Below are 230,686 nucleotides of genomic sequence, written 5' to 3' on the forward strand. Positions count from 1 at the left end.
GACGTTTTGGGAAATCATGATGAGGTAGCGGCATTAGAACTGAATATATCGTGTCCTAACCTAAAGGGAGATGGGAAAGCTTTTGGTATGGATGCTACCGTTACGTTTGAGCTTATTTCGCAAGTTAGGAAAGTTACAAAAGTACCATTGATCGCAAAACTTACGCCAAATGTAACAAGCATTCAAGATATTGCAATCGCTGCAGAAAAAGCTGGAGCAGATGCTTTAAATGTTGCAAATACGATGTTAGCGATGGCGATTGATGTGGATACTAGAAAACCTTTGATCGGAAATGTAATGGGTGGATTATCAGGACCTGCAGTTAAACCAATTATTATTCGAATGATTTATCAAGTTGCTCAAGTCAGTTCGTTGCCGATTATTGGTTGTGGTGGTGTTATGACAGGAAGAGATGCGTTAGAAATGATAATTGCAGGTGCAAGTGCGGTTCAAGTTGGTACAGCAAGTTTCATTCAACCAACGGCTTTAACTGATATTTTAGCTGAAATAGAATCGTATTTAATAGAACATGAAATAGAAGATATTCATGATCTGATTGGATCTGTAGTAGTTTAATCGATAGGAGGATTATGTATGGTTTGGGACTTAAAGATAAGCAATGGAACAGTAGTTAGCGGTTCAGAGATGTTTCAGGCGAATGTTTATATTAAAGATGGTGCAATCGGTGCAATAACAAATGAAACGCTTGAAGAAGAAGCGAGCGAAACAATTGATGCAACAGGTAAACACGTCTTACCTGGTTTAATAGATACACATATCCATTCCAGAGATCCTGGACCTACCTATAAAGAGGATTTTGCGCATTCGACTAGAGCTGCAGCTGCAGGTGGTATTACAACTGTTTTCGAAATGCCAAATACAACTCCCCCTGTTAATAATGCAGCGAATTTTGATTTGCAAAAAGAGAACTTATCACAAAAAGCATATGTTGATTTTGGGCTATGGGCAATTTGTATCGGGCCATTAAATAACGCAAATATCAAAGAGTTAAATGCCAAGGGTGTGATAGGATTTAAATTTTTCTGGGGATATGCGGTTCATAAAGAGACGTATCAGTTAATGTATAATTACAAGCCTGGAATGGAAAATGTCATTCCACCATTTGATGATGGTGATGTCTATGAAATGATGGAAGAAGTAGAAAAGACAGGTAAGTTATTTGCTGTCCACGCCGAAAGTAGTGAGTTGATCCAAAAACTTACCGACCGTGTTGAAAAACAAGGTGGCAGTTCTTATGAGGATTTACTAGAAGGTCGTCCTAATCTAGCGGAGGTACTCACCGTTGCTAAGGGGATAGAAATGGCTAAAGCTTCAGGTGTTCGGTTTCACGTTTTACATGTTAGTACGAAAGAGGCCGTTGATACAATTCGAGACGTGCAAAAACAAGGCTACCCGATAACAGTAGAAACATGTCCACATTATATGTTTTTGTCTAATGAAGATTACGAGCAAATCGGACCGCAAATGAAAGTGTATCCACCAGTTAAATATAAGAAGGACCAAGTCGGTATTTGGGAAGGAATCGCTGATGGCACGATTTCACATGTTTGTTCTGATCATGCACCACATACGGAAGAAGAAAAAGATGGGGATCTTTGGTCGATTCCTGCTGGGATGTGCGGCGTGGAATCAATGGCTTCGCTAATGCTAAATGCAGTGAATGATGGCAAACTCTCCATCAAAGATCTTGTTCGTTTGTTGAGTGAAGAACCAGCAAAATTATTTGGAATATATCCGAAAAAAGGAGCAATTCGTGTTAGCACCGATGCTGACATTACAATTGTAGATATGGAAAAAGAAATGGTGATTAAACGTGAGAACTTACACAGCAAAAGTAAAGTAACCGCATTTGATGGTTTTAAGGTGAAGGGTGTACCAACACATACCATTGTTCGAGGGAAAATTATCATGAAAGACGGTAATATAATTGGTGAAAAGGGAACTGGAGAACTAGTAATCTCGGGCTCGAATAAGGCTGGTGTGGTGTCGTAGTGAATCAGCATGAAGCAATTAGACATCTAATGAAAGCACATCGTTCGATCAGGCGTTTTAAAGATCAGACAGTTTCTCAAGCTATTATTGATGATTTAATAGAATGTGCGCAATGGGCGCCATCCTCGCATAATGTTCAAGCATACAGTATTATTTGTATTCGTAATAAAGATACAAAACAAAAGCTACGGACGCTTTGTGGTGATCAATCGTATATAAGTGAATGTCCTGTCTTTTTTGTTTTTGTGATGGATTTCTATCGACATTCTGTTATTAGTGCCTGTCAAAAAGAGGCTTTTGAAATCAATGAAACTGAAAATATGCTTGTTGGTGCAGTTGATACAGCTTTGGTTGCAGAAAACTTTTTACTTGCAGCTCGATCTTATGGCTTGGGTGGTGTGATGATTGGAGGAATTCGTAATGAAGCAGAAGAGGTTGCAAAGTTATTAAAGCTTCCGCCCTATACGGTTCCAATTATGGGTATGTGTGTTGGCTATCCTGATCAAGCGCCAGAGCAAAAGCCACGTTTGTTAAAACCAACGATCTATCATGAGGAAGTATACCAGTTCGAAGGATTAACAGACAATCTATCAACGTATAATCAGATATCGGAAGCTTATTATCTGAAACGAGCAAACAGTAAAAAAAATACCGGATGGATCAAACAGATGCAAGCATATTTTGGTAAAATACGACGAGCTAAGTTAACTAAATTTATTAATGATCAAGGGTTCTCTTTGAAATAGATTAAAAGATAAACAATTGGAGTGACAACAAATGAAAATGATCGTCACTGGTGATAGTTTCATTTCCCGACGTTTACCTGGTGCTAACAGTGATTTATTGCAGTTAAAATCTTTGCTCTCGCAGGGACAAGTTAGATTTACGAATTTAGAAATCACAACACATCATAGTGAAGGATATCCTTCTCCATTTAGCGGTGGGACATGGGCAATGGCTAATCCTGCTGTATTAGATGATTTAAAATTGTATTATGGATTTAATCTCTACAATACAGCAAATAACCATACAATGGATTACTTGTATGGCGGATTATCTGCTACTGAGCGTGAGCTAAATAAACGGGAACTTATCCATGCTGGTGCTGGAAAGACACTCGCTGCTGCATCCGAGCCAAAATACTTGGAAACGACAAAAGGAAGAGTAGCGTTAATTGGCGCGACTTCAACGTTTCATCCAACCTGGATAGCAGGGAACCCAACGTCTCATATTAGTGGGAGACCAGGGGTGAATCCCCTACGTTATCAAGAAATAAATTATGTGACGCAAGATCAATTTCAGTCGTTAGAAAATATTTCAGAGCAAACGCATTTAGATGCTGCGGAAGAACTTAATCGTAAAGAAGGATTTTCTGTTGCGCAAGAAGGTAATAGTTTGTTATTTGCAGGAAAGACTTTTAAGGTTACTGCTAATACGAAAGGTTATCAAAAACGGGTGCCTTTGAAGGAAGATATAGATCGACTTATTCGTGAGATTAGGGCAGCAAAGCGTCAATCTGACTATGTTGTCATCAGCTTACACTCGCATGAAATGACTGGTACTGACAAAGAGAAACCAGCCGATTTTTTTCAAGAAGCAGCTAGAAGATTTATTGACGAAGGTGCACATTGTGTGATTGGACATGGACCTCATGTCGTTAGAGGTGTAGAAATTTATCGAGGTAAACCGATTTTCTATAGCATTGGTAATTTTATCTTTCAAAATGATTCTGTTGAGCATTTGCCTAGTGACTTTTTTTATAAATATGGTATTAATCCTGATTCACCGGCTGCGGATGGCTATGATGAACGTAGTCAAAATGGAACAAAAGGTTTGGGTGTAAATCCAAAAGTGTGGGATTCTGTGATTGTTCAAATGGACTGGGATGGAGAGAATCTTCAAAAGATTAAGTTCTATCCCATAGAATTGGGATTTGAACAACCGAGATATCGTAAAGGTTGGCCTACGCTAACGAAGAATGAATCAGTATTAAATCGAATTCAAAAGTTATCTGAACCATATGGTGTTGACATCAAAATTGAGAGCGGTGTTGGCGTGGTGTCTGTCACCAACTAGGTTTTTTAGCGATTTGTATAGCAGTATGAGTGAGGTTGTCAGAAATGGGCAACCTTTTAAAAGAAATATGATAGTGAACCTGTTTTAGAAAAATAAAGTTGTGATTTGAGTTGAGACTGCATCTTTTGATGGAGTCATTTTTATAGTTGTGAGGTATTGTCTGACTATATTACATGATAAAATAAAGGAAATCAAAAAGCTGAGAAAAAGGGACATACGAAAACAGAAGTCGACGAAATCATTCGTTGGTTGACAGGATATAATCAGGTTGATTTAGAAGTACAATTGGAAGAACAGACAGACTTTGAGACCTTTTTTTGCAGAAGCTCCTCAACTGAATCCTTCGCGGGCTTTGATCAAAGGTGTGATCTGCGGTATCCGAGTGGAAGAAATCGAAGAACCAACGATGCAGGAAATTCGCTATTTGGATAAACTGATCGATGAATTAGCAAAAGGAAAAGCGATGGAGAAAATTTTACGGAAATGATAATTATAAACTTAAAAACACTGATTCTATTTATAAAATAAAAGAATCAGTGTTTTTTGCAAGTTGGATGTAAGGACCAGTTCGTTTATGAAGAGGAGGACAGTAAATGAATACGTATAATAAACTTGTTCGAGATAAAATTCCAGAAATAATCAAGAAAAATGGACAACTTTGTAAAAGTGAAAAGCTCGATCAATCAGCGTATTATAGAGAACTTCGAACAAAGTTTAAAGAAGAATTAAATGAATATCTAAATACAGGAAATGATCAAGAGGCAATGGAAGAGCTGTCTGATGTTCTTGAAGTTATACATGCCTTATCTGAAATTCATGGAAAAGGGTACAAAGATGTAGAAGAAGTAAGGCAAAAGAAATTTAATGAACGTGGTGGATTCAAGGAGAGGATTTTTCTAATTGATGTTGATGATAACCACTAACTTCAATAATTTTGGAGGTAGTTGCAACATTCTGGTGTTATTTATAAGGGGGATATTATGAGTGCAAAGCGAAATGTAGTATTGTTTATTGCTACGAGTTTAGATGGTTACATAGCTACGAAAGATGAGTCATTAGAATGGTTATTTAATGTTGAAGGTGAAGGCGATAATGGCTATTCAGAGTTTTATCAGACAGTGGATACGGTTTTAATGGGCAATAACACGTATGATTGGATGATGAGGAACGTAACAGGGGAGTTTCCTTATAAAAATAAGGATTGTTATGTATTTACAAGGTCTGCAATTGAAGATAACGAATATGTAAAATTTGTTAATGCTGATATTGTTCATTTTATAAATGAATTGAAAAGCAAAGAAGGAGAAGACATTTGGCTTGTTGGTGGAGGAGAATTGTTACAATATTTTTTGAAAAAAAGATTAGTTGATGAAATTATATTAACAGTTGCTCCAACTATAATTGGAAAAGGAATTCCGTTATTTAAAGAGGGAGAGTATCAACTAGACCTCACATTGAAAGGAACCAGGAAATTCAATCAATTTGTAGAACTACATTATGACGTAAAAAATTAAAATACTCTTTATTGAACTAACGAACAAAAATGGTGAAGGAAGTATTGCTTTTGATTAAGTAATGCTTTTTTTATTGATTTACTTTAAACAATAATGGATAATGTTTATATATAAACAAACAAATGGAGGTTTTGTTTTAAAATGGACAATGAGGCGCGTTTTTGGAATGCAACAGTTGATGAACTTTCTAATGGATATATCCAATCAAATGATGCATATGTATGCCTAATATGTAGTGAATGCTTTGAAGATGGAATTATTTATCCAATAGACGGTACTTTGTATGAAGCGAAAAAAGCAATAGTGCAACATATAAAGATAACGCATGTATCAGTGTTTGACTATTTGCTTACTCTGGACAAAAAGTACACTGGATTGTCAGATCACCAAAAAAAATTACTGAATTATTTTGAGAAAGGGTTAAGTGATAAAGAAATTGTAAATGAGCTAGATGGTGGTAGCCTTTCAACTGTTAGAAATCATAGATTTAAACTCAAAGAAAAGGAAAAGCAAGCTAAGGTTTTTCTTACGTTAATGAACCTTTTAAATGAAAATAAGAATGAAAGAACTGATACTGATTTTATTAGTTTTCATAAGGGAGCAAAAATGGTGGATGAACGGTACGCAACGACAGAGGAAGAAAAGCAAAAGGTCTTGTCAACTTACTTTAAAAAGGGGATTGATGGTAGTTTAGATACTTTTCCAAGTAAGGAAAAAAGAAAGTTAATTGTGCTACAAAATATTTTAAAGCGTTTTGAACCGAGTAAAGTATACTCTGAAAAGGAAATGAATGAAGTACTAAAAACGATTTACAGTGACTTTGCAACAATTAGAAGATACTTAATTGAGTATGGCTTTATGGAACGTAGCAGAGATTGCAGCGAATACTGGATCAAGAAGTAATATGGAGTCGTGCGTTAACAAGCTTAAGAGTGAAAGATGGTAAATCTTCATGAAATATACTTTCTCACGGACTATATTAAAGAAATGTTTTAAGTGTTTCGCTCCTGATAAGAATATTCAAATGTAAACATTAAGGAAAGTGAGGAATGCTTATGATCAAATCATGCGCTTTACAAAAGGGGGATCGGGTAGCAATTATTGCCCCGGCCGGAGCAGCAGACAAAGAAAAGCTACTACAGGGAATACGTGTATTAGAAAAAATGGGGCTTGATGTCGTTATTGGACGATATGTGTTTGATGTGGAGGAAGACCTTGCAGTTACCGATCAAAAACGTCTTGCTGACTTGCATGAGGCATTTACTGATCCTACTATCAAGGGGATTTTTTGTGCGAATGGAGGAGTCGGATCAGCAAGAATTGCTCCTATGATTGATTATCTAATGATAAAGAAAAATCCTAAGATATTCTGGGGATACAGTGACATTACATTTCTACTTCATGCAATTCAACAATTCAGTGACTTGATTACCTTCCACGGACCGATGGTGGCATCCGATTTGAATGACGAAGAAAGAACAGCAGCGACAGAATCATCGTTTTCGCCTCTATTTACAAAAGAATCACTACCCTATGATTCTCGCAAATCGCCTCTGATTACAATAGCTAATGGAACAGGAGAAGGACGTTTGGTTGGAGGGAATCTATCGTTACTCACCAATGGATTGGGAACGCCTTTTCAAGTGAATACGAATGGGGCCATCCTGCTTATTGAGGAGGTAGCAGAACCCGCTTTTCGGATTAATGTGATGCTCACTCACCTTAAACAGGCAGGTGTCTTCGATGAGGTTGAGGGTGTTATCCTTGGTGATTTCCAAGAGGATCCAGAAGAATATGTGAAAATAAAAAAAGTGTTACTAGATTTCTTTGCGGAGGCATCTTTTCCGGTTGTTGAGAATTTTTACTTCGGGCATTGTGAACCTAATTACGGCGTGCCACTAGGAGTAAATGCGAAACTCACAACGTCGCCACCTCTATTGGTGATCGATTCAGGCGTGATTTGAAATTTAATTGTTCATTTATTGCATGTTAGCCCTGTTATTAGAAAAAAATATAGAGATGTTTGAAAGGAAGAAAGCTATATGAAAAGTTTAACCTCAATAGAATTGGAGCTAGTTGAACCGGAAAATAGATCGCGGTATCTAGATTATCTCCTTTTAGCTGATGAAAATGAAATTGTAGTTAATACGTACATAAACGATGGAGAGATGTATTCTATTCATTTTAAAAACGATATAGTTGGTGTGGTGTTATTTACTTACCATTCAAATCAGGTAGTTGAATTGAAAAATATTGCATTAGACCCTAAATATCGTGGTAGGGGATTAGGAAAAGTCGTTATAACTGAGGCGTTTAAGAAATTTGAAAGAAAAGGAATAAGTAAAGTAATAGCAGGAACAGCAAATTCGAGTATTGGTAATCTAGCATTTTATCAAAAAGTTGGATTCAGAATGGTTGAAATACAAAAGGGCTTCTTTAAAGATTACCCGGAGCCTATTTTTGAAGATAATATTAGAGCTATAGATATGGTTATGTTTGAAAAAAATTTAACAAATTAGTTGGTGCTGATTTGGAACAACCATTTTTTAAAGGAAAGGAGCAAAGAAAATAATGTCAGATGAAAGTAATGCTACTATAACTCTGGATGTTTATAAGGATGAATAACGCTATTAAAGTACTGTGATATGGTAAAGTAATAGTATTAAATATACAAGGAGCATTATGATGAAAAAAATATTTAGTTTAACCCTTTTAACTACGATTTTAATATTAGGAGCCTGTGGAAATATAGAGCAAGAGGATTCTCAAATTGCAAAAGAAGTGGAAGTGGAAGAAGAAAGCGCAGTAAGTGAAGCAGCAGTAACAGTAGCAGAAAATCAAGTGAATGAAGAAGTAGAAGTAAATGAAGCAAGTGAACAGAATAGTGAATCTATAGGTAATGAAACAGATCCACTGGAAATTGCTAAGAAACTAGTTGAGCAAGAGATGGCAAAGCAAGTCGGTTTAGAAGAGTGGAAAATCACAGAAAATAATGTTACTTCTGATCAAATTGTTGATAATATAGCTGATTATGATAAACCTGTAGGAGAAATGAGGAAGTTGTGGGTTACTGGGAATGTAGAAGCAACTGCTACCGACGAAGAGGGTGGTGCCACAGGGGATTTTGGTTATGATCTGCAACTCTATCAAATGACGGGTGATTCAACATGGTATATTGGAGAACATTATGGTGTTTTAATCGGTCTTATAGTAACAGATGAACCTGAGGTAGATGAAACAGGATTAGAACTTAGTGATAGCGAAGAACTACCAACTTCGAATGCACCTATCGACAGTGATGAGACAGTAGAATATGAACAGGACACGGAAGAATATTATGAGGGTTTTTAATAAAAGTATCTAGTCTTTATGTATCGAAGAGCGATCATTTTTTTGCACTAATACATATTATTTAGAGAGTATCAATGAAACATTAGCTAAAATTGATATAGTTGAACCCCACTTTTAACAAAGACCTTTAATGAGAACACAGTGGACTATAATTTTATCTTTCAGAATCAGGCGCTTCTCTACATTAGAGAATGCGTCTTTTTTATTTCTGTCGTTTAAGCGTAGTTTCTCTCCAATTTCTCAATTATATCTAGTAATCTAGTTTAGCTACTTCCATTACTACTATCTCTATTAAACAGTAAATATTTTGATATATTAACAAAAAATTCATATCTAGTTAATAGTTGAACTTTATACTAATCATAATGAGATTATGAGGAGGTTTACTATGAGAAAAGAAAAGAGAAAGAATGTAACGAAGGTTTTGGCGTCTCTCTTAATTTTTTCTATAATATTTATGGATTTTGCAATTGTTTTACCTACTAATAGGGTACTAGCTGTAGAGTCTAATAATACGACGAAAGACTATGAAGTAGAAATAGTAGAAGAAGATTCCTCCACGGACACGGATCAAGTACTAGACAAAATGGAACAAGATAGTGAGACTGTTGTTGAAGAACCTGAGCAGGGTGATCAGCCGAACAGTGATTCTGAACAGGAAGGCGAACCATCACCATCCCAAGAGGAAGAAGCCATCTCTGAGCCAGTCGTAGAATCACCAGAGGAAGTACCAACAATTAATGAAGAAGATGCATCTATAGATGAGGAAGAAACAGATAAACAAGAATCAACAGATAATCCAGAAAGTGAAGAAGAAATTGACTTTAATACACTACCACAACTACTTCTAACAGAGGTTATGCCAAATAACAATGGAACAGATGATTTCGAGTATTTTGAGCTATATAATAATTCAAATCAATCGATCATTCTTGACCATCATAACCTTGCTATTCGTTATACAGACGGTAGTGGGAAGGAAGATGTTCAAATAGATTTCGCTGATGCAACAATTGATTCTGGCCAGACACTTGTATTTTGGCGTAATGCTGCAGGCAACGCGTTAGCTGATTTTAACGCCCATTACGAGACGACCTTATCTCAAGAAGATGTTGTCGAATATGCTGGAACAGGTTTCAGCAATAGTGGAAACCGTGCGTTAGTTGTGAAGAACACGAGCAATGAAACTATTATATCTGCGAATTATCTATCTGAAGACATTGCTAGTGGGAAAGTTGTAGATTATCAGTATCCGACAACTGGAACTGAAATGGTAAAGTACCAAACGCTTAGTGATCCGAATCCTGGTTCACTGATTAATGAACAAGTGCCAGATCAAAAAGTGACTCTATCGGATCATACAGCACCTATCATTAATCATGAGGAAATAAAGCAAATAGAAGCAGGAAAAGACATGACGATCGAGGCGAGTATAGTAGATGATCATGCTAGTATTTCTGCAAAACTTTACTATCAAACAAATAAGCAAGATAGTTATCAGATGATAGAAATGACCAACACAGAAACTAGTACATATCAAGCAGTCATCCCTGGTAATGCATTACTAGCTGAAACACTAACCTATTATATTACGACTACAGATCTGAATCATCGTGTCTCTTATCCATCTTCAATAGACAAACCGATAGAGGTTTCAATCGAAAAGGAAGAAGAAGTAGAGGAAGATTATAATCGTTATCCGCATTTATTGATCACAGAACTTGCACCTAATTCAAAAGGTGGCGGAACGGATAATTATGAGTATTTTGAACTCTACAATAATACAAACCAAGCCCTCTCATTAACTAATTATACGTTTGTATATCGTTATACTGATTCAGGAAAAGATGTTCCATTTCAGATTCCAGCAACTACAATTGAATCTGAACAGACACTTATTTTTTGGTATAACAATAGTGGAAAGGAGCTAAGTGACTTTAATCAAAATTTCGGAAGTGATTTAACAGGTAAGCAGGTGATTGAAGTTACCGACACAGCTTTCCCAGGCTTTGCTAATGGTGGAAATCGTGCACTTTTGATAAAGGACAATCAAGGAGAACAGGTTACGTATGCTGATTATCTAGGAAGTGAGAATGATAATACTGGAGCTGTTATTGCGTATCAGTATCCGCGACAAGGAACAAATATGGTTAAATATAGAACTATGGCTGATCCGACGCCAGGTATTATTGAATCTGAACAAGTCCCGAAAAGTACTGTAACAATTCCTAAAATAGAAGAAGATACAGAAGCTCCAAGTATGTCACACACACACGTGACAGAAGTAGATGCTTTTACCTCGATTGAATTAGAGGCAGTCATTACAGATGATAAAGCTATTCCAGTCGCGACTTTATATATTAAAGGTAAAGATGACGAGCAGTTTACTTCATTAGCCATGAGTCCAGATCCGGAGAATCCTAGTAATTATGTAGTAAATATCCCGGGTGTATATGTTGAATCGGATATAACATATTATCTGGAATCTACAGATGGTACAAATGTGAGTAAAACAGAAGAATATAAAATAACGGTTCGCAAAGAGGATGTAGATTTTGATACATTACCTGGATTGCTTGTTACTGAAGTAGTACCTGATAGTACAAATGTCGGAACTGCAGATGGTTATGAGTTTATCGAAATTTACAATAACACGGATCAAGCAATTAACTTTAAAGATTATAAATTGCAATATCGTTATGGTTCTGATCCAGAAAGTGATATTACGTGGCCGTCCATTCCAGATGACGTTGTTATTCCATCGAAGGAGACACTTGTTTTTTGGATAATTAATGGCCAGAATGATGGACAAACTGTGGCGGATTTTAATTCGAATTATAATACGAGTTTAGTGGAAAATGAAGATATTGTTAAAATATATAGTGCTGGTATGGCAAACGGAAGTATGCGCGGTTTACTAATCGCAACTAATACAGGGCAAGAAATTTCGATCGCTTATTATAATGATGTAGAGAACATGGATGATACACAAGCTGATAAAGGTATTGTTTATAAATATCCTGTAGATGGTTCGAACGTCATGGAGAAGATTAGTGCTGGATTGATATCTGCAACTCCTGGAAATGTTGAAGCATTCCAAGTACCAAAACAGCAAATTACTATGCCAACTGATGAGCATGCACCAACCATTGAAAACCTTACGGATGAGAGTGATGTGCTACAAACAGATAATATAGATATTTTGGCTGACGTAAAGGATGATATGGAAGTTAAAACAGTTCAAGTATATTATCGAACGAATGAGCAAGAGACTTTTCAAACAGCATTATTGACAGAGGATTACGATGATATGCTCTACCATTATCGGATTTATTCACCAGAAATAATCGGGAAGGAATACGTCGAGTATTATTTTGTTGCATCAGATGGGGTCAATCAAGTTACAAGTGACAACTATCAAATTAAAGTGACAAATGATTTAGATGATTCAAGTATACGTTTAAACGTAAGCGAGGGAGAAATAGTAAACGGTGAAAAAGTGATCAAAGGTACCTCTAAGGATGACCGTCCGAATGATGTCAACCTGTCTATCGATGGTGTAAAGCAAATAACGAGTCTGTATAATGCAATTGAACATAAAGCTTATTTTGCATATGAGGTTAGCGGAATTAATACGTATTTCCAAAATGGTGTCACAATTGGTGATGAGATTATTTATATATTTGATGACTGGATGGCACAATGGGAAACGATTACTGTGCCAATTGAAGCAGATCAACTTCAAATTGGAGAGAATACGATAACGATACGTACAGGAAATAAAGCAACACCATGGGAGGGTGATCCTGGTGAAAATCGGGATGATTATAATCTTAGAAATGTCCGCCTCGTATTAGCGGATGGAACGATTTTAATTGATCCAACACATGGTGATCCAAATCAGGTATATGATATGGGTGACGATGGTACGGATCGTATTTCAGAAGATTTTGTTTTTACAGTTACAGATGAATTAGCTTCATCACAATCTTATCTTTGGGATACTACAACTATTTCTGACGGTGAACATCTGATCACTGTGGCAGATAGTGATGAAGAGCTGGAAACGACTGTACTTGTCGATAACACCGCACCAGCGATTACAACAACAATAGAAGAAGGAAAAGAATATAAAGGCGCATTTGAAATTGATGCGACAATTTTAGATGAAATTGCAGGTATAAAGAATAGTGATGTATGGTTAGATAATGAAAAAATAGAGCTACCCTACCAGACATCATCTGGCATGTTGCCTGCTGGTAGCCATCAATTAAAAATAGAGGCAGAAGACCATGTTGGAAATACAGCTAAATTAGAGATTAATTTTTCAGTAGTAGATGAAAATCCAGAGAAACCTGCTAGTAATGCAGATGAGTTAAATGATTCTGTTACTGGTGATCCAGTTCTTCAAGTTCGCGTTACGGATCCAGCTGGTGACGATATGGATGTATCTTTTTATCAAGGATACCAATATAAGCCGAATGATCTCAATCAAGTAAAATCATTTAGTGGTGCATCAGACGTGGAACCACCAAATACACCAGTTCCAGAAGGCGAAGCACAATTCAGTGGAGCAGATATTGCTTTAACTTCTAAACAGGATCAGGAATACATGATAACAGATTCAACCACACAATTTCCGTATCATCGTTTTGATGTCACGGTAGATAGTAAAGTGGATGATAATGATATTGTTGAGTTTGTTTGGAATGGCAACTCTTTATCAGGAAGAAAAGTAACGATGTATGCCTGGAACCATTCGTTGAGTCAATGGAATATCGTTGATTCTGAAGTAGCAGGAGAAAATGATTTTGAACTAAAAGGTTCAGTTGTTGTCAGCGATTTTGTAAAAGATAGTAAGGTTAATGTCATCGTTCAAGATGAAATCCCAGAGACTCCTGAGGAATATGATTATACATTTGTTTGGATGTCGGATACACAGTACTATTCAGAAAGTTATCCACATATTTATGATAGGCAAACACAATGGATTGCAGAAAAACAAGAGGAAATGAATATTAAATATGTGTTTCATACAGGTGACCTTGTTGATGAATCTGATAAAGAAGTCCAATGGGAAAATGCAGACAATTCGATGCGTACATTAGATGATGCAAACATTCCATATGGTGTGCTGGCAGGAAATCATGATGTCTCGCAAAAAACAAATGATTATACAGCATATTATAAGTACTTCGGAGCTGATAGATTTGAAGATAGATCTTATTATGGTGGATCTTATCTGAATAATCGTGGTCATTATGATCTCATTTCTGTAGATGGGAATGATTACATTATGGTTTACCTTGGCTGGGGAGTAGAAGATGAAGGAATTAAATGGATGAATGACGTACTTGCTGCCCACCCAGATAGAAAGGCAATACTTAATTTCCATGAATATATGCAGGCAACTGGTACACGTCACCCACTTGGTGAGAAGTTGTACGAAGAAGTTGTTTTACCGAATGAAAATGTATTTGCAGTTCTTTCTGGCCATTATCATGAGAGTCAATTATTAGTAGATGAAATTGATGATAACGGAGATGGAAACACAGATCGTACTGTCTATCAGATGTTGGCTGATTATCAAGCAGGCCCAGAAGGTGGACAAGGCTACATGCGATTACTTCATTTCGATACGGATAATAATCGAATCATGGTTAATACCTATTCGCCTTATCTTGATGATTATAATTATTATGATACAGACGCCTATCCAGGAAAAGATGAATTCGTATTGGATCTGGATTTAGCAGCGACAGAAAAGCGTGTTGCTACAGATTATTTCGCTGTTAATGTATATAGTGATACAGAGATTGGTTCAGTTGAAAATGTACCAAGTGGTGAAATAGCGGAAGTAACTTGGAAGGGACTAGAAGAAGATACATCCTATTCATGGTACGCAGTAGTCACCGATCAATTCACAGGTAAAACGACATCAGATATCTGGTCATTTATAAAAGGAGACGATATTCCGATTGAGGTTCCTGTTGAAGAAGATAATGAGGATCAAGAGAATGAAACACCAACACCTACTTCTCCTGTAGATGAAAATGATCAACCGACTTCTCCAGAAGTTCCAGGTGAAGCGGTTGAGAATGATGGCGAAGAAGATATAGTGATTGAACCAGTTGCGAATGAAAATACGTTAAACGAAACAGAAAAGGAGCAGGAAACTCCTCTGTACGTAGAAACAAGTGATAGTGATGATGGCGGGTCCAGTGGACTTGCAAACACATCCACAAATATGTTTGATTGGCTATTAATTGGCTTGATAAGTATCATCATGAGTCTCGTATTACTAGTCTTTTACAGAAGGAAACAGTTGCTTATCTCAGAATAATAACGCAAAACCGCCTTCGTTAAGTAAAAAACGAAGGCGGTTTTTTTGATAATTTCTGTAGGAAGATTTAATTAATAAAACTAGGAGGAAATAGGTTGCACGATACTATTATAGAAGATAACGTCTATTTGAAGTACCTTGCAGCTATACATTATTTTTTAATCATAGTATCTATAAGTTTACGCATTTTTATTAGGAGTAGATCTTTTGTTTCCTTAGCAAGATCAACTTCATTCATAGATTTCTCCATAGTGTCTAACCATAATTCAGCACGTTCAGGTGTGGTTTGAGAAGCGTGTCTTTCTAGAACTTGTTCTTTTTGTTCTTCGTCTGATGTGGCATGTTCCTCATTTAATAGACGTGCAATAAAAGTCTTTTGTCGTGCTTTAAGCTTTTCAATATCTACATTTCGTTCAGCAAACATCGTGGTAAAGTAGGACTCTTTTGTTAGGTTTTGATAGAACTTTTCAACCAACGCATCAATTATAGATTTATTTATACGGCTGTTAGAAATCTCTACAGTCCCAACCTTATAATCAATGTTTCCAACAATTGATTTTCCGATAAAACAGTTATCTTTAGCTGTATCTGCGACTTGTTTGTAATTAGAAAGCATTGAATTGTCCCCACCAATGATGGTAGGATGAACGATTAATTGTTCGAATTTAGTTGATAACGGATACCCAGTAACAATCCCTTCAACACGAACTTCAACGTGATGAACTGGTAATTTTTTATTGACCAAGCTACTGTATAACGTACCACTATAGCAAGTTGCAACTGCACTAATTAACAAGTCTTCTGGAGTAGTTCCTGTTCCTTTTCCTCCCATTGAAGCGGGACTTGAGAATGTGATCGTTTGTTCATTTAGTGTTACTGACCCTTCACCATCCCTTCCGGTTCCACGCCAATTTACATTTGCCTCAAACTTTATATCTGCCATAATCTAATCCTCTCCTTTTTTTTGTGTTCTTTCATTATATCGAACTTTTATACAAGAATAATTGATTTAAATCAATTATTGACTATATCTTAAATTAAGGCGATTTTATGAAGAATGATAAAAACATTATGTTCGATAGACTTCTGATTTACATGAGTATACTAGAGGCAAGGGATGTAATCTAATTTTTATACATAAAGGCTGCAATAGTGATACAATTAAATTTGTTTTTTGTTTATCTATCATTATTAATGATTTGGAGGATAGAAGAATGTTCCGGTTTATAAAGCACAAGGCGGCAACGCTTTTTCCAGGTTACTTTGCGCTAGTAATGGCAACGGGTGCTTTATCAATAGGCACTCATTTACTAGGGTATGTTTTTTTTGCTAATGTCTTACTCTATATCAATACAGTTTCTTATATTGTTCTATGGGCTTTGACACTGCTACGTTTGTGTAAATATTTTAAAAATTTAATAAGTGATTTAACAAGTCATACTATAGGACCAGGATTCTTTACATTAGTTGCCGGAACATGTGTGTACGGCAGCCAACTAATTGTTGTTGGTAGCATTTTTGTGGTTCCTTTAATCCTTTGGTTCATTGCTATTTGTTTGTGGGTGATTGTTATGTATACCTTTTTCACTGCCGTCACAATAAGTAAAGATAAGCCTGACTTAGCCGAAGGTATCAATGGTGCTTGGTTAATTGCCACTGTTGCAACGCAATCGATCTCTATACTTGGTACGTTGTTATCACCACACGTTGAAACAGGCAGAGAGGTTATTCTTTTCTTTACATTATGTATGTATTTTCTTGGGTGTATGCTTTATTTAAATATTATTACATTAATCTTTTATCGCTTCACTTTTTTAGGATTAAAATTTTCAGCATTAACGCCACCATATTGGATTAACATGGGGGCTGTTGCTATTACAACGCTAGCAGGTTCGACGCTAATACTACACCGAGGCTATTGGGAATTGATAGATGTATTTTCATCCTTTTTAAAAGGATTCACCTTATTTTTCTGGGTTGCTGGTACATGGTGGATTCCTTTACTGCTTATATTGATGATATGGCGCCATATTTATCACCGCTATCCTTTAACCTATGAGCCACAATTGTGGGGAATGGTGTTTCCATTAGCAATGTATACAACAAGTACATTGCAATTGTCAAAGGCACTCGAAGTTGAGTTTCTAAGTTTCATTCCTCAGATCACGGTGTTTATAGCTATTATTGCATGGTCTATTTTATTTTGTGCTCTGATACTAAATCTTTACAAAGCCATAAAAACACATGTGGTTTGAATTAAGTTTTAGGACAAGTAAAAGCAAATTATATAATTATAGGGGTCAAACGGTTGGATGGATATTTTTCCATCTAGGTGCTTGACTCCTTTTTGTATTCTCCTATTTAAATGGTATAATTATCAAAGGGAATAACTAAAAACCTAAAGGGGATTTTTGTATGAAAAAGGTTGGAATTGTTGGTGGATTAGGTCCAGAATCTACCGTTGATTACTATCAGTCTATCATCACTAAATACCAAGAACGAATGCAAAGTAAGGAAGTTCTACCTGAAATGTTTATTAACAGCATCAATATGTATCAAGTGTTTGAATTTATTAATAACAAACAACTAGACGGGTTAACGAACTACCTTGTTGATGCTGTTAAGAAGTTGGAAACTGTAGGGTCTGACTTTGCGATAATCTCGGCAAACACACCCCATATTGTATTTGAAGAAGTCCAAAAACAAATCTCGATTCCAATAATAAGTATTATTGAGGCCACATACAATAAGACTTTGGATTTTGGTCTGGAAAATATCGGATTAATCGGAACAAAATATACAATGGAGAATGATTTTTTTAAATCACCATTTATTTCGCGAAATAAAATAGTCACTGTACCAACGGAATCTGAACAACAATATATCCATCGTAAGATTGTAGCGGAACTGGAAAATGGTATTGTAAATAATGATACCAAAATAAACTATTTGAACATAATCAAACGGATGATAAAAGATGAAGGGATCCAAGGAGTAATTCTAGGCTGTACAGAACTTCCGATGATTATTAAGGAGGAAGATTTGGATATCCCGGTGTTTAATACAACAGAAATCCATGTCAACCGAATTGTAGATGCAATTTTTAGATGAACGGTTAGAAAGTAATTTAGTTAAAATCGAATATATATAATTATCTCTCTAGAGCCTGCAACTTTTGATGTAGGTTTTTTGCTATACTAAAATCTTTTGAACATAATTGAAAATGTACTCAGAACTTGAATGAATTGGAGTAATTGAGGCTATTTATCTTATGATCTATTATTATCCAAATAAAATTTCACAGTGGCTACATTAATAAAAATCGACAATTGAATAATAAAATGTCGAAATTACTCTAAATATCATGTTTTTTCGTTGCGTTGTCAATAATTTGCTTGTATTATACTTATATATCAATTTTTTTAGCTAACACCAATATCTACGAATAATTTTATAGAATTGACCTCTTTCATTATATTTTGGCGTAAGATTGGATACTGCGGGAAATGATAATATTTTCATCCATTTATGAAAAGATAAAAAGCAGCTCAAGTACTTAAGAACGTGAGGTGAATGGAGATTATGCAGTATAAGAGAGAGACAGCATTTCGCTATACTTTTGAAGAACCAATTTCTGCACTATTTAGAATAGAAAACATTAATGGAAACGCAGTAACCACTTCTGCTGGAGAAGCTAAAATAATCGACATAAGTACAGAGGGCATTAAATTGACTTCGGAATTGAATATACCAGAAACAGACAAGTCTATCCATTTAGTTATATCCTTTGAACTAAATGAGCAAGAAATGAATTTTAAGGGGATAATAGTTTGGAAGAAAAAAAATCATGCTATAAATGATTATGGTGTTAATCTAATGATTGAAGAAAATGCTAAAAAAGAGTTAATAGAACAATTGAAAATTTATTCAAAGAAAGTAAAAGGTAATATTAATTAAACTTATCCTTAAATTAATTGTTTAATTTACTTAAAATTGAATATACAATTATTTCTCTAGAGCCTACACCTTTTGATGTAGGCTTTTTACTATACTAAATTCTGTTCCTAGATAAATTTTCGACAAAAAATTCAAAATCCCCCCTCAAATTAAACGACGTTCACGTATGAATAGTAGATTGATAACTTCAATAATAATAAAGGCAAAACCATTGAAAGGTGGTGACGCAAAGCTAAAGGGACTAAAAGGTAAATGTACCTATGTCAGCCAGTTGCAGTAAGTGAAATAGATAGTTTGTCAGAATTATAATTATTCGATTGAGGGAGAGAATTATTTTGAAAATAAAACAGTTATGTATTACCAGCTTTTTTGTAGCCGGGGTATTATTTACTACTAATTCTGTATATGCAGAAGTTGATACGAGTCAATTAAATGAAATTGAGGACTTAAATAATGAAGATGCAGTACAAAATGCCGGATTAACCCCTGATAACTTCTTTTACTTTTTGGATCAGGCAGTAGAAAATCTTCAATTACTACTTACAACTAATTCAGAAAAAGAATCAGAGCTTTTGCTTCAAATAGTAGCAGAACGTTTATCAGAATCAGAACAAATGGTAGATGAAGAACAAAAGGAACACATGAATGAATTAATTGAGGAATACTTAGTTGCGTTAGAAAAAGCACAAGAAGAGGTTGCGGAAGTTGTATCGGATGAACAAGCTGCGGATGATGTGAAAGAAACATTAGCAAGCGAACTAGAAGACGCCACAACGGTAACAGAGGAAGTAACGGAAAGTGTAGAAGAAGAAAAACTAGTAGAATTTGAAGAGAAGCAACAAGAAGCATATTTAGTGGCAAATGTTGTGAAAGACCTTGATTCAGAAAAGGTTGCAGAATTGCGTGCTCAAGATCTTGGGTTTGGTCAAATTGTTAAAGTGGTAACTTTAGCAGAAGAGAGTGATAAAACAGAGGAAGAAATTATTGCTTTAATACAAGACGGAAAAGGTTTTGGTGAAATAGCAAAAGAGTTAAATATCCACCCTTCTCAAATTATGAGAAAAGTAATGGCTAAAAAAGAGAAAGAAATGGAACTATTACTAGAAGAAGCGAATGCGTCGGGTGATGAAGAGGCAATCACGCAACTATCTACTTCATTAGCAAACCTTGATATAAAGAAATTAGACTTTAACGTCTCTGAAGCGGAATTAGTGCTTGAAAATGAACCGGTTGAGGATGAAATAATAGAAACAGAAGTAGTTTCTGATGAAACAACACAAGATGAGGCAAACGACACGATAGTTGAATCGGTAGAAGAGACTGAAAATGAATTAATAGAGGCAACAACAGAGAAAACTGAAGAAACCATTGAAGCTGCGGTAGAAAAAGAAGAAATAGAAGAAGAAACAAACGAAGTGTCGAAAGTAGCTACTGAAGTTGCCAAGGAGGAGAAACAGGCAGCTAAAGAAGAAAAAGCAAGATTAAAAGAGTTAGAGAAAGAAGCGAAAGAACAAGCAAAAGAAGAAGCTAAAAAAGAGAAAGAAAGACTAAAAGTATTAGAAAAAGAAGCAGCTGAACAGGCAAGAGAAGAAGCAAAAGAGGCGAGAGAAAAATTGAAAGAAGAGAAGAAAGAACAAGCTAGTAAAGCTAAAGAAGCAGCAAAAGGAAAACAAAACAAAGAGGAATAAGGTGAAATGAGGGAGCCCTAATTTGGGGCTCCTTTACGTATGATTAAGATGGAAAATTAAAGTATATAAATAGACAAGTTTTGGTCATTTACCTCTAGATAAAAAAAACGTATGCTTAAAGTTCAAACGACTGATGGTAAAGGGGTGACTAGGGTGCGTGAAGCGGAAGTGAATCAGTATATAACAGCTGCAGCAAATGGTGATAACAGTGCTAGAGAAAAACTAATTAATCACCATAAACCCTATATTATCAATACAGTTGGACATGTATGTAAAAGATTTATCACGTGGAGTGATGAAGAGTCTAGTCTAGGATTATTAGCGTTTGATCGTGCGATTAATACATATGACAGACACGCTAATAAGAGCTTTCTCAATTATGTATATTTGCTTATTAAACGAGAACTAATAGACTATTTCCGTCGGGAAAACAAGGAAACGCATCTACCACTTGAAGTGAAATCAGATAATAGAACGGAATTCGTTACTATGTATGATGTTTCTAAATCGATGGATTCCTATCAGCAACATGTTCAACAAGAAGAGTTAGTGGAAGAAATTCTAGAATTAAGTGAAGTCTTACGACAATTTAATATTAAATTTGAAGAATTGGAAGCATGCTCACCTAAACATCGGAAAACGAAAGCAAACTTGACGACAATTGCTAATGATTTTATTCAAAAGCCAGAGCTAGTAGATTCCTTTTTAAAAAAGAAACGTTTTCCTGTTACGAGGTTTATAGAGTTGTCAGGTCATCGAATAAAAACGATTGAAAGACATAAGAAGTATATCGTGGCTTTGGTTGTTGTACGAATGCATCCAGAATGGCGACAACTATCTGCCTATATGCAAGTGACATTTGGAAATGAGGGGAAATCATGAGGTCAAGACGGTTTGAAGGAGTCGTTATAAAAGTCACAGAAAACTATATTACTATTTTGTGTAAGGATGGTAGCTTTAAAAATACCCCGCGCTCAGAGAGTGAGTTTCCACAGATAGGAGACGCGTATACTGTTAGTGAAAAGCAATATCTAAAAGGCGCGTTTAAAAAGAAATATTTATCTCTTGCCGCTATATTGTTTTTAACCGTTATGGGTTATTATATTAGTACATTTATGACAGAAGATGAATCGTATCTTTTTGCTATAGATATTAATCCAAGTATTGAAATTTATACAGATGCAGCTTTTAACGTAACAAAAGTAAATGCTTTAAATTACGATGGACAGGTTGTTATGGATTCCATTGCAGATCAAAATAAGCAAATTGATATTATGTTGGAAGAAATAATTACGGCTGCTGTAGAAGGGGAATACTTGACGCGTGAAAACGCCCAGATTGATGTAACAGTTGTTTCTTTAACGGATAAAAATGAAGTTGATACAAATAAAGTAAAAGAGACGATTAATCAATCTTTAGAATCGAATGCAGTAACTGCAGCAGTTCGTGTCGAAAGTGGCAGTCAAGAACTAGTAGAAGATGCTAGAGAAGAGAATCTATCAATAAATAAGTTGCAATTGTATAAACATTTAGAGGAAAAAGAAATAGAACTAGAGCTAGAGCCTGATGAGTTAAGAGATAATTCTATTTCCAAAATTAATGGAAATGTTAAGAATGAACAAACAGATAGCGAAAAAACTAAAAGTGATGGACAAGCGAAAGCAAAGGAAGATAGTTTAAAAAAGGTTGAAAAGCCGACAAATGCAACTGCTGAAAAAAAGAATAAAAGTGAGAAAAACCAAGTTAATAAGCCTGCGAAAGCAGAAACCAATCAAAAGGATAAACCGTCGGAAATAAAAAAAGAAGAGCAGAAGCCTGTCGAGGTAAATAAACCAAAACCAGTGGAAGAGAATAACGGTACTATAAACAAAGAAGAAACTAAAGAGAGTATGGAAAAAGAAGATGACAGAAAGGAAATGCAGGATGTAAAGAAGAAAAAGAGTAAAGTAGAATCAAAGAAAGATACTTCCAATGTAGAAGTAGAAGCGAATAACATAGAAAATAGGCCAGAGAAAAAGGGAAAGCCTACAAAATAAGCAGCACAACTAAATGCAATAGAATTGCATTTAATATGACTTCGAAAAGGGCGGATATAAGTTGAAAAATGGTTTTTATTATGTACTAAAAATGGCTCCAAAGTTTTTTCAAGTAGTTTTAAATGTTTCTTTGATTGTTTTAGCTATCATTCTTTGTTCGTTGCTTGTAAAAGAACTATTTGTTTTTCTACAAGTATTGTTGACGGATGGTACAAATGATTATAAGGTGTTCGTCTCTGGAATTCTTGTATTCTTCCTATACTTTGAGTTTATCGCAATGATCGTAAAATACTTCAAAGAGAACTATCACTTTCCACTCCGCTACTTTATGTACATTGGTATTACAGCAATGGTGAGGTTGATTATTGTTGATTATGATAGACCGTTGGATACCTTAATATATGCACTTGTTGTATTAGTTCTTGTCATTGCAAACTTCATTATGCATATGACGCCACGTGAAAGACCAGACGCATCTAGATTACCTAAGAAGGAAACGAAGGAATAACATCACTTACACCAGGTTAATACCTGGTGTAACACGATTCAATAGTAAACTCCCCACGTACAAATGCTTGTGAAAACACCACTAAATAAGATAGTTATAGCAGAGAAAATAAACGAATTTGAAGATAGTAATAGGCTCCCTAAACAAATAATGAAAATATCAAGGACGAAGATAATTATACCAATATTTACTTGAAATCTTGCTGCTAAAAATTGAGCTACTAAATCTGTTCCACCTGTGCTTGTTTTATAGCGTAGCATAATTCCCATCCCTGTTCCGGTAAGAGTGCCACCCAACTTTATATGTACGCTATCAGAAAATTTTCCTAAAAAATAACAGCATGGGGTCTCACCATGCTGTTATTGATAATAATCTTCTATTTGTTTTTGAATACTAGTAATATGTTGCTTTGAAATTTGTGCAGGCTTCTCATAATCATAAAAATAAACCATGTAGCTTTTACCCATCGTTTGGATATACGATACGTGATTAAGATTAATGATAAAAGAGCGATGGGACTGAACAAAATTTTCAGGTAATAACGTTTTTAGTTCCTCTAATGAATCAATAGAAGGGTAAGTATGATTTTTTGTGTGAAGAATGGCTTTTCGACCTTCCTTCTCTATGAATAATATATCTTCAATGATGACATAGAAAAGAGAGCGGTTAAATTTAATTGGTATTTTTTTATTCATCTGTTTTGGTGTATCTAGTATTCTTGCTTGATTTTGCACACATACCTTTGCTTTTTCTAAAGCTTGGAAGAGTCGATCTTTTTGGATAGGTTTTAAAATATAGTCGAGTGCGTTAATCTTAAATGCTTCAACAGCAAAATCATCATGGGCTGTCGTAAATATATAGCAGAGGTTAGGTATAAGTTGCTGACATTGCTTAATTGCATCAACACCTTTTAATTTAGGCATCTCAATATCGCAAAGAACAAGATCTGGCTTTTCGACCATCACTTTTTCAACTAATTCCTCTCCATCAGATGCTTCAGCAACTATTACAAAAGAAGGTTGAATAAGTGCAATGAATTTTCTCAATAATCTTCTTGCTTCCTCATGGTCATCAGCAATAACAACACGATATTTTCGATCGGTCATAGTATAGTCATCCCTTAATTGAAAATAAAGTTAATCAATCAATTCTAGTATACTTTAATTACTAGTAGTTAAAAAGGGATAATCTGATATTATAATTATCTTTTTAAAAACCAGTAGACCTCATGAATAGGTCTACTGGTTTAACTAATCTTCCATATCAATATCTAATACATCATGAATCGATTTAATAAAGTTATTTACATCAATTGGTTTTGTCATATAATCAATAAATCCAGCATGCCTTGCTTTTTCTAAATCACTAGACATTGCATTTGCGCTGATAGCGATAACAGGAGTTTCTTTTGTTAACGTCTTATTCTTTAATTCAGTTAATACCTGGTAACCATCCATATCTGGTAAGTGGATGTCGAGTAATATTAAATCTGGTACAATCGTTTCTGCTAAGTCTAATCCTTTTTTACCGTCAGTCGCGAAAAAAAATTCTGTGTAAGGAAACTTTACGAGAATACTATCGACGAGACGAACGTTAGCCAGGTTATCTTCTATATAAAGGATGCGATGCATGGAGGCATGTTTATCATTATCATATGAACTCAAACCAACCAAATCGTCTATTTGTTCATAGTCATCTTTGTTATGTGTATGAATGGGCAAATCGATCCAGAAAGTCGCTCCCTGACCTTTCTCACTATTAACGTGAATCGTCCCATTTAAGAGCTCGACTAATTGCTTAGCGACAGATAAACCAATACCTGTACCTTCAATATATTTATTGTCTTCATTTAATCTTAAGAATGGTTCGAAAATATAGGCTATTTCAGCGTCACTAATACCTATTCCTGTATCTGTAATACTTATTTCTATGTGCTCATCTTTTTGCTTGAAATCAATGAAAACAAAGCCATTTTCTTTATTATATTTAATCGCATTCGTTATTAAATTTAATAATATTTGCTTTAATCGAGTCCGATCAGCTTTGACAAATAGTGAGTTATCATTTTGCGTATTGTTTACAATCGTAATATTTTGTTTTGCCGCAATTGGTGTTGTAATGCCGATGACATCTTGTAGGATCGATGTAATATTAATAGGCTCCATTGAAATAGATAACTTGCCTGATTCAATTTTTGCTAAATCGAGTATGTCGTTTATTAAAGTCAATAAATGGTTTCCAGCATTTAAGATATCACTAACATTCTCTTGTTGATCAGCTGTTAATGGCTCATTATCGTCTAATTCTAAAAGCTGACTAAAGCCAATAATAGCGTTTAATGGTGTTCGAAGCTCATGACTCATACTTGATAAGAACTCAGATTTAGCCAAATTCGCTCGTTCGGCTTGTTCTTTCGCATTTATGAGTGATTTTTCCAATGTTTTAATTTCAGTAATATCACGTGCAGACAATGATACAGACTCAAAATTATTTTGTGCATCAACAATAATTGGCGACATTCTGCCTTGTAACCAAGTGCCACCTTCGCCTTTAGATGTTGGGACGAATAATTCTAATACAGTAGATTTACCTGTATTGAAGACATCTTCTAAGTTAATAGTGAACATCTCGAGATCATCCCCAGATAAAATAGCAGAAACAGATAGTCCAATTAATTGTTCTTTTGGTAAAAATAACTTTGATTCATCATTTAACCACACGTTTAGAAACGTACCTTGCTCATCTAATATAAAAATAACATCCTCAATCGAATTCACTAGAGAACGTAAATCGGATTCGCTTTGTCTTAACTCTGTCTCAGCTACTAGTAAAGCAGCATTCTTAAGACCTAATTGATCTCCCATTTCAACAATTGCATCAGAAGTCTCTTGTATTTCTAAAATTTTGATAGCTGGTGTAGGTTGATAGTAATTTCCTTTTCCGATTTCCTTTGCCATCGAGTTAATCTGAATAAGTGGTGAATGAATGGTACTACTCATCTTATTAGATTGTTTGTAAATGTATAAAAAGAATAGAAGGTAAAACAGGACCAATCCAGCAAACATAAATATACCCACATGCGCTAAATCCACACTTAATTGATCGAAGGAGGCAAATACATTTGTTTCGGGTACGAATACGAGTAGACTCCAATCCGTATTCTCAATAGATGTCCAAGATACAAAGTGTTGTTTATTCGCTAATAGTAAGGAGGTAGTACCTGTTTCGTTCTTATTCATTTCTGTTGTTAATTGATCCATTTCTGTTTGATTATGTATATTGAAATTTTCTGGTTTAAAAGTATCCTTCTCAATAGCTTCTTGATAGGTATGATCCTTCAGTTCAACAATATTAAACGTTTTTTCTGCTTGTTCAGGCATCGCTAAGATCATTCCGTCATCGCTGACTAAAATGCCATAACCATCCCAAGGTAACTGTAAATCTAATACCTGGTCGACGATAGTATTAAGGCTTATATCGATCCCCACAACAGCCTCCAAATCGGTATCGTTATATACAGGTGCAATAGCAGATGTCATCCACTCGTTACCTGCGGGATCTAAATAGGCGTCGGTCCATACTAAATCTTCTTCAGGGTTATTCTTTTTGTCTGCTTCATAGTAAAAATTATAAGAAGGAATGTCCATTAATGGAGGGTACTGATCAATGACATTAAAATAAGGATAAATGACATTTAATGAATCATAGGTGTTTATATAAATGGCATTTGCAAGTGGTTGAGAATGATAGATATCTTCCATCACGTCCTCAACCGCTAAAAGTTTATGTACTTTTAGTGCCTCTTTTTCACCAATAGGAACCATACCGCTATAGTAAACAGCAGCACCATCTTGGTTGGAATTTGTCTCTGTGTAGAGGGCGCCATCTGCAGTAGTTTGAAGGCGGGTTTCATTCTCGGGTTTTATTACAACAGCAGCATCTGTTTGTTGAAAAGCTCTTTTGACCTGCTGTCTGTATAGTTCAGTTGCATTTGCAACACCATTCAATTGATTTTGGATTGAGGTGGCTTCATATTGTGCATATTCTTGAACTTCTTCTTGTGTTTCCAATTCAAAATAATCACGTGTTTCACTATAGGCATAACCATTCACAAAAAAATATATCCCGATAAACGCTAATTCTACTAATACTAGAGGAATTAGTGCAATTTTTAAAAAGGTTTTTAAGATCCATTTAGATAATGGTTTACCATTACCTTTTTCATTATTAATCACACGATCACCATCCATTAGAATAGAAGCTAAAAACAGTTTTAATTAGTTTTCTAAATCCAGTATACTAGATTTTAATGAAAAACAGGCCTATATTTAAAAAGAATTAATAGGTAAATAAAACTATTCATTGCTTAACTAACTTGATAGTTACCGTGCTCTCCTTTTTTAATTTCAGTATAGTAATCATTATAGAAACAAGTTGGTTTTTGCATCAGTTGTGATGAAGATAACCCTCTCTTATCAATTTCTGTTTTTAGTAGTGAGATAAATTCAATGGAGCATTTGGCGCTATAAGACTTTTGATAAGCCTCTATTAAAAGTTCATTACTTAGTTGTGTGATTGGATTAGGATATGTCATGTGTATTTCCCCTTTTCTTACTAGAACAAGAATATGTGCTAACTAGTTGTGTGATAACTCTATAATAGGTCAAATTCCCCTGTTAATAAAACTTTTTCGAGCGGATATTTGAACCATCTATGCAGAAATATGTCTTATAGAGACGAGAATTACGACTGAATATGTCGATACAGCCAAGAACTTATCAAATTGTGACTGATTTTTCGTTAAAAAAGTAAAGAAGGTTAGTTGATAAGAAGGACTAGTAAAAAGGTAGGCTTTTTAAATACACTAAACTTTCCACCGTTTTTGGATTTGTCCTGATATTAGAAAGAATTAAATGAATTTATCTTAAGTCTGAATAATCATCAACTACGAAATAATTTAACGGCTTATCACGGTCTAAAAATCCACTACGCTTTCCGCAGGCACGTCTTCAGCTAACTTGGAAGAAAGACACTTCCAAGTGGATCTTCAGATCGCGCTGTTCCTGCAGGAGTCGTAGTGGATTTTCTTCGCTAGTCGGTAATATGTTTATTGATGAAGTTGTAATATCAACAATAACAGTTCTTTTCGGACTTTAAGTTCTTTCTAGCGAAGGAAGCAAATGGATGACACTCCTGTGGGAACAGCACAAGTTGAAGATCCACTCGGAAAGCGACTTTTGCTTATCCGAGTTAGCAGAGACTGTGCCCACGGAAAGGGAATCCATTTGCTGACGTAGCGGGTAAGAAAGTTCCACTATGTCGCAGTTTCTATCCATTGTGACGTTTAAAAAGTACCGATATACAAAAAACATTAAAGCAGATCACTTTGTTGGTATGATTATTTAACTTCAATTAAAGTTAAATAAAAATCTCCAATGTTGCCTTTTTCATATAAGTTGGTTATTGAAGTAGAATAGTTGTGGATTGTTCCTTTAAAGGTTATCTTTTTTTCTGGAACGCTCACATCGAAGTTACCTTTATATAGCAATGTGGTAATTTCATGGTATTCTTCATGGCTTACCTTAAAATGAACACTTATTTTAAGTCGGCCTTTTTCTGTTGTTTCTTGCTGATAATCAACTAAAGTAATTGATCTGTTGTCTAAGATAAGTTCGTTAATCAAAGAATCATTCCCTTTTGTTTAATTTGAATGTACCCCTATTCTACACATATTTTATCTTTAACCCTAACAATACAAGTTTAAAACACAAAAAAAGCGCCCTTCCCAATTAGTGAGAAGAACGCTTTTGTATTCGTATAGGAATTTATAATTTACTAACCGTTTCATCAAACTCTGCTTCTATTTCAGATGATGGCTTATCACCAAGAAGACTTACGACTACCGCAACAATTAAGTTTAGTAGGAATGCAGGTACAATTTCATATAGCTCGAATATTCCTCCAGAAAGGAAGTCTCCCCATATAATAACGGTTAGAGCACCAACGATAATACCTGCTAATGCTCCATTTCGAGTAATCCCTTTCCAAAATAATGCAAGAATAAGGATTGGACCAAATGCACCACCAAAACCAGCCCAAGCATAACTAACGAGATCTAATACGGAACTTTCTGGATTAGTTGCTAGCAGTGTTGCAATTAATGCAATAACAGCAACTGCAATACGACCGATCCATACAAGTTCCTTTTGAGACGCATCTTTACGCAAAATTGCTTTATAGAAATCTTCGGCAACAGCAGAAGAAGAAACAAGTAATTGCGAATCAATTGTACTCATAATGGCAGATAAAATAGCTGCTAATAAAATTCCAGCGATAATTGGATCAAATAAAATTTGTGAAAAGGCAATAAATATCTTTTCAGGGTCAGCTAACATTTGGATGCCAGCTTCATTTGTAGCAACTTTAATACCAAATTCAGATAGGACACCAACGTCTTGTGTACTTATAAAGGCAAGACCGGCAAGACCAACAAAGACTGCTCCATATAAACCAAGAACCATCCAAGTGATTCCGATAAAACGAGCCTTTGGTACATCTTTAGCAGAACGTAAAGCCATAAAACGAGTCAGGATATGTGGTTGCCCGAAGTATCCAAGCCCCCACGCTAGAGATGAAATGATGCTCATTACACCGACACCTGCAACCATGTTTATATGACTAGGTGAAATATTACCTACTGCATCTATCGTAGCATCCCAACCACCTATGATAAAAATTGCTCGGATTGGAACAACAATAAGTGCAATGAACATAAGAATACCTTGGATAAAGTCCGTCCAACTTACTGCTAAGAAACCACCTAAGAATGTATAGGATACGATAACTAATGCACCGATCCATAGTGCTTGATCATACGTTAAACCAAATGAAGCTTCAAATAGTTTTGCACCACCAACCATACCGGATGAAGTATAAAAAGTGAAGAACAACAAAATAACGAGTGCAGATATGATACGTAATAAATGCGATGTATCGCGGAATCGATTTTCTAGAAAATCGGGAATTGTAATGGAATTACTGGAAACTTCCGTGTAGACACGTAAACGTTTAGCAATGAATTGCCAGTTTAAATAGGCACCAATAGCAAGCCCTACTGCAATCCAAGCTTCTCCTAAACCTGAAGCGTAAATCGCGCCTGGTAATCCAAGTATTAGCCAACTACTCATATCTGACGCACCAGCACTTATTGCTGCAACACCAGGACCTAAACTTCTTCCACCAAGCACGTAGTCTGATAAATTATTTGTTAAGCGATAGGATATAACACCTATAAGTAGCATACCGAGTAAATAAATGATGAATGTTATTAATGTAACTGTTGACATGTTTTACTTTTCCCCCCTCTCTGTAAATAAAGATATAGTTGATAAAATAATTAATAATGGCATTGGTACAAATAACCAAAACCATGTCGCACCACTTAGTGCAAAATCCTCCATGAGATAGCCTCCTTTTTTTTTATTTTATTCGCAATGCTTTTGATTACGTAAAATAAAAAACATGAGTTAATAGCATAACGTAAATAGAAAGAACATTCAAATATTTGTGAATATATTCACAAAAAATAGTGTGGCAATATGTATCTGATCGTGTTTCATTCAAGTAGGAGTTGGTACTGGTTGTTAATTGGTGGTTAAATGGTATAATATACTTATTATATATTGCACTGTATTCTCAGATGCATCTTAAAATGAAAGCGTTATACAATATTTAGATTGAGGGTGATCCTATCAAGAAACAAAGGATTATAGGTGTTTTAACACCCATTCTAGATGGATTCTATTATGGTAATTTACTAACGGGTATCTCAAACAAAGCACAAGCATATAATGCAAAAGTTGTCGTCTTTGGTACCTCTGCTAGTTTTTATACAAATATGTATGCTTCTGATTATGTTGATGGATGGATTGTTATTATGGATGCTGTTGATGATTCCTTTATTACTAAACTTCGGCAACAAGGAAAACCAATAGTTGGGATTAACACCTTATTGGAATGTGATTATGTCGTTTCAATTGATAATGAAGCAATGATGGAGAGTAGTATTAGCCATTTAGTTAAACATGGACACAATCGTATTGCATATGTAGGCGATGCATATTTTCATGATGGGAAACAACGTTTTGATAGCTATATTCAGGCATTGAAAATCAATAACATACCTTTTAAGGATGATTGTTTTTACAATACATTGGAATCAAGTATACACGATATTGCTAAAGATATGGTTGAAAACAAGTTGCCGTTTACTGCAATTGTTTGTGTAAATGATTTTACTGCAATGGAATTAATCTATCATTTTAAAGCATACGGCTTAAGCATTCCTGCTGATCTTGCAATAATAGGTTTCGATGATATTCCAGCAGCAAAAACGAATCATCCATCTTTGTCGACCATTCATTTGCCGGTACAAGAAATAGCTGAGCAAGCGGCAGTTATTATGTTTGATATATTAAATGGAGATAACACGGCTAAACTAGCTACTACTATAAATACATTTCCTATATTTAGGTCCAGCTGTGGCTGTGAAGTAGTTCAATTAATGGATGAAAACGGTAACCTTACAGACACAATTGAATACTTAAACAAGATGGTATCACGTAATTTTAACCTCGGTCAATTAATGCAATCATACAATTATAAAGAAGTTATGGAAATGAACTGGTTACGTCATACACCAATTGAAAGAGGATTATTAGGCCTATGGGATGAGAATAACAAGAGTGAATTAAAAGTAAATCAGTTTATCATTGAACAGGCTGAAAAAGAAGCTATTATTCAAAGTGAAAACTGTAATCCAACGCAATTTCCATCAAGAGAAGTAATCTGTAATGAGGTATTTATGCAAGGGGAAAACGTTATGATCGTTATTCCTATCATACAAGACGGTATAGAACTTGGTGTTTTTTCCTTTGTAGGTTTAAAAGACATTAACACCCAGTTAATTTCATTAAACACAACGTATCAGTTAGCAAATTTTTTCGCATCAGCACTTTATCGATCTGAGATGAATAAAGAGCTTAAGTCTTATTCTAATCAGTTAGAACTTATCTCAACTATTATGTATGATGGCATTTGGGAGTTTGACTTTGGTACGAAAAAAATGATAAGTCGTGGCGGTATTAATGAAATGCTCGGTTATGGAATAGGTTATGTCGAAATGGAATTTATTAACATGATGGAATTAATTCATCCCAAAGATCAATTGAAAGTGAAGCGATCTTTTCGCAGGAATATGAAATATAACACCCCTTTTGAAGTAGAGTGTAAGATGCGTAGTCATGATGGTGATTATGTTTGGATGTACATTACGGGTCAAGTACAACGTAATGCGTATGGACATTTATCAAAAGCAATTGGTTCAATCATGGATATTTCAGAGCGAAAAATTGCAGAAGAACGTATAAATGAATTAGCATACAAAGATACATTAACTGGTCTGTCTAATCGACGATATTTTGAGGAAGAGTTAAGCAATATGTTAGTGAAAGCTAAAAAAGATGGAAGTATGTTAGCTTTAATACTATTTGATCTTGATCGTTTTAAAATAGTCAATGATAGTTACGGTCATCAAGCAGGTGATAGACTTCTTCAGTATGTAGCAAAAAGGTTACGATTAATTGCCAATGATGATTATCTAATAGCTAGGTTAGGTGGTGATGAATTTGTAATTGCAATGCCGGACGTATTTCATATAGAGGAAGCTTATAACTTTGGAACACATATTGTAACAGCGATAAACCAACCTTTCATCGATCAAGAAAGAGAATATCACATTTCTAGTAGCGTTGGGCTAAGTATCTATCCCGATACGGCTTTAGGTGCGGAAGCGATGATATTACAAGCGGACATGGCGATGTATACAGCAAAATCGCAAGGAAGGAATCGTATTCAAGTATTTAGTGATGTGATTAATTTCCATAATGCTGATCGTATCAGCTTAGAAAAGAATCTTCGAAAAGCTTTAGAATACGACGAATTCAGATTACACTATCAACCTGTATATGCAATGGATACGGAAGAAATAGTGGGTGTTGAAGCGTTACTAAGGTGGGAATCACCTGTCTTGGGCATGGTGAAACCACTTGATTTCATACCATTAGCAGAAGAAACGGGCTTAATTGTCTCAATTGGAGAATGGGTACTTAAGCAAGCATGTCTTTTAAATAGACGTCTGGAAGTCTTAGGTTCTTCTATTAAAATGTTTGTTAATATTTCATCAAGCCAATTAACCCACCCTGATTTTGTCGATCTTGTTAAAAATATATTGGAAGAAACGGATTGTCCCCCGGATCAATTATGTTTAGAAGTGACAGAAAGTATAATGATTGAAGATATAGACTTTAGTGTAAGAATTCTCAAAGAATTAATAAAACTGGGTATTGGTATTTCCTTGGATGACTTTGGTACAGGCTATTCTTCGTTATCTATATTGAAATATTTACCGATTCAAACGCTGAAAATTGATAAATCATTTATTGATGATCTTTCATCGGATAGTAAAAACAGTTATATTATAAAGGCAATTATCGATATGTCACACAGTATGTCTTTAGAGGTTGTTGTAGAAGGTGTAGAAACACTTGATCAATTGCAAATCTTAAAGCGTTTAAATGTTGATTATATACAAGGATTTTATATGAGTAGACCATTAACTGTTAATAAAATGATCCAGTTGTTATACCATAAGGCCTTACAGTAAATCCCTTCAATATGAAAGGGATTTTTTATTTATATATTCTTATTCATGTTTTGACGTATAGCAGTTATATTGCGTGACACTATTAAAAAAAGCCTACTTTCTAAAATTGACGTTTATTACGAAATATCCATAGACTCTGTCGTAACTGCCATGTTGATTTCTGCTTCAGGCAGTCCCTTTCCGCGGGCAAGAGTCTTTCTTACGACAGAGTTTCTCTCAAGTGCTTAAGAAGTAACGCACTTGCGAAAGAACCCCGAGTCAACTTCAACTTTGGATTGTGAGACTTCCTAGTTATACCAACCATAATTATAATCAATTAGTGAGAAATTTGACGTTTCTGTGTCGAAAATATATAATAAATCCTTGCGCGTCTTTTAATGAAGTTAGTTATTAACTACAACAGACGTAAAAAACGACATAAATGTATAGTAAGCAAGCGGATTGTTTTCGAACCTAACGTAATTATTCAATTAAAAATTTGGTGGATACTGAGCATTAATATTTTGTTACTAATCATTATTTGAATAATTTACATCGATTTGTCCTACAATACATAGAGAAAAAAGTTATTGGCACTTGCTTCTAAAAACTAGGAGGAAAAGAGTGAATAAAAACGAAAGTAAAACATCGACGGATAAAACCGTATTTATTATTAGTGGAGGGCTATTGCTCTTATTTGTAGTATTAGCAATGATTGATTTAAGTATGGTAGAAGAGGGGATTAACACTGCATTTGCTTTTTCAGCTAAATACTTTGGTGCTTATTGGGAGCTATTATTACTAGCTAATTTCGTGATTGGTCTAATTTTAGCATTCACAAAGTATGGTAAAGTTCGATTGGGTAAAAAGTCTAAACCAGACAATGGTTATTATCGTTGGATCGCAATGATACTGTGTACACTACTTGCTAGTGGTGGTGTTTTCTGGGCGGCATCAGAACCAATGATGCACTTTATATCTAATCCACCATTGTTTGATGATAATTCTTCTACTATTGCTGGTGTTGCACCAGCTTTAGCACAGAGTTTCTTTCATTGGGGATTTCTAGCTTGGGCAATTCTTGGAACGTTGGCTACGATTGTATTAATGTATGTACATTATCACAAAGGTTATCCAATGAAACCAAGAGGGATGCTATACCCGCTATTTGGTGAAAAAATATTCAATAAAAATAGTATCGCAGGAAATGCTGCAGATATTATTTCAATTGTGGCTGTTGCTGCAGGTACTATGGGACCAATTGGTTTTCTAGGATTGCAGTTGGGCTATGGTTTACATTCTTTATTTGATATTCCAAATACACTAGTTACGAATATTATTATTGTTAGTGTACTTATTGTTATTGCTGCAATTTCAGTTGCTACTGGTGTTGACAGAGGTATTCAATTCTTAAGTCGAATGAATGTTGGTTTAGTTGTATTTTTAGCATTTTGTGTGCTTATTCTTGGACCAACATTGTTTATTATTAATATGTTTGTTTCAGCTGAAGGATTTCATATCCAAAACATGCTAACTATGGCTCTTTATCAAGGTGATCAAGGTTGGTTAGGCGGATGGACGATCTTCTTCTGGGGTTGGTTCTTAGGATATGGGCCTATGATGGCAATCTTTATTGCTAGAATATCACGTGGAAGAACCATTCGTGAACTTATTATTGCTGTTTCTATTATAGCGCCACTCGTAACTAACTTTTGGTTTACAGTTGTTGGTGGAACAGGAATTAAAGCTGAATTAGATGTCCCAGGTTCCATTTCTGGACCACTGGCTGAAGGCGGAATGCCAGCAGTAGTAATGGCGATTATGGATTCATTGCCATTAGGGTTCTTTTTAGCAATAGGATTCTTACTTGTTACATTAGTGTTTGTTGCTACAACAGTGGATTCAATTTCTTATACAGTTGCGGTATCCTTAACTGGTAGCGATCATCCAAGTAGACTTATTCGCGTATTCTGGGTATTGATCTTCGGATTAATGTCCATTATGTTACTTGCGATTGGAGAGAATAGTGTATCTGCTATTCAAAACTCGATTGTTGTCACCGCAGTCCCTGTATCAATCATTATGTTACCAACGCTTTGGGGTGCTGTACAGGCGGCTCGGGTATTAGCGGTTGAACAGAACATTATACCGTCTACTAAAAGCAAAAAATAATATACTATGTCTTACTCTCTAATTGTGCCAAGTTCAGTGCATATAATTAGGGAGTTTTTTTTTATTTAAAAAAGAATCGGTATAATAACCCGATTCTTTAACTTCAATTAAACTTCTTTTAACACGAAAATTTTACTAGAATAGTCACTTGGGTGTTCTTTTGACCAATATTCAGCTGCGCGATCTGTATAATTTCCAGCAAGAATAATGCCTACATGCATTAACTCATCACCATAATGTGTCGCAGATGTACCTTGAATTTTATATAGTTTTGTGGGATCTAATCCAATTAGCTTTACCCGATTATATTGTTCGTTGGGTCTTGCTAGTACTTTATAATAACCAACAATTGCCTCGGTCTTATTCTCTGAAACAATAATCCATGATGTTTCATTAGATTCAAATGGACTTAGCATTCGATAGAATTTACCACTCCGGATTAGTCTTCTTTTTTCCTTAAAGAAAGCAACTTGCTCTTTTACTTTGTTTTTTTCCTCATCAGATAATTTTGTGATATCAAGTTCATAACCGAAAGTACCGAAAAAAGCTACATTCGCGCGTGTATCAAACGAAGCCATCCGACCGACTTGATGGTTAGGAATAGCAGATACATGACTTCCAATTGCGCTTAAGGGATAAACCATCGAAGTGCCATATTGAATCTTTAGTCTTTCTACTGCATCCGTGTTATCACTCGTCCATGTTTGAGGCGCATAATATAACATACCTGGATCAAAACGAGCACCACCACCTGCACAAGATTCAAATAATATTTCTGGATATTTATTTATCAATCGATCAAACAGATTATATACACCTAGAATATAACGGTGGAATACTTCACCTTGTTGATCACTGTTTAGTGTAGCAGAATAAGCTTCCGTAATGTAACGATTCATGTCCCATTTGATATAGGATATTTTTGACTTGCAAATGACTTCGTCCATTAGTTTGAAGATGTGATCAACTACTTCTGTTCTAGAAAAGTCTAGAACAAATTGATTTCTACCATGTGATGCTTGACGGTTAGGCGTTGAAATAATCCAGTCTGGATGTTCTTTAAAAAGTTTTGTTCCTTTACTGACCATCTCTGGCTCAAACCAAAGACCGAATTTCATTCCTAATGACTCAACTTTCTTAGACAGCCCAGAAATGCCGTTGGGAAGTTTGTCTGTGTTTTCAAACCAATCACCTAAAGATGTTGAATCGTCATGGCGCTCGCCAAACCATCCGTCATCAAGAACAAATAACTCAATGCCTAAGTCTTTTGCTGTCTCCGCTATGGTAAGTACTTTCTCTTCGTTAAAATCAAAATAGGTTGCCTCCCAGTTATTTATTAAAATTGGTCTTTCCTTATCACGCCAATATCCACGAGCTAAACGACTTCGATAAAGTTCATGAAACGTTTGGCTCATTCCGTTTAGTCCCTGATCAGAATAAACCATGACACACTCAGGTGTTTGGAAAGTCTCGCTTGGATGGAGTTTCCATTTAAACTGAAATGGGTTAATTCCCAACATTACACGTGTTACATTATAGGTATCAACTTCTACTTGGCCAAGAAAGTTGCCACTGTAAACTAAGCTGAATCCATAGACTTCACCACTATGATTTGTAGTATCAGCTCGCTTTAAAGCAAGAAAAGGGTTGTGTACATGGCTACTAGCGCCCCGCGTACTTGAGATAGATTGAATGCCTTTTGCTAACTTTTGTGTTTCTACGTGTCCTTCACGAGCCCACGCACCATATAAATGAACCATTTCATACTGATCATCAGGTAAGTCTACACTCGTACTCATCGCATTATTAATGAAAAATGCTTCTTCTCCCTCATTAACAAATCGAGTATTTCTAGCAATAACATTACGGTCTGTATAAATTGTGTAACATAGAATTATTTTGGCATTTAATACTGCATCGTGCAACGTAATTTCAAGTGTTTCTGCTTCATGCTCTTGTTCCACATATGTAGCTGGAAGAGCATTTAACGTAGGCTTTCCTTTTATAATTTGGTAACTATCATATTTGAAATTTGTAATATGACTCCCTTCGTTATTCGTAATCATATGAGCGGGATAGCGAAAGTCAGTCGTGCCGTAACTTGGGTATTCCTGTCTAATGTGTTCCAAGGAAGATGTATGATCGCCTTCAAACATATTACTAGAAGGCCGTATTTCACGTTCAATAAGGTGTTTATATGAATCACGGTGCTTCATACTTTTTCCGAAATACAGATGTTCAAGTTGTTTGCTCTTCTCTAATACTCTGAAAATGTAACTAATATTTTCATTAAATAAGTGAAATTCTTTAGCACTTTCATTTACTTTAATTGTCATGAGATTCACTCCTCTATAAATAGGCTTCATTTTAATAATAGCTATACTTTTTAAAAATGTAAACCTTTTCAAAGCAAAATGATTAAAGTGAATAAAGTTATCGATCACTTTTGAGATAGTTGCAGAAAAGTATGTCGTATTTGCGAAAGCCATAATAAGTAATAACTATGTACGTTGTTTATTGTTCATAAATAAGTATATCAATTTTTTAATTTGATTTTTATAAAAATGACTAGACATTTAGTATGTTTTATAGTTAATATATGTTTATCGATTAAGTAATTTAAGTTGAGAACTGTTACTTTTTAAAAGCCAAATTGAATAAGCTTTTCAAAACTTAAGGAAATATCACACATCGAGTAAGGTGACTACTTAGAGAGTTAGGGGGAGATAGTATGCCAGAAGATAAGGGTATATCTCTAGATTTTGAAAAACGCTTTGAAGAACAAGGTAAGATGAAAGGGAGGACATTCCGTACATTAAAAGTAATGTATCGTGGGCAATTTGTGAAATTATTTCTTTCTTTCATCTTTTTCCTGTTCAAACATTCACCGGTTTGGATTTTGCCGATTGTCACAGCAAATCTAATTAATTTTGCGAGTGAACCCGGTAAACAGGAAATGTCAGTATTATGGATTAATATAACGGTACTAACAGTAGTCGTTATTCAAAATTTACCTACCCAAATGCTACATATTGCTTTCTTAAGTAAAGCAATTCGTCATGTTGAGGCGGGATTAAGAAGTACATTAATCCGTAAGCTACAACATTTATCGATTTCGTACCATAGCGAATTACGCTCTGGTAAATTACAAGCTAAGGTGTTACGTGATGTGGAAATGATTGAGATTATGTCAAAGCAAACAATGATGGGGGTATTACCGGCAATAATGAATGTTATAGTCGCAATTGTGGTAACTGCAACCAGAAGCTGGACTGTTGTTTCATTTTTTATTGTCGCCATACCAATTTCAATTTTGATAGTCTACTTGTTTAGCGGAAAATTAAGCAGTCGAAATAGAGAATTTCGTCAAGAGGTAGAAGAAATGTCGGGTCAAGTAGCTGAAACTGTAGAGATGATTCCTGTTACAAGGGCGCATGGATTAGAACAAGTTGAAATTAGTAAAATGGATTCTATGCTTCAACTTGTTCGTGGTAAAGGTTATAAACTGGATATAACAGAAGCTTTTTTTGGTGCAAGTAACTGGGTTTCTTTTCAACTTTTTCAAGTGCTCTGTTTACTTTTCACTGTTTACTTAGCTTATCAAGGTTCAATTCCAATTGGTGATGTTGTATTATACCAAACATACTTCACTCAAATTTTAATGTCAATTTCAGGTGTAATCGGTATTTATCCACAATTAGCTAAAGGCTTTGAATCAATTCATTCTATTTCTGACATTCTTTTTGCTAAAGAGACACAAGAATATCAAGGAAAAACAAAAATCAAAGATTTTAAAGGTAAAGTTACGTTCGATAAAGTTGATTTTAGCTATCGCGATACAGACAATCATGTTTTAAATAATTTTAATTTAGATGTTAATCCTGGTGAATGCATTGCATTTGTTGGAGAGTCTGGTTCTGGTAAAACAACTATCTTAAATTTGATAACTGGTTTCTATCGACCAAAAAATGGCCAGATTCTTATTGATGATATATCAATGGATGACTTGAGTATGCGGGGATACAGGAAAAAAATAGCGGTAGTTCCGCAAAACACAATATTATTTTCAGGTTCAGTTCGAGATAATATTGCTTATGGTCTTGCTGAAGTAACGGAAGAACAGCTGGAAAAAGCGGTAGAAATGGCTAACTTAAAAGGTATCATTGACGAACTACCTGAAGGGCTAAATACGAAAATCGGGGAACACGGAGATCGGATGTCGGGTGGCCAAAGACAACGAATTTCTATTGCTAGAGCGTTTATTCGTAATCCTGAATTGATTATTCTGGATGAAGCAACTTCTGCTTTAGATAATATGTCAGAGAAACTAATACAAGATTCTATGAAGGAGTTAATAAAAGGTCGCACCACATTTATTGTTGCACACAGGTTATCAACAATTCGTGATGCTGATCGTATTGTGGTGATGAAAAATGGGGAGTGTGTAGAAATAGGTTCCTATATGGAGCTGTTAGAGAAAAAAGGTGAATTTTATTCTATGAAAGTTGCCTCAGAATCTGTGGAATAGTTGAGTCTATCAAACAGCGCACTCCCATTAGTGCATTCCTTTAATAGTTCAGATAGTAATCGAAGTAAGTTTTGAACCAGGTGGAGAATATTCTTCACCTGGTTTTTTAATTAATTGTCACATTAACTTAAAAATATCTTTATTTTAGGTTAACGATAAGTTAATATAAAAGAAACGGAAAATAGTTAGCGCTTTCAAAAAATAAAGAAGAGAGAGAAATAGTATGAAAAGCAAACGAAATAACATAAAGATTGCAGAAATAATAAAGACTATCAAGAAAATAAAAGTAAAGGTACCCAGAATAAACCGAAGAAAAGGTATGGTGGCTTTATTCTTTAATCGTCTTAAGATTGGTAGAAAATATAGTGTGGTATTTGTCTTTATTCTATTTTTATTTTTAATATCTTCCGTATTTACTGGTTATGCAATGAAAAATCTAATGAATTCCGCTGAAAAAGTAGAGAAAAAAAGCGAGAGTTCTATTGAAATAGTGGAAATGGCATCTGTATTTAAACAAAAGTATATTATTATAACCGACATATTAACAGAGCAACACCCGACAACTACAGCGGAAGATTATCAAGCGCAAGTGCAACTATTTAATGCATCTGCTGAAAATATCAAAGAACAACTTACCACTGCAGAAGAAAATGATATTTATAATAAGGTTATGAGCTACAGTGATCAAATGGATGAGTTGTTTACAAAAGATATTATTCCGACTACAGCGGAATTTAGAGAGAATAATCAACGCGTGGATATCTTCATACAAACTGATTTACACAACAAAGCGTCAGTGTTCCGTAATTATACGATTGACGAATTGAATACATTAAAAGAGTTAATGATGCAAGAGAGAAACGTTTTACAAACAGAGATGGAAAGGGAATCGAATACTAGTATTCTACTGATTGCATTAATTGTACTATTTGCTCTTGTAACATCTTCCATATTTCTAGTGATTGTAAGCCGTATGATTACAAAAAGGCTTTCAGCTACGGTAGAGTTTTGCAAACACTTAGCAAGTGGTAAATTAGTAGGAAACCGAGTAAATGAAGATGGTAAAGATGAAATAAGTGAAATTTCTAAAGCGATGAATGAAATGGCTGACCATCTCCAAGGCTCTATCACTCAATTGCTAAGTACGACTGAAGTAGTGACGCAGATGTCACAAACGTTAAAGGAAAATGCGGAAGTTACCACACATGCGAATGATCAAATTGCTATTACTATATCTGAAGTAGCGTCTGGTTCTGAGGAACAAGTTCGTAGTTCTCAACTAACGAATCAGACAATTCAAGCGACAACAGCAGAACTGTCTGACGTGACAACTCAAATCCAGGAAACGCTACAATTAACTTCTGATACGAAAGAGAAAATAGACAAGGGTTCTAATAATGTACAGGATTCAGTCAAACAAATGGCAGAAATTCAAATGAGCGTTGATAAAGTAGCGATTCTTATTAACTCACTTAATAAGAAGTCAACAAAAATAAGTTCGATTGTAGACCTAATTACTTCAATCTCTTCACAAACAAACTTATTGGCATTAAATGCAGCTATTGAAGCTGCGCGTGCAGGTGAACATGGAAAAGGATTTGCTGTAGTTGCAGATGAAGTTAGAAAGTTAGCTGTTCAAACCGCTGACGCAACTGAAAATATTCAATCTTTAATTGATACGTCTATTAAAGATACCAAAGAAGCTGTGCTAGTAATGATAAACAGTAAGAAAACTGTTGATGCAGGAGTAACTAAAGTCACTGAAGTAGGCGATATCTTTGGAGAGATATCACATTCTATTCAAACGTTAACAAACCATAATAATCATGTTGGAGAAACGATTCAACTGACAAATGTTAGGATTGGTGAACTGCTAGTTACTGCAGAAGATATAATTGGAGTTTCAGTAAGATCATCTGAAAGCATAGAACAGATTGCAGCTGCAACGGAACAACAAAATGCTTCGATGCAAGAATTGCTTGCCTCATCTCAAGAACTCTCTGAAATGGCCAACTCATTAGAAGAAGCGTTTGAAAAATTTGAAGTTTAATAAATCGAAAGAGTCTTAGAGAGCAAATTCTTCTTAAGGCTCTTTTTGTTACTTTAACGAGTAGTTAATAAAACCATAATTAAGGGTATTATTTTTGATTTTAACTTAATTCAACTTTTAATTACGGATTATAATCGTTATTATAAATGCATTTTACTTATTTTGTGTAATAAGTCATCGATTACTTTAAAAAACAAAACAAATTATTTACAACAACGTTATATAAACGTATACTTAATTAAGATAACGCTTACATGACGAGTGTTGATAGTAAATAGTAATTATCTAACGCTTAATGTGTGTTATTTTTTCGATTTTTAAATTAAAAGGAGGATATTATGAGAAAGAAGAAAAAGATTTTTGTAACTTTTGCAGCTTCTTTATTACTGTTTTCTGTTTGGCCAAAAGCATTTCAAGAAATATCTGTTTCTGCGGCAGTTGATACAGACATGAATCTAGTGGATTCAAATGCTACAGATTATACAAGAGGACTATTTGACTATCTTAGAGATAACAGCGGTGAGCAAATATTATTTGGTCAACAACATGCTACTGACGAGGGTCAAACATTAACTAACGCTGCACCTCGTACAGCTTCTGAACAATCAGAAGTTTATAATGCTATAGGTGACTATCCGGCAATATTTGGTTGGGATACAGGTAGTATCTATGGTCGAGAAAAACCGGGTGTTGTAGGTAACGTAGATCAAAGTATTGAGAATATAGCTTTATCTATGGAAAAGGCTCACGAGCTTGGTGGTATTGTGACATTAAGTATGCATCCACTCAATCCGGTTACTGGCGGGAATTATAATGACGTTAGTACAAATGTTGTGGAACACATTTTGCCAGGTGGTTCGCATAATGACGAGTTCAATGTTTGGTTAGACGATGTTGCAAAATTAGCAAAAACAGTTAAAGATGAAAGTGATCAACCGATTCCAATTATTTTCCGCCCATTCCACGAACAAGATGGTAGTTGGTTTTGGTGGGGTGCATCAATAACAACTGCGGAAGAATATAAAGCTATTTTTCGTTACACGGTTGAATATCTAAGAGATGTAAAAGATGTTAATAATATTCTTTATGGATATTCACCTGGTGGAGGTTATGGCGGTTCAGTCGAAAGGTATCTGAGAACGTATCCTGGAAATGAATACGTTGATATTTTTGGTATTGATAGTTATGACAGTAAAGATAATGCTGGATCAGATGGTTGGTTGAATGGTCTAGTTACAGATTTAGCTATGCTGCATGACCTTGCTTCAGATAGAGGTAAAATATTTGCTCTAACTGAGTATGGTTATAGTGCGCAGGGAATGAATGAAACTGGAAATACATTAGATTGGCACACTAAAGTACTTCATGCTATTAAATCAAATGAAAAGGCTAGCAAAGCTGCTTATATGCAAACGTGGGCTAACTTTGGCTGGCCGAACAATATGTATGTGCCATATAGGGATGTTAACGGTGATTTAGGTGGAGATCATGAGTTATTACCTGACTTTATTGATTTTAAGGGAGATACCTTTTCGGCATTCCGAGATGATGTTAAAGGGCAGGTCTATACTGCAGAGCACATTAATACTGGTGTCAGCAGTGAATCGTCACTTGTACATGTGGCATCACCTGTATCTGGATCGACAATTAAAACTTCTCAAACTACTGTTCGGGTGAGAGTGTTGCATGATACACCTAGTAAAGTGGTATATGTAGAAGAAGGGTCTACTACAGAAAATGAAATGACGCTTGATGAAAATAATTACTATTCTGCCGAATGGACACCTTCAGCAGCGGTTAATAATGGAGTCACACATCTTACTATAAAAGTGACAAAATCAGACGGAACCGTAGAAACGGAAGAACTAAAATTATTTGTGAAAGCATCAGAAATTCTTATTAAGAAATATACTTTTGATGAAAATATTGATGCTATAAAGCATAATGGGGTATATCCAGAGGGTGAAATAGAAGCTTTTGAACATGCTGATCTTGGTGGAGATGGTAAAGTTAAATTCCAAGTATCTGGTATGGATCCAACAGCGACATGGCAGGAATTGAAAATGGAGCTTGCTGACTTTACTGACGTTAACTTAGCTAAAGTTAATCGTGTAAACTTTGAAGTCTTACTTCCTGTAACTGTTGGTAGTGAAGGTGCGAGTGTAAGAGGAATTGTGCAACTTCCACCAGATTGGGACGTGAAGTTTGGACAAGAGTCTACTTTAACAAATATTTCGGACCTTGAAATGGTGACAATAGATGGTGAAGATTATAATACGTATCCAGTGTCAATTGATTTAACAGATACGCCATCATCTGAAGCGGCAACAAGTTTAGCAATATCTCTAGTTGGAAGTGGTTTAGATCTAACTGATGCTATATATATAGATAATATTGAATTAGTCAATACTTATATAGAAGCTACATCAGATCCTCTTTTAATTGATGACTTTGAAGGGTATCTTGGAGATAATGAATTGCTGAATAATGCATATTCGAACAATGGTGATCCTATAACGATCAGATTATCTGAAGATAACAAAAATAGTGGTGATTATGGATTAGAATATAACTATACGGTGGGATCTAATGGTTATGCAGGAAGAGGAACTTCCCTTGGTAATGTTGATTGGAGTGGTGCAAATGCATTCCAATTCTATATTAAAAATGAAGCGTTAACCAATCACTTAACCGTTCAAATACAAATGGATGGTGTGAGCTTTGAGTATAATTTGGATCTAGAAGAACAGGATGGTGTTTTTACGATTCCGTTTAGTGATTTTGCTCCAGCAGCTTGGGAAAATAAACCTAATGTTGTAATTGATAAAGCTAAACTTAAATCTGTAACACAGTTTGCGTTATATGCAGGTGGTGATGGAGATGCTGGTGTTGTTTACTTGGATGATATTAAAGCTGTAAATGATGATAATGCATCAGCTGTTCCAGAAGTGGATGAAACTAGTGAAGAACCTGACGGACAGCCTGAACGAGATCGTTTGTTGTACGATTTTGAAGAGGGTCTTGGAACTTGGGTGTTTGGTGAAAATGAGAACGGAGCTAGCGCACTTTCAATAGCTGAGGATGCTATTAATGGATCCAGCTTAACATCTACAATAGATCTAGAAGGTGGAAAGCTAAGTTTTCAAACATCAGAAATTACTGATTTATCAGGAGAAACGTATCTGAGTGCAAAAATTAAGTTATTAAATGGTACGTCTGATGTTAAATTATATATTCAATCTGGTGGTTGGGTTTGGAAAGATAGTGGAGCGATAGCGATTAATGATGAAGAAACACAAACAATAACTTGGGATTTAAGTAATATAGATAACTTAGATAATATTCAAGCCTTAGGTATAGAAGTTATACCAACAAGTGGTAGTGGAACTACTTCTATCTATGTTGATGATATCACATTAACTGATGGTACAGAAGAACCGGACGTGGAGGTGCCTGGAACAGAAAGTCCTGATGAGGAAGAACCAGAAATGGAACGTCCAGATGGAGAAGAACCGGATGCAGGAGAACCAGAAACAGAAAGTCCAACCATAGAAGAACCAACTGTTGTTGTTGATGAAGCATTTGATTTAGTTAAACATGAAAAGAATAAAGTCTATGTATATGAAAAAGATTCTAATTCTATTAAACTTACTAAAGCAACAATTGGGAAGTTAGCGGATGGTTACACTGTTGAATTATCAAATGGAATAACGAAAGCAAGGATCCCGACATCTCTATTTCCAAAAGGTAAATCTATTGTCTTTAATTTTGGAGAAGTATCAGAATTGATTGCTAGTAAAAACACGCATGCTTTAAGTGAATTAATTAATTTTACAATAACAGCAGATGGAGAAGAAATCACTGACTTTGGAGATAGCGTAGTTACATTAATCTTTACGGTTGATCCAGAGAAAGTGAATAACTGGGATAATCTAAGGGTTGTCTATATGGATCAAAATGGGGACCAGAAGGAATTTATTGTGCCAACTTTCAATGAAAAAACTGGAGAAGTGATTGCGAAGGTGGATCACTTTAGTGCCTATGGCGTTTTTGAAATAGAGAGTGAAAGTGAAACGACAAATGTAGATTCTGAAGCGGGTGAAAAATTACCTGATACGGCAACGAACCAATTTAATTGGCTCGTATCTGGCATAATCCTGTTACTTAGTAGTATTGCTAGCTTATTAGTGATAAAAAGAAAAAAATATTCAAATCGATAACAGAGTAGAGAGATCCTGTAGCAAAACAAGCTACAGGATCTTTTATATAATAATTAATTGACAAATAGTTATGGGATAAGTAAAATTAAGTTATCGATAAAGTAATTATCGTGTGTGGATAAGGAGGTTGTTGAAAGCGTGAATATATCAAGAATTGAAATAGAAAAACATTTAACGGAAAGCATCTTACCTTTTTGGATTAAGTTAAAAGATCAAGAAAATGGTGGGTTTTATGGTCAAATTGATTATAACTTAGCTATTGATAAAAAAGCTGACAAAGGTGGAATTGCTACAGCGAGGTTCCTTTGGACCTTTTCCGCAGCTTACAGAGTTACCAAAGATGAGAAATACTTAGAGTACGCAGATCATCTTTACGAGTTTTTAGTTGAGTCTGTTATTGATCACGAACATAAGGGCCTATACTGGTTAGTCGATTATCAAGGTAATCCCAAAGATGCACGAAAACATGTGTATACACAGTCTTTTGGTATATATGCACTTAGTGAATATTACCGAGCAACTAAAAATGAAGCTGCTCTAAAACTTGCAAATCAACTCTATCAACTTGTTGAAGAAAAAGGTTTTAATAAAAAGAATGATGCTTATATGGAAGAGTTTAATAGAGAGTGGGAAGAAATTCCTAATGAGATGTTAAGTGAAAATGGCGTTATAGCTAATATTACAATGAACACACATATTCATATTTTAGAAGCGTATACAAATCTTTATAAAGCAGATCCTTCTGAGAAACTAAAAGCAAGGTTGGAAAGTCTAATGAAAGTTCACTATGAAAAAATCTATAATAAGAAGACTAAATTCTTAGGTGTGTTTTTTAATGAGAATTGGGAAAGTATTCTTGATATTAAATCCTTCGGTCATGATATTGAAGCTAGTTGGTTGATGGATGAGACAATCAAGGTAATCGGTTTGGAAAACTTAGAATATCACCAAATGGTAAAGGATATTGCGTACAATATTGCAGATTATGCCGTGCAAGCGGATGGTTCATTAATCAATGAACAGGAAAAAGAACATACTGATTATACTAGAGTTTGGTGGGTTCAAGCGGAAGCAATGGTTGGTTATCTAAACGCCTTCGAACGCACAAATGATCCGAAGTTTGAAGTGTTGCTAGCTAATTTGTGGAAGTACATGAAAGAATACCTTATTGATCCTCGTGATGGTGGTGAATGGTTTTGGTCTGTTGATGATAATGGAAAACCATCTGAACGAAACATCGGTGAACCGTGGAAAACGTCTTATCACAATAGCAGATTTTGTCTAGAATATATGGAAAGGATGTCAAAATAATGATACATGAAAAATATTATGAATTATTGGAGCAACAAGAAAAGTTACTTTCAAGAAAAAACGAGGTAAATAAAGCGTTTTATAATGGTATTTATGATAGATATCAATATCCTGTTGTGACACGTCATCACGTGCCGCTTCATTGGAAATTTGATCTTAATAAAGATACCAATCCTCATTTTATGGAAAGACTAGGCATTAACGCAACTTTTAATGCTGGAGCTATTTATTTTAATGAAGAATATTATTTAGTAGTGCGAACAGAGGGATTAGATCGCAAATCATTTTTTTCCCTTGCGGTTAGTGATAATGGTGTGGATAATTTTCGCTTTATTGACACACCTATAACGTGGGATGACATTGATAAAGAAGAAACTAATATTTATGATATGCGTTTAGTTAAACATGAGGACGGTTGGATTTATGGTATTTACTGTTCTGAGAAACTAGATCCAGAAGCAGGTGAATTTGATACGTCAAGTGCTGTGGCGCAAGCTGGATTAGTGAGAACAAAAGATCTTATCGATTGGGAACGTTTGCCTAATATAGTTACGCCATCTCCGCAACAACGCAATGTTGTTTTACATCCAGAGTTTATTGATGGAAAGTATGGCTTTTATACTCGTCCACAAGATGGGTTCATTTCAACTGGATCTGGTGGGGGAATTGCTTTTGGCGTAACGAATGATATAACAAATCCTACCATTGAATTTGAAGAAATTATTCATGGTAAAAAATATCACACAATTTATGAAGTAAAAAATGGTCAAGGTCCTGCACCAATTAAAACAGATAAAGGCTGGATTCATATAGGGCATGGTGTTAGAAATACAGCCGCAGGATTACGGTATGTTCTTTATACTTTTGCGACAAGCTTAAAGAATCCTTCAGAAATCATAGCTTTACCAAGTGGTCATTTTATTGCTCCTTATGATAATGAAAGAGTTGGGGACGTGTCTAATGTTATTTTCTGTAATGGTGCTGTTGTAAATGAAACAAATGATGTATTCATTTATTACGCATCAAGTGACACACGTATGCATGTAGCTGTAACAACCGTAGATAAATTAATAGACTATACATTCAATACTCCTGAAGACACTTATCGATCACTAGAATCAGCAACACAACGAAAACAATTAGTTTTGCGTAATGAGACATTATTAAACGAAGAGAAATAGAAGGTGTTAAGTTTATTCTGTAGATCATACGTGTCGTAATATGTTATTATGAATTGATTAACTTAACAAAAAAGTTCTCAAAGGTTATAGATATGTTAGGGAGTGAACATCAGTGAAGAATAATATTACAATGCGTGACATTGCGGATCAGCTGAATGTAAGTAGTGTAACCGTATCAAAGGCGCTAAATAATAAAGAGGGCGTAAGTGAAGAACTGAAAAATAAGATTAAGAATCTTGCAGAAGAGATGGGTTATAGATATAATACGATGGCGAAATCCATGAAAGATGGTGTATCCTATAATATAGGAGTCATTATACCTGAACGTTTTACAGGAGTAACGCAATCCTTTTATTTAAAAGTCTATCAATACATTGCAACGATCCTTGAAGAGAATGGTTATTATGGGATATTACACATTTTACCTGAAGAAGATGAAAAAAAATTAAGTTTACCAAGAGTTTACCAAGAAAGAAGAGTAGACGGTTTTATTTTACTTGGTCAAACAAACAGAGAATACGTAGAAACGATGCAAAAAATAAATATGCCAATTGTTTTATTGGATTTTTATGATGAAAACAGTGATGTGGATGCCGTTATCTCTGATAATTTTTATGGTGCTTATGAAATTACGAACTACCTAGTCAATAGTGGGCATAAAGAAATTGGCTATGTAGGTAATTTATTTTCAACAAGTAGTATCCAAGATAGGTACTTGGGTTATTATAAATCTTTGTTGGAACATAGGATTAAGCTAAATGAAAATTATATAATCAATGACCGTGATGAACATGGCATCGTTTATGATGAAATGGAACTTCCTGAAAAACTCCCTACAGCATTTGTGTGTAATTGTGACCAGGTAGCTCATTTATTAATTAACCAATTAATTAGAAAAGGGTATAAGGTGCCTGAAGATTGTTCAATTGTAGGATTTGATAATGATATTTACGCCACTATTACTTCGCCTAAATTAACTACGGTTGAAGTTGATATCGCAGAGATGGCTAAAAATGCTGTTAAAGCAATATGTGCTAAAATGGAGAATCCAGAAGCAACTTTTGGAAGAGTATCGGTAAAAGGTGAAATTATTTACAGAGATTCTGTTCGGTCAATAATTTATTAAAAAAACAAGGTAAATAATATTACCTTGTTTTTTTAAGATGGCGAAGAAATAGTTATGTATGATTCTGCTCTAACGTATCACTATTCATATCATTTAATTATATTTAAGAAGGTGAATTTAACATGACCGATAAAATGTATGCTCTTTCTCAAACCTTATATAAATTATTTCAATTAAGTTTTTATTTCTGGATCTACTTGCTGAGAGGTTTCTTTTTATATAGTATGATTCCAGCACTTTCAGCATTATTCTTAACAATTAATTATATTATAGTGGGTGATGAAGAAGAGTCTGTAAAAGTGAAGTATAGGAAATACTTTCACATGTATAAACAGCATAGATTACCATCCTTTTTGTTTACATCTGTCATGATATTTAGTTATGTGATACTTTTCTATATGAATAAAATTGATAATGATATATCGGTTATTGTAACAATTGTCGTACTTTATTTACTTTTCTTGACTGCTGTGACCCTTATATATTGTGTTAATTATCTAGTGATAAAACAACTTACGTTTAAGGAAGCATTCATTCTTGGGTTTGTTGCTGTAGTTAAAAATATAATACGCTCATTATTATTAGCGTTTGTTATTGTGTTGCTTTACCTAGCTGCATATTGGAATCTCGTATTCTTTGTTTTCTTCGGGCCATTTATTTTAAGTTTAGCATCTAAATTTCTAGTACAAACAACTATACAACCTAATGTAATGAACAACTAACTAGATGGCTATTCCCGACTTATAAGTTTTTCAACTAGAGCGGGTAATTCAGCTTTTGTAAAAAACAATAATACTATTAAAAAAACAAGCAAAATCCCTATCTGAAAATGAGGATTTTGCTTGTTTTTTGCTCTAATTTTCAAATTATTAGTTTTATTGTATGATCAGTCATTGTATTACGGTGTAATTTCTAAAATAGTTTTCAATAAAAACGTCAATCTCTTGTTAAGTTAATAATAACTTAAAACATATAGACTTGTAAGTGCTTACATGATAACATTAACTTAATGGTTAAAGTATAAGTTTATAAGACAATAATAGCTTAGTTTATGGTCGTTTTAATAGAGTTATAGTAGTTAAAAGACAAAAAATCTTCTATAAACTAAAAATCTTATTGACTAGTAAACGTTTTCATTATATCATTAAGTTACAGTTAACTTAATCGTTAACCTAAAATTACAGGGAGGGTTAAAAGAAATGAATAAAAAACTTTTAATGTTGTTAACAAGCCTTTTAGTGATAGCTATGATTATTGCTGGGTGTTCATCTGATTCAGACGAAACATCAAGTGAGAATGATGGGGATGTAGGAGAAGTTGCTCCTGAGGAAATTGATGGGGAACTTACGGTAATTACACATCGAACAGATATAGTCGATACAGTTTATCAAGATTACAAAGATCAATTCAACGAGATTTATCCAAACGTAGATGTTAATTTCGAAGCTCTAACTGATTACGGTGGGGAAATTATGCCACGTATGAATACTGAAGATTATGGTGATGTGCAGTATCTTCCGATTCAAGTACCGATCGAAGATATCCCTAATTTCTTTGAGCCGCTTGGTACCTTAGAAGAAATGGAAGATCAGTACTTAGGTGTTGAAGAAAGAGCAGTGGATGGTCAAGTATATGGTATACCAATTGCTATGACTTACACAGGTATTATGTATAATAAAGCAGTTTTTGAAGAAGCTGGAGTCGAAAATGTTCCAGAAACACAAGAGGAATTTATTGATGCATTGCAAAAAGTAAAAGATAATACTGATGCTATTCCAATGTATACAAACTATGCAGCTGGTTGGCCTTTGACGCAGTGGGAAGGTGCTCTAACAACTACTGTTGGAGATGTTGACTACTATAATGTTGATATGTTAGAAGATCCAACACCGTTTGATGCTGGTGATCCGCATTATGAGCATTATAAATTGATGTATGATATTGCAGAAAAAGGTCTAATTGAAGAAGATCCTCTTACAACTGACTGGGAAGCTTCTAAAATTATGATGAATAATGGTGAGGTTGCAACAATGGTATTAGGATCGTGGGCGCTTGAGCAAATTGCAGGAGCTGGAGATAATCCGGATGATATAGCAATTATGCCTTACCCAAATAATGCTGATACAACCCTCATGTCACTGGGAGCAGATTTGAATATTTCAATTAATAAAAATAGTGAAAACAAAGAAGCCGCACACGCTTGGGTTGACTGGTTCATTAATGAATCCGGATACTCAGTAGAACAAGCTGGCGGAATGAGTGCTAATCTTGATATTCCACTTCCAGAAGCATTGGCAGCAGGCGAAGAATTAGGTTGGGAATTCGCAACGTTGACACCTTCCCCTGAAGGAAAGGAAGGATTGTTAGATGAAATAGATAAAGAAGCAGAAGTAGGTTTATGGTTAGAACCTAATAAGAAGATTCTTATTGAAGCGGCGATTGGTAACAGAGACATGAGTTATGAAGATGTTATGAATGACTGGAATGAAGATTGGAAAGAGGCTCACGAAAAAATTACAGCCGATAATTAAACTATAAAGTGAAGGCAAAGGAGAGTATAGCTATACTTTCTTTTGCCGTTCATTTAATTATGCTGAGGGGGTGCAACACATGTTTAAATTTTCTAACCTTTCATATAAAAGGCAACGGACCTTTATTATCATTGCGTTTTTATTAGTTCCTATGACATTATTAGTGACTTTTTCTTTCTTACCAGTAGCTAATATGTTCTGGTATAGTTTCACGGACTGGAACGGTTATAGTGAAAAGAATTTAGTTGGTTTTGAAAATTATATAACTGTATTTACTGATCCAGAGTATTTTAGAGTTTTTGCGGTCAGTTTGTATTATTTTGCTGGAACATTTGTACAGATGGCAATTGCACTATATTTTGCAACGATATTAAGTTTTAGCGTAAAGTTCAAAAATTTATTTAAAGGATTACTGTTCTTTCCTTATTTATTGAATGGTGTGGCAATTGGTTTTATGTTCGTGTTGTTCTTTAGACCAGATGGAGCACTAGATATAGTGCTGCAATTCTTGGGATTGCAGACAGACTTGTTATGGCTAGGGAATCCAGACATTATTAATATCTCGTTAGCTGGAACTTCTATTTGGAGATACATGGGTTTTAATTTCATTATTTTCTTAGGTGCTATATCTTCCATTTCTAAAGAGATCTATGAAGCTGCTGAAATCGATGGTGCTAGTAAATGGCATCAATTTAGATATATTATTCTCCCGAGTATTAAAATGATTGTGTCACTTAACTTGATATTAGCGATTAGTGGTGCGTTAAGTGCATTTGAAATCCCTTATATTATGACAGGTGGTTCAAATGGAAGTGCTACGTTTGTTATTCAAACAGTTGATACAGCATTTAAATATGGAAAAGTTGGTTTAGGTTCAGCGATGGCAGTTATCTTGTTGATTATCGTAGTTATTGTGACAGTAATTCAAAGAAAGTTCTTCAGTGAGGAGGATTAAAAATGAAAAAATCTAAGATTACATTAGGAAATACATTTAAATACGCATCTCTATTACTGGGGGCTTTTATCGCTTTACTGCCGATCGTTGTAGTGTTTTTTGCTTCATTTAAAACAGGCACTGAATACGGTAATACAGGGCCGTTAACTCCTCCTAGTGATTGGCTTAACTTTTCTAACTTTTCACGAGCGTTTACAGAAGGTAATATGTTAACCGGTTTTAAAAATACAATCATTATCTTAGGTGTTTCGATCATAGGTACTACGTTAATCGGATCGATGGTTGCTTTTGTTTTAGATCGATTTAAGTTTAAAGCAAGTAAATTTATTTTAGGTGCATTCTTGTTGGCAACTTTGATTCCGGGTGTTACGACACAAGTAGCGACATTCCAAATTGTACAGGGGCTTGGCTTATTTAACACCATGTGGGCAGCAATTGTACTGTACTTAGGCACTGACATAATAGCTGTATATATCTTCTTGCAATTCATGCAGTCTATATCAGTATCTCTAGATGAATCTGCAATGTTAGATGGTGCGTCATACTTTAGGATATATCGGTCGATTATTTTACCGTTATTAAAACCCGCAATCGTTACTGTAATAATTGTAAAAGGTGTAAATGTTTATAATGATTTCTATACACCGTTTCTGTACATGCCGAAGACTGATCTGCAAGTGATATCAACCGCGTTATTTAAATTTAAAGGACCATATGGGTCTGAATGGGAAGTTATTTCTGCAGGGATAATGATAGCTATTATTCCAACGCTGATTGCATTTCTTGTGTTACAAAAATATATTTACAACGGCTTTACAAATGGATCTGTCAAATAACGTAAACTATTTAGTGTTGCTAAAAGTTAGTCAGTAGTTCAATTAGAAGGATGCAGTATAAAGAGAGGGGTATTAAATTATGACACAAGTAAAAATAATTGGAGAATCTTTATCAAATATACCATGGCAAGATAAACCGGAAGGAACGAATTTCCCGGTTTGGAGACATTCAGAAAATCCTGTTATTGATCGTAATCCTGTTAAAGGAGTTGCCAGGATATTTAATAGTGCGGTAGCACCGTATGAAGATAAGTTTGTCGGTGTATTTCGTGCAGAAACAATTAATGGTCGACCACATCTAAGTATGGGATGGAGTGAAGATGCGCTTAACTGGAACATTGACCCAACACCTCTTGATTTTAAAGATGAGAAAGGGAATTCTTTTAATCCACTTTATGCGTATGATCCCCGTTTAGTTAAAATAGAAGATACTTATTATATTATTTGGTGCACAGACTTTTACGGAGCTGCAATAGGTATGGCTAAAACAAAAGACTTTAAGTCATTTGTCCGTATAGAAAATCCATTTTTACCTTTTAACCGTAATGGTGTTCTTTTTCCAAGAAAGATTAATAATAATTTCGTAATGTTATCACGTCCTAGTGATAGTGGCCATACACCGTTTGGTGATATCTTCTTAAGTGAGAGTCCAGATTTGGTATATTGGGGTAAACATCGTCATGTTATGAGTAAGGGTGGGGATGGCTGGTGGCAAAATGTGAAAATTGGTGGCGGTCCTGCACCGATTGAAACGTCAGAAGGTTGGTTAATGTTTTATCATGGTGTAACTGGTACATGTAATGGGTTCGTATATAGTATGGGTGCTGTGATTTTAGATTTGAATGAGCCTTCTAAAGTACTATATCGTTCAAAAAATCTTATTCTTACCCCTGAAAAATGGTATGAAGAAAGAGGTTTTGTGGCAAACGTAATTTTTCCTTGTGCAACATTACAAGATGCGGACACAGGTAGAATTTCTATATACTACGGTGCTGCAGACACATATGTAGGAGTTGCATACACAACAGTAGATGAAATTGTTAATTATGTTAAAGAAACACATGAGGAAGTAGCGTACGATAAGGAAATTGGTACATTATAATAAAACAAATGAGAAAGGTAAACCTAGAATTGTTTACCTGTACGGTTTAGAGGGGGATAACGTGGAATATATTAAAGGATTTACTTTTGGATGGGGTGCTAATAGAGGTGATTTTCTAAAAAAAGAAGCAAAGGAATCACTTAAATTATTAAAAGAAAGAACAGCATCCGAGTATGTGATTATTGCTTTGGCTGCTGAACAAGATACGGCGTTTTCAACAGAGGTGAAATATAGGGGTGATCATATGGTTAGCGATGAAGAGCTAATCGATATGATTGAATACGCGAAGAATTTAGGTTTAAAAGTAATGATTAAACCAACAGTAAACCCGTCGGATGGAACGTGGAGAGCTCATATTAACTTTTTTGATATCGATGTTCCATGTGAACCGAAATGGCACCAATGGTTTGAAAGTTATACAAATTATCAACTTCATTATGCTGAGATCGCAGCACGTATGAATTGTGAAATGCTTATTATAGGTTGTGAGATGGTTCAAACTGAGCGTAGAGAACGAGAATGGCGTGCGTTAATTAATTCGGTTCGTGCGGTTTATAAAGGGTTAATCACTTACAATACAGATAAGTACCAAGAGGGAAATGTGAAATGGTGGGATGCAGTTGATGTTATTTCATCAAGTGGCTATTATCCGATTGGGGATTGGAATAACCAATTGAATCGTATCGAACTAATTGTTAAATCATTTGATAAACCTTTCTTTTTTGCTGAGGCAGGTTGTCCGAGTCGAACGGGTTCAGCGAATATTCCTAATGATTGGTCACTTCAGGGTGATGTTAACCTCAAGGAGCAACAATTGTATTACAAGGAAATGTTTGAAGAAACGAAGAAAAGAGATTGGGTTTGTGGTTTTGGACTTTGGGATTGGCAGACGTTACTTTATCCAGAAGTTAATGCTAGTAAGAATCGCGATTATGCTGTTTTTGGAAAGCCAAGTGAAAAAATAATTAAAGGCTTTTATCAATCTATTTCAAAAAAGCATTCTATTAAATAGAATGTTTTTTTAAATAAAATAACATATTATTGAGGTGCAAAATGAATGAAATTAGTTTAAATGGTTTTTGGAAGATGAAAGATGTAAATGGAACAGAATGGATCGAAGCTAGTGTTCCGGGATCTGTAATGAATGACTTATTAAATAATGGATTGATTGATGATCCGTTTTATCGTGATAATGAAGATCAAGCTTATGAAATAGCATTAAAGGATTATTATTTTACACGAACATTCGATTTAAATGACCAATTTTTAAACCGTCAGAATCTATTATTAAAATGCGTTGGACTGGATACTATAGCTGAAGTAAAGCTTAATGGACATGTGATCGCAAACACAGATAATATGCATCGACTCTATGAAATAGATATAAAACCCTATGCGATAAAAGGAAGAAATGAAATTTTAATAAGGTTCTATTCACCGATTAAATACATTACTGAAAAACAAAATAAACGCCCACTTGTCGGGGTTAACCATGCTGTAGAAGGATATCCACATATCCGAAAAGCTCATAGTATGTATGGTTGGGATTGGGGACCTAAAATTCCTGATCTTGGAATTTGGCGAGATATTTCAGTCTTATCGTGGGATTCTGGAAGAATTGATAATGTGCATATTACGCAAGTTCATACGGATGATCAAGTGGAAGTTAATGTAAGAGTGGAAGTTAGTCAACTAGCTGATGTTGACAGTCATCTTCATGTAAAACTAACTAGTCCAAGTGGTGAAATAAACACTAAAAAAGTTACATCTGTAGAAGGCAATCAATTCATTTCCTTTACAGTATCAAATCCAAAGCTTTGGTGGCCAAACGGATACGGTGATCAGGCTTTGTACCAGGTTGATGTAGAGTCACTAGTTGGTGGAGAAGTGTCCGATGAAAAAGTCTATAAAATAGGTCTACGTACGATTGAAGTGAAGAATGAACCTGATGAGTGGGGAAAATCATTCGAATTTGTTGTTAATGGACACGCCTTATTTATGATGGGCGCGAATTATATTCCAGAGGATAATATTTTAGCGCGAACTTCAAAGGAACGAACAGAAGTTTTGATTCACGATTGTGTCGAAGCAAATTTTAATATGATTCGCGTTTGGGGTGGTGGATATTATCCAGATGATTACTTCTATGATTTATGTGATGCCTATGGGTTAATTGTATGGCAAGACTTTATGTTTGCCTGTAGTATTTATGAATTAACAGAAAATTTTGAAGCAACAGTATACCAAGAGGCAATAGATAATGTTAAACGTATTCGACACCACGCAAGTTTAGGTATCTGGTGTGGAAATAATGAGGTGGAAGAAGCGTGGGAGAATTGGGGTTGGCCTAAAGAGCGTAAATTAAGAGAAGACTATATAAAACTTTTTGAAAATTATCTACCCGAAATTGTAAAAGAGCATGATCCAAAAACTTTCTACTGGTCTTCATCTCCATCATCTGAAGGTGGATTTGTTGATCCAAGGAATCCAGATGTCGGAGATGTACATTATTGGGATGTATGGCATGGTCAAAAACCTTTTACTGATTATCGCAATTTCTATTTTAGATTTTGTTCGGAATTTGGATTTCAATCCTTTCCGGCTTTAAAGACAATTGAGTCGTATACAGAACCTAAGGATCGTAATATATTCTCAAGAATAATGGAAAAGCATCAAAAAAACGAAGATGCCAATGGTAAAATTTTATATTACTTATCTGAGAATTTTTTATATCCAAAAGATTTTGATTCACTTGTCTATACTTCCCAATTGTTACAGGCTGAGGCGATAAAGTATGGTGTCGAACATTGGAGGAGAAACCGTGGTCGTTGTATGGGTTCACTTTATTGGCAGTTAAATGATTGTTGGCCGGTTGCTTCTTGGTCTAGTATTGATTATTATGGGCGTTGGAAAGCCCTGCATTATTTCACTAAAAAATTCTATGCACCAATTCTACTTTCAGTTGAAGAAGAAGGCAAATGTGCTGCTATTCATGTAACAAATGATACATTTAAACAAGTTAATGGGGAAGTTAAATGGAAGCTTTGTTCAAACAATTCAGAAGTTATTGTAGAAGGAAGTCTTTCTACTATAGTGGATCCCTTGTCAGCAAAAAAATGTAAAGAATTAGACTTTACTGATATTCTTACTGAAGAAAGAATGAGAGATACATATTTAGAATGTACAATGTATCTTAATGACAGTATCTATAGTTCTACTACCGTTTTATTTACTAAACCTAAACACTTTGAGTTCCTAGATCCGAAACTATCAATTGATGTTAAGGATCAAGGTGATAGCTTTGAGGTAGCAGTAAAAGCAAATAATTTCACAAAATATATAGAATTGTCTGCGGATGTAGAGGCAAAATTCAGTGATAATTATTTTGACCTATCTAGTGGAGATGTTCGACAAATCACTGTTTTAAAGGATAGTTTAGATAAAAATCTGTCTGCTGATCAATTCCGCGAAAATATTACTGTACGAAGTATTTATCATATTGCTGATTAATGAATACACAGGAGAAATAGCTTACAGAATTAATACTCTTGATGGAATGCCATTTATGCCATTAGCTATTTTCTGAGAAATAACTTGCTTATAATCTGAATTTAAGGGAGAAGTGAAAATGCACATTGATATGCCAATAGAAGATTTGCAATTATACATGGGTAAAAGTCCAAAACCATTTGATTTTGATCAGTATTGGGAACGTGCAATAAAAGAGTTGGAGATGCAGTCATTAGATTATGAACTTGTACCAGCTGATTTTAAATCTAGATACGCAGACTGCTTTCATCTTTATTTCACTGGTGTTGGTGGGGCAAGGGTTCATTGTAAGTTAGCTAAACCTAAAGAAGGTAAAGGGACGGGTCAAGGACTTGCTATCTTTCATGGGTACTCTGTTGATAGTGGAGATTGGTTAGATAAAATTGTTTATGCAGCAGAGGGATTTACAGTGCTTGCATTAGATTGTCGTGGTCAAGGGGGCTTATCTGAAGATAATATTGTTGTAAAAGGCCCAACCTTTAGAGGGCATATAATTCGAGGGATTGATGATCCTAATCCTGATAAACTCTATTTCCGTAACGTGTTTTTAGATACAGTCCAGGCTACAAGAATCTTAATCGGAATGAAAGAAGTAGATGAAAGCCGAATTGGTGTCTATGGACAATCACAAGGTGGTGCTCTAGCAACAGCTTGTGCGTCACTTGAACCAAGGGTAAAAGAATTATATGCTGTCCATCCGTTTTTGTCTGATTATAAGAGAGCTTGGGAGATGGATATTCAAAATTCTGCTTATGAAGAGATTGCATATTATTTTAGATCTTTTGATCCTACACATGATAGAGATGAAGAGGTGTTTGCGAAACTAGGTTATATTGATATCCAAAATTTAACGGATCGAATACAGGCTGATGTATGTTGGGTTACTGGCCTAAGAGATAATATTTGTCCACCATCTACTCAATTTGCTGCATACAATAAGATAGTGGCAAAAAAAGAAATGGTTCTCTATCATGAATTTGGACATGAGCATTTACCAGGGCATGCCGATCAAGCGTATCAACGTTTTCTCGAAAGATTATAAGAGTAAGATTAATCAGAACATAATGATGGTTTTCTGGTACCATAAAACAGCTTTATAACAGATTGCTATACTCTCTACTTGTACACATAAGTAGAGAGTTTTTTATCTGTTTTTAATAGAAAACATCTGCTTCCTTGACCTACCAATAAAAATGCAATACTTATTTTGCGGATTTTTAACTATAATTTCCCGGGGAATAAAAATTGTCGTATGATAATTCTCTCTTTCGAAAATTGCATTAAACTGTTGTAATTTAGAATGCTTAGAAAAAGGCTTGAGTACAGTTACTCTGTTTCTGTTTTTCTGAAGAAAAGTTCAAAGAATAGAAAGGGATTAAGTGAATTAAATGGAAAAAATAGGTTGAATTTAACGGGTTAATACGTTACTATATTCCTGAATGTAAATGTGTACAATGAGGTGAAATAATGAAGGATATCTCTAGATCGGATCGAGAAAAAATTGTTTATGAAGAAATGCGAGCGTTATCTGATCACGGTTTAATTAAGGATGCTGATATCACGCGGATTAGGATAGCTTACAATCAATATCGAAAAAATCAACTACAACAAGTAGAGAAAAAAGAACAGTTTCTTCAGTCGGCAACTATATCCGAAGTTAAAAATCTAGATAAAAAGAAGCAAATCACAAAAGCAGTGAAACAACCGAAACCCAAACCTGAAAAAACAGTAAAAGGAAAAGAAGAAGTGAGAGAACGAAACATTACCTGGTTATTAATTCTAGGTGTTATCTTCCTGCTTATTAGTGGTTTGGTTGTAGCAACAAGTACATGGGATCAAATGGGACCTGTGTTAAAAGTCTTAGCGTTATTATGCGTTTCTTTATTTTTCTTGGCTTTGAGTGGTATTTCTACTAAACTTTTAAAAATAGATAAAACAGCTTTTGCCTTTTTAACGTTAGGAAGTTTATTAATTCCAATTGCTATTGTGGCAATAGGGTACTTTAGTTTGTTCGGAGAGTATTTATCTTTAACAGGAGAGGGTAAATTCTTATTAGGCGTTATAGGTACTTTAGTTCCTTTACCATTATATATTCGAAATGCTTGGAAGCATCGTTCTAGATTATTTGTCTGGATTTCGTATTTATTCTTAACATTTTCAGTAGGTTTTCTTATTGGATTGACCCAAGTATCTGTCGATGTTTTCTACTTGTTTATTATGTTGTACAACGCGTTACTTTTATACATGTATCACCGTTATTGTAAGAATACTAAACTAGCGTTATTTATTAAAGAACTTCCTAAATATGCACAGTTGAATTTAGTTGTATCAACATTATTAATGCTAGTGATTTTCGATCAATCCCTTTTTTATAGTTTTAATATTCTTTTAACCGCAGCAATTTATATTGCAATGGTGTTTGTTTATAACACAAAAGAGTATCAACTTGTATTCTCGGCATTATTTGCATATGGTGCTTACCAATTAACAGAATCCTCTTGGTTAGCTTCAATTGATTTGATTGCTTATGGTTTGATTGGTGCATGTTTTCTGGTTTTTGCACATGTCATAAAAAGCGATGTAGTTGTATCTCGTATGTTTCGTTATACAAGTGGTGTGATTTCCCTTTTTGCTTTTATTTATATTAGTTACCAGGGTATTGTTATAAGAGCAAATGAGGACGCTTGGATTTTATTAGCTGCTTATTTGGTAATTATGCTCACATACACCTATCTATCGTATATAACCAAACGAGCTGTTTTCAGTTGGTTAGCGACTATTTTTCTATACACATTTGGTTTACAACTTGGAGATATAATACTTGATTATTTGACAGGTATCAGTATGGAACTGTTTCTATTCTTTTATGCTGCGCTCTTATTTTTATTAATTGGTTTACGTGATAAGATTGTATTTTTGTTACCGATAAAAAGAAGTGTTTTCTATTTATCTGTTGCTGTAATGGTAGCTTCCATGATGTATGCAACTCTTTTCGGACTACTAATACATGCTTCACTTATGTATATTTTATTCGGTATTATTGCATTGTTTGTTGTTTCTAGCAAAAATAATATTGAAAGAGAAATAGCGAAGTGGACGAATGCAGTGAGTTGGTTGTTTGCTTTGTATTGTCTGAATCCAAAGATTGGAGAGCTAATTTCAGGATACACCGTCTATTTGGATCTTCCATTTCACATTGTGATGTCATCACTTACCCTATTGCTTATTAGTTTAATTTGGCGAAAATACAAGAAAACTGGATTAGCTAAAGCTGCCTTTTATATCGGTCAAGGAAGCTATTTATATGGATTATCGCTTCTTGTTGGTTTCACTACAATTGATACAACTTTTATTCGGCCCGCTCTACTTTTAGTTGGTATTGGTGTATTTATCTGGTTAGTTAGACAGACAAAATTGGACGTATTATGGTCTCTCGTAGCAATCACTACTTTTTGCTTTTACGCTTCCTTATTAAGCACTTTTCAAATTCAAGAATTTAGTTCTGTTGTGATATTTCTTTTGTTTGGTCCATTGATCTTACTTGTTGTGGAAGGATGGCAAGGAAAGCGAGTCCCTGCTTTAAAACCTTACTTCTTTTGGATTGCGCAGTTTATTCAATTGAATGTTACGTTAGTTATTTTGATTGATCAAGCTCTTTCGCAAATGATAAATTCACTATTTTTGTTTGTACCATTTGGTGTTTTTATATACAGTATGTTCGTTATCAAAAAAGAATGGGCGATAAAGCTATTCTTGTATGCTGCGATGTCTCTGGTTACATTTATTTTAATTACGACAGCACAGTATTATAATATATTTGAAAATCTCTCACAAGGTTATTATTGGTTTTGGTCTAGTGTTCTTTTCTTTGTAGGATGGTTCGTTGTAAATAAGACTTGGAAGAGTAGAATAGAATGGTATATTATTCCGTTTTCTAACTACGGTTTGTTTATGATTCTTACCACATACGACGTTAGTTCTCTAGGAGAAGTTTTGTCTGTTCTGACATATGTACTTCTGAATGTCTTCTTTTTACACAGGAGAAATTGGACAGTTGGCTTAGTATTTCCATTAACATTATCCCTACTCATTTGGGAACAACAACGCTATTTGTATCAAGATTTTCAGTTATTTTTAATTAGTTTAGCTAGTTTTCTTGTTTTATTTATTGCAGGAAAAATATTATTTAAAAGACTGTACCAATGGAATGAAGAAAGTCACTATATCGATTGGTACTCTATTATAGCTGTATGTTATCTAGGTTATTCTATCACCTATCTTCAGGGAGAGAGTAACGTTTGGATTAATATTATTCCATATGTATTAGGAACTGTATGGCTATTTGCACAAGTGAGAAGGTTTACTCACCACATAGCACGGAAAGTGATTGTCACGTTGGGTTCGATTAGTTTTCTGCCAACCTATTACATTATTTTAGAAGAATACATTCCTTTTATTTCAGAACTCTTTCATACTGAACTTAGAATTTTCCCTGTTCTTTTCCTATCAATTATCTTGAGTTTAAAAACGTGGAAAAACTATAAAACGGTAATGTCTCATGTTCAAACAGTCTCTTTATTAGTTGTGACGATCATTTTAGTATTGGATGCGATTTCGAGTAATACAGTGCGGGATGCCTTAATTGTCGGAGGTCTTTCACTCCTATCCTTAGTAATAGGTGCTCAATTTCAAATTAAATCTTACTTTTTTATTGGAATTGGAACACTCCTCTTTAATCTGATCTATCAGACAAAACCGTATTGGGGCAATATGCCTTGGTGGGCCTATCTATTACTTGCAGGCTTCATCTTAATTGGGATAGCGAGCTACAATGAGTGGAAAAAGCAGCGAAAAGAAGAGGGAAAGATAGCCAAGAAGATGAAAAAGTTAGTCTTAAAATTAAAGGAGTGGGATTAACTATTGAAAATTAAATGCTGCAAAATATAGTTTAAACAAAAACACGCGTCTGCTACCAAAGGATTTGGAGACAGACGCGTGTTTTTTTAATGATGCTGTGGTGGTAATCCTTTTGATTTGTTACTAATTGCAAATCCTTCTTGTGGAACAAAGAAATACTGAATCCAGACGCCATCTAAAAAATCTTCTCTTGCATCTAGTAACACATCGATATCTTTATCCGTTTTAACTATTTCATCATGTTCTGTCGGTGTATCTAACATCACATCATAGTGTGCATGATTGCCGTGCATTTCGGTTACATAAACTCGAACCATTTTTCCTTCTGCACCATCACTTTCTAACCAACCTTTAAGTACTTTTGCAGCATTACGATTCATTTTACATTTCATTTCTTGACACCTCTTTTCTATCATATATCTATTATCACTGTGTTAACGAAAAAAATAAAGTATTTTGCATAGAGTCCAGCTATCAAATAAAAATGATAGTCAAAATAAAAGTAATATAACAGTTATAAAGTACCGCATAATAATTTCCAGTATGGTACAATTGAACTATACTATAAAAAAGAAGTTCTTTTCATTGAAAAGGCAAACTTATTGAAAAATAAGGACGCAAAGCAACAGACCTAAAGGGTGACCTATGGTGGCTGTGTTACCAAATGGATGACGATAACTGGTAATTAAAAAGTTATTTCCATTGGGAATAGCTTTTTTATATTTGTTGGGATTATCTTGAGGACGGGAGTAAGATAACATGATGTCTACTAAACGTAACGCAATCTTCACTATATTGGGTATAGCAGTGCTCTATTATATTATCCTATTATTTTTACAGAATAATGATTGGCTACGTTCTTTTCTTACTATTGGAATTCAAATTATAGTAGGAAGCATTGCTTTTATTTGGGTAAATAAAGCTTATCGTATCACTCCAGATAAGCAGCGTTTTTTTTGGCTAATTCTTAGTATTGGTTTATTATTGCATACAGTTTCCAATCTTAATTGGTTCGTATCACTACTCACGACAGGTTCGATGAAATATCCTGAGATATCATTTTTTCTATGGCTTGTGGCTTATATTTGTTTCCTAATTGGATTGCTATATAAAGTAAGAGTTATTAGAACATCTAAGTCTACTAGTCCCTATTTATTTTCAATAGTAGTCTTTACGACTTTTGCAACTTCAGTTGGTACGTATTATTTAATGAGCACAATCCAAGCTGTCCAGGGTGATGATATGATGGACACGATTATCACATTATTGTATTTAATATGTAGTATTAGTATCTTGTTTGCGATTACTAATTTGTATTTTTTATCATATGATTCGAAAGAGAAAGAGGTAATGATATTTATAATTATTGGCTTCTTTTTCCAAGTAGTTGCTGATCTGTACTATGCTTATTTATCATTGATGGGTGGCTATCAGATTGGTAGCCTTGTTGATGTTTTCTGGCTTTACGCTATCTTAATGATCGGCTCTTCAGGGAAGTTTGTGCACTCGAATACAGAAGAGTTAGACTGGAAGGTCATTAATTACTTTAACAACAGGGAAAACTTTTTACCTTATATTAGTACGATTATATTATTAATCCTTGTAACACAAAGTTATAATTGGAAACTTAATGCGCTAAGTTTAGGGTTAAGTATTTCCTTCCTGATGATCATCGGACGGCAGTTAGTAATTATGCGGAAAAATAGTAAGTTAGTAAGTGAGTATAGAAACTTAGCTTATCATGATACATTAACTGGATTGAAAAATAGAACGGCTTTTATTGAAGATTTAGGAACAACGATGAACATAGCAAGGGAATCTAATCGACCAGTGGCCTTGTTACTAATGGATCTAGACCGTTTTAAGACAATTAATGATACATTAGGACACCAAATTGGAGATCGTGTCTTACAAATAGCCGCGGACAGATTAAGAGAAAAATTAGGTTGCACGACAGATATTTATCGGGTTGGGGGAGACGAGTTTGTCGTTATTTTGCCAGATCATAATAAAAGCAGTTGCAGCGAAATAGCGGATAACCTACTGGGCGTTTTTCTTCAACCCTTTTTGATTGATTATCATGAAATATCAATTACACCGAGTATAGGAATCAGTATGTATCCAACGGATGGATTAGACGGTGATAAACTATTCAAGCATGCGGATGCAGCGATGTATATTGCAAAGAATAAAGGGAATAAATATTACTTTTTTAATGCTGCATTAAATGAGATTATTACCCGAAAAATGACAATTGAGATTGAGTTAAAAAATGCAATTGAACTTAATCAGTTAGCCCTTTTATATCAACCTAAAATAAATATTGCGACTGGTGAAGTAGTCGGAATGGAGGCGCTGTTAAGATGGACGCATCCAACGTTAGGTCAAGTGTCTCCTGTAGAATTTATTCCTATAGCAGAGGAGTCAGGTCAAATACTGTCGATTGGTGAATGGGTCATGCGTAAGGCTTGTCAGCAGAATGTAGACTGGCAGCAAAATGGTTTTCAAGCGTTAGCTGTTTCCGTAAATGTTTCTGTCCAACAGTTTGAACAGGATAATTTTGTTGTACTTGTAAGTAATGTTTTAAAAGAAACAGGTCTTTCGGCAAAGTATTTAGAATTGGAAATAACAGAGAGTATCATGCATGACATTGAAGAGTCGATTCAAGTTTTAAGTGGATTGCGAGAACTTGGCGTTGAAACAGCTATCGATGACTTTGGTACAGGATATTCGTCATTACATATCCTAAAAGAGTTGCCGATTAGTACAATTAAAATAGATAAATCCTTTATCGATGATATTGATAATGAAAAAGACTTTTCCATTGTAAAAACAATTATTGATATTGGTATGAATTTAAATTTAAATATAATTGCAGAAGGAATAGAAACAGAACAGCAAGCCAAAGCTCTTTTAGAACATCAATGTCGATATGGACAAGGTTACTTATATGCTAAACCGTCACCTGCTAATGAATTTGAAGCTCTACTTAGCGATTACTCTAAAACAAAAACAGTATAATGAAAATTGCTAGTTAATAAAAAGTAATCGTCACAGTCAATGATTGTGTCGGTTGCTTTTTTAGTTAGTGGTTGTATCCATCAGTAACATCTATCTATTCTATTGCTATCTGTGATAAGTACCCGCTCACATTTATGATAATTGTATATATATATGGTGTAAGCAAACTTAGCCAAGAGGGGGGAGAACATTGACAGATGGGGATATCCAAAACCAATTGAATCAAATATCAAGTGATTTGATTCAAGTACATGTCTCTGATATTTTTAAGAGACTAAATATTTCTAGAAATACAGAACTGTCTGATGAGGAAAAAAGCCAACTTAAAAAGTCGGTTGAAGGACTCAAATCGCAAACTGAAGCATTTTTAGCTGACCAACAAAATAGCGAGAAAACAATGACAGTTCAAACAGAGGCGTTAATTGAAAAATTGCAAAAAATTAAGCGTAATAAAAATAATTCGGAGTCATAAAAAAGAGGGAGGTATTAATGTGAGTAGAACGAGTAATCAATCAAGAGCGGTTAGTCAGTATGCAGACCAAATTTCTGGCATCGAGCAGCAATCAAGAGAGGCAATTTTTATTTTGAACTCAACAGATGTAACTGTTGATACAACTGATACCCAGGTGGCTGTTTCTTTACAAGTTGCATTACAAGTAGCAATAGTTATTGTAGTAAACATTTCAATAGCTAGTAGTTCAAGAGCACAAGAGGTAACAGAAGAACTATTAGGATATTCTAGAATTGATCAATCTAACAGACAACTTATTGTAATTGACGGAAGTGAATCTGTTAAAGTAACAACTACCGACACGGATGTTGCAGCATCCATCCAAGTGCTTTTACAGATTCTTTTAACACTTGTTGCACAGTTAGACATTCTTTAATAAAAAGAAACGTTCTCCTTTCCATTAACTAATAATATCCCATTAATTCCCCTGCTACTGAGCCATAATAATTGGTTCAGTAGCATTCTATGTTTCTTTAAGCAAAATGTACCTACTTTTAAAAATGTTAGTAAAAAAAACAGAAGCCTAATACTTAACGTCGATATATACAGATGAAAACACTACAGGCTTAACTCGCTTTGGAAATACACAACACATTCTTTAGGCACTTCTTATTGAAATGGATTTCAATTGAGAGAGGTTCATATGTTGACATAGTAATTCCCTTTCCATCACAATAAGCATCAACTGCGACGTAACATTCGGATCTTACTCGCTACGTCAGCAAATGCTTTTCCTTTCCACGGGCACAACCTCAGCTATCTATAGAAGCAAAGATCGCTTCTATAGAGGATCTTCGGTTCGTGCTGTTCCCGTAGGAGTGTCAAGCATTTGCTTCCTTCGCTGATTAGAGCAACTATTTCTAAATATGAATAATATTAAGGACAGAAATTATTAGAATGCTCATTGAAAAATTTGTGTTTTTGTTATTAATAAAGTTGTCGGTATTTCTAATTACATATGCAAAAGGATACTTATCATATATTTATAGACAAAATTAGTGAAGCGGTGAAATGGGTGAGACTCCTGTGGGAACAGCGCGGACTGAAGATCCACTCGGAAAGCGATTTTTGCTTATCCGAGTTAGCTGAAGCCGTGCCCACGGAAAGCGATCCCATTTCACTGTAGAACGGGTAAGGTCTTCTGGTACGTCGCAGTTTCTATCAAGTTAGTCAGATGAATTACCATGATGATTAGAGATTTCCTAGTTATGCCGAGACTTAAAAGCCTGTTTTACGCTCCGAAAATTGAGTAATATTAGTAATATAACATTTGTGTTTCGACCCAATAAAAAAGTCCTCCACCGCAGATAACGGTGGAGGACTTGCTAATGTTACTGTTCTATTTTTGATAAGATAGTGCTGTTTTTCTTATGATCTTTGCAGCATCTACCATCGTTTGGAGTGCTTCTACTGTTTCAGCTTCATTCCTAGTCTTTAACCCACAGTCTGGATTAATCCAGAACTGATTTGGTGAAATCGTTTGTAATGCGCGATTAATATTTTGCTTGATTTCCTCTATACTTGGAACACGCGGGCTATGAATATCATAAACACCAAGTCCAATTTCCTTATTATAGGTATTCTCTTCAAAAGTAGAGATCAGGTTTCCATGACTTCTTGACGTTTCAATTGAGATTACGTCTGCATCAAGCCCATCAATCGCTTCAAAGATATCTTCAAAATTCGAATAACACATATGGGTATGAATTTGAGTATCAACTTCAACTGTTGATGTGGCTAATCTAAATGCAGTAACCGCATCTTCTAAGTAAGCTGCCCATTTATCGCGATTTAATGGTAGACCTTCACGTAATGCTGGCTCATCCACTTGAATAATCTTAATATTATTTTCTTCTAGTATTTCTATTTCTGCCTTTAATGCAATAGCAATTTGGTTTAGAACGGTTTTACGAGGTAAGTCATCATGCACAAACGACCAATTATAAATAGTTGTTGGTCCAGTAAGCATGCCTTTTACCGGTTTTGTTGTTAATGATTGGGCATAGACAATTTCTTTTACTGTCATTGGATTTGCAAAAGATACATCACCAACAATTACTGGCGGTTTTACACAACGTGAGCCATAAGACTGCACCCAGCCAAGCTTCGTAACAATAAAACCATTCAGTTTTTCGCCGAAATATTCCACCATATCCGTACGTTCAGGTTCTCCATGAACGAGGACATCAAGTCCAATTTGATCTTGAATCGTTATCCATTTCTTAATATAGTCACGAATATACTGTTCATATTCACTCGTTGTTACTTGTCCTTTACGCCATTTTGTTCTCGTTTTTTTCAATTCGCTTGTTTGCGGTAAACTTCCTATTGTTGTTGTTGGTAGCAATGGTAATTGGAAGTATTGCTGTTGTTTTTCTATTCGTTCTGCAAAGGCTACTGATCTATTTATATCCGCATCGGTTAAGTTAGCAAGTTTTTGTTGCACTTCTTTGTTTTTGCCGAAGCTAGCATCTTTCCACTTTTTAAGTGATGCAGTAGCATCTTTTAATTCTGATTGAACATGATCTCGACCTTCATCTAGTGCTTTCGTAAGCGTAACGATTTCTGCTAATTTTTCATCTGCAAATGCTAATCCACCATAAATGGAGGGATCAATTTCCTGCTCCTGTTTTTTTGTAACTGGAACATGTAGAAGGGAAGTAGACGGTTGAATGATCAACTTATTTGTAACGATTTGTTTTAGCTTCTCTAACAGATCTAAACGTTCTTCTAAATCAGCGCGCCATATGTTCCGACCATTTATAATGCCTGCAGCTAAGACTTTATCGTTTGGAAATCCATGTTCTTGAATAAACGAAAGCGCATCACCATGAACAAAATCTAAGCCAATTCCTTGTACAGGGAAATCGACTACTTTTTTATAATCGACAACTGTTTCAAAATACGTTTGTAAAAGGATATTTATGTTAGGAACAGCTTGATGAATTGTTTCGTATGCCTTTTTTGCAAGAGCTAAAATCTGTGGAGATAAATTTGTACCAAAAATGGGTTCATCTACTTGTACCCAAGATACACCAGCTTGCTCCAATTCTTTTAATACTTGAATGTAAAGCGGTATAAATGTTTCTAGTAATTTTTCGAATTGTACATCATCCTGGAGTTTCGCTAACTTCAGATACGTAATAGGACCTAGAATAACAGGCTTCCCATCAATACCGAGTTCATCTTTTGCTTCTTGATAGAAAGAAAGAAGACGATTTTCTGTCACACTCGGTTGGACATTTTCTAACTCTGGCACGATGTAATGGTAATTCGTGTTAAACCATTTTGTCATTTCCGAAGCAACCGCGTTTTTTGTTCCACGTGCTATTCCAAAATAAGTATCTAATCCTACCGTACCACCATCATAATCAAAACGTTCTGGTATGACACCAAACATAACGGAAGTATCTAATACATGATCATATAATGAAAAATCACCAACTGGAATTAGATCAATACCTTTTTCTTGTTGCTTTTTAAGGTTATTTAGCCTTATTACTTTCGTTATTAAAAGTAATTCTTTTTCTTCGATTTTCCCTTCCCAATATTGCTCAAGCGCTTGTTTCCATTCTCTTTTTTCACCGATTCGCGGATAACCTAGATTGGAACTAATTACTTTTGTCATCTATAAACCTCCATTTAAATTTAAACTCGTATTATAGAATTAATTTTTGTACATTTGCCACTTTTTGTTTGATATATTTTGATAGTTCGACTGTGATGTCATAGCGCATAAAGGGTGTTACCAAATAGATGCCATTAAAATGTTCAAAAGCGACATCAATTAATTCTTTTGCTATCGACATGCCTTCTTGTTCTGCTAGTATTCTATTCTCTCCTGTTGCCTTCATTCGTTGACGGACGTCATCTGTTAGTTTCATACCTGGTACTTCGTGATGTAGAAATTCTGCATTTCGTGAGGATGTTAATGGCATAATGCCGACATAGATTGGCTTACTTATATGTTCTGTTGCCTGTTTAAGCGCCTCAATCTGTTCGGGTTGATAAATTGGTTGGGTCAGAAAATAATCTGCGCCGCAATCAATTTTTTTCTCTAACCTGCGCACTGCTTTATCAAGATGATGAACATTGGGGTTAAAAGCTGCTGCGATTTGAAAAGATGTTTTTTCATTTAATGACTTGCCTGAAAATGAAATACCTTCATTACATTGTTTGATTAGCCTAATCAATTCAAAGGATGTTGCGTCAAATACAGACGATGCACCTGGAAAACCACCTATTTTAGTTGGATCCCCGGTAATAGCTAAAATCTCATGAATACCCAGTGTGTGTAACCCCATTAAATGAGACTGTAAGCCGATTAAATTGCGGTCACGACAAGTTAGATGAAGAAGTGTTGTCATAGGTATTTTTTTCTGTTTTATTAGTGTTGCCATTGCTAGATTACTAATCCGTGGTGTGGCTAACGAATTATCAGCCATTGTTATTGCGTCAATGCCAACATCTTTTAATGCTTGCACACCTGCTAAATATTCTTTCGTTTGTAAATTCCTTGGTGGGTCTAATTCGACAATAATAGAATGTCTACGTTCGACAATTTGAGCTAGATCCAATTTTTTTCTAGTAGCTGATTCTTTTACTTCTACAATCTGATGGTGCTTAACGTCATTCTTTTCTACTAAAGGTGTGAGACCTTCGATACCTTTTACTAGTGCCTTAATGTGTTCGGGTGTGGTACCACAACAACCGCCAATTAATCGCACACCTTGATTACGAAATTCTCTAGCACATCGTTCAAAATAGTCAGGGTTATTGTTATAGATTAACTTCCCATCACTGTATGCTGGTAGACTCGCATTAGGATAAGCGGAAAGATAAGCCGTCTTTGGTAAGTCAACTGTTTTTAAAGATTCAATCATATAGTGTGGACCTAATCGGCAATTCACACCAATGATATCTGCACCAGCATCGTCTAATTGTGTTAACGCGTCATTTAACGGTGTGCCATTTTCTAATAGACCAATTTCATGCATGGAAATGTTCGTAATAATCGGAAGATCAGTTGCTTCTCTAGCAATGACTAAAACGGTTTTTAATTCTTCAAGGCTATAATACGTTTCTAAAAGAAGCCCATCTACACCTTCTAATAAAAGACAATAAAGCTGTTCACGAAAAATGCGCTTGATTTCCTCTATTGAACCAAGGTTTTTTTGACTTCCGCGAATACCGCCAATTGTTCCAACAACAAATGTATCCTTATTTGCAGCTCTTTTAGCTATTTTTACTGCTTGCGTGTTAATTTCTTTTACCTTATCTTCCAATCCATAACGTGCCAGTTTAATATAATTTGCACTGTACGTATTTGTTTGGATAACATTAGCTCCAGCTTCTACATACGCCTTATGTGTATGATAAATTTCTTCTGGATGGGTTAAATTTAATTCTTCAAAACAACGATCAACACCATGTGAGTATAACAAGGTACCCATAGCACCATCAGCAATTAGAATCTTTTCCTTCAGTGCGGTTAATAAATCCAATCGATCAAACCTCCTTTTTTAGTTTATTACGTCAAAAAACCCCCCTTCAATTAAGAAGAGGGGCAGTATTATAATTGTTTTCTATAATGACAGCCTTACTCTTCTTATCTTTCAAACATACGTCTGACGGAATTGGCACAGTACTTTTATGTAAAAAGTAAGCTGCCGAGGTATCAAAGGGCCGTTCCCTCCACCTCTCTTGATAAGAAGACTAACTATTTAGTTTTATGTTCCCTGTTATAGTAAGTTACATTCTAAAAAATGTCAACAGCTATAATGAAAATATTCAAACTATTTATTCGCTAAATAAAAGTCGTTTGTAATTATAAATATCATTGAATTGATCATAAAAACACATCATTACAGTTTTATCTATTCTACGTTGAAATCTCATCGATCGTTTAAAAGCTACCATAGGACCTTATATTGTGTAATCTGTAAAACGAACAGAATGCCCGTTGATGATTTGCTCTAACTTTCTAGACTTGGAATATGCTAGTTTAATAATATCTTCATGTAGTGACTTGTACATTATAGAAATGGAATCATCGCTAGTTTCGACAACAGTTTCTTGTGCTTTGATATGATTCTGGAATTGGTTAAAATTCATAATAGAAAAGTTTTCAGCTTCCTTTTTAGCGAGAATTTCCACAACAACCGCATGTTGATTGCCGTAACTTTTGACGAAAATAAGGTCATCTTTGTCAGTGATGGAATACGGTTGGTGAAGATAAATCGAGATATAAACGTCCTCAATATCAGCACATATATTTTTCTTTATACGCACCCATTTTGCTTTAGGTAAGAACCCAATAATAAATGGGTAATTAGTTTCATTAAGTTGATGATATAAAGACCCGACCACATTTTTATGATAGATTACCTGACTATTGGGACTTTGATGCCGCGCATCACCTTCTTGATACCCCTCGCCTGGATGAAAGAAATAAAGTTGATTTATCGAAAGGTTATTTTGAACTGGTAGAGAGACCCCCCAGCGATGCTGTTCATTTAAATATTCGTTGGTACGTTCCCACAATCCACCAACAGCATAAGAATCTGTAATATAAGCGTAATGGTGCAAGGCATCAAACGGATTTTCTGACTCTTCAAAACAGACGTTAACCTTCTTTTTTACTTCGATAGGAATGCTGTGATCTATGCTTAATTGGCGAATGGAATCAGGTGCTTGATAAGAAATAAATCCAGCTCCTTCTAAGCGGGTAATGATATTGGGCTTAGGTAAATCTCCAAATTGAATATAATCATTTAGTGTATTGGAGTACTTTGGAATATCATGTGGTAAAGAACGTGAATGAGAACCAATCCAAGCCCCTTTTAAGTAAAAAGTTGCTCGTTCTTTCCACAAAAAGTCTAATAGTTCTGTTAGTGTTTGTTTAATCGTTTCGTCTGTCATATGATTTCTGGCAAAATCAACTGATTGAATCCAATGCCACAACCAAGGAAGACTACCGTACTCTCTCAAACCGTTTTCTTTACTATGTGATAATACTGCTTTTATATTACTGTACCCAGTGCAAAGCATTGCTGTATCGTTAAAATGTTTGCCATACATTAATTGTAAAACAAATATTTTCGTTTCATGGTGTATGAATTGCTCAGGGTTTTGATTTAAAAGATCACTTTTATATATCGAAAACATCGCAGTTTCCATTTCAGTTAATAGATTACTAGAAAGTGAATCAGAATGTTTGTTATAAAAATGTAAAAGTAATCCACCAAAAAATTCAACAGGAAGTGTGTTAGGTTCCGCTAATTCAGGGTTTGGATCAAGGTTGAGTGGCCAATGTCCAAAGTATTCACTATGCTCATTTTGATCTTGAAGTTTTATACTGTGAAATAAAATATCCTCTGCTCGTTCCTTAGCAATTTTTTTGTCTGCAGTAAGTGAAATTCGATTATCTTGTGATGCGGTATATAAGTGCATCGCATAATAGAAGTTATCACGGATATCGTCTAAAAACCAGTAATTATTTTTAATAGGTGGTAATTCTAGTGCTTTTTCAGCAGCTAATTGTATTACTTGCATTTGTCTCTTCTCGAAACTCATATAGTTGTAATCTCCTTTCAATCTTTTCACAGATTATACAGGATGGATGAGGATTCAATGTTTGATATTCAGAAGTTGTAAAAAAAAAGCACATAATAGTAAAAAAAGAAGCAAGAAATATTCTATGGTTGGAATTTTTTTTGGTGTGGAAACTCATGAGTCGAAAAAACGAGTCTTAGAGAATAGCCTAGATTAAATAGAAAGAGATTACGAGGCGTAGACATTATAACTATTTCCAACCTACTAATGTGTGTGGTTAGTCTCTCGTTTCATAATAAGTAAAAAAAACAAAGATTATAGTCAAAAAATTTTCTATTATTGCAATTCCTTTTTTATTAAAATAAGCGTATAAGATAAAATTATAAAACTAGCAAAGGGGAGGGTATTATGGATTTTCAGGTTGGCTGGTCTGGAAAAATAGTAAGGATATGTGAGTGGATTTACCGATTAGCTTATCTTAATTTATTATGGCTGCTATTCATATTAATTGGATTTATCTTCATGGGATTAGGGCCTTCCACGCAAGCAATGTACGCTATTATGAGAAAATGGATAAATGGTGAAGAGAATTTTCCAATATTCCGCACATTCCTATCTTTTTACAAGTCGGATTTCAAACAAGCAAATGCTATTGGACTTGTTTTAGTTACTGTAGGAGTGTTTATCGTAATTGATTTAAATTTGCTTAACTCGTTTGATGGTGCGATCAAATATTTTCTATTAGCTAGTTTTACCACGGTTTTTATTTTATATTTACTGGTGATGCTATACATTTTCCCGATTGCTGTTCACTATCAAAACACTACGCTCCAGCATTTTAAGTCGGCATTGATTATAGGGGTGTCATTTCCTTTCAGAACATTCATTATGTGTACGTCGGTTATATGCGTTTTGTTTATTTGTTTGATATTCCCTGCAATAGCCCTATTATACTTAGGAAGCGGGCTATGTTTTATAACAATGTTCTTCTCACGACACGTGTTTACGAATATTAGCAAGGAACCAATAACGGTGCTAATGGATCAAAAAATGTAAACGTTAACAATAGCGTTTATGAATGTCATTTACAGTTTTATATAAATTATATAAATGAGGTGAAACATATGGAAGAAAAAGTTGATGTCCAAAAAAATCTAAAGAAAATGCCAAAAATAAATTTTAAAAAAACAAAAATAGAAAAAAATGAAAGCATAGCAGGTGCGCTATTTGTCTCTCCTATGTTAATTGGTGTTTCTATTATTGTTTTATTACCAATGTTAGCGACATTTGTTCTTAGCTTTGCTGATTGGAAATTTGTTCAAGGGATAGACCAGTTAAACTGGGTAGGATTTCAGAATTTTAATAATCTGTTAGAAGATCCAATATTTATTAAGTCTCTAATTAATAATGGTATTTTTGTCTTGACGGTTCCCTTAACAATGGCTTTCTCTATATTTCTAGCGATAGTGATTGATAAACATGTGTACATGAAAGATTATTTCAAAGTTGCTTTCTTCATGCCCTATATATCAAGTGTGGTGGCAATAGCTACAGTATGGAGAGTTTTATTCCATCCATCTTCAGGACCCATTAATCAAACTTTAATGTCTCTTGGAATTGAAAATCCACCGACATGGATTTCAGATCCAAACTTTGCATTAATTTCTATTATGATCATTCACATTTGGATATCTACTGGTTTTAATTTAATTGTGTATATCGCTGGGCTGCAATCAATCCCAAAAGAGTTATATGAGGCCGCAGAAATAGATGGAGCAAATGCATGGTATAAATTTAAAAATATCACATTACCATTAATTTCACCGACGTCATTTTTCTTGCTTATAACTGGAGTTATTGCCACATTTAAGGTGTTTGATTTAATTGCCGTATTAACAGCTGGTGGTCCTTTAAATTCCACTACCATGCTGGTATGGCATTTGTATGAAACTGCATTTATTAATTTAGAGGTTGGTTATGCCTCAGCTATAGCAGTAATTTTATTTCTATTTGTATTTTCAATTACTATTTTTCAGTGGCTTGCACAGAAAAAATGGGTTAATTATTAGAGGGGGACAGACAAATGAAAAAATTTAAATATATTAATACTAAAAAGTTGCTTATCACCATCATTGCGTTCTTTTGTAGCCTTGTATTTTTACTACCGTTTATATGGATGTTAAGTACCTCTTTTAAGATTGAAGCAGATGTCTTTAAGTATCCAATCCAATGGATTCCAGATACGTGGAATGCGGTGAATAACTATAATGAAGTATGGTTTGGTGACTATCCATTTTACCTCTATTATTGGAATTCTATTAAAGTCGCTGTTCTAACAACTGTAACATCCGTTATCGTATCAGCATTAGCAGCATACGGATTTTCGAAGGTACGGTTTCCGGCTGGAAATTGGTTGTTTTTTATTGTACTAGCAACTTATATGGTACCACCACAAGCTAGTCTAGTACCACAGTTTCTCATGTTTAGAAGTTTCGGTTTATTCGATAGTCACTTAGGCTTGATTTTACTTGGGAGTTTTAGTGTTTTAGGAACATTCATGTTGCGTCAGTTTTTCATGGGGATTCAAACCGACCTTATTGATGCAGCTAAGATTGATGGGGCAGGGCATTGGACGATTTTTTGGAAAATAGCAGTGCCTGTTGTAAAACCAGCAATTGCAACTTATGGTATTTTAAGGTTCATTTGGACATGGAATGATTATCAGAATCCATTAATCTTTTTAAGGACGGATGAATTATACACGATCCAGTTAGCTATGCAAAAGTTCACAACGATTAATGGAGAGTTCTATTCCTTAATGATGGCTGCAGCTGTGTCGGCTATCTTACCATTACTAATTGTCTTTATTATTGGACAAAAGCAAGTGATAGAGGGGATAGCGCTTGGAGGGGTTAAGGGTTAATGTAAACTAATTCACATTAATAATTAAGTAGTAAAAAAGGATTTTGAAGATACGTATAGAAATATGAATAAGACGCTAAATAAAAGTGCGTAATTAGGAAACGTGTTATCTAAAAGGCTAATAAGTTAAAAATCTAACGAAGTAAACAATGTCAATTTTTTAGTGAATAAGGTAAAGATAGTTACATTGAATTTCTTGGTAAACTGATATAATTTTAAGAGAAAGCGCTTACATAAATAATGTTACATTACTTTATTTATGTTAAGAAGCTAATAATAAGGGGGTATGGTTAATGAAGAAGAATCTCTGGTGGGCACTATTTACTGTATTTATTTTGTTTGGTATTTTAGTTGGTTGTAATGCAGGTACTGACGAAGAGGCGACTGGTGGCAATGATACAGACAGTAATGAAGGTGTTGATAAAGAAGAGGAAGAGGAAGTAACGATAAAATTCCACACGCATGGTAACGAGGCATCTTATAATTGGAAGGAAACACTAGCAAAATTTGAAGAAGAATATCCAAATATTAATGTGGAATTAGTTATTTTAAGTGAAAAAGGTGACACAAATGAAGCATTACAAAAGTTAGATTTAGCTGCATCATCGGGTGAACAACTTGATGTGTTAATGTTCAGTGATCCAGCTTCTTATGCAGAACGTGTAAGTTTAGGAATGGTTGCCCCAATTGATTCATTTATTGAGGAAGATGGATTTGTTGTAAGTGAAGAATATAAAGTTGACACCATTCTTAATGATCAACACTATGCATTGCCTGGAAAGTTCAATCCGTGGTATGTATTAGTAAATAAAGACCATCTAACAGGAGCGGGGTTGGAAGTTCCAACGGAGTGGACGTGGGATGAATATGTGGACTACGCAAAACAATTAACAACAGATGAACACTACGGCACCTATTTGCATGGTCCACAAACAGGTGGATGGATGGAATATATGACGCTTGCTCTTGCTAGTAAATTTGAAAATTCAACATTTATAAAGGAAGATGGTACGCCAAACTTTGAGGATCCATTATTTCGCAAGACGTTAGAAATGCGTATTCAAATGGAAAAAGAAGATCAGTCAGCAACTCCATATTCAGATATTTTATCACAAAAGCTTCATTACAGAAATCAATTCTTTAACCAAGATGCTAGTCTTGTCTTAATTGGAAGCTGGATGAATACCGAACTTGGTGGTACAGATCAATTCCCATTAAACTTTGATGTTGGTGTTGCGCCATATCCTTCAAACGAAGGTAGTGATGAAGGCGGATATACACCAGTCACAACGGATTTTGTGTCAGTTGCAGCTAACTCAGAACTTAAAGAGGAAGCTTATACATTTATTCGTTGGTACACAACGGAAGGGCAAATTGTCCAAGGTAAAAACATTCCCTCGTGGAATGGTGTAGAGGAAAGTGATTTCGCTGCTATTGTAGATAAAATATTAGCAGATACCGTTAGTCCAGAGCGAGTTGATAAAGAATCACTTATCAATGTCTTAACCAATGCAAAATCTTCTAAACTTATTCCACCAGTTGCAGGTCAAGCGGAGATATTCCAAGCTGTGAATGATGAATATGAAAAGTTAATCTACGAAGAGCAAGATATTGATACAACGATCGAAGTTTTGCAAGAAAAAGCAAAAGACATTATAGCGAAAAATGAATAGCTAAGTCTATTAATATCGACTTTGGCTGATTTAAAAAACTATAAATAGTTGTAGGGTGAACCATCAGTAGATCATAGATCTACTGATGACATTTCCGTTTTATTCTGATAAACCATCAGTAAACACATAACTCGTACCTATAAACATGCATCTGAAGGAGAATGTACTATGTTGTTTTTATCCCGATTGTACGCAACTCATTCTTTTCGTTCTAAAGTTATTCTCTCATCAGTTATATGCATTGTTTTACCCGTGATTATAACCTTGTCAATCTATAACTATTTAACAAAGGATGCGGTGCAAGAACAAGCTATTTTAAATGCGAATAAAGAGCTTGAATTAACGGAGGAATATGTCTCGAAACTGCTAGAAGATATGCTATATATCACCAATTTTATCCAAGTAGATACAAAGCTAAATGCCATTTTAAAACAGAAAGCAGAACTAGATAAAGCTAGTTTTCTAGATCCAGATTATGATCAGTTTTTAGACGATAGCAGTGTGATGGAAACAATTGAGGATATCACATTGGTAGGTGAAAGATCTCATGTAACAATTATGTTGAGAAATCATAAATATTATACAAATTATCCGGTTACTGATTACAATCCCGTTGATTTGTTTACAGAGGATTGGTTTAACAATTTAGATACAATACAAGGCTATGAATCGATATGGATTGATACCCAACCAACCGTTTTCGAAACGGAAAAAGGAAAAAATCCCTATCAACTATCCGTTACAAGGACGCTTCGCCATGATAATTCAGAAATTTATGGTTATGTTGTGGTGACCATGTTTGAAAATAAAATCAATCAAATCTTTGAAAACAGTCTAGATAATGAAGAAGTATTAGTAATTAATAAAGAAAATAAAATTTTATCTCATCGTGATTCATCGCAAATAGGTCAGTTATTTCCTTACGCGAAACAAATACGAAGTAAAGAGCAATCAGATATTATCCAAATAGAAAGTAAGGACTATTTACTAACAACAAAACAAATTTCTTTTAATGGTTGGCGTCTCGTTTCTATCGTGCCATATCGGGATGCAGTATCTAATATTAATGCAATCTTTAGTAAAGTATTTTTAATTCTTTTCTTTATCTTTACGATCTTTTTTGTTATTTTAGCCTATCTTATTAATCGAATAACAAAACCATTAATACATCTAGGAAATGTGGTAGACGATGTTAAGGCAGGAGATCTAACGGTTCGTTCTCAAATTAAAAGTGATGATGAAATAGGGAGATTTTCCGAGTCATTTGATCATATGTTAGATCGTATTAATGAGATGATTAAAGAGGTAAGTGATACACAGACAAGGAAAAGGAAAGCAGAATTAGCAATGTTACAAGCACAAATAAATCCGCATTTTCTATTTAATGTTCTAAACTCTATTCGCTTAAAGGTACTTAAAAATGGTGATGAAGATAGCGCGAAAATGATTCGTTCTTTATCAAAATTATTAAGAATGACAGTTGATACGGATAAAGGAAGTATTTCTTTTTATGATGAAGTTCAAGTAGTTACCGATTATGTTTATCTAATGAATATGAGACAAAAAGAAAAAGTTATATTTACTATTAATGTGACGGATAATGCGTATGAACAAGTTATTCCACGATTTATTTTGCAACCAATTATTGAAAATTCTATTATACATGGTTTAAATCAGAGTGAAGGTATACTAAAGCTTGAGGCACTTACGACACAAGATAGATTTATCATTGAAATTGAGGATAATGGCGAGGGAATGGATGCAAAAACACTAGAAAATCTTCAACATAAACTTACTCACTCAAATAAATCAACTAGAAAAGAAATACGCAACAAAGCTGGATTTTCAAATATTGGTTTAATAAACGTTTACGAGCGGTTGGTAATAACTTTTGGTCATGAACTTGATATGAGAGTGAATAGTATTGAAGGGAAAGGTACAAGAGTTACATTACTTATTCCAATTGGAGGAAAAGGATAATGTATAAAGTGATGTTAGTTGATGATGATTATCCCGCATTAGAATTTTTGTCTGAAATGATCCCATGGCAAGCGTTAGATTTAGAGCTGCAGAGTATACATGAAAACGGGGCTAGTGCTTTAGCATATGCTAGTAAACATATGCCAGATATCTTAATTACGGATATTGGGATGCCAAAGATGAATGGATTAGAGTTAACAGAAAAAATGAAACAACAAAAGTCAAATTTACAAGTAGCAATATTATCTTGCCATAGTGAATTTGAATATGCACAAAAAGCATTAAAATTAGATGTCCAAGACTATTTATTAAAAGATACGTTAGAGCTTGAAGATATTTCTGCCTTTTTGTTGGGGATAAGGATGAAATTAGAGCAAGATCATCAAACAAGCGTAAAACAACTTAAATTAGAGAATGTCGTTGAAAGAAATAAACATTTGGCAAAAGGAAAGTTTTTTCGTGAGATTATCTATCAGTCACCGTTTAACAAAAAGGATTGGTTTTTTAACGATAATTTTTCAGGTTTTAAATTGGAGCGGAGACCCTTCATTCCTATGCTATGTTTTATTGATAACTATAAAAACAGGAAAGAATTTTATGTTTCTGAAGATGTTTTTGAATTTGCGGTACAAAATGTTATTGGTGAGGTGCTAATAAATTGCGATACAGATGCAATTTATTTCAATTTTGAAAGGAATAAATCCTTTATTCTCTTTCCTTATCATACTTCTTTGAAAGAGGATAACTATGGTTCGTTAAATCAGGCTTTATTAAAAATGCAAGATGCTCTAAAAAAGTATTTGGATGTATCTATATCTTTTATTTTAGGAGATCCTACTAAGCCTGAAGATATCCCTTTTGAAATAACAAACTTATTAAAAAGTAAAAGACAATATTTTTACATGGAGACTTGTTTAATTGCTAAAAAAGATCAAGATGTCTTAGATTCCAATAAGGATTTATTCTCTTATTACGATCAGGCTGCTATGGAACTACGAAATCTAATATTTGAGAAGAATACTAGTAATATTGATCCGTTTGTTTCAAAGTGGTTTGAATTTATGCAAGAAAACAGATTTGACCCTGACACCGTTAAGGAATGGATATTGAAACTATTACTTGAGATTAAGCTGAAATTAAAAACACTCCAATACTTTCAATCAAGTTTTAAAGTTGAAATTCTTCACCAAGAGATTTTGTCGATTGAAACGATGGATGAATTGAAACTATGGTTGATAAACTGTCTGAAATCTGTATTAAAATTAACAACGGAAGCACTTTATATGTCTAAAAATAAGGAAATTGCTGAAGCTTGTATGTATGTAGCGATGCATATAGAAAAGAAGCTATCCCTTGATGAAGTAGCAAAGCATTTATTTTTAAATGCAAGTTATTTTAGTAGACTATTTAAAAAAGAAGTAGGTAAAACATTTGTCGAATATGTAAAGACAATCAAGATGGAAAGAGCAAAAGAATTATTGGATCAAACAACTGATACTGTCGGAAACGTTTGTGACCGATTAGGATATGATAATCAAAGTTATTTTATCAAGCTATTTAAGAATTACGTGGGTGTAACACCTGCTGAATATAGAGGAGCAAAAGTTAAAATCTAGAAAAAGTAAAAACCTTTGAAAATATTTTTGACAAAGGAGAAAGTTATGAATCAATTAGAAATAAAGCATGCATTAACAGCTACTCACTTTTCGCTGCTATTTAAAAGCAAACAAGCACAAAAAGATTGGTTTCAATTTATAAAAAAAGAGGAAATATTTGAGCATACCCTAAGAGAAATAGACGAAGAGGCCGAACGACTATTAAGACAACCTAATAAGGAAATCACGTTTTCTGCTTTTAAGTTATTTGCAAAGAATGGAACTCGGCTGGAATATGAAACAATCTATTTTGCAAAAAGAAGAAGGTTAACGACATTCGCATTAGCAACATTACTCTATCCTGAAAATAAAGCGTACATTAAAGAATTAGAAGAGATTATTTGGTCTATTTGTGATGAGTTTACGTGGTGCTTACCTGCACATTTACAGAATAGTCCTGAGATGGCGATTGATGAAGTGTTTACAATGCAAGTGAAATCTACGCGTTATACAATCGATTTATTTGCTTCAGAAACAGGATTTGCTTTAAGTGAAATATTGGTGCTGACTAAAGATAGTCTTGATCCACTTATTTGTAAGCGGATTCGGTATGAGATCTATCAACGAATTATTTGGCCATATTACAATCAGACATATGAATGGGAGCATGCCACGCATAATTGGGCAGCGGTATGTGCGGGTTCAATTGGTGCTACTGCGTTACATTTATTTAAAGATGATCATGAATTATCTATCGTTTTAGAACGTGTACTTGAGACAATGGAATACTACCTTAAAGGTTTTAATGGTGATGGGACATGTATGGAAGGTTATGGATATTGGGAATATGGCTTTGGTTTTTATGTTTATTTTTCTGATTTGTTGAAGAAGAGAACGGCAGGAAAAATAGATCTATTTCAATCGGAAAAAGTACATCAAATTGCATTATTTCAACAAAAAACTTTTTTAGATAAAAATAGGGTTGTCAATTTCTCTGATACCGAATCAACTACATCGATATTTTTAGGACTTAGTCATTACTTAGCGAAGCAATATCCTGACTTTAAAATTCCTGAACCAGCGCTACGTGCAAATTATACCGCTGATCATTGTAGTCGATGGGCACCAGCTCTAAGGAATGTCATATGGTTGGATCATACTGCAAGTGGTAAGCAATGGGGAGAAGCTACATATTTTTTAAAGGAATCACAATGGTTTATTAGTAGATATGCATCAAAGCATGGTAGATATGCTTTTGCAGCCAAAGGTGGTCATAATAATGAGCCACATAATCACAATGATATGGGTCACTTTATTCTTTATGGAAATGAAGAGATATTTTTAAAAGATCTAGGAAGAGGAGAATATAACGCTGCCTACTTCGGTAAAGAGAGATATTCTTTCTATTGCAACAGTTCAAAAGGACACTCTGTTCCGATTATAAATACTCACTTTCAATCTGAAAGTGAGAGAGCGGCATTAATTCGCAATGTCTCGAATGGATCAGATTTCGAATCATTTGAATTGGATATTACTAATGGATATACAATAGAAACTTTACAGCAGTTAATCCGCAAATTCACCTGGCAAAAATCTGATAAGCCATGTCTTATTCTAGAAGATAACTATACGTTCTCAGAAGATCCAGAGTCAATTATAGAGAGGTTTATTGCTCCAGTTCTTTCTATAAAGGAAGATGATCAAGGAATTATACTAGGCAATGAACTACAAATAAAATATGATCGCAATCAATTAGATCTTCAAGTGAATCGGATAGAATTTTCCAATCATTACGGTGTTAAGGAGGAAAATATGACATTGGATTTCAAATTGAAAAAAGCAAAAAATAAATGTAATGTAACGTTCGTTTTTCAATTGTAACGTACGCTAATAAATAGATAGTAAGGAGGAAATTTTATATGAAGGCGTTTAATTTAGAAATTAAGAAAAATAAACTCAGTTCAAGAGCAGACGTGCAACAAGCAGTAAAGCAAATCTGTAACCCTTTAAAACCATTTTATAGTGAGGGGAGTGCCCGACTGAGGATTGGAAATACAAGTGCAGCTTATCCAGATGCAATTGCAGAAGTAGAAGGGTTCTCAAGAGTACTGTGGGGACTTGCACCTCTAATTGCAGGTGGTGATGATTATGACTTATGGGATCTACAGTTAGAAGGAATTATTAATGGAACAAACCCGTTGCATCCGGAATACTGGGGTGAGATAAGTGATTATGATCAGCGAATTGTTGAGATGGCGGCATTTGGTTTAGCTTTAGCAATTATTCCCGAAAAAATATGGGAGCCATTAAATAAACAAGAAAAATCAAATCTAGTTTCTTGGCTGGATCAAGTGAATAAATATAAGGCCCATGATTGTAACTGGTTATTTTTTAATGTGCTTGTAAACATAGGATTGAAAAAGGTTGGAGCTCCGTACGATAAGGAGAAAATGAAGCGTAATCTAGATAGAATAGATCAATTTTATTTAGCGGATGGGTGGTATTCTGACGGGATAAACGGACACGTGGATTATTATGCTTCTTTTGCGATGCATTATTATGGTCTATTTTATGCAAAATTAATGGCGGATGACGATCCAGAACGACCCGCTCGTTTTAAAGAAAGGGCTGTATTGTTTTCACAAAATTTTATCTACTGGTTTGCGGGCGACGGCTCAGCGATACCTTATGGTAGAAGCATGACGTATCGCTTTGCTCAATCTGCTTTTTGGAGTGCCTTGGTTTTTGCAGAGGTCGAAGCATTTCCTTATGGTGTAATGAAAGGATTAATTTTAAGGAATTTGCGTTGGTGGTTTCAGCAACCAATTTTTAATCAGAGTGACATATTAACGATTGGTTACCGTTATCCAAATAATATCATGGCCGAGAATTATAATTCGCCAGGGTCACCTTATTGGGCTTTAAAAACATTTATCGTGCTTGCATTAAAAGAAGATCATCCATTTTGGCAAGCTGAAGAATTAGCATTTCCACGAGTGAATGATCAATCCGTTCAGCAACACGCACATCTAGTTGTATCTAGACAGGAGGAAAAGGATCATCTACTAGCCTTTAATTCTGGTAATCTAACAACCAATCAACATACGCATGTAGCTGCTAAATATGAAAAGTTTGTCTATTCGAATTACTTTGGTTTTAGTGTGCCAAGGGCTGAATGGGGTTTAGATCAAGGTGCTTTTGATTCTATGCTTGCCCTCAGTGAAGGAGATAATCAATATCGAGTGAAACGAGTAGCTGAAGAAACAAGGATACAAGATGGCATCGTTTATGCGAAATGGAAGCCGTGGAGTGATGTGGATATCTATACATGGCTCATACCAGGATCACCTTGGCATATAAGAATCCATCTTATAGATAGCCAAAGACACTTAAATGCTGCCGAAGGAGGTTTTGCCTTAGCACTTGAAGATGAACGTTATCAAGAAGAGCGTAGTGACACCATTGAAAGGGAAAAAGAAAGATTGATAAAATTTTCATGGGGAACTAGTGGAATCAAGAATTTGAGTGAATCTGGTACATTAGAATTCGTTTTCCCAAATGCAAATACTAATCTGATGCATGCACGTACCGTTATACCAACAATTACAACGAAAATAAATCCTGGTAGAACGTGGTTAGTATCAGCTGTCTTTGGTGAACCAGGTGGGGATACAGATGATAACTGGAATACACCTCCCAAGATAGAGATGAAAAATAATCAACTAATTGTTTATTCAACAAGTAGAGATGAAGTGATTTTCAAAAAAATATTAAACTAAATTAGATAGAGGAGAGGAATGCAAAATGTTGGATTGGGATCAGGCAATTGAGCAGACACTTGAAAAGACAAAAAAGAACATCGAACGATTCAATGGGTTATTCCCACATACAAGCGATAAGGGTGTCTATCATTTAAATGATAATGATGACTGGACGGATGGATTTTGGTCAGGTATTTTGTGGTTAAGCTATCAATATAGCAAAGATACACTATTTAGCGATGCTGCAAAAACAACCAGAGTTAGTTTTGAGAAAAGATTAGAAGAAAATATTGGCTTAGAAACACACGATATTGGTTTTCTATATACACCTTCTAGTAAAGCACAGTGGATGATTGAAAAGGATGAGCAAGCAAAACAAATAGCATTAAAAGCAGCAGATAAGTTAATGGAACGTTATCGTCCTAAAAGTGGCATTATTCAAGCGTGGGGGCCATTAGATGATTCGGAACAAGGTGGACGTATCATTGTTGACTGTTTGATGAACATGCCATTATTATTTTGGGCAAGTGAAATAACGGGTGATAAGAAGTACAAAGATGCTGCAGTTCAATTTGTTACGAAAACGCGTAAATTCATTATGCGTGGAGACGATTCTTCCTATCATACATTTTATTTTGATCAAGAAACAGGTGCGCCAATTCGTGGTGCTACCCAACAAGGCTATCAAGATGGATCAACATGGACGCGTGGTCAGGCATGGGCGATTTATGGATTAGCGCTTGCATATCGTTATACAAAAGATCCGCTTTACTTGGAAACTTCAAGAAGAGCAGCACATTATTTCGTTAAACACTTACCGGAACACCATGTAGCCTATTGGGATTTTGATGTACCGGTAGATGAAACTATTAAACCAGATAGTTCAGCATCAGCAATTGCTGTTTGCGGCATGCATGAATTGCTATCGTCACTCGAGCGTGATGATAAAGATGTTGCTTTTTTAGAAGCCGCGATTGATACTACAATGCATGCATTGGTAGATAACTATGCAACTAAACCAAGTGAACAAGGTCTACTAGATCATGGTTCTTACAGTGTAATGGAAAACAAATCGCCTGATGATTTTGTTATTTGGGGCGATTACTTCTATCTAGAAGCATTAATGAGATTAGAACAAGGTCATAAAGGATATTGGTAAAAAAGAAAAAAATTACATGCATTACCCAGTAGTTGTTGACTTTTACAGGCTACCGGGTAATGTTTTTTTAGGTAATAATTTAATCCGCTCATCTAGTTGAATAATTTTCATAATTCTTTGAAGTTTTCAATAGCCATGATAGCTTTTAAATAAAATGAATAGAAACAAAAACAAAACAACATAAAAATCGTAATACAGAAACAAAATTATTGTTTTGTATTCGTTTGTGTTGTAATATTATATTGTGGTGTTAAATACGGATTTGTTATAGATATGCGATTCTCTAGTGGAAGACTACAAGCTCTCTAACACTAAAAAGGAGAGGAATGCTGTGATAAGAAAGGCAAGCATTATGTTTGTTAATAAAGATTGTTATGAAGAATATAAATACCGTCATGATGAAATTTGGCATGAGATGGTAGAAGAATTAAAAGCGCATGGGGCACATAACTATTCTATTTTTCTCGATCGCGAAACAGGCCGTTTATTTGCTTATTTGGAAGTGGAGAGTGAAGAGAAGTATGAGCAACTATCACAAACCACAATTTGCAAAAGATGGTGGAATTATATGGAGTCATTAATGAAGACAAACACAGATAGTAGTCCCGTCTCAATTGATTTAGAGGAAGTATTTTATTTAGAATAATTAATGTTAAATCTGAGCGATGAAGCCAGCAGATAACGATAATCGTCGAAGTATATTTTACCTTTATATGAAAGCGGATACATTTAATTTCTAGTTTGGGGGCATTACTTAATGAATATTGGGATAAGAGCACACGATATCGAAAACCTTCCCTTAGAGGATTTAGTTAAGCGTATTTCAGAAAAGGAGTTAACTGCAGTACAGTTAGCCTTGGGGAAATCGCTTCAGGATGTAGCGACGGGATTAGGTAACTTGAGCCCTGGAATGGGCCGTTATGTTAGGGGCATCTTTGCACGTTATAATATTTAAATTGCGGTATTAGGTTGTTATATTAATATGGTCCATCCGGTTCAAGCAGAAAGAAGGAAAGCTTTGGATCGATTCAAAGAACAAATACGTTATGCGCGAGATTTTGGTTGCGGTATTATTGGAACGGAGACAGGAAATGTTCATGCGGAAATTATATATACGGAAGAAAACTTTAAGGAACAGCCATATCTCGACGTTGTTGAAAGTGTACGTGAACTTGTAACTGAAGCTGAAAAATTCGGTGTTATTGTCGGAATAGAAGGTGGGGTCAATCATCCGATTCATTCTCCAATAGTAATGAAGAGACTTTTGGATTGTGTGGATTCTAATAATCTGCAAGTGATTTTTGATCCAGTTAACTATCTAACACCTGAAAATTATATGAATCAAGACGTAATTATCAAACAGGCCTTTGAATTGTTTGGTGATCGAATCGTTATTCTTCATGCAAAAGATTTTGTGATTGAAAATAATGAAAAAAAAGAGGTGCCGGTAGGTAAAGGATTATTGAATTATAATGCTGTACTACCATTCATAAAAACAAATAAACCATATATCAACATATTATTAGAAGAAACAAAAGAACCAGATATTATCGATAGCATTGCCTTCCTTAAAAGAATTTATTATCAAACCGTTTGAGGTGAAAATGAATATTAGAGGCTAGTAGATTTCTGAATATAGCTGCTCTATTGCTTTACAGCCTTCAAAAAAAGCCTGCCTTCTAAAAGATTGTAGCTTATTACGAAACAACTATAAACTCTGACGTAACGTCCCTTGCATCGGAATTTGAATCAACTGCGACGTAACATTACCACCGCTACGGAAGCAAATGGGCTCCCTTTCTGTGGGCACAGCCTCAGCTAACTAGGTAAAGAAAAAGACTTTACCTAGTGGATCTTCGGCTTGTGCTGTTCCCACTAGAGCGTCACCCATTTGCTTCCTTCGCTTATTAGAGCAACTAATTTAAAAAACGTCGTAACATTAATTACAAAAATTGGTATTAGGTACTAAAAATTGATGTGTTTTCAGTTACTAATATAGTTGCAGACGTTTTAATTCAGTATGCAATAGGACACGATTTATTATTTATAGACAAAACTAGCGGAGCAAGTGAAATGAGTGAGACTCCTGTGGGAACAGCACGGACTGAAGATCCACTCGGAAGTGTTTTTTGCTTCCGAGTTAGCTGAAGTCGTGCCCACGGAAAGCGAGCCCATTTCACTTGTGAAGCGGGTAAGGCTCTTCTGTTACGTCGCAGTTTCGATCAAGTGCGTAAGATGAAACGCAATAATGATCACTACTAGAGCTCAATTTAAAATGATATCTTAAACTGGAATAAAAATGTTAATCATAAATTTATTTGGGGGATTTAATGATGCAAAGTGAATTATTTATTAAAAAAGAAGAGGTATTAGAACATATTGATGCCTTAATGGATAACCTTTCACAAATTAAAGATGATAGTGGAGAATTTTTATTGAATTTTGATGGTTTAGTTGTAGATGATAAAAGTTGGCATGTCTGGAATTGGCCCCAAGGTGTTGGTTTATATGGCATATTTAAGTTATGGAAATTAACTAATAATAAAAAGGCGCTAAAAGTTGTCACTGATTGGTTTGACAATCAATTTAAAGAAGGATTACCTCCGAAAAATGTTAATACGTTGGCTCCATTTTTAACCTTAGCTTATCTATACGAGGAGACAAAGGATCAAACGTATATTCCATATATGGAAAAATGGGCTGATTGGGTTATGTATGAAATGCCACGCACCAAAGAGAATGGATTACAACATATGACATACGGTCCAGAGAATAAAAATCAATTGTGGGATGATACATTGATGATGACTGTCTTGCCATTAGCTAAAATTGGTAAGTTATTAGATCGTCCAGAATATATCCAAGAAGCAAAAAAACAGTTTCTAATTCACACAAAATATTTAGTAGATAAAAAAACAGGTTTATGGTTTCATGGTTGGACATTTGAAGAGAATCATAATTATGCAAACGCACTGTGGGGAAGAGGAAATTGTTGGATCACGATTGCTATTCCGGAAATTATTGAATTACTAGAGTTACCTAAAGGAGATTTTCTAAGAGAATTTTTGATAGATACGTTAAATAGACAAGTAGAGACATTAGCAAGCTATCAAAGTGAGAGTGGTTTATGGCATACATTAATAGATGACGAAACTTCTTATCTTGAGTCATCAGCAACAGCTGGTTTTGCTTATGGCATCCTAAAATCAGTTCATAAACGGTATATCAGCCAAGAATATGAACAAGTAGCTTATCGAGCAATCAAAGGATTAATCAATGAAATTGATGATAATGGTGCAGTACAGAAAGTTTCAGTTGGCACTGGTATGGGAGACACATTAGAATTTTATAAAGAAATTAAAACAACTACGATGCCTTATGGACAGTCACTAACAATCTTATGTTTAACAGAATTCCTACATTCTTATATGTAAGAATGTGAATTCTAAGCGATAAATATTGAAAAGAGAACCTGCGGATGATTCGCAGGTTTTTTACTTTTCTACAATAAAGAAATGTTTATATAGAAAAAATCCGCACGATACAAATAGCACGGATTTCTCTTATTTAATAGATAAGATAAATCAATTAATTATTTATTGTTCCATTAAAACTGCATAACCAAACGGTGGAAGGTAGTTTTCACCCATGTCAATTTTCTTATTTTCTAATAAGTTAACATAGGCTTTATTTGCTTGCCAGGATTTAGCTTCATTTGTAAAATTAACAATCCACAGTTGCTGTTTATTTTCATTACTCATTCTTGGGATCACGACTATACCAGGATCAACTTGTAATGTATAGGATAAGTTTACATGACCAATAGCATCCTTTATTAATGCCTGTATTATAGTATTTCCCTTTTCCTCAATTGGTATGGAGCCCAGCAAGATAATTTTACCCTTACCGCGTTTTTTTTCAGTAATAAATGCTTTCCCTTTTGCCTGTCCTTCGCTAATGATACCTTTAACAGTTGTTCCGGCTTTTGGAACAAAGACATTGCTAAGCATGCTCAGTTTGGCATCGTGACCATAGGCTTCACCAATATGTCCGCTGTCTGTTGCTGGAAATTGCATAATATTTTCAACACCTGCAAGGTCACCTAGCTTACCTAGTCCACCAGTAGTGTGCCAGGTATGCTCTTTGGTTCGATCGCCTGCCATTGGTCCGACTACCCAAACGCCACCGTTTTCAACAAATGACGTTACTCTAGTTAGTAAATCATCGGAGAGATAGCGGACGAATGGTGAAAATAATACCTCACATCGCTCAAGTTGATGGCCCTCAGGAACTAGCTTGCGTTCAATTCCGATGTCAATGAAATGTTGATAGAATTCATTTACCAATTGCTTATAGTTATAGTCTTCACCTGGTTCACTCATATAGAAAGAGCGCGCACGATCCGAATATACAATTGCTATTTTAGGTTCAATCGGTTCCGATGTTTGTAATAAAGGATCAATCTTATCTAACAAATTCGCTGTCTCTACAACACTTGGGTATCCAATTGTCGGTTCTCCCCACGAACTTACCACAGAGCCATGTGGTTGTTCACAACCTGTACGTTGTCCTCTGAAAAGCCAATAGCAAAATGCTTCAGCTCCAGAGGCATAAGTAGCAAATGCTTCTGCGGGAACATATCCTTTTTGATGCATTTTACCGTATGCGTTCAGATGACCAACATAGGAAGTACTTGTTTCGAGTAACATATATTTTCGCGTATTATTCTTGATATAAGCCCAACGATCATTATTCATCATGAATCCCGCAAAATTACTTGCTGGCGTATAGGTATCAAAACTAATAAAATCTAAGTGTTCCGCCAACGCTTCATTGTCTAAATCAAACAGAAATCCTGTATTATGTGTAATCGGTATTGTAGTAATTGCACGGATTTTATCTGCTTGTTCACCAGCAAATTCAGAAATTTTCTCCATGGAAAATTGGTTGTACGCACGCAGCAGTGAACTGTTATGCAAAAAAGGTGTTGGTGTCGGTCGGACAACTTGATCAAAACCTAAATAAGCTTGACTCCAAATTGTAGTCCCCCATGCTTGATTTAAATTTTCAATCGTTTGATACTCTTTTTCTAACCATTCATGCCACATTTCTTTACAGCTACTACAGTAACAGGGTCCAACGTGACATTTGAATTCATTATCTAATTGTATTGCAATTACATTTGAGAATGAATTAACAGCTAATGCGATTTTTTCTGTAATTATTGCAGCTCGCTCACGGAAAAAAAGATTGTTTGTACAAATATGTTGACGTGATCCATGGGATTGTGGTGTTTGATCAGCGGTGTGATGTAAGCGTTCTGTGTGCTTATGTGTCATCCAGATTGGTGGAGTCGGAGTTGGCGTACAAACAATTACGTCGATATCATATCTTTGTAAAAGTTCGATTGTATTCGTTAATATGGACATATCAAAAGCATCAAGCTCAGGTTCTAGTGTAGACCAAATAAATTCACCGATCCTTACTAGGTTTATTCCTAATTTCTTCATATGTTTGATATCAGTCTCAACCGTTTTGGAATCCCATAATTCAGGATATAGTGCAGCACCATAATAGTTTTTAGGCAAAATTATTTCCTCCTTTATTTGGTAAGTCAGTTAGAAAAGTTAATGTAATGGGACAATATATTTTTTTGGTATCGCTTACAGTTAAGTTTAAAACATAAAACAAATTAAGTAAACATAAAAAAAGATAAATGAAGATATAATTCTGTTTTTGTATCAATTTATTAAGTATAATTAAAATAAAGTCTCCTTTTTAATTGATAAAATTAAAGACTGTATTCTAAAAGATTGTTGTTTATGATTAAATTTCTTTAGACTACGACATAACCCATCCGCTATAGAAGCAAATGGGTTCCTCCGCTAGTTTGAGGATCAAATTGTAATCTACGATAGAAAATTGATAAGCATGTCTATTGCTAATGTGAAATTAACTTCCATACTAAATAATAATGCATTCTTTTGACTCAATTTAGCGTATCAAATGAAATTGGCGACACTCCTACAGGAACAGCGCGGGCTGAAGATCCACTTGGAAGCGTTCTTTGCTTCCGAGTTAGCTGAAGCCGTGCCTGCGGAAAGGGAGCTAATTTTATTTGAGGAGCGGGTAATAAAGTCTAACTACATCGCATTTCCATCAAGTCCGAATATTGAAAAGTAACAATGTAAGCGAAAAGGGCCAAATTATTAGACTAGTGAATGTAAGGATTACTTTAACGCAAAATATAAGATAAGGAGTGTGAGAAGATGGAACAAATAACAATTTATTTAGTGGGAGATTCGACTGTCTCATCTTATGATACAGATGAGTTTCCAATGACTGGATGGGGACAGATGTTGTCCAACTATTTCAATGAGGGGATAACTATTTGCAATGCAGCAATTCCTGGTTATAGTTCAAAGAGTTTTATTGATGATGGTAAATTAGAAGCTATCAGAACGAAGATTAAGCCTAACGATTATTTATTTATCCAATTTGGTCACAATGATCAAAAACCAGATATAGAAAGACACACAGATCCTTTCACCACCTACAAGAATTACTTAAGAGAATATATTGAAGTGGCAAGGAATAATAAAGCGATTCCAGTTTTGATTACCCCAGTCCAGCGAAGGAAATTTTCAGCTAGTGGAGAAATAGAAAATACACATGGTGAATATTCTACTGCTATGAAACAACTTGCTGTAGAGCTTAATGTACCATTGATTGATTTAACATTAAAAAGTAAAAAATTATTTGAAAGTCTTGGGGATGAAAAGAGCAAAAAACTATTTTTGTGGTGCAAACCATCTGAATATAAGAATTATCCTGAGGGGGCAGAGGACAACACACACTTTCATCAATTTGGTGCAGATCAAATTGCAAAATTAATCATTGAAGGAATAGAAGAAACTGGACTAACTGTAGACACAAAATTAAGTTATTAAATATTCAAAAAACAATACCCCTCTTCATTTATGAAGAGGGGCTGGGTTATAAATGGTTTAGATTCTAATTTCCTTCTAATATTTGCCTTGTTTTATCCAATATTTCTTCATCTTTTAAACGGAATTTAAATTCTACTCTACGTGAAGCTTCTGGGCTATAGTCACCATTTTCATCTGTACGACCGTCTGTAAAGGACTTGCCATTTACCGTTAGTTTTTCCTGCAAGTGAGCTTGAATATTTTTATAAGGAAATTCATCCCCGAGGATATATTCTGCAACACTATAGGCTCTTTCTTGTGATAGTTGTAGATTATATAAATAGCCATCGGTACGATCAGCATGCCCTTCAATAATAATTTCCGAAATGTATTCTTCATAGCCACTTGCTAATAAAACATCTAAATATTTTGGAACAAACTCATCCAAAAATTGAAAGGAGTCATCTTTTAACTCTGCTCCATCATACTCAAATAAGATTTCTGTGTTAAAGATAATCGCACCTGTTTTCTCGTCCACCTCAATGCCTAAAGCAGAGTCTTGGAATTCTGCATTTAAGTCCTTTACAAGATTAGAACGGACACCCATAATTTGATCGATTGTTTCTTTCATTTCTTCAATTTGAATAGATTTAATAACCATCATCGAAATGAATATTAATGCAAAACACAACAGGATAGATGTTAATAAATCGGTAAAAGAGGGCCAAAAATGATTCTCTTCCTGTTCATCCTTAAACAGCCGTTGATATTTATTAATCATTTTGATTTAAACCCGAACGCCTCGTATTTGATCGTGCTACTTCCTGGCTGAAAGTCTGCATGTACTGATTCAGTTTATCAATTTGTTGGAGGAATTCATTAAAAGTTTGCTGTGTATAACGATTATTACTTTGCTGAATGTCTTCGCTGATCATTCGAATTTCCTTGAATTCTTTTTTAAGATCTTGATTCGTTCCCTGCACATATTCACTAATATTTCGAGCAACCTTGTCTAACTTTTCGCCAAGTGTTCCTTCTAAGTTAGTAACATAGTTAGCAAGGGTATCTTTTAAAACGCCAACATTTGCTTCGAGTTGATTTTCTCTATGGTTAAATGTGTTATTCATTTGTGAAATAGTTGTATTTATATCTGAAATAAGCTGCTTATTCTTCATTCCAATTTGTTCATATGTGTTGGTTGCTTCACGTACATGCTTTTCAAACGAAAGAGAATCTGCAGTGTGTACTTTAAGATGATTATTAAAATCTTGATTAAACTGCTTTAATTCATCAAAGCGATCCGATAAAAGATGCTTATATTCTGTTTGTGATTGGTTAATTGTTTCTAGTGCATCCGGTAATTGAACAATCGATCCGCCTAATCTATCAAAACCATTCGAGAGTTCGCTTAAGTATGTTGTTATTCCGGCCAGTTTAGTACCAAGGTCTTTACCGAATATTTGTTTGAATTCTTTATTTTGTTCTTCCATATGACGCACTAAACGCTGACTTTCTTTACTTATTGTTTGTTGACCATCTAAGATAGAGGCGGTGAATGTTTTTAAGTCAACCACTGTTTCTTCAAAATGGGTTAAGGTATCTATTTGTGTTGTCGAGACTGCTTCAATTTTTTTATACGTCTGTTCAAATGTACTTGCCATTTGCTCATTTCTTTGATCAATTTTCTTAAAGTAGGAGAAGAGTTGATCAAAGTTTTTATTTAGCTTTTTCGATGCATCATCAAAGCCGTTTGTCACCTTATGCATACTAGTAAATAGAAGTTGAAAGTCATGTAGATTAGTAGATAGCCCCTCATTAAATGTAGCCAAATCTTCTGCGGCTTGTTGCAAACCAGAAGTATAGTCTTTAAAACCATCAAAAGAACTTTCAATACTTTGTAAGGATTTTTGGTTTGTTTCTTGAAGCATGAGAATGGAGCTATTAATAGTTTCCGAAACTTCAATTAGTTTACTTATTCCGTTCTGTCCATTTTCAGTTAAATTTGTTTCAACTTTTAACATGATATCAGTTAGTAGAAATTCTGTATTTAGTGCTTTAATCATCACCGTCATGATTAAGGAAAATCCCATTCCAGCAATACTCGTATAAAATGCGACATCAATTCCTGATAAAACACTCGCAACATCCTCAACAAGTTGGTTTCCGCCTGAATTGATATTTCCTAATGACATGGTCAAGCCGATAAACGTTCCTAATATCCCGATTAAAATAAAAATAGATACGGTCATTTGAATCATTTTAATGAGACTAACAATAGGTATACCATAGACACGCCAACTGGAAAACTTCTCTTGAACGAATGTTTCTATTTTGACAGGTTCGGTTTGTTGTTTTAGGTCAAACTGTTCCTTGAAAAAACGTAAAGGTTCAATGTCCATCCTATTTGTTTCTTGTAAGTAAGAACGTATTTTCTTCAGTTTACTGAACAAGGAAAGATGAACAAAGAAGGTAACAATAAACGTGACAAATAAAATGATGAAGATTAGCTCAATCATCTGATTGGCCAGGATAGCTTGTGCTTTTTGTTCACTCGTAAAAAGTTGTAGAATTGCTTCTATCATTCCAGTTCCTCCTTGATGGACGACTTTAATGGCTCTAATTTATTAGTATTCGAAGCATGTCCAAATCATGAACTTTTCTTAATTAATTAATTAATATGAAAATACATAATTTCGTTGATTTTCCACATTCTAAAAAGATTCTATTTTTGGAAAGGTGTGTAAAGCATATCGATACGAGCTGGATGTCCATTATCCCATTTTTGATTGTTATTCCTGTTGCCATGTTTACCCGACAAGTACTCCCAGGTTTAGTATTGGGACTACTTGTTGGATCCTACATCATTTCACCATCTATTATTGGTGGCGTACAAGAGATGCTGATCTATGTAATACAAGCACTTATAGATGAAAATAATATTAAAATTATTGTCTTTCTATATATATTTTCTGGACTAATTGGGATGATCAAAATGACGGGTGGAATAAAGGGGTTTGTTGAGAAATCGGCAGAAAGGATTACCTCCAAAAAGCAAGCGCTATTTCTTACTTATATCTCTACAATTGGAACATTTAGCGCACCGACCTTTCGTTTTGTAACGATTGCGCCAATTATGAAAGCCATACTAAAAAAAGTGAAAATGTCGACAAAAGAACTAGGATTTGTAATTGAAACGACGGCTACACCTGTTATCGTGTTGATCCCATTCGCAACTGCATTTGTAGGCTATATGATATCTGTTATTCAAATCTCTACAGAAACAATGGGAATGACTATTGATCCTTATACACTTTTTATTCAGAGTATTCCATTTAACTTTTTTGCTATTGTTATTATTTTACTTGGTATCTATTTGAGTTTTTTTCATCATTCTCATACGGATGCACCGATGGAAGTGGATGACGAAAAAGACGATGATTGGCATGACTGTCATCCAGCAGTTCATAAGGATCTACCTAGTAAAGCTTGGAATTTACTCATTCCTATTTTATTGGTGATCGTACTTACGCTATTTTTAACATGGTGGGATGGACGTGCTGCCGGTCAGTCACTATTTGAGGCTTTTATTCGAGCTGATGTATTAGAGGCAATGGTGGTTGCTTTATTAATTACGGTGTTTGTCTCGATTATTCTATATAGGGTTCAACGGTTTAAATTAAGTGACTTAGTTAACAGCTTTATTGTCGGTGGAAATGATCTCATGTCTGTGATTGTCTTATTGTCGATTGTCTGGGGACTATCATCTGTGACGAGTGATTTAGGGTTTTCTGAATTCGTTACAGCACATACAGACTGGATTCCTCAGATGTTTGTCACACCACTTATGTTTGTCTTTGGCGCTACTATTTCTTACTTTATTGGTTCTGCATGGGGAACATGGGGAATTTTAATGCCTTTAGGTGTATCGCTTGCTATATCTGCGGATGTATCCTTGCCATTAATGATTGGAGCGGTTTTCGCGAGTGGTTCGTTTGGCGCATTTGCGTCGCCACTTAGTGACGACACGAATACATTAGCAAATATTTTAGATTTATCTACTATGGACTATGCCCGCTTTAAACTGAAACCTGCATTGATCGCGGCAGCAATAACTACTATTTTATATACTGGTGTAACTTTTATTCTTTAAAAAAGGTGAGAAAGTCTAGTTTGATCACAAACGGTTGGTAATTGATCACAAATCCGACCGGTTGATCACAAACAGTGGTAAATGATCGCAAATGCCACCGATTGATCACAAAACCTATCAAGTTGATCACAAACCAAAAAACGCAAGAGCCACTGAGAGTAGCTCTTGCGTCGATTTTAACTAATTGGCGTATCCATGTGTGCTTTGAACTCTTTTGTTGTCATAACACTTTAAGCAGAAGAGGATAAGTTACTTTCTATGGTGATTTTTAAAGAGTTTTAAAAAAAGAAGATAGTCACCTGTTTATAGGTGGCTATCTTCTTTCTCTAGGACTGAGTATGAGTAGACCTTATTTCTACCGCTATTTTTTGATTTGTATAATGCAGCATCTGCGTTTCTATACAAGTTATCCATATAGATTGAGGTGTCAGGGTATGTTGCGACGCCAATAGATACTGTGATGTTAATAGGTAGGGTGTCATTATTTATTAAGAATACGTAATCTGCAACGTTTCCCCTAATTTTTTCGGCTATTTGTAACACGTCTACATATGGATAATCCAGTAATAAAACGGTGAATTCTTCTCCACCATTTCTTGATACGGTATCAAGTGGACGACAGCTATCTTTTATAATTGTGGCAACACTTTTCAGTATTAAATCACCTTGTGGATGCCCGTATGTGTCATTTACTTGCTTAAAGTGGTCAATATCAATAACTAAAATAGATAACTTCTCCTGTTTTTTCATTCTATTAAATGCACGATCAAAACTTCTTACATTATTTAGTCCAGTTAATGGATCGAGGAATGCGTTGATTTCGTATTCTTTAAATAACTTATTCGATTGGAGTAAGTGATTATTCATGGAGACAGCAAGTATGCCAGCTACAATTATGATGAGCCAATATGCAACATTAATCGTAAGATAAGTCTTGAGCTCAGTAAATAGACCATAGGTTATGATTGAAAATACGATGTTACTAAGAATGAGCATAGTGATTACAGATAACCATCTGTTTTTGATTCTGCTAGCAAAAAATAAAAAGATTAGTGCTGAAAAGACTACTAAGAGTACATTTGATAAGGAGGATAGATTAAATCCTATAAGAAATCGGTAAACGATAATGCTTACTCCTGTAAAAGTTGTCGCAATCCAACCGCCATAAATCGCAACAAGCATTAATGGGATTATTCTTAGATCGATTATCGTATTTCCATCCACTTGGATACTAAAGTACATTAACACAATACCTAATATCCCACCTGCAATGCCAAGGAGAATGGTCTTGTGATTATATAAGGTAATGAATTTCGATCGATAGATTTGGTGATATAAAAATATAAAAGAAATTAATACTGTAAGATTTAAAAAGAATGCTTCAATAAACATTATCACGTTGGAAACGACCCTCTCAGTAGCGCACGGCTATTTTAAAGAACATAAGAAGTATATTCTAATATATCCCCAACATTTTTGCTATAGAATTATTAATCGCAGCGTATAATTATTCTAATTTATTGAACAAATTAGGAACGAGTATTCCTTTTGTAAGTTGGATTATAAATGATATAATAAAGAGATAACGTTAGAGCATGGTGGGTGGTTTGCCACATCCTTAATATATAGATAGAAGCAGTATAAGATTATGAAAGGGTTGGTGTATCATGTCCACAGACAAATTGGATTTATCTAGCTTCGAAAAAAAAATGGTAGTAAGAAATATTAGAAAAAATGATTTTAAACAGATTATTCAGATGCAAGCAGTATGTTTTCCTAATATGGATCCTTGGGAAATAGAGCATTTAGAAAGTCATCACGCTATTTTTCCAGAAGGACAGATATGCGTAGAGTATGATGGGAAGTTAATTGGAAGTAGTTCTAGTCTTATTATTAACTTTGATGAGTACGATGATAAACACACATGGGATGACATTACAGATGAAGGGTATATTACAAATCATGATCCAGAGGGTTATAACCTATATGGTATTGAAGTTATGGTTGATCCTGCATTTAGAGGTATGAAAATTGGAAAGAGAATGTATGAAGCGCGAAAAGAATTAGCGCGTGAACTAAATTTGAAAAGTATTATTATCGGTGGAAGAATACCGAATTATCATAAATATGAACATGAACTAACACCAAGGGAATACGTAGAAGAAGTAATGAGCAAAAATATCCACGATCCTGTGCTGACTTTTCAGAGTATGAATGGTTTTACTGTTATGCGGATAAATCCTGGATACATGCCAGACGATAAACAATCAGCAAAATATGCTACATTGATGGAATGGAATAACGTTGATTATCATGCAAAAACAAAACGTCATTTCAAAACAGCTTTCCCTGTTCGGATTACCGTAATTCAATATATGATGAAGAACATTGAATCATTTGAAGAGTTTGCTACACAAGTAGAATATTATGTAGATGTGGCTTATGATTTCGGTTCAGATTTCGCTGTATTCCCAGAAATCTTTACGACGCAGCTGATGTCATTTTTAGAAGAGAAGGTTCCTTCTAAATCAGTTAGAAAACTGGCCGAATATACAGAAGATTATATTGAACTTTTTACAAAACTAGCTGTTAAATATAACGTGAATATCATCGGTGGGTCACATTTTGTTGAAGAAGATGATCATATTTATAATATTGCCTACTTGTTCCGTCGCGATGGTACGATTGAGAAACAGTATAAGATTCACGTAACACCAAATGAGAAAAAATGGTGGGGAATTAAACCTGGTGATGTTGTGAAAGTATTTGATACAGACTGTGGTAAAATTGCCATTCAAATCTGTTATGATATTCAATTTCCAGAGCTTTCCCGTTATGCGGTAGATCAAGGTGCTAATATTATTTTTGTTCCGTTTTGTACGGATGATCGTCAAGGATATTTACGTGTTCGCTATTGTGCACAAGCCCGTGCTGTGGAAAATCAAGTCTATACCGTTATCGCAGGAACAGTTGGGAACTTAACACAGGTGGAAAATATGGATATACAGTATGCGCAATCCGGAATCTTTACGCCATCAGATTTTGAATTTGCACGTGATGGAATTATTGGCGAATGTCACCCTAATATCGAAACAGTTGTAGTAGGTGATGTTGATTTAGAAATCCTACGTAGGCAACGAAAATCAGGAACAGTACGTCAATTACGAGATCGTAGAAAAGATTTATTCGAAATTAATTACAAAAATATTCAAACAGAAGTGAAACATTTAAAATAAGCGTTTATGAGAAAGCCCTCCATTAGTGAAAACTATTGGAGGGTTTTCTTTAAGTGAATAACATGCATGAAAATGTCGTGCACCTTTGATTTTTCCTAACGCTTCATTTAATAGTAACTTTAAACAATTACAAAAGAAAATTTAGACATAGTATACATACGATAAAGTTATCAGAAATGTTAAAATAATTATATAAGCACAATAAATTTTAATGAACGTCCTGTTTAAAATGGATTTTCAGATATAGTTAATGAAGAGAGGGATGAAAGGCATGAGTTTAGAAGAATTAAACAAACGAGTGAAAACCGACCTTTCCTATCTTGCGTTTGGTGGTTCAGACTGGGTACGCCCACATGACCATTCAGAAGGTCATGTCTATGATGCGATAATTGTTGGAGGCGGCCAAAGTGGTTTAGCAGCAGCTTTTGGACTTCTCCGAGAGAGAGTATCTAATATCTTAGTCATTGATGAAAACCCTGATGGGTTGGAAGGGCCATGGGAAACTTATGCTCGTATGGTTACGTTACGGACACCTAAACAGTTGACCTCCATTGATTTGGGCATTCCTTCTTTAACATTCCGTTCTTGGTGGGAAGCTCAATTTGGACCTGAAGAATGGGAAGCAATTGATAAAATTCCACGTGGAGATTGGATGAATTATCTCCGTTGGTATCGAGCAGTTTTAAATTTACCTGTTATAAATAAAGTAAAGTTAAATCTCATAGAACCGACAGAAGAAGGCATACACCGTCTACATATTGAAGGAAAGGGCGCGCCATCAGAGACATTATTGGCCCGTAAAGTAGTTTTAGCTACTGGGATTCAAGGAGGAGGCCAATGGTATGTGCCACCAATGATTTCAGATAATCTACCAAAACATCTTTATGCACACACATCGAAACCGATAGATTTTGAAAAACTAAAAGGAAAGAAAGTTGCTGTCTTAGGTGGTGGAGCATCTGCTTTTGATAATGCTAACTTTGCATTAGAGGAAGGTGTGGATGAAGCGCACGTATTTGTCCGTCGAAAAAAGATGCCACGTATAAATCCAATTCGACAAATGGAGGCTTCTGGATTAATTGAACGATTCCCTGCCTTGTCTGATGCAGATAAATATGCTGCTATCGCTCATTTCTTTAAGCATAATCAACCACCAACAAATGACACATTTAGTCGTGCAACATCATGGCCAGGTTTTAACCTACACTTAGGTGCACCATGGTTAAGTGTAGAGACTAAAGGTGATGGCGCACAAGTTACCACACCACAAGGTGCATTCTACTTCGATTTTCTTATTATCAGTACTGGTCTTTTAACCGATCCAGCTTTACGACCAGAGTTGAAACGTGTTGAAACGCATATTGCACGCTGGGGAGATCTTTATGATGCGCCAGATGAAGTCGCAAATCCTGTCTTAGATGCGCATCCATACCTTAGCCAAGGCTTTTCTTTTATAAGTCGAGATGAAAAAGGAAAGAAACGTTTACATGGATTATTTGCTTTTAATTATTCTGCTTTAATCAGTTGTGGTATCTCAGCTTCTGCACTTTCAGGAATGCGGTTTGGCGTACCGAATTTAGTAGAAGAAATCTCTAATCAACTTTTTCTTGATGATCGCGAAGACATTCTAAAGAACTTTTTTGACTATGATGAAGAAGAATTTGTAGGCGAATGGTCGAAAACAAGTAACCAATCTGTTTAATATATTACTCAACTCTCTGACATAAAAAATGAGCGCTGAACGGTGGCTGTTATGAGTTTGGCGTGTGTTCATTATAAACCTTGACACGATTTAAAAATTGTTAATTACTGAATAAACATAGACTCTGTCTTAACTGTCATGTTGATTTCCGCTTCAGGCAGTCGCTTTCCGCGGGCAAGTCTTCAGCTAACTTTGAAAAGCAAAAACCACTTTCCAAAGTGGATCTTCAGATCTTGCTTTTCCCGCAGCGTGTCTAAACTTGTAAGATACTTACCACAAAGTTTTTCTCAATTGCGTCAGATCAAATGTACAGATGATTTACCAAAGAAGCGTCCTATCCGGCATAATGCTGAATAGGACGCTTTGTTTACTCTTGATAACGCACATCTTGAATATCCCAAAAGGTGAAGTTGTCTACTAGTAAAAAGGACAATCCAATTGTAATAATAAAATAAACAATAAAGCCTAGATCATATTTAGAAAAGCCAAATTGGTAATAGTAGGTTCGGTTTTTTGCAACAGAGAACCGTTTAGCTTCCATGGCAATCGCAATGCGATGGGCTTTGCGAATGCTTTGTGCAAGCATTGGAATAGAATATGCTTTTAGTTTTTTATAAAAGCCGACGATACCCTTTTGGTGCACAACACCTCTAACCTTTAACGCATACCGTAATGTTTGAAATTCCTCAATCATAATAGGTATTAAACGTATCGCCGCCATAAAGCTATAAGCATATTTAGGTTTTAACTTTACTTGTTGCATCAATGAATAGAACAAATATACCGGTCTAGTTGTTAGTGCAAAAATAACACCTAATAGCGCAAACAGTATGCCACGAAAACCTAAATGCATACCTCTAACAAAGCTTTCTTCCGTTATGTGGATAAGTCCCCATTTGAACCATGTGCTATCTCCCTTTCCAAAAAAGATCATCGATGTAGAAGATGTTAAAAAGATAAGTAGAAAAGGAATAGTTATTAAAAGAAGCCTCTTCTTTGGATGTCCAGTAAAAAATAAATAAAGTAAAAGCGTACCACCTAAAAAGTTGAGAAGTAAGTTTATATTATGGATAAATAAAACCCCAGTAAATAAGAAAACAATGACGATAAACTTTAAACTGGGATTTATTTTGTGTAGCCACGTTTCTTCAAAGGAAAAGTCCATTTGTACGCTTTCGCCTCCTTGTTTATAATGCTCTACTTTGCTTGATAGACGTTCTAACTTTACGATCTTCTACTAATTTCCCATCCTTAACTGTCCAAACTCTACTTGCAAAGTGATCCACAATCTGTTGATCGTGCGTTACCATAATAATTGTTGATCCGGTCTTTCTTAAATCTTCTAACTGTTCAAGGATGCTAAAAGTATTTTTTGCGTCTTGTCCGAAAGTCGGTTCGTCAAGTAATAGAATGGGCTGATTGTTAACAATAGAAGCTGCAACACTAAGCCTACGTTTTTGCCCCATTGAAAGTTGATATGGGTGATTCTGCTGCACGTGATGCAAGTGAAATATGTTTAGTAACGTGGTAACACGTTCTTTTATTTTATCTTCACTCCACTTTTCAAGCTTCAATGTATAAGCAATTTCGTCATAGGTTGCGTTCGTAATAAACTGTAACTCAGGGTTTTGAAAAACAAAGCTAATATAATCTGTCATACGCTCTACTTTTCTGTTATCTATGTCAAAAATCTCATAGACGCCTTTTGTCTTGATTAGCTGAATCAGCCCATGTAAGAGTGTACTTTTACCTGCACCATTTTCACCAACTACTGCTATCCATTCACCTGGATAGACTGCTAGATTGTCGACTTCTATTTTCTTTGTTTTTCCGCGATAACCAGTAAAATTTTGAAGAGAAAGAGCAGGCGCTTGATTAGAATTTTCATCAATCGTCGGATTTACCTTCTTTGTTTTTCTTAGATAATCTTGCCACACTTCTGGATACCAAATTCCTTGTTCGATTAAAAGATGTTTGTATGCTTTGAAAATATCGTGACTCGATCCATCAGCGATAATTTTTCCAGTTTCATTTAGAATCACGACGCGATCAACGATATCAATAATATGATCGATTTTATGTTCCACAATAATGAACGTTCTATCTTTTTCGGTTTTTTTAATCGTATCCCAAACAGCTTTTGTTCCTTCTGGATCTAGCATCGCTGTTGGCTCATCTAAAAATAACACCTCTGGTTCAAGTGCTAATACACAAGCGAGCGCCAAGCGTTGTTTCATGCCACCAGATAACGTTTTGATGTTGGTGTGCAAATCGTCAAATGATAACCCTACTTGTGATAAATAGTTGCGCATCAGTGTCTTCATCTCTGCCCTTGGTATTTGTAAGTTTTCTAAAACAAAGGCAAGCTCCTCATCCACATAAGGCATGCAAAATTGTGTGTCCGGATCTTGAAATAAATACCCCCAGGAGTTTGGCGTATCAATCTTATCTGCTTTCATCGCTATCTCTATTGAGTTTGGAATTAGGCCAGTTAATACTTGTAAAAGTGTTGACTTTCCAGAACCAGATGGGCCTAGCAATAAAACCTTTTCCCCCTTTTTAAAAGAAAGGGATAAATCTTTAAACAATAAGGAGGAACCTCCTGGAAACTTCAATCTTAAATTTTCTACTTCTGTTATATGTGGCATAAATAAAAGCCTCCTAATCTAGTCTAATGATTTATAATCATCGCTCGAAACAGGACGTACGAGGTTGGTAACTCCTGTTTTTTCTAAAGCAGTTACAATTAAGCGGGCAAAGACACCAGCAATAAGAATCGCTCCAATAATTCGCGCGCTAAACATTAAAATTAAGTTCCATAAAGCTAAGTCCCCGATATAGCCATAATAATAGTCAATAACGATAGATGCGATCGCTGAACCGATACCGGCAAGACTTACAACAAACATGTTGAACTTTTTATAACGAAATGCGGCAAATATGAGCTCCGCTGCTAATCCTTGTCCTATACCAAACAGAAGTGTAGCTACACCCCATTCGCCTCCAAAAATAAATTCCCCGTGAGCCGCGGCTACCTCTGCCAGTAGTGCTACACCTGGTTTGCGAATAATTAAATAAGCAACGGTTGCAGCGATAAACCACATCCCATAAATCAGTTGTTCGATATGTAAACCAAATGTGGAAACAATCCCATAAAGTGGTCCCCAAAGCTTATAAATTAAACCGAAAATTAAAGCAATAATCACTGTTACAAGAATATCGGATAGATTCAAACTCTTTCTCATTACATACAACTCCCTTTTCGAATTTTTAAAATTGTGAACACAAAAAACCACTTTCTTTACGCATAAAGAAAGTGGTTGTATCGGAAAATTTAAAATAAATGTACAGATTTAAGCATTCCGTCACGCCACTTCCCTACGCTAGTGCAAACTAGATCAGGTTCTAAGGGTCTTAAAGTTGGTTACTTTAATCTCAGTCTTTAAAAAGACACCCCTAGTGGGTAGATATTTAATTTTGTAGTTAGCATACCATAATTTAACTATAAGTCAACGGTAAATTTTTGAGTAAATGTTGTGTTTGATCACAAAACCGAGTGAATTGATCACATAGAGAGTAGATTGATCATATAGCAATAGACTTGATCAGATCTTCAGTGAAATGATCACAAACTGGACTGATTTGATCACAAGTAAATAAATATTAAATAAGATACTGTCACAAATCCGACTAGGTCAAACATAAACTATCCTAGTCTGAAATTAGGGGGTAAATGATGTATCCATATTATAATCAGTATCAACCGGTTAATCAGTTTTATAGGGAAGTTCCTTATTCACACCCGTATCCGCAACAATTCAGTTACTGGGACCGCCAACCATTTACAAGAGGCCAAGCGACATGGACCGAGGGGGGACGTGTTACACAATGTGGTATTCCTTGGTCACATAATGAATATATGACAGCCGCTGTTGGAGTGAATTCACCTTATCAGTGTGGTCAATCTTTAAAGGTACGCGAGCTTTCTACCCAAAATCAAAGGGAAATGATTGTGACGATTGTCGATAAAGTTCCAGGGTACCCAGCGGATAAAATTAACTTACATCGAAAGGCATTTGAAGCGTTAGGTGCAGATCCAGCTGTTGGTGTGATAAATATTGAGTTTGAAGCTTCACCAGAATTAGCGGAAATAGAATGGGGAAAATATTTGTTAGAAGTTACGCAAGTAGCTTATCCGAATTATAATGTATCAGATTATAATTTTGTTGAACGAACAAACCCAGCTCCAAATCAAACAAGGGAAGTTTATCACTATACGTTACAATCCCCTCAAGAAAGGATTAAAATCCAAGGCACTGTAATTTATAATCCAAATACGAATCGTGTTATATCTTTTGATATAAAAGAAACGTAAAGTGCAAAAAAGCCCAATCTATGTTTTAATCGGATTGGGCTTTCAATCATTTATTCAATTCATCAAAATTCATGTTGAACCACAGAGGATCATTGTTATTCACATCACCATTATAGTTTATTAACAATTCCTCTCCAGCCTTTATATCTGTGTGAGCAAAAAACACAAAAGTATGGTTTGGAAAGTTAATATCGTAATCGGTATTTGGTGTATAAGAATGGTTGAACAACATACCGTATCCTAAAACGACCGCAGTATGATTTTTACCATATTCAAATACGTAATCATCAAGCACTGTTTGTTCCATGTGTTCGTGCTCCTTGTTTGGATAAGGAATAACAGGTGCAATATGGACTGTTTCTCCTTTTTTTATGTCGCGTGTAGCGAATACGCCTCGATTAAATTCCCCGTCGCTTAATGTAGATGTCTTTATCTCAATCATGTAGGTCACCTGCGATTTCTTCTTATTTTAATTCAACTATTCTCTATTTTGACATTTGCTATAGTCAAACGCAACTGGTTATACTTAGAATCAATAAGGTAGATAGAATTTTTGCTAATTTCAAAAAACAACTATTCCAAATTATGTATGACATTTTCACTTTATTATGATATGATGTACACGAAAATCAAATAAGCATAACCACAAGGGGAGCTGAAAAGCTGAGAGTGAACACGTTGTTCTAACCCTTCGAACCTGTTAGTTAATGCTAGCGCAGGAATGTGGAATCGTGATATGTCAATTTAAGGATACATATCTGTTCTCCCTTGAGGTTTTTTGTTTAAAAAAGGGGAGTTTTTTTTATGAAAAAATTAAGTTTAATTATGTTGATTGAGGCGTCTATTTTTGCATCATTAGCGTTTGTTTTTGATTTACTTCCGTCTATTCGGCTTTCTCCATCAATATCGATTTCTTTTGCAATGGTTCCGATTTTACTTTTAGCGTTTCGATGGGGTATTAGGGTTAGTTTAATATCTGGTTTTATCTGGGGGATTTTGCAGGTTGTTCTAGGTGATGCCTATATTCTAACGCCACTCCAGGCATTTATTGAGTATTTTCTTGCATTTGCTTTTGTTGGATTTGCTGGGCTATTTTATCAAGTCATTCAATCGAACCTGAAAATGGGCAAAAAGAAAAAAGCATTATTTTGGATTGTTATCGCAACGCTTGTTGGTTCTATCGCACGTTACTTTTGGCACTTTGTTGCGGGATTTATTTTTTGGGGAGAATACGCACCAGATGATATGAATGTGGTGTTATTTTCATTCATTACTAACGGGATTACCATGCTGGGTGCCTTTGTTTTATGCGCGATCTTACTTGTTCTTCTGATCGGAACTTCTCCGAGATTAATAGTGAAAAAATAAAATAGATACTAACTCTCCATATTATAGATGGGGAGTTAGTATTATATTAGTAGCTGTCCGCTGAGCTTTTAATATAACCAAGCAGTAAAATAGTTAACGTAAGGAAGCCTACGATTAAATAGTTAAATAGACCGTTAGAGAGATCAAGTAAGTTTATTAACCTTTGATCCGTCAAAATCATTTCTCCAGCTGTCCACGCAAGAATACCAGCGCCAATATAAGCAATCCAACGGTGTTTTTCTAATACTTTTACGATCAGTTTCGATCCGAATATCATAATAGGTATACTAACCATTACCCCAATAATTATCATACGAATATCCCCATGCGCCGCTCCTGTAATAGCAACAACATTATCCAGACTCATTACCGCATCTGCAACAATGATTGTCGCAACAGCTCTTAATAAACCACTATGTGAGGTAATAGTGGTTGCCTCTTCTTGTTCAACAAGTAAGTTATAGGCTATCCAAAGAAGTAATAAACCACCAATTACATTCACATAAGGAATCTGCAACAAATAAATGACGATAGCAGCAAAGAATATCCGGAGAATAACAGCGCCGATCGTGCCTAAAAGTATTGCTCTATTTTGATGCCTTTTTGGTAGAGATTTGGTAGCCATTGCGATCACAACAGCATTATCACCGGAAAGAACAATATCAATTGCGATAATTTTTAATAATGCAATCGTCGCAACAGGTGTTATTGAGAATAGTAATGGGAAAAATACTTCCATTTTTTGTTCCTCCTATAGACAAGCGTTAATTAAAGATGGATAAGCTAAGTTGTCCATAACCAATTCTATGAAGGAAATTGAAATAGTAAACCATAAAAAGCAGAAGTTTTTTTAAAGCATTTATATTTGTGACCTATCCTTTTAACTGCTCCCTTTTAAAGATCCATACATAAATTAACCCTGCAAAAAAGAGAAAACCACCATAACCAACAGCAGGATATAAGTATTTAACCATAGCAGAAAAGCCGATTTGACTGAATAAAAAGGCTGCAAGAGTTGTGCCAGCAATCACCCATATTCGAAAGCGTGCGGCGATAAAGTTCATTCTTGAAACAAATCCATATAAATTTCCAACCGCAGTGGTATACACTTCAGCAAATAATACAATAGCAAAAATTAATTGAATAAAGGGGGCAATTTTAGAAGCAATAAGAATCATAGGCACTTCCACATTTGAAACACTATCTAAATTCGTTAAAATACTGAAAAAAATAGCAATGATCCCAATCCCTAAACCCAGTCCACCTAATAAGGCACCCCAAAGCAGGGTATTTTTATTTTTTGCTTTTGCCCCCATCGGTGCCAATACTGCAACGGCAATCACAAGATTATAAGAAGCATAGTTAAGAGCAGAAATGAACCAATTTGGTGCAGCACCTTCAATTGATTTCGATGCTTGTAAATCTGCAGCAGTTATTGGATTTATCGAGATACTATAGGTAGCGATAAAAAGGACAGAAACTAATAGTACTGGGACCACATAACTAATTGCATTAATAACACCTTTCATACCTGTTATAACAGTAAGTAGTGAAATAATTGCCATTAAGATCGTCCCCCATAATGATGCTAACTGAAATTGTTCATCAAAGATCGCGCCTGCTCCAGCTATCATGGCTGCTAAAGCACCGAATAGAAAGACTGTAATAATAATATCGATTATAGTGCCGATAATTTTTCCGTTAGTAAATCGCACTACCTCTACATAGGAGCTAACATTTAATGCTTTACCAATTACTAAAATTGTATAGCCAAAAAAGAAAAACAAGAGAGTTGCAAAGATAATTCCAAATATGCCGGTTATTCCATACGCACTAAAAAACTGGAGGACTTCTTGACCAGAAGCAAAACCAGCCCCAACAACAGTTCCAATATAAGTCGCCGCAACTTTAAATACGTTAAGCTGTGCAGGTGATTCCTTATTCATTTTATTTCCCCTCCTTTTCTAATCAGTAGATAGGCTTTACCACATATGTTTTTTTACTCCTAAAATAGTAAGAAATTGATTCCCTTAATCAAGGAGAAATTTATTATCATGCATGAATATGCAAAAAATGCAAAAACTATGGATACTCATGATTGAATTACATTTGTTAATAAGAAGAGATGTTGACATGAATCAGTACGGTTATCCTACTTCTCAAGGGTTATATCACCCAGAAAACGAGACAGGTGCGATGTCATTTGGTTCGATTAGCAGTGAAACACATGAATCATTGGCTATTGCAATGAATCGAATTGGTGGAAGAAGTAATTCTGGTGAAGAGGGAGAAGACCCTAATCGTTATATTCCTGTTGAAAATGGTGACTTAAGGCGAAGTGCAATTAAACAAGTAGCATCTGGACGTTTTGGTGTATCGAGTAATTACCTTGCCAGGGAATGCGATCGTTTTCTCATGGGTAGTACGCGGTTACCGTGAGTATAGGAAAAGTTAGTAAAAAGTGTATAAAGAGCATAAAACATCTATTCTCTGTTATAATGAATGTACAAGTTTTATCATAGTAATGGAGGTCAATAAATGGGAAAACGCATATTTTATTTTCTATTAACAAACATTCTAGTGATGACGACAATTGTAATTGTCTGGTCACTACTTACAACATTTACAAATATAAGTGGTTCATTTGAGAATGCTGGTGGTGGATTAGGGATTAATTATGGATCGTTAATGGTATTCAGTCTACTCATCGGTTTTGCAGGTGCATTTATTTCCTTAGCAATGTCGCGTTGGATTGCAAAAAAAATGATGAAAGTAAAGGTTATCGACCCAAGTGGTCAATTAGGAGCACATGAACGTGCTGTAGTTGAAAAGGTACATCGTTTATCACGTGCAGCAGGCCTCGTTCATATGCCAGAGGTTGGGATTTATCAATCAGCAGAGGTTAACGCTTTTGCGACAGGACCTTCTAAGAAACGGTCACTTGTTGCGGTTTCAGTTGGACTTTTGAACACGTTAGATGATGATGCAGTTGAAGGCGTTATTGCACACGAGATCGCACACGTTTCCAATGGTGATATGGTCACGATGACATTATTACAAGGTGTGGTCAATACATTTGTCGTCTTTTTATCAAGAATTGTCGCGATCGTTGTATCGCGTTTAGTTCGTTCAGAAATGCAAATGATTGTCCGCTTTGTATCCATTATTGTATTTCAAATTCTATTCTCCATTCTTGGTAGTATGGTTGTCAGTGCATACTCACGTCATCGTGAATTTCACGCCGACCGTGGAGGCGGCGATTTAGCTGGGCGCGATAAAATGGCACATGCGCTTCGTTCACTAAAATCACATGTGAGCCAAGCAAAAGTTAATGATCGCACCGATGATTCGGCCATTCAAACAATGAAAATCAATGGAAAAGGTGGCATATCTAAGCTTTTCTCTTCACATCCTGATTTAGATGAGAGAATTGCGCGCTTAGAACAGCGCTAAAACCATCAAATGATCACAAAAGCATTGGAATTGATCACATATAGCTGAAGTTGATCATAAAGACAGTTAAATGATCACAAATGCTCGAAAATGATCACAACACCAATCAATTTGATCACAAAATATAAAAGGACGACTCCAAGAGGGCTTATGTTTATAATCCTCATGGAATCGTCCTTTTTTTCGTTAAATTATCGACAAAAGGAACAATTTCTGAAAAGATCTAAAGTAATTGATACTAATTACTTTACCTGTCGTAGTAATTATAGTATAGTAAAATTACTACGACAGGTAAAGTAAAATGCGATATCGGAAAATACTTACTAAAAGGAGAATATATTTGATTAGTAGTGACGTAATTCGTGGATATAACGATACGATGATACTCTATATGCTGCTGGAAAGCGACTCCTATGGATATGAAATATCAAAAAAAATTAAAGAATTGTCTAATGAAAAATATATGATAAAAGAAACAACACTATATTCAGCCTTTAATCGATTAGAGAAAAAAAACTATATTGAATCGTTTTATAAAAAAGAGACATTTGGAAAGCGACGTACGTATTATAGAATTACACCAGTAGGAATAGAATATTATCAAGAGAAGTGTAAGGAATGGGAATTGACAAAAGAAGTGATTAATCAATTTATTAGGAGGTAAACTGATTTGAAGACAATTATAAGTTATTTGGATAATATGTTTGCTAGTCTTCCCAAAACAATGCAAATGCAACAATTAAAAGAGGAAATAGAAGCAAATATGGCGGATAAGTACAATGAGTTAAAAGACGAAGGAAAGTCTGAAAATGAAGCAATAGGAATTGTTATTTCAGAATTCGGCAATATAGAAGAACTGATTAATGAATTTGACATTACATTTGATAAAGACGAAGAGAAGCGCCCAACATTAGAAAATGAAGTGGTAAATGACTACCTTAAAACGAGTAAGAAATCTGGCGTTTTAATTGGCATTGGTGTTGGCTTGTGTGTGTATGGTGTGGCGTTGTTAATACTTCTGACACAATTAGTAGAAGATGGTATAATAGCTGTTTTTTCAGATGAGATGGGTGATGTGATTGGTCTTATACCCTTATTATTATTTGTTGCAACTGCGGTTGGGTTATTTATATATGTTGGAATGATGGAGGATAAATTTAAGTATTTAGATAACGGATTTAAACTTTCCATTGAACAACAAAGAACTGTAAAAGATAGTAATGATGCATTTCATAAGACATATACAAAATCTATATCATTGGCGTAATCATATGTATTCTATCACCAATGATTTTAATTTTAACAACTGTATTTAATGAAGAGGCAACCACTTATGGTGTTGTAGCACTTCTGTCTTTAGTAGCTATAGCAATTTACATGTTTATATATTATGGAAAAATCAAAGATAGTTATAGAAAGTTACTGGAAATGGATGAATACGCTAAGTCACCTCAATCTGGAGAAAAAGAGAATAAGATAATTGGAGCTGTTGCGGCAATTGTTTGGCCACTTGCTGTTTGTATCTTTTTGATTAGTGGATTAGTATTTAACCAATGGCATATTAACTGGATCATTTTCCCTATTACTGGTCTGATATTTGCAATGTTTAGTGGAGCATACAGTATTCTTAAAGCTTAATAAGCTCGCTTGGATACGCTGATTGATCACATATAGCCGAAAATGATCACAACACCAACTAAATTGATCACAAAATATAAAAGGACGACTCCAAGAGGCGATATAATTCAATCCTCATAGAGCCGACCTTTTTTGTTAAATTGTCCATTGGTCCGTTACAATAGCAACGAGTTTCCAAATATCGTGCTCATTTTGTTCGAAAACCAGATTAATACTAGACCAATCCATTCCTTCGTATTCATCTGAACCTTCTGTGTAAAATTCAATCACTTTTGCTTCTGGGAATACGTCTTCTATATTATTTATCAAATTGCCACGTTGCTCAAACGAATCAACACGCACCTCATCAGGATCTAGTAGCGGCTCTGCATCGATAAACTCCTCAAAGTATTCATTTGGCGTCTGTTCAATAGGTTTACCACTACCATCATAATTACCCCAAAGATAAGTTTCCATATCTTCCAATAAATTTGTCACTTCGTTTTTCTCAAACGTGATCGCATCCTCCTCTATGTAAATATAAGGAGAGAATAATAACCCTTTCTCTTCATGGACAGTATTCGAGATAAACGCCATTTCTTTGTTAGCTAGTGCACGGATGATTTCTTCTGCCTTCTGTTCTACAGAAACCTGTTGGTCAAGTTGTTCCGTTTCAATTTCACTTATAATCCATTTATCTTCTCTCCATTTAGCATGATAAGTCATTTCGACATGACCGATTAACTCATTTTCTTGTTCTTGTATGATTTTATAATGATCCTCTGCAATCTCTTCCATTTGAAAATCCTCATCTTCTGCTAACCATGTTGGACTATCTTTTGCGATTAGATAGATTTGACCATCTCTTTTCTCTATATAAGAGTCAGTCATCCAACCTGCCAAATCCTCTGACATAACTTCCTCAAAATGATTTCTGACTCCATTTATCGTTTCGAATTCAGAAAGTAGGCCATCTTGATCTGCGGAATCTATTAACGTCACAAAAGCTTGTCGATACACTTGCATAACATCCCTTGCTGTTTCTTCAGTAAAAGTAGCCATTTCGTTAATATCATTTTGCTCTTCTGAAGGGGCTTGTTCCTCCTCACTAGATAAAGTGGAATCATCGGTATTGTTATTTTCGTTGCCTGAAAATATAGTTATACCAAAATAGATAATTAATGCTAATGCTAAGACAGCTACTATTCCAATACTGGCTTTTTTCATGATGCATGCACTCCTTTTTAATAAAGTGATTGTATGATTTCTTATAGTAAGAGTTTAACCTTTTTCTCAACTAGATAAACTTATGTGTATAAACTAAAAAAGTCAGACAAGTAAATGTCTGACTTTAGATATTAAGCTCGCTTACGCTGATAAAGATATATACCAGCACCTAATCCAATAAATAATATACTTATGAGCAGCCAGTTAAACATATTGGTTGCAGTATTTGGTAATATTGCACCCATCTTTTTAACTTCATTCTCATCTGCTGATGAAGCATCACTTACTGTTTGAACAGGAATATCAGATTCCGTTTCTTCAAAGACAGTATCCTTTGTGTCGTCAGAATTACTACTGTCTTTATCTGGTTCATCGGATGCATTGTCTGGTGTTTCGTTATCCACTTCCTTAGGGGGAACAGTATTTTCCTCCTCTTCTTGCGGAAGTTCATTATCTTGATCGTCCTCATCTGGAACGCTTTCTATAGGTTCAGCGATACCAGTTATCGCATCATTCTCTTTTAGTACTGTATAAGTTACCTTTTCACCACTCCAGAAATGGAAGGTTACTGTTACTTCACCGTTATTTAATTCATTGAAAAAGTTTTCTGTAAATGAAATTTGATTGGTGTCATAAGACGGTGAAAAAGTATAACCAAACTCTTTATAAGTTGTCCAATTTTGTGGACCAGCAGGTGTGCCATCTTGATACACAGCTTCTACTGTTGCAAGTTGATCACCGTTAAATGAAGTCGGAATAGCAAAGTCACTCATAGAGCCAGTAGTGTCTTCAAGTACAGGTTTCTCGTAACTAATTATTTTAATCGACCAATCTGCACCCTGATTAAATTTTAATGTAAGTACTGCATTTGTTCCTAATTCGTCTGAAGCAGTAAGTTGTGTTAACAGGCTTTCTTTTACTATTAAATTATCTCCATCTAGTTGGTAATCCTGGCCAGGTGTAAGTTCTGCATCATTCAATTGGAGGGAAGAGAACGTATTACCATTTAAATTTAATGGTAGTGATTCGTCTTCAAGCGTGTCTAATCTGTTTAAATAGATAAAGTCGCTTTCTGCTGTAGATGAGCGCGTATTCCAACTAGCCTCCATCATATCAAAAAGTTGTTGATCAGCCCATTCAAGAGACGTCCTTCCTAAATGTTGTCCATTATCCCATAGCATATGTGTAAAGTCTTTTTCTTGCGCATAGTGCATCATATACTCAAAGAACTTTAACTTTTCGCCTTGTTGAATGACACCTGTATGTGTGTCAAAACCTAATAAACCAAATTCACCAATGATGACTGGTATACCATTAGCGCTAAAAGTGTTGTGCACGCGATCAAAGGTGTTTATAATATCGTTTTTTGTATCTTGTTCAAATCTTGTATACCCAGCGATATTGACACTGAAAGGCCAAAATCCATAATAGTGAACCGTAGAAATTATATACGGATCATCCAATGCAACAATTGACTGATACAACCCATCCAGTTTTTCTTGTTCTGAACCCGTATCCAAAGTAGGTAATACGAGTGGACGAATCGCATTATTTCCACCTGATTCTCTTACAATAGAATAGAAGGATGTGTTTAATTCATTTAAATAATTCTGACTCTCTGTTGCGGATGCTGCGAAACGTGGTTCATTAATACTTTCGTACATGAGATCAGTAGAATAGTCTTTAAAATGATTGGAAAGTTGTGTCCAAATTGCATTATAACGTGCTAAAGATGCGTCATGATTTTCACTCATGCCAGACTCTAACCAAACCCATGAGTCATGATGAATATTTATCATGACTTTTATATCAGCGTCTAGGGACCAATTTACCGTATTTGTTATACGTTCTAAAAAGGCGGGATCAATTTGGTAATCAGGTCCAACCCCCATGCGTTGATCAAAAGTTATAGGAATTCGAATACTTTTGTAACCTTCCGCAGCAATCGTATCAATTAATTCTTTAGTCACAGAGGGGTTACCCCACGCGGTTTCATCTAGGCCAACAGCGTCAAATGAGTTTCCTAAGTTCCAGCCAGGTTGCATTTCTTTAACGTAAGATTGAATATCGACTTCTTCACTCTCAGCCGCAAAACTAACCGAGGGGACAAAGAAAATAAGGAAAAGAACTGATATAAATAAAACACTTGCGTAATTTTTCAAAATAAATAAATCCTCCCTTTACTAAATAGAATAGCTACCACTTTAGGTGAAACGACGCTTGTTGCACCTCCTCCGTTATAAGTAATTTCACATTGAAAACGTTTTCAATATAAAACTACCATACGAATTGTAAAGTAAATACCACAAAATAAGGATATAAATACATGTGAAAATTCTAGATTTTACTTTATTGACTAGTATGTGACCGAGTATATAGCGGATTTGTTTAACGTTCTGTCATTCTACTAAATCTTCCGACTCTATTTCTGCGATCCATTGTTTTATTTTAGACGTAAGAATGGGAATATCCTCTGATAGGCTTAACGAAATCGAAAGTGATGCACACAATGGTTGTAGAGCTCTTTCCAACTGTGCGGTTTCTACCTTTATTTCACTAGGTATACATGCTATATCGTTAATCATATCTAGTAGAGCAGCTTGTACTTGTTTTGAAAAATGGGTCGGTTCTATGCTTTGCTTGAGGATAAATTCTTCCTGATTGAGAGTTGCTCCAATAATGATATGAGGATAATAAGGTTGATGATTATCTGTATGCAACAGGATATTTGGCAGGATAATGCAGCCAATTTCCACCGAATAGTATAGCTGTTTAAAGTTATGTTTGATACGCTGTAGCGTAATTTCGGGGACAAGTAATTTCTCTTTTTTGTGATGGTTATTTTCTCGGAACTTTTTTACTATGTTTAGATGACTATCGTAATAGTTACCATCCGAATCTACCTTTCTAGCAAACCATTTATCTGCCGTGATTGGGATCAGAGTAGGCGAATCTATTGCACGCGTGATCGTATCAATTAATTGTGGAAGAACTTGTTGTATGATTTTGAATTCTTCTTTATCAATAATGCCATAAGCATGTCCAGGCCTAACACTTTCGATTACAGGCCAATCTACTTGATTAGGATAAATAGATTGTAAATGATGAACAGCTTGTTGATAAAAGTGAGGGATCTGATTTTTTTCAGAAAAGTGAATTTCAATTACACGTTGATCTAAATGAGGCTCTTGTCCATTTGAAGATTGAGAAAGGACGGTTAATAGTGTGTTAAGTCCTTCTGCTCCAGGATAACAAGCAAAGTCAACTAAACCAGCGTCAGTTCCAATCATTGAAAAATAGCTATAATTGTTTATCTGTGGTGTCCAAATCGCAATGAATTGCTTGATCTTTAAAATGCGCCAGGGCTCTAACTGATGATACAACTTAAGAAGCGGGAATAGTTGGTTATAATCTGCTACAGTTATTTCTGTATCTTGCACCAGTGCTGGTTGTTGAAAAGGACTGAGTTTGCTATTTATAGCAGGGGTGATTTTTTGCTTTGAATGTGCTGAAGTTGGGTCCTTTTTAAGGTTTATTACATGATGGCAAATTGGATAGCGTTTTGTTTGATCAACTAATAGAATATTATTTAAGTCAATGATTAGACGATGATATTCATCTGTTAAATAGACGTAACTAAAAGCAGTAATACCTTCTTTATATAAATCCATTAAACTAGTGCTGATTTCGTCCCTATTGTTATTTAGTGATTCGTCTACCACTCGGCTATACGTATCAAGGATAATCGTTTCAAACCAATGCGCACGGATTTTTGAGGCTATTTGACCTTGAAAGATTTCATGAAGACTAGCAAATGTAGTGTGGGCATCTACTAAAACGTAAAAATAGCTATCCTCGACCTCAACTTTCTTTTGTACTTTAGAAATGATTAATTCATGTATCATCTAGACATCCCGCCTTTATTTGAAATATGTCTCTTTGTATACTACATTAGATATCGTTTTTGTCTATAATGTTTTGATTTCTGTCAAAATTGAGATGTAAAAAGCTTTCTAGAGGGGTTTTCTTCATGTTTGATCAAAAAACTTAGCCATTTGATCACAAACAGCCGAAGTTGATCACAACCTGATAAATTTGATCACAAACATCGACAGATGATCACAAACCTATCGCATTTGATCACAAAAAACGAACCTAATAAAAAAACCCACAAAATGATGCTTGCTTCTTTTTCAGAAATGAATTATTATATTTTTAACTCCGCAGACTTCTACAAGATGAACCTACTAAGTTACCTCGAGGTGATAGCAATGCTCCATAAAAAACACACAATTCCTTCTCGCCTTTTACTTGATCAAGCGCTAATGAGACGCATCAACTATGATCATCCGGCATATCCGACCATTAGTAGAAATCATAATTGGCAAATCGCAGGATATAAAGGCGAGTTAGGAATAGAATTCTATTTGAGACATCTCCCACAAGAAAACCTACATATTTTTCATAATCTACGCCTTCCAAATGATAGTGACTTTTTTGAAATGGACACTTTATTACTCACGCCTTATTTCGCTCTTATTATTGAGATAAAAAATATCGCTGGAACACTGTATTTCGATACTATTTCTAATCAATTGATTCGCGACCAAAACGGAAAAGAAACAGGATTTCCTTCACCTATCCTTCAAGTGGAAGAACATAAGGGCAATTTTGAAAAATGGCTCTTCAATCAATTCAAAATTGATTCCTTTCCGATTCATTATCTAGTTGCAATAAGTGAACAAGAAACGATCATAGATGTGATTGAAGGTAGTGATAGGGAAGGTGTTTTTCAAAAGGTTATGCATTTTCCTTCTATAAAAAAACGGTATCTAACTTTACTACAACAGCACCCTCGCAAGAATGTAAAAGTCCAGACTCTGCATAAAATCATCCCAACTTTACTACATCAACACAAACCATTTCACCCTGCCTTTCCATCACTTTATTCACTAAAACCAACTGATATTTTATCAGGTGTATACTGTAACGCATGTAAGCAACTAACGATGAAACGGATGCATGGGAAATGGCTTTGTTATTCCTGTGGGCAAACTTCTCTTGATGCACACATAGAAGCTATTGATGATTTTCTATTATTAGTTGATCGAAAAATAACTACTAGGCAATGTATGGCGTTTATTCAAATTGATAATCGTCATCTAGCGAATAGACTATTAATAAACAGTTCTCTCATTTCGGTAGGGAAGAAAAAAGGTAGATATTTTGTAAAAGAACCCGAATGCTCACAAATCAACCTAAAATGATCAGATAAAATAGAAGTTGCTCACATCCTGATAAATATGCTCACAAATCTTACCGATTTGATCATAAAAAAAGTTGCTCAGACAGCAATTTTGTTTTTTCTTGACAATTAAATCCTTGAAATTTGCTCCTTCAGCTTTTTAACTCGTGTTTTAATAGAAAATAAGTATAAAGAAATGCGATATCATCCTTTTTACGAATGGAAAATACTTTGCTATGCTATGTGAAATGTAACATCGTCGCAAAATACAAGAGAAAAGGGTGATGAGAATTGAGAGAAGAAACAAGTGATTTTCCACTAATAGATTCTAAAATTGATTGTACTTTTAAAAAGATTTTTGCTGGAAATCAAGCCGAAAAAAAGGTGGTTTTAATTGCCTTTTTAAATGCTCTTTTAGAAGAAAAGATAACAGCTATTGTCACTATAAATTTACCCGAAAATAAGCTATCAATCATGGATTTAAAAGTAAAAACAGCATGTGATGCATACATAGATGTTGAAATACATGTTCGCAATGTCGAGCATTATCGTAACCGTTCGTTGTATTATAAATCTACTTTAATTAGTGAGAAAATTGCGGAAGGCGAGACCTATTATAAATTAAAGAAATGTATCTCTATTAATGTATTAAACTTTAACTTGTTACAAGAAACTGAAGCTTATCATACAGTTTTTAAAGAAACGAGATCAATAGGAGACATAGAGATTCATTATTTAGAAATGCAAAAGTTACTCGGGCAAGAACCATTAACGCCATTAGCAGAATGGTTGTATTTCATTCGAGATGTGGATGTGGAAGAAAAGCAAAATGCACTAACCAAAATAAAGCAAAGAAATAAGATGATTAAATTGGCAGACGCTATTTTGCACAGCGAAAGCAATGAGCCGTATCGTCTTTCAAGTAACCAGCATCTGATGCGTAATGTTCAAAGTATAGCTAAGGAGGAGATTGCTATCAAAATGTCACTTGAAGGAATGGAACTTCCGCTTATTACAAAAATAACAGGATTAGACGAGGAACAAATTAGGCTAATAATTAGAAATTGATCACAAATTTGATTGAAATGATCACAAACAAAGCCATTTGATCATAAAATAAATAAGACGATCACAAACAATACAAATATGCTCACAACCCCCAAAACTTAATCAAAATCTAAAAAGTGAACGCAAATCTTCAAAAAAATCCCCATACGTGTATAATAAACCTAACATCAAATTTAAAAGGGTGAAAGCGTATGAATGAAGCAGAAAAATCAAAAATGTTAGTTGGTACAGAAGCAGCTAAATATGTAAAAGATGGTATGAAGGTTGGGTTAGGTTCTGGTTCTACTGCGTATTGGATGGTTAAAGCATTAGGCGAGCGTGTCCAACAAGGACTAGATATTATAGGTGTTCCTACTTCAGCACAAACAGAAAAGTGGGCGCAAGAATTTGGTGTTCCAACAACCGATCTATCAGAAGTTAGTGCGTTAGATATCACAATAGATGGAGCAGATGAGGTAGATCAAAATCTCCAACTAATCAAGGGTGGTGGAGGAGCGCTGTTACGTGAGAAAATGGTGGCCATTGCTGCTGACAAACTACTAATAATTGTTGATCAATCTAAAGTGGTTGACCATTTAGGAGAATATCCTCTACCAATTGAAGTTGTGCCATTTGGATGGAATCTTACAGCAAAGCGAATCGCTGCATTAGGATACGAACCAACTATTAGACTTAGTGGTGATACGCATTACATTACAGACAATGGAAACATTATTCTAGATTGTAAATTCGGAAAAATAACACAACCAGCAAAGTTACACGAACAATTAATACAACTAGTAGGAGTTGTGGAGACAGGATTATTTATCAATATGACAGATACAGTTATTGTTGGTAATCAGGGTGGGATAAACGTCTTAGAAAAGAAATAAGTAGAGATTATTTCTGACTACATTCCATTTAGAAGCCAATAAAAATAAATTGTCAGAATTAATGTGTAATTCCAGTTCTAGCTATTGACATTTTCCTTGAGTAGTAATATGATTTGTACAATGAAAAAACTAATTAAATAAAGTATTCTTATCAAGAGAGGTGGAGGGACTGGCCCTTTGATACTTCGGCAACGGGTCTGCATTAGATACTGTGCTACGTCCAGCAAGTGTATACACTTGGAAGATAAGAAGATGGGTAAATAATAGATGTATAAACCTCTCTTCTGAAATATCAGAAGAGAGGTTTTAATATGAAGGGAGGAGAATAGGATGAATAATCAGCTATTATATGAAAATTTCTCTGTCGACCCGTTTATAGATTTTAATCCTACTGATGATACTAAAGGTGCTGCTAGAATAGTAGAGTGGGCATATGAAACATATGGCGAATCCGTTGTATATGCTTGTAGCTTTGGTGCAGAAGGAATGGTGTTAATTGATTTAATTGCTAAAGTGAAAGAGGATGCTGAAATTGTATTTCTCGACACAGACCTTCACTTTCAAGAAACATATGACTTAATAAATGAGGTTAAAAGACGCTATCCAAAACTTAAAATCAATATGAAAAAGCCAGATTTAACAGTAGAGGAACAGGCAGAAAAACATGGTTCTGCATTATGGAAGAGACAGCCTGATCAATGTTGTTTTATTCGAAAAATTAAACCATTAGAAGAAGCACTTAGCGGTGCAACAGCTTGGCTTTCTGGTTTAAGAAGAGAGCAATCAGTAAGCAGGAGTAATACCAATTTTGTTAATAAAGATGACCGTTTTAAATCAATTAAGGTGTGCCCATTAATTTATTGGACTTGGGATGATGTTTGGGAATACATTGAAGCAAATGAATTAGCTTACAATAATTTACACGATCAAGGATATCCAAGTATCGGATGTATCCCGTGTACCTCTGCAGTTAGTGACAATGGAGATAGTCGTGCTGGAAGATGGCAAGGTTCAAATAAAACAGAATGTGGCTTACATGTAGCAAAGGAATAATTTTCAAAACCAGTCAAGGGATCAATTAAAGTTAGATTCTATTTTTTATCCCTTAATCCCGACTAAACTAATTAGAATACAAAGGTTAAGAATAAAGCCGTAAGATAATAAAAGGAAACTAGATCAATAGTTGCCTTCTTTTATAAATAGAATCGTATATATGAGTGGGGTGATATTTTTGGAATTTCAAACGACGAACAGTATTTTTAATCAAGAACAAGTAGAGCTACTAAATCGCCTTGTACCATCGTTAACAGAACAACAAAAGTATTGGTTAAGCGGTTATTTAGCAGTATCTCAGTCTGGATCAGTAGTACAACAACCTGGAGTAGAAGTAGCTTCTGTTGAAAAGAAACCAGTAGAGGTAACAGTACTTTATGGAACAGACACTGGTAATTCCCAGGGGTTAGCTGAAAATATGGGTGAACAGCTAGAGCAAGATAATTTTGTTGTTACGGTTTCTTCACTAGAAGATTTTAAACCGAAGAATCTAAAAACACTTAAAAATTTATTGATTGTGACGAGCACCGATGGAGAGGGAGATCCCCCAGATAATGCTATATCATTTTATGATTTTCTACATGGTCCTAAGGCTCCTAAACTAGAAGATCTACGTTTTTCCGTTCTCTCATTAGGAGATAGCTCTTATGAATTCTTTTGTCAAACCGGAATAGATTTTGATAAACGTTTAGAAGAATTAGGTGGAGAGCGTTTTTATCAGCGTATTGATTGTGATTTAGACTTTGAACAACCAGCTGAGGAATGGTTTTCAGGGGTATTAGCTATTTTGAAAGAGTCCCAGGGTGGAGAACAACAAGTAAGTGAAACTGGAAATACTCAAACAGATGCAGCGACTGATGGTCATGCATATTCGAAGAAAAATCCATTTACAACAGAAATATTAACGAATCTAAATATTAATGGACGTGGCTCAAATAAAGAGACGCATCATCTTGAGTTAGATTTAGAAGGTTCTAATTTACAATATGAACCTGGAGATAGTCTAGGTATTTATCCTGAAAATGATCCAGTATTGGTAGATCAATTAATTGAAAAAATGCAGTGGGATCCTAATGAACGCGTCTCTATCGAGAATGATGATCATGGTGATCGCCCGTTACGGGACGCTCTAATCTCAACGCTTGAAATTACAATTTTAACGAAACCATTGTTGGAGAAAATTGCAGTCTTTACTGGTAGTGAAGGATTAATTAAACTCGCTCAGTCCGATAATAGAGAAGTAATTAATGATTATCTTGAGGGAAGAGACCTGATTGATTTAGTAGATGATTTTGGTCCATGGGACGTTTCGGCAGTTGACTTTATTAAACTGCTTCGTAAAATACCAGCACGTCTTTACTCAATCGCAAGTAGCTTAAAGGCAAATCCTGATGAGGTTCATCTAACGCTTGGCACTGTTCGGTATCATGCACATGGTCGTGATCGAGTTGGTGTTTGTTCAGGGCAATGCGCTGATAGATTAGAAATTGGCGATAGTTTACCAGTTTTTGTTCAGAGTAATGAGAGATTTAGATTACCTGAGGAAACAGCTAAACCAATTATTATGATTGGAGCAGGGACTGGTGTTGCACCATATCGTGCTTTTCTTCAAGAACGTGAAGAGATTGAAGCTGATGGTAAGGCGTGGCTATTTTTTGGCGATCAACATTTCGTTTCAGATTTCCTCTATCAAATCGAGTGGCAAAAGTGGCTTAAAGATGGTGTGCTATCAAAAATGGATGTGGCCTTTTCTCGTGATACGGATCAAAAGGTATATGTACAGGATAGAATGTTGGAACAAAGTAAAGAACTTTATCAATGGATACAAGACGGGGCTCATGTCTATGTTTGTGGAGACGAGAAGCACATGGCCAAAGATGTGCAGGCTACATTGTTGTCTATTTTTGAAAAAGAAGGCGGCATGAACGCAGAACAAGCAGAGCTATTTTTAACAACAATGCGTAAAGAAAAACGATATCAGCGTGACGTATATTAATTTTGTAGCAAGGGGGATTCATGATGACAACAAATAAAACAAGAGTGCAAGATCAACCTCTAGATGAAATGGAACAAATTAAAGAAGACAGTAATTTCCTTCGTGGAACGCTCGTTGAAAGCTTTGCAGATCGTCTTACTGCGAGTATTCCTGATGCTCAAACTAAATTATTAAAATTTCACGGTAGCTATCAACAAGATGATCGTGATGTTCGTCTAGAAAGAAAACAACAAAAGCTAGAACCAGCATACTCCTTTATGGTCCGTGTACGTGCACCTGGTGGTGTCGCAACTTCGGAACAATGGTTGGCGATGGATGAGATTTCTCAACAGTATGGTAACGGTACGATGAAACTTACGACACGTCAAGCTTTTCAACTCCACGGTATTTTAAAGTGGAATATGAAAAAAAGTATGCAAGCAATGGACGCTGTATTAATGGATTCACTCGCAGCTTGTGGCGATGTGAACAGAAATGTAATGTGTACAGCTAATCCATATCAATCAGATATTCATGCAGAAGTATATGAATGGTCGAAAACATTAAGTGATTACCTTTCACCAAGAACAAAAGCGTATCATGAGATTTGGCTTGATGGAGAGAAACAAATTGATAGTCGTGATATAGATGAAGAACCGATGTATGGTAAACACTATTTACCTAGAAAGTTCAAAATAGGTATTGCTGTACCACCATCAAATGATGTCGATGTTTATTCCCAAGATCTAGGGTTCATCGCGATTATAGAAGATGATAAACTGCAAGGCTTTAATGTCTCTGTTGGTGGCGGAATGGGAATGACTCACGGAGATACTGCAACTTATCCACAATTAGGCCGTGTAATTGGTTTTATTCCAGTTGACAAAATAGTAGATGTGGCTGAAAAAGTTATTACGATTCAACGCGATTTTGGAAACCGTTCAAATCGTAAGAATGCTAGATTTAAGTATACGATTGATCACTATGGTCTTGACTGGTTTAAAACAGAGCTAGCAGAAAGACTTGGTTATGAACTTGGCGAGGCGCGTTCTTTCAGCTTCGATCATAATGGTGATCGTTATGGTTGGTTAAAAGGTGATGGTAAATGGCACTTAACATTATTTATCCAAAATGGACGAATTGCTGATTCAGAAGACTACAAACTGATGACTGGCTTGCGTGAAATTGCTAAGGTTCACACAGGTGATTTCCGTTTAACAGCAAACCAAAACGTTATTATTGGTTCTGTAACTGCAAAAGACAAACCTAAAATAAACAAATTGGTTAAAGAATATGGTTTAACAGATGGCAAACAAAACTCTGCCTTACGAAGAAACTCTATGGCTTGTACGTCATTTCCTACTTGTGGATTGGCTATGGCTGAAGCAGAACGTTACCTTCCGTCTCTTATTGACAAACTAGAGTTGGTCATTGATGAAGTTGGTCTTAGAGATGAGGAAATTATCATTCGAATGACAGGTTGTCCGAATGGCTGTGCAAGGTCCGCGCTTGGAGAAATTGGTTTTATTGGTAAAGGGCCTGGAAAATATAATATGTATTTAGGAGCAGGCTTCACGGGTGATCGTCTAAGTAAGATGTATAAAGAAAACATTGGCGAAAAAGAAATTTTAGACACGTTAAAACCAATGCTTCATTCTTATGCAAAAGATCGTAATGAAAAAGAACACTTTGGTGACTTCGTTATTCGTCAAGGCTATATTGAAGCAGTGGAGTCTGGTTTAGATTTTCATGCGTAATAATTGCTTCACTCAAAACATATTGGAGGTTTTTTTAGATGTCAATTGAAGCACATGGTGGCACATTAATTAATAGACAATTAACGGGCACCAAAAGAGAAAAAGCAGTAACGAATGCCACTGCTTTAAAAGATTTAACTGTAAATGCATGGGCTATATCTGATTTAGAATTAATTGGTATAGGTGGTTTTAGTCCACTTACTGGTTTTTTGGGACAAAAAGATTATCAGCGAGTTGTCAAAGAAACACGACTAACTGACGGAAGTGTTTGGAGTATACCAATCACATTAGCAGTTACGGAAGCGCAAGCAGAAACATATCAAATTGGTGAAGAAATTGCCTTAAAGGGCGAAGACGGTGTTATTTATGGCACGATCCAATTAGAAGAAAAGTACAGCTATGACAAAAAGCTTGAAGCAAAAAACGTGTATGGAACAACCGATGAAGCACATCCAGGTGTGAAAAAGTTGTACGAAAGAGGCGATATTCACTTAGCAGGTCCGATTACCTTATTAAATCGACCAGATCATAGTGAATTTGAAGCCTTTCATATGGACCCTAGCGAAACACGTGCATTATTTACGGAACTAGGTTGGAAGACAATTGTTGGTTTTCAAACGCGTAATCCTGTTCATCGTGCGCATGAATATATTCAAAAGAGTGCATTAGAAGTAGTTGACGGTTTGTTATTAAATCCACTTGTTGGTGAAACAAAGTCAGATGATATTTCTGCAGCAGTGCGGATGGAAAGCTATCAAGTAATACTTAAAAACTATTATCCAGAAGATAGAACGCGTTTAGTTATCTATCCTGCGGCAATGCGCTATGCTGGCCCTAAAGAAGCTATTTTACATGCGATCGTGCGTAAAAATTACGGATGTACCCACTTTATTGTCGGACGCGATCACGCTGGTGTGGGTGATTACTATGGAACATATGAAGCACAAGACTTCATTCGTCAATTTGAAGATGAATTAGGAATTCAAATTTTTGCATTTGAGCATGCCTTTTTCTGTACTGCATGTGAAAACATGGCTACTGCTAAAACGTGTCCACACGATAAAGAAAATCATGTTCATCTAAGTGGAACAAAAGTAAGAGAGATGTTACGTAATGGAGAGAAACCACCAAAACAATTTTCACGTCCAGAGGTTGCAGAAGTACTTATTAAAGGGATGCAAACAAGCTAAATTTTGATTTAGGGGGGCTACAATTATGCACGAATCAACCAACATTGTTTGGCACAACTCAGAAGTTTCAAAGCAAGATAGACAAGAACAAAATAATCACAAAAGTGCGGTTCTCTGGTTTACAGGCCTTTCTGGATCTGGGAAATCTACTGTGTCTGTTGAACTAGAGAAAAAGTTACATGAATTAGCGGTTCATACCTATCGTTTGGATGGGGATAATGTCCGTCACGGTTTAAATAATAACTTGAAGTTCAGTCCGGAAGATCGTACAGAGAATATCCGACGTGTAGGTGAGGTAGCAAAATTGATGGTGGATGCAGGCTTAATAACATTAACTGCATTTATATCACCGTATAAACAGGATAGAGAAAAGGTACGTGAACTGTTAGATGAAGATGAATTTATTGAGATTTATATGAAAGCAAGTGTAGAGACCTGTGAAAAACGTGATCCTAAAGGACTTTATAAAAAGGCACGAGCAGGTGAAATTAAAGGTTTTACTGGTATAGATGCACCATATGAAGAACCAGAGCAGGCCGAATTAACGATAGAAACAGATAAACAAACAGTAGAAGAAGCGGTTGATAGTATTATCGATTATTTAAAAGAGAAGGGTTATCTCGTCTAAATAGTTTGATAAACAAGTCATAAAACTCTCTGCAACGAATTGATGAAATTGACAACTATATGTTAGGGGGACACATATGACAGGCGAAATGATCTTTACTTTTATCGTAGTTTTTATAATGTTAATTGGATTAATTAAAGAGATAGCTCGTCCAGATATCATTGTGTTCACCGCGTTGTCAATCTTTTTTATTACTGGTATTTTAACTGCTGAAGAAGCATTTGCTGGTTTTTCTAATCAAGGTATGCTAACGGTTGCTTTGCTATTTGTTGTAGCTGGTGCGATTCAAAAAAGCGGTTTAGTAGAACAAATTATCTTTCGATTATTGAAAAAAGGGAAGTCTGATCAACGTACCTTGTTAACATTTTTATTACCAATTACAGCAGCATCGGCATTCCTGAATAACACACCGATTGTTATGACACTAACTCCGATTGTCCGGAAATGGTGTATCGATCATAATATTGCTCCTTCTAAGTTTTTGATTCCTCTTTCCTATGCGACAATATTAGGTGGAATTTTAACTTTAATGGGCACATCCACTAACCTTGTTGTACACGGTTTGATGGTAGAGAGAGGGATGGAAGGGTATTCGATGTTCACATTAGCCAAATATAGTTTGCCAGCTAGTATTTTGGGGCTTATTTATTTGGTGACCATTGGATATAAAATTCTCCCGAACTATGAAGTGTCAGAACCGACAGTTACGGAGAAAAGTAGAGAATATTTAATCGAAATGGTTATCGAGGAAAATTATCCATACTTAGATAATCCATTAGTTAATAAGACTGTTGAAGAATCGGGATTAAGAGATTTTAAAGGTGTTTATTTAATAGCGGTAATTCGAAATAACGAAAAAATATATCCAGTCAGAAATTCAACAAAAATAAAAGCAAATGATCGTCTGATATTCACAGGTGTTATTTCACGAATTGCAGAAATTCAAAGTAAAAAGGGAATAGAATTAAAGACAGGAACAAACGTCACATTAGAAAAGTTACGGAATGGGAACACACAAGTGATGGAAGTTGTAATTTCACATCAATCTTCTCTTCTTCATAAAAAAGTAAAAGAGAATAAATTTCGTGCTAAATATGATGCTGATGTGATAGCTGTTCATCGAAATAATGAACGAATCGAAAGTGGTATTGGTGATATTACACTAAAAGCAGGAGATACACTTCTCTTATTAGCTGGTGCCGACTTTGAAGAAAAATTTGCGCAATCCAATGACTTTTATGTGGCAATGCCATTGAATAAACATCCATTGTTGCACAAGATTGATAAGAAAAATGCCTGGTTATCTATCATGATACTCACTACAATGATTTTCTTGGTAAGTTTCGGGGTCGTGTCGATGTTAAAGGCAATGATCGTTACGGTGATTCTTTATATTGTATTAAAAGTTATCAAGCCTGAAGATATTAGTAGGGACATGCAATATCATGTTTTATTATTGATTGCAAGTGCATTTGGTGTTGGGCAAGCTTTGTTTAAGACTGGAGCGGCAGACTGGATTGCGAATCAGTTAATTGTAGTTTCTGAGCCTTTTGGTATGTTAGGTATATTGGTGTTACTTTATGTCGTAACAGTTACTTTTACTGAAATGATTACAAATAATGGTGCAGCCGTATTAATGTTTCCTATAGCAATAGAAGCCGCTAATAAATTAGCAGCTGATCCTATGGCGTTTTTAGTTATTATAACAGTTGGTGCTTCTGCTAGCTTTCTATCACCAATAGGCTATCAGACAAATCTGATCGTTTATGGCCCAGGTGGTTATAAGTTTACGGATTATTTTAAAGTAGGTTTACCACTAAGTATTATTGTATTAGTCACCACAATTGGAATGATTTATTTATACTAGAAGTGAGAGAGTATCAGTCTGTATTAACAGGCTTTTCTTTCGTTTTATAATAATTAGCTAGTGATATAACCATCGCTCCCATTTTTGGTTTGTCAGGAGTTAATACACGATTGACACCAAAATGTCTTACTTGCATTTCGGTTACAATGCCAATATTAACTGCTAGAACATCGCTCTCAAAGGCTGCAACTAATTTATCAGTGTGCGCATAGTCAGAAAAAAGATTTTCCGCTTGTGTTTTACTTGTAAATAAAACAGCATCTAATTCTTTTGTCTCGATTAACGTTCTTAAGTTTTTCAATGTCTCAGCTTCAGGAGGATTATAGTAATAGGGCATCGATTGATAAAGCGAAATTGGTAATGCTCGTAACTGATTTAGTAATTCTTCTTCATCTTTATTGTAAGCTTGAAAGAAAAATTTCTGTCCATCAATTTGATTTGTCTTTAATTCTTCTATTAATTTATCCATTGTTCCATCAGATGAGGAGAAATACGGTTTTAAATTCCATTGCTTCATCCAATTCAGTGTTTTACTTCCACGAGCAGCAATTTTCTTTCCTCTTAATGTATCAATATATAATTCTAGCACACCAAGATTTTTGGCCGCGTTCTCTAACCCCTTAGCACCAATACCAGTTGTGAGAATAACCCAGTCATAATCTTCTGCAATTAAATGCTGCACGTCTTGCTCTGCCTTATCTTCAAGAAGAATACGTTCCCCTTGAATAGAACGAATAACTGGAGTTCCCCCTTTTTTTCTAATAATTGTACTGATTTCATCGGCCTTTCTATCTGCAGTAACACCAATTTTCTTTCCTTCTAATTCCATCATCTGTTTACTCCCTTTCTGTATCAAACATGACTTAATTAGTTTGCATCACCTTATTGAATAAGATGATGCAAAAGTTTAGGACGGTGCAATTTCTTCAAACCATTCCAATTTCTCTCTTAATCGTACAACTTTTCCGATTACAATCATAGAGGGGTTATCAATTTCATGTAGTTTTTCGTTGATTGTTGCTAATGTACCAGTGATTGTTTTTTGCTTGGGAAGTGTGCCCCAATGAATAAGCGCAACTTCGGTGTTAATGTCCATACCATTCTCAGTTAATCTTTTAGAAATCTCTGGGAAATGTTTCACTCCCATATAGATACAAAGTGTTTCTACACTACCGACTAAGTTTCTCCAATATTCATTCGAATCCTTTTGCGGATTAAAGCCAGTAATAATGGTGATAGAAGAGCTTAGGGTTCGGTGTGTCAATGGTATGCCAGCATAAGCAGGTGCGGCAATACCAGCTGTAATACCAGGGACTATTTCAAATGGAATTCCAGATTCTTTTAGGAGCTGTGCTTCTTCACCACCCCTGCCAAAAATAAAGGGATCCCCACCTTTTAAACGTGTGACGATTTTGTCTCCTTTTGCATGTTCACAAAGTAAATTGTTAATCTTATCTTGGTGTAAGGTGTGATTTCCAGGCAATTTTCCACAATAAATTAACTCGGTATCTTTTGAAGCATAGTTGAGTAATTCCTCATTTACTAGGCGATCATACAAAATTACATCTGCTTGTTTAATTGCTTTTAATCCTTTAATTGTTAATAGTTCCGGATCTCCAGGACCAGCGCCAACTAAATAGACTTTACCCATTTCATAACCCCCAACTTTTGCTTTTCAATAATAATCATAATATAAAAAATTCTCCTCCCTAGTTAAATAGAAAGAAGAAATACATGCATCTTACTACTTATCTATCAAGTATAGGAATACTTGTGGAGTTGGCACAGTTCTAAAAAATAATAGCCTGTTGCCGAGGCTTCATCGGGCCAGTCCCTACACCTCTCTGGATAAGAATCGTTAATTATTAAGTTATATCTATAAGAATAGCATTAAAAATCAAATAAAGTCAATTAAATCCCGACTTTTTTAATAGGAATAGTTAATTATAAGTTTCACTACGTCACATTTTCTATCAAATTCATAAGATGAGACGTAGTGATGGGAACGAAGTCAACTTTAACTTTTATTTGTGAGACATCCTAGTTATCGCTAGACTTAAGTGCCTGTTTAATGCTGTGAAAGTTTCATAAATTACTACCTCAACTTTCGTACTGTAAAACAGGCACTTAAGTTTTGGTATAACAAGAAAGTCTAACAATCCAAAATAGAAGTTGACTTCACGCTTCTTTAGTAATCATCAGTACGTGTGATCTGACGCACTCGAGAGAAACTCAGTCGTAAGAGAGGCTCTTACCCGCTACGTCAGTAAATGGATTCGCTTTCCGTGGGCACAGTCTAAAGCTTTCATTGGTAAAGAAAAACACTTCACCAAGTGGATCTTCGACTTGTGCTGTTCCCCACAGGAGTCTCACCCATTTACTTCCTCCGCTGATTAAAGCAACTATTTCTAAATATTAAAAAACATTAACAACAGAAAGTTACTAATAAAGTTGTTGATGTTTTTTAATTCATTATGTAATAGAGCACCCGCTAAATATTTATAGACTAATCTAGCGTATCAAATGAAATTGACGACATCCTCGAAAATAAAAAACAATTTTCTTCGTGCGATGCATTGCTGTCGTAGCCTTCCTTGTCCTGCAGGAACAGCACGGGCTGAAGATCCACTCGGAAAGCGGTCTTTGGGCCTGCGATTACTCGACCCACCGAAAACATTTGCTTATCCGAGTTAGCTGAAGCCGTGCCTGCGGAAAGGGAATCAATTTCATTTGAGGAGCGGGTCTGGAAATTCTTATTTACGACATATTCTATGGTAATTCAGTTATAAACAACTTTTTTAAATAGTTTCAAGCTTTATAATGAAAACACTCCAAACTTATAACAACCAACGTTTAGAGATTATTATTATAAGTGAAAATTGCGTAAATCATTAAGAAAAAAAGACCTCTCTTTAAGGTCTTATTTGATATTATCTGTAGAATCTTTATTTAATTTTTCCTTTTGTTTCTCTTCAATAAAGACCCAACCATAATAAATTATCCAAAATAAAATGGCTACTGCGATAGAATATTGACTTAACGTTTCAGGTAGATAAGTTATTAATAGATAGAAACTAAGAATAAATGGTGGTAAAAGTAGTGCTAATTTTCTCCAGTGCATAAAACGTCACTCCTTCATGTACGGCTATTTTACCACAGATTGCAACGAATTAGTGTTCTGAAAAACTCCCGTTCCACGTAGAAATGGAAGGGGATTTTTTGTTAGTTTTTTGCATTTCGAATGATATTTTCCATTAATGCGGTATTTGGATAGTTTACTTCTTTATATTTATCAATCGTTTTTTCGTAATCATAAGACACTTTTTCGATAGAGGCACTAATACCTTCATCATGCACATCTACAAGCGCATAAGATGCTTTTGTAATACCATCAAATGGTAAACCAATACTTCCTAGATTGATAATAGTTTTGCCATTTATCGTACGAATATAAGATTTATGAATGTGTCCATAAAGATAAACATCCGCATGCTTCTTCATTAATTCGGACTCGATCACTTCATCCGTTGCATGTGGCAATATCGCATCAAATAAACTGTTTGGTGTCGCGTGAAAACCATGAAATACGATATTGTTTTCTTCAAATAGTGTTTCCGTAGGTAGAGCAGCTAAGTATTCAATATCCTCTTGTGCTAATTGTGCTACAGACCAATCTCTTTCCTCATTCATCGTATCAAGTGCTGCGTCTGGAACTTCGCCTTTTCTTACACCACGTACAATCCAATCGTCAGCATTACCTTTAATAACTGTTGTATTTAAAGCCTTAATTAAAGAAATAGACCGCTTGGGCTCTGGTCCACGATAAGCAAGATCCCCGAGCACTACAATTTTATCGACTTTCTTTTTTCTTATATCATCTAGTACTGCATCTAATGCTATTGCATTACCATGAACATCGGAAATAAAGGCAATTTTCATAATCGATCATCTCTCCTTTCTTTCATCGTATCATTTTTTGAAAATAAATTTAAGTGTGACGATATAAGTAGTTAAATGTTAAGATTCCAAGTATGTGAGAATGTGTTCAAAAACAATCCTTCTAATAGGTTCTGCTTCATTAAAAAGCTCATGACGTCCTTGATCAATTTGAGCTATTTGTATGTTATGAAATTTACGTTGAAGAAATTGTACATTGTATTTCCAATCTACTGTCTTATCACGATTGCCTTGGATTAGATAAATAAACTTTTTGCTTGAATGATACTGTTGTATTTTTTTATTCCAGTTCATTAATGCGTTGACCCATTCTAATGGAACGTTAGTTGATTGGAGTGGATCAAGTTTTATGGCTTTTAAATATTTTTCATCTGCTGAATTTTGACGGAAATTTCTTTTAATATGTTTGATAAAGGGAAAGAGTTTCATCGTATATAAACCAAACTTTGATAAATTCCAATGGTTTGAACGAATTAGCGGTGCAACCATGATAGCTTTATCAATATGATGATCAGGATGTCTAAGTATGTAGTCAACTATTATGGCGCCACCTGTGCTGTGTCCAATTAGGTATATTGGACCGATAATTTCCTTTCTAATAATGGTTAGTAATTTTTCCATTGTTCGACCATAATCATCAAATGAATGGACAGATGCGTTCTTACCAGTTGAAAGTCCATGTCCCTGTAAATCATAACTAATAACGGTGTATTGTTGTTTATTTAAATATTGAATAATATGTTTTAAATAACCAATGTGACTTAAATATCCATGTAATAAGAACACATTGCCTTTACTATGTTCTGGTTTAAAAATTTGCACATGGACCTTGATTTGATCAATCGCTACTTTACCGAAGTGAAAGGTAACATTTGATTGATTGAATCCATAATAATCCTGATAGACTTTCATAGCGGAAGTCATATGATTCGGTTTGGCAAAATCTAATTCTTCATCAGAACTAGACAATTTTTCTAGTATCCTGTTTATTTCTAAAGTTTCGGTCACTAATGTATGCTCCTTTCCTATTAAGTCTTATTAGTATCGACTTGAGGAAAAGAATCATGCATGGGTGTTTAAACTGAAATAGATATATCCGACAATCAAAATAAGACAAACGACCAAACAAATGTGCTTGGTCGTTTGTCTATTTAAAATTTAATGTTTTCTAACTTTTCTCCTTGAGCTTCATAGCCCTTTAAATACTTAATCCGTTCTTGCACAACTGGCTTTTTAACTTGTTCATCAGCGTGATAAGATGTACGAACCATTGGACCAGATTCACAATGGGTGAATCCCTTACGAAGTGCAATTGTTTTTAGTTCTGCGAATTCATCTGGATGATAATAGCGTTCAACCTTTAAGTGTTTTGTAGTTGGCTGTAAGTATTGGCCGAGCGTTAGGATATCAACGTTATGTTTTAACAAATCATCCATAGCTTCCAGTATTTCTTCTTTAGTCTCTCCCAATCCGAGCATCATACTAGATTTTGTCGGTGTTTGCGGTGAAATTTCCTTTACCCGTTCCAGTAGTTTAAGTGAACGGTCATACTTGGCAATTGCACGAACCTTTTTGGTTAATCGACTTACTGTTTCAATATTGTGATCAAAAATATCCGGTTTTCCGTCCATTAACGTGTGAAGACTTTTATAATCACCTTTCATATCAGAAGGTAAGATTTCGACCGAACAATTTGGGCTCTTTCGACGAATAGCACGAACAGTTTCAGCAAATACCGCTGCGCCACCGTCATCTAAATCATCACGGGCAACAGAGGTAATAACAACATGTTTTAGTCCCATATCTTCAACTACATCTGCAACACGTTCTGGTTCATTCCAATCTAGCTCATTGGGTTTTCCAGTTTTAACTGCGCAAAAACGACACCCTCTTGTACAAGTGTCACCAAGAATCATGAAGGTAGCTGTTTTTCGCTCACTCCAACATTCGTGAATATTTGGACAACGTGCTTCTTCACAAACTGTATTTAGGTTTTTTGTACGCATCGATTTCTTCAGTGTCTTATATGATTTATTTGTATTCAACTTAATTGTTAGCCATTCAGGTTTTCTAACATGTTCTTCTTTTTTTACCATTCGTTTGTACACCCCTTCTAACGTGAGTAATTCCATTCGTTATTGCTGTACTTATTAACTGCGATATCATTTACTTCATTGATAAGTTCTTCTGAAAGCTGAAAAGGTTCTAAAATAATACCTAATCCGCGTTCAAATCCTTTTTTAAAAGCAATTTTAGCATCGTCAAAACTAATCATTTGATCGGTTACATCATTCAGGGTAACTGCTTTATCACCAAATGTTTGCCTTGCTCTCGTTTTTAATCGATCACTAGAATACAAGAATAGATCAAATAGTTTAACTTTATCGACTTTTAAAGGAATTGATCCGTGTTGGAGGATAACACCCTTTTTTCTTGTTTGTGCGCTTCCTACTGCCTTTTTGCCATCAATAATTAGTTCATACCAAGATGGTTCTTCAAAACATACAGAAGAATTAGTTGTTTTTAGTGTGCTCTTTGGAATAGAGAAGGTAGCTTCAATATTTAATTCTTTAAATCCTTCAAGTACACCCATCGAAATAGCGTGACAAGAGTCTTTTACAGAGGAAGGCATATTTTTGTTTTGTTCTGATACAAGAACACTATATGTAAGTTCTTGATCGTGTAGAACTGCACGACCTCCTGTTAATCTTCTTACTAATTCAATTCCGTAATCCGCTGCTTGATCGATGTCAATTTTACCATTAACCTTTTGAAAATAGCCTACGGATAGTCCAGCAGGTTTCCAACCATAGAAACGCAAAACCGGAGGGATTTTATTTTGACTATGCCAATTTAAGAGTACTTCATCTAATGCCATATTATAGGCCGGTGTACAATGACCAGAATCAATAAAATACCAAGTTTCCTTCATTTTCCCCCTCTTTTCAAAATAGATGTCATACTAACTATAGTTGGTTTTAGTAATACTATGGTGTTCAATTCCATCATCGTTTATACATTGATCAGAAAGACTCTAATTAAAGTATAAACTGGTAGTAAATCTTAATATCTTGTAACCAAATTTAGGAAATAGTTAGAATATATAGATATCATAACCTATAATTGGATAAAATTCCATTTGTAATACAATATAATTGTGAAATCTTAAATATTGAAATCAGCTAACTTTTCGAAATTATCTTAATTTAATTCGTGTTAGTATAAAATAAGCTCAATTAATCTGGAGGTTTAATACGATGACGTTTAAAAATAAAGTTGTGATTGTGACAGGTGGAGCAAATGGGATTGGTAAAGCTATCGCAAGAGCTTATGCACAAGAAGGGGCGCATGTGGTACTTGCTGATGCTGATGAGACGAATGGAAAAGACGTCGTTGCTGCTATTCAAGAAAAGGAAGGTGATGCTATATTCATAAAAACTGACGTTAGAAAAGTCGAATCAATTGAAACGTTAATCGGTCAAACAGTTGAACGATTTGGTCGAATTGATATTTTAATAAATAATGCAGGTGTTTCAAAATTTAAGCCCTTTTTTGAACTATCTGTGGAGGAGTTTGATGATGTAATAAATACAAATTTACGCAGTGTATTTCTTTGCTCACAAGCGGCAGCGAAAAAGATGCGTGGTAATGGAGGTGCAATTGTAAATCTTGCATCTACACGGGCCTTTATGTCCGAACCGAATACGGAAAGTTATGCAGCAAGTAAAGGCGGTATATACGCACTTACACATGCATTAGCTCTCACATTACAGGAAGAAAAAATTACAGTAAATGCTATTAGTCCAGGATGGATAGAAACAGAAGAATATGAATCGCTTCGTGCTGTTGATCATACACAACATCCTTCCAAACGAGTTGGGAAACCAAGTGATGTCGCACGTGCTTGTTTGTTTCTGACTAACCCACTTAATGACTTTATTAATGGTGAAAATATCATTATTGATGGTGGAATGACAAGAAAGATGATGTATGAACATTAAATACAAATCTTCTTAACTTCCAATATAAATTCATATTTTATTGTCGTTTCCATAACCTAAGCAAAATAACAGGATGTTAGTAGCGAGGGTAAACAGATGGAGTTACAATTAATCGAAGTATATATTCCGAATGATAAGTTAGATCATTTTCAAGGAAAAATAAAAGATTTCACAATCATTTCGCATTGGCACACGCGAATTTCAGATCAAGAACAAGTATTTAAATTGTTGATCGATAAAAAATATGCGGAAGAGATCTTGAACTTTTTGGAACTCGATTCAAAGTATGACAAGGAAATGCGCGCACTACTGTACAATATCTCAACCTATATACCACGTGTTGAAGAAGACGTTGAGGAAGAGAAGGACACTTCGGAAAAACAAGAAGAAGTGTTACGAGCGAGTAGACATGAATTATACAATGTTGTGCATTCCTCCAGTGTAATTAATAAAAACTTCACCTGGCTGTTAGTGCTGTCAGCAATTGTTGCCACAGCTGGCATTGTAAAAAATAGTGCTGCAGTCGTGATTGGTGCAATGGTAATTGCTCCTTTGATCGGTCCATATACTGCGCTATCATTCGCGGCTGTTTTAGGTGATTATAAAATAATGCGCAGGTCATTTGGAACTGCTGTATTTGGTTTGGCGGTTCCAATTTGTATTGCTATTCTATTTGGTGTGCTATTTGATCTACCACTTGAAAGTAGTGAGTTTAGAGCTAGGACGAATATTGAAATGATGGATATCATATTAGCACTTGCGGCTGGTGCAGCAGGCGCACTCTCTTTTGCAAAACGTGTATCGGAAGCATTAGTTGGAGTGATGGTTTCTGTCGCGCTATTACCCCCAGCAGTTGTCTTTGGTATGATCATTGGTGACGGACAATGGGAATATGCAGTCACCCCGCTTCTTTTATTATTGGTGAATATCCATGCTATTTTGTTATCAGCTATTATAGTCTTTTGGGTAAGCGGGATTAAACCAGTGAACTGGAAAGAGATTCAAGTAGCCAACACATCAAGAATAATTGGACTAATCTCTGTTAGTCTTGTCATTATTGTACTTGGCATAATGATATACTTTATTGAATTTTAAAATCTTTTTGTGGAATTAGTTGCTTATTTTTTACAAAATAACCAGATAGATCTAAACTAGTACTAATATACAAGTGAAGAGGGGAATGATTGATACATGACAGTAGAGACGCATGTAGCTTTACGAAAATTAGGACAATCATCAACAAAAATATCCGCATTAGGATTAGGGTGCTGGCAATTTAGTAACGGTAAAGGTTTAGTAGGTGGTTTTTGGGCTGCAATGGACCAAAAGGATGTTACTAATATTGTGAAGCTTAGTTTAGAAGGCGGAATCAACTGGTTTGATACTGCTGAAGTATATGGAAAAGGTGAATCGGAAAATGCGTTATCTGTAGCACTAAACAGTATAGATGCATCCGCAGAAAATGCATTAATTGCAACAAAATGGTGGCCGTTATTCAGAACAGCATCTTCAATTACAAAGACAATAGATAAGCGTTTGGAAGCATTGGGTGGAAGGGAAATTGACTTATACCAAATTCACCAACCGTATTCTTTTTCTAATGTGAAGAGTGAAATGAAAGAAATGATTCAACTTTTAGAAAAGCAAAAAATTAAACATGTCGGTGTAAGTAACTTTAATGCAAGTAAAATGAAAGAAGCGCATGCGTTATTAAAAGAGAAAGATTATTTTCTAGCTTCAAATCAAGTTAAATATAGTTTATTAGATCGAAGAATTGAGAAAAACGGCACAATGGATGTTGCAAAAGAGTTGGGAATAACCATTATTGCGTATTCACCATTGGAGCAAGGTATATTATCAGGAAAGTTTCATAAAAACCCCGATTTGATTAAGAACCTTAAAGGACCACGTAAATATACGAGATTCTTTAAAGCTTCTGGATTAGCGAAGACACAGCCATTAATTGATTTATTAGAAGAAAAAGCGACAAAGTATGGGGTTAGCCAAACACAAATCGCACTAAATTGGTTGATTCACTTTCATGGAGAAACTGTAGTTGCAATTCCTGGTGCGTCAAAGGTTCATCATGTTGAAGAGAATATTGGTACACTGCAATTTACGTTATCAAGAGAAGATCTTGATGAAATAAATGAAGTATCTAAGAAGGTAGCTATATTTGAATAGAATTTCAAAGTAAAACCAACCATGTAGGCATACGTGGTTGGTTTTACTTTCGTTATTTTCATGTTTATCGGAGTTACTCCATCTTTTCACAAACAGTTATACTTAACTTTTTATTGAAATTTTGGCTCTATCCGATGTTTAGTCGCTTGTTCGTAGGAGTAACCTATATTGATTAGTGTTTGTTCACTAAAAGCTTTGGCGCTAAATGTTACACCAACTGGTTTCCCTTCAATTGTATATCCTGCAGGTATTGTAATCGATGGGTAGCCGGCTTTAGCAGGTAAGGATGCACCCCAGTTGTTTGGTGAAAGAATTGCATCTAAACTATGCTTTTCCATCATTGCATCTATCCCTAATTCTCCAGCGTATTTTATATCCATCGCGCGACTGTTTAGATAAGCAGGATCATTTAGATCATCACTCATTGCTTCTGAATCTTCCAAAAGCTCTTGATTGTATTTTAATGCTAGTTCCTTGTTTTTTAGATTAAAAGCTATGATGTCTTTTAAACTTTTGACAGGTACATCTTCTGATACAGTTTTCAAATACTTATTTAGATCATGCTTGAATTCGTGTTTCATTACTACCATATCTAGCTCATGTACTGGCATTTCAATTGGGTCAATAATGGTTGCACCTTGTTCTTTAATAGTAGAAATAGCCTTTTCAACTACTGTAATTTCTGCTTCTGAAAGTTCTTCAAATGTACTTCTATCTATTCCTATTATTCTTCCGTTTAAACCATTTTTTAATAGCTCAGAAGTGTAATCTAGATCATTTCCCGGGGAATTATTTGTCGAAGAATCAGATGCGTCTTGCCCAACCATAGCTGTAAGCATTATTGCTGCATCTTCAACAGTTCGTGTCATTGGACCGGCTGTATCTTGACTATGCGATATCGGGATAATACCAGTACGACTGACTAAACCAACAGTAGGTTTTATACCAACAAGTGAATTACTACTTGCTGGACTAAGTATAGATCCCGAAGTCTCTGTTCCAATTCCTCCAACCGCAAAATTAGCTGCAATAGCTGAGCCTGTTCCTGCACTTGATCCTCCTACATCAAACACACCAGGATTATATGGATTTAAAACTTGTCCACCAAGAGAGCTATATCCGTTTGGCATTTCATAAGCCATGAAGTTAGCAAACTCGGTTAAATTAGCAGTTGCTAGAATGATTGCTCCAGCTTCACGTAATTTCTTAACTATAAACGCATCTTCTTTTGGATAGTTATCTTGAAGTGCCAAACTACCGGCTGTTGTTGCCATTTGATCTCTCGTATTGATATTATTTTTTATTATAATTGGTATACCATAAAGTAAACCTTTCGTTTCCTTACTACGTTCTCTATCAAGTTTCTCAGCGCTCGACAATGCATCAGGGTTTGTCTGGCGAATAGCGTTAAGCTTGGGTCCATTGAGATTAAGTTCATTAATCTTGTCTAGATACATTTGAACGAGCTGTTTAGAAGTTATGTTTCCGGATTCGAGCTCATCTTGTAGCTCTTTAATAGTTGCTTCTTCGATTTTAACAGACATGATTATTTCTTCCCTTCTATTAGCTATTTACAATTATTTTAGCATATTCTTCTGAATTTGGAATCGACTGTACCTTTGTTTCCATTTATAACGGGAAACATGCTATACTTCAGTAACTGTACAAACTAAATACTGACCAAAAGGAGCATTTTTTACTATGTTTAACAATACGATGAAAGATTTTTTAGAAAAGGCTTGGGAGAACGCTGGATTTGATGCGCCAACTCAAGTACAAGAGCAAGCTGTTCCATTAATAATAGAAGGAAAAGATGTAATAGTAGAATCACCTACTGGCAGTGGTAAAACGCTAGCCTACTTACTTCCGATCTTACAAGAAATTGACATAAATCAAAAACAAGTTCAAGTTGTTATCCTTGCATCTTCTCATGAATTAGTAATGCAAATTTATCATGAAGTGCAAAATTGGACAAAAGATAGTGATATCTCAGGTATTGCACTAATTGGTGGTGCAAATATTAAACGCCAGATCGAAAAGCTAAAGAAAAAACCACAGCTTATCGTTGGAACTCCTGGTAGGGTACTTGAATTGATTAAACAAAAGAAATTAAAAGTGCATCAAGTTAAAACGATTATTTTAGATGAAGCGGATCAGTTGCTTGTGCCTGAACATAAAGCCAATCTGTTTACGATCATTAAGAGTACACCAAGCGAGAGACAAATGTTATTATTTTCTGCAACATTGCCAGAAGCTTTGGCTCTTGAAGCACAGTCATTCATGGTCGCTCCGGAAACGATTCGGGTTAATAGGGAGGACGCAGGAACACCAGATGTGACATACAGTTATCTTTTATGTGAAGCAAGGGAAAAAATTGATGTACTTCGAAAAATAGTCCGAAATGAAAACATTCAAGCATTAGTGTTTTTTAGAGACATTGGTAATTTGTCTGTTATGGCAGAGAAGTTGAACTATAAAGGCATGCGTATAGGCGAACTCCATGGTGATCTAAATAAACAAGAACGTGAAAAAGCAATTCGAGAGTTTGGTAAAAACGAATTAGAATTACTGTTAGCGACAGATGTTGCTGCACGTGGACTTGATATCAAAGATCTATCACATGTTATACAAATGGATGTACCGGCAGATTCAAAACAATATATTCACCGATCTGGTCGTACGGGGCGTTTAGGTGCTTCAGGAGAAGGTAATGTGCTTTCTATTATTACAACCGCTGAAGAACGTATGTTAAAGTCGATTAGCCGTGAACTAGATATAGAATTAGTAGAAAAGGTTTTACAAAAGGGAATGTTAGTAAACAAAAGATAATACTTTTTGAACATCCTCTTAAAAAAAGATATCCACCAGACCTATTAGGTATGGTGGATATCTTTTTTTTAGTTAATCGGAAGTACATACCATAAAACACAGAAGAAAATCATTACTGATCCAGCTAATACAAACAAATGCCAAAGTGCATGATGGAATTTAAAGCCCCGCCAAACATAAAAAGTAGCGCCAAGTGTATATAGTAAACCACCTATTACTAGAAGGATGATCCCATTTGGTGCTAGTTCTTCCATTAGTGGTCGCCATGTAAATACAATCAACCATCCCATCACAACATAAAGAACTGTTGAAATAACTAAGAATCTTTTTACAAAATAAACTTTGAATATCGTTCCACCAATGGCAAGACCCCACACAATACCAAATAAAGTCCAGCCTAGTTTCCCTTGCACGACAACAAACAGAAAAGGTGTATAGCTACCAGCAATAAAAAAGTAGATCGAGGAATGATCTAATATTTCAAAAATATCCTTTGCTTTTCCTTCAGGTAAGCTATGTAGTAATGTAGACGAAGTGTAGAGTAGGACCATGGTTATGCCGAATAATGTAAAACTTACGATATGCCAAGCATTTCCTTCTAATGAAGAAAAAACAATTAAGATGACCAGAGCAGCGATACTTAATACCACCCCAATGCCATGTGTTATTGCATTTGCAATTTCCTCACCTTTTGAAAATTTGTGTGTTAAAGCCATGAAAATGATCTCCTTCTAAATATAATCTATTGCTTATTATGAACTTTTTTTAAGGGAAAGCAAGATACATTTGTCATGTCTCATTCTATATCTAAATTGATTATTAATAAAACTTTACAATTCTAACATTGAATATATAAGCAAATCATTATATGATGATATACAGATAAAAAAGGAGGTGTTTTGCAATGATTCAAACAGCAATAGAGATGGATAAAGCAGCGGTGATTATGAAATTACTGGGGGATAAAACCCGTTTGACAATAATGAAACTGCTTGAAAATAATGACTGTTGTGTGTGTGAATTTGTTGAGATTTTTCAAACGAGTCAACCAGCAATAAGTCAGCACCTTCGCAAACTGCGTGATGTCGGGGTTGTAAAAGAAGAAAGACGGGGACAATGGATTTTTTATTCTATTAATATAGAAAATGAATTTTATCCCTTTATCGAACAAATATTGGCGCAACTTCCAAATCAAGATGAAAGACTAATTGCATTAGAAAAAAACGGAACAAGAATTACGTGTTGTTAGGGGGATTATAAAGTGTCATTATCAGTTATTTTAGCTATATTAATTTTTATTGTAACGCTCGTCTTTGTTATATGGCAACCAAAAGGTTTGTCGATTGGATGGTCTGCATGTGGAGGAGCAGTCGTTGCATTACTAGTTGGGGTTGTTGGATTTAGCGATGTCATAGAAGTTACAGAAATTGTTTGGAATGCTACGCTAGCTTTTGTAGCCATTATCCTTATTTCATTGATATTAGATGAGATAGGTTTCTTTGAATGGGCATCACTCCACATGGCACGTGCTGCTGGTGGTAGTGGAATAAAAATGTTTATTTATGTCAGTATTTTAGGTGCAATAGTTGCTGCCTTTTTTGCGAATGATGGTGCAGCACTTATTTTGACTCCGATTGTGTTAGCGATGGTTCGCAATCTTAAATTTAGTGAGAAAATGATTTTTCCGTTTATTATGGCAAGTGGATTTATTGCAGATACAACGTCATTGCCTTTGATTGTAAGTAATCTCGTTAATATCGTATCTGCTGATTTTTTCAATATTGGTTTTGTTGAATATGCATCACGTATGATAATACCTAATATTTTCTCATTAGTAACGACAATTGTGGTCTTATTAATTTACTTTAGAAAGAGTATTCCGCGTACATATGATTTGGCTAATTTAAAAGAACCAGTTGAGGCAATTAAAGACCATAAGATGTTTCGTTTGTCATGGTATGTACTAGCAGTATTATTGATTGGTTATTTTATTAGTGAATTTATAGCGGTTCCTGTTTCGATAATAGCGGGCATTATTGCGATCTTCTTTCTACTAATGGCTAGAAATAGTAAGGCAGTCGATACGATAGCTGTTGTAAAAGGAGCGCCATGGGCTATTGTGTTTTTCTCGATAGGTATGTATGTTGTCGTATACGGCTTACGGAATGCAGGTTTAACAGATGTGTTAGCCCAACTTATTCAAGCAAGTGCTGAACAAGGATTATTTGTTGCAACTGTAGCAATGGGCTTTATTGCGGCGATCTTGTCATCTGTTATGAATAACATGCCAACAGTAATGATAGACGCTCTCGCAATTGCAGAAACAGATACGTCGGGTGTCTTAAGAGAAGCGTTAATCTATGCTAATGTTATTGGTTCCGATTTAGGTCCGAAGATCACACCTATTGGTTCACTTGCTACACTTTTATGGTTGCATGTACTAGCACAAAAAGGTGTGAAAATATCTTGGGGAACGTATTTTAAAACAGGAATTATTCTTACCGTACCAATACTGTTTATTACCTTAATTGGTTTATATCTAACACTACTACTATTTTAAAAGGGGGATTGATAGTATGTCTAAAAAAACAATTTATTTCTTATGTACCGGTAACTCTTGTCGAAGCCAGATGGCTGAAGGTTGGGCAAAACACTATCTTGGTAAAGAGTGGGAAGTGAAGAGTGCTGGTATTGAGGCACATGGACTTAATCCAAATGCAGTTAAAGCAATGAAAGAAGTCGAGATTGATATTACAAGTCAACAATCAGAGATTATTGATGCTACGTATTTAAATAACGCAACGATCGCAATTACATTATGTGGTGATGCAGCGGACAAGTGTCCGATGACACCGCCCCATGTTATTCGAGAACATTGGGGTTTTGATGATCCAGCAAAAGCAACAGGTACAGATGAAGAAAAATGGCACGTTTTTCAGCGTGTTAGAGATCAAATTGGCGACCGTATTAAACTTTTTGCCGAAACTGGGAAGTAAAAAGTTTTAATGTGAAGATTTGGAGCATTTGCAAGCTAAATCTCTAAAGTGGATTATGATATTGTTGTGATTTATTAAACACCAACTGGGCATACTTTTAGTATTAGTAGATGCTAGACTGCAATATCATAAAGAGACGTAACTCAAATGGAACAAAAGAGGTGAACAAAGGTGGAAAAAGTAGTAATACTAGGAACAGGTCCAGCAGGCTTAACCGCGGCTATTTACTTAGCACGAGCGAATATGAATCCAGTAGTTATAGAAGGAACAGAACCAGGTGGACAGTTAAGTTTAACGACTGAAGTAGAGAACTTTCCTGGTTTTATCGACGGTGTAATGGGACCTGAATTAATTGAGAACATGAAGAAACAAGCAGCAAAATTTGGTGCTGTATTCCGAAGTGGTTGGGTAACAGGTGTGGACTTCTCAGAGAAGCCATACAAACTGAAAATGAATGGAACGAATGATTTGGAGACAGAGGCCTTGATTATTTCAACAGGTGCAACAGCAAAAATGTTACAAATTCCTGGTGAAAAAGAAAATATAGGTCATGGAGTTAGTACTTGTGCGACGTGTGATGGTTTTTTCTTTCGAGATAAAAAGGTAATAATTGTAGGCGGTGGTGATTCAGCGATGGAGGAAGCCGGCTTTTTAAGTAAATTTGCTAGTGAAGTTGAAATTGTTCATCGTAGAGATGAGCTACGTGCTTCTAAAATTATGCAAGAACGTGCCAAGGAAAATGAAAAAATTACGTGGAGTTTAAACAAAACACCATTAGAGGTTGTCGGTGAAGCAAATAAAGTTACGGGTTTAGTTGTAAAAGATAGTGAAACGGGAAAAGAAGAGACGATAAAAACTGATGGAATATTTATTGCAATTGGTCATAACCCAAATACAGACTTTTTAGCTGGTCAGATAAAAACAGACGAAACCGGCTATATTCAAGTTGTGCCTGGAACAACAGAAACAAATATCCCTGGGGTTTATGCATGTGGTGATGTGCAAGATAAAAAATACCGCCAAGCGATTACTGCAGCAGGAACTGGATGCATGGCCGCACTAGATGTGGAGAGATATCTAGAAGGAAGCAGTGTTCAGGATTGGAGTCAAACGCTTTAAATGAAGATCGTCTCATCCCTTTCAATAAAGGGGGGTAGGCGATTTTTTAATATCTACTTATTATAACGCTACCTAATTAAAAGATTGGAGTCCAAAAAATAAGTGATTCTTTCTAGATTAGATGATAAAGTATAATGAGTAATGTGTGTAATAAAAGGAGGAAGACGTATGTATTATGGTGGAATTGAAGCTGGTGGTACGAAGTTCGTCTGTGCAGTTAGTGATCAATCTTTTAAAATTATTGAAAGAGTAAGTATTCCAACGAGTACGCCAGATGAAACATTAAAGCAGGTGTTTGCATTTTTTGATCAGTATCAGTTAAAGGCAATTGGAATTGGATCCTTTGGGCCAATTGATGTGAATGTAGATTCTGATACATATGGTTATGTCACGTCTACACCGAAAAAAGGTTGGAATAACTATAATTTTGTTGGAGCGATAAAAGGGCGCTATGATGTACCGGTTGCTTGGACAACAGATGTAAACGCAGCAGCATATGGAGAATATCGTAAGGGTGAAGCACAGCTATCGAATTCTTGTATATATTTAACTATTGGTACAGGGATTGGCGGGGGTGCTATCCTAAATGGAGAAATTATTGACGGGTTTGGCCATCCAGAAATGGGACATATATCTGTTCCAAACCATCCAAATGATCCTTTTGAAGGTGTCTGTCCTTATCATGGTAATTGTTTAGAAGGACTTGCAGCAGGTCCAGCAATTGAGAAACGATTACAGAAAAAGGCACAAGATCTAGACAAAACAGATGATTTCTGGGAAATAGAAGCATATTATATAGCGCAAGCTTTAGTGAATTACACAATGATTCTAAGACCAGAAGTCTTAATTCTAGGTGGTGGTGTGATGAAGCAAGAACAACTTTTCCCACTAATTCGAAAAGCATTCAAGGAAATAATGAATGATTATGTAGTAACACCAGATTTAGAGACTTATATTGTTTCTCCTGGATTAGTAGATGACGCAGGTATAACTGGAAGTTTATTATTAGCAGCAGAAAAGGCAATTTAACAAAAAAAGTAGTGGAGCCTCCATACAGAAAAATGTAGGAGGCTCCAAGTAATTATTTTACTTTTATAACAATTTTACCTTTAGCATGATGTGTTTCACTTAGCTCATGTGCTTCTTTTATTTGTTCTGCTGAGAATCCAAATACGTGTCCAACTTGTGACTTGACAATACCTTTGTCCAATAATTCCCCTAACTCACTAAGCTGTTTACCATCTGGATTTAGCCAATAGCCAGAAGCTTCAACTTGATATTTTTCAGCTAATGCTTGATCTGGTTGACCTGCAATCGTAACAAGTCTTCCGTTAGGCTTAAGAACAGTAAAGCTTTTATCTAGAATTTCTCCACCCATCGTATCAAGCACGACATCAAAGTCGCTAAGTTCGGCTGCAAAATCATCTGTTTTATAGTTGATAATTTGATCTGCTCCAAGTTCTTTTACGTAAGCCTCATTTTTCTCACTAGCTGTTGTTGCAACGTAAGCACCTAAATGCTTAGCAATTTGAATTGCAAGGCTACCTACACCACCAGCTCCTGCATGTATTAATACTTTATCGTCTTTTTTCACTTTTGTGAAATCAACAAGACATTGCCATGCTGTTAGGCCAGCTAATGGAATAGAAGCGGCTTCTTCAAATGTAAGACTTTTTGGTTTTTTTGCTAATAGATTTTCATCTACTGTTGTGAACTCTGCGTAAGTTCCTTCATTAGTTGTATCTGGACGTGCAAACACCTCGTCACCAATTTTATAATCAGTTACCTTTTCTCCAACCTCAACAATTGTTCCAGCAACATCCCAGCCTAGTATAATTGGAAAAGAAAAGTCGAGCATTTCTTTTAGGTAGCCTGCACGCAATTTCCAATCAATTGGATTTATCGAAGTTGCGTGAACTTCTACTAGTACTTGATTCTCTTTGATTACAGGCTTACTGATTTCTTCTTCCTGTAAAACACTCTTATCACCATATTCATTTATTACTACTGCTTTCATATGTAAACGCTCCTTTAATTGGTATTTCTTTAGTATGGAATAGTATAGTAAATCCTTCTACTAAAAGCAAAGAGTATGCTTGAGAGAGAATTAGTGAATCTTTTGTTAGGCTTCAATCGTAACAATATAAGAAGTTAATTTGAATAATCTAGTTACAACATTAAAAGGAGACAAGACAGATGGAGATTAATCTACCAATTGATAACAAACTAATAAAAGAATTAAAAGTCGAGCTAATGCGTTTTATGATGTCTTATAAGTTTGCTTTAGATGAAGTCAATACCAAAATCGATATATTAAAACAGGAATTTCAATATATGCATGATTATAGTCCGATTGAACATGTTTCGTCGCGCGTGAAGTCACCAGATAGTATTATGAAAAAGATTCAAAAAAAAGGCTATGAATTATCTTTAGAAGATATTCAAAAAAACATTAGAGATATTGCTGGCATTCGAATTACTTGCTCCTTTAGCTCAGATATATATGTAATTAGTGAAATGTTGCAAAAACAAAAAGATATAGAAGTTGTGGAAGTAAAGGATTACATAAAAAAACCTAAACCAAATGGCTATCAAAGTTTACATATGATAATTAAAATTCCGATCTTTATGTCAGACCGCGAAGATCATGTCTACGTTGAAATTCAAATTAGAACAATTGCAATGGACTTCTGGGCTAGCCTTGAGCATAAAATTTATTATAAATACAACAAGGAAATACCCGAACATATAAAAGAGGAATTAAAAGAAGCTGCAACCTCAGCAGCACAATTAGATAAAAAAATGGAAAACTTGCATATTGAAATGAAAAAGATTAAAGAAAATGTAGGTTATGATGAAGATGTTGAAGAAATTATGTTAAGGGATGAACGTTTCCATTTACCGTTAGAATTCTTAAAAAACGCGATCTATCAAAATAAAAAATAAGCTATATTAATGTGGACGATTGCTAAGAAAGTAGGTTTAAGGCTGAAACGATCTGAATTCTCACAGTTAATGGACTATTTTTGAATAGTTGGAAAAAGGTGTTGCATTATTTCTTAGTATGCATTAGAATTACAACAAGTTAAATTTTTCGGAAAATTTTATAAACTATTTCTTATCAAGAGAGACGGAGGGATTGGCCCTTTGAAGTCTCAGCAACCAGCCATATCGCATGGCCCGGTGCTAATTCCAGATAGACTAGAATTATAGTCTTGAAGATGAGAAGACTGACTTTTAAAATCTTAAAAGGCCTTCTTCTTAGAAGGCCTTTTTTTCAATTAGTAAAGGAGGCGTGGTCATGACTGATAAAAAACTACAGACAAAGTTAGCACAACTTGGTAATAAAAGTGATCCTTTAACAGGTGCTGTAAGCCCACCGATTTATTTATCAACAGCTTATCAACATGAAGCACTAGGAAGATCAACTGGTTATGATTATACAAGAACAAAAAACCCAACACGTTCGATACTAGAAGATGGAATCGCTGATTTAGAAGTAGGGGATCAAGGATTTGCTTGTAGTTCCGGAATGGCAGCTATTCAACTCGTCTTATCATTATTCAAAACAGGGGCAGAATTGATTGTTCCTGAAGATGTATATGGTGGTACATACCGTATACTTAAACAGTATCAAGATGCTTACGAAATTAAAACAACATATGCAACCTTTTCAGATCTTGAAGAAGTGAAGAATTGTATTACGCCCCATACGAAGGCAATATTTATTGAAACACCAACAAATCCATTGATGCAAGAGATTGATATTGCAAGCTATGCGGCTTTAGCTAAAGATTTTAATCTATTACTTATTGTGGATAATACATTTTTAACACCAGTATTGCAGCAACCGATAAAGCTTGGGGCAGATATTGTCATCCATAGTGCCACGAAGTATATTGGTGGTCACAATGATGTATTAGCTGGTCTTGTTGTGGCAAAAGGTGAAGCTTTATGTGAGAAGATTGCTACACTTCATAATGCAGCAGGTGCGGTATTATCCTCTTTTGATGCTTGGTTGTTAATTAGAGGGTTAAAAACTTTAGGATTACGTATGAAACAACACCAAGAGAACGGGAAACGAATAGCAGACTTTTTACAAACAGATGAACGAATAGAAGATGTGTTGTACTGCGGTAAAGGTGGAATGCTCTCGTTTCGATTGCGAGAAAGCGCATGGGTAGGGCCGTTTTTAGAGAATTTACAACTTATTACCTTTGCAGAAAGTCTTGGGGGTGTAGAGAGCTTTATTACATACCCAACGACACAAACACATGCAGATATTCCAGAAGAAGAACGCGTAAGACGAGGAATTGATAACCGCTTATTACGTTTTTCAGTTGGTATTGAAGACAGTGAAGATTTAATTAATGATTTAACATACAGTTTGAATCAATTGCGATAAGAATGATAAAAATGAAAGTAGGGAAATTTAATGACAAAGACAATAACAAAAGCGCCATTTCGAGCAGATCACGTAGGAAGTTTATTACGTCCTGACAATTTGCTTCAAGCAAGAAAAGACTATAAAGAAGAAAATATTTCAGCAGTTGAATTACGTGAATTAGAAACGAAAGAAATTGAACGTATTGTCAACAAGCAAATCGAAGTTGGCTTAGAGCTTGTAACTGATGGAGAATTCAGACGTACATGGTGGCATTTAGATTTTTTAGAGCATTTAAATGGTCTTGAAGGTTACGTACCTGAAAAAGGATATGTTTTTGAAGGGGTTGAAACAGAGAGATATAATGTACGGAATAGTGGGGGAATATCGTTTGATCCGGATCATCCGTTCATTAAAGACTTTAAAGAATTCAATGCAATAGTAGGCGGACGCGCTGTTGCGAAACAGACTATTCCAAGTCCAAATCAATTATTTCATCCGAATATGAGAGACGAGCACATATATCCAGATATTGAAGATTTTGCAACGGATGTAATTCAAACATATAGAGATGCAATAAAAGCCTTTTACGATGCAGGAGTACGCTACTTACAATTGGATGATGTTTACATTGCGGCCCTTTCTTCTCCAGACATTTCATATGAGAATAGTCCTTATACACGTGAATATCTAATTGATTTAGCTTTACGCGTTATCAATGGTGTATTAGCAGATAAGCCTGAAGACTTAGTTGTAACGACACACTTATGTCGTGGTAATTATAAATCTACCTATGCATTCGGTGGCAGTTATGCACTAATCGCGCCAACTTTATTTGCTAAAGAAAAGGTAGATGGCTTTTTCCTAGAGTATGATGATGAGCGCTCTGGTGACTTTGGTCCATTAGAATATATTCCAAATGGTGGAGCAAATGTTGTTTTAGGTGTCGTGACATCTAAGACAGGAGAGTTAGAGGATAAAGAAGCTATAAATGCTCGTGTTATAGAAGCAACGAAATATGTACCATTAGAACAACTGTGTCTAAGTCCACAATGTGGTTTTGCATCGACACATCATGGTAATAACTTGACTGAAGAAGATCAATGGAACAAGTTGAAATTCATTGTAGATACAGCAAATGAAATTTGGGGATAGACCAAAGATCATGTATAATAGTTTTAAACGAAAAGAGTGGTAATAGTACCTCTCTTTTTTTTGAATTAATTGTTGTTTAGGTGTAGTAATTAGTTCGATAAAGGGAATAGATAAGATAGATATCCATAAACGGGAGTTGTTGTTGTTGATAATTGCAATTTTGATTTTAGCCCTATTAATCGTTGTCAATGCCTTTTTTGCAGCTTCGGAAATTGCATTAGTGTCATTAAATGATAATAAAATTAGAAGATTGGCTGAGCGTGGGGACAAAAAGGCAATTTTACTCGATAAATTGTTGGCTGAACCAGGTCGATTTCTAGCTACAATTCAAATAGGGATTACATTAGCTGGATTTTTAGCTAGTGCATTTGCTGCAGATACATTTGCGACCCCACTTGCAGAAACGTTATATGAATTAGGTGTTCCAATTTCACTAGGATTATTAAATACAATTTCTGTCGTTGTCATTACAATTTTACTATCGTATTTTACTTTAGTTATTGGAGAACTTGTTCCAAAACAACTGGCACTACAAAAAACGGAAGCAGTCTCTTATATGGCTGTAAAACCATTGACTGTTTTATTTAAAATTAGTATACCAGTTGTGAAATTTTTAAACTTTTCTACCAATACCATTGTACGACTATTTGGAGTTGATCCAAATGCAGTGAGTGAAGAAGCGACAGAAGAAGAGATACGGATGATGGTGGATATTGGTGGAGAAAGAGGTACGATTCACTCTGATGAGAAGTTAATGATTAACAATATTTTTGAATTTAATGATAAAGAAGTTTCGGATATTATGACACATCGAACGGAGATAGTTGCTATAGCCATTGACACACCATTAAAGGAAATTGTTCAAATTGTTAATGAACATAGGTATACGCGTTTTCCTGTTTATCAAGAGAATATGGATGATGTAATGGGAATCCTGCATACGAAGGATTTGATTCAATTTATAGACAGAGATAACGGAGCGTTTCATTTACAAGACATTCTACGTAAACCCTATTTTGTTATGGAGACACAGCGAATTGATGCGATATTTAGAGACATGCAACTAAATAATGTTCATGCTGCAATTATTGTTGATGAGTATGGTGGTACGGATGGATTGATTACAATTGAAGATATAATAGAAGAAATTGTTGGTAATATTTCTAGTGAAAATGGCGAATCAGATCATGAAAATACAGAAATTAAAAAGATATCCTCACATGAGTATATAATAGAAGGAAATACGCATCTCTATGATATTGAATACCAATTAAGTCTCGAATTGCCAGTTGATGATTATGAAACATTAAATGGATTTTTAGTTGGAGAAATTGGATACATTCCAGATCCAGAACAAAAAGCAATTGTTACGTATAAGAAAGCAGTATTTACAGTCGAAAAAGTGTCAGAAAAAAGAATTGAACAAGTACATGTGATGATTGAAAAAGAAAAGTAAGTTATCGACAAAGGCATGATGAATAGTATAAGAAAACAAAAATACCAGTCACTTCATCGTGACTGGTATTTTTTTCTAATAAAAAAATTGAAATAGTGTTAAATAAATCATAGGTTTCTTTATCATTTTTTAGTATAATAATAGAGTTGTTGAATTTATAGAGAAATATAGCAATCATTCTGAATGGTTAAGGGGCTATCTAATATGTATAAAATCGAAACATATGAAGAACAATCATTTACAATGTACCGATTAAGCAATGTAGATGATACATCTTGGTTAACGGTTTGTCCAGAGCGTGGCGGTATTATTATAGGTTATGGTGTTGAAGGTAAAGAAAATTTATATCTAAATAAAGAGACATTATATGATAGAAAGCAAAACATAAGAGGTGGTATTCCAATCCTATTTCCGATTTCAGGTCAACTTGAGTCTGGAAAGTACGAATGGCAAGGCGAATCATATCAAATGCCTAACCATGGTCTTGCTCGAATTCATCCATGGGAAGTGATTGATACAACTTTTGATGAAGAACAGGCCTCAATTTCTATTTTATTTGAAAGTAGTATCGGAACAAAGGATGTTTTCCCTTTTGATTTTGAAGTGATTTTCACATATACATTAAAGCAAAATCAATTATTTATTCACCAGTCATACCGTAACTTAGGTAAAAAAGATATGCCGATTTATCCTGGATTGCATCCTTATTTTAAAACGAAGTCGAAGAAGCTATCATTAAAAACAGATGCCACGACTTATTATGATTATAACGATGGTATAACAAAAGAATTCACTGATAAAATTGATATGGAAGGTTTAAAAGAAGCTATTGTCTTAGAGAATAAACATCAACAATTAGATGCGCAACTAGAAGAAACAGCGTTACATATGGAAACTGCAACTGAGTTTCAATACACGGTTCTTTGGACGGAAAAAGATAAAGACTTTATTTGTATTGAGCCATGGACAGCAAAGACTGGAGAACTCAATCGTAAAAAGGAACTAATTATGATCGAACCAACTAAGTCTTTGGATACATGGGTATCGTTTCAAGTGGTGTAACAAAAAGATGAGTAGATCCAAGGATCTACTCATCTTTTTGTTGTGTTACTTTAAATAATTATAAGTGCTCAATATAAATTTTGTTATCTACTTTGTTGTTCATTTATACGTGTTGCAACGTTATAGGCATCTACCATTCCCCATATCCATAGTATAGGAGTTGTTATAAATCCTATAATAACGAACATAAGTAAACCAGAAATAAAGTATGCAACAATAAAACCGATACCTTTTCCAATTTGTCCATTATAGATTTGACCTAATCCAGCTACAAAAAAGGATAAAACCGCTGCTAAACCAGCATTTTTCAATATATCCACCCCCTGAAATTTTATTGTGTATATGCAAACAAAAAATTGCATTACGTTTATTATATTTTTCTTGAAAGAATAAAACAAGACAAATTCCATTAAACTGTCTGAAGTTGCATAATAGTAGCGATATAATTTTTATATATTTTAAAAATATATTGTTTAAGAGTATGATGGAACTAGAATCGAATATCTATTTAATAATCACAGATAAGAAACAGGGAGTTTTTGAGATGCGCCAATTTGCTTCAATCGTTTTTACAATAGCTATTATAATTTATGCAGTGATGCACTACACTACCTATCTTAATCCAACGGAAACAGGTGCTATTATCTTAGGTATTGCAGGGACGACTGTTTTAATTTTTTCACTCGTACTGTTACCATTTCGAGCATTAGCAGTACCGATTTTTCTGTTTATAATTGCATCTGGAATTCAATTCTTCACAAATGGTTCATTTACTGGCCTTCTCCTTGATGGTGTTGGTGAGATGTCCAATTTAATTACGCTACTGTTAATTGTACCAATTATAAGTTGGATATTGCGTGAGGAACATTATATTGATGCGATTATGCAAGTTGCGCAGCGTTCGCTTAACTCAAGCAAAAAATTTTATTTTGGTATGATGCTTGTTAATCAAGTTATTTCTTATTTTTTATTGTTTGGTGCGATTCCTATGATGTATCAATTTATCAATGATTTCTTACGCGATAAGACGAGTGAGGCATGGGAATATTTTAAGGGTACGGCTTTGCTACGATCATTTGCATTAACAACGCTTTGGGTGATTAGTATACCAAGCTTTGCATTTGCAGTGGATCATTTAGAAGCATCGCTAGGATGGACGATTATCCAAGGATTTATTATCTCTCTGGCAGGAATATTTTTATCTGTTTTTTTCCTTTCATTTAAAGAGAAGAGCTATCAGGTGGATTATACAGTCGGAATTCAAGAAGAAATGGCAGGCCGTTTGGAACATGCATTGGATGCAAAATATGCAAAGCGTTTAGTAATGGAGTTTGCGTTTTTATTTCTTTCCTTGTTTAGTACGATTTTTATTATCCATATAGTATTAGGATGGGGATTACTTGCTATTATTCCACCAATTATTGTTGTATGGACGCTTGGCTATTTTATTGTAAAAAAGCGCACACACCACTTTTTTACAGAAATGAAGACATATATTAGAAAAGATGTCGGTCAGAAATCGCAACAATTCAGTTTGCTTTTAGCTGCTGGAATGTTAATTTATGCCGTAAATAACTCTGGAGTTGGTAATTACTTAATTGATGGCTTATTCTATGTTGAAGATACAATTCCATTTGTTAATTTTTTAACGATCGTACCATTTATGGCAATCATATTAGGCTTTTTAGGCCTCGGTCCATTAACAGTTATTGTTTTAGTTGCTGGGATATTAGAAAATGTGGACTTGATTTATCCTCCTGAATTAGTTGTCTTAGCCATGACTTCTGGAAGTGTCATTTCGGTTATATTGTCACCAGTTGTTTTACCCGTTATTATTTTAAGTGCAACAAATAAATTAAGTATTATTAAAAATGGAATTATGTTTAATTGGAGTTACGCCTTGGTATTTTACTTTTTAGTGCAGGGATATATCCAGGTAATGTGGTATTTTTTGCAATAGAGAATAAAGTTTGATTTTGTAATAGAAAATAACCTTATTCTCTTCCTAGTTTTTCAACCTCTTTGATAGACAAACCAGCTACATCGGCGATATCTTGCCTGTTCATCCCTTTGTTTATTAGTGCTTTTGCAATTTCTACTGCTTTTTGTTTTTGTCCCTGTCCTAGCCCTTGTTCTAGTCCCTTTTTTAATCCCGTTTCTATCGCTTTCTGTTGAGATTCTTCAATAAAGCGTTTTAACCCTTGCTCAAAGTTTGAAATCATTTTATCCACCTCCTGATGGTTTGCTTTTGAAATAATCGTGTAAATTTGATCATGATAGGTAATGGGTAATCTGTTGATAAAGATTTCTTCTAACCAATTTTTGAAATGATTAAATTCCTCTGCATCTAATTTTTCTTTAAATTCTGTTGATGCGGTCCAATTATTCTTACCATTGTATAAAACAATTGGAATAATTACTGGTAACCTAAAAGATTTCTTTAGCTTAGTTTGAGTTTCATTCTTCAGAATATCTCGCCAAATTTCATTCATATAGACTAAGAGACGATATTATCAGAGATTTAAATCAATAAATCAACTCATTAAAAGTGATGTTTATAGGTGACATATAATAGAAGAAGTGAATTTTCTAGTGTGTAATATAAATATAGTATTCAGTTTACAGGGAGTGTTTTTGATTTTGCGTAAAATATATACAATGGACCATGAGAGTAGATTCTGATGATTGTTTTGTATATAGTAGATATAAAGCTTGTAAATGGAATGCATTCACAATAGAGTGAAAGTAGAAAGCAAAAAATGATTGGAGTAACTCGATGACTATATCTTTTAATGATTATAATTTAAGCGAAGAAATTCTTCGTGCGCTTACGGATTTACATTATGACGAACCAACAGAAGTACAACAAAAAGTGATTACACCTGCTTTAGAAAATCAAGATCTTGTTGTTAAATCTCAAACTGGTAGTGGAAAGACAGCATCCTTTGCAATACCTCTTTGTGAGAAAGTTGACTGGCTAGAGAATAAGCCACAAGCACTGGTTTTGACACCAACACGTGAACTTGCCCAACAAGTGAAAGAGGATATCACGAATATCGGACGGTTTAAACGAATTAAAGCGACTGCCGTATACGGAAAGCAGCCTTTTGATAAACAAAAAACAGAATTAAAACAAAAGTCACATGTGGTAGTAGGAACGCCTGGACGTGTTTTGGATCATATTGAAAAAGGTACAATGATAGTTGATCAAATTAAATATTTAATTATTGATGAAGCTGATGAAATGCTTAATATGGGTTTTATTGAGCAAGTAGAAGCTATTATTGAAACACTTCCCAAAGAGCGTGTTACGAGTGTTTTTTCTGCCACATTACCAGAAGATATAGAAAAGCTATGTTATGCATACATGAACGAACCAACACAAATTGAGATTAAAGTAAAAGATAATGTAGCTGATCGCATTACACAACACGTGATAGAAGTAACGAATGAAGACAAACTTGACCTCTTACAAGATATCACGATTGTTGAAAATCCTGACAGTTGTCTTATATTTTGTCGAACACAGGAGCAAGTTGAATTTGTATCAGAACAACTTCAAAATCTAGAATATCCATGTGATAGACTTCATGGTGGTCTTGATCAAGATGATCGTTTTGCTGTAATGAAGGCATTTAAACGAGGTGAGTTTCGCTATTTGGTGGCAACAGATGTAGCTGCTAGAGGAATTGACGTTGAGAATGTCTCTCTTGTTGTGAACTATGATATGCCTTTAGAAAAAGAGAGTTACGTTCACCGGATTGGGAGAACAGGACGAGCAGGTAAAACAGGTAAGGCAGTCACATTTATGACACGGTATGAAGAGAAGTTTTTAAACGAGATTGAAGCTTATACTCATACTTCTATTGCGAGAGTTGAAACACCTTTAACAGCAGATGTTGACACGTTCAGAACTGCCTTTAAGCGAAAAATAGAGACAAAACCGAAGTTGAAAACAGATAAAAGTGAAAAACTAAATAAAAATATTATGAAGCTTTATTTTAATGGTGGAAAGAAAAAGAAAATACGTGCAGTAGACTTTGTTGGAACGATAGCTAAGATTGACGGGGTTACGGCTGATGACATAGGTATAATAACGATTGAACAAACTTTATCTTATGTTGAAATTCTGAATGGAAAAGGACACCTTGTTTTAAAAGAAATGAGACATACTACTGTAAAAGGAAAACAATTAAAAGTACACGAAGCAAATAAGTAATAAAAATGCTACCCAGGTTGTATTTTGACCATCTGTGGTAGCTTTTTTTGATTTTCTAGCTATTATTAGTTGAAAAGAAGCGCAAGTCTGCACAATATCTGTTATTATTAAGAATACTGTATAAACTAAAGTATGTAATATGTATAAAGGAGAAATATAATTGAAACAACAATCACTTCCATTTACTATATCTAAAGAAGAAAATTTCTTTGATCGATTAGGCGATTATATAGGTGATGTATTTTATGATATATTACCTGAGCAAGGATACGAACTTCGTGACGAACAAATTTATATGGCTTATCAAATTGAAAATACATTTAAAAATAAAAGTACGGTTTTTGCTGAAGCAGGTGTCGGGACGGGTAAAACATTTGTTTATTTATTGTATGCAATTTGTTACGCACGATATATGAGAAAACCAGCAATTATCTCTTGTGCAGATGAAACCCTGATAGAACAGTTGGTCAAAAAAAATGGAGATATTGAAAAACTTGAGAAGGCTTTAGGTTTAACTGTCGATGTTCGTTTAGCTAAAGCACGTGAACAATATGTCTGTATGAAAAAGTTAGATCCATTAGCGAATGAAACGGATGATGAAGATATTTTACGTGTGCATGAGCAAATACCCGACTTTGTATTTGAGCAAGGCTCTTCGATGCAATCATTTGAAAGATATGGAGATCGTAAAGAGTATCCTTGGGTCTCTAACGAAAAGTGGAAAGAAATTGCATGGGATCCAATTCAGCAATGTTCTACATGTGAATGGCGTCATCGCAGTGGACAAACACTAAATCGGGATTACTATCGACACGCAACAGACTTAATTATATGTTCCCATGATTTTTATATGGAACATATTTGGACGAAAGAATCTCGTAAGCGAGAAGAGCAGATGCCATTACTTCCTGATTCAAGTTGTGTTGTCTTTGACGAAGGGCATTTATTAGAATTCGCAGCTCAAAAGGGTTTAACGTATCGTTTTCATGCAGAGACGCTACAGTCAATATTGACGGGCTATATGAGTCAAGATGTTCGGGAAGAATCCCTTTATTTAGTAGAGGATATTATCACATTAAATGACGAATGGTTCCAATCGCTAAGTGCCTCAGCGAAAATGGTCAATGGTTCAAATCGTAAAGAAGTTCCCTTAACAACTGAGATGTTAAAACTAATCAAAACCTTAGATGATAAAGTAGCACAATTACTGGAACAGTTGGTGTTCGATTCTGAATTATTTACTATTGATCCGTATCATGTCAAGATCATTGAAGAGTATTTGGAATTTTACTCCTATGGCCTAGCTATTTTATTAAAAGATGATCAGGGTATTTTTTGGTTAGAGGAAAGTGATTCAGATACCTCTTTTGTTATAATGCCACGTTTAGTTGAAGATATTTTAGGAGAAGATGTGTTCTCGCAGAAGATACCATTTGTATTTTCATCAGCGACATTAGCACAAGCAGGTGATTTCTCTTATATAGGTAAAAGCTTAGGAATTAAATCTTATGAGTCCTTTACAGTTGATTCACCATTTGATTATGAAACAAAAATGTGGATTAAGGGTCATGTTGTTTCAGACATAAATTTGGAAGAAAAGTGGGCAAAGCTAGGTGAAGGTTTAATTGAAAACAACGGGCAATCGTTGGTGCTTTTTTCATCTCTTTATGAAATGAATCAATTCCGCGAATGGGCAGAACAACAAACATTTAATTTTCCAATTATCTATGAAGGTGATCGTGAAATAAGTGAAGCGGTGAAGTATTTTCAAACAGATATTGCTTCCGTTTTATGTTCTTATAACCTTTGGGAAGGTTTAGATGTACCTGGTGAAGCATTAAACCAAGTCATTATCGCTTCGTTACCGTTTCCACCACAGGATCCAGTTTTCCAGGCCAAACGAAATCATGCCTCAGATCCATTAAATGAGGTGGATTATCCTTATATGATGCTTCGAATCAGACAAGGAATTGGTCGTTTAATTAGAACGAGTGATGATGAGGGAACGATTCGAATATTAATGACAGAAGCGCAAAAACAAGCAAATCTTCAAGCAATTGAAAAGTTATTACCGGTTAATATAAATTGGAATTAAATTAGTAAACAGATGAAGCTTCTCATAACAGAGAACTTCATCTGTTTTTTTAAAAGCTCTTTTTGTGAATATTGTTACTTTTTTTAAGTCACAATAGATAGAAACTGCGACGTAACATTGTTATTAACAATACTTTAGATACGATACGTAAGCCAATGGTCTCCCTTTTCGTGGGCACGGCTTCAGCTAACTCGAAAGTAAAGAACACTTCCGAGTGGATCTTCAGCCCGCGCTGTTCTCACTGGAGAGTCGACCATTTGCTTACTCCGCTGGTTTGTAGTAATAACAAACGCAGAAATGACTTATCTATTTTACAGTCAACTAACATGTAAGGGAATCTCGACCACCTCAGTTGCTAATTAGCTATCAGCCCATTTATCAAGTTGCTCATTATAACTTGTAATTGCCTGCAAACAAGCTCATTACGTCGTAGTTGATAATAAATCCGACGCAGGTAAATTAAGTCGCGCAGTTTATAGTAGTTTTCTAATAACAACTATATTTCTTAAAACGTTTTTGTGTTTGTGTGGTAAAGTATTAGATGAGGTTATTGTAAGCGACATCATATTGAGGGGAGAAATGTATATGGCGAAGAAATTAAAGTGGGGTATATTAGCAACGGGTGGTATTGCAGGGACGTTTGCAAAAGATTTAGCTTATGCAGATAACGGGGAATGCTATGCAGTTGGATCGAGAAATTTAGAACATGCGAAACAGTTCGCTGATGAACATGGGGCATCAATTGCTTATGGTTCTTATCAAGAATTAGTTGAAGATCCGAATGTTGATGTTATTTATGTAGCAACACCACATCCCTACCATAAAGAAAATGTTCTTACATGTTTACGTGCAGGAAAAGCAGTGTTATGTGAAAAACCGTTTACTGTAAACACAGCAGAATTAGCAGAGTTAATTGAATTTGCGCGTGAGAAGCAACTGTTTCTAATGGAAGCGATGTGGACTCGATTCCTACCAGCAATTAAAAAAGTAAGAGAATGGCTGGAAGAAGGTAAAATCGGTGAGGTTCAATTAGTCAAAGCGGACTTCGGCTTTCGTGCACCGTGGGAACCAGAATGGCGTTTATTAAATCCTAAACTTGGAGGCGGAGCATTACTTGACGCTGGAATCTATCCTATTTCATTTGCATCGATGATTTTTGGTGCTAATCCAGAAAAAATTATGAGTACGGTTGAAATCGGTGAAACGGGTGTCGATGAAAGGTTTTCTTTGTTACTAAAATATCAGAATGGAAAAACAGCAAGTCTAAATGGAGCAATTCGCTTAAGTTTAACAAATGAAGCTACTATTCATGGACCAAAAGGTTTTATCCGAATCCCTTCATTTTTGAATGCGAAAGAAGCACATTTACATTTAGATAACGAAGAGGTTGAGTCATTTGTTGATGACCGTGAGTCAGTGGGTTATAAATTTGAAGCCGAAGAAGTCGGTCGTTTACTAGAAAATGGTCGATTGGAAAGTGATGCGATCTCACTTAATCAATCACTTGAGATAATGAAACTAATGGATAGAGTTCGGGAGCAGTGGGGATTAACTTTTTCATTTGAATAAAATCTAAAAATAAAGTTTCAATTTTAAAAAAGTTTTGCCTTAGATGAGGTGAAACTTTTTTTAACTAAAAACTGAAAATTATATGTGTTATACTAATTGCGAAATCTTTTATAAATAATGAAATACATACAGAGAAAGCGAGGGATACCAGTGAAACTTATAGGGATATCTGGATCGTTAGTTGGTTGGAAGACAAATGTACTAATACATGAAGTCTTAACAGCTGCTAAAACATATGATGAAAATATAGAAACAGAATTAATAGATTTAAGAGATTATGATGTGGAGTTTGTTCAAGGATCACCATTGGCATATTATAATGAGGATACATTTAAAGTTGTAAACAAGATTTTATCGGCAGACTTTCTAGTAATTGGCTCACCAATATACCAAGCATCTATTTCTGGAGCATTAAAAAACTTACTCGATCATCTGCCTATCGATGCATTTAAGGGCAAAGTAACAGGAATGGTGACTACTGCTGGGTCGGCTAATCATTTTTTAGTTTCCGAATACCAGTTGAAACCAATTCTTTCTTATTTTAAAGGAATAGTCCCAACAACAAGCGTTTTTAGTAATGATGACTCTTTTAATGAGGTAAATGAAATTATAGATCCGAATGTGTCTGATAGAATTCAAAAACTTGCAGAAGAAATGATACATTTACAAAAAGGTTTGAACGGGAAAAATAGTTAGTGTTTATTTATTTTTCGGGCATGGAGAATGTCACAGAAATACCATTGCCTTCATCAATTCGCATGAATATTTCTTTGAGAATTTCCATTGCTCGTTCATTTGAATTGTATTTTCCTAATGTTTTACTCCATTCATCCATCGACGCACTGCCGATAACACCTTGGATATTTTTCCCCTTAACAGTGACTTCTTTTACATTTACTAAGCTTTGTTTATTTTGAGTGATAAGCCATAACATAAAAAAACTTCCCCTTTAACTACATATTTTTTTGTTATTGTAACGGTTATTATAGCACAAATATCCATTTTCAAGTTGCCAGTTCTTCCTCAAAATTGTCGTTCGAATAAATGGAACTACCAAAGCGAAAATGTGTAGATTATGTGAATAGTGCACTTTTTTATTGTATACACATACCCCTATATGTATAATAAAAATATAAACAATATGAAATTTAATAGCTATTGAATATATAGGAGGTAATAAGAGATGGGAAAACGTATATTAATAATAGGTGGAGTCGCAGGTGGTGCTTCTGTAGCAGCCCGTATTCGCCGTTTAGATGAGGAAGCAGAGATTGTGATGTTCGAAAGAGGACCACACGTTTCATTTTCAAACTGTTCCTTACCATACCATTTAAGTGGTGAGATAAAAGATAGTAAACGTTTGGTATTAATGAACCCAGAAAAGTTTGATATACAATATAAAATTGAAGCAAGAACAAGTAGTGATGTAGTAAAAATCAACCGTACTGAAAAAACGATTACAGTAAAAGACGTTCAAACAGGTGAAACGTATGAGGAAGCATATGATAAGTTGGTCCTTTCACCAGGTGCAAATCCAATCGTGCCACCACTAGATGGTATAGAGAGTAATCATGTTTTTACAGTCCGAAATGTTGTGGATATTGAAAAGCTAAACAGTTATGTGCAACAGCGGGGTATAGAAGAATTAGCTGTTATAGGTGGCGGATTTATTGGTATAGAAGTAGCAGAAAACTTAGTGCACGCAGGTAAAAAAGTGTCCCTAATAGAGGCACAAGAGCAAGTGATGGCACCTTTTGATTATGATATGGCACAAATCTTACACAAAGAAATGTTAGAGAAAGGGATCAACCTTGTTTTAAATGATGGAATTGAAAAAGTGGAAGAAAATGAAATTGTCTTACAATCAGGTAAAAAAGTTGCTGCACAAGTAGTTGTGATGGCTATAGGTGTTCGTCCAGAAACCACGCTAGCAAAAGAGGCAGATCTTGAAATTGGTGTTACTGGTGGTATAAAAGTTAATCATAATTATGTGACTACAGACAAAGATATTTATGCGGTAGGCGATGCTATTGAAGTTCATCATAAAATCACACATCAAAAAACACGCTTAGCATTGGCTGGACCGGCACAACGTCAAGCACGTGCAGCTGCCGATCATATGTATGGAATCCCACATCGCAATACTGGTGTAATTGGTTCTTCTGTAATTAAAGTATTTGATTTTAATGCTGCGTCAACTGGTATTAATGAAAAAATGGCCCAAGCAACAAATATGGATTATGATTTTGTTTATGTGATTCCATCAGATAAAGTTGGTATTATGCCAGGAAGTAATGTCATGCATTTTAAATTATTATTTGAAGTGCCAACTGGGAAAATTCTTGGTGCACAAGCAATTGGTAAAGGAAATGTCGATAAACGAATTGATGTCATCGCAACAATGATCATGATGGATGGTACCCTAGAGGATTTAAAAGAGTTAGAACTGGTATATTCACCGGTTTATGGTACAGCGAAAGACGTGGTTAACTTTGCTGCATTGGTAGGGTTAAATATACTAAATGGTCATATTAAACAAGTGAAAGTTTCAACTATGAGAGATTTAGTTGAAAGTGATGCGTATATTATTGATGTGCGAGAAAAAGGCGAATTTGAAGCTGGACATCTACTTCAAGCAAAAAATATTCCATTAAGTGAATTCAGAGATCGATTGGATGAGATTCCGACAGATCAGCCTGTATATATACATTGCCGTTCAGGTCAGCGAAGCTATAATGTAGTAGCGGCATTAAATAATTTAGGATATAAAAATATTTACAATGTTTCGGGTTCATTTTTAGGTATTTCTTTATATGAATATTTTAATGATCTGACTAAAAATAGAAAACCGATTGTAACGGAATATAACTTTAAGTAAATAAAATGTTAGTTGAGGAAACTAGTTTTATACTAGTTTCCTCATTTGATTTGTCATAAATGACTAGTTTTAGTATATTAAAAATTACACTTTCAGTGAAATGTGTTATAATAATAAACAATATAAATAGCAGGGAGAAATACAAACAATGAATAGCACAGGTATTGTAAGAAAAACAGATCATCTTGGACGAATTGTTTTACCGAAAGAATTAAGAACTTCTCTTGGGATTGATCCTAAAGATCCTTTAGAAATTTTCACAGATAATGAGAAGATCGTGTTGCGTAAGTTTAAAGCAGAAAAAGCTTGTGCTGTAACAGGTGAAGTAAGTGATGACAACCAATCATTTTTCGGTGGCAAAGTCATGCTAAGTCAAGAAGGTATTGCTTTATTATTAAAAGAATTACAAGCTAATTAAATAGAGAAAGCAAGCAAGCATGTACTCAAAGGAGTGCATGCTTGCTTTTTTAAATAGAGAATATACGATAACGAAGCTTTTCTAATCAGAACGAAATGACCAAAATTGTGGAATCTGTACATTAGAAGTTATAATCGACACCGCTTTTATCATTCCAATCTCCTGCTTGTTTTCGGATATAAACAATTTGTCCAATGTGGTAGGCATTGTGTAAGAATAGGTATGACAAAGTTTCTTCCCAAACAGTTATTTTCTCTTGAGCAGCGTTAGTAATAGTTTCCTCCCAATCTTGTAAAATCGCATCTAATGTCACTGTTGTTGTCACCCAACTTTTGTGTTCATGATTGCGAAAGGTTGTATGATTATTATGGATCCGTTGCTCAATCGTTTCTCCTTTGAATTTCTTTAACTCTAGTTCATTGTAAAAAATCAAATGTTGAACGATTCCCTCAATTGAATTTATAAATTGCCTTTCCTTTGTATCTCTTTCATTTAAACCATTTAATGCACTTTTTAACGAAACGAACCACGTATTTTGTTTATGAATCGCTTTTAATTGGGATAAAAAGATTGCCTTAGTCATTATTTTTATCGCTCCTACTTGTATGATATATAACTATTATATCGACAGAAGTGGGTTGATTATGATAATAATATAAATAGATTACGAAATTTTTTTTAAAAAGGAGCTAATCTCATGGAGTTACGCCAATTACAATACTTTTTTGAAGTAGCAAAACAAAAGAGTATTTCAAAAGCTGCATTAGTACTACATATATCACAACCAGCATTAAGTAAAATGCTTAAGAATATGGAAGAAGAATTAGGTATGACGTTGCTAATTCGCACAAATAAAACAAGTGAACTAACCGATGCGGGCATGGTTGTTTATGAATACGCGAAAAAAATAAATAATGATTTAAAAGACATGACTACTATCTTAAATGATCTAACAGAATTGAAGCGCGGAGAAATTCATTTTGGTTTACCACCAATTATAGGTAGCTTGTTTTTCCCAGACTTACTAGCGAAGTTTCATAAGTTGTATCCAAATATTAAAATTTCGATAACCGAATATGGGGGAGCCAAAGTAGTGAAAAGTGTTCAAGACGGGGAGTTAGATTTAGCAGTCACCGTTTTGCCTGTTGATGAAAACGCATTTGATAGTTATCCAATTGTCAAAGAAGATATGAAAGTAATTGTGCACCGAGATCATAAGCTTGCTAATCGTGATATTGTCGATTTGAGTGAACTACGGGAAGAAGAATTTATTTTTTATCACGAAGATTTTGCTTTACATGATCTGATGTGGGAGAAATTTTTACAAGCAGGCTATGAGCCGAATATTTTATTTAAAAGTTCACAATGGGATCTTATGTCTGAAATGGTTGTTGCTAATCTTGGTATTACGATTTTACCTAAATCGATTTGTGAACGAGTAAAGAGCGATCTCGTTCGTGTATTAGATCTGACACCAACAATTCCATGGAATTTAGCGGTTATTCAGAAGAAAGATAAATATCTTTCCTTTGCCGGACGGACATTTATTCAATTTATAAAGTAACGTATATAACTAAAAGTTATACATATTATAATAATTATGTATTTTACGAATACTCCTAGCAGTAGTATGCTGAAGGTAACACGTAATCAGTATCTGAAAAAGTTAGGGGTCTTTAGGATGAGAATAGGAAAAATTTTAATACAAATTTTATTCATACACGTTTTCTTACTGTTAGCTATTGGTTTGAAGCAACTTCTTTCTATTCCTATACCAGCCTCGATGATTGGTTTAGTATTATTATTCTTAGCGCTATTTTTTAAAATTATAAAAATTGAATGGGTAGAACAAGGTGCCAACTGGTTGATGGCTGAATTATTATTGTTTTTCATTCCATCTGCTGTAGGAATTGTTAATTATGAAGAAATTGCTAGCTGGCAAGGTGTAGAAATTGTTTTGATTATTGGTCTTAGTACATTTATTGTGATGGCCTTAACCGCTTTTATTGCTGATCGATTTGAGAAACCAAAAAGGACTGATGCCGGATGAATATTATTATTGTTACGCTTCTAACCTTTGGTTTATACCGGCTTATAAAAGGATTAAACAAAAAAATCCCATTTCCGCTATTTCATCCCTTGTTGTTAACCCCCATTGTGATCATTGGAATAATTTTTTTATTGAAAATTCCCGCAAATGACTATATAGGCGGTGCAACATTTTTAACACATATGCTTGGGCCTGCAACGATCGCATTTGCAATTCCAATATATAAAAATTTGACTCTGTTAAAAAAGCATATTGGAATGATTATGGTAAGTATAACTGCAGGGTCATTAATGGCAGTGTTTTCATCATTTGGGATGTCTGCGTTATTACATTTAGATAAAAGCCTTTTAGTAAGTGTTTTACCTCGTTCGATTACAACACCGATTGCAATTGAAGTTTCTAAGGAAATTGGTGGTCTACCAACCTTAACGACTGTATTTGTTATTATAACAGGTATCGTAGGAGGAATGATGGGACCGACTGTGATCAAACGACTTGCAATCAAGTCACCAATTGCAAAAGGATTAGCACTTGGAATGAGTGCCCACGGGGTTGGTACCAATAAAGCAATGGAATACGGAGAAGAAGCAACAACATTTTCAACACTTGCAATGATCTTAGCGGCTAGTATTACAATGGTTTGGGGTAAATTTCTAATTCCAAGTTTAGTAGGTTTTATGTATTAAAGGTCTTTTGATAACACCCTTTATCAATTAAAAAGGAGCAGCAACCCTGTATAGGGTTGCTGCTCCTTTTTGTCGTTGATTAATCAAAAAATAGTGAGCTTACAGATTCCTGATTATGTACACGTGAAATTGCATCAGCAAACAGTGGTGCAACACTTAATTGTGTTATTTTTTCACTAAGCTTTTCATCTGGAATATGAATGCTATTTGTTACAACTAACTCTTTAATTGGTGAATTATCAATATTTTGTTTGGCAATTCCTGATAATACAGGATGTGTACAAGTAGCGTAAACTTCTTTCGCGCCATTCTCCATTAATGTTTTTGCTCCCATTGTTATACGTCTTCCAGTATCAACAATGTCATCAATGAGTATAGCAGTTTTTCCTTCAATATCTCCTACGACATTCAATTGAGATGAATCAACATCACGTGGACCGCGTCTGTCTAAAATAGCGATAGGGGCATGAAGTCGGTCAGCAAATTGACGTGCTCTTTTCACACTACCATGGTCAGGGGCAACGACAACGACGTCATTAAATTGCTTATCCATGAAGTAAGTAGCTAGTATAGGAATACCCGCTAATTGGTCAACAGGTAAGTCAAAAAATCCTTGCGCTTGTGTTGCATGAAGATCAAGTGATATTACACGAGAAGCACCTGCTTTTTGAATTAAATCAGCAATTAACTTGGCCACAATTGGTTCGCGTGCTTTTGTTTTACGATCTTGTCTAGCGTATCCATAGTAAGGAATTACGACATTAACTGTTTTTGCAGAAGCACGTTTTAATGCATCTAGCATAATTAACATTTCCATAATGTGTTGGTCAGCTGGGTCACAAGTTGATTGAATAACGTATGTATCACAGCCTCGTACACTTTCTTCAATATTGATCTGTATTTCACCATCACTAAAGGTTTTAACAGAACAATCACCTAATTCAAGACCAGAAAGCGTTGCGATTTCTTCTGCTAAACCAGGGTTAGAACTTAGTGAAAAAATTTTTATCTCTTCTTTTTGATATTCGATGGACACGAACGATCGCTCCTTTTCTTCATAACGATTACATATATATTCATTGTAAAACAAACGAGCGGATAATGCTAGGTATCTGAGCAGTTGAATAGAAAAAATTCGACTATAACTTACAAATTAACGGTTTCGCTATAAAAATTAGGTTCTTTTAGCAAGTTTTGTACCTTTTCATACAACGCACTTAGTAGAGAGAAACTCTGTCGTAAGTTTCTTATCACTTTAGACACGCTACGATAGCAAATGGTCTTCCTTTCCGTGGGCACAACCTCAGCTATCTATAGAAACAAAGATCGCTTCTATAGAGGATCTTCGGTTTGTGCTGTCCCACTGGAGTCTCAACCATTTGCTACCTTCGCTGGATAGCGTATCTTTGTTTTAAAAAGTTAACAATATCAATGTTTATTGATTCCAACTCGTGTTTTAGTTACCCTTTTAAAACAAATAATAGAGCGTTTTACATAATTTTAATTCACGGACTAAAACTAGCGGGTCTGGAAATTCTCTTTACGACAGAGTCTATGTTTATTTAGTAATAAACAACTTTTTAAAATATTGTCTAGCTTTATAATGAACACACTCCAAATTCATAATAGCCAACGATTAGTACGGATTTTTCAAGTGAGAAAGTTGAGTTATTTAATATGTAAGCGTGTTAATTATTTTGTCTTTTACTTTAGATATAGAGACTAACGGATGAATTTTTGCTATAATTGGTATTTAGTAACTACATACATAAAATAACATAGAAATAGAGATAAAGAGGAGGAAAACATATGCGTTTATTGATCACTGGTGGTGCGGGTTATATAGGTAGTCATACTGCTATGTATTTGAAAGACCATGGGGAAGAAGTGGTTATATTAGATAGCCTTCAAACGGGTCATCGTGATGCTGTAGTTGATACGCCTTTTTATAAAGGAGAATTAAAGGATGAAAGATTACTTGATGAAATCTTCCAAACCCATGCGATCGATGCAGTAATTCACTTTGCAGCAGATTCTCTTGTAGGAGAGAGTGTGAAAGATCCCCTACAATACTATGAAAATAATGTAATTGGTACACATGCGCTACTAAAAAAAATGATCGAATATGATGTGAAACGTTTTGTTTTTTCTTCTACCGCTGCTACATACGGGGAGCCTGATTCAGTACCGATTACAGAAAATGATTCTACAATACCGACAAATCCATATGGCGAGACAAAGCTAGCTATAGAAAAAATGTTAAAATGGAGCGATCAAGCTTATGGCTTAAAGTCAGTTTGTTTACGTTATTTTAATGCTGCAGGAGCGGATCCAAATGGGCGAATTGGAGAGGATCACAATCCTGAAACACATTTAATTCCGATTGTTCTACAAGTAGCATTAGGACAACGAGATCAAGTTTCTATTTTTGGAGATGATTATCCTACTGAAGATGGTACGTGTGTCCGTGATTACATTCATGTAATTGACTTAGCGCAAGCACATTATCAAGCTGTGACAAAAATGATGGATACAAACGAGAGTGCGATATATAATTTAGGCAATGGACATGGTTTCTCTGTCAAACAGGTTATTGAAACATGTAGAAAAGTTACGGAGCATGAGATTCCTGCTGCAGTTGTACCTAGACGTACAGGTGATCCTGCTACACTTATTGCCTCTTCTACTAAGGCTAAAAATGAATTGAATTGGAATCCGCAATACGGTGACTTAGAGACAATGATCTGTCACGCATGGGATTGGCATCAGGCTCATCCAAATGGATATAAAAAGTAAAAATTGCGAGGTAGTTTGAATAACAAACAATATGGAGGCGATTTAAATGGATTGGAAAGTAAATTTTCAAAAGTGGAGCCAATATGAGCAATTAGATCAAGAATTAAAGCAACAGTTAGCTGACATTTCAACAAACGATAAATTAGTGGAAGACAGTTTTTACAAGGAAGTGGAATTCGGTACGGGCGGTATGCGTGGTGAATTAGGACCAGGAACGAATCGGATGAATATATATACAATAAGAAAAGCCTGTGAAGGGCTAGCACGTTACATAGAAGAAAATGGTGAACAAGCAAAAGCGCGTGGCGTCGTTATTGCTTATGATTGTCGTTATAAATCAGCAATATTTGCAATTGAAGCTGCCAAAACGCTTGGTGAATATGGGATACAAACGTACGTATTTGATAGTCTACGTCCAACACCTGTATTGTCATTTGCTGTTCGTTATCTACATGCATATAGTGGTATAGTTATTACGGCAAGTCATAATCCACCAGAGTATAATGGTTTCAAAGTCTATGGCAATGACGGTGGCCAACTTCCACCAGAAGCAGCAGAAGTGGTTATTACCAAAGTAAATGAAGTGGAAAATGAATTAGAAGTGAAAGTTGCCGATGAAGCGGAATTAAAGAAATCGGGTCTATTGCAAATGATCGGTGAAAAAGTCGATCAAGCCTACCAAAAACAATTACAAACAATTATTGTCAATCGCGAGAATATCACGCAGGTAGCGGATGATTTTAAAATTATTTATACACCGTTGCATGGAACAGGTAACGTTCCTGTACGTGAAGGATTAAAAAGTATGGGCTTTAAAAATGTTGAAGTAGTAAAAGAACAAGAACTACCAGATCCGAAATTTTCAACAGTCAAATCGCCAAACCCTGAAGAACATGCAGCGTTTGAATTAGCGATTGAACAAGGTAAGAAAAACGGTGCAGATATTCTACTTGCAACAGATCCTGATGCAGACCGTGTAGGGGTAGCAGTTCAAGACGAATCAGGAGACTATCAGGTTTTATCTGGAAACCAGGTTGGTGCACTTCTTTTAGATTATTTAATTACGGAGAAGAAACGCCAAGGCAAACTGTCAGCAAATGCGACAGTATTAAAAACAATCGTAACGTCTGAAATAGGTCGAGATATTGCAACAAAACATGGTTTAGAAACGATTGATACGTTAACAGGTTTCAAATTTATTGGAGAGAAGATACAAGAATTTGAAGCAAGTGGCGAGAAAAGCTTCTTGTTTGGTTACGAAGAAAGCTATGGCTATTTAATTGGTGATTTTGTTCGCGATAAAGACGCAGTGCAAGCGTGTATGCTAATTGCAGAAGTAGCAGCGTATTATAAAGCACAAGGCAAAACATTGTACCAAGGTTTGCTAGCTATTTTTGAGGAATATGGTTATTACTATGAATCTTTACAATCACTTACATTAAAAGGTAAAGACGGCGCAGAACAAATTCAAGGATTATTATCTGAATTCAGAAATAACCCACCAGTTGAAATAGCTAACCAAAAGATTGTAACGATTGAAGATTATCAATCAAGTGTACGTAAAGAAGTGGAATCTAATCAATCAGAAACAATCGAATTACCGAAATCGAACGTATTAAAATACACGTTAGCAGATGGATCTTGGTTCTGTTTACGTCCTTCTGGTACCGAACCGAAGATAAAATTTTATTTTGCAGTAACTGGAGAAACACTAGAATCTACAAAAGAGAAACTTCAAACTGTTGAAACAGAAGTAATGGACCATGTCCATGCATTAACTAAATAGAAAAGAATGAGGGAAGAAGCAGGGCACCACATATAATAGTGGTCTTTCTGCTTTTTTGTTTTGGAATTTATCCTTCAATCTTGCTAAAAAGTGTAATCGACACTTAAGATAGAATTGAAAAATCACGTGTGAATGTAGCGGACACATTTTTCAGTATAGTTAATACCAATAGTTTCTTGAAATAATATAAAAACATTACAAAATATAGTCGATGTTTTTAAAAGGTATTGTAGTATAATAGTCTATAATGGAAACTTAGAGAGAGGTGTCATTTTATGGTAGGAAATAACCGTATAACGAAGAAAAAGTCGAAAAAGAAAAAATGGCTATTAATCATTTTAAGTGTGATTTTAGTGATAATACTAGCAATAGCTGGTTTTGTGATTTCAGTTTATATGGATGCACAGAAAACGGTAGATGGTCAAATTCATCAAGCTGTAGATACGATTGATACAGATATTGCCAAAGAGAAGATCGAAAATGAAGAGCAATTAAATGTTTTATTACTTGGAACGGATCAACGTGGAGATGATCCTGGTCGTTCGGATGCACTAATGGTCCTTTCGTTAAATCCAGCAGATGACAGTTTGCAAATTGTTAGTATTCCACGTGATACAAGAACGGAAATAATTGGCCGCGGTACGCAGGATAAGATTAATCATGCTTACGCCTTTGGTGGTGTAGATATGACAATCGATACAGTTGAGAATTTTCTTGATGTAGAATTAGATTATTATGTACGGATCAATATGGAAGGTTTAGAAGGTCTAGTTGATGCGGTTGGTGGAATTACTGTTCAAAATGAAATAGACTGGATAGATACAGGTTACTACGAAGAGGGCTATCATTATACGGAAGGTGAGTTAAACCTTAATGGTGCTGAAACAATGGGGTTTGTGCGTATGCGTAAGCAAGATCCAGATGGTGATTTTGGTCGAACAAAACGCCAACGAAAAGTTATAGAAGGCATTATTAACCAAGGAGCAAGTGTTGGATCTGTAACGAAGATTGGTGACATTCTTGATGTACTTGGTAACAATGTCGCTACCAACATGGACTTTAGTGATATGCAAGATCTATTCTTGAATTATAATAATACGAGACATAACGTTAGTAATTATATGATGCAAGGTAAAGGTACGACAATAGATGGTATCTATTACTTGAGTGTATCGGATGAAGAGATTACAAAAGTACATGATATGATTAAGAAAACTAATTAAATAGTAGACAAAAAGCGATGCGCCTAATGAAGGAGCATCGCTTTTTTACATTAAACTTTGTTTTTCTTTAGTATACCTAAGAGCATTGCTGTAACGACCGTACCTATCGCAATTGCCAGTAAGTAAAGGAGTGCACTTCCATCAACTAAACCAATAACAAAGATACCACCGTGTGGAGCAGGGATTCCAATGTTAAATGCCATTGATAACGCACCGGCTACAGCTGAACCAGCTACAGCAGCTGGAATGACGCGTGCTGGATCCGCCGCAGCGAATGGAATTGCACCTTCTGTAATAAAGGAAAGTCCCATAATAACATTGGTTCCACCAGTTTCACGTTCTTCTTTTGTGAATTTGTTTTTAAAGATAAATGTTGCTAAAGCAATTCCAAGTGGTGGAACCATACCACCAGCCATAATTGCCGCATGTGGTGTTAGAAAACCATCTGCAATCATTGCGATACCAAATGTATAAGCAGCCTTATTAACTGGACCACCCATATCAACTGCCATCATACCACCCAATACCAGACCGAGAATAACGGCATTGGTCGTACCCATTCCTTGTAACCAGCTACCAAGTGCTTCATTAAACCATGTTACTGGTGCATCGACTACAAAGAACATAATCATACCTGTTAAGAAAATACCGAATACAGGATAAAGTAAGATTGATTTAATTCCTTCAAGTGACTGTGGGAAATTTGTTAATAACTTTTTCAATAAAATAACAATGTAACCTGCAACAAAACCTGCAATTAAACCACCAAGGAAACCTGAGCCGCCTTGTGCTGCCATGAAACCACCAACCATACCGGGTGCGAGTCCTGGCCTATCGGCAATACTCATTGCAATAAAACCAGCTAATACAGGGATCATTAATCCAAAAGCATTTCCACCACCAATAGTGTTTAGTGCTTCAGCGAACTTATTGTAGCCATCTTCACCTGGTATATGTGCTTCAATTCCAAACAAGAAACCAAGTGCGATTAGAATTCCACCACCGACAACAAACGGTAACATATGAGAAACACCGTTCATTAAGTGTGTATAGAAAGAGTTTTGATTTGACTTTGTTGACTCATCTTTATCTTCACTGGCTTTTTCACCAGTTCCTTTGAAATTAGGAACTTTACCACTTAATGCTTTATCAATTAATTCTTGTGGTCGACGGATACCATCTGCTACAGGAACTTCTACAACAGGTTTTCCTTTAAAGCGATTCATATCGACTTTTGTATCAGCGGCAACAATGATACCATCAGCTGATTCAATATCGGCAGCAGTTAAAACATTTTTAGCGCCACCAGAACCTCTTGTTTCGACTTTGATGTTGACGCCCATTTCTTTTGCTTTGTTCTTTAAAGCATCAGCAGCCATAAATGTATGGGCAATACCTGTTGGACAAGCTGTAACGGCTAGAATTTTCTTTTGAGAGCTATCAGTAGACGAAGTAGATTCTTCATCTTCTAATCTTTCTTGCTCTTTATCATTAATAGCATTGAAAATAGTGTCTTTTGTTTCTGCTTCTAATAATGTCTTACGGAAATTTTCATCCATTAACATACTAGATAGACGTGCTAATGTTTCTAAATGCTCATTATTTGCACCTTCAGAAGCTGCAATCATAAAAAATAGATGACTTGGCTTTCCGTCTAAAGAATTATAATCAATGCCGTCTTTGCTGCGTCCAAAAGCGATAGCAGGTTCTTTCACTGCAGTAGTTTTAGCATGTGGGATTGCTATCCCGTCACCAATACCAGTTGTTGTATGTTCTTCTCTTTTTAGTATTTCTTGTTTAAATGTTTCTTTGTTTGCTAATTTTCCAGCACCATCTAATGTATTGACCAATTCATCAATAACACTAGCTTTTGAATCAGCCTTTAGATCTACTTGGATCGTATCTTTTTTGAGCAAATCCGTTATTTTCATTTTTTACCCTCCAGTTATGCGTATGTGTATTTTGAGAGGTTTTATAGAATTTTATACGTAATTTAAAATGCAGGAATAATTTCTATTATATAACAAGTAAGTCTTGATCGTTTAAAGCGTTTACATTATGATTCTAAACAAAATCCTATCAACCTCTTATTCACATCATAACCTAAGCATTTTCAAAAATCAATCATTTTCTTTCAATATCAGTCAATAATTATCATGTTTTCATTTTTATATGTTTTTTTGAAGTTAAATAATAAAGCACAAAAGGAGAGGGAGAGATGCTAAAATACGAATGAAGATCAATATCAGCGCCATGTGGACCTGTGTACTTCGGGGAGGCCAAATTATAAGTAGAGATACGAAAAGAGGCGTATCTACTTGTAGACACACCTCTTTTGTAATATGAACTGAATATACTATTTTTAAAATACAGCCTAATGCGTAATCCTGGCACTTTTTACTTTCATATGATTTGATAACTGGCAAGCGTAGTTTCCCGTAGCTCCTATAGTTTTGCGACACCATCTTTCAATGGCTGTGCCTTTGCTAATATAGAATGAGTTAAGTGAAAGGAGTAAAGTGGACGTATTAGTAGGAGAAATATGTCATTCATAGCAGTAAATGAATGATCATTGCCTTAAGCTAAACGGTTTTTGCCCGGTATTGAAATGAATTCATAGATTAGCTTATCTAGTTCCTGTGAAATCTCTACAATTTCTTTTTCATCCTTGGTTTTGCTATATTTCATATACATCTGAAGGCGTAATTGCTCTAGCCGTTCATTTTGTGCTTGTGAGTCCCCCACAATGACACCCCTATCATAGTGTTTTAGCTGTTTATTGTCTATCCTATTACATGTGAAGTTGATTTCTTGCACCACCTTTCAAGAGATTTTATTGTAGCATGTAAGTTGTATCACGCATCTAACTCTCGATTGTAATCTACTATAATTTTATACTGAATTCAATAGATTGTAAACAGAGGTAATTATTGTTTTTTTGTCGAAGGTTGTAGTGTTAGTCACTATATTGACATATTTGTTCACAAAATATAAAAGATATGACAATTTGTGTTTTATAAGAAAAAAATAAACTACTTCATCAGTTCGATGAAATAGTTTATTTAAAGATCAACCTGTATTTCGTAAACCAGCTGCAATACCATTAATTGTAAGTAAAACTTCTGTTAATAATTCATTCATTTCGTCAGAGTCTTCCTCAGCTTCACGAAGTTTGGTGATTAAGTTTACTTGAATCAAATTAAGTGGATCTACTAAAGGATTACGTAGTCTAACAGATTCTTTTATATTTGGTTTATGATCCATTAGCTCGTCTTGCTTCGAAATTTTTAATACCATAGATTTTGTTAACGTATATTCTTCTTTAATTTGATCAAAAATTCTAGCTTGAATTATTGGATCTTCAACCATTTTTGTGTACTCACTAGCAGTAGTTAGATCAGCTTTAGTAAGCGCCATTTGTAAGTTATTGACGGTTGCTTGGAAGAATGGCCATGTTTGATACATGTGTTGGAGCAGTTCAAGATCTCCTGTTTCTTCTATGAATTTGTTAATACCTGTACCTGCAGCATACCAAGCAGGAAGTAGTTGTCTACTTTGAGTCCAAGCAAATACCCAAGGAATAGCACGCAAGTCTTCAAATCGATTACTGCCTTTACGTTTCATCGGTCTTGAACCAATATTCAAAGCACCTAATTCATTTAAAGGTGTTGCTTGGTTAAAGTAAGTTAAGAAACCTTCATCTTTAAAGATTAGAGATTGATATTTTTCTAATGCATAGTCGGAAATTTTACCCATTGCACTTGATGCCTTAGTAGTGGGCATATCTTTCTGTTCTGGTATATCAGTAAAGCCTGCAATTGCAGTCATCATAGTAGTTGTTGCTTGCTCTAAACTACGATATGCGATATCAGTCAGTAAATAACGTGAAGATAAAACTTCACCTTGCTCTGTAATTTTCACACCATCTCCAAGCGTAACTGGTGGTTGTGATAATAGACTAGAGTAAAGTGGACCACCGCCACGACCCAATGAACCACCACGTCCATGGAAATACTTCAATTTCACACCATAATCAGCAGCGATAGAGTGAATTTCCTCTTGTGCTTTATATAGCTCCCAGTTTGCTGTTAGTGTCCCACCATCTTTACTACTATCAGAGTAGCCAAGCATGATCTCTTGTAAATCACCACGAACTTCTAAGTGTTTGCGATAAAGTGGAATATCTAATAAGTTTTTAATTATCTCTGGTCCATCCTTCAGATCATCAATTGTTTCTAGTAATGGTGCGACATGTAAACGACTCATTACTGATCCATCAGGATATACACGATATAGGCCAACTTCTTTTGCTAATACAAGTACTTCTAATAAGTCACTTACAGAAGCAGTCATACTAATTAAGTAAACTTCAATTGCGCGTTCACCAAAAGTGTCCTTAGCATCTTTTATTGTTCGGAACGTATTAATCATTTCTTGTGTTCCTTCAGAGAATTCATCGTAAACAGAAATAAGTGGACGTGGATCTTCTAATACTTTTATTAGTAAGTCCATTTTCTCTTTTTCTTCTAAATCCTTATACGAGGAAGTAATATTTACTTGACGTAAAATTTCTGTAAGGGTTGCTTCGTGTTCTCCACTATGATTACGAACATCAAGTGTAGCAAGGTGAAAACCAAACACTTCAACTTGGCGAATCACTTTACGTAATAGTTTTACAGGTGTGTTATTTGGATGATGTAAACTCAAACTGTCTTGCATTAAGTATAAATCATCGACTAATTCCTGAGCTGACTGATAGCCAAGTTCATGATCTTCTTCTGTATAAGTTAAACGTTTGAGCATAAGACCAAGTTTAATGCGATATACTTCGTCTTCTTTATGCCAACCATTATAATCTAACTCTTTTTGATCATGTTGGATTGACTTTTCTAACGCATCAGTAATAGTCACTTTTTGTGATGACTGACTAAGTAATTCTTTTAACTTGTCTATTGAATCTTTGTATTTACTTAGAACAAGTTCACGATGTGTTTGTAATGTTTTAAAAGTAGTTTCTGCTTTAACATTTGGATTCCCGTCACGATCTCCACCTATCCATGAACCGAAACGTAAAAACGATGGAACATGCCAACGTTTATTATATTTTTCATATAATAAATCTTCTAAATCTTGATGTAGTTGTGGTAACACGTCAAATAAAACTTTATCAAAGAAATATAGTCCATTTGAAACTTCTTTCATTACAGAAGGTTTTTTCTGACGAATTTCTGATGACTGCCAAAGGATTGTAATTTCATTTTCAATGGTTTCTTCGATTACTTTTTTAGAATAACGTGTACTTGAATAATCTGAAGCTTTTAATAAATCAGCAATACGTTGGTGAATTCTTAGCATTGTTCTTCTTGTCGCTTCTGTTGGATGTGCAGTTATTACAAGTTCTAGAGACAACTTGTCTAACAGTTCTCCAATTTTTTCTGGTGTTACATCATTTTCAAATAATGTATTTACACCTTCCTCAAGTGAACCAGGTTGAATAATTGTCTCATCCTGTGCCTGATAGTGTCTGCGGCGTCTACTTCGGTAGTTCTGTTCTGCGATATTAAAGAGGTGAAGATTTGTAGAGAAGGCACGAATCACATTCTGGCGTAATGGATGTTCAAGTTGATTAATTTCTTGTTTTATTTGTAGGTAAACACTAGAATCCTTTGTATCACGCAAGGATTTAGTTAGAGAACGAATTTTATTAACTTTTTCAAGTAATTCTTCACCACCTTCGTGGAATAAAACTTTATCGAGTATTTTATTTAAATATTCAACGTCTCGATGCAAAGATACGGTAGCTAGCTGATCGGTATTTGTTTGCATGTGTTCACTTCCTTTCGAAAATTTGGATGAAAATTGAGAATATTCACATATTTAAAATAGTGTGATTCGAGTTACACGGTTCTCTTATTCGATACCTAAATATATCATAACATGTTTGTTTGTATAAAATAACAGAAAAGTTTGTAACTTTTTCTTACAAATAACATACTAATCTTAATATTAGAGTGAAATAAGATAAAAATCAAATTTATGTTCATAATTTGTGATTGTTGAAAGTAGAACTTGTAAAAAAATATAGATAAAATTAGTACAAACATGTGTAAAAAAATCCAAAAAAACATTTATTTCAAAAAAACTATTGATAGCGTTTACATTATTGTGTATGATATAGAAGTAGCAAGCGAGCTGCATCCCTTCGCAAGTTTTGACCTGTACCTTTATTATTGTACAAATGCTTGATTTGTACAATAATAAAGGTACAGGTATTTTTTTGTTAAAATTAAAAAAATCAGCAATAAAAAATATAGAATTTTTCTAATTAAAGGGGTTCATATAATGGAAAAATATATAATGGCAATTGATCAGGGTACAACAAGTTCACAAACAAGGTGAATTGATAGCAATGGGACAAAGAGAATTCGAACAATTTTCCCGAAACCTGGGTGGGTTGAACATGATGCGAATGAAATTTGGACCTCTGTTCTAGCGTGTATGACTGATGTTATCCGTATAGCAGATATAGAAGCTAAACAAATAGAAGGAATAGGAATAACAAATCAACGAGAAACAACAGTTATATGGGATAAACATACAGGTAAGCCGATTCACAAAGCAATTGTTTGGCAGTCGCGTCAGAAGGAAGAATGTGACGGATTATTCCAACGCATCACGAACACTTTTATATAACATCTATGATTTGGACTGGGATGATTCATTATTGGAGATCCTCTCTGTACCAAAAAGTATGTTACCAGAAGTTCGTCCATCTTCAGAGGTTTATGGTAAAACGGTTTCCCATCACTTTTTTGGAGAAGAGATTCCAATTGCTGGTGCCGCAGGAGATCAACAGGCCGCATTATTTGGACAAGCCTGTTATGAACTAGGAATGGCTAAAAATACATATGGAACAGGTTGTTTTATGTTGATGCACACAGGAGAAAAGGCAGTAACGTCAAAACATTGTTTGTTAACTACATTAGCATGGGGAATTGATGGAAAGCTAGAATATGCCTTAGAGGGCAGTATCTTTGTCGCAGGCTCTGCTTTGCAGTGGTTACGTGACGGTTTAAGGATGTTAAAAGCCCCCGCTGATAGTGCGCGATACGCAAATCGTGTCGAGTCAACTGACGGCGTTTATTTTGTACCCGTTGAGAGACCTTATATTAATGAAACAACAGCGCTCGGTGTAGCTTATTTGGCCGGTTTAGCTGTTGGATATTGGCGAGATCGTGAAGAGATCGCAACACATTGGAAAAAAGGAAATACGTTTGAACCTAAAATGTCCGTGGAAAAACGTAATAAATTATATAGTGGATGGCAAAAGGCGGTAGAAGCAACAAGGACTTTTAAATAGGAATGCGCTTCACTAAAGCATGAATTATCCAATCGTTACATACACTATAGTGTAAGGAGGGATATTATGCGAAAACGTTACAAACAAATAGATGAAGAATATCAGGATCATTATGCCTCAAAAGTTAATGAAAAAGAAACCGTAACTAATGAGGATATAATGAAGTATACAAATAAAAATAATACAATGCCCGTTAATTTGACAAGGCGTGGTCACTAATACAAGTAAAAGCAGTGTTTTCTCCTAAGAGAGCACTGCTTTTACTTGTTTAGTCAGACTGTTATATGGAAATATTTTTGCTCGGCCGGAAAACCTAACATTTAAAAAAATCCTCAATCTAAACCTAATTAGTTACTTAACAATATCCAAATCGGCAGCTTCTGCATTTCTGGTTACTTGCTCTGGGTTTTTACAACCTGGGATAACAGTAGTGACTGCAGTGTGTTGAAGGCACCAACCTAATGCCCAAGTAGCCATAGGAACATCTTTTGGAACTTCAGAGTATGCAATCTCTTCAACTAAAGCTAATTTTTTAGCAGTATCTTCTTTATCATGACGTGATCGAACGTCTGTTGCTTCAAATGTAGCACCAGGTTTATACTTGCCACTGAGATATCCACTTGCAAGCGGTACACGTGCTAATACGCCAAGTTTGTTTTCTTTAGCAGCCGGAAAGATTTCCTTTTCTGGTACTTGCTCTAAGCGATTGTAAACGACTTGAATAGATGAGGCACCTACCTCACGAGAGGCTTGTGTTTGATACGGATCGTCATTTGATTTTAGTGAAATACCAAGATGACGAATTTTCCCTGCTTGTTTTTGTTTATCTAACATTGTCCATAAAGCATCATTCTTAAATTCCTCATCAGTGCAGGAATGTGCTTGATAAAGATCAATATATTCTGTTTTGAGCGATTTTAATGATTGATCAAGCTGTTTTAATACATCATCAGCCTGCCAATGTCTCGTGCGTTCAAAATTATTGTGGAAGTGATGACCAAATTTTGTTGCGAGAATCCAATCTTCTCGCTTATGGTTTTGAATATAATTACCGATAAAATCTTCAGATAAATGATCACCATAACATTCAGCTGTATCTAGAAGGTTGATACCTTTTTCATTCGCTTTATCTAGAATCGCATCGACCTCTTTTTGAGTAAAATCCTTTCCCCATTCGCCTCCAAATTGCCACGTGCCAAGTCCAATCACGGATACTTCTAAGTCTGTTTCACCAAGTGTTCTGTATTTCAATTTTGTCACCTCATCGTTAAATTTTAGTAGTAATAGCGTACCACAAATGAATAAAAAAGAGGCATCCAACGAATTGGATGCCCAAAGGGGGACAATCTAAATTGAAAAAATAGTACACCTTGTTTTTATGTGAATGAAGATCGATCATTCTTTTCCATAAATAAAAGATGTAACGTTAACTTTTGTAACCGTTTTCATTATATAATATTTTAGGCTGAATTCCATCCTACAAAAGTCCTATTTTAATTTTAAAAAAATAATCAATAGAAAATGACCGAACAAAATTTGTAATTTTAATGAAAAAAGCTAAACTAGTAGTGAGGAGGGAGATTATATGTTCAGTTCCATTCACCATATCGCAATTATCTGTTCTAATTATCAGGTCTCAAAAGATTTTTATACTGATAAACTAGGTCTACACGTTATCAAAGAAACGTACAGAGCAGAAAGAGATTCTTATAAGCTTGATCTCGCTATAGGTTCTCACTATGTTATTGAATTATTTTCTTTTCCAAATGCACCAGATAGACCAAGTTATCCAGAAGCGCAGGGACTAAGACATGTTGCGTTTTCAGTAGAGGATATCGAAAAAACGCTAAGGCTATTACATGAGCAAGGAATAGAAACCGAACCAATTCGTATAGACGAACAAACGAAGAAAGCATTCACCTTCTTTAGTGATCCAGATGGATTGCCATTGGAGATATATCAAATATAAAAAATGCAACTTTCTAAACAAAAACTATCTGGCTCCTCAAGCGAAATGGGCTCCCTTTCCGCAGGCATGGCTTCAGCTAACTCCTTGTTATACCAAGTCTTAATTGCCTGGTTCAATCTGTAAAAGGGGTGTGGAAATATAAAAAAAGACGAGCAATTTTTCGCTCGTCTATCGATTCTTAGTATTCCATTTTAACCTCTAGACTTTTCCAAGTCTCAAATGGTTTGTTTTTATCGTCTATGTCTAGTAAATGAAAAGGGATTGTACGCTTTTCATATGGTTTTGCAATTTCCTCATAAATGAAGGCATCATCAAACCCACCTGCTGCAGCAAGTTGTTGATCCGCGGCATAGTAAACTTTCTTAATGCGAGCCCAATAGATCGCGCCAAGACACATTGGACATGGTTCACAACTTGTATATAGGATGCAATTTTCGAGTTGGAAAGTATCAAGTTTTTGGCATGCTTGTCTAATTGCTTGAACTTCTGCATGTGCAGTTGGATCATGATTTTCAGTAACACGATTTTGACCAGAACCTACAATTTTACCTGTTTGATCTACGATAATCGCACCGAAAGGGCCGCCATTTTTATTCACATTGCTAACTGCTAATTCAATCGCTTGTTGCATAAAATTCTCATTATTGTTCATAAATGTTCCTCCACTTAAAAATTATTTCTAGTTCTTATATTAGCAATAAAAAGAGCATAAATAAAGTAATAACTGAATGTTATTATGAATAACCAGTAGTAATGTTCGGAAACTAAACGAATTATGTTAATAGTAATACGAATTCAACGCTATTATAAGCCTTCATTAACTTAGTGTGCTGGGTAGACAAAGTCGTTATTTATGCTATTATGTAAGCGAATACAATAGAAGGAAAAATAATAAGAAGGTTGGTACGAAGAGATGTTTTTTTTGAAACGTTGGAATACATTAAGAAATCAAATTCTAATTGTATATTTGATTGTTATGCTACTTGTTTTAATTACTGTTGGCATTTTAACATATAAGCAAGTTTCAGTTATGTTAAGGAATAATGCCGAAGAACAAATTAAACAGACAGTTATAGAGGCAAGTGGAAGATTTGATTCTTTATTTGAGCAATTAAATATGAGCACAAAGCAGGTCTCTAGTAATACTGATCTTCAAGATGTCCTATTAAGTGAATTACGAGGAGAATTAGTTTCTTTTAATGAGCGACAAGAACTGATTAGAATTACTAACAGATTACAAGCAAACGCAGATGGCATTTATAATTTAGAATTATACAATCGAGATTTTGAGAAAGTCATTCCGTTAAGTGTTGAAACAGTGAATGATCAAATCGACCGTCGCTGGCTAAGACAAGCTGACATAGCAAAAGGGAGTTTAGTATGGATTGGTGAGGATCCTAATAATGAAACTTTTTTTATTACTGTTCGTCGTGTTAATTTAATGGATAATTATTTTGAACGTGGTGGTTATTTATTAATACGAATAAATAAGAACTATTTACAATTAAATGATCAAAGTAGTACACAAGAAAACTATATGGTACTAACTGATGAAAAAAATCAAATTATCACCTCAAATTTTAATGAAGAAAATATAGATGAAATATTACAGGTATCTCGAAATACAATTGAAATTGATCGAGAAAATTATATGGTTGTGAAGCATAAGTCTAACATCACGAATTGGACAGTTACAATGCTAACGCCAGTAAATAAACTTACGAATGGGATAACTGTACTCCAAACAGTTATTTTGGTATCTGGCCTTGTTGGCTTCTTTATATTTTTTATTTGTTCTTATTTTCTATCTACATTCATAACAAGACCAATTATTAAATTAACACAAACAATGCGTAAGGCAAGTGAAGGAAAGTTAACATTAAATCCTCAGATCATTACATCAAATGAGATTAATGAACTAAATATTACCTATAATCAATTAGCTGAAGAAATGAATTATCTCATTCAAATGGTCTATGAAAAAGAGTTGATAAAAAGTAAGACAGAGTTAAAAGCGTTGCAAGCTCAAATTAATCCACATTTTTTATTTAACACATTAGATGCGATGTATTGGTCCTTAGAGAAAAAAGAAGAAGATGAATTAGCAGAATTAGTTATCTCTATGTCAGAATTATTTCGTTATACGATTACCCATCAAAACGAAGGAGAATGGGTGTTTATAAAAGATGAAGTTGCCCATGTTGAGCGATATATGAAAATAATGCAAATGCGTTTTGGCAATAAGTTAAGTTGTTCATACAATGTAGCACCAAATTTAACCGAGGTGCGAATTCCAAAACTTATTATTCAACCTTTAATTGAAAATGCAGTTTTACATGGTATTGGAAATAAAGCAACTAATGGAACTGTAAAATTAACGATAAAGCAAATAGCAAAACAAGATATTATTCAAATTATAATAGAAGATGATGGAATAGGGATGAATGCAGAGACGATTAACAGAATATATAATGCGATGAATGAACAAAAAATGTCGACATTAAAAGGAAATAGCATGGCAATTGTTAATGTTCAGAGGAGGTTACAACTATATTATGATCCTGATAATGTGAAAGGGTTAAAAATACAAAGTGAATTGAGTATAGGAACCAGTATTACATTTGAAATTCCGATGATAAAGGATGATAAATGATGTATGTAAAGGAAATTTTAATTGTGGATGATGAGCCAGGAACTAGAGATGGTTTGAAAAGAACCCTAGAAAAATGGTCTGAAGGAAGATATGTAATATGGAGTGCTGCAAGTGCAAATGAAGGAATGCAAATTATCGCTACACATCAAATAAATCTTTTAATCACAGATATTAGGATGCCTGAAATCACTGGATTAAAATTGTTGGAAACGATAAATAATAAGCCTATAAAACCGATGGTAATTATTATTTCTGCCTATTCTGAATTTGAATATGCCCAAGAAGCATTACGTTTAGGTGCTGTAAATTATATGCTAAAGCCAATAAACAAAGCGAAATTTATTGAGGCTGTTCAAGAAGCCTTGAAAAAGGAAGAAGAGCAGGCAAGATCTTGTTTGATGGAAAAAATAATTGATGCTACTTTAATAGATGTTAATAGTGAAGATCGATACACCACAACCATTAAACAAGCGATAACATTTATCGATAAAAACTTCGAAAGGGATATTACTTTAAAAGAGATTGCTAACCATGTGCATTTAAATCCAAGTTATTTAAGTACGCTATTTAAGGAGCAAACTAACTTATCATTTACGGAATACCTTACCAGGTCTCGAATACAGCATGCGAAAAAGTTGTTAATTACAACCAATAAGACGATTGCAGATATAGCCGAAACAGTTGGCTATCATACACCAAAATATTTTATTAAATTATTCAAAGATCAAGAAAAACTAACCCCATCAGCATACAGAAAAAAATGAAAGCGTTTTCTATATATAGTGGTATTTTACCTAATCAACGTTACCTTACAGATACTTTGTTTAAGTGATAAACTATGTTTGTATTCATTAAGAACAATTCTGAATGAGGAGGTAATAATATTGTTTAAGAAATATTTATTAATGTTACTCATTGTTATGGTACTAACTTTAACTGCTTGTGGTGGTGAAGATGAAACGAGTTCATCAGAAAACGAATCGAATAATGAGGGAGAAAAAACAATTGAACTAATGCATTTATGGCCGGAAGGGAGTTCAAAACAGCATAACGAAATTGTGCAAGCTATTGTGGATGAATTTGAAGAGAACAATGAAGGTATTAAGGTAGAAATGGAAATACTAGGGAATGAGCAATACAAGGAAAAATTAAAGGTGTTATCTGCCTCAAATGAACTACCAGACGTTGGAATGACATGGGCAGGAGGATTTATTGAACCTTATGTAAGCGGTGACATGTTTGCTTCGTTGGATGATGTAATTGACGAAGAACTCTCAGATGCTTTTGTGCCTGGTACAACAGAAGCATATGCCGTTGATGGAAAGACGTACGGTTTGCCACTTGAGTTAAACATTACACCAGTATATTATAACAAAGCTATTTTCGATCAGTATGATTTAGAAGCACCACAAACTTGGGATGAAATGAAAGACGTGGTACAAACGTTAGTAGATAATGATGTAACACCAATCACATTAGGAAACAAAGATGCTTGGACTGGTTCCATGTGGTATATGTATTTAGCTGATCGTATTGGTGGTCCTGAGGTACTTAATAATGCTATTAATCGTTCAGGAAGTTTTGAAGATCCTAAGCTTATTGAAGCGGCAGGAGAAATTCAAGAGCTAGTAGACATGGGTGCTTTTATTAATGGATATAACGGATTAGGAAACGATGAAGCAAAAGGTTACTTTATTAATGAACAAGCTGCAATGTACCTAATGGCTACTTGGGACTTGCCAGAATGGACAACAAATGAAGATAATCCACAAGCGTTTAAAGATTCTGTTGGTTACTTTAAATTCCCAACTGTTGAAGGTGGGGAAGGAGAACTCAATAGTTATGTCGGCGGACCTGGTGTTGGCATGTTTGTTGCGGAAAACTCTCCAGTCAAAGAAGAAGCAAAAGAATTTGTTGCTTTCTTTGTGGAAAAATGGGGGGAAAGATCTGTTACAGATGCAGGAGTAATTCCGGCAACAAAAGTTGACACAGCAGGAATAGAGTTACCTGAAATGTATATTCAAATATTAGATGATTTAAATGAAGCAACTAACTTAACGTTATATGCAGATGTGCAAATGAGTGCAGATGTAGCTAATGTGCACTTAGATATGATTCAAGCCCTATTTGGTGGAGAAGTTACACCAGAACAGTTCACGAAGGAGCAAGAAGAAGCGCTCGCTGCAGAAGAATAAAATAGCTAAAAGTCATAAAAATTGAAAAGGACATATTGTGAAATATGTCCTTTTCAAAATGATGTGAAGGGAGAATCATAGAATGAACAAAGTGATGTCGAATAAACTTATCATTGCGTTATACATTCTACCAGCATTTCTGTTAATCGTTATATTAATCTATATACCGATTGCCGTAACTGGCTATTATGGTTTGATGAATTGGGATGGCATTGGAGATAAGACATTTATAGGTTTAGCAAATTATAGTGAACTTTTGCAAGATTCAAAGTTTTGGGTTAGTGCAGGTAATTCTTTTCTGTTAGCTCTTTTCTCAACTATAAGCCTGATAGGCTATTTGGCAATTTCTCTCGTATTAGCCGGTAAAATAAAGGGCTCTGATTTGTTAAGAAAAATTTACTTAATTCCCATGTTGCTGTCATCTGTTGCGATTGCCCAACTATGGATAAAAATCTACGATCCTAATAATGGTATGCTAAACAGTCTCCTTACCACCTTAGGGATTGAGTCCCCGCCTGCATGGCTTGCGAATCCAGATTTTGTGTTATATTCCATTTTTGTTGCAATCATCTGGCAATATGCAGGTTTTTATATCATTATTTATAGTGCGGCATTAAAGGGTATTCCGCAGTCATTAGTGGAAGCGGCAAAAATTGATGGTGCAACGCCTATTCAGATAGCCTATAAAATTAAGGTTCCACTTATATCTGGTACGATAAAAACTACTATTATATTAGCTATTGTTGGATCACTAAAATACTTTGATTTGATTTATGTTATGACTGGTGGAGGACCAAATGGAGCAAGTGAAGTGATAGCATCTTACATGTATAAAGAGGCATTTAGTAGCCGTAATTTTGGTTATGGAAGCGCTATCGGTTTCTCTTTATTAATTCTGGCGCTTATCACAACATTGATAATCACGAAACTTACATCATCTAAAGATGATCTTCAATATTAAGGAAGGGGGTAAAAAAAAGTGAACAAAGTATTATCAACGGAACCACGATTAGAAACAAAGAAGTCTCAGATTAGGAAATTCGGTTTTTTTCTATTATATGGTGTGTTAAGTATATTTGCGATTTTTCAAATATACCCATTAGTATGGTTGTTTTTCTTTTCTTTAAAAAGCAATAGTGAAATTTTTGGTAACTCACCGTTTTCATTACCTTCAGCTCCCAAATGGGAAAACTATGCTAAAGCATGGACGGATGGAAATATTAACACGTACTTTTTCAATAGTATTTGGATTACAGTTACGGCTGTAGTATTGACCGTACTATTGGCGAGTTTCGCTACGTTTGCGATTACGAGAATGAATTGGAAACTAAATAAATTCGTACTACTGCTATTTATGGTCGGATACATGATTCCGATACATTCGACAATTATTCCGTTGTTTAGCTTTTTCTTAGATTGGCATCTAATCGATAATCCATTATCGATAATTCTATCGTATGTTGCTTATAATTTACCGTTGACAATTATGATCTTAATTGGATTTTATAATACACTGCCTCGTGAAGTGGAAGAAGCTGCTGTAATGGATGGTTGTTCGGTTCATCGAATATTTTTTCGAATTACTTTACCAATGACGATGCCAGTTTTGTCAACCACCGTGATTATTAATATGATTTATAACTGGAATGAGTTCATTTTTGTTAACACTTTCATTAGTTCTGATAAGTATAAAACATTAACGGTTGGTATTCAGAATTTTATTGGTCAGTACTTGACAGATTGGGGCGCAATAGGTGCTACCCTGATTATTAGTATTATCCCCATCCTAGTTGCTTTCATTTTTTTAAGCAACAGAATTGTTGAAGGTATTGCCGCAGGTTCAGTAAAAGGATAATTGAGATGAAAGGAAGGTTGAAATGTATGCCAAACAATATGTTTTTTAATGCACATCACGCACCAATCGGTTCTTTTTCGAGTTTTACACTTGGCTTCCCTGGTGCTGGAGGTGGATTTGATCTAGAGTTGGGTCGTTCACCTAAGAAGAATGTCTATATTGGTGTAGAGTCACGGAAACAAGCTGGGGAGTATGATGCACTTCCATTTTTTGAAACAGGTATTGACGAAAGTGAACGCTATGATGTAGAGAATATGGACCCGAATCCCGATAAACCAAAGATTGTTTTTCCTTATGTAAAAGATGAGGTGAAGCGTGATTTTCGTTTAGGTACAGATACATGGGAAGCGGGAGATATCTCCTTTACAATCTATACACAAGCACATGGTGTCCCAGATCCCAAAATGGAATCTGATGATGCAATGAGGCTTACAATTGTTCCGTCTGTAATAGCAGAATTGACAATTGATAATACAAATCATGATCAAGAACGGCGGGCTTTCTTTGGATATGAAGGTAGTGATCCGTATAGCTCGATGCGGCGACTAAATGATACGATGGACAAGGCTAGTGGTGTGGGGCAAGGACGTTTATCAGCGATCACTTCAAAAGATTCGGGTGTTGAGTCTGCATTGCATTTTAGCTTAGAAAATATTTTAACGACAACGCAAAAGGAAAATTGGACATTTGGTTTAGGACCAGTTGGTTGCCTTGTGATGGATGTTCCAGCAGGTGAAAAGAAAACGTATGAATTTGCTATTAGCTTTTATCGTGGTGGTGTAGTCACTGCTGGAATGGACACTACGTATTATTACACGAAATACTTCAAAGACTTGGAAGATGTCGCGGGGTATACACTAGATCAATTTGGTCAACTAAAAGCACGTGCTTTAGAAGCGAATCAGATGTTAAAAGTGAATCACTTATCTGATGATCAATTGTTTATGATTGCCCATTCCATTCGGAGTTATTATGGGTCAACACAACTACTTAAGTCAACAGATGGTGAACCTTTTTGGGTCGTAAATGAAGGTGAATATCGGATGATGAATACATTCGATCTAACAGTAGATCAATTATTCTTTGAATTAAAAATGAATCCATGGACAGTTAAAAATGAATTAGATTACTTTATTAAGCGTTTTAGTTATCAGGATACAGTTCGCTTTCCAAATGATCAGACGGATTATCCAGGTGGGATAAGCTTTACCCATGATATGGGGGTTGCAAATACAATATCAAGGCAGCACTACTCATCCTATGAGATGTTTGGGATTGATGATTGTTTTTCCCATATGACACATGAGCAGTTAGTTAACTGGGTGCTAACAGCTTCTGTTTATGTTGAACAAACAAATGACATAAAATGGTTTACGGAAAATAGTGTCACTTTCGAAGCAACATTAGATAGTATGATAAACAGAGATCATCCTGATCCAGAAAAGCGCAATGGTGTGATGGGTTTGGACTCATCACGCGTAATGGGTGGTGCTGAAATAACGACGTATGACAGCTTGGATGTTTCACTTGGTCAAGCACGCAACAATATTTATTTGGCAGGTAAAAGTTGGGCAGCTTATATTGCTTTAGAAAAGCTATTTTGTAATCATGGTAATACTGAGTTGGCAGCGCAGGCTGGACTACAAGCTGATAGGTGTGCGCAGACAATTGTTGCGAATGTAACACCAAGTGGTTATGTTCCTGCTGTTATTGGGGAAGGCAATGATTCAAAAATTATCCCAGCTATTGAAGGGTTAGTTTATCCATACTTTACGAATAATAAGGAGTCACTTGACCCAGAAGGACGTTTTGGACCGTATATAAAAGTACTAGTTAAACATTTAAATACTGTTTTAACGGAGGGTGTTTGTTTATTCAGTGATGGTGGCTGGAAACTTTCATCGACAAGTAACAACTCATGGCTGAGCAAAGTGTATTTGAATCAGTTTGTTGCACGTGAAATATTAGGTTATCAATGGCAAGAAGATGGGAAAAAGGCAGATAAGGCACATGTTAAATGGCTTACTCACCCTACTTTATCTGTATGGAGTTGGAGTGATCAAATTATTTCTGGTGAAATTACAGGGAGTAAGTATTATCCGCGTGGGGTTACAAGTATATTGTGGTTAGATGAAAAAAAGGAGAATTTTACTTAAATTGAAAATGAGAGTTGCTAGCTATATATATAGCTAGCAACTCTTTTTTAATGAATATATTCAGTTTTTTCCTTTTTCCTGTTCTCGGTTTTTTTAAATGCATGATAGGTGGTACCCATTATCATATATGCAATAAAACTTCCACCAAAGAAAAAAGCTAAACCTGGTATATAAGATAGAATAAAGCAAGCTATAACTATACCGCCAACCATCCCGAGGTTATGAAGTGGATGAATGAGCATAATTAAGAAAGCATTTTTAAATGTCTGTACTAATTTTGTGTCGTAGTGCACATATACTGGAAAAAGATATAATAGTGTAAGTACACAAGAGAAAATAAATAAGTATAGTGGAATATGTAAAAGTAATAGCGTTAAATTTGAATTTGTTTGCATGAAAAAAAGATCAACATATACGATAAGAGCAACAAACACAACGATTAGCCCAATTAAATTAGATTTTAGAAATTCCCTTTTATATGTTTTCCAAAAGTATGGGAATATAGCGAGATCACTTTGTCCGATCAACCATTTACGGATAATAGTAAACATAGCAACTGTCGCTGGAAATAATCCAAAGAAAAGTAATCCTATAAGCGAAAAGAGAATCCAAAGAAGATTTAAGAATGCAAATCTAGTAATCCATTCTGTTAGTGTGAATAATGATTTGGTCATTACTTCCTCCATCTTATATATAGTAAATCCATAGCTATATTTTATCACATTGTTCATTTAAATTTATAAGTAACTTAACTTTAATAGAGTGAAACTAGCAATTTAAAAGATAAACCAATTTAGACAAGCTATGTCAAAGTTTATAGTTATTTTCTAATAAACTACAATCCTTTAAAAAGGAGTCTTTTTTAAAGACTATTAATCAATATATCAGCTATGTCTCAAACCTAAAACGATCGACGATTAGCACTAGTTTTTTTTGCAAGAAAGTTGAGTAAGTAATCTCAAAGAAATTAACTTAATTAGATAAATCAGCCTTTTGTATTTTAAGGCTAAAAAGCGTATAATGAATAGTAATACCCAAGAAAGGGGATGTCACATTGGCTTATTATAATAATAAAAGGGAACCAGTTGAAGAAATAGAAACAAAAGTATGGACCTGCACGAGTGAAGAATGTCCAGGTTGGATGCGAGAGGCTTATTCCTTTGAGAAGGAACCTGAATGTCCACTTTGTCAGTCTGAGATGACGAGAGAAACGCGCGTACTCCCAAAACTGTCATAAGCATACACAACCATACCTATACTTATATAGCAAACAATGAAGAGGTTGGTTAATTAATCCATCCTCTTTTTGTTTGTTTTTAAAAACCGGTAACACTTATAGTTTTAAACCAGTCCTACTTTTAAACCTTCGAAGCAGAATATGACTTTCCACACGTGTAATCCCTTCTAACGCATATAATTCTTCATTAATAAAGCTTTCTAATTGAGTGAAATCACTGACTAACACATGCATATGAAGTGTGCTGGGTCCAGTCATTTGATAGCAACTTGCGACGACAGGGTTGTTTGCTAAACTCTCAGCTACTTCAACTAAGTTAGCTGGGGCACAGTCAACTTCAAAAAAAGCCGATACATGCTTACCAGTTTTCTCGCTATTTACAACACAAGTGAATTTTTCGATAACACCTGCATCCATTAGTTGGTGAACGCGTGCTCTTACAGCAACACGAGATAACTGCAACACCTTACCAATTTCAGTATAGGACATTCTGCCATCTTCTATTAATAATTCCACTATTTTTTTATCTGTTTGATCTAGTTCCATTAACAATACTCCAATCATTATTGAAATAACGTTTGTTAATCATATTGATAAATATAATTAACAAATGTATACTGAATCTATATTTACTTACTATTATAACGTAAATGATAGGTTATTACACTATTTGTGTTATTACTATAAAAACTACAATTAAGAAAGGGAAGAATAGAATGAAAATTTGGCAATTGATTGCAGCTTTTTTTCGCGTTGGAATGCTTGGGTATGGTGGAGGCCCCTCTTCAATCCCACTTGTTCAAAAAGAAGTGGTTGAAAAGTATAAATGGATGGATGATGAAGAGTTTGCGAATGTATTAGCATTAGGCAATTCATTACCAGGACCTATCGCAACAAAAATGGCTGGTTATATTGGCTATCGTGTTGCAGGGGTTGTAGGTATGATTAGTGCAGTCCTAGCGACGATCGTGCCAACTATTACAATTTTGATTATCTTATTAACATTTTTATCGTCTGCTAGTGATCAACCATGGGTGAATGGAATGACGCAAGCAGTTGTTCCAGTTGTTGGTGTCATGCTAGCTGTTTTAACCTATGATTTTTTAAAAAAGTCTGGTGGAGGTCTCGGTTGGACGCTGACAATTATTTTAGCGATTGCTTCCCTTATCTTAATTGAATGGATTGGTTTGCATCCTGGTATTCTTATTACGTCTTTATTAGTATTTGCTCTGGTAAAGCCAACTGCGAAAAAGCAACAGGAGGGTAAATCATGAAAACATATTGGGAAATATTTATTGCATTTTTCATTCCTGGAATTGTTGGTTATGGTGGAGGACCAGCGTCTATTCCGCTAGTAGAAAATGAGGTGGTTGATCGCTTCAATTGGATGTCAGTTACTGATTTTAGTGAAATGCTTGCGATGGCTAATGCTTTACCAGGTCCGATTGCAACTAAAATGGCCGGTTTTATAGGGTTTGAACAAGGCGGTTTTCTAGGTTTGCTCATTGCTTTATTCGCAACGATTGCACCTTCATTGATTTTAATGATTGCGCTATTAAGTCTTTTAATGAAACACAAAGATTCTCCAAAGGTAAAAAATATGACAATGTTGATTCGACCTACGATTGCAATATTACTTGGTGTGATGGCTTTTAGCTTTTTCCAAACATCCTATATGGATTCAGGCCTTTTACAAATGGCAGGGATTGCTATCATAAGTTACATTCTAATGGAAAGAATGCATGTACACCCAGCCTTTGTGATTTTGGGATCACTTGTTTATGGTGCCTTGTTTTTAGGTTGAGGGATCATTTTTCATATCGCTTGCATGTCGTAGCTATTCGTGATTGAATATGAAGGAAAGTACTAATTGAAAATGGAGTGAGATCTATCAATGAAGAATAAATTAATGCTTATATTGTTGCTTCTTTTGTTTGGTATACTTTTAGTAGCCTGTGATGAAGATTCTGATGAGGCGACCGAAGAAACAACAGATACGACCGAGCAAGATCAAGTAACTGTTTCAGATGAAGAAAGAGTTGCAGATGATACAGTTGTTGGTACAGTTAACGGAGAAGAAATAAACGGCGCTACATATAATATGATTTATAGCCAAGTAAAGACCCAGTTATTCGAAAGCGGTGCTGACACCGAGGATCTTGAATTGGTTAAAGAACAAACGTTACAAGCAATAATTAGTCAGGAAGTTCTTATGCAAGATGCAGTCGCAAAAGGAATTGAAGTACCTGATGAAGAAGTTGACGCATATATAGAAGAGTCGATTGGTCAATTTGATTCTGAGGAACAATTCAATGAAGCTTTAGAAAACCTAGACTATACAATGGAATCTTATCGGGAACAAGCTAGAGTCCAGTTACAACAAGAAGCATATATAGAACAAGAATTTGCAGATGTTGAAATATCTGACGAGGACATTGAAGCTTACTACGAGGAGATATCAAGTCAAGGGGAAGATGTTCCTGAATTAAATCAAGTCCGTGATCAAATTGAATCACAGCTTGCTAATTCGCAATTACAAGAAAAACTAACGGAACGAATTACACAATTAAAAGAAGAAGCAGAAGTTGAAAAAGCAATTTAATATAAAAAGCGAGGACCTGTTACGAAAAGGTCCTCGCTTTTTTAGATTTCGGTGTTTTCGGTTACTAAGATTTCCTCAACCAAATGATAGATCGACAAAAGCTCATATAGAATAATAATTTCAGGATCAAAAAAAGTGGGCTGTTCGCGATTATCAAGCGTATTTTTTTCTTTGTTATAGTTTAAGAATTGCGTCATTAATGCTTTAATTTGCTTTTGATGGTAGACCTTACGAAAGTGATCTGGGTGTATCATCGTGTCTGCAACTGACTGGATAGTTTTAACCATCTGATCGCGCTGCACTTTTGACCATGAAACAGGCTGTAATGGCGTATTGATTAAATTGCCGATATGATAGTGAATCAGACGCAATGCCTTTAGTTTTTCTAATTCATCTTGTAATTCTGTTTTCCTAAAAGAGGTTAAACGGTGATATTTTGCTTCTGCTTGTTGAAATAGTAAAAGCCGATCCGTTGTATCCAATTTCATTTTTAACTTTGAAAAGGTTTCTTGAGATTGCTTTTTATCTGTGCAATCTGTTGTTTCAAATAATAAATCTTTTGCAATGACTTTTAATTCCTCACCTGTTGTTTGAAGTGCTGTATCAATATTAGTTAAAATTCGCTTGGAATAATTCGGTGGTAACACAAACATGTTGACCAAAGTAGAGATGATAATCCCAATCGAGGTTGTCCCTAAACGAATAAAAAAAGCAATCAGATATTGATCATGAATCACTTCAATCATGGCTACTGACGTTAACGTTGCAACTAACAAGCCGGCATGCAGTTTTAATTTAAAACAGGTAATGATCGTGAACATTGCTGCAGCTGTATAGGTAATAGCTGAGTTACCAAAGAGGGAAATGAAAAACACAGCATAGGCAGAACCGATAGCTGATGCTGGTAATCGAATAATCCCTTTTTTTATGGAGTCATTTACTGTTGGCTCAATGGTAACAATCGCTGTGATAACAGCAAATACTGCTGGCCATTCTAACCATTGACAGATCAAAGAAGTCAAGAATACAGCAACACCTGTTTTAATAACCCGACTTCCGATGAAATTCATACTTCTTTGCTTTATCAATCTCTTCACCTTCGTTTTCTATGTACTACCCTTACCTAAAGTATAGCGAACATTACCCGCATGTTACAATCAATTCTGATAAAAATAATATTTAGTAGTTAAAATGAGAAAGATGGTTCTAAAGCAGATCATTTGCGATGGCTAAAATAAATGGTATACTATCTGCAACCGTTATCAGTAAAAAAGAGATAAAATTTTGATTGAAGCAAAAGAATTTTCATTGCTTTTTTAGGGAAGTCATTAAAATATTTTAGCTAGAAAATGATAACGTGCATTTATCGGGTTCCGCTTTTAAGCGGAATCCAATACTATATTAGTGAAATACATCTTTACGTGAATAGTAAAAAAGGAAGATAGAACCGTTTTTACATTAATTCAATAAGGGGAGTGTTCACATTATGCTATCTGTTAATATGCTACAACCGTATTATGTGAAAGAAGAAGAGAAACATGTTCGAGTGGTATTAGCTTTTCAATATTTTTCTTTATGGTTAGATGAGCAAATTTATCAGTTTGTTCCAGTTGAAGCGCGTGAGATAAGGGTGAATCGTAAGACGTTAGTCGTTGAAAACAAAAATGATATTTTTGTTTTTCAAAAAGGGAAAAAGTTTGCAAGTGTTTCTTTAGCGGATTTGCTAAAGCTGGATGATTTCCATTCAAGATTGCAATCGATTATCTATCCATATGTTAAGTCAGATAAAAATGTGATAGAAATAGATGAAGTTAATGACATAATAATTGCTTTAGAAAAGCAAAATGTAAAACGATTAATAGATCAAGCACTTGATGCAAATGATCATGATAAATTCATAAAGTATACATCTGTTTTAAATGAGATGTAATCGTAAACAGTGGGAGCATTATGTTTCTACTGTTTTTGTTTTGATTTTTTTGTTGTTTAGATGAGTTGATAAATGCCGACGTAACGTGCTTGATACCCGCTACGTCAGTAAAGGCTTTCGCTTTCCATGGGCAGAAACCGATGCTGTTGAAAAACTAACCACTAAGGATATTGTTTCAGTGTGTTTGCTGAAATGAAGCTTGATATTTCATTTCAGCTATTGTGTGTGGATGCACTCCAGTTACAGACGATCGCTTTCCGCGGGCACGGCTTCAGCTAACTAAGTAAAGCAAAGAACGCTTTACTTAGTGGATCTTCAGACTCGTGCTTTTCCCGCCGGAGTCGTCGTCTTTCACTTCCGTTTCTCCATCAATACAAGCCTTAAAGGCCTTGGAATTGAGAAAACCATACTCTTTTTACGATAATAAAAAGAGTATAATACCGGTTGGATATTAGTTTTTTAGCAGTATCCTAACTATTCCAGCAGGGGAAGGATGCTTCGACAGCGATCCATCACACTAAGAAAGAATATTTTCGATGAAGTGTAGCCAATTCACAACAACTTTGCACACTGCAATAATAAGAAGAACATCAATTAATTAATTAAATAAATATGTAATTACAACATGAGTTTAAACAATAAAAAATTACAATCTATATACAACAAAGATACGCTATCAAGCGAAGGAAGCGAATGGAAGACACTCCTCGAAAATATAAACCGATTTCCTTCGTGCGATGTGAACTCTTTGAAGCTTTGCTTATCCTGTGGGAACAGCACGGGCTGAAGATCCACTCGGAAAGCGTACTTTGCTTATCCGAGTTAGCTGAAGCCGTGCCCACGGAAAGGGAATCCATTAGCTGACGTAGCGGCATTGTGAATTTCAGTAGAGGGGGTTGTATAAAAGCAAAAAAATAGCTATCCGCGCAGTACGCGGGAAGCTATTTCTATTAATTGAGTTGTTCAAATATATCTGCTACTTTTTGCACGGTGTAGTGACTGCCGCCTTTATTTTCTACATGTTCGACCATCATTGAAATGATGATATCTTCTTCACTTGGATAGGTGACGAACCAGCCATTTTCTTGAGCGTCTTCTTCACCTTGTGCACTTTTTAATTCAGACGTTCCAGTTTTTCCTGATAATTCAACTGCATCTATATTTGCCTCTGGAGCGGTACCATTTGATGCGACAACAACTTGACGAAGCGCATCTTTGATTACTGCCACATTTTCACTACTAACTAATCCTTCTTGCCAAACTTGGCTTAATGCTTCATCTGCTTCTAAAACAGGTTGAATCATATTCCCATCGTTTAAAAAAGGCGTGAATACAGTTGCTAAGTGTAAGGTGCTCATTTCCATTTCACCTTGACCATAAGCAGTGTCAGCTAAAAGAATTTCGCGATCAAGGCTGCCATCTGAAGAAACACTACTTCCTGCTATCGGATAACTATATGGAAGGTCTTCACCAAATCCAAATTGTTCTAGCCCAGTAACAAAGCTTTCACTACCAAGTTCCACCGTTTGTTGTGCGAAATAAATGTTATCTGACCGGATTAAAGCATCACTTAAATCAACAGGACCAGATGATTCGGAAACGCGTCGGACTTGATAATCGCCCCAACCGTCTTTCGACCATGTGAGGCCATTAATTTCAATACCTTCTTCAGCTTCAATTGTTCCATTATCTAAACCAATTGCTGCTGTTATCGGTTTAATTGTCGATCCTGGCGCATAAGTGGAAGCAAATCGATTCAGTAAAGGACTTTGTTCATCATTACTTAATTCATCCCACAATGTTTGACTAATACCTGAACTTAATTGATTTGGATCAAATGCAGGGCTCGATACGAGTGCAAGCGTTTCTCCTGTTTTAGGATTAATTGCTGCCGCTGTTCCAGCATCGTCTTGATAACTCGCATAGATTGTTTGTTGCAATTCTCCGTCAATTGTTACGGTAATATCTTCCCCATTTTGCACAGCCTGCTCGACTATTGGTGTACTGCCACCATTTTCTGAGGTAACGACAATTGACACACCACGCGTACCTTTTAAGCGTGATTCATACAATTGCTCTAGGCCTCGTTTTCCAATCAAATCAGACTGACCGTATGTACCAGCTTCTTGCTCTTCTAATTCTTCAGCAGTAATTTTACCAACATAACCAGTTAGGTGGGCAGCTGCCTCCCCTAATGGATAAGCGCGACCTGTTGTATCTTGTGTTACTACTGGTGCAATCGCCATCAGTTCGTCGATATAATCAGGATCGTCTTTTGAGACTTTTTTTAAAGGGACAAACGTTTCATCGCTTACCCAGTCAGGTGCTAATGCACCGTCAATTGCTGCAACATCGATATCTAAAAGTTCTGCTATTTGTTCTTTCTCTTCTGTTTCATTTTCACTGAAAAGTCCTGGTTGCAGACCAATCGTGTACATTTCAGCATTAATTGCAAGTCCATTTTGATTTCGATCAAAGATTTGTCCACGAGTTGGCTGGACAGTGTTAATTCCGATCTCTCCACCATCTTTTAATTGAGGAAAAATAAAGCCAGGATTCCATTGGACGTACCAATTAGATTCTTCTTCAGTTTCCTGCTCGACAAGTGTCATTTCAGATTCGAAATTAACTTCACCTGCCATGGTGTTCATACTGACTTCGATCGGAAAAGTAGTTGGTACCGTGTCTTCTTCTTCTAATTCTGGTACTGTATAGGTGATAGCTAACTCTGATACTTCTATATCACCATAAATTTTTTCGTAACGATCGATAAATTCCTCTGATGGATATGTCTCTTTACTTGTATCGGCTAAGAGATTGTACATCTCCGTATAATTCTGCTCATGCCACTCATCAAGATATTGCGTAAGTCGGTCTTCTGGTTTGACTTCCTCTTCTGAACAAGCCGTCAGAATAAAGAATAGAACGAGCAAACCGATACCTTTTAAAAATTTTAGCATGGAAAAAACCTCCTTAATTTGTTTCTATTGGTTTCGCATAAATAATATAACGATCCGGTGCATCACCGATATAGGAGAAAGGATAACATGTTGTGATTACCAGTTCTTCATCAGGTGCAGTTGATTTAATAATGGTTGTATCGTCAGCATCAACAATTTTTGAGCTAACCATTTCATATTCATAATCTCCAGATTCCAGTTGTATGGTAAATGTGTCACCAATTTTCACATCACCTAAGCGACGGAAAACGGTATCGCGATGTCCAGATAAAACGATTTGATCATTTTGTTTGGGATAAGCCGAACTTTTAAAATGACCGACACCTTTTTCAAGGTCATCTGGATCTGTGCCTTCTACAATAGCTAACTCTGCATCAATACTAGGAATCTGTAATAAGCCAACCGTCTCTCCCGTATCAGCTGTGAAAGAACTAGGATCAATGGTTGATGGTGTACTGTCACGTGATTCTAGCATTGTATGTGCTTCATCTAAAGTGTCTTTCTCGGCAGCCTTTGTCTTAATATATTGATACCCACCAATTGATAAAAAGATAATGCCAGCTAGCATGAACAGTAGAGCGATTTTTTTCATAGAAAAGCCTCCTGAGTTTATTTACATATTTATAGTATTCTAAAATTAAATATTTATGGTAAAATTTGATTAGTTAAAGAATAACATAATCTGTAGAAATGAAATAGATAGGGAGTTTATATTTATGAAAAAAATACTGTATTGGCTATTGCCAGTTGTTTGGATGGGTGTGATTTTTCGTTCATCAGCACAGCCTTACCAAGAACAAGATGTCAAGCCAATGCTTGCACGCTTCATTGATCTTTCATTTCTAGAACGATTTTTTGCTGATATCGTGTTTGTTTATCACCAGTCAGAAGTAAGTGTAGCAAACTTAGGGATCTATGGATTTGTTGAGTTTTTTATTCGAAAAGGTGCCCATGTTGGCGTATTTATGGTTTTATGTATTCTATTTTACATAGCATTACGAAATACAAGTGTACATGTAAGCAATTGGAATCTATTCTTTGCCTTCATTCTTACCGTTTTTTATGCAGCTTTAGATGAATGGCACCAAGGCTTTACACCGAATCGAACACCATACATTGGTGATGTCTTCTTAGATTCATTTGGTGCACTGATCGGTGTCTTATTGGTACTGCTTGTTTTGAAGTGGAGGAAAAAAAGAAATGCTGGCAACTAACTACTTAACTTTCTTATCCAGAAAATATGGACGAACGATGGACTGTTTAGTTTAGCGTATAGCTTTTATATCACTTGATAGTCTTTTAAAATTCCTGATCTCCATAAGTTTTCCGTTTATTACGTGCGAAACAGATTAAGACGTAACACACCCGCTAAGGAAGCAAATGGGCTCCCTTTCTGTGGGCACAACCTAGAGCTTCTTATAGAAGCATAGATCGCTTCTATAGAGGATCTTCGGTTTGTGCTGTTCCCACTAGAGTGTCACCCATTTGCTTCCTTCGCTTGTTTGAGGATCGAATTGTAATATGAGATAAAAATAAGTGATATGCCTGTCTTTCTTTCATAAATGTGATTTTTAATGCATGAAAGAATCCCAGCTCTATCCTAGCGGTGGAAATATACGTAGACTCCTGTGGGAACAGCACGGGCTGAAGATCCACTTAGTAAAGCGATCTTTGCTTAACTAAGTTAGCTGAAGCCGTGCCCACGGAAAGCGAAGTGTATTTCCAGAGCGGTATGTCGAGTTATCTATCACGTTTGTAAAATGTATCGCAATGTTTCTTGCGAAATGAGCGCTAAATCAACTACTAGTCAGCTTCTTTCTCTTGAACAGGTACTTCTATGTACTTTTCGGTTAGAATCTTTTGTATTGCCTGATCATTTGTAATATTCGTTATCCAAGTTTGAAAGTGTGCTACTTGATTAATTGCTACTAATACTGTAAATGTTACTTGTTCAAGATAATCTATTTTTTCTATTATATAATTTGCGTGACGTAGTTCGTTTTCTACTTTTCCAAGTAGCGGATATGAGACCGTTACGTCGATTACTTGCATGCGGCGGCGTTCAACAATTCCAGTTGTCCGAATTGCCTGTGATGTAGTACTAGAATACGCACGAATGAGACCTCCTGCACCGAGTTTAACCCCACCGAAATACCGGGTCACCACGATAGCGGTATCCTTTAATTCTCTCTTTTTCAAAACTTCTAAGATTGGAACGCCAGCTGTACCAGTAGGTTCGCCGTCGTCATGTGCTTTTTGGATAAGATTCTGCTCGCCAATTAAATAGGCTGAACAATTATGTGTGGCACTACTATGTTTCTTTTTTATTTCTTGAATAAATGCTATTGCTGCTTCTTCGGTTTCGACCCTTCGAACATGACCAATAAAACGAGACTTTTGGATCACGATTTCATCCGCCCCCGTAGATTTGACCGTATAATAATGATCTAACATGTACGATCCCTCCTAATAATTATAGTATATAGAGACATAATGAAAACAGCAATCAAAGAGGGATTATGCTATTATGAAACTAGCTATCACTGGGTTTTGAAAAGATAAAATAGGGAAACTATTAATTAGTCTGCACACCCTTAAAAACAATACAATATACGAATATATAATAGGTGGAATAATAAATGAAAAAACCAGAAGGAAAAGCATTAGATGAAATTATTACAGAAATGGTAGAAGCTGTTGAACATAGTAAATCTGGTATTTATACAATAGGAGAAGAATCGCGTACAGAGTATCAACTTTTGTCAGAGCAATTAGAAGAAATTAAAGTAGAAGTAATTCGTGTAATTGAAGAAACAGATCAATTAGAGGTTAAAACACAACTTTCCAGAAATAGGCTTGCAGAAGTGAGCCATCACTTCACTGAGTTTGGGGAAGAAGAGATTCGAGAAGTTTATGAGCAAACCCATCAACTTCAAAGCGACTTGAAATTAAAACAAACGAGAGAAAAGGATTTACGACAAGCAAGAGATGATATAGAACGTAGATTAAAAACACTTGAGCAAACGATTGAACGAGCGGATGGACTTGTTAGTAAAGTTTCGATTGTGTTGAATTATTTGAATGAAGATTTCCAACAAGTAAATGAATTAATTCAGGATGCGAATGAAAAACAGGCATTTGGTTTAAAAATTATCCAAGCACAAGAAGACGAGCGCAAAAGATTATCTCGTGAAATGCATGACGGACCAGCACAGATGCTTGCTAACATTCTCCTTCGATCTGAATTAGTTGATAAAACGTTTAAAGAACGCGGGCGTAAAGAAGCATTAATTGAAATGAGAAGTGTGCGCTCATTAGTTAGATCTTCCTTGTATGAGGTTCGTCGAATCATCTATGATCTTCGTCCAATGGCACTAGATGATCTTGGGCTATTACCAACGATTAAAAAGTATTTGAACAATATGGAGGAGTACAGCCACAAAAAAATCGTATTCACAGCATTAGGTAAAACAGAACGTTTGGCAAGTAAATATGAAGTTGCACTATTTCGTTTGATCCAAGAAGCGGTACAAAATGCAATTAAACATGCACAAGCAGAAGAAATTAACGTAAAATTGGAGATAACAGCTAAAAATGTTGCTGCGACGATTAGTGATAACGGAAAAGGATTCGATACGACAGCTAAGAAAGAGCAGTCATTTGGGTTAATTGGTATGCATGAACGCGTTGAACTTTTAGATGGAACTTGGAATATTCAATCTGAACTAGGTACGGGTACAACGATACTAATACAAATCCCATTAAATGAATAAAAAGTCATACTGCAAATCGACAAAAATCATGTATAATAAATTAGATGATTTAATTCAAAGCAAACAGTTAAAAAACTATAAGAATTAACCGATCATACTAACAAAGCAATAAAACACATATGAGAGAAGTAGGGGAAACGGGAGGAAGAAGGAATGACAACAAAAATCGTATTAATAGACGATCACATTTTGTTTCGAGAAGGGGTTAGGAGAATTCTTGAATTTGAAGAAAGCTTTGAAGTAGTTGCTGAGGGGAATGACGGCGACGAAGTCATTAATTTAATGAAAAAATATAAGCCAGATCTTATTTTGATGGATATTAACATGCCACATATCAATGGGGTACAAGCTACAAGACAATTACTTGATCGATATCCACAAGCAAAAGTGATAATTTTATCGATCCATGATGATGAGAATTACGTGACACATGCACTGAAATCTGGTGCACAAGGGTACTTACTGAAAGAGATGGATTCAGAGACATTAATAAATGCGATTAAAATTGTGACAGAAGGTGGATCTTATTTACATCCAAAGGTTACCCACAATTTAGTAAAAGAATTTCGTCGTTTAAGTTTGACACAAATTGGTGGTTTGGATCATACAGAATATCGTAAACCATTACATTTATTAACACGTCGTGAATGTGAAGTGTTACAACTATTAACAGATGGAAAGAGTAATCGTGGTGTTTCAGAAACATTATTTATTAGTGAAAAGACTGTTAAGAATCACGTCAGCAATATTTTGCAAAAAATGAATGTAAATGATCGCACGCAAGCTGTAGTCTTGGCGATTCGCAATGGTTGGGTAGAAGTGATGTAAGTGATATCCGGTAGGTAAGTAAGCCTATCGGGTGATCCTTCCTCTTTTTAAACACATGTACGTTCTTCGTTTCAAATACAATTCATTTTCTTTAACACTATTATTTGCTAAGATAATTAGGTAGAATTAAGTAGAAAGTATATACTTAGTGAGCAAGATAGCAATAACGCACTTATTTATATTATAAAAAGACTGCATTAGAAGGGTAAGATAATGATTATGAAAGTAGCTGTAATGACGGATAGTACGGCATACATACCATCTGACTTACGGGAGCAGTTAGGTATTGAAATGGTGCCATTAAATGTAGTCTTAGAAGATAAATCTTATCAAGAAGAAATAGACTTACAGGCAAATGAATTTTATCCACTTTGTAGACAAGCAAAAGAATTGCCGAAAACCTCCCAACCTTCCATCGGATATATAACAGAGAAATTAGAAAAACTAGCAACAGAATATGATGCCGTAATCTCCATTCACCTTTCAAGTGGAATTAGTGGCACGTATCAAGCAGTGATCGCAGCAGGAGACATGGTTGACGGAATTGATGTGTATGCTTTTGATTCAGAAATTAGCTGCATGCCGCAAGGTTTCTATGTACTAGAAGCGATTGAAATGGCGAAACAAGATGTTGATCCAAAAACAATCCTGGCTCGATTGGACGAAATGAAACAATCGATGCGCGCTTACTTTTTAGTAGATGATTTAACAAATTTACAGCGAGGTGGACGATTAAATAGTGCCCAAGCATTAGTTGGCAGTATGCTTCAAGTCAAGCCATTACTCCACTTTGTTAACAAACAAATCGTTCCGTTTGAAAAAATTCGTACCCATAAAAAAGCACTTAAACGGATTATCGGATTGTTTGCAGAAGATGCGGATACAGGTAAACCGTTACGCGCAGCTGTCATCCATGCCAATCGCGAAGAAGATGCCCTCGTTTTAAAGGAAGGCTTAGAACAACTCTATCCAAATGCAGAGATTAGCGTTAGCTACTTCGGCGCCGTTATCGGCACACACCTAGGTGAAGGTGCACTTGGACTAGGCTGGTATATGAAATAAGAAGGGATTCCACTAATGTGGTGTCTTTTTTTGTGTGGAGGAAATGATGGGATCGCCGGGAGGGCTCATAAGTGGAAGGAAAATCGATATATCGGACGTTCGCTAAATTATATGAGACGTTCAGCAGAATATATGAGCCGTCGCAATCATATATGCGCCTTCAGCAAATTATATGCTACCTTCAGGAAAATATATGAGCAGTTGATCAAAATATTCCTATTATTGCTAGCTTTTTCACCGTTGTCACGCTATGATAGAAATAAAAAAAGGAGAGATCACGTGGCAACCGATTTTAACTTCCTCCCAACTCCCACAACCACCGCAGAAAAATCCTCAGATATTCCACCATTCGCAGGAAAATTATTACTTCGAGAAGAAATGGACATATCAGATGACACGTTAGCAAGCCTAATTGAACTAAAACATCTCCAAAAAATCAGTGCAATAACACCTTCATTTAATGGTAAACACTATCAATGTAGACGATGTGGCAATAAGCAACACTATTATTTTGCGCTTATTCCCTGTGCGCGCTGTCAAACAGAACATGTATATTGTAGGTATTGTATTGAGATGGGGCGCGTGATGATGTGCACACCTCTCTATTACTGGACAGGTCCTCAGCCTCTCTTCACCCTTCAAGATAACCCATGTAAATGGAAGGGCGAACTTACACCAGCACAACAAAACGCAGCAAATAAAATAGAAGAAGCGATGGTAAAAGGAAGAGAAGAACTCCTTGTTTGGGCAGTTTGTGGAGCAGGTAAAACCGAGATGTTATTTCAAGGAATTGCGACTGCAATAAAACAAGGGAAGCGAGTCTGCCTTGCGACGCCACGCGCAGATGTTGTTCGTGAGCTTATTCCACGATTCGAGCAAGCTTTTCCAAAAACGCCATTAGCTGGACTATATGGTGGCGCTGAAGTGAAGGTGGAAAATGCACAATTGATCCTTGCTACTACACACCAACTCTTACGTTACGCACATGCATTCGGTGTGGTGATCATTGATGAAGTCGATGCCTTTCCATTTCATGCTGACGCCTCCTTACCATATGCAGCCAGTCGTGCAACAAAGCCAGACGCAACAACGATCTATCTCACCGCCACACCACGACAAGCATTAAAGAAAAGGTCCAATCAAGGGAAACTCGCGACTGTTTTTGTGCCAGTTAGATTTCATGGGCACCCACTTCCAGAACCAAAACTACGGCTAACCACTTTAAAAAAGTCACTTACAGCAAAGCAATTACCACGTTCTTTTTGGAGTTGGTTCGCACGTCGTGAACGCGCTACCCGACAATTACTGATTTTCGTTCCGACGATTCAACTCGCTACTGATTTACTACCATCACTTAAAACACAACTCCCTGATAAAAAGATAGCCGCTGTTCATGCGTCAGATCCTGATCGAGAAGAGAAGGTCCAACTTTTCCGACAGCAAAACCTCGATATTATCCTTACAACAACGATTCTTGAACGTGGTGTTACTTTTCCATCTGTTGATGTGGCGGTAATAGATGCGGGTCATGAAGTATTTGATGAAGCGGCACTTGTCCAAATCGCAGGCAGAGCAGGGAGAAGTCCGAATGATCCAACTGGTGAAGTTATCTTTTTTCATGATGGTAAAACAAATGCAATGCTCCGTGCTGGACAAGCAATTAACCAAATGAATAAGAAAGGCAGGCGTCATTGATGCGATGTGTCTGGTGTAACACGATAATTATTCCGGAAGTAAACTGGCAAACTTTCTTCATACCCGCCAAAGCGCAAAACCTCTGTGAAACGTGTCTTACGGGCCTCCAACGAATTCAACAAGTTACCTGTCAGATCTGTGGAAGGAATAATAGCGACGGTCAAATCTGTCCTGATTGTGAAAAGTGGCAACAGGATCCAATCTATACAAACCTTTTAACTTTTAATCGCTCTGTTTATCAGTATAATGAACAATTGAAAGCGATGATCACAAAGTGGAAATATCGTGGAGACTATCTGATTCATCAAGCTTTTCAGCAAGACTTAGTCAAAACCTTTGAAACGACTTTCGTTAACAAAGTACCAGATGCTGTACTTGTTCCAATACCATTAAGTGAAAAGCGTTTGTACGAACGGGCGTTTAATCAAGCGGAAATAGTAGCAAAATCACTCCCTTATCCAACAAATAATGTATTAAAACGGGTCCATGGGGAAAAACAAGCAAAAAGGACACGCCAAGCGCGGTTACAAAGCACCAATCTATTTATATTAGAAACGACTATTACCAAACCCGTAATCTTAATTGATGATATATACACAACCGGAACAACATTAAGACACGCCGCTAAATTACTTAAGCAAAACGGCTGTCCAAAGGTATATGCCTTTACACTTGCAAGGTGAAACTATTGGATGTTAGGTTTTCCTTAAGATTTGTTGCTTTTTAACTATAAGTTCCGAGTTAATCTGTCGCTGCGGAAAAACACTCGCTTTCCATGGGGAACGCTTCAGCCTCCTCGCGAGCAAAAACCACTCACTGCGGGGTCTTCAGACTGTTCCTTTCCCATTGGAGTCTCGCATTTTTCCTCCGCTGCGTATAGCTTTTCTTATTCAAGTGAGGGATGGGTTCGAAAGCGTAATAATTTCTTTTGCTGACACCTTTTAGATTAATGAAAATGTCTGAAAAAGTACGTTATGGTTAACCTGATAATTTCGATAAATATACCTACTAGCGACGGAAATGCACTACGACTCCTGCAGGAACAGCTCGATCTGAAGTTAGCTGAAGACGTGCCTGCGGAAAGCGTAGTGTATTTCCAAAGCGATGATTACATCAGAATATATCAATTTTCTCTAAAAAAACAATCTTTTAGAAAATAGCTTTAAATTAAGACGATATGCCTATTCACATTTCACTCAGAGTGCCGATATATATGCTATAATGAAGAAATATAGTAAAGGTGGGGTTACCCATGGGTGAGTTAGATAATTGTTCTAACTGTGGGAATTTGTATGTTAAAGTTAGTCGGAATGTCTGTCCAGATTGTGTGAAAGAAGAAGAGAAAAAATTTCAAACTGTATATGATTTTATGAAAAAACGTATCAATCGTCAAGCAACCATTCCTGAGATCACGGAAGGAACCGGCGTGGAACAAGAGTTAATTATTAAATTTGTGAAAGAACAACGTTTACGTTCATCACAATTTCCTAACTTAACATACCCATGCGATAAGTGTGGAGATCAAATCCAAGATGGTAAGCTTTGCACAAGTTGCTCAGAAGAGTTAACGTCTGAACTAACTTATCAAGATAAAGTAGACAGTATTCAAGCAAAAAATAAAGCAGAAGATAATAAAGCAGCTACTTATTTTGCTGTTGACAAAGGGAAAAGAAAATATTAAACATTAAAAGCTAAATACCGATATAGTAACTATACGTAAACGGAATCAAATAAGAAAGAGGGTGATCGGTCTTGAAAATACAAGGTCCAAACCATTCCAATTTCAACCCATATAAAAAACAAATCAACAAGCAAGCGGAAGTGCAAACTGAGAAACATGTAAAATCAGATCAACTGCAAATTTCTGACCAAGCAAAAAAAATGCAAGGAAATGATAACGTGCAGCCACAACGTGAAGCACGTGTTAATGAAATTAAACAAGCAGTTGAAAATGGAACTTACAATATTGCACCGAAACAAACAGCAGAGAAACTTTTAAATTTTTGGAAATAGGGTTGTATCGCAGACAATAAATAGGTAACAAGTAAACGTGTTATTTGAAAGTTAAGGGAGGACAGTTTCATGTCCATGCAAGAAATTAATGCTTCTTTACAGCAATTGTTGGAGCTTCATCAAAGTCTTTATGCCATCTCTATAAGTAAAACAGATGTCTTGAAAGATGGCGATACGGATGAGTTGCAACAGTTGTTAAAAAAAGAGAAAAAGCATGTCCAAGCAGTGAACCAAATTGAAAAAAGACGTCTCGAACAGGTTTCAGCATGGGTCACATCTAATCAGCTTGACATAGAAGAACCAAACGTTACCGCACTATTAGAAGTAGTAGAAGATACGACAGAAAAACAGCAGTTAGAAGAAGTAACAACAAAACTAGCTGAAGTATTGGTTAAATTAAAACAACAGGAACAATTGAACCATGAATTAACGCATCAATCATTGCAATTTGTTCAATTATCAATGAATATGATCGCACCAACGATTCAAAGCTTTAACTATGATAACCAAAATAAATCAAATTCGGACAACGAAACGAAGCGATCCGTATTTGATTCTAAGGCATAAAATAAAGGAGGCAATTCGATGGTATCAACATTTAGCGGATTAGAAACCGCAAGACGCGCACTTAGCACCCAACAGGCTGCACTCTATACAACTTCACACAATATCGCTAACGCTAATACAGAGGGTTATACGCGACAGCGTGTGAACTTTGAACAAGTGTCTACACTATCTGTTTCCCGTTATACAGAAGGTGTAAAGTCTAATATTGGCAGTGGTGTTCAAGCTGGTTCAATTGAACGTATACGCGAGCGATTTTTAGATGTGCAATACCGAAATCAAACCAGTAAATCAGGTTATTATGAACAGCGTGCAGCAGCTCTTAGTCAAATGGAGTCCATTATAAATGAACCAACTGAATCAGGTTTAGCTAACTCAATGGAGGAATTTTGGAACTCATTAGAGGATTTATCTACAAATCCAGCAAGTTCTGGTACAAGAGCGGTTGTTGCTCAGAATGGACAAGCTGTTGCAGAAAGCTTTAATTATATTAATCAATCATTACAAGAAGTCCGTAGTGATTTAAAGAATCAAATTGATATTACAACAAAAGACTTTAACTCATTAGTAGATCAGATTAATAGTCTAAACAAAGAAATTGCAGGAATTGAGCCACATGGACATGTCCCAAACGATCTATATGATGAACGGGATCGTCTAATTGATAGTTTATCATCAATTGCCGATATTAGTGTTGAGTATAATTCAAGTGGTGGACAACCTAATCCCATTGCTGAGGGGATTGCAACAGTTACATTAAATATAAATGATACTGGTGATACGAAAGTTACGCTAATTGATGGTGATACTGGTTCAGTCAACCACTTACAGGTAGGATATAACGAAAGTAATGTAGAAACGTTGACTTTTACTGATCCTGAAGATCCTACTGACACTACACCAGTTAATTCTTTTGATTTTAAATCTACTGGTGAATTACAAGGTCTAATGGAGATGAATGGTTATACAGATGGTACTACAGTCGAAGGTTACTATAACGAGATTTTAACTAAGTTAGATACAATGGCAACAGAGTTTGCCGATGCGTTTAATGCTACACATCAAGCTGGTACGGATTTTGATGGAGATCCCGGAGAGGTTTTCTTTGAATATGATCCTACTTCCCCAGCTTCATCACTAACTGTTAATGAGACCATTTTAGACGACCCGAATAAAATCGCTGCTAGTTTAAATGGTGATGCAGGTGATGGAAGTAATGCACTCAATTTAGTAGCTGTTTTTGACGCTGCCAATGTTGGTTTAGATGGTTCTTCCGTTAAAGGTTATTATGAATCAATTATTGGAGATATTGGTGTTGTTGCAAGAAAAGCAAATACAATGGTGAGTAATACAGCCGTTTTAAAACAACAAGTGTCAGAAAATCGAGACTCTGTAAGCGCAGTGTCTTTAGATGAAGAAATGACAAATATGATAAAATTTCAACATGCGTATAATGCAGCAGCGAGAAGTATGACAGCGGTCGATGAAATGCTGGATCGTATTATAAATAATATGGGCTTAGTAGGAAGGTAGTTGATTAGTAGATGCGCGTAACACAAAATATGTTATCCAATAATATGCTTCGAAATCTTAGTAATAGTTATAGTAACTTAGATAAATATATGGAACAGCTTTCTACTGGTAAGAAGATCAGTCGTCCATCCCAAGATCCTGTCGTTGCGATGAAGGGAATGGGTTACCGATCAGAGGTCTCTAATGTGGAACAATATCAGCGTAACGTTAGCGAAGTTCATAATTGGCTGGATAACTCCGACGCCTCTTTAGATGAAACAAATCAAGCATTGCAAAAACTACGAGAATTAACTGTACAAGCTAGTAATGATACGTACGGTGAAGAAGAACGAGCAAATATTGCAGCAGAAGTTGATCAATTAAAACTTCAACTTGAGGGGATTAAAAACACGAAAGTGAATGATAAATATCTGTTTAATGGGACAAATACAACTGAAGAGCCGCCTGCTGGAGGATTTGATGCTGCAACACCAGAAACGACTAATGACGTTTTAATAGAAGTATCCACTGGAACGAAGCTAAAAGTCAATGTGAGTGGGGAAGATATTTTCAGTAAAGAGCTATTTGATGATATTGATGCACTTTCAACTGCATTAAAGTCAGGTACTACTGGTGAGGACTTAGATGATTATATTAGTACAATTGATGGTCATGTAGATAATGTTATTAATGAAAGGGCTGATGTAGGAGCTCGAATGAATCGCGTCGATCTAATTGAGGACCGGTTAGCCAATCAAGAGATAGCAGCAAAAAGCATGATGTCTGATAATGAAGATGCGGATATTGAAAAAGTAATCATTAATTTAACTGCCCAGGAAAGTGTACATCGAGCTGCGTTGAGTGCTGGTTCACGTGTTATTCAACCAACTTTATTAGACTTCTTAAGGTAAGAAAAAAAAGACTTGTTGCTCTTGAGTGACAAGCCTTTTTACTAGCTACGATTTGTATTTGTTTAGGAGGGATTAGATGCAGTTACCACAAATTCGCATACAATCACAGCAGGCATTAATAGCAATACAAACAAATGACGCCAAGCAAAGTATTCAACAACCAAAGGCTACACAACAAATGGAACAACCAGCGGCAGATATTCGAATGCATACAACGCCATCCAAATTAACCATTGACCAGACACAAGCATGGAATGATATGGGATTAAAGAGTGCAAAGACTGCAATTAAAGATTCGGCTCGAGCAGGCCGTCAAGATGCCATGCAAGGTGTCGCAAGGCGTGCGCGACAAGGAACTGAATTGATGGAAATAGAGAAAAATGGCAACCCACTTATTAGCCAAGCGATTGCTAACGGACATAAACAACAAAAAGCATTCAATATTGGTTGGATCCCATCTGCATTTGCAGTTAAAACGGACTATCAACCGGCTGATTTGCAAATAGATGTGACAGTGAATAAACCGTATATAAAAAACACAGCTAACAAGCCAATTTTACAGTACCAACCAGGTAATGTTGAAACAAGTGTAAGTCAGGAAGCAGATTTGAATATAGATTATGAAAACTTGAAATTTCAGAGCTTGAATTTTGAGATGTCGATATAAAAGAAGGGTAGAGCTATGAAAATAGAAACGAAGTATTTTGGTCAAGTTCATATAGAAGAAAGTAAAGTCATAGAATTTGAACATGGTTTGCCGGGTTTTCCCACTGAAAGTCAATTTATTATCTTAGATTTGTTAGAAAACCCAGTTTTTCAAGTTTTACAATCAGTAAAGACAGATCAGACAGCTTTTGTGATTGCCGACCCTTATCATTTATTTAAGGAGTACGAATTTAATTTAGACGACAACACAGTTGAGCTATTAGAAATTAATTCAAAAAAAGATGTCCTTGTGTTTGCTATTGTCTCTTTAAAAGACCCGTTTGAATCAAGTACAGTTAATTTACAAGCGCCATTAGTGATTAATCAATCAAAAAGACGGGCAAAACAATATATTACGAATGATAAAAGGCATCTAACGAAAACACCATTCAACTCCTCAAATGTGAAGGAGGTCTAAATATGTTGGTATTGACAAGAAAGCTGCATGAAGCGATTAAAATAGGCGACGATATTGAAATTGAAATTGTTGGCATTAATGGTGATCAAATCCGATTGGGCATAACAGCGCCTAATCATATTGACATCCACCGTAAAGAAGTATATTTAGATATTCAAGAAGAAAATGATCAAGCATCACAGATTTCAACAGATTTAATTAAGTTATTAAAAAAAGATTAAAAAAAGATTAAAGATTTCTCATACCTGTCCGATATAATATATGTAAGATTAATTAATGCTAAGGGCGGCCGCTTTGGTGTTAATTAATCACCCAACCACAAGGATGTGGAATAAACCCAAAACTCAAGGAGGAATTACAAGTGAGAATTAATCACAATATCGCGGCGTTAAATACACACCGTCAACTATCAGGTAACCAAAGTGCAACTGCAGGATCTTTAGAAAAATTATCTTCAGGTCTTCGTATTAACAAAGCAGGAGACGATGCAGCAGGTCTTGCAATTTCTGAAAAAATGCGTGGTCAAATCCGTGGTTTGGATATGGCAGCTAAAAACTCACAGGATGCTATCTCATTAGTGCAAACTGCTGAGGGTGCGTTAACTGAAACGCATTCAATCCTTCAACGTGTTCGTGAACTTACTGTACAAGCAGGTAACACTGGTACACAAGAAACTGAAGATTTACAAGCAATTCAAGAAGAAATTGAATCATTAGTTGATGAAATTGATGGTATTTCTGAACGTACAGCATTCAACGGTAAAACTCTGTTAGATGGTTCAATTTCTGGTGCTGCATCGATAACATTCCAGATTGGTGCAAACTCCGGACAGCAATTGCAAGTTTCAGTTAGTGATATGAGTGCTTCTGGAATTGGTATTGGTTCTGGTGGAGCTGCAAACTTTAACGTTTCAGGTTTTTCGGCTGACTCAGGAGCAAGTTTCGATGCTGCTTTAGCTTCTATTGATACTGCAATTAGTAATGTATCTAAACAACGTTCGTCTTTAGGTGCAGTTCAAAACCGTCTCGAGCACACTATTAACAACTTAGGTGCTTCTCAAGAAAACTTAACTGCAGCTGAATCACGTATCCGTGACGTTGATATGGCTAAAGAGATGATGAACTTCACTAAGAATAATATTCTTACTCAAGCATCACAATCTATGTTGGCTCAAGCTAACCAGCAACCACAAGGCGTACTTCAGTTACTTCAATAATTTATAAATAAACAAGACCATCTTTTATGGTCTTGTTTTTATTTACCCTACTTTTTCACAGTATCTTCATAGTAAGTAATTATATTCAAGTGAAAACTGATAAAAAACTTTTCTATATAAGAATTAAGTGAGAATTTGATTGAAATTTAATGTTATTTGTCGATATAATAAGTGTATATAAATTTCTAACTGAATGGAGTTATATAATGCAATTACTTATAAAAGGTAAATCTGTTGAATTTAAAAATGATTTTTCAGCAATACATGATATTCTTTCCTATATAGAAAACGAAGTTAAGCTATCAGAAAAGAACTTTAGCCATCTAGTTATTAATGGTGAAGAGGTCTATGAGCAATTTGAGGATAAATTACGTGATAATGTAGATGATCTTAAGAAGGTAGAAGTAGTTTTGCTTTCACTAAAAGAGTTACTAAATGAAACATATTTATCTGGAGAAACTTATTTAACAAATGCACTACCAGCAATTAAGTCAACAATTGACTTGTTTTATCAAGGGGCTTCTAAGGAACCATTGAGCAAATTACAACAAATTTTGGATGCATTAGAATGGATCGATCAATTAGTGAATTCGATTGATCAATCCAAGCAACGTCCAGCAAATTGGGAGGATTACTTAGTAGCCATTACAACAATAAGGACTGAACTTGCTAGTTTAGAAGATGCTTTAAAATCTAATGACCCAATTTTAATTGCTGATATATTAAATTATGAAATTTTCCCAGCATTAGAAGCGCTAAAAAATGCATTTACTGTCTCTATTGACAATGAAGGAGAAAGAAAAGATGTTAATTGAAAATATCCTTTTTTTAAAAAAAAATTATCCAGGGATAAGAGAAGATTTATTAGAATTTGAAGAACAAATTAATGATAATTTGGTAAAGGTAGTTGACTCTAAATCTGGAAACCCGACATTGGAAATATTGTCAACTAATGGGGTTGTTTATTTACATAGTAAATATGACCCTAAGAAAGAAGCACAACGTTTTATTGAGCAGTATAAGGAGTCTATTCAAGAATATGATCATGTTTTTTTCTATGGCATAGGCTTGGGTTATCATGTTGAAGCTTTTATGGAAAGATATCCTAATATAACATTTACAATGTATGAACCTAGTATGGAAGTACTGTCTAATTATTTATCTATTAAACGATTAGAAAAATTACCAACTGCTCTTTTAAATGCTATTTACGTTGAAAAATTTGAAAATGATTATTTAGCTTTTATAAATAAGTTAACTTCGACTATCAATAAAAATCTTTTGTTTATACCCTTACCTAGCTATGAACGAATTTATAAAAAAAAATACCAAAAGTTCATTAACCAATTCAAAACTACTATAAAAAATAGCCGAGCTGGGTTACATACAAATATTTCCTATCAAAAACGTTGGACAATTAATACGATTAAAAACTTTCCAAAAACATTTGAAACACCGAATATCTTAAAAGATGTGAATAATAAATACTTTATTAATAAACCTGGTATAATTGTATCAGCAGGCCCTTCTCTAACTGGTGAAATAAAAAATTTAAAGTATATAAAAGAACATGGTCTTGCTTACATATTTTCTGTTGGTTCATCTATAAATACTTTAATTGAATACGGAATATATCCAGATGCAGCATGCACCTTTGATCCATCAGTGAAAAATCAAAAAGTATTCGAAAAGTTGAAGGAGAAGCATATAGTAGATATCCCACTTATTTTTGGAAGTTCCGTAGGTTATGAGACACTGGAAAATTATTCTGGGTTAATGTTTCACATGCTTACAAATCAAGATACGATATCCCCTAGATTATTAAGTGGATTAGAAGATGATCAAATATTATTTGATGCTCCGTCAATAGCAATTGTGACATATCAACTAATGGTTAAATTAGGTTTTTCTCGAATTATATTGGTAGGTCAAAACTTAGCTTTTCAAAATTCAAAAAGATATGCTGAAGGAATTGATTATGGTGATAATTCTAATACTATAACCAATCGTGAAAAAGAAAAGGTAATTATCATAAAAGATGTGTATGGAAATGATGTAGAAACAAGTGAAAGTTTTTTACGTATGAAAACAGATTTAGAAATATATATACAAAATCACAAAAATATTGAAACAATTAATACTACAAAAGGTGGAGCAAACATAAATGGAACAACATTTATGAAATTAGATGATGTTATTAATAATAAATTGATAACCAGATCTATTGTTAATTCTAGTTGGAAGGAAGCAGAGAGTAATTACGATCTTGACTTTACGCTAGATAAGTTAAAAATAATAAATAAGAGTAGAATAGCGTTAAAACAACAATTAGATGATCTTGTTAATTTATTTTCTCAACTAAATTATATAAAAAAAGAAAATCCTGATAAAATTGAAAAGAATTTAAATAAAATAGATAAGAATTTCAAAAATATTAAGAATAATGATTTTTTCTTATTATTTATATCTCCGATGTTGAGAGTGCAACTTGAAATTTTAGGGAAAAATAGTGCGGAAATTAAATATGAGAATGATATAGTTAAAAAAATTAAAATGATTAATAAACACCATGGAAATCTGACTAAAGATATAGTAGAACATTACAAATTTATTACTACGTATTTTAATGAATTAAAAGATCTCTAGGTTAAGTAGTATTTTAATATTAGAGATTAAAATAAGGGGGTTATATATTGTCAAAGGTATTAGTTACTGGAGCAGATGGTTTCATTGTATCACATCTAACCGAAGAGTTATTGAGAAAAGGGTATGCTGTTAGTGTCTTTTTCTATTAATTCATTGGGTTGTTTAGATACAACACTATCAGAAGAAGTTTTAAATGAAATTCAAATTTTTTTGGTGTTATACGTGATCCTAATTGGGTTAGAGAAGCAGTTAAAAATATGGATGAGGTAACTCATCTAGCGGCCCTTATTGCGATTCCATTTAGTTATTGTTCACCTGATTCTTATGTGGATACGAACATAAAAGTAACGTTAAACGTATTACAAGCGGCCAGAGACATTGATACTGAACGAATTTTAGTAACCTCAACGTCAAAAGATTTGTTTTAATTTAATTCATTATGTTTACAGGTCTGAAAAAATTTAAAAAGAAAAAGGATGGATATTCTTATGAGTGTAGATTTTATACACATTGGAATGATGAAAACTGCAACTACATACATGCAAAGTATTTGGATGAAAGACGAGGCTTATAGCTTATCATGGCAAGGAAATATGAAGTTATTAAATTCTTTAAGGAAATTAGTTTCACAAGATCAATTTAATTCTAATTTAATTTTAGATATAAGGACAGACATTCCAAAGGAAAAAAAACAGAAAACTGTGATTAGTAATGAAGGATTTTCTACAGCATATCTGAATCAACTGCATCTGCAAGAAAAAATCCCACAATTTATTGATCTTACAAGTCAAAATCTTGGTCGATTAGCTCATGCCACACCTAATCTCTTAATTGGGATAAGAGATCCTGTTTCATGGTTAAAATCCATGTATGTTCAATCTATAAAAGAAGGTGGTTATGGTTCTGCACAAGAATTTGTTGATAAACAATTTCTTTTTATTAGACATTCATTAGATCTTGAATATATTGTAAATTGTTACAAAAGGTATTTTAATAATATTTTAATATTGCCATATGAAATATTAAAGACTGATGAAGATTTGTTTTGGAATGTTATATCAGACGTATTTGATGTGCCAGTACCAAATGAAAGAATTGTAAACCCTATTAATTCTTCTCTTGATTTAAAGAGAACATTTTTACTTTCAAAGTTAAATGAAATGTCAAGCCTACTTGTAAATACAATCAACATATCGACAGATTATAAAAATAGTCAAGAAAAACTAAAATTGATGCAAAATCATAAAAATAATGAAAAATGGGTTCATAGAAGATTCGTCGAATTTGCTAATGTTGATCAAATTGATAATATGTATAATCTATTTCAAATTTCTAATCCTCCAGATGATTTTCTGGAGTTTACTATAACAGATGAATTAAAAGGAATTATTAAGAATAAATTCATTAAATTTATTCGAGAAAATACTATCCCTGAATTTGCAGATGATTACGAGAAAAAACTACTTGAACATTTAAATAAGTAATGTTGGAGAATGTAATTAGAGCTAATTAGAAATGAGATTATTTTAATTTTATTGATCAGTTGCACTCGTTTACGGAGGATAAAAATGTTATTTGCTGTATCTCATATCCATTGCTGGGAGATGGGAATTAGCTCTTAATGTTATTTAAAGATAACATAGATAGTTAGAAACATTGATTTTAGCGCTAATGATAAGTGATTATTTTCATCTGTTTTTCAAAAAATATGAAGGTATTAATTTCTTTAAGACAGTTAATTATTTTTGATTAATTTAATGCTAGTTATAATATAAATAGAACAGAATAAGAAGATACATATCTATGATGGTATATATTAGAATATGAGTTGATATTATAGAATTCACTTTAATGTTAGCACGTTTAATAAGATAAAGAAGGAAGCTATATAATGGCAAAAAGTTATCAGTTTGATACCAGTGGGCACCCCAATATATATAATAATAATAGCGTGAGAAACCTAAAAATTTATTTTTCAGAACCTGATAATGGTGTTAATGATGAGACAGGGCTTTTACTGTTTATTCCTGGATTTGGTGGGCAAGCCAATTCCAATGTTTATAAGAAAATGAGAGCAGTATTTGCTGATAAGTATAATTTAGTAACTATACAGTGTGATTATTTTGGTTGGGAATTTATGCAACTAGATCAATTGAATGAGACAATAGATAATTTTAATGATATGGGTTTGTTACAAGCGCTTGATAATATAACAGCTGTTATATTAGTTGCTGAGGTATTGAAAGATAATAACTTTGAATTTAATTCAGACCGAATATGGATATACGGACATTCTCATGGTGCCTATTTAGCATACTTATGTAATGTATTTGCACCTAAACTTTTTTCGATGATCATTGACAATTCAGCATGGTTATTCCCTGCTTATCTTCAAAAAAATAGGTATCTAACTTTAAATGGTACAACAACTGTGTTTGATTATTATGCTAAAAATATATTGAAAGATACAGCTGTTTTATCGTTGCTGATGTTATATCAAGATTTTGAAAATAATTGTGAAATTTACTCATTCCATGGAGAATCTGATACTTTAGTTACATTAGATGAGAAGACAATGTTTTGTAAAAAAGTTAATAATTGTAATTTAAAACAAATAGATCAAAGTGATATTGACCAAAAAATCTTTAAATCAACGGGTCATGGATTAGGAGCAGATTTTTTAGGCCTTTTTGATTATGTGGTTTCAAAGCTCAGTAATAAGGTTTATAATACAGTTAGAAGTGATATTGTATTGAAGAATCAAAATATTAGTACGAAAAGTAACACCTATTACTTTGACTATAGTGGGAGAGTTCCCGTTTTATCGATATCTCCAAATCAAAACTAATTTGAATTTAAATTGACGATCTATATTCTGGTAAAGGAGGTGTTCAAATGGATATTGCAGCATTATCTTCAGTTATGAGTCAAGCTAGTTTGCAACAACAAGTTTCGCTAAGTGTAGCGAATAAAACAATGGAACATTCTGAAGCTTCTAGTGAGGGTTTAATTAAAATGATGGAACAGTCTGTCAATCCGCATTTAGGAAGTAATATTGATGTAAAAGGCTAAAGTATTATCTGCACTGCTACTAGAGCAAGATTAGTAGCAGTGTTTTTAATATTGTAGTAATTTTCCAATGCTTTACTATTTTTTTATGTCATTTTATAAGTCCTTTGACTTATTATCATATAAAAAAGTGAAAAAACTAAATAATTCCTCTTTACAAGCCGATATAAAACAAAACAGAATAGAGGAGTTGGCATTAGTGATGGGTATAGGTAGCATAATCTCCGGATCCCAGCTTTTGCAAGGGTCAGACCACATTGAGTTTACAACAGCTGCAAGAGAAAGATCTACTGAAAATATACAGAAAGATAATCTAAAAAAAACAAGTACCGCACAGATACAACATCAAGCAAAAGCACAAACTGAGGTCGAGAAGGAAAAGAAACAAATAGAGGGTATGGTTGGTGCATTAAATGATTTCTTAGAACCAATGCATACTTCAATAAAGTTTGAGATGCATGATAAACTTGATAAGTATTATGTAACAGTAGTAGATTCTTCAACAAATGAAATTGTTAAGGAGATTCCCCCGAAAAAAATGCTTGATGTGTACGCGGCAATGGCTGAATTTATGGGTTTCATCGTCGATGAGAAGATATAAAGGAGGATGTTAGTATGGTTAGTAGTATAGGTGGTAGTACTTTAAGGGTTGGTGGTCTTGCTTCCGGTATGGATATTGATGGTTTAGTAGAAAGTTTAATGCAAGCTGAAAAAATTCCGTTACAAAAAATGGAGCAAGATAAGATCTGGATGGAATGGCAAAGAGATGCATATCGCGATGTAAATACACAAATGTCTGAATTTGAGTCACTAATGCTAGACATGAAAAAAAGTAGTACGTATAATGCGAAGTCAACTACTTCAACACAATCAGATGCGATCACTGCAACCGCAAGTTCAAGTGCTTCAAGTGGTGCTTATAGTGTAGAAGTCACACAGTTGGCATCAAGTGCCATAAACGTTAGTTCAACGGGTATTTCAGCAGATGCAGCTGATAAAATAGACGCAACAGCTTCTTTAGCTAGTCAAGAAGGGAAACTGGGTGGAACAATTCCAGCTTCATTAAAATTTACTACGTATCATAATGGTACGGAAGAACATGAAATACAAATTGATGCAGAGGATTCGTTAAATGATGTATTGAAAAAAATCACGGATGGTGATAATGGTGTAAGAGCATTTTACGATACACAATCAGATATGGTTGTTATTGAGCGAACTGGAACTGGTGATTATAACGAAGGTGGAGCGGAAATTGATTTTAGTGCAGATACAGCTGCAGGTGGTTTTTTTACCAATGTACTGAAATTAACGGATGCTGAAAAAGGTGGTACAAACGCAAAGTTCACTTATAATGGTGCAATTGAAATGGAATCAAAAACAAATAAAACCACTTTAAATGGTATTAACTTTACATTTAACAATGTTACAGAAGGCGCAGCGAATATATCAGTTGATAATAATACAGATGCAGTAATGGAAAAAATAACAAATTTTGTGACTAAATATAATGAACTTATTGATAGTGTGAATGGTAAAGTTACTGAAAAAAGAAATAGAGATTATCAACCATTAACTGTTGAACAAAAAGAAGAAATGTCAGAAAGTGAAATAGAATTATGGGAAGAGAAATCAAAAAGTGGTCTATTAAAAAGTGACTCAACCCTCACGTCTGGATTATCTAGTATGCGTCAAAACTGGTATGCAGAAGTAGATACTGGAAATGAAGCCTATGGCCATCTTTCTAATATCGGTATTAAAACGTCAACTGAATACCAGGATAACGGTAAATTAGTTATTGATGAAGATAAATTACGTGCTGCCCTAGAGGATGATTCGACAGCAGTATATAAACTATTTTCTAATAATACGGAAGGTAATAAAGGTCTTATTAACCGATTGGATGACAGTGTTAGTAATACAATGTCTACGATTAAAGATCGGGCTGGTAGTACGTCATCTACGCTACAACAGTATAGCTTAGGAAAAAGATTGGATGATATTACGACGCGAATGGCAGATTTTACAGACCGATTAAAAATGACAGAAGATCGTTATTGGGGTCAATTTAGTGCGATGGAGCAAGCGATTCAAAAAATGAATCAACAATCATCTTATTTGTCAGAACAATTTGGTGCGTAAATGGAATTGGTAAAAAGGAGTGTTTAACTTACATGGCTCAACAGCAATATCAAGCGTATAAAAATAATTCAGTTAATACTGCGTCTCCAGGTGAATTGACGTTAATGCTCTATAATGGGTGTCTTAAATTTATTAAACAAGCTAAAAAAGGTATAGAAGAAAAGAATTTTGAAAAGAAAAATATAAATATCCAAAAGGCACAAAAAATCATTAGAGAATTAATGTTAACGCTAGATCAAAAGACTGAAATATCAGACCAATTTATGCCTTTATATGATTATATGAATGTACGGTTAATGGAAGCAAATGTTCAAAATGATCTTGAGATATTAGAAGAAGTTGACAGTTTAGTTAAAGAATTTCGTGATACGTGGAAAGAAGTAATTAAACAAACGAGACAGACTCAATATGGTCAAGGTGTGCAAATCTAATGAATCGAATGGATACTTTATATGACGTCACAATAAAGTTACAAGAACTATTAGATCAGCCAGTTAAAGAAACAAATAGAGAAGAGATAATTGCTGGTGTCCAACTATTATTGAATGAAAGAGAGCTTGTTATTAAAGATATAGTTAAGCCATATACGGAAGAGGAACTGATCATTGGTAAGAAAATAATACCGATTGATCAAGAAATCCTAAAGAAAACCCAACGACTATTTCTTGAATTGAAATCAGAGATTCGTAATGTGAAAAAGCAGAAGGCATCTAATCAGAAGTATATTGATCCATATAAAAGCCTTGCAAATTATGATAGTGCGTTTGTGGATAAGAAGAAGTAATTTTCACTATATTTGTCTAACCTAGGTACAACAAAAAGAAGCTCTTGAATCTAAATGATTCAAGAGCTTCTTTAAAATTAAACCATACTATTGCCTTCAGCAATGCCAAAGAAAATCAGTAATAATATTAATAGTGCGTAGAATGCTGTTCCAACAATGCTAGTTACCAAACCTGCAACTGCCATGCCATTACCAGCTTGTTGATAATTTGCAATTTCCTTTTTCGCCTTACTTGCTAAAACGATACCAATAATACCAAAAATGAAACCAATCCATGGAACGACAATAGATAAGATACCAAGAACCAATGACGCAATGGCTTTTCCATTCGTTACAGGTGCTTGTTGATAGTGTTGCTGTTCCTCCATATAAACACGCCCTTTCGTTAAAAAACTCCTGTTTATTATACCATTTTTAGTCTCTTTAGTTCATCTGTTTCTTAGAATACTTCTTGATAAACATGTTCTTTTATTTTAATTTAGTTTATTTGCAAAAATGCAAACAGGAGTGAAAGACGACGACTCCTGCGGGAACAGCACGAGTCTGAAGATCCACTAGGTAAAGCGTTCTTTGCTTTACTTAGTTAACTGAAGCCGTGCCCGCGGAAAGCGATCGTCTGTAACTGGAGTGCACCCACACACAATAAATAAAATGTAATTATCAAGATCCGTTTTAGGAAATACACTTATGTAATACATTGGAGGGGGATTTTTTTAACAACTTTGAAAAGCAACTGCTCGAAGCGAAAATAAACATGGCAGTTAGTTCGGAATATATAGTTTTTATAACAACAATAATAATCAAAAAAAGCAGATTGTATGTAATTACAATCTGCTTTCCTCATTTATTAAAAGTTCTCTTTAATTTGTTGCGCTTCTTTAACAGTCTCTTCCATAATATCTGCTAGTTGTTTGTTGCTGTCTGTTTGTTCTGTTACAGAGGCACTCAATTCTTCTAAGCTAGCTGATGCTTGTTGGATAATGGCTGCAAGATCATTTGTTGATCCTTCAACTTTATTTGATTGGCCTTGCACTTTTTCGGCCATTGTAGAGAAGCTTTTCAATTCACTGTGGAGCTTATTCATTGTTGTCGCAATTTGTTCAAAATAGCTTGTTACTTCATTTGATGAGGTAACGCCATAGGCAATTTTCTCTTGGCTTAGTGCCATTTGCTCAATTGCTTCTTGGTTGCTCGTGTTAAGTTCCGTTAGATTACCTGTGATTTTCTCCGTTATTTGTTGTGTGTTATCTGCTAGTTTACGAATTTCCTCTGCTACTACTGCAAATCCTTTACCAGCCTCACCTGCGCGAGCGGCTTCGATTGATGCATTTAATGCTAGTAAGTTCGTTTGTTCGGTAATATCCTTAATAGTGCCAGCAAATTGATTGGTTTCGGCGATTTTTTTGGTTAAAACAGCAAAAGTACTGTTTAACTGATTAATCACGTTCTCAACCGCTTGATTATTTTGGTTTAGACTATCCATTTTCGTTTTACCATTTTCGGTTAGTCCACTTGCTTGAATAGACTCTTTATATAACATTTCTGATGTGCTATGGACTTGGTCAATACTTTGTTTTGTTTGAATCGTGTTCTCTGAAATATCGGTAATTTGTTCGGATTGAGTTTGACTTCCTACTGCAATTTCATTGATCGCAATAGTCATCTCATTTTGTGATATGACATTTGTTTGTAGTTGTTCATTCACTTCAGAAATCTTTTCAACAATAGATGTTACGCCTTGTTCGATAATTGTGCGCTGTCTCTCTTTATCAACATTGTATTGTTCTGAATCAGCTAACATTTCGCCTAGGCGCTTGGTTTGTTGATTCGATAAGTGAATCAATACAAAGAAGATCATGCCAAATAATAAGTAAAGCAAGACGGTGTAACTAACTAATTCTTTTACAACAGCCGCTTCTGCTGTCATCGAATTGAAAAAGATGATCCCTAAACCTAAAACATAGCCATATAAAAATATATTACGTTTCATTTGTATCGATGAGAAAACAGTTAGAAAGAATAAGATTAAAATTATTTGTGCACTTCCACCCTGTGTATACAAAAAGAGATAAATCGATCCATAAAATGCCGTGATGAATATATAAGGTAAGCTTGCAGGCTTTTTCCATAGGCGTTGTAATAATACGTATGCAATGATCCCGATCAGTATTTCTGTAATATAAAATAAGAGAGTTGTCATATCACTTCCGAAAAATGCATTTATTGAACCTGTTACTAATGTGATCGTCATCACGATAAACATTAATGTGTTTTTCTTCAGTAGGTCTTGCCACTTCATTTTTTCTATCTCTGTCAATTGTATAACCCCTTTTCTTGATATTACCTTTATACTCATATATCGGTTGAAAAGGTTAATATATTTAGTGCCTTTTACTCACCTAGGTAGTTCATTTACATATTTTTTTCTTATGTGACTTAAATCTTCTAATCTTGTCATATTTTCATCTGTATGTTGCATGCCAATTGAAATAATGAGATTCTCTATTAAAAAAGTTGGTGCAATCATCGAGTGAAAAGCGTGTTCCTCACCACGGCTTGCAAACAAGACAACATCAGCTTCCTTAGCAAAATCGGATATGACTTGATCGGTAATAATAATCGTATGATAGCCGATCTTTTTGGCATGATCTAAGATTACTTTTGCTTCAGGAAGGAGGCGGACAAAGCCAAAGATAACGACTACATCGGTTTTTTTAAAATGAATCATTTCTTCAAAAATCTCGCTGCCACCTTGTTGGATAATTGACATGTCACAGTCAAAGCGACTCATGCGGTAGTGCATTAATGTCGCTAAGCCTTGGGAAGGTCCAGGACTATATAGATAAACTTTTCTAGCTTCCGTAAGTAATGTGACAGCTTTTTGAAAAGCGTGGTTTGAGACGTATTCCATTGTTTGATGTAAATGGTGGACCGCAGCTTCTAATGTATGAAATCTTAGGGAAGACTGTTTTTCTACTTTATCTATTAGATCCTTCCATTTTCCTGCGGGTGAG

191 protein-coding genes, 3 pseudogenes and 9 riboswitches (2 of these 203 running past the window's edge) are annotated in these 230,686 nt (G+C 35.1%); of the genes and pseudogenes, 139 read left to right on the forward strand and 55 right to left on the reverse strand.

All coding sequences use genetic code 11. The annotated features are described in order from the left end of the window. The 12 genes and pseudogenes from D2K60_RS03560 to D2K60_RS03615 form a co-directional block, all read left to right on the forward strand. A protein-coding gene (locus D2K60_RS03560) for a dihydroorotate dehydrogenase (RefSeq protein WP_117168608.1) crosses the window boundary here: on the forward strand, positions 1 to 576 show its 3' portion. Its footprint begins 339 nt before the window's first position; 576 of the gene's 915 nt are visible here — the last part of the coding sequence; its start codon lies off the left edge, out of view; the stop codon is at positions 574 to 576. An 18-nt stretch (positions 577 to 594) separates the two neighbouring features. Continuing rightward, complete coding sequence (gene allB / locus D2K60_RS03565; RefSeq protein WP_117168609.1) at positions 595 to 2,013, forward strand: allantoinase AllB; 1,419 nt, start codon at positions 595 to 597, stop codon at positions 2,011 to 2,013. Further along, positions 2,013 to 2,759 carry an oxygen-insensitive NADPH nitroreductase gene (gene nfsA / locus D2K60_RS03570; protein WP_240335227.1) on the forward strand — a complete coding sequence of 249 codons (747 nt, stop codon included), beginning with the start codon at positions 2,013 to 2,015 and terminating at the stop codon, positions 2,757 to 2,759. The genes allB and nfsA overlap by 1 nt, the downstream gene beginning before the upstream one ends. Before the next feature lie 31 nt (positions 2,760 to 2,790). Continuing rightward, positions 2,791 to 4,089, forward strand: coding sequence for a CapA family protein (locus D2K60_RS03575; protein WP_117168610.1), 1,299 nt, complete (start codon positions 2,791 to 2,793; stop codon positions 4,087 to 4,089). A 195-nt stretch (positions 4,090 to 4,284) separates the two neighbouring features. Next, positions 4,285 to 4,576, forward strand: a pseudogene (locus D2K60_RS03580) (DUF2200 domain-containing protein); the annotation flags it as partial. Positions 4,577 to 4,682: 106 nt separating this feature from the next. Next, positions 4,683 to 5,012: a nucleoside triphosphate pyrophosphohydrolase gene (locus D2K60_RS03585; protein WP_117168611.1), complete on the forward strand. Its 330-nt coding sequence runs from the start codon at positions 4,683 to 4,685 to the stop codon at positions 5,010 to 5,012. A gap of 57 nt (positions 5,013 to 5,069) precedes the next feature. Next, positions 5,070 to 5,603, forward strand: coding sequence for a dihydrofolate reductase family protein (locus D2K60_RS03590; protein WP_117168612.1), 534 nt, complete (start codon positions 5,070 to 5,072; stop codon positions 5,601 to 5,603). A 141-nt stretch (positions 5,604 to 5,744) separates the two neighbouring features. Continuing rightward, positions 5,745 to 6,506: a DUF2087 domain-containing protein gene (locus D2K60_RS03595; RefSeq protein WP_117168613.1), complete on the forward strand. Its 762-nt coding sequence runs from the start codon at positions 5,745 to 5,747 to the stop codon at positions 6,504 to 6,506. A 152-nt stretch (positions 6,507 to 6,658) separates the two neighbouring features. Continuing rightward, positions 6,659 to 7,567 carry a S66 peptidase family protein gene (locus tag D2K60_RS03600; RefSeq protein WP_117169095.1) on the forward strand — a complete coding sequence of 303 codons (909 nt, stop codon included), beginning with the start codon at positions 6,659 to 6,661 and terminating at the stop codon, positions 7,565 to 7,567. A gap of 78 nt (positions 7,568 to 7,645) precedes the next feature. Then, the gene (locus D2K60_RS03605; protein ID WP_117168614.1) at positions 7,646 to 8,122 is read left to right on the forward strand and encodes a GNAT family N-acetyltransferase; all 477 of its coding nucleotides are present in this window, start codon (positions 7,646 to 7,648) and stop codon (positions 8,120 to 8,122) included. A gap of 166 nt (positions 8,123 to 8,288) precedes the next feature. Further along, positions 8,289 to 8,954 (forward strand): hypothetical protein, encoded by a 666-nt coding sequence (locus D2K60_RS03610; protein WP_117168615.1) that lies wholly within the window; start codon positions 8,289 to 8,291, stop codon positions 8,952 to 8,954. 388 nt (positions 8,955 to 9,342) lie between these two features. Further along, positions 9,343 to 15,297: a lamin tail domain-containing protein gene (locus tag D2K60_RS03615; RefSeq protein ID WP_117168616.1), complete on the forward strand. Its 5,955-nt coding sequence runs from the start codon at positions 9,343 to 9,345 to the stop codon at positions 15,295 to 15,297. 151 nt (positions 15,298 to 15,448) lie between these two features. On the opposite strand, the gene D2K60_RS03620 is transcribed toward D2K60_RS03615, so the two are convergent. Continuing rightward, positions 15,449 to 16,240 (reverse strand): OsmC family protein, encoded by a 792-nt coding sequence (locus D2K60_RS03620; RefSeq protein WP_117168617.1) that lies wholly within the window; start codon positions 16,238 to 16,240, stop codon positions 15,449 to 15,451. 271 nt (positions 16,241 to 16,511) lie between these two features. On the opposite strand from D2K60_RS03620, the gene D2K60_RS03625 reads away from it, so the two are divergent. The 7 genes from D2K60_RS03625 to psiE all read left to right on the forward strand — a co-directional run bounded on the left by D2K60_RS03625 (position 16,512) and on the right by psiE (position 23,486). Continuing rightward, complete coding sequence (locus D2K60_RS03625) at positions 16,512 to 17,552, forward strand: tellurite resistance/C4-dicarboxylate transporter family protein (protein ID WP_117168618.1); 1,041 nt, start codon at positions 16,512 to 16,514, stop codon at positions 17,550 to 17,552. A gap of 160 nt (positions 17,553 to 17,712) precedes the next feature. Beyond that, the gene (locus D2K60_RS03630) at positions 17,713 to 18,408 is read left to right on the forward strand and encodes an aspartate/glutamate racemase family protein (RefSeq protein WP_117168619.1); all 696 of its coding nucleotides are present in this window, start codon (positions 17,713 to 17,715) and stop codon (positions 18,406 to 18,408) included. 471 nt (positions 18,409 to 18,879) lie between these two features. Continuing rightward, positions 18,880 to 19,254, forward strand: coding sequence for a PilZ domain-containing protein (locus D2K60_RS03635; protein ID WP_162880684.1), 375 nt, complete (start codon positions 18,880 to 18,882; stop codon positions 19,252 to 19,254). A gap of 191 nt (positions 19,255 to 19,445) precedes the next feature. Beyond that, positions 19,446 to 19,533: riboswitch (cyclic di-GMP riboswitch) on the forward strand. A 56-nt stretch (positions 19,534 to 19,589) separates the two neighbouring features. After that, the gene (locus D2K60_RS03640; protein WP_117168621.1) at positions 19,590 to 20,942 is read left to right on the forward strand and encodes a DUF5667 domain-containing protein; all 1,353 of its coding nucleotides are present in this window, start codon (positions 19,590 to 19,592) and stop codon (positions 20,940 to 20,942) included. 153 nt (positions 20,943 to 21,095) lie between these two features. Beyond that, a complete protein-coding gene (gene sigI / locus D2K60_RS03645; protein WP_162880685.1) occupies positions 21,096 to 21,824 on the forward strand; it encodes an RNA polymerase sigma-I factor in 729 nt (242 codons plus the stop codon). Then, complete coding sequence (locus tag D2K60_RS03650) at positions 21,821 to 22,978, forward strand: anti-sigma-I factor RsgI family protein (protein ID WP_117168623.1); 1,158 nt, start codon at positions 21,821 to 21,823, stop codon at positions 22,976 to 22,978. The genes sigI and D2K60_RS03650 overlap by 4 nt, the downstream gene beginning before the upstream one ends. Before the next feature lie 61 nt (positions 22,979 to 23,039). Then, positions 23,040 to 23,486: a phosphate-starvation-inducible protein PsiE gene (gene psiE / locus D2K60_RS03655; protein ID WP_420818802.1), complete on the forward strand. Its 447-nt coding sequence runs from the start codon at positions 23,040 to 23,042 to the stop codon at positions 23,484 to 23,486. A gap of 38 nt (positions 23,487 to 23,524) precedes the next feature. Here the strand turns inward: psiE and D2K60_RS03660 are convergent, their stop codons facing one another. The 6 genes from D2K60_RS03660 to putP all read right to left on the reverse strand — a co-directional run bounded on the left by D2K60_RS03660 (position 23,525) and on the right by putP (position 30,832). Beyond that, a complete protein-coding gene (locus D2K60_RS03660) occupies positions 23,525 to 23,782 on the reverse strand; it encodes a YitT family protein (RefSeq protein ID WP_275896236.1) in 258 nt (85 codons plus the stop codon). Between the two features lie 63 nt (positions 23,783 to 23,845). Beyond that, positions 23,846 to 24,592 carry a LytR/AlgR family response regulator transcription factor gene (locus D2K60_RS03665; RefSeq protein WP_117168625.1) on the reverse strand — a complete coding sequence of 249 codons (747 nt, stop codon included), beginning with the start codon at positions 24,590 to 24,592 and terminating at the stop codon, positions 23,846 to 23,848. Positions 24,593 to 24,736: 144 nt separating this feature from the next. Then, complete coding sequence (locus D2K60_RS03670) at positions 24,737 to 27,721, reverse strand: ATP-binding protein (protein WP_162880687.1); 2,985 nt, start codon at positions 27,719 to 27,721, stop codon at positions 24,737 to 24,739. 131 nt (positions 27,722 to 27,852) lie between these two features. After that, on the reverse strand, positions 27,853 to 28,080 hold the full coding sequence (sda, locus tag D2K60_RS03675) for a sporulation histidine kinase inhibitor Sda (protein ID WP_240335228.1): 228 nt from the start codon (positions 28,078 to 28,080) through the stop codon (positions 27,853 to 27,855). A gap of 804 nt (positions 28,081 to 28,884) precedes the next feature. After that, complete coding sequence (locus D2K60_RS03680; protein ID WP_117168627.1) at positions 28,885 to 29,169, reverse strand: DUF3219 family protein; 285 nt, start codon at positions 29,167 to 29,169, stop codon at positions 28,885 to 28,887. Between the two features lie 142 nt (positions 29,170 to 29,311). Continuing rightward, positions 29,312 to 30,832 (reverse strand): sodium/proline symporter PutP, encoded by a 1,521-nt coding sequence (gene putP / locus D2K60_RS03685; RefSeq protein ID WP_117168628.1) that lies wholly within the window; start codon positions 30,830 to 30,832, stop codon positions 29,312 to 29,314. A gap of 422 nt (positions 30,833 to 31,254) precedes the next feature. On the opposite strand from putP, the gene D2K60_RS03690 reads away from it, so the two are divergent. Both D2K60_RS03690 and D2K60_RS03695 read left to right on the forward strand, forming a co-directional pair. Continuing rightward, complete coding sequence (locus D2K60_RS03690) at positions 31,255 to 34,209, forward strand: EAL domain-containing protein (protein ID WP_275896240.1); 2,955 nt, start codon at positions 31,255 to 31,257, stop codon at positions 34,207 to 34,209. Positions 34,210 to 34,812: 603 nt separating this feature from the next. After that, positions 34,813 to 36,360 carry a BCCT family transporter gene (locus D2K60_RS03695; protein WP_117168630.1) on the forward strand — a complete coding sequence of 516 codons (1,548 nt, stop codon included), beginning with the start codon at positions 34,813 to 34,815 and terminating at the stop codon, positions 36,358 to 36,360. A gap of 107 nt (positions 36,361 to 36,467) precedes the next feature. Here the strand turns inward: D2K60_RS03695 and D2K60_RS03700 are convergent, their stop codons facing one another. Next, on the reverse strand, positions 36,468 to 38,696 hold the full coding sequence (locus tag D2K60_RS03700) for an alpha-galactosidase (RefSeq protein ID WP_117168631.1): 2,229 nt from the start codon (positions 38,694 to 38,696) through the stop codon (positions 36,468 to 36,470). 395 nt (positions 38,697 to 39,091) lie between these two features. Between D2K60_RS03700 and D2K60_RS03705 the strand changes: the two genes are divergently transcribed. The 15 genes from D2K60_RS03705 (at position 39,092) to D2K60_RS03775 (ending at position 64,666) form a co-directional block, all read left to right on the forward strand. Beyond that, on the forward strand, positions 39,092 to 40,888 hold the full coding sequence (locus tag D2K60_RS03705; RefSeq protein ID WP_117168632.1) for an ABC transporter ATP-binding protein: 1,797 nt from the start codon (positions 39,092 to 39,094) through the stop codon (positions 40,886 to 40,888). Positions 40,889 to 41,111: 223 nt separating this feature from the next. Further along, positions 41,112 to 42,938, forward strand: coding sequence for a methyl-accepting chemotaxis protein (locus tag D2K60_RS03710; protein ID WP_117168633.1), 1,827 nt, complete (start codon positions 41,112 to 41,114; stop codon positions 42,936 to 42,938). Between the two features lie 338 nt (positions 42,939 to 43,276). After that, positions 43,277 to 47,158: a glycosyl hydrolase gene (locus D2K60_RS03715; RefSeq protein WP_117168634.1), complete on the forward strand. Its 3,882-nt coding sequence runs from the start codon at positions 43,277 to 43,279 to the stop codon at positions 47,156 to 47,158. Between the two features lie 138 nt (positions 47,159 to 47,296). Next, entirely contained in the window at positions 47,297 to 48,469 is a 1,173-nt protein-coding gene (locus D2K60_RS03720; RefSeq protein ID WP_420818803.1) for an AGE family epimerase/isomerase, read from the forward strand. Beyond that, positions 48,469 to 49,650 (forward strand): glycoside hydrolase family 130 protein, encoded by a 1,182-nt coding sequence (locus D2K60_RS03725; RefSeq protein ID WP_117168635.1) that lies wholly within the window; start codon positions 48,469 to 48,471, stop codon positions 49,648 to 49,650. Before D2K60_RS03720 ends, D2K60_RS03725 begins: the two co-directional genes overlap by 1 nt. A 112-nt stretch (positions 49,651 to 49,762) precedes the next feature. Further along, the gene (locus tag D2K60_RS03730) at positions 49,763 to 50,776 is read left to right on the forward strand and encodes a substrate-binding domain-containing protein (RefSeq protein WP_117168636.1); all 1,014 of its coding nucleotides are present in this window, start codon (positions 49,763 to 49,765) and stop codon (positions 50,774 to 50,776) included. A gap of 122 nt (positions 50,777 to 50,898) precedes the next feature. Then, positions 50,899 to 51,498: a YesL family protein gene (locus tag D2K60_RS03735; protein WP_117168637.1), complete on the forward strand. Its 600-nt coding sequence runs from the start codon at positions 50,899 to 50,901 to the stop codon at positions 51,496 to 51,498. 477 nt (positions 51,499 to 51,975) lie between these two features. Beyond that, positions 51,976 to 53,307 (forward strand): ABC transporter substrate-binding protein, encoded by a 1,332-nt coding sequence (locus tag D2K60_RS03740; RefSeq protein ID WP_117168638.1) that lies wholly within the window; start codon positions 51,976 to 51,978, stop codon positions 53,305 to 53,307. Positions 53,308 to 53,386: 79 nt separating this feature from the next. After that, entirely contained in the window at positions 53,387 to 54,262 is an 876-nt protein-coding gene (locus D2K60_RS03745; protein ID WP_117168639.1) for a carbohydrate ABC transporter permease, read from the forward strand. Between the two features lie 2 nt (positions 54,263 to 54,264). After that, complete coding sequence (locus D2K60_RS03750; RefSeq protein ID WP_117168640.1) at positions 54,265 to 55,098, forward strand: carbohydrate ABC transporter permease; 834 nt, start codon at positions 54,265 to 54,267, stop codon at positions 55,096 to 55,098. A 79-nt stretch (positions 55,099 to 55,177) separates the two neighbouring features. After that, positions 55,178 to 56,200 carry a glycoside hydrolase family 130 protein gene (locus D2K60_RS03755; protein WP_117168641.1) on the forward strand — a complete coding sequence of 341 codons (1,023 nt, stop codon included), beginning with the start codon at positions 55,178 to 55,180 and terminating at the stop codon, positions 56,198 to 56,200. A 61-nt stretch (positions 56,201 to 56,261) separates the two neighbouring features. Further along, a complete protein-coding gene (locus tag D2K60_RS03760; protein WP_117168642.1) occupies positions 56,262 to 57,212 on the forward strand; it encodes a glycoside hydrolase family 113 in 951 nt (316 codons plus the stop codon). Between the two features lie 41 nt (positions 57,213 to 57,253). After that, positions 57,254 to 59,710: a beta-mannosidase gene (locus D2K60_RS03765; RefSeq protein ID WP_117168643.1), complete on the forward strand. Its 2,457-nt coding sequence runs from the start codon at positions 57,254 to 57,256 to the stop codon at positions 59,708 to 59,710. Positions 59,711 to 59,828: 118 nt separating this feature from the next. Next, complete coding sequence (locus D2K60_RS03770) at positions 59,829 to 60,791, forward strand: acetylxylan esterase (RefSeq protein WP_117168644.1); 963 nt, start codon at positions 59,829 to 59,831, stop codon at positions 60,789 to 60,791. A 425-nt stretch (positions 60,792 to 61,216) separates the two neighbouring features. After that, entirely contained in the window at positions 61,217 to 64,666 is a 3,450-nt protein-coding gene (locus D2K60_RS03775) for a hypothetical protein (protein WP_117168645.1), read from the forward strand. 86 nt (positions 64,667 to 64,752) lie between these two features. Here the strand turns inward: D2K60_RS03775 and D2K60_RS03780 are convergent, their stop codons facing one another. Beyond that, the gene (locus tag D2K60_RS03780; RefSeq protein WP_117168646.1) at positions 64,753 to 65,058 is read right to left on the reverse strand and encodes an iron-sulfur cluster assembly accessory protein; all 306 of its coding nucleotides are present in this window, start codon (positions 65,056 to 65,058) and stop codon (positions 64,753 to 64,755) included. Positions 65,059 to 65,248: 190 nt separating this feature from the next. Further along, positions 65,249 to 65,331: riboswitch (cyclic di-GMP riboswitch) on the forward strand. A 94-nt stretch (positions 65,332 to 65,425) separates the two neighbouring features. Between D2K60_RS03780 and D2K60_RS03785 the strand changes: the two genes are divergently transcribed. The 3 genes from D2K60_RS03785 (at position 65,426) to D2K60_RS03795 (ending at position 68,574) form a co-directional block, all read left to right on the forward strand. After that, on the forward strand, positions 65,426 to 67,687 hold the full coding sequence (locus D2K60_RS03785) for a putative bifunctional diguanylate cyclase/phosphodiesterase (RefSeq protein ID WP_117168647.1): 2,262 nt from the start codon (positions 65,426 to 65,428) through the stop codon (positions 67,685 to 67,687). Between the two features lie 190 nt (positions 67,688 to 67,877). Then, a complete protein-coding gene (locus D2K60_RS03790; RefSeq protein ID WP_117168648.1) occupies positions 67,878 to 68,159 on the forward strand; it encodes a hypothetical protein in 282 nt (93 codons plus the stop codon). Between the two features lie 19 nt (positions 68,160 to 68,178). Next, the gene (locus tag D2K60_RS03795) at positions 68,179 to 68,574 is read left to right on the forward strand and encodes a spore coat protein (RefSeq protein ID WP_240335229.1); all 396 of its coding nucleotides are present in this window, start codon (positions 68,179 to 68,181) and stop codon (positions 68,572 to 68,574) included. A 963-nt stretch (positions 68,575 to 69,537) separates the two neighbouring features. Here the strand turns inward: D2K60_RS03795 and metE are convergent. The 3 genes from metE to D2K60_RS03810 all read right to left on the reverse strand — a co-directional run bounded on the left by metE (position 69,538) and on the right by D2K60_RS03810 (position 75,773). Further along, on the reverse strand, positions 69,538 to 71,826 hold the full coding sequence (gene metE, locus D2K60_RS03800) for a 5-methyltetrahydropteroyltriglutamate--homocysteine S-methyltransferase (protein ID WP_117168650.1): 2,289 nt from the start codon (positions 71,824 to 71,826) through the stop codon (positions 69,538 to 69,540). Between the two features lie 31 nt (positions 71,827 to 71,857). Then, positions 71,858 to 73,702, reverse strand: a complete 1,845-nt coding sequence (locus D2K60_RS03805) for a bifunctional homocysteine S-methyltransferase/methylenetetrahydrofolate reductase (RefSeq protein WP_117168651.1) — start codon at positions 73,700 to 73,702, stop codon at positions 71,858 to 71,860. A gap of 101 nt (positions 73,703 to 73,803) precedes the next feature. Further along, positions 73,804 to 73,911: riboswitch (SAM riboswitch) on the reverse strand. A gap of 212 nt (positions 73,912 to 74,123) precedes the next feature. Beyond that, a complete protein-coding gene (locus D2K60_RS03810) occupies positions 74,124 to 75,773 on the reverse strand; it encodes a hypothetical protein (RefSeq protein WP_117168652.1) in 1,650 nt (549 codons plus the stop codon). 387 nt (positions 75,774 to 76,160) lie between these two features. On the opposite strand from D2K60_RS03810, the gene D2K60_RS03815 reads away from it, so the two are divergent. The 13 genes from D2K60_RS03815 to bglB all read left to right on the forward strand — a co-directional run bounded on the left by D2K60_RS03815 (position 76,161) and on the right by bglB (position 92,276). After that, positions 76,161 to 76,808 carry a YesL family protein gene (locus tag D2K60_RS03815; protein ID WP_117168653.1) on the forward strand — a complete coding sequence of 216 codons (648 nt, stop codon included), beginning with the start codon at positions 76,161 to 76,163 and terminating at the stop codon, positions 76,806 to 76,808. 107 nt (positions 76,809 to 76,915) lie between these two features. Then, complete coding sequence (locus D2K60_RS03820; protein WP_240335261.1) at positions 76,916 to 77,821, forward strand: carbohydrate ABC transporter permease; 906 nt, start codon at positions 76,916 to 76,918, stop codon at positions 77,819 to 77,821. Positions 77,822 to 77,835: 14 nt separating this feature from the next. Beyond that, the gene (locus tag D2K60_RS03825) at positions 77,836 to 78,675 is read left to right on the forward strand and encodes a carbohydrate ABC transporter permease (RefSeq protein ID WP_117168655.1); all 840 of its coding nucleotides are present in this window, start codon (positions 77,836 to 77,838) and stop codon (positions 78,673 to 78,675) included. Positions 78,676 to 78,967: 292 nt separating this feature from the next. After that, positions 78,968 to 80,347, forward strand: a complete 1,380-nt coding sequence (locus D2K60_RS03830) for an ABC transporter substrate-binding protein (protein ID WP_117168656.1) — start codon at positions 78,968 to 78,970, stop codon at positions 80,345 to 80,347. A 168-nt stretch (positions 80,348 to 80,515) separates the two neighbouring features. After that, positions 80,516 to 82,327 (forward strand): cache domain-containing sensor histidine kinase, encoded by a 1,812-nt coding sequence (locus D2K60_RS03835; RefSeq protein ID WP_117168657.1) that lies wholly within the window; start codon positions 80,516 to 80,518, stop codon positions 82,325 to 82,327. Next, entirely contained in the window at positions 82,327 to 83,943 is a 1,617-nt protein-coding gene (locus D2K60_RS03840) for a response regulator transcription factor (protein WP_117168658.1), read from the forward strand. Before D2K60_RS03835 ends, D2K60_RS03840 begins: the two co-directional genes overlap by 1 nt. Positions 83,944 to 83,988: 45 nt before the next feature. Further along, positions 83,989 to 85,803, forward strand: a complete 1,815-nt coding sequence (locus D2K60_RS03845; protein WP_117168659.1) for a heparinase II/III family protein — start codon at positions 83,989 to 83,991, stop codon at positions 85,801 to 85,803. Positions 85,804 to 85,841: 38 nt separating this feature from the next. Further along, positions 85,842 to 87,701, forward strand: coding sequence for a DUF2264 domain-containing protein (locus D2K60_RS03850; RefSeq protein WP_117168660.1), 1,860 nt, complete (start codon positions 85,842 to 85,844; stop codon positions 87,699 to 87,701). 25 nt (positions 87,702 to 87,726) lie between these two features. Then, entirely contained in the window at positions 87,727 to 88,842 is a 1,116-nt protein-coding gene (locus D2K60_RS03855; RefSeq protein ID WP_117168661.1) for a glycoside hydrolase family 88 protein, read from the forward strand. A 331-nt stretch (positions 88,843 to 89,173) separates the two neighbouring features. After that, positions 89,174 to 89,488 (forward strand): L-rhamnose mutarotase, encoded by a 315-nt coding sequence (gene rhaM, locus D2K60_RS03860; RefSeq protein WP_117168662.1) that lies wholly within the window; start codon positions 89,174 to 89,176, stop codon positions 89,486 to 89,488. Positions 89,489 to 89,599: 111 nt separating this feature from the next. Next, entirely contained in the window at positions 89,600 to 89,797 is a 198-nt protein-coding gene (locus D2K60_RS20840) for a hypothetical protein (RefSeq protein ID WP_240335230.1), read from the forward strand. Then, positions 89,798 to 90,439 (forward strand): sugar phosphate isomerase/epimerase family protein, encoded by a 642-nt coding sequence (locus D2K60_RS03865; protein ID WP_338048354.1) that lies wholly within the window; start codon positions 89,798 to 89,800, stop codon positions 90,437 to 90,439. Positions 90,440 to 91,175: 736 nt separating this feature from the next. Further along, a complete protein-coding gene (gene bglB / locus D2K60_RS03870; protein ID WP_240335232.1) occupies positions 91,176 to 92,276 on the forward strand; it encodes a beta-galactosidase BglB in 1,101 nt (366 codons plus the stop codon). 162 nt (positions 92,277 to 92,438) lie between these two features. Here bglB and D2K60_RS03875 read toward each other — a convergent pair whose 3' ends face one another. Next, on the reverse strand, positions 92,439 to 94,430 hold the full coding sequence (locus D2K60_RS03875) for a beta-galactosidase (RefSeq protein WP_117168664.1): 1,992 nt from the start codon (positions 94,428 to 94,430) through the stop codon (positions 92,439 to 92,441). A gap of 681 nt (positions 94,431 to 95,111) precedes the next feature. On the opposite strand from D2K60_RS03875, the gene D2K60_RS03880 reads away from it, so the two are divergent. Beyond that, complete coding sequence (locus tag D2K60_RS03880; protein ID WP_117168665.1) at positions 95,112 to 95,792, forward strand: rhamnogalacturonan acetylesterase; 681 nt, start codon at positions 95,112 to 95,114, stop codon at positions 95,790 to 95,792. A 64-nt stretch (positions 95,793 to 95,856) separates the two neighbouring features. Here D2K60_RS03880 and D2K60_RS03885 read toward each other — a convergent pair whose 3' ends face one another. After that, complete coding sequence (locus tag D2K60_RS03885) at positions 95,857 to 96,552, reverse strand: OmpA family protein (protein ID WP_117168666.1); 696 nt, start codon at positions 96,550 to 96,552, stop codon at positions 95,857 to 95,859. After that, a complete protein-coding gene (locus D2K60_RS03890; RefSeq protein ID WP_117168667.1) occupies positions 96,545 to 98,353 on the reverse strand; it encodes a MotA/TolQ/ExbB proton channel family protein in 1,809 nt (602 codons plus the stop codon). Before D2K60_RS03890 ends, D2K60_RS03885 begins: the two co-directional genes overlap by 8 nt. A 167-nt stretch (positions 98,354 to 98,520) precedes the next feature. On the opposite strand from D2K60_RS03890, the gene D2K60_RS03895 reads away from it, so the two are divergent. After that, positions 98,521 to 99,921: a Na+/H+ antiporter NhaC family protein gene (locus D2K60_RS03895; protein ID WP_117169099.1), complete on the forward strand. Its 1,401-nt coding sequence runs from the start codon at positions 98,521 to 98,523 to the stop codon at positions 99,919 to 99,921. Between the two features lie 303 nt (positions 99,922 to 100,224). Here D2K60_RS03895 and D2K60_RS03900 read toward each other — a convergent pair whose 3' ends face one another. Beyond that, positions 100,225 to 101,313 (reverse strand): diguanylate cyclase, encoded by a 1,089-nt coding sequence (locus D2K60_RS03900; RefSeq protein ID WP_240335262.1) that lies wholly within the window; start codon positions 101,311 to 101,313, stop codon positions 100,225 to 100,227. Positions 101,314 to 101,588: 275 nt separating this feature from the next. On the opposite strand from D2K60_RS03900, the gene D2K60_RS03905 reads away from it, so the two are divergent. After that, positions 101,589 to 103,157: a bifunctional GNAT family N-acetyltransferase/carbon-nitrogen hydrolase family protein gene (locus D2K60_RS03905; protein WP_117168669.1), complete on the forward strand. Its 1,569-nt coding sequence runs from the start codon at positions 101,589 to 101,591 to the stop codon at positions 103,155 to 103,157. Positions 103,158 to 103,428: 271 nt separating this feature from the next. Next, a complete protein-coding gene (locus tag D2K60_RS03910; RefSeq protein ID WP_117168670.1) occupies positions 103,429 to 104,859 on the forward strand; it encodes a flavin-containing monooxygenase in 1,431 nt (476 codons plus the stop codon). 367 nt (positions 104,860 to 105,226) lie between these two features. Here the strand turns inward: D2K60_RS03910 and D2K60_RS03915 are convergent, their stop codons facing one another. Genes D2K60_RS03915 through D2K60_RS03925 form a run of 3 tightly spaced genes read right to left on the reverse strand, consistent with a single transcriptional unit; the run spans position 105,227 to position 108,104 of the window. Next, on the reverse strand, positions 105,227 to 106,024 hold the full coding sequence (locus tag D2K60_RS03915) for an energy-coupling factor transporter transmembrane component T family protein (protein ID WP_117168671.1): 798 nt from the start codon (positions 106,022 to 106,024) through the stop codon (positions 105,227 to 105,229). Between the two features lie 22 nt (positions 106,025 to 106,046). Then, a complete protein-coding gene (locus D2K60_RS03920; protein WP_117168672.1) occupies positions 106,047 to 107,507 on the reverse strand; it encodes an ABC transporter ATP-binding protein in 1,461 nt (486 codons plus the stop codon). 18 nt (positions 107,508 to 107,525) lie between these two features. Continuing rightward, a complete protein-coding gene (locus D2K60_RS03925; protein ID WP_117168673.1) occupies positions 107,526 to 108,104 on the reverse strand; it encodes an ECF transporter S component in 579 nt (192 codons plus the stop codon). A 113-nt stretch (positions 108,105 to 108,217) separates the two neighbouring features. Next, positions 108,218 to 108,327: riboswitch (TPP riboswitch) on the reverse strand. Positions 108,328 to 108,595: 268 nt separating this feature from the next. On the opposite strand from D2K60_RS03925, the gene D2K60_RS03930 reads away from it, so the two are divergent. Continuing rightward, on the forward strand, positions 108,596 to 109,234 hold the full coding sequence (locus D2K60_RS03930; protein ID WP_117168674.1) for a DUF3889 domain-containing protein: 639 nt from the start codon (positions 108,596 to 108,598) through the stop codon (positions 109,232 to 109,234). Between the two features lie 46 nt (positions 109,235 to 109,280). Here the strand turns inward: D2K60_RS03930 and D2K60_RS03935 are convergent, their stop codons facing one another. Continuing rightward, positions 109,281 to 109,676, reverse strand: coding sequence for an SET domain-containing protein (locus tag D2K60_RS03935; RefSeq protein WP_117168675.1), 396 nt, complete (start codon positions 109,674 to 109,676; stop codon positions 109,281 to 109,283). A gap of 196 nt (positions 109,677 to 109,872) precedes the next feature. Then, a riboswitch (TPP riboswitch) is annotated at positions 109,873 to 109,973 on the forward strand. Between the two features lie 65 nt (positions 109,974 to 110,038). On the opposite strand from D2K60_RS03935, the gene thiT reads away from it, so the two are divergent. Then, positions 110,039 to 110,602 carry an energy-coupled thiamine transporter ThiT gene (gene thiT / locus D2K60_RS03940; protein ID WP_117168676.1) on the forward strand — a complete coding sequence of 188 codons (564 nt, stop codon included), beginning with the start codon at positions 110,039 to 110,041 and terminating at the stop codon, positions 110,600 to 110,602. 46 nt (positions 110,603 to 110,648) lie between these two features. On the opposite strand, the gene D2K60_RS03945 is transcribed toward thiT, so the two are convergent. Next, complete coding sequence (locus D2K60_RS03945; RefSeq protein WP_117168677.1) at positions 110,649 to 111,341, reverse strand: TerC family protein; 693 nt, start codon at positions 111,339 to 111,341, stop codon at positions 110,649 to 110,651. 133 nt (positions 111,342 to 111,474) lie between these two features. Beyond that, positions 111,475 to 112,548: a YkvI family membrane protein gene (locus D2K60_RS03950; RefSeq protein WP_117168678.1), complete on the reverse strand. Its 1,074-nt coding sequence runs from the start codon at positions 112,546 to 112,548 to the stop codon at positions 111,475 to 111,477. Positions 112,549 to 112,786: 238 nt separating this feature from the next. On the opposite strand from D2K60_RS03950, the pseudogene D2K60_RS21265 reads away from it, so the two are divergent. The 5 genes and pseudogenes from D2K60_RS21265 to D2K60_RS20850 form a co-directional block, all read left to right on the forward strand. Then, positions 112,787 to 112,993, forward strand: a pseudogene (locus D2K60_RS21265) (glutamate synthase-related protein); the annotation flags it as partial. 147 nt (positions 112,994 to 113,140) lie between these two features. Then, positions 113,141 to 114,055, forward strand: coding sequence for a protease HtpX (gene htpX / locus D2K60_RS03960; protein ID WP_117168680.1), 915 nt, complete (start codon positions 113,141 to 113,143; stop codon positions 114,053 to 114,055). A gap of 340 nt (positions 114,056 to 114,395) precedes the next feature. After that, a complete protein-coding gene (locus tag D2K60_RS03965) occupies positions 114,396 to 114,719 on the forward strand; it encodes a PadR family transcriptional regulator (RefSeq protein WP_117168681.1) in 324 nt (107 codons plus the stop codon). A 6-nt stretch (positions 114,720 to 114,725) separates the two neighbouring features. Next, entirely contained in the window at positions 114,726 to 115,322 is a 597-nt protein-coding gene (locus D2K60_RS20845) for a permease prefix domain 1-containing protein (RefSeq protein ID WP_240335233.1), read from the forward strand. A gap of 20 nt (positions 115,323 to 115,342) precedes the next feature. Beyond that, positions 115,343 to 115,693 (forward strand): hypothetical protein, encoded by a 351-nt coding sequence (locus D2K60_RS20850; RefSeq protein ID WP_240335234.1) that lies wholly within the window; start codon positions 115,343 to 115,345, stop codon positions 115,691 to 115,693. A gap of 135 nt (positions 115,694 to 115,828) precedes the next feature. On the opposite strand, the gene D2K60_RS03975 is transcribed toward D2K60_RS20850, so the two are convergent. The 3 genes from D2K60_RS03975 to D2K60_RS03985 form a co-directional block, all read right to left on the reverse strand. Then, entirely contained in the window at positions 115,829 to 116,899 is a 1,071-nt protein-coding gene (locus D2K60_RS03975) for a hypothetical protein (protein WP_117168682.1), read from the reverse strand. A 131-nt stretch (positions 116,900 to 117,030) separates the two neighbouring features. Further along, a complete protein-coding gene (locus tag D2K60_RS03980) occupies positions 117,031 to 119,061 on the reverse strand; it encodes a cellulase family glycosylhydrolase (RefSeq protein WP_117169100.1) in 2,031 nt (676 codons plus the stop codon). A gap of 237 nt (positions 119,062 to 119,298) precedes the next feature. After that, the gene (locus tag D2K60_RS03985) at positions 119,299 to 120,804 is read right to left on the reverse strand and encodes a DUF7309 domain-containing protein (protein WP_117168683.1); all 1,506 of its coding nucleotides are present in this window, start codon (positions 120,802 to 120,804) and stop codon (positions 119,299 to 119,301) included. Positions 120,805 to 121,170: 366 nt separating this feature from the next. Here D2K60_RS03985 and D2K60_RS03990 point away from each other — a divergent pair, with 366 nt between their 5' ends. From D2K60_RS03990 to D2K60_RS04030, 9 genes are all read left to right on the forward strand, one after another. Beyond that, positions 121,171 to 122,166, forward strand: coding sequence for a nuclease-related domain-containing protein (locus tag D2K60_RS03990; RefSeq protein WP_162880689.1), 996 nt, complete (start codon positions 121,171 to 121,173; stop codon positions 122,164 to 122,166). Between the two features lie 269 nt (positions 122,167 to 122,435). Further along, complete coding sequence (locus D2K60_RS03995) at positions 122,436 to 123,212, forward strand: Rpn family recombination-promoting nuclease/putative transposase (protein WP_117168685.1); 777 nt, start codon at positions 122,436 to 122,438, stop codon at positions 123,210 to 123,212. A gap of 191 nt (positions 123,213 to 123,403) precedes the next feature. Continuing rightward, positions 123,404 to 124,084, forward strand: coding sequence for a ribose-5-phosphate isomerase RpiA (gene rpiA, locus D2K60_RS04000; protein WP_117168686.1), 681 nt, complete (start codon positions 123,404 to 123,406; stop codon positions 124,082 to 124,084). Positions 124,085 to 124,229: 145 nt separating this feature from the next. Further along, a riboswitch (SAM riboswitch) is annotated at positions 124,230 to 124,335 on the forward strand. Between the two features lie 79 nt (positions 124,336 to 124,414). Beyond that, the gene (locus tag D2K60_RS04005; protein WP_117168687.1) at positions 124,415 to 125,137 is read left to right on the forward strand and encodes a phosphoadenylyl-sulfate reductase; all 723 of its coding nucleotides are present in this window, start codon (positions 124,415 to 124,417) and stop codon (positions 125,135 to 125,137) included. A gap of 178 nt (positions 125,138 to 125,315) precedes the next feature. Next, entirely contained in the window at positions 125,316 to 127,133 is a 1,818-nt protein-coding gene (locus tag D2K60_RS04010; RefSeq protein WP_117168688.1) for an assimilatory sulfite reductase (NADPH) flavoprotein subunit, read from the forward strand. 23 nt (positions 127,134 to 127,156) lie between these two features. Further along, positions 127,157 to 128,869 carry an assimilatory sulfite reductase (NADPH) hemoprotein subunit gene (cysI, locus tag D2K60_RS04015; RefSeq protein WP_117168689.1) on the forward strand — a complete coding sequence of 571 codons (1,713 nt, stop codon included), beginning with the start codon at positions 127,157 to 127,159 and terminating at the stop codon, positions 128,867 to 128,869. Between the two features lie 38 nt (positions 128,870 to 128,907). Then, on the forward strand, positions 128,908 to 130,059 hold the full coding sequence (gene sat, locus D2K60_RS04020; protein WP_117168690.1) for a sulfate adenylyltransferase: 1,152 nt from the start codon (positions 128,908 to 128,910) through the stop codon (positions 130,057 to 130,059). A 25-nt stretch (positions 130,060 to 130,084) separates the two neighbouring features. Continuing rightward, complete coding sequence (cysC, locus tag D2K60_RS04025) at positions 130,085 to 130,687, forward strand: adenylyl-sulfate kinase (RefSeq protein ID WP_117168691.1); 603 nt, start codon at positions 130,085 to 130,087, stop codon at positions 130,685 to 130,687. 76 nt (positions 130,688 to 130,763) lie between these two features. After that, positions 130,764 to 132,554 (forward strand): SLC13 family permease, encoded by a 1,791-nt coding sequence (locus D2K60_RS04030; protein ID WP_117168692.1) that lies wholly within the window; start codon positions 130,764 to 130,766, stop codon positions 132,552 to 132,554. Positions 132,555 to 132,567: 13 nt separating this feature from the next. Here the strand turns inward: D2K60_RS04030 and D2K60_RS04035 are convergent, their stop codons facing one another. From D2K60_RS04035 to D2K60_RS04065, 8 genes are all read right to left on the reverse strand, one after another. Beyond that, entirely contained in the window at positions 132,568 to 133,386 is an 819-nt protein-coding gene (locus tag D2K60_RS04035; protein ID WP_117168693.1) for a uroporphyrinogen-III synthase, read from the reverse strand. A 75-nt stretch (positions 133,387 to 133,461) separates the two neighbouring features. After that, positions 133,462 to 134,205 carry a uroporphyrinogen-III C-methyltransferase gene (gene cobA, locus D2K60_RS04040; protein ID WP_117168694.1) on the reverse strand — a complete coding sequence of 248 codons (744 nt, stop codon included), beginning with the start codon at positions 134,203 to 134,205 and terminating at the stop codon, positions 133,462 to 133,464. Between the two features lie 94 nt (positions 134,206 to 134,299). Further along, a riboswitch (SAM riboswitch) is annotated at positions 134,300 to 134,409 on the reverse strand. Positions 134,410 to 134,786: 377 nt separating this feature from the next. Then, positions 134,787 to 134,927 (reverse strand): hypothetical protein, encoded by a 141-nt coding sequence (locus D2K60_RS20550; protein WP_162880690.1) that lies wholly within the window; start codon positions 134,925 to 134,927, stop codon positions 134,787 to 134,789. 547 nt (positions 134,928 to 135,474) lie between these two features. Next, positions 135,475 to 135,675 (reverse strand): hypothetical protein, encoded by a 201-nt coding sequence (locus D2K60_RS04045; protein ID WP_117168695.1) that lies wholly within the window; start codon positions 135,673 to 135,675, stop codon positions 135,475 to 135,477. Between the two features lie 101 nt (positions 135,676 to 135,776). Further along, positions 135,777 to 136,493: a metallophosphoesterase family protein gene (locus D2K60_RS04050; protein WP_117168696.1), complete on the reverse strand. Its 717-nt coding sequence runs from the start codon at positions 136,491 to 136,493 to the stop codon at positions 135,777 to 135,779. A 78-nt stretch (positions 136,494 to 136,571) separates the two neighbouring features. Continuing rightward, positions 136,572 to 137,519 (reverse strand): alpha/beta hydrolase, encoded by a 948-nt coding sequence (locus tag D2K60_RS04055; RefSeq protein WP_117168697.1) that lies wholly within the window; start codon positions 137,517 to 137,519, stop codon positions 136,572 to 136,574. A 143-nt stretch (positions 137,520 to 137,662) separates the two neighbouring features. Then, on the reverse strand, positions 137,663 to 138,607 hold the full coding sequence (lipA, locus tag D2K60_RS04060; RefSeq protein WP_117168698.1) for a lipoyl synthase: 945 nt from the start codon (positions 138,605 to 138,607) through the stop codon (positions 137,663 to 137,665). 17 nt (positions 138,608 to 138,624) lie between these two features. Further along, positions 138,625 to 139,443: a lipoate--protein ligase family protein gene (locus tag D2K60_RS04065; protein WP_117168699.1), complete on the reverse strand. Its 819-nt coding sequence runs from the start codon at positions 139,441 to 139,443 to the stop codon at positions 138,625 to 138,627. Positions 139,444 to 139,768: 325 nt separating this feature from the next. On the opposite strand from D2K60_RS04065, the gene D2K60_RS04070 reads away from it, so the two are divergent. The 3 genes from D2K60_RS04070 to D2K60_RS04080 all read left to right on the forward strand — a co-directional run bounded on the left by D2K60_RS04070 (position 139,769) and on the right by D2K60_RS04080 (position 142,696). Next, positions 139,769 to 140,512, forward strand: coding sequence for an SDR family NAD(P)-dependent oxidoreductase (locus D2K60_RS04070; protein WP_117168700.1), 744 nt, complete (start codon positions 139,769 to 139,771; stop codon positions 140,510 to 140,512). Positions 140,513 to 140,608: 96 nt separating this feature from the next. Further along, complete coding sequence (locus D2K60_RS04075; protein WP_117168701.1) at positions 140,609 to 141,607, forward strand: TIGR00341 family protein; 999 nt, start codon at positions 140,609 to 140,611, stop codon at positions 141,605 to 141,607. Between the two features lie 96 nt (positions 141,608 to 141,703). After that, positions 141,704 to 142,696, forward strand: a complete 993-nt coding sequence (locus D2K60_RS04080; protein ID WP_117168702.1) for an aldo/keto reductase — start codon at positions 141,704 to 141,706, stop codon at positions 142,694 to 142,696. A 110-nt stretch (positions 142,697 to 142,806) separates the two neighbouring features. On the opposite strand, the gene D2K60_RS04085 is transcribed toward D2K60_RS04080, so the two are convergent. Then, the gene (locus D2K60_RS04085) at positions 142,807 to 144,240 is read right to left on the reverse strand and encodes an amidase family protein (RefSeq protein ID WP_117168703.1); all 1,434 of its coding nucleotides are present in this window, start codon (positions 144,238 to 144,240) and stop codon (positions 142,807 to 142,809) included. A gap of 157 nt (positions 144,241 to 144,397) precedes the next feature. On the opposite strand from D2K60_RS04085, the gene D2K60_RS04090 reads away from it, so the two are divergent. Further along, a complete protein-coding gene (locus D2K60_RS04090; protein ID WP_117168704.1) occupies positions 144,398 to 145,525 on the forward strand; it encodes a DEAD/DEAH box helicase in 1,128 nt (375 codons plus the stop codon). A 68-nt stretch (positions 145,526 to 145,593) separates the two neighbouring features. Here D2K60_RS04090 and trhA read toward each other — a convergent pair whose 3' ends face one another. Next, positions 145,594 to 146,241, reverse strand: coding sequence for a PAQR family membrane homeostasis protein TrhA (trhA, locus tag D2K60_RS04095; protein ID WP_117168705.1), 648 nt, complete (start codon positions 146,239 to 146,241; stop codon positions 145,594 to 145,596). Positions 146,242 to 146,429: 188 nt separating this feature from the next. Here trhA and D2K60_RS04100 point away from each other — a divergent pair, with 188 nt between their 5' ends. From D2K60_RS04100 to D2K60_RS04120, 5 genes are all read left to right on the forward strand, one after another. Next, the gene (locus D2K60_RS04100) at positions 146,430 to 146,774 is read left to right on the forward strand and encodes an ArsR/SmtB family transcription factor (protein ID WP_117168706.1); all 345 of its coding nucleotides are present in this window, start codon (positions 146,430 to 146,432) and stop codon (positions 146,772 to 146,774) included. Positions 146,775 to 146,786: 12 nt separating this feature from the next. Further along, positions 146,787 to 148,085, forward strand: a complete 1,299-nt coding sequence (locus D2K60_RS04105) for an arsenic transporter (RefSeq protein WP_117168707.1) — start codon at positions 146,787 to 146,789, stop codon at positions 148,083 to 148,085. A gap of 16 nt (positions 148,086 to 148,101) precedes the next feature. Further along, positions 148,102 to 148,521, forward strand: coding sequence for an arsenate reductase (thioredoxin) (gene arsC, locus D2K60_RS04110; protein ID WP_117168708.1), 420 nt, complete (start codon positions 148,102 to 148,104; stop codon positions 148,519 to 148,521). Positions 148,522 to 148,692: 171 nt separating this feature from the next. Next, positions 148,693 to 149,640: a thioredoxin-disulfide reductase gene (gene trxB, locus D2K60_RS04115; RefSeq protein WP_117168709.1), complete on the forward strand. Its 948-nt coding sequence runs from the start codon at positions 148,693 to 148,695 to the stop codon at positions 149,638 to 149,640. A gap of 168 nt (positions 149,641 to 149,808) precedes the next feature. Beyond that, entirely contained in the window at positions 149,809 to 150,669 is an 861-nt protein-coding gene (locus tag D2K60_RS04120; RefSeq protein ID WP_117168710.1) for an ROK family protein, read from the forward strand. Between the two features lie 52 nt (positions 150,670 to 150,721). On the opposite strand, the gene D2K60_RS04125 is transcribed toward D2K60_RS04120, so the two are convergent. Further along, positions 150,722 to 151,657: an NADP-dependent oxidoreductase gene (locus D2K60_RS04125; RefSeq protein WP_117168711.1), complete on the reverse strand. Its 936-nt coding sequence runs from the start codon at positions 151,655 to 151,657 to the stop codon at positions 150,722 to 150,724. Between the two features lie 179 nt (positions 151,658 to 151,836). Between D2K60_RS04125 and D2K60_RS04130 the strand changes: the two genes are divergently transcribed. The 5 genes from D2K60_RS04130 (at position 151,837) to D2K60_RS04150 (ending at position 157,697) form a co-directional block, all read left to right on the forward strand. Next, positions 151,837 to 152,586 carry a GTP pyrophosphokinase gene (locus tag D2K60_RS04130; protein ID WP_117168712.1) on the forward strand — a complete coding sequence of 250 codons (750 nt, stop codon included), beginning with the start codon at positions 151,837 to 151,839 and terminating at the stop codon, positions 152,584 to 152,586. A 169-nt stretch (positions 152,587 to 152,755) separates the two neighbouring features. Beyond that, positions 152,756 to 152,868: riboswitch (SAM riboswitch) on the forward strand. A 73-nt stretch (positions 152,869 to 152,941) separates the two neighbouring features. Next, positions 152,942 to 154,045: a methionine biosynthesis PLP-dependent protein gene (locus D2K60_RS04135; protein ID WP_117168713.1), complete on the forward strand. Its 1,104-nt coding sequence runs from the start codon at positions 152,942 to 152,944 to the stop codon at positions 154,043 to 154,045. Positions 154,046 to 154,075: 30 nt separating this feature from the next. Then, positions 154,076 to 155,179 carry a 5-methyltetrahydropteroyltriglutamate--homocysteine S-methyltransferase gene (locus tag D2K60_RS04140; protein ID WP_117168714.1) on the forward strand — a complete coding sequence of 368 codons (1,104 nt, stop codon included), beginning with the start codon at positions 154,076 to 154,078 and terminating at the stop codon, positions 155,177 to 155,179. 145 nt (positions 155,180 to 155,324) lie between these two features. Then, complete coding sequence (locus D2K60_RS04145) at positions 155,325 to 156,635, forward strand: hemolysin family protein (RefSeq protein ID WP_117168715.1); 1,311 nt, start codon at positions 155,325 to 155,327, stop codon at positions 156,633 to 156,635. Positions 156,636 to 156,839: 204 nt separating this feature from the next. Continuing rightward, positions 156,840 to 157,697: an aldose epimerase family protein gene (locus D2K60_RS04150; RefSeq protein ID WP_117168716.1), complete on the forward strand. Its 858-nt coding sequence runs from the start codon at positions 156,840 to 156,842 to the stop codon at positions 157,695 to 157,697. Between the two features lie 83 nt (positions 157,698 to 157,780). On the opposite strand, the gene D2K60_RS04155 is transcribed toward D2K60_RS04150, so the two are convergent. Further along, positions 157,781 to 158,011 (reverse strand): hypothetical protein, encoded by a 231-nt coding sequence (locus tag D2K60_RS04155; RefSeq protein WP_240335263.1) that lies wholly within the window; start codon positions 158,009 to 158,011, stop codon positions 157,781 to 157,783. A 230-nt stretch (positions 158,012 to 158,241) separates the two neighbouring features. Here D2K60_RS04155 and D2K60_RS04160 point away from each other — a divergent pair, with 230 nt between their 5' ends. Continuing rightward, positions 158,242 to 159,657 (forward strand): hypothetical protein, encoded by a 1,416-nt coding sequence (locus D2K60_RS04160; protein WP_117169102.1) that lies wholly within the window; start codon positions 158,242 to 158,244, stop codon positions 159,655 to 159,657. A 34-nt stretch (positions 159,658 to 159,691) separates the two neighbouring features. On the opposite strand, the gene D2K60_RS04165 is transcribed toward D2K60_RS04160, so the two are convergent. Further along, entirely contained in the window at positions 159,692 to 160,189 is a 498-nt protein-coding gene (locus D2K60_RS04165) for an Rpn family recombination-promoting nuclease/putative transposase (protein ID WP_117168717.1), read from the reverse strand. Positions 160,190 to 160,473: 284 nt separating this feature from the next. Between D2K60_RS04165 and D2K60_RS04170 the strand changes: the two genes are divergently transcribed. From D2K60_RS04170 to D2K60_RS04185, 4 genes are all read left to right on the forward strand, one after another. Beyond that, positions 160,474 to 161,916, forward strand: coding sequence for a DEAD/DEAH box helicase (locus tag D2K60_RS04170; RefSeq protein ID WP_117168718.1), 1,443 nt, complete (start codon positions 160,474 to 160,476; stop codon positions 161,914 to 161,916). Positions 161,917 to 162,076: 160 nt separating this feature from the next. Next, positions 162,077 to 164,011: an ATP-dependent DNA helicase gene (locus D2K60_RS04175; protein ID WP_117168719.1), complete on the forward strand. Its 1,935-nt coding sequence runs from the start codon at positions 162,077 to 162,079 to the stop codon at positions 164,009 to 164,011. A gap of 585 nt (positions 164,012 to 164,596) precedes the next feature. Beyond that, positions 164,597 to 165,580 carry a Gfo/Idh/MocA family protein gene (locus D2K60_RS04180; RefSeq protein WP_117168720.1) on the forward strand — a complete coding sequence of 328 codons (984 nt, stop codon included), beginning with the start codon at positions 164,597 to 164,599 and terminating at the stop codon, positions 165,578 to 165,580. Between the two features lie 150 nt (positions 165,581 to 165,730). Continuing rightward, positions 165,731 to 166,276, forward strand: a complete 546-nt coding sequence (locus D2K60_RS04185; RefSeq protein WP_117168721.1) for an NADPH-dependent FMN reductase — start codon at positions 165,731 to 165,733, stop codon at positions 166,274 to 166,276. 7 nt (positions 166,277 to 166,283) lie between these two features. Here D2K60_RS04185 and D2K60_RS04190 read toward each other — a convergent pair whose 3' ends face one another. Then, complete coding sequence (locus D2K60_RS04190; RefSeq protein ID WP_117168722.1) at positions 166,284 to 166,514, reverse strand: hypothetical protein; 231 nt, start codon at positions 166,512 to 166,514, stop codon at positions 166,284 to 166,286. A 249-nt stretch (positions 166,515 to 166,763) separates the two neighbouring features. On the opposite strand from D2K60_RS04190, the gene D2K60_RS04195 reads away from it, so the two are divergent. Continuing rightward, the gene (locus tag D2K60_RS04195) at positions 166,764 to 168,458 is read left to right on the forward strand and encodes an FAD-dependent oxidoreductase (protein WP_117168723.1); all 1,695 of its coding nucleotides are present in this window, start codon (positions 166,764 to 166,766) and stop codon (positions 168,456 to 168,458) included. A 148-nt stretch (positions 168,459 to 168,606) separates the two neighbouring features. Further along, on the forward strand, positions 168,607 to 168,876 hold the full coding sequence (locus tag D2K60_RS04200; RefSeq protein ID WP_117168724.1) for an AbrB/MazE/SpoVT family DNA-binding domain-containing protein: 270 nt from the start codon (positions 168,607 to 168,609) through the stop codon (positions 168,874 to 168,876). Positions 168,877 to 168,997: 121 nt separating this feature from the next. Here D2K60_RS04200 and D2K60_RS04205 read toward each other — a convergent pair whose 3' ends face one another. Beyond that, positions 168,998 to 169,459, reverse strand: a complete 462-nt coding sequence (locus D2K60_RS04205) for a DinB family protein (protein WP_117168725.1) — start codon at positions 169,457 to 169,459, stop codon at positions 168,998 to 169,000. A gap of 114 nt (positions 169,460 to 169,573) precedes the next feature. Here D2K60_RS04205 and D2K60_RS04210 point away from each other — a divergent pair, with 114 nt between their 5' ends. From D2K60_RS04210 to D2K60_RS04220, 3 genes are all read left to right on the forward strand, one after another. Continuing rightward, positions 169,574 to 170,440, forward strand: a complete 867-nt coding sequence (locus D2K60_RS04210) for a LysR family transcriptional regulator (protein ID WP_117168726.1) — start codon at positions 169,574 to 169,576, stop codon at positions 170,438 to 170,440. Between the two features lie 117 nt (positions 170,441 to 170,557). Then, the gene (locus D2K60_RS04215; protein WP_117168727.1) at positions 170,558 to 170,926 is read left to right on the forward strand and encodes a CidA/LrgA family protein; all 369 of its coding nucleotides are present in this window, start codon (positions 170,558 to 170,560) and stop codon (positions 170,924 to 170,926) included. After that, complete coding sequence (locus D2K60_RS04220) at positions 170,923 to 171,612, forward strand: LrgB family protein (protein WP_117168728.1); 690 nt, start codon at positions 170,923 to 170,925, stop codon at positions 171,610 to 171,612. Before D2K60_RS04215 ends, D2K60_RS04220 begins: the two co-directional genes overlap by 4 nt. 79 nt (positions 171,613 to 171,691) lie before the next feature. On the opposite strand, the gene D2K60_RS04225 is transcribed toward D2K60_RS04220, so the two are convergent. Continuing rightward, entirely contained in the window at positions 171,692 to 172,648 is a 957-nt protein-coding gene (locus tag D2K60_RS04225) for a ribose-phosphate diphosphokinase (protein ID WP_117168729.1), read from the reverse strand. A 773-nt stretch (positions 172,649 to 173,421) separates the two neighbouring features. Here D2K60_RS04225 and galE point away from each other — a divergent pair. The 3 genes from galE (at position 173,422) to D2K60_RS04240 (ending at position 177,417) form a co-directional block, all read left to right on the forward strand. Next, on the forward strand, positions 173,422 to 174,408 hold the full coding sequence (galE, locus tag D2K60_RS04230; RefSeq protein WP_117168730.1) for a UDP-glucose 4-epimerase GalE: 987 nt from the start codon (positions 173,422 to 173,424) through the stop codon (positions 174,406 to 174,408). Positions 174,409 to 174,454: 46 nt separating this feature from the next. Further along, the gene (locus D2K60_RS04235) at positions 174,455 to 176,194 is read left to right on the forward strand and encodes a phospho-sugar mutase (RefSeq protein ID WP_117168731.1); all 1,740 of its coding nucleotides are present in this window, start codon (positions 174,455 to 174,457) and stop codon (positions 176,192 to 176,194) included. 275 nt (positions 176,195 to 176,469) lie between these two features. Further along, complete coding sequence (locus D2K60_RS04240; RefSeq protein ID WP_117168732.1) at positions 176,470 to 177,417, forward strand: LCP family glycopolymer transferase; 948 nt, start codon at positions 176,470 to 176,472, stop codon at positions 177,415 to 177,417. A gap of 50 nt (positions 177,418 to 177,467) precedes the next feature. On the opposite strand, the gene D2K60_RS04245 is transcribed toward D2K60_RS04240, so the two are convergent. The 3 genes from D2K60_RS04245 to ppc all read right to left on the reverse strand — a co-directional run bounded on the left by D2K60_RS04245 (position 177,468) and on the right by ppc (position 183,243). After that, positions 177,468 to 179,348 carry a PTS fructose transporter subunit IIABC gene (locus D2K60_RS04245; RefSeq protein WP_117168733.1) on the reverse strand — a complete coding sequence of 627 codons (1,881 nt, stop codon included), beginning with the start codon at positions 179,346 to 179,348 and terminating at the stop codon, positions 177,468 to 177,470. Positions 179,349 to 179,828: 480 nt separating this feature from the next. Then, positions 179,829 to 179,909, reverse strand: a riboswitch (cyclic di-GMP riboswitch). A gap of 85 nt (positions 179,910 to 179,994) precedes the next feature. Further along, positions 179,995 to 180,162 carry an aspartyl-phosphate phosphatase Spo0E family protein gene (locus tag D2K60_RS04250; protein WP_117168734.1) on the reverse strand — a complete coding sequence of 56 codons (168 nt, stop codon included), beginning with the start codon at positions 180,160 to 180,162 and terminating at the stop codon, positions 179,995 to 179,997. Between the two features lie 324 nt (positions 180,163 to 180,486). Beyond that, positions 180,487 to 183,243: a phosphoenolpyruvate carboxylase gene (ppc, locus tag D2K60_RS04255; RefSeq protein WP_117168735.1), complete on the reverse strand. Its 2,757-nt coding sequence runs from the start codon at positions 183,241 to 183,243 to the stop codon at positions 180,487 to 180,489. A 516-nt stretch (positions 183,244 to 183,759) separates the two neighbouring features. Between ppc and D2K60_RS04260 the strand changes: the two are divergent. After that, positions 183,760 to 184,777: pseudogene (locus tag D2K60_RS04260) on the forward strand (FGGY family carbohydrate kinase). A gap of 66 nt (positions 184,778 to 184,843) precedes the next feature. Then, complete coding sequence (locus D2K60_RS20555) at positions 184,844 to 184,996, forward strand: hypothetical protein (protein ID WP_162880691.1); 153 nt, start codon at positions 184,844 to 184,846, stop codon at positions 184,994 to 184,996. Between the two features lie 132 nt (positions 184,997 to 185,128). On the opposite strand, the gene D2K60_RS04265 is transcribed toward D2K60_RS20555, so the two are convergent. Beyond that, positions 185,129 to 186,028: an aldo/keto reductase gene (locus D2K60_RS04265; protein WP_117168736.1), complete on the reverse strand. Its 900-nt coding sequence runs from the start codon at positions 186,026 to 186,028 to the stop codon at positions 185,129 to 185,131. Positions 186,029 to 186,362: 334 nt separating this feature from the next. Here D2K60_RS04265 and gloA2 point away from each other — a divergent pair, with 334 nt between their 5' ends. After that, positions 186,363 to 186,746: an SMU1112c/YaeR family gloxylase I-like metalloprotein gene (gene gloA2 / locus D2K60_RS04270; RefSeq protein WP_117168737.1), complete on the forward strand. Its 384-nt coding sequence runs from the start codon at positions 186,363 to 186,365 to the stop codon at positions 186,744 to 186,746. A gap of 178 nt (positions 186,747 to 186,924) precedes the next feature. Here the strand turns inward: gloA2 and D2K60_RS04275 are convergent, their stop codons facing one another. Beyond that, entirely contained in the window at positions 186,925 to 187,398 is a 474-nt protein-coding gene (locus D2K60_RS04275; RefSeq protein ID WP_117168738.1) for a nucleoside deaminase, read from the reverse strand. Positions 187,399 to 187,659: 261 nt separating this feature from the next. On the opposite strand from D2K60_RS04275, the gene D2K60_RS04280 reads away from it, so the two are divergent. The 6 genes from D2K60_RS04280 to D2K60_RS04305 all read left to right on the forward strand — a co-directional run bounded on the left by D2K60_RS04280 (position 187,660) and on the right by D2K60_RS04305 (position 195,605). Then, positions 187,660 to 189,399, forward strand: coding sequence for a sensor histidine kinase (locus tag D2K60_RS04280; RefSeq protein ID WP_117168739.1), 1,740 nt, complete (start codon positions 187,660 to 187,662; stop codon positions 189,397 to 189,399). After that, positions 189,396 to 190,163, forward strand: coding sequence for a response regulator transcription factor (locus D2K60_RS04285; RefSeq protein ID WP_338048343.1), 768 nt, complete (start codon positions 189,396 to 189,398; stop codon positions 190,161 to 190,163). Before D2K60_RS04280 ends, D2K60_RS04285 begins: the two co-directional genes overlap by 4 nt. A 141-nt stretch (positions 190,164 to 190,304) precedes the next feature. Beyond that, the gene (locus D2K60_RS04290; RefSeq protein WP_117169103.1) at positions 190,305 to 191,594 is read left to right on the forward strand and encodes an extracellular solute-binding protein; all 1,290 of its coding nucleotides are present in this window, start codon (positions 190,305 to 190,307) and stop codon (positions 191,592 to 191,594) included. An 82-nt stretch (positions 191,595 to 191,676) separates the two neighbouring features. Continuing rightward, positions 191,677 to 192,555 (forward strand): carbohydrate ABC transporter permease, encoded by an 879-nt coding sequence (locus D2K60_RS04295; RefSeq protein WP_117168741.1) that lies wholly within the window; start codon positions 191,677 to 191,679, stop codon positions 192,553 to 192,555. A 69-nt stretch (positions 192,556 to 192,624) separates the two neighbouring features. Then, the gene (locus D2K60_RS04300; RefSeq protein WP_420818810.1) at positions 192,625 to 193,449 is read left to right on the forward strand and encodes a carbohydrate ABC transporter permease; all 825 of its coding nucleotides are present in this window, start codon (positions 192,625 to 192,627) and stop codon (positions 193,447 to 193,449) included. Positions 193,450 to 193,475: 26 nt separating this feature from the next. Next, positions 193,476 to 195,605, forward strand: a complete 2,130-nt coding sequence (locus tag D2K60_RS04305) for a glycoside hydrolase family 52 protein (protein WP_117168743.1) — start codon at positions 193,476 to 193,478, stop codon at positions 195,603 to 195,605. Positions 195,606 to 195,652: 47 nt separating this feature from the next. Here the strand turns inward: D2K60_RS04305 and D2K60_RS04310 are convergent, their stop codons facing one another. Continuing rightward, positions 195,653 to 196,279, reverse strand: coding sequence for a YesL family protein (locus tag D2K60_RS04310; protein WP_117168744.1), 627 nt, complete (start codon positions 196,277 to 196,279; stop codon positions 195,653 to 195,655). 380 nt (positions 196,280 to 196,659) lie between these two features. Here D2K60_RS04310 and D2K60_RS04315 point away from each other — a divergent pair, with 380 nt between their 5' ends. Then, positions 196,660 to 196,842: a cold-shock protein gene (locus D2K60_RS04315; RefSeq protein WP_117168745.1), complete on the forward strand. Its 183-nt coding sequence runs from the start codon at positions 196,660 to 196,662 to the stop codon at positions 196,840 to 196,842. Between the two features lie 96 nt (positions 196,843 to 196,938). Here D2K60_RS04315 and D2K60_RS04320 read toward each other — a convergent pair whose 3' ends face one another. Continuing rightward, the gene (locus D2K60_RS04320; RefSeq protein WP_117168746.1) at positions 196,939 to 197,388 is read right to left on the reverse strand and encodes an Lrp/AsnC family transcriptional regulator; all 450 of its coding nucleotides are present in this window, start codon (positions 197,386 to 197,388) and stop codon (positions 196,939 to 196,941) included. Between the two features lie 170 nt (positions 197,389 to 197,558). Here D2K60_RS04320 and D2K60_RS04325 point away from each other — a divergent pair, with 170 nt between their 5' ends. From D2K60_RS04325 to D2K60_RS04335, 3 genes are all read left to right on the forward strand, one after another. Beyond that, positions 197,559 to 198,116 (forward strand): chromate transporter, encoded by a 558-nt coding sequence (locus tag D2K60_RS04325; RefSeq protein WP_117168747.1) that lies wholly within the window; start codon positions 197,559 to 197,561, stop codon positions 198,114 to 198,116. Beyond that, the gene (locus tag D2K60_RS04330) at positions 198,113 to 198,646 is read left to right on the forward strand and encodes a chromate transporter (protein ID WP_117168748.1); all 534 of its coding nucleotides are present in this window, start codon (positions 198,113 to 198,115) and stop codon (positions 198,644 to 198,646) included. Before D2K60_RS04325 ends, D2K60_RS04330 begins: the two co-directional genes overlap by 4 nt. Positions 198,647 to 198,736: 90 nt before the next feature. Continuing rightward, on the forward strand, positions 198,737 to 199,444 hold the full coding sequence (locus D2K60_RS04335) for a SurA N-terminal domain-containing protein (protein WP_117168749.1): 708 nt from the start codon (positions 198,737 to 198,739) through the stop codon (positions 199,442 to 199,444). Positions 199,445 to 199,485: 41 nt separating this feature from the next. Here the strand turns inward: D2K60_RS04335 and D2K60_RS04340 are convergent, their stop codons facing one another. Continuing rightward, entirely contained in the window at positions 199,486 to 200,532 is a 1,047-nt protein-coding gene (locus D2K60_RS04340; protein WP_240335236.1) for an aromatic acid exporter family protein, read from the reverse strand. Positions 200,533 to 200,930: 398 nt separating this feature from the next. Here D2K60_RS04340 and D2K60_RS04345 point away from each other — a divergent pair, with 398 nt between their 5' ends. Further along, positions 200,931 to 201,374: an IDEAL domain-containing protein gene (locus D2K60_RS04345; protein ID WP_117168750.1), complete on the forward strand. Its 444-nt coding sequence runs from the start codon at positions 200,931 to 200,933 to the stop codon at positions 201,372 to 201,374. Positions 201,375 to 202,324: 950 nt separating this feature from the next. Here D2K60_RS04345 and D2K60_RS04350 read toward each other — a convergent pair. Together D2K60_RS04350 and D2K60_RS04355 are read right to left on the reverse strand one after the other, a co-directional pair. Continuing rightward, positions 202,325 to 204,334 carry a penicillin-binding transpeptidase domain-containing protein gene (locus D2K60_RS04350; protein ID WP_117168751.1) on the reverse strand — a complete coding sequence of 670 codons (2,010 nt, stop codon included), beginning with the start codon at positions 204,332 to 204,334 and terminating at the stop codon, positions 202,325 to 202,327. A 13-nt stretch (positions 204,335 to 204,347) separates the two neighbouring features. Next, positions 204,348 to 204,926 carry a class D sortase gene (locus tag D2K60_RS04355; RefSeq protein ID WP_117168752.1) on the reverse strand — a complete coding sequence of 193 codons (579 nt, stop codon included), beginning with the start codon at positions 204,924 to 204,926 and terminating at the stop codon, positions 204,348 to 204,350. Between the two features lie 124 nt (positions 204,927 to 205,050). Here D2K60_RS04355 and D2K60_RS04360 point away from each other — a divergent pair, with 124 nt between their 5' ends. Then, complete coding sequence (locus D2K60_RS04360; protein ID WP_117168753.1) at positions 205,051 to 205,548, forward strand: VanZ family protein; 498 nt, start codon at positions 205,051 to 205,053, stop codon at positions 205,546 to 205,548. Between the two features lie 589 nt (positions 205,549 to 206,137). Here the strand turns inward: D2K60_RS04360 and D2K60_RS04365 are convergent. Continuing rightward, positions 206,138 to 206,788, reverse strand: coding sequence for a YigZ family protein (locus D2K60_RS04365; RefSeq protein ID WP_117168754.1), 651 nt, complete (start codon positions 206,786 to 206,788; stop codon positions 206,138 to 206,140). A gap of 185 nt (positions 206,789 to 206,973) precedes the next feature. Here D2K60_RS04365 and D2K60_RS04370 point away from each other — a divergent pair, with 185 nt between their 5' ends. The 25 genes from D2K60_RS04370 to fliT all read left to right on the forward strand — a co-directional run bounded on the left by D2K60_RS04370 (position 206,974) and on the right by fliT (position 227,672). After that, the gene (locus D2K60_RS04370; RefSeq protein WP_117168755.1) at positions 206,974 to 208,107 is read left to right on the forward strand and encodes a sensor histidine kinase; all 1,134 of its coding nucleotides are present in this window, start codon (positions 206,974 to 206,976) and stop codon (positions 208,105 to 208,107) included. Between the two features lie 153 nt (positions 208,108 to 208,260). After that, positions 208,261 to 208,935 (forward strand): response regulator, encoded by a 675-nt coding sequence (locus D2K60_RS04375; protein ID WP_117168756.1) that lies wholly within the window; start codon positions 208,261 to 208,263, stop codon positions 208,933 to 208,935. A 219-nt stretch (positions 208,936 to 209,154) separates the two neighbouring features. Continuing rightward, on the forward strand, positions 209,155 to 209,997 hold the full coding sequence (locus D2K60_RS04380; protein ID WP_117169105.1) for a DegV family protein: 843 nt from the start codon (positions 209,155 to 209,157) through the stop codon (positions 209,995 to 209,997). Positions 209,998 to 210,276: 279 nt separating this feature from the next. After that, positions 210,277 to 211,692, forward strand: coding sequence for an ATP-dependent helicase ComFA (locus tag D2K60_RS04385; RefSeq protein WP_240335237.1), 1,416 nt, complete (start codon positions 210,277 to 210,279; stop codon positions 211,690 to 211,692). After that, entirely contained in the window at positions 211,692 to 212,375 is a 684-nt protein-coding gene (locus tag D2K60_RS04390) for a ComF family protein (RefSeq protein ID WP_117168757.1), read from the forward strand. Before D2K60_RS04385 ends, D2K60_RS04390 begins: the two co-directional genes overlap by 1 nt. A 569-nt stretch (positions 212,376 to 212,944) precedes the next feature. Next, positions 212,945 to 213,373, forward strand: coding sequence for a TIGR03826 family flagellar region protein (locus tag D2K60_RS04395; protein ID WP_117168758.1), 429 nt, complete (start codon positions 212,945 to 212,947; stop codon positions 213,371 to 213,373). A gap of 71 nt (positions 213,374 to 213,444) precedes the next feature. Further along, on the forward strand, positions 213,445 to 213,705 hold the full coding sequence (gene flgM, locus D2K60_RS04400) for a flagellar biosynthesis anti-sigma factor FlgM (protein ID WP_117168759.1): 261 nt from the start codon (positions 213,445 to 213,447) through the stop codon (positions 213,703 to 213,705). 69 nt (positions 213,706 to 213,774) lie between these two features. Continuing rightward, the gene (locus D2K60_RS04405; protein ID WP_117168760.1) at positions 213,775 to 214,272 is read left to right on the forward strand and encodes a flagellar protein FlgN; all 498 of its coding nucleotides are present in this window, start codon (positions 213,775 to 213,777) and stop codon (positions 214,270 to 214,272) included. A gap of 18 nt (positions 214,273 to 214,290) precedes the next feature. Continuing rightward, positions 214,291 to 215,802 carry a flagellar hook-associated protein FlgK gene (gene flgK, locus D2K60_RS04410; RefSeq protein ID WP_117168761.1) on the forward strand — a complete coding sequence of 504 codons (1,512 nt, stop codon included), beginning with the start codon at positions 214,291 to 214,293 and terminating at the stop codon, positions 215,800 to 215,802. A gap of 11 nt (positions 215,803 to 215,813) precedes the next feature. After that, complete coding sequence (gene flgL, locus D2K60_RS04415) at positions 215,814 to 216,692, forward strand: flagellar hook-associated protein FlgL (RefSeq protein WP_117168762.1); 879 nt, start codon at positions 215,814 to 215,816, stop codon at positions 216,690 to 216,692. A gap of 76 nt (positions 216,693 to 216,768) precedes the next feature. After that, positions 216,769 to 217,359: a DUF6470 family protein gene (locus tag D2K60_RS04420; protein ID WP_117168763.1), complete on the forward strand. Its 591-nt coding sequence runs from the start codon at positions 216,769 to 216,771 to the stop codon at positions 217,357 to 217,359. Between the two features lie 15 nt (positions 217,360 to 217,374). Beyond that, positions 217,375 to 217,815 (forward strand): flagellar assembly protein FliW, encoded by a 441-nt coding sequence (fliW, locus tag D2K60_RS04425; protein ID WP_117168764.1) that lies wholly within the window; start codon positions 217,375 to 217,377, stop codon positions 217,813 to 217,815. A 2-nt stretch (positions 217,816 to 217,817) separates the two neighbouring features. Beyond that, the gene (gene csrA, locus D2K60_RS04430) at positions 217,818 to 218,036 is read left to right on the forward strand and encodes a carbon storage regulator CsrA (RefSeq protein ID WP_117168765.1); all 219 of its coding nucleotides are present in this window, start codon (positions 217,818 to 217,820) and stop codon (positions 218,034 to 218,036) included. Positions 218,037 to 218,176: 140 nt separating this feature from the next. Further along, positions 218,177 to 219,031: a flagellin Hag gene (hag, locus tag D2K60_RS04435; protein ID WP_117168766.1), complete on the forward strand. Its 855-nt coding sequence runs from the start codon at positions 218,177 to 218,179 to the stop codon at positions 219,029 to 219,031. 206 nt (positions 219,032 to 219,237) lie between these two features. Continuing rightward, positions 219,238 to 219,846 (forward strand): DUF8042 domain-containing protein, encoded by a 609-nt coding sequence (locus D2K60_RS04440; protein WP_117168767.1) that lies wholly within the window; start codon positions 219,238 to 219,240, stop codon positions 219,844 to 219,846. Further along, positions 219,836 to 221,677 carry a motility associated factor glycosyltransferase family protein gene (locus D2K60_RS04445; RefSeq protein WP_162880692.1) on the forward strand — a complete coding sequence of 614 codons (1,842 nt, stop codon included), beginning with the start codon at positions 219,836 to 219,838 and terminating at the stop codon, positions 221,675 to 221,677. The genes D2K60_RS04440 and D2K60_RS04445 overlap by 11 nt, the downstream gene beginning before the upstream one ends. Before the next feature lie 47 nt (positions 221,678 to 221,724). Next, positions 221,725 to 221,826: an NAD-dependent epimerase/dehydratase family protein gene (locus D2K60_RS20855; RefSeq protein WP_240335238.1), complete on the forward strand. Its 102-nt coding sequence runs from the start codon at positions 221,725 to 221,727 to the stop codon at positions 221,824 to 221,826. A gap of 69 nt (positions 221,827 to 221,895) precedes the next feature. Continuing rightward, complete coding sequence (locus D2K60_RS20860) at positions 221,896 to 222,105, forward strand: GDP-mannose 4,6-dehydratase (RefSeq protein WP_275896242.1); 210 nt, start codon at positions 221,896 to 221,898, stop codon at positions 222,103 to 222,105. A 60-nt stretch (positions 222,106 to 222,165) separates the two neighbouring features. Further along, positions 222,166 to 223,161, forward strand: coding sequence for a hypothetical protein (locus D2K60_RS04455; protein WP_117168769.1), 996 nt, complete (start codon positions 222,166 to 222,168; stop codon positions 223,159 to 223,161). 407 nt (positions 223,162 to 223,568) lie between these two features. Then, a complete protein-coding gene (locus D2K60_RS04460; RefSeq protein WP_117168770.1) occupies positions 223,569 to 224,525 on the forward strand; it encodes a DUF2920 family protein in 957 nt (318 codons plus the stop codon). Between the two features lie 47 nt (positions 224,526 to 224,572). After that, entirely contained in the window at positions 224,573 to 224,749 is a 177-nt protein-coding gene (locus D2K60_RS04465) for a YjfB family protein (RefSeq protein ID WP_117168771.1), read from the forward strand. Between the two features lie 199 nt (positions 224,750 to 224,948). Next, on the forward strand, positions 224,949 to 225,347 hold the full coding sequence (flaG, locus tag D2K60_RS04470) for a flagellar protein FlaG (protein ID WP_117169107.1): 399 nt from the start codon (positions 224,949 to 224,951) through the stop codon (positions 225,345 to 225,347). Between the two features lie 14 nt (positions 225,348 to 225,361). Then, a complete protein-coding gene (locus tag D2K60_RS04475; protein ID WP_117168772.1) occupies positions 225,362 to 226,888 on the forward strand; it encodes a flagellar hook-associated protein 2 in 1,527 nt (508 codons plus the stop codon). 32 nt (positions 226,889 to 226,920) lie between these two features. After that, positions 226,921 to 227,319 (forward strand): flagellar export chaperone FliS, encoded by a 399-nt coding sequence (gene fliS, locus D2K60_RS04480; RefSeq protein ID WP_117168773.1) that lies wholly within the window; start codon positions 226,921 to 226,923, stop codon positions 227,317 to 227,319. Continuing rightward, entirely contained in the window at positions 227,319 to 227,672 is a 354-nt protein-coding gene (gene fliT, locus D2K60_RS04485) for a flagellar protein FliT (protein ID WP_117168774.1), read from the forward strand. Before fliS ends, fliT begins: the two co-directional genes overlap by 1 nt. Positions 227,673 to 227,749: 77 nt before the next feature. Here fliT and D2K60_RS04490 read toward each other — a convergent pair whose 3' ends face one another. The 3 genes from D2K60_RS04490 to D2K60_RS04500 all read right to left on the reverse strand — a co-directional run. Continuing rightward, the gene (locus D2K60_RS04490; RefSeq protein WP_117168775.1) at positions 227,750 to 228,040 is read right to left on the reverse strand and encodes a DUF4190 domain-containing protein; all 291 of its coding nucleotides are present in this window, start codon (positions 228,038 to 228,040) and stop codon (positions 227,750 to 227,752) included. 479 nt (positions 228,041 to 228,519) lie between these two features. Then, complete coding sequence (locus tag D2K60_RS04495) at positions 228,520 to 229,989, reverse strand: methyl-accepting chemotaxis protein (protein ID WP_162880693.1); 1,470 nt, start codon at positions 229,987 to 229,989, stop codon at positions 228,520 to 228,522. A gap of 78 nt (positions 229,990 to 230,067) precedes the next feature. Next, positions 230,068 to 230,686, reverse strand: partial view of a MurR/RpiR family transcriptional regulator gene (locus tag D2K60_RS04500; protein ID WP_117168777.1) — the 3' portion only. 218 nt of this gene lie beyond the right edge of the window; 619 of the gene's 837 nt are visible here — the last part of the coding sequence; its start codon lies off the right edge, out of view — the gene reads right to left on this strand; its stop codon occupies positions 230,068 to 230,070.

Source organism: Paraliobacillus sediminis (assembly GCF_003426055.1).

What these genes read in the sequence shown, in the direction of transcription:
- allB (WP_117168609.1), top strand. Translation starts at nt 595, where the DNA reads ATGGTTTGGGACTTAAAGATAAGCAATGGAACAGTAGTTAGCGGTTCA.
- D2K60_RS03575 (WP_117168610.1), top strand. Translation starts at nt 2,791, where the DNA reads ATGAAAATGATCGTCACTGGTGATAGTTTCATTTCCCGACGTTTACCT.
- D2K60_RS03585 (WP_117168611.1), top strand. Translation starts at nt 4,683, where the DNA reads ATGAATACGTATAATAAACTTGTTCGAGATAAAATTCCAGAAATAATC.
- D2K60_RS03590 (WP_117168612.1), top strand. Translation starts at nt 5,070, where the DNA reads ATGAGTGCAAAGCGAAATGTAGTATTGTTTATTGCTACGAGTTTAGAT.
- D2K60_RS03595 (WP_117168613.1), top strand. Translation starts at nt 5,745, where the DNA reads ATGGACAATGAGGCGCGTTTTTGGAATGCAACAGTTGATGAACTTTCT.
- D2K60_RS03600 (WP_117169095.1), top strand. Translation starts at nt 6,659, where the DNA reads ATGATCAAATCATGCGCTTTACAAAAGGGGGATCGGGTAGCAATTATT.
- D2K60_RS03605 (WP_117168614.1), top strand. Translation starts at nt 7,646, where the DNA reads ATGAAAAGTTTAACCTCAATAGAATTGGAGCTAGTTGAACCGGAAAAT.
- D2K60_RS03610 (WP_117168615.1), top strand. Translation starts at nt 8,289, where the DNA reads ATGAAAAAAATATTTAGTTTAACCCTTTTAACTACGATTTTAATATTA.
- D2K60_RS03615 (WP_117168616.1), top strand. Translation starts at nt 9,343, where the DNA reads ATGAGAAAAGAAAAGAGAAAGAATGTAACGAAGGTTTTGGCGTCTCTC.
- D2K60_RS03620 (WP_117168617.1), bottom strand. Translation starts at nt 16,240, where the DNA reads ATGGCAGATATAAAGTTTGAGGCAAATGTAAATTGGCGTGGAACCGGA.
- D2K60_RS03625 (WP_117168618.1), top strand. Translation starts at nt 16,512, where the DNA reads ATGTTCCGGTTTATAAAGCACAAGGCGGCAACGCTTTTTCCAGGTTAC.
- D2K60_RS03630 (WP_117168619.1), top strand. Translation starts at nt 17,713, where the DNA reads ATGAAAAAGGTTGGAATTGTTGGTGGATTAGGTCCAGAATCTACCGTT.
- D2K60_RS03635 (WP_162880684.1), top strand. Translation starts at nt 18,880, where the DNA reads ATGCAGTATAAGAGAGAGACAGCATTTCGCTATACTTTTGAAGAACCA.
- D2K60_RS03650 (WP_117168623.1), top strand. Translation starts at nt 21,821, where the DNA reads ATGAGGTCAAGACGGTTTGAAGGAGTCGTTATAAAAGTCACAGAAAAC.
- D2K60_RS03665 (WP_117168625.1), bottom strand. Translation starts at nt 24,592, where the DNA reads ATGACCGATCGAAAATATCGTGTTGTTATTGCTGATGACCATGAGGAA.
- sda (WP_240335228.1), bottom strand. Translation starts at nt 28,080, where the DNA reads ATGACATATCCTAATCCAATCACACAACTAAGTAATGAACTTTTAATA.
- putP (WP_117168628.1), bottom strand. Translation starts at nt 30,832, where the DNA reads ATGTCAACAGTTACATTAATAACATTCATCATTTATTTACTCGGTATG.
- D2K60_RS03700 (WP_117168631.1), bottom strand. Translation starts at nt 38,696, where the DNA reads ATGACAATTAAAGTAAATGAAAGTGCTAAAGAATTTCACTTATTTAAT.
- D2K60_RS03705 (WP_117168632.1), top strand. Translation starts at nt 39,092, where the DNA reads ATGCCAGAAGATAAGGGTATATCTCTAGATTTTGAAAAACGCTTTGAA.
- D2K60_RS03710 (WP_117168633.1), top strand. Translation starts at nt 41,112, where the DNA reads ATGAAAAGCAAACGAAATAACATAAAGATTGCAGAAATAATAAAGACT.
- D2K60_RS03715 (WP_117168634.1), top strand. Translation starts at nt 43,277, where the DNA reads ATGAGAAAGAAGAAAAAGATTTTTGTAACTTTTGCAGCTTCTTTATTA.
- D2K60_RS03725 (WP_117168635.1), top strand. Translation starts at nt 48,469, where the DNA reads ATGATACATGAAAAATATTATGAATTATTGGAGCAACAAGAAAAGTTA.
- D2K60_RS03735 (WP_117168637.1), top strand. Translation starts at nt 50,899, where the DNA reads ATGACCGATAAAATGTATGCTCTTTCTCAAACCTTATATAAATTATTT.
- D2K60_RS03740 (WP_117168638.1), top strand. Translation starts at nt 51,976, where the DNA reads ATGAATAAAAAACTTTTAATGTTGTTAACAAGCCTTTTAGTGATAGCT.
- D2K60_RS03745 (WP_117168639.1), top strand. Translation starts at nt 53,387, where the DNA reads ATGTTTAAATTTTCTAACCTTTCATATAAAAGGCAACGGACCTTTATT.
- D2K60_RS03750 (WP_117168640.1), top strand. Translation starts at nt 54,265, where the DNA reads ATGAAAAAATCTAAGATTACATTAGGAAATACATTTAAATACGCATCT.
- D2K60_RS03755 (WP_117168641.1), top strand. Translation starts at nt 55,178, where the DNA reads ATGACACAAGTAAAAATAATTGGAGAATCTTTATCAAATATACCATGG.
- D2K60_RS03765 (WP_117168643.1), top strand. Translation starts at nt 57,254, where the DNA reads ATGAATGAAATTAGTTTAAATGGTTTTTGGAAGATGAAAGATGTAAAT.
- D2K60_RS03770 (WP_117168644.1), top strand. Translation starts at nt 59,829, where the DNA reads ATGCACATTGATATGCCAATAGAAGATTTGCAATTATACATGGGTAAA.
- D2K60_RS03775 (WP_117168645.1), top strand. Translation starts at nt 61,217, where the DNA reads ATGAAGGATATCTCTAGATCGGATCGAGAAAAAATTGTTTATGAAGAA.
- D2K60_RS03780 (WP_117168646.1), bottom strand. Translation starts at nt 65,058, where the DNA reads ATGAAATGTAAAATGAATCGTAATGCTGCAAAAGTACTTAAAGGTTGG.
- D2K60_RS03785 (WP_117168647.1), top strand. Translation starts at nt 65,426, where the DNA reads ATGATGTCTACTAAACGTAACGCAATCTTCACTATATTGGGTATAGCA.
- metE (WP_117168650.1), bottom strand. Translation starts at nt 71,826, where the DNA reads ATGACAAAAGTAATTAGTTCCAATCTAGGTTATCCGCGAATCGGTGAA.
- D2K60_RS03810 (WP_117168652.1), bottom strand. Translation starts at nt 75,773, where the DNA reads ATGAGTTTCGAGAAGAGACAAATGCAAGTAATACAATTAGCTGCTGAA.
- D2K60_RS03815 (WP_117168653.1), top strand. Translation starts at nt 76,161, where the DNA reads ATGGATTTTCAGGTTGGCTGGTCTGGAAAAATAGTAAGGATATGTGAG.
- D2K60_RS03820 (WP_240335261.1), top strand. Translation starts at nt 76,916, where the DNA reads ATGCCAAAAATAAATTTTAAAAAAACAAAAATAGAAAAAAATGAAAGC.
- D2K60_RS03825 (WP_117168655.1), top strand. Translation starts at nt 77,836, where the DNA reads ATGAAAAAATTTAAATATATTAATACTAAAAAGTTGCTTATCACCATC.
- D2K60_RS03830 (WP_117168656.1), top strand. Translation starts at nt 78,968, where the DNA reads ATGAAGAAGAATCTCTGGTGGGCACTATTTACTGTATTTATTTTGTTT.
- D2K60_RS03835 (WP_117168657.1), top strand. Translation starts at nt 80,516, where the DNA reads ATGTTGTTTTTATCCCGATTGTACGCAACTCATTCTTTTCGTTCTAAA.
- D2K60_RS03840 (WP_117168658.1), top strand. Translation starts at nt 82,327, where the DNA reads ATGTATAAAGTGATGTTAGTTGATGATGATTATCCCGCATTAGAATTT.
- D2K60_RS03845 (WP_117168659.1), top strand. Translation starts at nt 83,989, where the DNA reads ATGAATCAATTAGAAATAAAGCATGCATTAACAGCTACTCACTTTTCG.
- D2K60_RS03850 (WP_117168660.1), top strand. Translation starts at nt 85,842, where the DNA reads ATGAAGGCGTTTAATTTAGAAATTAAGAAAAATAAACTCAGTTCAAGA.
- D2K60_RS03855 (WP_117168661.1), top strand. Translation starts at nt 87,727, where the DNA reads ATGTTGGATTGGGATCAGGCAATTGAGCAGACACTTGAAAAGACAAAA.
- D2K60_RS20840 (WP_240335230.1), top strand. Translation starts at nt 89,600, where the DNA reads ATGAATATTGGGATAAGAGCACACGATATCGAAAACCTTCCCTTAGAG.
- bglB (WP_240335232.1), top strand. Translation starts at nt 91,176, where the DNA reads ATGCAAAGTGAATTATTTATTAAAAAAGAAGAGGTATTAGAACATATT.
- D2K60_RS03880 (WP_117168665.1), top strand. Translation starts at nt 95,112, where the DNA reads ATGGAACAAATAACAATTTATTTAGTGGGAGATTCGACTGTCTCATCT.
- D2K60_RS03885 (WP_117168666.1), bottom strand. Translation starts at nt 96,552, where the DNA reads ATGATTAATAAATATCAACGGCTGTTTAAGGATGAACAGGAAGAGAAT.
- D2K60_RS03890 (WP_117168667.1), bottom strand. Translation starts at nt 98,353, where the DNA reads ATGATAGAAGCAATTCTACAACTTTTTACGAGTGAACAAAAAGCACAA.
- D2K60_RS03900 (WP_240335262.1), bottom strand. Translation starts at nt 101,313, where the DNA reads ATGTTTATTGAAGCATTCTTTTTAAATCTTACAGTATTAATTTCTTTT.
- D2K60_RS03905 (WP_117168669.1), top strand. Translation starts at nt 101,589, where the DNA reads ATGTCCACAGACAAATTGGATTTATCTAGCTTCGAAAAAAAAATGGTA.
- D2K60_RS03910 (WP_117168670.1), top strand. Translation starts at nt 103,429, where the DNA reads ATGAGTTTAGAAGAATTAAACAAACGAGTGAAAACCGACCTTTCCTAT.
- D2K60_RS03915 (WP_117168671.1), bottom strand. Translation starts at nt 106,024, where the DNA reads ATGGACTTTTCCTTTGAAGAAACGTGGCTACACAAAATAAATCCCAGT.
- D2K60_RS03920 (WP_117168672.1), bottom strand. Translation starts at nt 107,507, where the DNA reads ATGCCACATATAACAGAAGTAGAAAATTTAAGATTGAAGTTTCCAGGA.
- D2K60_RS03925 (WP_117168673.1), bottom strand. Translation starts at nt 108,104, where the DNA reads ATGAGAAAGAGTTTGAATCTATCCGATATTCTTGTAACAGTGATTATT.
- D2K60_RS03930 (WP_117168674.1), top strand. Translation starts at nt 108,596, where the DNA reads ATGTATCCATATTATAATCAGTATCAACCGGTTAATCAGTTTTATAGG.
- D2K60_RS03935 (WP_117168675.1), bottom strand. Translation starts at nt 109,676, where the DNA reads ATGATTGAGATAAAGACATCTACATTAAGCGACGGGGAATTTAATCGA.
- thiT (WP_117168676.1), top strand. Translation starts at nt 110,039, where the DNA reads ATGAAAAAATTAAGTTTAATTATGTTGATTGAGGCGTCTATTTTTGCA.
- D2K60_RS03945 (WP_117168677.1), bottom strand. Translation starts at nt 111,341, where the DNA reads ATGGAAGTATTTTTCCCATTACTATTCTCAATAACACCTGTTGCGACG.
- D2K60_RS03950 (WP_117168678.1), bottom strand. Translation starts at nt 112,548, where the DNA reads ATGAATAAGGAATCACCTGCACAGCTTAACGTATTTAAAGTTGCGGCG.
- htpX (WP_117168680.1), top strand. Translation starts at nt 113,141, where the DNA reads ATGGGAAAACGCATATTTTATTTTCTATTAACAAACATTCTAGTGATG.
- D2K60_RS20850 (WP_240335234.1), top strand. Translation starts at nt 115,343, where the DNA reads ATGATTTTAATTTTAACAACTGTATTTAATGAAGAGGCAACCACTTAT.
- D2K60_RS03975 (WP_117168682.1), bottom strand. Translation starts at nt 116,899, where the DNA reads ATGAAAAAAGCCAGTATTGGAATAGTAGCTGTCTTAGCATTAGCATTA.
- D2K60_RS03985 (WP_117168683.1), bottom strand. Translation starts at nt 120,804, where the DNA reads ATGATACATGAATTAATCATTTCTAAAGTACAAAAGAAAGTTGAGGTC.
- D2K60_RS03990 (WP_162880689.1), top strand. Translation starts at nt 121,171, where the DNA reads ATGCTCCATAAAAAACACACAATTCCTTCTCGCCTTTTACTTGATCAA.
- rpiA (WP_117168686.1), top strand. Translation starts at nt 123,404, where the DNA reads ATGAATGAAGCAGAAAAATCAAAAATGTTAGTTGGTACAGAAGCAGCT.
- D2K60_RS04005 (WP_117168687.1), top strand. Translation starts at nt 124,415, where the DNA reads ATGAATAATCAGCTATTATATGAAAATTTCTCTGTCGACCCGTTTATA.
- cysI (WP_117168689.1), top strand. Translation starts at nt 127,157, where the DNA reads ATGACAACAAATAAAACAAGAGTGCAAGATCAACCTCTAGATGAAATG.
- sat (WP_117168690.1), top strand. Translation starts at nt 128,908, where the DNA reads ATGTCAATTGAAGCACATGGTGGCACATTAATTAATAGACAATTAACG.
- cysC (WP_117168691.1), top strand. Translation starts at nt 130,085, where the DNA reads ATGCACGAATCAACCAACATTGTTTGGCACAACTCAGAAGTTTCAAAG.
- D2K60_RS04030 (WP_117168692.1), top strand. Translation starts at nt 130,764, where the DNA reads ATGACAGGCGAAATGATCTTTACTTTTATCGTAGTTTTTATAATGTTA.
- D2K60_RS04035 (WP_117168693.1), bottom strand. Translation starts at nt 133,386, where the DNA reads ATGATGGAATTAGAAGGAAAGAAAATTGGTGTTACTGCAGATAGAAAG.
- cobA (WP_117168694.1), bottom strand. Translation starts at nt 134,205, where the DNA reads ATGGGTAAAGTCTATTTAGTTGGCGCTGGTCCTGGAGATCCGGAACTA.
- D2K60_RS04045 (WP_117168695.1), bottom strand. Translation starts at nt 135,675, where the DNA reads ATGCACTGGAGAAAATTAGCACTACTTTTACCACCATTTATTCTTAGT.
- D2K60_RS04050 (WP_117168696.1), bottom strand. Translation starts at nt 136,493, where the DNA reads ATGAAAATTGCCTTTATTTCCGATGTTCATGGTAATGCAATAGCATTA.
- lipA (WP_117168698.1), bottom strand. Translation starts at nt 138,607, where the DNA reads ATGGTAAAAAAAGAAGAACATGTTAGAAAACCTGAATGGCTAACAATT.
- D2K60_RS04065 (WP_117168699.1), bottom strand. Translation starts at nt 139,443, where the DNA reads ATGAAGGAAACTTGGTATTTTATTGATTCTGGTCATTGTACACCGGCC.
- D2K60_RS04070 (WP_117168700.1), top strand. Translation starts at nt 139,769, where the DNA reads ATGACGTTTAAAAATAAAGTTGTGATTGTGACAGGTGGAGCAAATGGG.
- D2K60_RS04075 (WP_117168701.1), top strand. Translation starts at nt 140,609, where the DNA reads ATGGAGTTACAATTAATCGAAGTATATATTCCGAATGATAAGTTAGAT.
- D2K60_RS04080 (WP_117168702.1), top strand. Translation starts at nt 141,704, where the DNA reads ATGACAGTAGAGACGCATGTAGCTTTACGAAAATTAGGACAATCATCA.
- D2K60_RS04085 (WP_117168703.1), bottom strand. Translation starts at nt 144,240, where the DNA reads ATGTCTGTTAAAATCGAAGAAGCAACTATTAAAGAGCTACAAGATGAG.
- D2K60_RS04090 (WP_117168704.1), top strand. Translation starts at nt 144,398, where the DNA reads ATGTTTAACAATACGATGAAAGATTTTTTAGAAAAGGCTTGGGAGAAC.
- trhA (WP_117168705.1), bottom strand. Translation starts at nt 146,241, where the DNA reads ATGGCTTTAACACACAAATTTTCAAAAGGTGAGGAAATTGCAAATGCA.
- D2K60_RS04100 (WP_117168706.1), top strand. Translation starts at nt 146,430, where the DNA reads ATGATTCAAACAGCAATAGAGATGGATAAAGCAGCGGTGATTATGAAA.
- arsC (WP_117168708.1), top strand. Translation starts at nt 148,102, where the DNA reads ATGTCTAAAAAAACAATTTATTTCTTATGTACCGGTAACTCTTGTCGA.
- D2K60_RS04120 (WP_117168710.1), top strand. Translation starts at nt 149,809, where the DNA reads ATGTATTATGGTGGAATTGAAGCTGGTGGTACGAAGTTCGTCTGTGCA.
- D2K60_RS04125 (WP_117168711.1), bottom strand. Translation starts at nt 151,657, where the DNA reads ATGAAAGCAGTAGTAATAAATGAATATGGTGATAAGAGTGTTTTACAG.
- D2K60_RS04130 (WP_117168712.1), top strand. Translation starts at nt 151,837, where the DNA reads ATGGAGATTAATCTACCAATTGATAACAAACTAATAAAAGAATTAAAA.
- D2K60_RS04135 (WP_117168713.1), top strand. Translation starts at nt 152,942, where the DNA reads ATGACTGATAAAAAACTACAGACAAAGTTAGCACAACTTGGTAATAAA.
- D2K60_RS04140 (WP_117168714.1), top strand. Translation starts at nt 154,076, where the DNA reads ATGACAAAGACAATAACAAAAGCGCCATTTCGAGCAGATCACGTAGGA.
- D2K60_RS04150 (WP_117168716.1), top strand. Translation starts at nt 156,840, where the DNA reads ATGTATAAAATCGAAACATATGAAGAACAATCATTTACAATGTACCGA.
- D2K60_RS04160 (WP_117169102.1), top strand. Translation starts at nt 158,242, where the DNA reads ATGCGCCAATTTGCTTCAATCGTTTTTACAATAGCTATTATAATTTAT.
- D2K60_RS04165 (WP_117168717.1), bottom strand. Translation starts at nt 160,189, where the DNA reads ATGAATGAAATTTGGCGAGATATTCTGAAGAATGAAACTCAAACTAAG.
- D2K60_RS04170 (WP_117168718.1), top strand. Translation starts at nt 160,474, where the DNA reads ATGACTATATCTTTTAATGATTATAATTTAAGCGAAGAAATTCTTCGT.
- D2K60_RS04180 (WP_117168720.1), top strand. Translation starts at nt 164,597, where the DNA reads ATGGCGAAGAAATTAAAGTGGGGTATATTAGCAACGGGTGGTATTGCA.
- D2K60_RS04190 (WP_117168722.1), bottom strand. Translation starts at nt 166,514, where the DNA reads ATGTTATGGCTTATCACTCAAAATAAACAAAGCTTAGTAAATGTAAAA.
- D2K60_RS04195 (WP_117168723.1), top strand. Translation starts at nt 166,764, where the DNA reads ATGGGAAAACGTATATTAATAATAGGTGGAGTCGCAGGTGGTGCTTCT.
- D2K60_RS04200 (WP_117168724.1), top strand. Translation starts at nt 168,607, where the DNA reads ATGAATAGCACAGGTATTGTAAGAAAAACAGATCATCTTGGACGAATT.
- D2K60_RS04205 (WP_117168725.1), bottom strand. Translation starts at nt 169,459, where the DNA reads ATGACTAAGGCAATCTTTTTATCCCAATTAAAAGCGATTCATAAACAA.
- D2K60_RS04210 (WP_117168726.1), top strand. Translation starts at nt 169,574, where the DNA reads ATGGAGTTACGCCAATTACAATACTTTTTTGAAGTAGCAAAACAAAAG.
- D2K60_RS04215 (WP_117168727.1), top strand. Translation starts at nt 170,558, where the DNA reads ATGAGAATAGGAAAAATTTTAATACAAATTTTATTCATACACGTTTTC.
- D2K60_RS04220 (WP_117168728.1), top strand. Translation starts at nt 170,923, where the DNA reads ATGAATATTATTATTGTTACGCTTCTAACCTTTGGTTTATACCGGCTT.
- galE (WP_117168730.1), top strand. Translation starts at nt 173,422, where the DNA reads ATGCGTTTATTGATCACTGGTGGTGCGGGTTATATAGGTAGTCATACT.
- D2K60_RS04235 (WP_117168731.1), top strand. Translation starts at nt 174,455, where the DNA reads ATGGATTGGAAAGTAAATTTTCAAAAGTGGAGCCAATATGAGCAATTA.
- D2K60_RS04240 (WP_117168732.1), top strand. Translation starts at nt 176,470, where the DNA reads ATGGTAGGAAATAACCGTATAACGAAGAAAAAGTCGAAAAAGAAAAAA.
- D2K60_RS04245 (WP_117168733.1), bottom strand. Translation starts at nt 179,348, where the DNA reads ATGAAAATAACGGATTTGCTCAAAAAAGATACGATCCAAGTAGATCTA.
- ppc (WP_117168735.1), bottom strand. Translation starts at nt 183,243, where the DNA reads ATGCAAACAAATACCGATCAGCTAGCTACCGTATCTTTGCATCGAGAC.
- D2K60_RS20555 (WP_162880691.1), top strand. Translation starts at nt 184,844, where the DNA reads ATGCGAAAACGTTACAAACAAATAGATGAAGAATATCAGGATCATTAT.
- gloA2 (WP_117168737.1), top strand. Translation starts at nt 186,363, where the DNA reads ATGTTCAGTTCCATTCACCATATCGCAATTATCTGTTCTAATTATCAG.
- D2K60_RS04275 (WP_117168738.1), bottom strand. Translation starts at nt 187,398, where the DNA reads ATGAACAATAATGAGAATTTTATGCAACAAGCGATTGAATTAGCAGTT.
- D2K60_RS04280 (WP_117168739.1), top strand. Translation starts at nt 187,660, where the DNA reads ATGTTTTTTTTGAAACGTTGGAATACATTAAGAAATCAAATTCTAATT.
- D2K60_RS04285 (WP_338048343.1), top strand. Translation starts at nt 189,396, where the DNA reads ATGATGTATGTAAAGGAAATTTTAATTGTGGATGATGAGCCAGGAACT.
- D2K60_RS04290 (WP_117169103.1), top strand. Translation starts at nt 190,305, where the DNA reads ATGTTACTCATTGTTATGGTACTAACTTTAACTGCTTGTGGTGGTGAA.
- D2K60_RS04295 (WP_117168741.1), top strand. Translation starts at nt 191,677, where the DNA reads ATGAACAAAGTGATGTCGAATAAACTTATCATTGCGTTATACATTCTA.
- D2K60_RS04305 (WP_117168743.1), top strand. Translation starts at nt 193,476, where the DNA reads ATGCCAAACAATATGTTTTTTAATGCACATCACGCACCAATCGGTTCT.
- D2K60_RS04310 (WP_117168744.1), bottom strand. Translation starts at nt 196,279, where the DNA reads ATGACCAAATCATTATTCACACTAACAGAATGGATTACTAGATTTGCA.
- D2K60_RS04320 (WP_117168746.1), bottom strand. Translation starts at nt 197,388, where the DNA reads ATGGAACTAGATCAAACAGATAAAAAAATAGTGGAATTATTAATAGAA.
- D2K60_RS04325 (WP_117168747.1), top strand. Translation starts at nt 197,559, where the DNA reads ATGAAAATTTGGCAATTGATTGCAGCTTTTTTTCGCGTTGGAATGCTT.
- D2K60_RS04330 (WP_117168748.1), top strand. Translation starts at nt 198,113, where the DNA reads ATGAAAACATATTGGGAAATATTTATTGCATTTTTCATTCCTGGAATT.
- D2K60_RS04335 (WP_117168749.1), top strand. Translation starts at nt 198,737, where the DNA reads ATGAAGAATAAATTAATGCTTATATTGTTGCTTCTTTTGTTTGGTATA.
- D2K60_RS04345 (WP_117168750.1), top strand. Translation starts at nt 200,931, where the DNA reads ATGCTATCTGTTAATATGCTACAACCGTATTATGTGAAAGAAGAAGAG.
- D2K60_RS04350 (WP_117168751.1), bottom strand. Translation starts at nt 204,334, where the DNA reads ATGCTAAAATTTTTAAAAGGTATCGGTTTGCTCGTTCTATTCTTTATT.
- D2K60_RS04355 (WP_117168752.1), bottom strand. Translation starts at nt 204,926, where the DNA reads ATGAAAAAAATCGCTCTACTGTTCATGCTAGCTGGCATTATCTTTTTA.
- D2K60_RS04360 (WP_117168753.1), top strand. Translation starts at nt 205,051, where the DNA reads ATGAAAAAAATACTGTATTGGCTATTGCCAGTTGTTTGGATGGGTGTG.
- D2K60_RS04365 (WP_117168754.1), bottom strand. Translation starts at nt 206,788, where the DNA reads ATGTTAGATCATTATTATACGGTCAAATCTACGGGGGCGGATGAAATC.
- D2K60_RS04370 (WP_117168755.1), top strand. Translation starts at nt 206,974, where the DNA reads ATGAAAAAACCAGAAGGAAAAGCATTAGATGAAATTATTACAGAAATG.
- D2K60_RS04375 (WP_117168756.1), top strand. Translation starts at nt 208,261, where the DNA reads ATGACAACAAAAATCGTATTAATAGACGATCACATTTTGTTTCGAGAA.
- D2K60_RS04380 (WP_117169105.1), top strand. Translation starts at nt 209,155, where the DNA reads ATGAAAGTAGCTGTAATGACGGATAGTACGGCATACATACCATCTGAC.
- D2K60_RS04390 (WP_117168757.1), top strand. Translation starts at nt 211,692, where the DNA reads ATGCGATGTGTCTGGTGTAACACGATAATTATTCCGGAAGTAAACTGG.
- D2K60_RS04395 (WP_117168758.1), top strand. Translation starts at nt 212,945, where the DNA reads ATGGGTGAGTTAGATAATTGTTCTAACTGTGGGAATTTGTATGTTAAA.
- D2K60_RS04405 (WP_117168760.1), top strand. Translation starts at nt 213,775, where the DNA reads ATGTCCATGCAAGAAATTAATGCTTCTTTACAGCAATTGTTGGAGCTT.
- flgK (WP_117168761.1), top strand. Translation starts at nt 214,291, where the DNA reads ATGGTATCAACATTTAGCGGATTAGAAACCGCAAGACGCGCACTTAGC.
- flgL (WP_117168762.1), top strand. Translation starts at nt 215,814, where the DNA reads ATGCGCGTAACACAAAATATGTTATCCAATAATATGCTTCGAAATCTT.
- D2K60_RS04420 (WP_117168763.1), top strand. Translation starts at nt 216,769, where the DNA reads ATGCAGTTACCACAAATTCGCATACAATCACAGCAGGCATTAATAGCA.
- fliW (WP_117168764.1), top strand. Translation starts at nt 217,375, where the DNA reads ATGAAAATAGAAACGAAGTATTTTGGTCAAGTTCATATAGAAGAAAGT.
- csrA (WP_117168765.1), top strand. Translation starts at nt 217,818, where the DNA reads ATGTTGGTATTGACAAGAAAGCTGCATGAAGCGATTAAAATAGGCGAC.
- D2K60_RS04440 (WP_117168767.1), top strand. Translation starts at nt 219,238, where the DNA reads ATGCAATTACTTATAAAAGGTAAATCTGTTGAATTTAAAAATGATTTT.
- D2K60_RS04445 (WP_162880692.1), top strand. Translation starts at nt 219,836, where the DNA reads ATGTTAATTGAAAATATCCTTTTTTTAAAAAAAAATTATCCAGGGATA.
- D2K60_RS04455 (WP_117168769.1), top strand. Translation starts at nt 222,166, where the DNA reads ATGAGTGTAGATTTTATACACATTGGAATGATGAAAACTGCAACTACA.
- D2K60_RS04460 (WP_117168770.1), top strand. Translation starts at nt 223,569, where the DNA reads ATGGCAAAAAGTTATCAGTTTGATACCAGTGGGCACCCCAATATATAT.
- D2K60_RS04465 (WP_117168771.1), top strand. Translation starts at nt 224,573, where the DNA reads ATGGATATTGCAGCATTATCTTCAGTTATGAGTCAAGCTAGTTTGCAA.
- flaG (WP_117169107.1), top strand. Translation starts at nt 224,949, where the DNA reads ATGGGTATAGGTAGCATAATCTCCGGATCCCAGCTTTTGCAAGGGTCA.
- D2K60_RS04475 (WP_117168772.1), top strand. Translation starts at nt 225,362, where the DNA reads ATGGTTAGTAGTATAGGTGGTAGTACTTTAAGGGTTGGTGGTCTTGCT.
- fliS (WP_117168773.1), top strand. Translation starts at nt 226,921, where the DNA reads ATGGCTCAACAGCAATATCAAGCGTATAAAAATAATTCAGTTAATACT.
- fliT (WP_117168774.1), top strand. Translation starts at nt 227,319, where the DNA reads ATGAATCGAATGGATACTTTATATGACGTCACAATAAAGTTACAAGAA.
- D2K60_RS04490 (WP_117168775.1), bottom strand. Translation starts at nt 228,040, where the DNA reads ATGGAGGAACAGCAACACTATCAACAAGCACCTGTAACGAATGGAAAA.